This window comes from Streptomyces justiciae (assembly GCF_015163075.1).
Lineage (GTDB): Bacteria > Actinomycetota > Actinomycetes > Streptomycetales > Streptomycetaceae > Streptomyces > Streptomyces justiciae.
The window spans coordinates 115,344-304,091 of record NZ_JADDXU010000013.1 but is presented as its reverse complement, the minus strand read 5'-3'; the positions used below and the strand labels follow the sequence as shown (position 1 = coordinate 304,091).

Here is a 188,748-nt window from a genome sequence, read left to right as displayed (position 1 = left end):
CGACTTCGCCGGCGCCACCTCCTCCGCCTCCTCCAAGCTCCTCCACGGCGGTCTGCGCTACCTGCAGACCGGCGCGGTGAAGCTGGTGGCGGAGAACCACTTCGAGCGCCGTGCGGTGTCTCGCCAGGTGGCTCCCCACCTGGCGAACCCGCTCACGTTCTACCTGCCCGTGTACAAGGGCGGCCCGCACGGCGCCGCGAAGCTCGGGGCCGGCGTCTTCGCCTACTCCGCCCTCTCCGCGTTCGGAGACGGCGTCGGCCACCTCCTGTCCCCCGCCAAGGCCGCCCAGGACGTGCCCGAACTGCGCACCGACAACCTCAAGGCCGTCGCCGTCTACGGCGACGACCAGATGAACGACGCCCGCATGGCACTCATGACCGTCCGCGCGGCCGTCGACGCCGGCGCCGTCGTCCTCAACCACGCCGCGCTGCAAGGACTCCGCTTCACCCGGGGCCGGGTCACCGGCGCGGACCTCAAGGACACGCTGTCGGGTGAGGAGTTCGGTGTCGACGCCCGCCTGGTGCTCAACGCGACCGGCCCCTGGGTGGACCACCTGCGCAAGATGGAGGACCCCAACGCGGCCCCCTCCATCCGCCTCTCCAAGGGCGCCCACCTGATCCTGAAGCGCACCTCCCCCTGGAAGGCCGCGCTGGCCACCCCCATCGACAAGTACCGGATCACCTTCGCCCTCCCCTGGGAGGACATGCTGCTCCTCGGCACCACCGACGAGGCGTACGAGGGCGACCCGGCCGATGTGGCCGTCAACGACAACGACATCACGCAGATCCTCGGCGAGGCCGCGTTCTCCATCCGGGACCAGCAGCTCGACCGTGACCTCATCACCTACGCGTACACGGGTCTGCGCGTGCTGCCGGGCGGCCCCGGCGACACCGCCAAGGCCAAGCGCGAGACCGTCGTGACCGAGGGCAAGGGCGGCATGCTGTCCGTCGCGGGCGGCAAGTGGACGACCTTCCGCCACATCGGCCGCACCGTGCTGCGGAAGCTGGAGTCGCTGCCGGGCCACCCGCTCGGCGACGACATCGAGCCCGTTTCCCGGCTGCCCAGGAAGCTGCCGTTGCCCGGCGTCGCCAACCCCCACGCCGTCGCGCACCGCCTGCTGCTCGACAACGACCTGCCGGGCCCGGACGTGGCGGTCGACACCGCACGGCACCTGGCCACCCACTACGGCTCCCTCGCCTATGACGTCGCGCGGCTCGCGCGGCAGTACCCGGAGCTGGGCGAGCGCGTCCACCCCCACGCCCCCGAGATCTGGGCGCAGGTCGTCTACGCACGCGACCACGAGTGGGCCGAGACGGTCGACGACGTGCTGCGCCGCCGGACCACGCTGACGATCCGCGGCCTGGCCACGGACGACGTCCGGGCCAAGGTGCAGAACGTGCTCCAGGACAAGCCGCACGACGCCTGACGCGCCGACGTGTGTCCACCGAAGCCGAGCAGGCCGCCGGCGACACCCGTCGCCGACGGACCGTCCTCTCAGGCCCCGGGCAGGTCCAGACGGACCACCGCACCGATCTCAACGAGCTGTTCAGGCAGGGCGAGGTCGGAGACCCCCATGACGGTGCTGGTCGGACGGCGCTCCCCGACGTACTCACGGTGGAGCCGGGCGACCGTGTCGAAGTGCTCGCGCAGGTTCCTGACCAGAACCGTGGTCTCCACTATCTGCGCCCGGGTCGCACCGAAGTGCGCCAGGACCCGGTCCAGGTTGGCCAAGGTGGTGGCGGTCTGGAGCGCGAAGTCGCCTTCACCGACGAAGACACCCTTCTCGTCATGGGAGAGCTGACCGGAGACATACACGGTGTCGCCGACGCGTCGGGCCTGGCTGTAGCCGTACAACCCCTCCCAGGGAACTCCGAAGTCGAACGTCTCGTCGCGCATGTCTAACCTCCGCAGACAGGTACCGGATCTGTTCCGAGATTGGTATTGCTGTCACAGCATGGACCACTTTCACTGCATCAGTCATGGAAACAATGTTTTTGATACGTTGTTCATGACGATCCCGCCCTACGTCGGAGGCACTGTGGAACTCTTCCCCTCGATGCCCTACGCCGACTGGACCGGCACCCGCGAGACACTGCACCGGTTCGCCCAGGTGGTCGGCAAGATCAGGCTGGCCGCGTCACCGCGCCGCAACCACTGGTGGAACGTCCCCTTCCACCTCACCGGGCGGGGCATCACGACCCGGCCCATGGGACTGACCGACCAAGGCGACTTCTTCTGTGTCGACTTCGACTTCACCGACCACCGCCTCGTCGTCACCGGCGGCGCGGGGAGCGAGGCGTCGTTCCCGCTGCACGGACTGTCGGTCGCCGCGTTCTTCGGACGACTGACGGACGCGCTCGCCCAGGTCGGCGTGGACGTGCGGGTCGAGCGTCCCTACCCCTTCGACCTCCCGGACGCGCGGCGTCCCTTCGCCGAGGACGAGGAGCATTGCACGTACGACCCGGCGGCGGCCCACCGGTACTGGGTCGTCCTGTCGCAGGTCAACCTCGTCCTGGAGGAGTACGCCGCGCGCTGGGCCGGCAAGACGAGCCCCGTGCACCACTTCTGGCACACCTTCGACATCGCGGTGACCAGGTTCTCCGACACCGTCGTGGCACACCCGCCGGAGGTCGACGCGGTGACGCGAGAGGCCTACTCACGCGAGGTGATCAGCGCGGGCTTCTGGTTCGGTGATCCCGACTACCCCGAGCCCGCCTTCTACTCGTACACCGCCCCGGAGCCCGCGGGCCTGGCCACATGGCCGCTCCGCCCCGAGGCGGCCTTCTGGCAGGCGAGAAAGAGCGGTTCCCATCTCGCGGTACTGCCCTACGAGCGGGTCCGCGCGGCGGCGTCGCTGCGGGGCGAGGTGCTCGCCTTCTACGAGAGCGCCTTCCTCGCCGGGGCCGGGGCGGCGGGCTGGAGCCTGGCGGTGGACAGCTGCCCCGACGGCATCACGGACGTCGTGGCGGGCTGACCTTCAGAAGAGCGGAAGTCCCGGCTCCGCGCCGAACCGTACCCGGCCCACCGCCTCGAAGCAGTCGGCCGAGTGGTTGGCGTGCTGGAGGGCCGCCATACCGTCCCTGAACCGCCGTTCGACGGTGTTGTGACGGTAGAGCGAGGCGGATCCCGCCAGTTCGTACATCGACACCAGGGCCCGCCTGCACACCTGTGCCGCGTGGCTCATGGCCCCGCGCAGATCGGCGCGCAGATCGAGCGTGGCCTCCTCGCCGTTTTCGCCGGCCTCGGTCAGCGCGCCCGCCGCGGTCATCAGCAGCAGGTGTGCGGCGCGCAGGTCCGTCTGCGCGCGGGCGATGGCGGACTGCGCGCGTGCGGTGTCGGCCAGAGGCGTCCCGGTCATGGTCGTCTTGCCCGGTGCCAGGGCGATCACGTCGTCGACCATGGCCCGGGCGACGCCGAGCGCCACGGCCGTGCAGCCGGGCAGTACCAGTGCGGGGATGAAGGTCCGGTACGGAGGCCTGTGCAGGCGGGCGGGCACGTCGAAGCGGGCGGCCAGCTCGGCCGGGACGACGGCACCGATCGCCAGGACGTCGTCGCTGCCGGTGCCCCGCATCCCCGTCACGTCCCAGGTGTGCCGCACCTCGACCTGGTCCCGGCCCAGGACGAACAGCCGCACGTCGGGCACACCGGCGGCGACCTCGCGCGGCGCCCCTCCCTCCAGGACCACCGCCACCACCACGAGCCGGTCGGCATGGCCGATGCCGCTGACGATCTTCCAGTGCCCGGACACCCGGTAGGCGTCGCCCTCGGCCACCGCCGTGCCGGGCGAGCCGGAGTTGGCGAAGACTGGATCCGCCCCGCCGCCCCACAGCCGCTCGGCTCCTCTCTCGCCCAGCAGGGCGCCGAGGAAGCCCCAGTTGCCGTTCCACACCGTCCACGCCACCGAGGCGTCGATGCGGGCCAGTCGCTCGTAGACGTCGAGCACTTCGGTCAGCGACGACTCGGTGCCCCCGTACTCACGCGGGGTGAGCATGCGGAAGGCCCCGTGGTCCCGCAGCGCCTCGACGAGTACCTCGGGCAGATCAGCGCGGGACTCCGCCTCCGCGAGGGCCTCCCGGATGAAGGGTTCGAGGACGGCGGGCAGGTCAACGGGGGAAACACGGGTCATGAGGACTCGTTTCACGAGGGGCGCGGCAGCCCCCGGATCCGTCGTCGTGGGGGTGGGGCTCACGCCGGAGTGCAAGCCGAGGCCACATCATGCCATGTGACACCGTCTACGGCACACGGTGTCTTTGCCGCCACTTATGTGCACCTTTTCCGGTTATGTTGGACTCAGCCTCGTGTCACACCAGTGCGAGAAGGGGAACCGCTGTGACCTACACGTATCCTCCCGGCCGAACAGGCCTCCTGCTCATCGACACGGTGAACGATGTCTTCGCCGAGGACGGCAAGGGCTATCCGCTGTACGCGGCCGAGTTCGCCCGCATCGGGCTGCTCGGCAACCTCACACGCCTGCTGGCGGGGCTCCGCGAGAAGGACGTGGCGGTGTTCTTCTCCCCCATGTCCTACACCGACGAGGAGTACGCGTCCTGGCGCCACCCGACCGGCCTGCACCGGGCGATGTTCGAGAACAGGCTGTTCGAGGCCGGGAGTTGGGGCGCGGAGTTCCACCCGGAGCTGTCACCGGCCGAGGGCGAGGTGACACTGGCCCCGCACAAGAACATCGACGTGTTCGCGACGACCGACCTGGACACCCAGCTCAGACGCCGTGGGGTCGAGCACCTTGCCCTGGGCGGGATGATCGGGACGATGTGCGTCGAGTCGACGGCGCGCAGCGCCATGGAACGCGGCTACCACGTCACCATGCTCTCGGACGCCACCGCCTCGGACGGGGACGCGGTGTCCCACGCGAAGATGCTGGATCGCTACGCCCTGTTCGCCCACGCGGTCCTGGACGTCGACGGGTTCCTGGCGGCAGCGCGTCCTTGAGTCATCCGGGCTGTCCGCGGCAGAGGTTGTCACAACATTCTGGGCAACCCTGTCATATGGGGACAGGCGGATGACGTCCGGCTCCCCCGGACCGACCGCCCGCGGCTCCGCCTCGCGCCGGTCTGTGGCGAGGCGGAGCCGCGACACCGTCGTACTCCGTCCACTGGAAAGGCACCGTGATGCATCGTCCCGTTCTCACCCGGCGTGCCCGGACCCCGCTCGTCCTCGTCTCCGCCGCGACCGTCGCCGCGGCGCTCCTGGCGACCACGGCCGGTCCGGCCAGCGCGGGCCGCGGCCACGGCCCCTCCCCGACGAAGCCGACCGTCGTCCTCGTCCACGGCGCCTTCGCCGACTCCACCAGCTGGAACGACGTGGTGAAGGAGTTGCGGCGGGACGGCTATCCCGTGGTCTCCGCCGCGAACCCGCTGCGCGGCCTGAAGAGCGACGCCGCCTACGTCCGGCAACTGGTGGACAGCATCGACGGTCCGGTCGTGCTCGCCGGACACTCCTACGGTGGAGCGGTGATCAGTGACGCGGCGCGGGGCGCCGCCAACGTGCGCGCACTGGTCTTCATCGCCGCGTACATCCCGGAGAAGGGCGAGAGCGCGGCCGAACTGACCGGCAAGTACCCCGGCAGCACGCTCTCCGACGCTCTGCGCTCCGTTCCCGTCACCCTGCCCGGTGGCGGAGCGACCGAGGACCTGTACATAGAGCAGGCGAAGTTCCATCACCAGTTCGCCGCCGACGTGCCCAGGAACGTCACCGACCTGATGGCCGTGGCCCAGCGCCCGGTGACCAGCGCCGCGCTGGCGGAGAAGGCCGGCGAGCCCGCCTGGCGCACCATCCCGGCGTACGCCCTCGTCGCCACCCAGGACCTCAACATTCCGCCGAAGGCCCAGGTCTTCATGGCGGAGCGGGCCCGGGCCTTCACGGTGAAGGTCAAGGCGTCACACGCTGTCAGCGTGTCCCGCCCGCACGAGGTCGCCGACATCCTGGAGCTGGCCGCTGCCCGCTCCCGGTGAGCCGCGTCCGCCCCGCAATGACCGGACAACGACAAGGAGCCCCCGCATGACGAACCATGTGTACCGGATCACGGAGATCGTCGGCACCTCACCCGACAGCGTCGACGACGCCGTCCGCAACGGCATCGCGCGCAGCGCGGAGACACTGCGCCATCTCGACTGGTTCGAGGTGGACCAGGTGCGCGGCAGCATCGAGGACGGCCGGATCAGCCACTGGCAGGTCTGCCTCAAGGTGGGCTTCCGGTTGGAGGACCCTTCCTGACGGCAGGACGGAGGCGCGGTCCGTCGACACGGACCGCGCCTCCGTGCGTCCGACGTGAGTGAACACCGTGTGGGATGGGAGAGAAGGCTTCACAGGGGCGGCGACTTCCAGTGACGCCGTTGCCAACCCTACGTGTGGTGACAACAATGAAGGAGATGATTGAGAGGAACACATGGTCTCCGCAGCACACACGACACAGAGCATCGAGAGCACCGCTGAGAACCTCCGGGAAGAGTTGCTCAGGCTTGAGGTCCAGCGCCAGTCCCTGGAACGCGAACTCGCCGCGGTGGTGGCCCACCTCGGTTCCGTGCAAACAGCGCTGCACGCCTTGCAGGACCTCATGCGGACGCCCCCGCTGAGCGCCCGCACCGAACCTGCCGGCCCGGAGCCGCAGCGCGCGCCGGACCGGCCGTCCGGCAGGCGGAGGGTGAAGGCCGTCGACACGAGTGACTCCTCCTTGGGCGGGTACGGCCGGCTCACCGAGCAGATCCTCCAGTTCCTCGCCTCGTCGGGGGGCGCCGACGTACGGGCCCGTGAGGTCGCTGCCGCGCTCGGCCGGGACACCGACGCCGGCAGCATCAACGCCGTGCGCAGCACCCTCGACCGTCTCGTGGGCACCTCGCGTGTCGAGCGTGCGGGCCGAGGTCTGTACCGCGCCAAGACCTCCTGAAGGCAGGCCGGCTCCCGGCCTGTTCGGCACTACCGGCCGGATGTCACCACCGTGAGCAGCACAGCGGAGTCCTCCAGGGCCTCCAGCGCATGCCTGGCCTGCGGAACGACGAGCAGGTCACCGGTTCTGCCCTCCCAGTCCTCCTCGCCACTGGTCAGCCGGACCCGGCCACGGAGAACCATCATGGTCGCTTCGCCCGGGTTGCCGTGCTCGGAGAGTGCCGCTCCCGACACCAGTGTCAACAGTGTCTGCCTCAGGGCGTGCTCATGGCCGCCGTACACCGTCTCGGCGCTCCGCCGTGCGCTGGAGGACGCGGCCCGCTCGAGCAACTCGCGAGCCAGGGCATCAAGTGAGAATTTGCGCATAACGAGCAGTATTCACGACAGGGCACGCCCGTGCCATGGGTCCGAGGCAATCAACGGTGTTTTTCTCGCTGTGGCTCGGCCCCACCGTGTGCCGCGTCCATAAGCCGACAGCGAGGTGGGCGGCAGGGCGTTGCCGCCCCGCCACCCGCTCCCTGTTCCTCGCTAGGAAGCGGAGCCCGGGTGCAGGTACGCGCGGTCGATCGTCTGCCGCACGCTGTTTCCGGCCGCGTCGGTGGCGGTCACCCGAAGGGTCACCGCGGCGTCGCCGTGGACGCGGGACGGCCGCTCGACCGTGGCGGTGAACCTGCCGGTGCTCACACGCTCGGTGCGCGCCCTGGTCCAGGTGTGGCCGTCGTCATAGGAGGTCTCCAGGCGTACGGTTACCCCACGCGGGGCGGCCATGCCGTCCTGCATGCGGACGCCGATGCCGACGGTGTGCCGACGCTGCGGGCCCACGGCGTTGCCGGCGTCGACCGGCACCGCGTAGTCGACCTGGAGCAGCGGCAGTTCGGCCTCTTCCGTCTCAGTACCGGAGGTGAAGGTCCAGGACGTGCGGGTGCCGGTACCGAAGCGCCAGTCGTCGGAGGTACGGGAAGTCCTCAGGTCCAGCCGGTAGTCGGCTGCCCCGCCGGGCACCTCGACGTCACCCCACATGCCGTGCTGGGAGCTGAATACTTGCTCCCCGTCGTGGTAGAGCGCCGCCTCGGCCGTGTCGCTGACGGGTTCCTGCCCGTCCCGGGCGCCGATGCCGCCGCCGAAGTCGGCGACCTCAGCGAACGACCAGTGGCCGGGCGCGGAGTCGGTGAACTCGGGAATGTGCACGGACAAGGTGTCGCCGTGGCGGACGGACGGCCAGGGCGCGCCGACCGGGATCGACGGGCGGACCGGGCCGGAGAACCAGCGCTCCGTGCCGCGCTGACCGGGGCGGTAGGTGTGCGGCAGGTCCCGCATGCCGACCTGGAGGCGCCGGTGGGGGTCGGGTACCACGTTGTGGTGGACGGTGTGGCTCCACAGGGTGTCGCCTGCCCTGACGTACTCGAGGCGTTCGCGTCCGACGGGCACGTAGCGGCTGGTTTCGTTGTTCCAGGCGGTCTCCTGGTAGGGGCGCCAGCCGAATCGCTGTTCGCTGGTCCACGCGGAGTCCCCGGTGCGGGTGTAGGTGGCGCGGATCACGGCGCTCTCCCGCTCTGTGACGGTGTGCACGATCCTCTCGGGGACGGAGCCGGTCGCGACCTGCATCACGTCGTAGAGGTACGGGCTGCGCACGGTTCCGGAGAAGTGCACCACTGCGGAGCGGCCCTTCCTGACCCGGGCGAGGAGTGCGGTGCCCTGGGTGTGGGGGGCCCGCAGCACGGGGAGGGGCTCACGGTCTCCGTCGGGCTGCCACCAGCTCCAGACCGTCTGTCCGCGGGGCCAGACCAGCAGTACGGCCTTGACGCCCGCGGCCTTGGCGCGCGCCAGCATCGCGTCGCCGGGGTCGCTCTCGTACTCCAGCACAGCGAGCTTCCCGCGGGCCGCGCGGAAGTCGGGGGCGGCCGTGCTCCCCGCGTCGACGGCCCGCAGCCGGGCGCCGCCGTCGCCGAACGCGGGCGAGGTCGGCTCGTAGTACGGCGTGAACCGCACTGCGCCACCGGCTACTTCGGCACGTAGTTGCGGGGCCGTCAGCTGCCAGCGGGTGGAGAACTCGAAGCTGCCGTCGGTGACCTGCGGACTGGGGCTGGCGTAGACGTGTTTGACGGCGTCGAAGTACATGCTGCCCCACGACCAGCGATAGCCGTCCAGTTCGCGCCGCCAGTTGACGTTGAGGATGCTGCGCTGCTCGGCGGGGCGGGGCGTGCGGATCTCGACCTCGGTGGCGTCCGCGGCGTTCAGTGTGACCGTGGTGTCCTGGGTGACCTTCACCTCGGGCGCGAACAGCTCGCGCACCTCCTCGCCGTCCTCGGCCGAGTAGGCGAAGGAGGCGTTCAGGAAGTACGTGCCTTCCTCGACGGTGGCGACGGCGGCGTCACGGTCGGTGTAGTCGACGAAGCCTTCCGCGCCCCAGATGTTGGGCAGCACACCCGGCATGACGTGCCCGTCGCGGTCACGGACGACCACGGTCAGACGGTGTTCGGGGGCGCGTACCAGGAGGGAGAGGGTGGTGTGGGCGACCGTCGTTCCGTCCGCGGCCGTCGCGGTGACGTAGCCGAAGTACTTGCCGCGTGCGGCGGTGCCCGGCGTGACGTCCAGCGGTACCTCGGCGGTGGCGCCGGCACCGACCCGTACCGTGTCGGTGCCCGGGGTGACCACACCGTCGGGCAGCCGGCGCCCCGTGTCGGTCGCGAGCCGGACGTCGAGCCGCAGGTCGACGGGGCGGTCACCGGTGTTGGTGTACCGGACGGTGTCCTTCTGCCGGGTGGTGCCCCTGCCGGGCACGAGCGGATCGAGGACGACCGTGCCGGTCGCGGTGACAGGGCCCGCGGCGGCGGTCAGATCGACGCGGCCCGCCACGTCGAACAGGCGTCTGTCGAGGGTGCCTGCCGCCACCAGGGCCTCGGCGTCGGCCGGGAGGACGGTGAGTGAACCGTCGCCCTGCTCAAGGGTCCGGAAGGGGATGTGTCCGCGTCCGGGGCCGGGCAGGACCGACGCGGTGCGGCGGTGTGCGGACACCTGCGTCACGGTGACCTGGTCCCCGTCACCAGCCGTACGGTCACCGGGCCTTCGCCGAGGGCTGTGCGGGGGGCCGGCGGCGCTGACCGCCGTCGGCTGCGGCCCGGCGGCGGCGGGAGCGCTCCCGCCGGCCGCTGTCGCACCGATCGTGATGGCCGCCGTGAGGCGGGCCCAAGCCGTTAGTCGCACACGTGCGCCCTTCTGGGAAATCGAGTGATGGCCGGATTCAACACCGTGTGAAGACAAGGTGTCATCCGTCGCAGGTGTCACAACTGCGCCATGTCCCGATCCCGCCAGCGGACGGGCAGGGGCTCAGCCGGCCGCGGGCACGGGGAGGTGACGGTGGGTCCCCGCCCCGAGGGCCGCGTGCCGCCGCGGCAGTTCCGTGGCGCCGACCGGCTGCGGACGCTGTCCGGAGTCGGCGGTCAGGAGCCGTTCGAGAGCGCCCATCTCCCCGGATCGCGCGGCGACCACGAACGCGCACACCAGTCGGTGATGGTCGGCGCTGTCGACCGGAGCGTTGCTCTCGACGTGCAGGCGCTTGCGGGCCCGGCTGACGACCTGGCGGGCGTTGGGCTGGCTGAGCCCGCACAGGACCGCTATTTCGCCGTACGTGTAGTCGAAGGCCTCGCGCAGGACGAAGACCGCCCGTTCCGTGGGGCTGAGTTTCTGCAGCAGTGCCAGGAGGGCCGCACCGACCGTCTCGGCCTGTTCGAACGCGTTGCCCGGGTCCGCCGCCTGCGCGTCCGCCGCCTGCGGCTGCGGGGAGATACCCACCACTTCGCGGCGGGACCGCGCGGACTGGTTGACGTTGATGGCCAGGTGAACGGTGGTCCGGAGCAGGAAGGCCGTGGCCGCATGGACCCGGGAGCGGTCCGTGTTCTGCCAGCGGACCCATACCTCCTGGACGATGTCCTCGGCCTCGGCCGTGTCACCGACGACGCGGTAGGCCACGCTGACCAGCCGGGGCCGCAGGCGCATGAAGTCCCGGCAGGCGCCGTGCAGCCCGTCCGGCGTGGTTGCTGTGACAGCTTTCTCAAACACACCTGCGTGTGTCGGATCGACGTGGCAATGCGGCATCTGAAACCCCCCAAGACGGCAGTACCCGAGTGAGGGCGTCCGCCGGACCCAGGGGGTCGGCGTTTCGCCTGGTCAAAGCTCATCAGTTCACCGGAGCGTCGACCAGGAACAAACAGCGGCAGATCTGCCTGTGCCGGAAAGGTGTGAGTCGCCAGGCCGCAAGGTGGTTACCGGACCGGGCCCGCCTGTCGGCCGTATCGCTCCCGGGCGAGGGCCACGGTGCCGGCCGGAACGGCCCCCTCGCGGGCCAGCCGGTCCAGTGCCGCCAGGACGATCGACTCGGCGCTCACATGGAAGTAGCGCCGTACCGCGTCGCGTGTGTCGGAGAGACCGAAGCCGTCGGTGCCCAGGGACGCGTAGTCCTGTTCGACCCACTGGCTGATCTGGTCCGGTACCTGTCGCATCCAGTCGCTGACCGCCAGCACGGGCCCGGGCGCGCCCGCCAGTGCGCGGGTCACGTACGGGGTGAGGTCCTCGCCGCGCAACCGCGCCTCGTCGGCGCGCATGGCGTCGCGGCGCAGTTCCGTCCACGAGGTGACCGACCAGACGTCGGCGTGCACGTCCCAGTGGGACCGCAGCAACTCCTGTGCTTCCAGGGCCCAGTGGATGGCTGTTCCCGAGGCGAGCAGTTGCAGGCGGGCGGCGGCGTCCGGGGACTCGGCCGGCCGGAACCGGTAGATCCCCCGCACGATGCCCTCGCGGACGGCCGGCCCCTGCGGCATGGGGGGCTGCTGCTTCGGCTCGTTGTAGACGGTCAGGTAGTAGAAGACGTCCTCGGCCTGTGGGCCGTACATCCGGCGCAGCCCCTCCTCGACGATGACGGCGATCTCGTAGGCGAAGGCCGGGTCGTAGCTCACCGCGGCGGGGTTGGTGGAGGCCAGCAGGTGGGAGTGGCCGTCGGCGTGCTGGAGTCCTTCGCCGGTCATCGTGGTGCGCCCGGCGGTGGCGCCGACGACGAAGCCGCGGCCCATCTGGTCGGCGAGGGCCCACAGTTGGTCGCCGGTGCGCTGGAAGCCGAACATCGCGTAGAAGATGTAGAAGGGGATCATGGGCTCACCGTGGGTGGCGTACGAGGTGGCCGCCGCGGTGAACTCGGCCATGGACCCGGCCTCCGTGATGCCCTCGTCGATGAGCTGGCCGTTCCTGGCCTCGCGGTAGTGGAGCAGTTGGTCGATGTCGACGGGCTCGTAGGTCTGGCCGTCCGGCGAGTAGATGCCGGCCGTCGGGAACAGTGACTCCATCCCGAAGGTGCGGGCCTCGTCGGGCACGATCGGCACCCAGCGGTGCCCTGTGTCCTTGTCCCGCATCAGGTCCTTGACCAGCCGGATGAGCGCCATGGTCGTGGCGATCTCCTGTTTGCCGGACCCCTTCTCCAGGGCCCGGAACGGGCTGGGGGAGAACCGTGTCAGCGCTCGGGGCACCACCCTCCGTACCGGTACCGGGCCGCCCAGCGCGGCGCGGCGTTCCCGGAGGTAGCGTGCCTCGTCCGAATCCTCGCCGGGGTGCCAGAAGGGCGCCTCGTCCCCGCGCAGGGCGCTGTCGGGGATGGGCAGTCGCAGAGTGTCCCGCAGATGCCGGAACTGCTCCATGGTCAGCTTCTTCATCTGGTGGTTGGCGTTGCGTGACTGGAACTCCGGACCCAGCGTGTGTCCCTTGATCGTCTGGGCGAGCACCACGGTGGGCTGTCCGCGATGCTCCACCGCGGCCCGGTAGGCGGCGTGCACCTTGAGCGGCTCGTGGCCGCCCCGGGAGTCGGCGAACAGGTCGATGAGCTGTGCGTCCGTCAGCCCGGCGGCGACGGCGGACAGTTTCTCGCCGGTGAAGAAGTGGGCCCGTATGTACGCGGCGTCCCGGGCCGCGTACGTCTGGAGCTGGGCGTCGGGCAGTTCGTCCAGGCGATGCACGACGGCACCGTCGGTGTCCCGCTGCCACACGGTGTCCCACGCCTGTCCCCACAGGGCTTTGACCACGTTCCAGTCCGCGCCCCGGAACCGTGCCTCCAGCTCCTGCACGATCTTGGAGTTGGGGCGGACGGGCCCGTCCAGCCGCTGGAGGTTGCAGTTGACGACGAAGACGAGGTTGTCGAGCCCCTCGCGGGCGGCGAGGGTCAGGGCGGCCGTGGACTCGGGTTCGTCCATCTCCCCGTCGCCCAGGAACGCCCAGACACGTGAGCCCGAGGTGTCCTTGTCCCCCGGTTGTGGAGGTACCGGTTGAATCTGGCCTGGTAGATCGCGGCGAGCGGGCCCAGTCCCATGGAGACCGTCGGGAACTCCCACAGCCAGGGCAGGCGCCTGGGATGCGGGTAGGAGGGCAGACCGTGTCCGTCCGCCTCCCGCCGGAAGCCGTTGAGCTGCTGCTCGCTCAGACGTCCTTCGAGGAAGACGCGCGCGTAGATGCCCGGCGAGGCGTGTCCCTGGATGTACAGCTGGTCACCGGAGCCGTCCTGGTCCTTGCCCCGGAAGAAGTGCTGGAACCCGACCTCGTAGAGCCAGGCGGCGGAGGCGTACGTCGAGATGTGGCCGCCGAGCCCCAGGCGCGAGCCGCGGCTCACCATGACGGCCGCGTTCCACCGGTTCAGGGCCGTGATCCGGGTTTCCATCGACAGGTCCCCCGGGAACGCCGGCTGGGCCGCCGTCGGGATGGTGTTCAGGTAGTCGGTGGAGACGAGCCGGGGCAGTGCGAGGCCGACGCGTGCCGCGTGTTCGTGGACGCGCCGCAGCAGGTACACCGCGCGCTCCGGGCCCGCCCGCTCGATGACGGCGTCCAGGGACGCCCGCCACTCCGCCGTCTCCTCGGTGTCCCGGTCGGGCAGCTGGTCCAGTTCACTGGTCCGGAACGTCTCCGCGGGCAGTTCGGGAAGAGTCATGTCGGCCTTCCGGTCGGGGCGGTCGGGACATGGCATCGGCAGACCATGTGGGTTGTCGGCCATGCGCCCTTCAAGACCGGGGGGACGCCGGTGTTGTGACACCCGCACGTGCGGGTGCCGCAGTGGTGCGGCGGGTGGCACGGGTCACAGTCGCGGCGCACGCTGTCACAGCGGGCAGGGGCATCCGGTCTCACCTGTGAAGGACTGTCTGCCGACCGTCTGCTTGAGTTCTGGAGGAGATCATGCGCATCGCTGTGGCCGGGGGAACGGGTTGGATCGGCTCGCTGGTGGTGCGGGAGGTCCGCGAGCGGGGACACGCGCCGGTCGTCCTCGCCCGGTCCCAGGGTGTCGATCTGCTGACGGGCAAGGGGCTCGGGGACGCCCTGCGCGGAGTGTCCCGGGTGATCGACGTGTCCAACATCGCCACGCTGAGCCTGAAGCGGGCGGCGGCATTCTTCGAGACGGCCACGCCGAATCTGCTCGAGGCGGGGCAGCGAGCCGGAGTGGAGCACCACGTGACGCTGTCGATCGTCGGCTGCGACCGCGTCCCGACCGGCTACTACATCGCCAAGCACCGGCAGGAACAGCTCGTCCACGACTCCCCCGCGCCGACCACGGTGCTCAGGGCCACCCAGTTCCACGAGTTCGCCGCCCAGATGCTGGCGCGCACCGATGCCGGTCCGGTCAAGATGGTGCCGCGGATGCGGACCCAGCCGATCGCCGCCGCCGAGGTCGCCGCGGCGCTGGTGGCCCTGGCGCTCGGTGACGCCCGGGGCAGTACGCCCGAGCTGGCGGGTCCGGAGGTGCGGGAGATGACGGACATGGTGAAGCAACTGCGGGAGGCGACCGGGCAGCGAGCGCTGGTGGTTCCGCTGCGGCTGCCGGGCGCGGCCGGGAAGGCCATGGCGGAGGGTGCGCTGCTGCCCACGGAGGACGGCCCGCGAGGGGCGATCACGTTCGACGCGTGGGTCGCGGAGCGCGCGGCCGCCGAGGCCGGGACGTCGTCGGCCGCATGAACACCGGGCCGGTGCCCCGCCCTGTGCAGCGCACCGGCCCGTACCGGGGCGGGGGTCCGGGCGGGACGCGTCGCCGGGCCATGACCTGGCCGCAGGGCGCCGTCAGGCGTAGTGATGACGCCGTCAGGCGTAGTGATGACGGGCCCGCGCAAGGCCGCCGCGGAATGCGGACGTCTTCGGCAGACGCCCCTCGTAGGCCGCGAGCGCCCACGCGTGGTACGCGAATTGGGCCGCCAGCCACGGATCCTCCAGCGCCTCGGCCGCCCCGGCGGCCGTGTGGAAGACCTCGGGCCAGTGGCTCCAGAACATCCAGCGGTAGGAGAACCAGTGCAGTGACTGCGCCACCTCCACCACCCTGGGGTGCTCACCGGCCGCGGCGACCGCCCGGTAGGCGGCCAGCCATGTCGTCCCCTCCGCCTGGAGCCACTCCCGTGCCTCGTCCGCACCGGACAGCTGCACCATGCCGGGGCGCGCGTGCGAAGCCGGTGCTCGGTGGCCGGGCTCGTGCCACCGGCCGGCCGCCATCGCGTTGTCCAGCAACCAGTGGTGCAGGTCGGCCCGCACGCTGTCGATGTCGCGGACGGTTTCCTCGGCCCGCAGCCGGTCGCCGGCGAACAGCCGCAAGAGGTCGTGCAGGCGGTAGCGCCCCCGTTGCACGGTGAGGAGTCCGGCCTCGACCAGCTCGTCGAGGCTGCGCTGCGCCGCGGGCAGGGCCTGCCCACTGAGCCGGGCGGCACAGGACGCCGTGGTGGCCCCACCGTCGATCAGCGCCAGCCGGCGGAACATATGGGCCGCGGCCGGGCCGAGCTGCCGGTACGACACGTCGAAGGCGGCCGACACCCGGACGTCCCCGGCCGCCAGGGCGTCGAGGCGTCGTTCCTCCACCGCGAGCCGGTCCGCGAGGCGGCGTATCGACCAGGCGGTGCGGGTGGCGAGCCAGTTCCCGGCGACCCAGAGGGCGAGCGGCAGCCGGCCGCACCGCTCGGCTATCTCGGCGATCGCCGCCGGCTCGGCCTCCGCCCGCTCCCGCCCGATCAGCGTCGTCAGCAGGCCGGCGGCATCGTCCGGGGACAGCTCCCCCAGCACGAGACGGTGTCCGCTGCCCAGGCCCGCCAGGTTCCTGCGGCTGGTCAGGATCACCATCGAGGTTCCGGCCCGGGGCAGCAGGGGACGGACCTGCTCCTCGTCACGCACGTTGTCCAGCACCAGCACGCACCGCTGGCCGGACAGCACCCGCTGATAGAGGGCGGGGTGGCCGTCCGCTCCGGTGTTGGCGAGTTCCCGGTCACCGACGCCGAACGCCTTCAGCACCCGGACCATCAACTCGGCCGACTCGGGCGCGTCCTCGTCCAGCCCGCGTCCGTCGACGAGCACCTGCCCCGCGGGGAAGCGGTCGGCGATCTGCCTCACGGCGTGCAGCACGAACGCCGTCTTGCCCGCGCCCGGCGCACCGGACACGGCCACCACGACCGGCTGTCCAGCGGCCGACGCCGCCGCTTCGACCAGCCTGGCCAGCTCCGTCTCACGCCCCATGAAGGCCTCGGTCGCGCGCGGGAAGTCCCGTAAACCGGGCTCGGAGCCGGGCGCGCCCGGCTCACGCCCGCCGTTGCGGCCCGCCAGCAGCAGCGCCCGCTGCCCCTCGCCCAGACCGAGTCCGTCCGCCAGCGCCTCGACCGTGCGCCGTTGCGGAACGGCCCGCCGCCCCCGCTCCAGATCGCTGATGCCGCGCACACTGACGCCGGACGTCCTGGCCAGCTCCGCGATCGTCAGACCCGCCTCCGTTCTCAGACGCCGCAACAGCATCGAGAAACTCACATCAGCCAACCCGCACTCCCCCGCACCAGCGTGTGAATCTGCGATCAAACCATAAAAGACTTTCAGCCATATCGGGTGTGATTTTCGGACATGGCCCCGTCGGTCGTCCTGCCGACATCCGCTCCTGTCCGCGAGCCCACCGTGTCACACATCACGACACCACCTTGTCTTTACGGGAAAAGGGCCCTTCCGGACTCACGGCGCGTCCCGCCGCGCCGCAGCCGGTTCCGGCCGGGACCGCGGACGCGGCCTCGCGTCGTCCCGAACAGAGGAGTTGCACATCATGAGCAAGCCAGTTCTCGAGCAGGCGGCCCAGGACTTCGCCGACGCCACCTCCCAGCCCCCCTTCCTTTACGAACTCGGCCCCGAGGGCGCCCGGAAGGTGCTCGACGACGCCCAGGCCGGCCCGGTCGAGATGCCCGACGTCGACGAGGAATGGATCACCGTTCCCGCCGAGGTCGGTGACGTGCGCGTCCGCATCGTCAAGCCCGCCGGGACCACCGGGGTGCTGCCCGTGGTCCTCTACGTGCACGGCGGCGGCTGGGTGCTGGGCAACGCCGCGACCCACGACCGGCTCGTGCGCGAACTGGCCACCGGCGCCGAGGCCGCGGTCGTGTTCGTGGAGTACGACCGCTCCCCCGAGGCCCGCTACCCCGTGGCCATCGAGCAGGCCTACGCCACCGCCCGGTGGATCACCGCGAAGGGCTCCGAGAAGGGCCTGGACAGCTCCCGGCTGGCCGTCGCGGGCGACTCGGTCGGCGGCAACATGACCGCGGCGCTGGCCATCATGGCCAAGCAGCGGGGCGACGTGACCTTCGTCCACCAGTCCCTGTACTACCCCGTGACCGACGCCGCGCAGGACACGGACAGCTACCGGACCTTCGCCGACGGTCCGTTCCTGACCGCCAAGGCCATGGCCTGGTTCTGGGACTGCTACACCACCGACCCCGCGCAGCGCGCCGAGATCACCGCTTCCCCGCTGCGGGCCTCCCTGGAGGAGCTGGCCGGGCTGCCGCCCGCTCTCGTCCTCGTCGACGAGAACGACGTCCTGCGCGACGAGGGCGAGGCCTACGCCCGCAAGCTCACCCAGGCCGGTGTCCCGACCACCAGCATTCGGTACAACGCCATCCTGCACGACTTCATGATGCTCAACACCGTGCGCGGCACTCACGCGAGCACCGCCGCCATCGAGCAGGCGATCCGTACCCTGCGCAAGGCCCTGGGCACCGCCTGAGCAGCCCCGGCCGGGCGATGACCCCGACCATCTCGCCCGGCCGGCCGGCTCCGGGGCCGCACCCGGCTCTCCCCTTCCCGGCCGGCGCCCGCATGCCGCACCGCCGTCCGTTACGCAGAAAGGCAATCCCATGCCGCAGTCCTCCTCGACACCGCCGACCGTCGTCCTCGTGCACGGAGCCTTCGCCGACTCCTCCAGTTGGAACGGTGTGGTCACCCGGCTGAGCGAGCAGAACATCCGCACCGTCGCCGCGGCCAACCCACTGCGCGGCCTGGCGCACGACGCCGGCTACGTCCGGGAACTCCTCGCCTCCGTCGACGGTCCCGTGGTGCTCGTCGGGCACTCCTACGGCGGTGCCGTCATCAGCGCTGCGGCCGTCGGAGCCGACAACGTCAAGGCGCTCGTCTACGTCGCCGCCTTCCTCCCGGAGCCCGGTGAGAGCGCGGCCGACCTGTCCGGGCGCTTCCCCGGCAGCACGCTGGGCGAGACCCTCCGAGAGGTGCCGGTGACGCTGACCGACGGCTCCAAGGCCACGGACTGCTACATCGACGCGGACAGGTTCCACGGACAGTTCGCCGCGGACGTCCCGGAGGAGGTGACCCGGGTCATGGCGGTCACCCAGCGGCCGATCACGGCCGAGGCGCTCGCGGAGAAGGCGACCGACGCGGCGTGGAAGACGCTTCCCTCCTGGGTTCTGGTCAGCCAGGGCGACCAGAACATTCCCCCTCGGGCCCAGTCCTTCATGGCCGAGCGCGCAGGCGCCCAGACGGTGACCGTGGAGGCGTCGCACGCGGTCAGTGTGTCGCAGCCGGACGCCGTGGCCGGTCTGATCGTCGAAGCGGTCCAGGGAACGTCCTGAACGACACCGGTGACTGCGGCAACCAAACAAGGGAAAGTGTGGCACACTGTCCAGGTCACAGTGTTTCGCACCGTGACTGCCGCTCACAGTTGTCCGACACCGATCGCATGACTGACGGCGCATACGCGGCCTGCTCCTGCCTGTCCCCCGTCGGGCGGGGGCAGGCCGCTTTCGTATGGGGCAGGGGTCTGTGCGGAAAGGCTGAAGGGTTGATTCCGTGGCCAGAGGAAGCGTTATCCGGTATGACAGCGTTCGAGGGTACGGCTTCATCGCCCCGAGTGACGGTGGCGACGATGTTTTTCTCCATGTGAACGATCTGCGTTTTCCGGGGACGCAGGTGCACCCGGGAGCCGTCGTGGAGTTCGAGGTCGCCGAGGGAGAGCGGGGCCTCAAGGCGACCGAGGTGAGCCTGGTCGCGACGGTCCCCGACCAAGCGCCCACCCCGAGCGCACCCGCCTCGTCCCAGGTCCTCACTCCGGAGCGGTACCGGCAGGAGGTCACCGAGGTACTGCTTCGTACGGCGCCCTCACTGACGGCGCAGTCCCTCGTCGAGGCGCGGCGAGGACTGATCGAGCACGCGCGGTCGCACGGCTGGATCGAGGGGTGAGGTCCTCGCCTGGTCGTGCGCTCACTGTTGCAACTTCGCGAGGTGCTCCCGGGCCTTGACGGCGTAGTCAGGATTGGCGTCGGCTCCCAGTTCCAGGCAGCGGGTGAAGGCGTCCCGGGCTTCCGACACGCGTCCCGCCTCCAGCAACGCGATGCCCAGGTTGACCACGTTGATGCTTTCCGTGGCGGTGTTGCCGCTCGCACGGCTCAGCTCGCAGGCCGCTCCGCTGTGCTCGATGGCCTCGTCCCAGCGCCTCAGCTGAATGTGGGCAACGCCGGCGGCGGCGTGCAGGTTGGCCAAGGTGAAGTGGCGGATATGGGGTTCGACGGCGTCCCCGGCAGCGTGGAGGGCGTCCAGCGCGCGTTGGACCTCGACCGTCGCTTCGGCGGGTCGCTGGGCTCGTACGAAGATGTTCGCACTGGCACTGACGGCCTGTATGGAGCCGTGGATGTCGCCGACAGCCTCGAAGAGCTGAGCGGCCACCTTGTTGTGGTGGACGGCCGCCTCGAAGTCGTCGATCAGCCGCAGCGCCCAACCGCGGTAGAAGTGGGACCACGCCTGTTGCTCCAGGGAGCCGCATCGTTCGGCCGCGGCAAGGGCCTGGGCCGAGCGGACGAGACTGTCTTGGTGACGGCTCTCGCAGAGCAGCAGCGCCCAGGCGTGATAATTGAGGTGCGTGGCCTCCCACAGGGGATCGGAAAGCGCCTGCGCGGACTCGGCGGCCAGGGAGAAGACCGTGGGCCAGTGGCCCCAGAAGACCCACTGGTCGGAGAACCAGTGCAGGGCCTCGGCCACTTCCACCACCGTGGTGTGATCCCCGGCGGCGGCCGCCGCGCGCAGCGCGCCCAGCCAGTTGACGCCCTCGGCCTTGAGCCAGTCGCGCGCCTTGTCGGAGTCCGACAGGTCGACGTTGCCCCGCCATGCCGGGGATGGGGCGCCGTGCGCGGGTTCGTACCAACGGCCCGCGACCACGGTCGTCTCCAGCAACCAGCGGTGCATCGCGGCCTTGGCGTCCGTGGCCTCGGAACCACTCTCGTCGACGTCCAGCCGGGTGCGGGCGTACACGCGCAACAGGTCGTGGAAGGCGTACCGGTCCGTGCCGGAGCCGACGAGCAGTCCCGCTTCGACCAGTTCCTCCAGGATGTCCTCTGCGTCGAAGACGGGCCGGCCGATCAGTGTGGCGGCGCACGCGGTGCCCATGTCGGGCCCCTCCACCAGCGCCAGGCGGCGAAACATACGAGCGGCCTCCGGTGTCAACTGCCGGTAGGAGACGTCGAAGGCGGCGGTCAGCCTCGGATCGTCGACGGCCAGCGCATCCAGGCGCTGCTCCTCCGCGGCGAGTCGGTCCGCGAGCCGTCGCACCTCCCAACCGGTGCGGGTGGCGAGCCAGTTGCCCGCCACCCGGAGCGCCAGGGGCAGGTGCCCGCACAGCTCGGCCACCTCGGCCAGCGCTTCTGCTTCGGCCGCCGCCCGCTCGACGCCCACCAGACCGGCGAGAAGGTCCCTGGAGTCCCGCGGGCGCAGCGCTCCGACCTGCATCCGCTGTACGCCTCCCAGTCCGGCGAGCATCCGGCGACTGGTCACCAGCGCCATCCCGTCGCCGGTGCCCGGCAGCAGGGGGCGGACCTGAGCCTCGTCACGCCCGTTGTCGAGGACGAGGAGCAGTCGGCGCTCGGCCAGCGCTCGGCGGTACAGCTCGGGGTGTCCCTGTGGTCCGGCCTTGGCCAGTTCGGAGTCGGACAGGCCCAGGGTCTTGAGGATCCTGAGCATCAGCTCGGACCAGTGCGGCGGGTCGTCGTCCATGCCCTGGAGGTTCACCAACAGTTGCCCGTCCGGGAAGCGGGGGGCCAGTTCGCGGACTGCGCGCAGGGCCAGGGTCGTCTTGCCCACGCCTGGTGCTCCCGAGAGGACTATCACCGGCTGCTGGCCGCTGCCTCGCTCCGATTCCAGTTGCCACGCCATGTCCGACAACCGGGCCAGCTCCGCCTCCCGGCCGGTGAAGTCGTCGACCTCCCGCGGCAGCGCGCCGGGGCCGACGGCATTGTCGCCGTTCGAGCGTCTCGCCCGACCGGCCCGAGCGGCCGACAGCAGTCGGTCACGCTCGGCCGCGTCCAGTCCCAGGCCGTCCGCCAGTGCCGCGACCGTCCGCCGCTGGGGTACCGTCCGCTCGCCCCGTTCCAGGTTGCCGATGCCCCGGGCGCTCACTCCCGATTTTTCCGCCAGGCTCTCGATCGTCAGTCCCGCGTCCTGTCGCAGCCGCCGCAGCAATTGTCCGAAATCCCCGTTATCCGGCACGCCGAATCCCTCCCCGTCCATCCGCAGCGTCGTTCACAGCGCCCCGTACATCTCCCGGGGCGTTCGTTCATGGGTGGGCAACCGTGGTGGCCTCGGTCCTTTCGCCCTCATACGCTCAGCGACGGCCCGTCAGAAGTGGGCCGGGCGCGTCTCGTTCGCGACACCGGGTGCTGTCCGCCGAGGTGTCCCGCTCTTCGGCCGGTCGCATGATGTTCCGCATGTCCAAGGGGCGACCCCCCCGGCGACCACTGTCGTCGCCCGGCGCCCGATCGATACCCGGGTTCCCCCCGGGGTCGGTCCCTGGGGCCCGTGCACCGACCCCGGGGTGTCAAGTCGTCAGAAGGCGGCCCCGAGGCCGGGAGTTCGGGGTTGTAGCTGCACCTGCTTGCGGGAGGTGACGCCCAACTTGGCGAAGATGTTGCCCAGGTGCCATTCGACGGTGCGGGGGCTGATGAAGATACGGACACCGATCTCCGCGTTGGTCAGGCCCTCGCGGACGAGCCGCACGATCTGTGCCTCCTGCGCAGTGAGGCGGTGCGCGGTCTGCGTCTTGTCCCGGTGCACCTTCTCGCCGGTGGCCAGCAGTTCACGTGAGGCCCGCCGGCTGAAGGCGGCCATGCCCATCTCGGTGAACGACGCGTGCGCGAGGCGCAGTTGCTCACGCGACTCCCGTTGGCGACGCTCGCGGCGCAGCCACTCGCCGTACAGCAGGCGGCTGCGGGCCAGCTCACCCCGCAGCGCGGTGCCGTCGAGCCGTTCGACGGCCTCACGGTAGTGCTTCTCGGCCGCCGCTCCCCCGGTCACCAGCGCCCGGGAGCGGGCCTCGACGCCCAGACCCCAGTCGGTCCCGCTCGGCCCGGTCCGCTCGGACAGTCGGCGGAAGGCATCGAGGGCACGTTCCTCCTCGTCGCAGCGGACCGCGGCCTCGACATACTCGGCCAAGGCCCAGCCGACCGCGACGCTCGCCTCCCGCTGGGGGTGGTCCGCGGCCGCGGCTGCTGCCACCAGGGCCTCCTCGTAGCGCCCCAGGCTGTTGTGGAGCAGGGCGAGGCTCCAGCCGCTGACGAGCAGCACCACGCCCTCGCCCCGGCTCACCGCATCAGCGTCCACCCTCGCCAGCAACTCGGCGTGGCGCACCTCGTCGCCCTGCCAGGCGGCAATCATGAGAGAGGTGTGCGCCGGGTGGCTGATCCCCACGGCCTCCGAGACCGTGCGCAGCTCCTCGGTGCGGAACGCAGCCGAGGCGAGGTCGCCCGCGAAGATGTCCACCGAGGCACGGGTGGCCAGCGCGAAGGGGCGCGCCGCGGACTGGCCACTCTCCTCCACGAACCTCAGGAGCCGGCCGGCGAGCCGGTCCCAGGCGTCGTAGTCCCAGATCATGGCCGCCGACAGCGCTGCCTGCCACAGCCAGCGCAGGCCGTCCGCGACGGACAGCTCCGGGTCGGAGAAGGCGTTCAGTGCGCTCCGCAGCTTCCGCACACCCGGCTCCTGGCCTTCGGCGACCAGCGCCGCGAGCCCGTCCAGGAGGCGATCCACAGCTCGGGGTGGGCCGCTGAGAGCGGGGGCCGCGTGGGCCGCCTCGGCGGCTTCCAGTTGGCCACCGCCGGCGGCCAGAGGACCGGCGAACATGGCTGCGCCGAGCGCGTCGAGGTAGGTCTCGCGAGCCAGTGGTGCGTCCAGCTTCTGGAGGTGCCGGGCCGCCGCCAGCAGAAGGGGGAAGGCATCGTTTCCCCGTCCGACGGCGTAGGTGATCTGGGCCCGCAGCAGGTCCGCCTGTCCCCGTAGGTGCTCGTCGAGCGGGCCCGCCCCCACCACCGACAGCATCCGCAGCGCCTCGTCCGGCGTCCCCGCGTAGTGCAACGCCCAGGCGGCGTCCAGCGCACGCCGCTGCCGACGGGCCCGGTCGGGCGTCAGTTCCACCGCCCGCGCCAGGAACGCCGCCGCGGCGGCGAGTCCCCCGCGCGACCGCGCCCGGTCGGCCGACGTCACCAGCTCCGCCGCCACCTCCTCCGAGGTGCCCCGCGTCCCTTGTGCCGCGTGCCAGGCGCGCCGGTCCGGATCGGCCGCCGCGTCCGTCACGTCGGCCAGGACCCGGTGCGCCCGGCGCCGTTCGTCCGGTGAGGCCGCCCAGTACACCGCCGACCGCACCAGCGGATGCGGGAACCACACCCTGTCGTCGATCCGCACCAGGCCCGCGGCCAGCGCGGGGCCTGCCGCGTCCGAGCCGACACCCAGCACGTCCGCGGCACGCCACAACAACTCCGGATCGCCCCCGGGTTCCGCGGCCGCGACCAGCAGCAACCGCCGGGTGTCGGGCGGCAGTTTCGCCGCCCGGGTCCGAAACGCCTGCTGGACGCGGCCCGCGACACCCTGCCCGCCGGGCAGCCACAAGCCGCTCGACAGCTCCGCCGGGGTCAGTTCCCGAGGCAGTTCCAGCAACGCCAGCGGGTTCCCCCGCGTCTCCGCCACGATGCGCTCCACCACACGGTCGTCCCACACGCCCGGCAGCACCGACCGCAGCAGGTTCCGGGCGTCGTCCTCGGGCAGCCCTTCGATCACGATCTCCGGCAGGCCCTTGACGTCGGCCCCCGCCGCGCCGTCGCGCAGGGCGAACAGCAGCCCCACCGACTCGGTTCCCAGCCGCCGGGCCACGAACGCCAGCGCCTCCACCGACGCCCGGTCCAGCCACTGTGCGTCGTCGACCAGACACACCAACGGCCGCTCCCGCGCCGTCTCGGACAGCAGCCCCAGCACGGCGAGACCTACCAGGAACCGGTCGGGGGCAGGCCCCGCACCGATTCCGAGGGCCGCCCGCAACGCCTTGGCCTGCGGGCCGGGGAGGCGGTCGAAGCGGTCCGCCAGCGGAGCGCACAACCGGTGCAGGCCGGCGAAGGCCAGCTCCATCTCCGACTGCACGCCCGTCACCCGGCAGACGCGGAACTGCCGGCCCCGCTCCGCCACGTAGTCGAAAAGGGCCGACTTGCCCGCCCCCGCCTCACCCCGCAGCACCAGGACCCGGCTCTCACCGTCCCGGACGGCTTCCAGCAGCCCGTCCAGTTCCGCACACACCTCACGCCGACCCCGCAGCACCCCGACCACACCGCTTCCAAGCCGCCACACCAACAGAAAAAGGAGAAGTCTATGAAACGTCCGAATGTGGGGTTTCGCCAGAAAAATGTGCGTCCGGTGACCAGCCGGTAATCCCGCGGGGCGGCCCCTGTCGCTCATCCGGAGACTTCGGCGCCGGGCAGTTCGAGGCCCAGGCCGATGAGGCTCTCGGCCGTGTCGACGATGGTCCGGGAGACGTCCCGCGGCTGCCAGCCCAGGACCGAGCGCGCCTTGTGGTTACTGATGACGGGGATGCGGCCCTTCAGCGTGGCAGCCTCACGGAACGCCGGCTCCGTCTTCGCGGCCTCCACCACCTCCTCGATCGTCAGCTCGCGGGAGGGCAGTACCTCCGCGGCGGCGGGGAAGTGTTCCCGCAGGATGTTCGCCATGCCGAAGAGGCTGAGCGCCGGACCGCTGACGCCGAGGAAGCGCTCCCCGGCGGCGTCGGGGTGCAGCATGGCCCGCAGATGCAGGTCCGCGACGTCACGGACGTCGACGACGCCGAAGTACATGACAGGCACCACGGGCATCTGACCGCTCAGCATGGCGCGCACCAGATCGGCCGACGCCGACGGACGGTTGCCCAGGACCGGACCGAAGATGCCCGTCGGGTTGATCACCGCGAGTTCGATGCCGCCCTCGGTGCGCACATAGTCCCAGGCCGCGCGCTCGGCCAGGACCTTCGACTTGTGGTAGGCGGGCAGCCCTTCCGTGTCCGGGTCCGTCCAGTCGGACTCCGTGTACTGGTTGTCCTCCTTCACGGTGTAGCCAACCGCCGCGAAGGAGGACGTCATGACCACCCGGGGCACGCGCGCGGCGCGGGCTGCGGCGATGACGCGCAGGGCGCCGTCCCGCGCGGGCCGGATCAGTTCTTCCTCGGTCTCCGGCGGGGTGAAGGGGAACGGCGAGGCCAGGTGCAGCACCCGGCCGACACCGGCCATGGCCTCGGCCCAGCCGGCGTCGTCGTCCAGCGACGCCACGGCGAACTCGAGCTTGTCACCCGGTTCGACGCCGGCACGGCCGAGTGCCTCCCGGACGGCCTGCTCCTGCTTCTCCTCTCGGATCGTCACCCGGGTAGGCAGGCCCTCGCTGAGCAGTCGCGACACCGTGTGGCCACCGAGATAGCCGGTCGCGCCGGTCACCAGCACCGGCCGTCCGGCCGCAGCGAAACCCTTGAGATCTTCCACGAACATGTGTGTTCCTCGCGCTTGTCAGCAGTGATTGCGTCGGCCCAGGGTCCGTACGTCCGGTGCGGATCACGGGCACGTTCCCGAGCCTCCGATACTTGAAGCGCTCGAAGTCAAGTGCGGCCGGCAGTCGAGGCCGGGGTATTCCCGACGGCGTGGCCGCCCCTTGTTCTGTCCCGTTCCGCTACGGCAGGGGCGCCGGCCCGCTGCCGCCGGTCAGGACTTCCACGGCGTTCCCGCCGCCCCCGGTGCGGCCGGCCGGACGGGAGCGCCTCGTGCAGGACCGCCCGACTCGCCGCCGTGGAGGGGTCGGCCAGGGTTCCTCCGCGCCGGCCACCCTCCGTACCCGTACGCTTCGGGCGTCGGCGGCCAGGATCCGGAGCAGCGCCGTCATGTGACCCGACTGGGCCGCGACGACGAACGCCGCGAACAGGCGCCCATGGGCGGCGGGGTCAGCGGTGGCGCACCGGTCGCTGCTGAGGTGTCTGCGCGCTCGGCTGAAGAGTTGCCGAGCGTTGGTCGGAGTGGTCTGCAACAGGTCGGCGATCTGCTCGTACGGGTAGTCGAAAGCGGCTCTCAGCACGTAGACGGCCCGCTCCGTGGGACCGAGCCGCTCCAGCAGGACGACGACCGCCGTGCGCAGCGCCTCGCGCTGCTCCGCACCCGCTTCCGGAAGGATGTGGGAGTCCGACGGCTCGTTGAGGCCGGCGTGCGTCTCCTGCCGCATGCGGGCGGACTGGGCCACATTGATCGCCAGCCGGGCGGTCACGGTGGCAAGGAAGGCATACGGGGCCTGCACCTGGGACTGGTCGGTGCACTGCCAGCGCACCCAGGCCTCCTGTACCACGTCCTCCGCCTCCACCCTGCTGCCCAGTACCCGGAAGGCGATCGCGCACAGACGAGGCCGCAGGGCGTGGAAGGAACGGGCCGCCTCGTCGAGGGCAAGAGCCGTCGCCTGATCGCCGTGGTCGGAAGTCATCGGCACAGCCTCCTTGTGAGCCGCGGTCGCGCTATGCCGTCTGCCTGCGACGCCATGTCGCTCGGTCGGTCGGAGAGCCGGCGGCGGGACGCCGGGCGCCGCGGTCGGCGCCCGGCGTGAGGCATCGGCTCATCGCCTGACCCGGCAGGACCCGCCGGTTGTCGCCGGGGTGCAGGCCGGGTCGCCACGCCAAGGGAAAGGAGGTCGCCGGTCAGACGTCCCACGGGCCCGTGGCTCAACTGATCATCGCCACTGTCCCCGAAACGGCTGCGACCTGTACCCGGGAGAACCACGGGGTCGGTCCCGGGCCCGTCGAGTCTGCCCCAGGTGACGGGGGTGACGGCGCTCGCCCTGCACGTGGGTGCGGCGGCTGTCACAAGCGGCGCCGCTGCCCTGTCCCTCTGTGCAGACAGATCGGACACCACAGGAGAGCTGGTCGATCGTGGAAGCGCGCCCTGACGTTCCTCCAGCCTTCCAGCAATACATCCACCCCGCCGCGCGCACCCGTCTCCGCGGCTCGTACTGAAGAGGCAACAACACTACATGGTGTGACAACAGTGTGTGCCTGCGCGCGGCCTCCCTTTCTCAACTCACGCCATGAGCGCACTCGTTCACAAGGAGAGCAATGACCACGGATTCCACCCTGTCCCCCGGATCGAGCCGCCGCGGCCTTCTCAGGAGCGCCGCGGTCGCCGTACCCGCCGCCGCGATGCTCGGCTCACTGTTCACCGACCATGCCGTCGCGACCCCGCGGACCGGGCTGCCCGACTACGACAGCATTCCGTCGGCGTCCGTGGGCCCCGCCCTCAACGCGGACGGCTACCACGTGGGAAGGATCAAGGGGAACCTGTACTGGGTCACCGACTCGTACTACCAGGCCATGTTCCTGTCCACGCGTGAGGGCGTCGTCCTGGTGGACGCACCGCCCACCATCGGCCACAACCTGCACCGGGCCATCCGGGAAGTCACCCGGGCCAACGGCAGGCCCGAGAAGGTGACACACCTCGTCTACACGCACTCGCACGCCGACCACATCGGCGCGTCGGTCATCTTCGGGGAGAAGGTGACACGCATCGCCCACCGCCGGACCCGTGAGCTGTTGCGGGCCGCCGGTGATCCGAACCGCCCGCTGCCCCACAAGACGTTCGAGGACCGCTACGTCCTGAAGGCGGGCGGCGAACGGCTGGAGCTGTCGTACCACGGCCCCAACCACTCGCCCGACAACATCTTCGTCTACGCCCCACAGTACGCGACGCTGATGGTCGTGGACGTGCTGTATCCGGGGTGGGTGCCGTTCAAGCACCTGGCCGTGTCCCAGGACATCCCGGCGTGGATCGCGGCCCACGACGTGGCGATGGACTACCCGTGGCAGACGCTCGTCGGCGGCCATCTCGGACGCCTCGGCGTCCGCGCCGACGGCCGGGTCCAGCAGCAGTACATCGCCGACCTGGAAGCCAGCACACGCGCGGCGAGCGCGGCGCTGGACCCGACACCCTACTTCGAGAAGTACGGACCGTCCGGGAACTCCTGGGCCATCTTCAAGACGTACCTCGACGCCGTCGCCCAGCAGGCGGCGGAGCCCGTCGTCGCCAAGTACCGGGGGGTGCTCGCCGCGGCCGACGTTTTCACGGTCGACAACGCCTTCACCATGCTGGAGTCGCTGCGCATCGACGCGGGGAGTCTCGGTCCGTTCGGCATCCGTCCGTAGTTCTGCCGCGTACGAAGGCCGTTGCCCCTCCTGCCCGCGGCGGGCAGGAGGGGCAACGGCCTTCGTACGCCACACTCAGCGCAGCAGCGCGTCACGCACACTGAGGAGTTCCTCGGTGACGCGGTCCTCCGTCCGCACGTCGCCGCGCTCCCGCGCGGCCCAGAGCTCGGCTTTCAGCGCCAGGTAGCGCCGCCGGACGCGCATCCGCTCCATCTCCGAGTCCACGCGTTCGGTGTTCCGCTCGAACAGTTCGCGCAGGCGGGCTGCCCGGTCGTCGTCCTCCGCCATGAGGCGCAGGTAGGAGCGCATGTCCTGCACGCTCATCCCGGTGGACCGCAGACAGCCCAACGCCTCGATCATCGCTACGGCGGCTGCGCCGTAGCGGCGGTGTCCGCTGCTCTGGTCCCGGGGTACGGGGGCGATCAGACCGATCTTCTCGTAGTAGCGCAGTGTCGACTCGGACAGTCCGCTGATCTTCGCCATGTCCTGGATCGACACATGCTCGGCGGCGATTGCGCCGTGCTCCGTCCGTGCCATGCACCAAGCCTCCCGATCGAGTTGCCCCTCACCCACACCTCATGGTCAGCCCGGAGCGGCTGACGGCCAGGTGGAGCGACCGATCGTCGACGCCGGTGCCGCAGCCGGCCGGCTCCACCCGGAGGACGCGCCCTGCGCAAGGCGAGGACGGTCTTCCTCAGACGTTCCGGGCAAGCCAGTCACGGAAATGCGTCCCGCTGAGCTTGGCCTTGCCGTCGTCCGGGACGAGGCTGCGCTCGGCCAGTACCGAACCGAAGTAGCGGGCCTGCGCGTCGGCGACGACGGTCCGCTGGTCCTGCCACGTGTGCAACGCCTCGCGTACCAGCTCGTCGAAACGGAACTGGTCGGGTCCGGCCACCTCGATGACGCCCCCGACCGGTTCGGCGAGCGCAGCGTCGACCACGGCCTGCGCCACGTCGGCGGCCGCCATGGGCTGGAACAGCACGGGCGGCACGCGCACGACGTCCCCGTCGGCGGCGAGGTCGGCGATCCCTCGGACGAACTCGAAGAACTGCGTGGCCCGCACGATGGTGTGGGGCACCGACCCCTTTCCGATCAGTTCCTCCTGCGCGACCTTCGCACGGAAGTATCCGTTGTCGGGCAGGCCCTCGATACCGACGATCGACAGAGCCACATGGTGTGACACTCCGGCCGCCTCCTCGGCCGCCAGCAGGTTGCGCGTGGAGGTGCTGAAGAAGTCCAGCACCGCCTGTTCCTCGAAGGAGGGCGAGTTGGTCACGTCAACGACCACCTGCGCCCCGGCGAGGGCATCGGCGACTCCTTCTCCCGTCAGGGTGTTCACGTTCGTGTCGGGCGCGGCAGCCACCGCCGTGTGGCCGAGGGCGGTCAGCCGCTCGACCACCTTGCTCCCGATGAGGCCGGTGCCTCCGATGACAACAATCTTCACCTTGTGCTCCTTCGACGGATGCGTGCATGGATGACACTCGTGTTCAGACCTACTCATAACCTATACAGAGTCGGCGTGTCACACTGGGACAAGTCATCCGGTCTTCTCTGACAGAGACTGTGCGAAATCACACGGTTTCACTTGGTGTCCATCCTCACTTGGGAGCGATCCGTGAACTGGCGTGTGAGAGCACTCTGCCGGGGCGGTGACCCGGAAATGTTCTTCCCCATCGGCAGCACCACCCGCGGTCCGGGGCTGAAACAGGCAGAGGCGGCGAAGGCCGTGTGCGGGCGCTGCCCCGTGGTGCGCCAGTGCCTCGACTGGGCGATGGAGTCTCCCGTGGAGGGCATCTGGGGCGGGACGACGGAGTCGGAGCGGCGGGCCACGAGGAGGCGACTGGTCAAGGAGTCGCTCACGAACACGGCGAACGTCTGAGACCCGTACCGCCGGCCCTTCACCGGACGGCTTCACTCGACCAGCTTGCCGTCGGCGGACACTTCGGCCATCAGCTGCGCGATCTCCTCCGGGACCGGGGCGATGCTCTCGCGCGTCACGCCGGTGGCAGGTGACCAGACCAGATTGACCCGCAACTCCGGGTCCAGGTCCGGGTAGTCACTGCGGTTGTGGCAGCCGCGGGTCTCGCGGCGTTCCAGGGCGGCTTCGAGCGTGGCCCGGGCCGCCAGGACGGCCGCCTTGAGGTCGAACGCATGGGCCAGGTCCTGGTATCCGGCGATGTCGGGGTGGACTCCCACGTTCTCCATGCGTTTCTCGATGACTTCCAAGTCCGCCAGCCCCGCCCTCAGCCCTTCCTCGTCCCGTACGACACCGGCGTGCTCGGTCATGGTGTTGCGGACGGCACGTTGCAGTGCGCGTACGTTCTCCGGACCGTCGGCCGACAGCAGCTCATCGACCTCGGCGCGGGCCTCGGCCACCGCCACCGCCGAGCGCGGCTGCGCGGTGAGCGACTCCGAGTAGGCCGCGGCCGCCCGGCCGGTGATACGGCCGTACACGAGCAGTTCGATGAGGCTGTTGCCGCCGAGCCGGTTGGCGCCGTGTAGCCCGCTGGCGGCCTCACCGATGGCGTACAGCCCTTGTACGTCGGTGCTGTGGTCCTCCGGACGGACCCACACCCCGCCCATCGAGTAGTGGGCCGTGGGCGCGACCTCGATCGGATCGCGGGTGATGTCCAGCATCTGGAGGTCCAGCAGTGTCTGGTAGACCCGCGGCAGCCGGTTCATGATCGTTTGGCGGGGAAGGTGGGAGACGTCGAGCCAGACACCGCCCTTGGGCGTCCCGCGTCCCCCCTTGATCTCCGTGTAGGAGGCCAGCGCGACGCGGTCGCGGGTGGACAGTTCCATGCGCTCGGGGTCGTAGCGACCCATGAAGCGCTCGCCGCGCGCGTTGCGGAGGATGCCGCCCTCACCGCGCGCGGCCTCACTGACCAGCGTGCCGGCCGCGTTCTCCGGCTCGATGATCCCCGAGGGATGGAACTGGACGAGCTCCGGATCGCGCAGCCGGGCCCCAGCGTCCACGGCCAGCCGGAAGGAGTCGCCGGTGTTCTCGTCCCGCCGCGAGGACGTACGCCGCCAGATGCGGGTGTGGCCACCGGCGGCGAGGATGACGGCGTCGGCGTGGATCAGGTGGCGCCGCCCGCTGTCGAGGTCGAAGCCGTAGGCCCCGAACACGGTGCCGTCGTGCACCAGGAGCCGGGTGATGTACACGCCGTCCAGGATCGGGACGTTCAGCTGGGAAGCCCGCCGGATGAGGGTGCGCTGGATCTCCAGGCCCGTGTAGTCACCGGCGAAGGCGGTGCGGCGGAACGTGTGGGCGCCGAAGAAGCGCTGGGAGATGCGGCCGTCCTCCTCCCGGGCGAACGTCATGCCGTAGCGCTCCAGGTCGTCGATGCCGCGGGCGGCGCCCCGGGTGACGATTTCCGTCGTGCGCGGGTCGCCGAGGAGGTAGCTCTCCCTGAGGGTGTCGGCGGCGTGCTGCTGCCAGGTGTCCTGCGGGTCCATCGTGGCCAGGGCGGCGTTGATGCCGCCGGCGGCGAGGGACGTGTGGGCGTCCTCCTTGGGCCGCTTGCCGACCGCGAGGATGTCGATGCCGGCTTCGGCCAGCTCGATCGCGGCGCGTAGTCCGGACCCGCCGGTACCGATCACCAGCACCATGGTGGACAGACGTTGTTCGGGGACACCCATGACTGCTCCGATCGTTGGAAAGGTCACTGAGTACGACCAGGAGCTGCTGCCGTTTGTGACACCCCGGCCTTCGTCGCGCTCCCCCGCCCGGCCGGAAAGCTGTGGTCAGGCAAGGAGACGGTCCAGGGGGACGGCGGGATCGGCGAGACGCGCCTCGTCGACCACCGTGCCGGACAGGATCAGGTTCCTAATCGGCTCGATCACGTCCCACACGTTGACGCTCATCCCTGCCAGGACGCGTCCGCCGGACAGGTAGAACGCGATGAAACGCCGCTCGGCGGTCGACCCGCGGAACACCACATGGTCGTAGCCCCCCGGCCCGACGTACCCCGTGTACTCCATGCCGAGGTCGTACTGGTCGGTGTAGAAGTACGGCAGGCGGTCGTAGACGGCCTCCTCGCCCATCATCCCCCGTGCGGCCGTGCGGGGCTGGTGCAGGGCGTTGGCCCAGTGCTCCACGCGCAGCCGTCGACCGTAGCGCGGGTGGTACGCGTCGGCGACGTCCCCCGCCGCGTAGACGTCGGGCGCCGAGGTGCGCAGCCGGGCGTCGGTCACCACGCCGTCGTCGACCTCCAGGCCGGCCTCGCGCGCGAGCCGGTCGTTGGGAGCCGCGCCCACGCCCACCACGACGGCGTCGGCGGGCAGCCGGGTGCCGTCGGCGAGGAGGACGCCGTCCGCCCGGACCCGGGAGCCGGTGACGCGTTCCACGCGCGCGTGGGGCACGAGCCGTACGCCGTGCTCGCGGTGGAGACCGGCGAAGACCTCGGCCGCCTCCCTCCCGAGCGGCTTCAGCAACGGCAGCGCGGCGTGTTCGAGCACCGTCACCTCGGCTCCGGCCGCCCGCGCGGCCGCCGCGGACTCCAGACCGATCCATCCGCCGCCGATCACCACGATCCGCGCCCCCTCGGTGAAGACCTCCCTGAGCCGCTCGCTGTCGCCCACCCGGCGCAGGTACAGCACGTTGGGCTGGTTCGCCCCCGGTACCGGCAGTCGGCGCGGGGACGAGCCGGTGGCGAGCAGGAGCTTGGCGTAGGGGATCCTGCGCCCACCGTCCAGTTCGACCTCCCTGGCCCACGGGTCGACAGCCGCGACACGGGTGCCCAGCATCAGCTCGACATCGTGATCCGCGTACCAGCTCTCGGGATGCACGTAGATCGAGGCCCGGTCCTCCTTGCCCAGCAGGTAGCCCTTGGACAGGGGCGGGCGCAGGTAGGGACGTTCCGGCTCGTCCCCCAGGACGATCAGGCGGCCATGGTGCCCGAGTTCCCGCAGGGACTCCGCCGCCTTGGCCGCGGCCAGGCCCCCTCCGACGATGATGAAAGCGGGATCAGCCGACATGGTGTACCTCGTCTCGAACGGCCGCGGGTGAGATGCGGCGGGCACCCAACAGACAAGGCGCACGCGCACCGTGTGACACGGAATCAACGAGATGAGGCAGGCCGAATCTCCCTCCACGTCGGTTCCGCGGGTGCACCTGTCACGAAAACACTGTCCGTCCGGTCATTGACAGAGACGGATCATCGGGCAGTTCGGAAGGCGGAGGACCATGACGGAGAGCACAGCAGCGGGCACGGGCGTGGGTGAGGCGCAGGGCTGGATGTCGGCCGCGAAGATCCTTCAGGACGCGTCGCCGATCACCGTCCCCGAGGGCGCGTCGGCGATGACCGTCCAGGTCGACTGGGGTCCGGGGGACCCCGGTACCCCTCCGCACCGCCACTCGGGTCCGGCCTTCGGGTATGTCGTCGAAGGCGCCGTACGGTTCGAGCTGGAGGGGGAACCCGAGCGCGTGATCAAGGCCGGTGAGACGTTCTGGGAACCCGGCGGCGACGCCATCCACTACCAGGACGGCAACGCCCTGACGGACGCGTCGACCCGCTTCGTCGTGACCATGATGTGCGCTCCGGGCAAGCCCATGCTCGAACTGGTCGAACAGGAGGAGCTGGCCGCGCGAGCCCACCTGCGCGCTCCCCGACCGACGGACTGACCCTCGGCACCATCGCGGGAGGGATCCGGCCCACGGTGTCCGCTCGCGGCGTCAGGCGACTACCGCCGGACCGGCCGCCCCGCGGAACCCGTGCGGTGTGCGCCCGCTGCCGTCGCTCCCCCGTGCGGCGCGGGTGTCACACACCGCGGGAAAGACCGAAGTCGGCGCGCTGGAGCTGCTTTCGCGAGGTGACGCCGAGCTTGCCGAAGATGTTGCGCAGATGCCACTCCACGGTGCGCGGGCTGATGAATATGCGGGCGCCGATCTCGGGGTTCGTCAGGCCCTCGCGGACCAGCCGCACGATCTGCGTCTCCTGCGAGGTGAGACCGGTGGGCACCTCGACACTGCGTCGGCGGGCCTTCTCCCCGGTGGCGAGCAGTTCGCGCTCCGCCCGCTGGGCGAAGGCCCGCATCCCCATCTCGGCGAACGACTCGTGCGCGGCGCGCAGTTGCTCGCGGGCCTGGCGTTGCCGGCGTTCGCGGCGGAGCCATTCGCCGTAGAGGAGACGGGCACGGGCCAGCTCGCCCCGGATCGCGGTACGGCCGAGCCGGTCGATGGCCTCCCGGTAGTGCTCCTCGGCGGCCCGCCCGCCGGTCATGAGCGCCCGTGACCGGGCCTCGACGCCGAGCGCCCAGTCCGTGCCGCTCGGCCCGGTCCGCTCGCTCAAACGTCGGAAGATGTCCGTCGCTCGCGCGGCGTCTCCGCTGCGGGCCGCGGCCTCGATGAACTCCACGAGCGCCCAGACACCCACGGTGCCCACGTCCCGCTGGCCGTGGTCGACCACGCCGGACAGGGCCGCCAGTGCCTCGGCATGGCGCCCGAGGCTGTTGTGGAGCATCGCCATCGCCCACCCGCCGACAATCCGCGGACCGCCCTCACCGCGGCGCGTCGTCTCCGCGACGGCGGTGTTCATCAGCGTGGCACAGACCTCCTCGCGCCCCTGCCAGGCAGCGACCAGCAGGGCGCCGTAGGGCGGGAAGGAGACGCCGATCGCTTCGGAGACGGATTCCACCTCCTCGAGCAGAGCGGCAGCGGCCGTCAGCTCGCCCGCGACCACATGGACCGCGATACGCGCCGTCAGACCGAGCGGAAGTGTGGTCGGCCGACCGGTGCGCCTGGCGACCCGCACGTGACGTTCGGAGAGCACGAGGCAGCTGTCGTAGTCCCACAGGCTCGCGGCCATGATGGTGGCGGGCCAGAGCCAGCGCAGCGCGTCGTCCTCGCTGAGTTCGGGGCTCTGGAAGGCGTCGAGGGCCGGCCGCAGCTTGGGGACCCCGGAGCCGTGCCCTTCGAGGATCAGTGTGGCGATCCCGTCCAGGAGAAGATCGCCCGGGGTGGGCCGACCAGGCGCGGGGGGAGCGGAGCGTGCCACCTCGGCCGCCTCGAGCTGGCTGTCGCCGGCGCTGTTCGGAGTGGCGAAGATGGCCGCGTTGACGGCGTCCAGGTAGGTGTCGCGGGCGAGCCGCACGTCATGGGTCTCGAGGTGCCGGGCTGCCTTGAACATGAGCGGGAAGGCGTCGCTGCCACGTTCGACCGCGAACTCGATCTGGGCACGCAGCAGGTCCACCATCCCCTGCAGGCGGTGATCGAGGGGCCCCGTCTCCACCACCGACAACCACCGCAGCGCCACGTCGGGGGTCCCCGCCTCGAGAGTCGCCTTCGCCGCCGCCAGCGCCCGCTGCTGCCGACGCGCCGGATGCGGTGTCAGCTCCACCGCGCGGGACAGGAACGCCGCGGCCGCGGCGTAACCGCCCCGTTCCCGGGCCCGATCCGCAGAACGCATCAGCTCCTGCGCCACGTCCTCCGCCGGCCCCGCCGCTGCCTGCGCCGCGTGCCAGGCCCTTCGGTCGGGGTCCGCCACTGGCTCGGTGACGTCGGCCAGGGCCTGGTGCGCGCGGCGCCGTTCGTCCGGCGACGCCGCCCAGTACACCGCCGATCTCACCAACGAATGGTGGAACCGTACCTGCCGGTCGATCTGCACCAGGCCGGCCGCCGACGCCGGCGTCGCAGCACCGATGCCGATGCCCAGCCGATCGGCCGCACGCCACAACAGCGCCGCGTCCCCGCCCGGTTCGGCGGCCGCGATCAGCAACAGGCGCCGGGTGTCCGCCGGAAGTCTCAGCACACGCTGCGCATACAGTTCCTGGAGGCGGTCCGGCAGGCCCCGCCCCCCGGGCGTCCCGAAACCGCCCGCGTACTCGGCCGACGCCGCGTCCCTGGCCAGCTCCAGCAAGGCCAGCGGGTTGCCGCGTGTCTCCGCGACGATCCTGTCGACGACCCGTCCGTCCCAGCCCGCGGGCAGCACCGAGCGCAGCAGAGCCTGCGCGTCCTTGTCGGGCAGGCCGTTCACCATCAGTTCCGGCAGACCGGCCAACGGGGCCGCCTCGTCCGGGACGCGGGCCGCGAACACCACCCCCACCGACTCCGCCACCAACCGGCGCGCCACGAAGGCCATTACCTGCAGGGAGGCTTTGTCGAGCCACTGCGCATCGTCCACCAAGCACACCAGCGGACGCTCCTGCGCGACGTCCGCCAGCAGGCCGAGAGTGGCCAGGCCGACGAGGAAACGATCCGGCACCTGTCCGGACCCCGTTCCGAGCGCGGCGCGCAGCGCGTCACGCTGGGCCTCGGGGAGGTTCCCGAACCGGTCCGCCAACGGGGCGCACAGCTGGTGCAGACCGGAGAATGCCAGCTCCATCTCCGACTGCACCCCTGAGACGCGCCAGACTCGGAACCCGTGCTCCTGTGCGGCCGCGTAGTCCAGCAGTGCGGTCTTGCCGACCCCCGGTTCACCGCGCACCACCAGGGCCCGGCTCGCGCCCGCCCGCACCGCCTCCATCAACCCGTCAAGCTCCGCACATGCCTCACGTCTACCCCGCAGCATCCGACCGCACCGCCCCAAACCGCCACCGCAACAATGTGCCCACCGCAACAATCGGCACACTTTACGAAATCCTCACATAGATGGCTCCGCCAACCAGGGTGCGTCGTCGGCCCGCCACAGCAGCGAACGCCGCCAGTCCGCCCGCCCGCACCCGGTCCGTGATGGCTCCAGGCTGTCGGAACCATCCAAGATCACGAGACCTCCCATGTCCTGTCATTACACTGTGGCCCAGTGCGCTGAATGTCAGCCGGGGGTGCAACATGTTGCAAGGGCGCCAAGCCGAGTGCGCGCAACTCGACCAGCTCCTCGACGCCGTCCGGGACGGCGCGAGCCGGGCCTTGGTGATACGGGGCGAGGCCGGGGTCGGCAAGACGGCGCTGCTGGACCAGTTGGCCGGACGAGAGCAGTTCCGCATCTTCCGCATCTCGGGTGTGCAGTCCGAGATGGAGCTGGCCTTCGCCGCTCTCCACCAGTTGTGCGCACCGATGACGGACGAGATCGAGAACCTCCCCTCCGCCCAGCGCGACGCGCTGCGCGCCGCGCTCGGAACGGGGCCCGGACAGGTGCCCGATCGTTTCCTCGTCGGTCTCGCCACCCTCGGTCTGCTGGCCGAGACCGCCCGCCACCAGCCCATCGTCTGCCTGGTGGACGACGCGCAGTGGCTCGATCAGGCATCCTTGCAGGTGCTGGCCTTCGCGGCCCGCCGTCTGCTGGCCGAATCCGTCGGGATCGTCTTCGCGGCCCGCGTCCCGGACGAGGCGGCCCCGTTGACCGATCTGCCGGAACTGATGGTGAACGGCCTGCCCGACAAGGACGCGCGGGCTCTGCTGCGCTCGGTGCTGCCCGGCCTGTGGGACCAGCAAGTCGTCGACCGCATCGTCGCCGAAGCCCGCGGCAACCCTCTGGCGCTGTTGGAACTGGCGAAAGAGCCGTTCTCGTCGGAGCTGGCCGGAGGATTCGGACTGCCCGGCACGCGCGCCCTCACGAGCCGTATCCAGAAGCTCTACGAGCAGCGGGTCGTGCGGCTCCCCCCGGAGACGCGACAACTGCTGCTGATCGCGGCCGCGGAGCCAGCAGGTGAGCCGGCCTTGCTGTGGCGTGCCGCGGATCGGCGGGGCATCGGCATCGAGGCGGCGACACCCGCGGTGTCCGCCGGACTTCTCGCGATCAGCGACCGGGTCCGGTTCCACCATCCACTGGTACGTTCGGCCGTCTACTGGGCCGCCGAGTTGGAGGAGCGCTGTCTGGCCCATCGCGTGCTGGCCGACGTCACCGACCCGCAGGCCGATCCTGATCGCCGCGCCTGGCACGCGGCCCAGGGCACCGTGGGCACGGACGAGAGCGTCGCGGCGGAGCTGGAGCACTCGGCCGGGCGCGCCCGGGCACGCGGGGGGCTGGCGGCCGCAGCGGCCTTCCTGACCCGGGCGGTGGAACTAACGCCCGATCCGGTCCGACGCCAGGAGCGGGCCCTGGTCGCCGCCCGCGCGAACCATGAGGCCGGAGCGCCCACCGCGGCGCTCAGAACGGTGGCCATCGCGCAGGCCGGCCCCCTCGATGCCCTCATCCGGGGCCAATTGGACCAGCTGCGCGCGCAGATCTCCTTCACCGTGGACCGTGGAGGCGACGCCCCCGGCCTACTCATCAAGGCAGCCCGGCAGCTACAGCCCTACGACCTCCCGCTCGCCCGCGAAACCTACCTCGAGGCGATCAGCGCGGGGCTGTTCGCCGGCCCCCTGGCGACCGGCGGCGGCCAGCTCGAAGCGGCCCTGGCGGCGCGCACCGCACCGACGCCGCAGGATCCGCGCGCGGTCGACCTCCTCCTGTACGGCCTGACCGTGCTGATCACCGAGGGGCACGCGGCCGGAGCCGCACGCCTGCAGCCTGCACTGCGCGCTTTCCAGAGCCCGGAGCTGTCCAAGGAGGAGGGCATGCACTGGCTCTGGCTCGCCGGTACCTCGGCAGCGACGCTGTGGGACGACGAGACCTGGAACGTACTCGCCGCCCGGCACATCGGGCTCGCCCGGGAGAGCGACCGGCCCACCGCGCTGCCGCTGGCCCTGACCACCGGCATCGCAGTGAAACTGTTCGCCGGCGAGTCGGGCGAGGCCGCTGCACTGTCCGAGGAGGTGGAGACGGTCTCCGAGGCGGTCGGCATCCTCCCCCCACCCCACGGCCCACTGCTGACCGCCGCCTGGCAGGGACGTGAGACGGACTACGCCAAACTGCTGCGAACCGTCGTCGCGTCGGCGACCCAGCGGGGAGAAGGCAGCGCGCTGATCGTCAACGGCTGGACCAAGTCCATGCTGTACAATAGCCTGGGCCGATACAAGGACGCGCTGCGCGCGGCCGGAGAAACCACCGAGCGCCCTGAACGCGAGACGAGCGCCGCGGTGGGATGGGCCCTCGCCGAGTACATCGAGGCCGCCGCCCGCACCGGCGCCTCCCGGCAGGCCGCGGACGCCCTGCGGCAGCTCGCCGAACGGACTGGTCCGAGCGGCACCGACTGGGCGCTGGGCGTCGAAGCACGCTCACGGGCCCTCGTGACTGCGGGTCCCGCCGCAGAGACCCTCTACCGGGAGGCGATCGACCGGCTCTCCCGTACGGCCGTCCGCAGCGAGCTGGCCCGGGCGCACCTCGTCTACGGCGAGTGGCTGCGGCGTGCCCATCGCCAGGCTGACGCCCGGGAACAACTGCGCGCCGCGCACGAGTCGTTCTCGGCGATGGGCATGGACGCCTTCGCCCGGCGAACAGCCCGTGAACTGCTCTCCACCGGGGAAAAGGCCCGTCGGCACACCGCCGATACTGGCGGCGAACTCACTCCCCAGGAAGCGCAGATCGTACGGCTCGTGCGAGAAGGGCTGACCAACGCCGAGATCGGCGCCCGCATTTTCATCAGTCCCCGCACTGTCGAATGGCATCTGCGCAACATCTTCGCCAAGCTCCGGGTCACGTCACGACGTCAGCTGCAACGCACCACCCCCGGGCCGAGAACATGACTGCCGATACAACTGCCCGGGCGCCGTGAACCCAGCGGCGACGGTCACGTCACTCGAAGCCGCAGCCGGGGTTGGGAGCGTCTTCCGCGAAGGGAGCACCGTGCGGCAGCACGTACAGCACCTTCAGCACGACGTCCGTACTGCCCAGGTTCCGGCCGATGTGGACGTGGGAAGCCCCAGCGGCTTCCACGATCGGGCTGCCCGTCGGGTACGTTCCGTCGGACGCGCAGGTGGCATCGAAATGACTGAGGGTGCCCTCGGATACGTACGCGTACAGCGTGCCGTCGTGGTAGTGCCACCCGGTTGCCTGACCAGGCGGGATCGTCACCTCCCGCAAGATGTAGTCCGTGCCTCCCACTGTCGTCTCCGCGATCACCTTGCCGGTCACCCCGGGGCCTGCGGGGGTCGCGTGAGCCGGGCCGACGGTGAGCGAGAGTGTGGTGAGAGCGGCGCCGACGGCGCCCGCACGTATCACGTGACGCATGGTGTGGTCCTTCTGTCGGGAGAAGCAGGGAACGTTGTCAGAGCAGTGCGATGCGCCAGCGTCGAGGGTCCGGATCATGAGGGTCCGTCATGGGCGATGCGCAGACTCGCGGCCCAGTCGGCGAAGGAGGTCCACGCGATCCCCGGACAGGCGTGGTGCAGCGCGCCCACGTCGACGCGGTATCCCTCCCCGTTCAGGAACTCCCACATCGCCCCCATCTCGGCACTTCCGCCCCGTACCAGCGAGAGCGGAGTCTGCTCTGCCCGCACGTCGATGCCCAGAGCACGGCTGAGCGCATCGGCCATCTGCGCGGGCGTGGGGGCGTCGGACGCCACCTCGATCCGCTTTCCGAGATGGCCTTCGGGGTCGGCCACGATGGCCGCGACGAGAAACCCGAGATCCTGCCGGGCCGTCTGTTGCAGGGGCCGGTCGGGGGGCAGGGGCAGCCGGAGGCGGCCGGATCGCAGACTCTGGAGATCCCCGAGGAGGTTGTCGTAGAAGTAAGTGGGCGCCACGACGGTGGCGGGTGCTCCCTGTTCGGCGAGAAACCGCTCGATCCTGTGCTTGCTCTCGAAGTGGGGCACGCCCGTGGACCGGTTCGCGGAGGCCACCGAGGACAGGACAAGGTGCGGCAGACCCGCCGCGATCGCCGCCTTCACGATCTCCCGGCCCTGCTCCACCTCCGCGTCCGTGCCCTGTTCGAACGGGGTGGTGACGGCGAACGCGGCGTCCGCTCCGGCGAAGGAACGCCGCAGCGAAGGGCCGTCGGTGAGGTCGCCTCGAATGAGCTCCACCCCCGAGTCCGCCAGCGCCCGAGCCCGCGCCGAGTCGGTGCGACGTACGACGGCACGGACCAGGTGACCGTTCTTCAGCAGTGCGTGCACCACCGCACTCCCCTGCCCTCCGGTCGCTCCGAGAACTGTCACACGTCCGGCCATATATGCCCCTTCATGAGAGTTGCTGTGTGCTGTCCGGGATCGCCGGACGAGAGGAGTGTCAGCGGCAGTTCAGGAAGCCGGTCGCTCAGCGACGGCCTGTCGCGGGCCGGCCGCATCCGCGGGAGGCGACGTCGATACGCCGTCGGCCGCGTGCAAAGCGGAGCCGTCCCTCCTCGGCCTGGGCGGAGTCGGCGGCGGTGTCGGAGTCGAACCGGGCCAGGCGTCGCAGCGACTCGGCTACGGCACCGGTGCGCGCGTTGACGGCGGCCAGCTCCTCGCGCAGCATCTGGATACGTCCCTCCAGGGCCGCAGCCTCCGCTGTCAGGGACAGGACGGTGGCCAGGAGGTCATCGCGGTTCTCGGTGTTCTCTTGAAGCATGTGGCGTCTTCTCTCTGTCACGGGCCGGGGGAACAGCACGGCCCGTGGTGCGAGTGGGGGGTGACAACTGGTGTGTGCGGAGCCCGGACAGCTCAGAAGCGGGCCCTGGTGCGTCGGCCGACGGCGTGCAAGTGCCTTCGCGTGTTCTCCATGTCTGACGACCTCTTCTCTTCGCTGTCCGGTCGGGAACCTGCTCGGGGGCTCCCCTCTCATGGACCGGACAGCCGTCTCCGCTGTGACAGTCCTTTGCCTCAGCGGAAGCGGGACATCGTCTGACCGGTGCGGGGCGCTCTGCGGCGGCGCGGAGGGAGGGTTACCGCACGCACTAGACTTGTTGGATCCATTACGTATATTCCAGCGTTGCGGGGATGGCGATGAACCGAGGAGACGCCCGGCGTCGGGAGCATGTGCTCGCGGCAGCACTGCCGGTTTTCGCCACCTTCGGATACCGGAAGACGTCAATGGACGCCGTGGCCCAGGCGGCGGACATCTCTCGCCCCGGCCTGTACTTCTTCTTCGCCGGCAAGGAGGAGCTCTTCCGCGAGACCATGCGCCAAGCTCTGGACCAGGCCATGGGCGATGTCCGTGCGGCTCTCGCCACCGACGACGACATCCAGGCCCGGCTCGTCTCCGCGCTCGACGCCTTCCTTGGCCGCTACGTGGGCACGCACATCAACGAGGGTGTCGACACTCTGGTACAGCACGGCACGGCGGGCCTCAATGACATGTACGACGACTACAGGGCCGCTTTTCTGAGTGCGCTCGCCCAGGCCGTCGCGGCGTCGGGGCCCCTGACGGGAGCCGTCACACCGCGTGAGATCGCGGAGGTCCTGCACGCCGCCGGCACGGGGTGGAAACACCGTGTCACCGACCGCGCGGAGTTCGTCGACAGGCTCACCACGGCCGTTCGTGTGGCGATGCGCTCGTAGGGCGGCACCGTTCCCGCGGCCGGCTGTGGAGATCGGTGTCTGCGCCGCCCGTGCATCAGCGGCTTCGGGGCGCGATGCGCTGGGTCGGATGACGGCGCCGAGGACGGGAACAGGGATGCCTGCGGGCGCGAAAACATGGGCTCCCCTGTCTGCCCGCGGTGTCACAAGTGGCGGCTCCGCGCTGTCCCTCTTGGCACAGACAGAATCGGACGACATCAGCAAGTTCGGACGACATCAGCAAGTAGGGCACAAATGAGCGTCATGGCGGCAGGCGAAACGGTGTGTGCCGAGCTGGGACGGGGCCGGTGACACCCACGGGCAACGTGCCGGGAGGCCCGGCCTCGGTCCCGACTTAGCGCGCTGACACGGCCTCGTCCCTGTGGCAGGCCGAAGGTCCTCTTCCGGTCCGAACCGCCCGGTGATCGTCAAGCAGATCGCGTTCTTGGGCCCTGACCATTCTGGAGTTCTTGGGCCCTGACCATTCCGGAGACATCCCATGAGTCCACACCCCAGCGCACCCGAACCTCGTTCCGCACACATGTGCGCCGCCCATGTGGAGACCCTCGTCCAGGCGTTCCTCGTCTGCTCGGAGGAAAGCACGGTCCCCTTCACCGTCCGTCTCAGCTACACATGCTCCGATCCCTACGCGGCGACCGTCCGCTTCCCCACCGTCGACGACCGACGCGCCCCCACGACCTGGACCTTCGCCAGGAGCCTCCTGGAGGAGGGCCAGCGCGTCACGTCCGGAGAGGGCGACGTCAAGGTCGTCCCCTGTGGCCCGGACTACACGGGCTTGGAGCTCTGCAGCAGGGCAGGCCGTGCCCTCATCCTGCTGTCCGCCCACGACCTGCGCGGTTTCGTCGAGGCGACCTATCGCAAGGTGCCCGCCGGCTCCGAACACCAGTTTCTCGATATCGATGACGATGTGTCGCGCCTCCTTGGCGACACACACTGAGCGTTCTCCCCTCCACACACGGCGCCCTGCGTGGATGAACCGAACGAGGGCGTGTGCGCGGCCGGACAGCCCCGACGCCCTCGCGCGCGTCAGTCGGTGCCAGCGGTGGCCTGTTCCCAACGGGCGTACTCGTCCATCAGCTCGGCGAATCGATCCCGGACCAAGTGGAGGCCGTAGGAGTTGACCGCGAAATGGAGCGGCGGTTCTTCGGACCCGGTGATGTCCGCCACGGCCGCCATGGACCGTGCGAGGTCTCCCCTGACCGCATGCGCGGAGAATTCGGCCATGGCGGCGTAGGCCGGCGTGTATGCGTCGAGAGGGGCAGCAGGCATCTTGGAGTTGGCGGTGAAGTTGGTGCTGTACCCGGCCGGCTCGACGAGAGTGACGTGGACGCCCAGCGGCCGGATCTCCTTGGCGAGCCCTTCCGTGAGGTTCTGGACCGCACTCTTCGAGGCGCAGTACACAGCCATCGTCGGGAGGCTGACGTGGCCGCCCATCGAGCCGATGTTGATGATGTGGCCGGAGCCCTGTTCCCGCATGTGCGGGAGTACGGCCTGGACCACCTGGACGATGCCCACCACGTTGGTCTCGAACTGGTCGCGCACCTGGTCCGGACTGATCTCCTCGACCGCGCCGAGCTGGGCGTAGCCGGCGTTGTTCAGGACGGCGTCGAGGGTCTTGAAGCGCTGAATCGTCTCCTTGACGGCGCGCTCGATGCTGTCGCCGTCGGTCACATCGAGTCGTGTGACAAGCACGTTGTCCAGGTCGGCGAACGCCGGGTTGGCTTTGGCCGTGTCCCGCATGGTGGCAACGACGTTCCAGCCGCGCCCTGCGTACTCGAAGGCGGCCGCTTCTCCCATGCCGGTGGAAGCTCCGGTGATCAGGACGGTCTTGGACACGAGACCTCATCTCCAACGGAAAGATCTATACCAACTAAACAACCTTCGTTCTTTCCGTATAGTAACAGCATGTGGCGTGACGGCCGTCCGCTACGTGGTGAAGAGGCGCGGCTTCTTCCATGACCACGACACTGTCGCGTCCGCTCACTCATGCAACGGTTCCGGCCTCTTGCCCTGCCGCCGGTCCGGGTCTGTTCCACCTTCCGTGCTCTTCAGCCCGATCTCGATGACAACCGGCTGCGGCCCGGGCTGTTGCCGGCCGTCCCCGATGGTGTTGTTCAGCAGTGCCCGGCCGATGGCGTGGGCTTTGTGGACCGCTTTGTCGGCGACAGGTCCCGCATGGTTCTCCCGGACGGTGGAGGTCCACAGGTTCAGCCAGCGCTCGAAATGCTCCGCTCGTAGCGGTCTCCTGCTGTGCAGTTCCCGGTGTGCATGAAGGGCATTGCGGCGGTAGGCGCCGGGAGCAAGCAGCTGGCTCTGCCAGAAGTCGGCCATGACGGGCAGGTGGGCCGCCATGTCGACGCGGGCGGCCTCGGTGAAGAACGGACCTATGAGGGGGTCTTCGAAGACCTTGCCGTAAAACGCGTTCACCAGGCGCTCCACGTCCTGTCGGTCACGAATGTCGCGAAGTCCCCCGGATTCGGGGCACGCCGCGCGGGAGGCGGAGTGGGTCATGTGTCCTCCGAGGACGCGTGGCGGGTGCGCGTGGGCGCCGCGCTGCCACCACGGGGTGCCTTCGCCGACGCGAGCGGCTGGGGGCAGACCTCGACAACCCAGTACGTCTCCCGGCCCTCCGGCTCATGCGGCTCGAAGGGCCGGAAGCGCGGGGCGCGCTACTTGCTGAGCCAGAGGTCCGGTCCGAAGACCTCGTAGTGAATGGCCGAGGCGTTGAGGCCCTTGGTGAGGAGTTCGCTGCGGACCGAGCGCATGAACGGCAGGGGCCCGCACAGGTAGGCGGTCGTCCCTTGGGGCGGGGTGATGGCGTCGAGCGAGACCCGGCCGTCGGAGGCGCCGAGCGCGGCGAGTTCGTCGGCGTCCGCCTCGTACCAAAGGTGCAGCGACGCGTTGTGCAGGCGACTGACCAGTTCAACCTGCTCCTCGCGGTGGGCATGGTCGGCGGGCGAGCGGTCGGCGTGCACCACGAGGATCCTGCGAGAGGAAGAGGCAAGAGCAAGGTGGTCGAGCATCGACAGCATGGGGGTGACGCCGATGCCGGCAGAGGCCAGCAGCAGGGGTGTGTCCCCATCGGGGAGAACGAGATCACCGAAGGGAAGCGAGACGTCGATGAGGTCGCCGACCTGTGCGTGCGCGTGGAGCCAGGAGGAGACCTCGCCTTCCGGCACGGAACCGTCAACGGCCCCTTCCCGCTTGACGGTGATCCGCCAGGTCTTCTGTCCAGGCGCAGACGACAAGCTGTACTGGCGGATCTGGTGCGCGCCATCGGGCAGTTGGACCCGCACGCTGACGTACTGTCCGGGGCGGAAGGACGCTGTGGGCAGGCCGTCGGGCCGGCGCAGTACCAGGGAGACGGTGCTGGAGGACTCCTCCTGGCGCTCGGCTATCTCCATCTTGCGCCAGACGTCTCCGTTGGCGACGGACGCCTGCGCGTACAGCCGCGCCTCCTGAGCGACGAGGGCGTTGGCCATCAGCCAGTACACCTCGTCCCATGCCGCCGCGACCTGCGGGGTGACGGCGTCACCGAGTACCTCGGCGACGGCCCCCAGCAGGTGTCGGCCGACGATCGTGTACTGGTCGGGAGTGACGCCCAGTGAGGCGTGCTTGTGGGCGATGCGCGACAGGATGGCGTCGGGCCGTTCGTCGGGGCGCTCCACCAGCACGGTGGCGAAGGCGGCGACAGCTCCGGCGAGGGCCTCCCGCTGGGTGCCGTTGGCCTGGTTGGCCCGGTTGAAGAGGTTCTTCAGCAGGTCGGGGTGCTCCTCGAAGAGCCGTCGGTAGAAAAGCTCCGTGATCTGCCCCAGAGAAGCGCCCACGGCGGGAAGAGTGGCTCGCACGACCGGGGTCGACTGCGCGGAGAGCATCAAGGACTCCTTTAATTCGCTTATAGAACTCTAATTTTTGGCCAGGCCGGGACACGGCTCCGGCTCCGGCCGAACCCCGGAACGGGCGGGCGTTTCAGCCGGGCGGGCCGAGGGAGAGAAGCACGGGTCCGGTGGGGCTGGCCACGAGGTCATCGATGGTGAGGTGGTCGAGCGAGGAGTAGAAGGCCTCCTGCGCCTTGCGCAGGGCGTGCCGCAGTCGGCACGCGCCGGCCAAGGGGCACGGCTCCTCCCCTTCACAGGTGACGACTTCACCGCCACCCTCCAGGTTCCGCACCAGCTCCCCGACCCGCGTGTTCCGGCCGGCCGACGTAAGAGCCAGTCCCCCGTTGCGCCCACGCCGCGCCTCGATCACGCCCAGGTGTTGCAGATGGGTGATCGCCTTCGTCATGTGTGTGTAAGGGACGTTCATCCCGTCCGCGATGCGCTTCGTGGTCAGCAGTTCCTGACCGTCCATGACGGCCAGGCGCATCACCGCACGAAGAGCGAGATCCGTATACCTGGTCAGCCGCACGATCAGACACTATCAATCTCGCATCTCAGATGCGTATTAACATCGTGTGATTCACGCCTCACTCGCCGATGCTGAGGCTGTGGACCCCTCAGACGCTCAGGAGAGCGCCGGATCGCCGACGGGCCGTAGGAGAGGGCCGGGGACCGGCAGTGTCACAGACAGGATGACGGCCTGGTCCTTAGTTGAGGGCGCGTTCCGACCCCGCGCCACGGAGACCGGTGTGGCAGCCGCTGCACAACAAGCGAACAGATCAGCCGCTGAGGCGAGGTACCAACAAGTGGGCACCATCTCCCGACAGGCCGCGCCCCGCCATGTCCTTGGCGAACAGCGGGGCTTCTCCGAGGGGCCGTCGGCCGTCCTCGATGCGTTTCGGTCGCAACGTCGGCGGTTCATAACCTCCCTCAGGGCGTTCGACGCGTCCGCCTGGCACACCCCCACACGCTGTGCGAGGTGGTCGGTGCACGATGTCGTGCGCCACGTGCGCGACAGGGCCTTGCTCCACGTGGCACGCCTCGGCGGCCGCCCGGATCAGTTCGGCGTGCCCGCGGCGATCCACCAGCCGACAACGCCTGTCGGCCGACCCGCCCATTCGGCCGGGCAGACACCCGACGAAACGCTGCGGGAGTTGATCCTCCTGGTCGACGAAGAAGACCGCCTGCTGCAACGCAAGGCACGCCTGGATCCGTCCGAGACCAGGCTCGGGCCCTTGCGGAGGACCCTGCATTGGTCTGTCTCCTCGACGCACTCCTTCTGGGACGCCTGGGTGCACGAGCGGGACATCGCTCTGCCCCTGGGCCTGAAGCTGCCTTATCCGATCGCAGAACTGCGTCTCGCCACCATGTACGGCCTTCTCGCAGCGGCGGCCCCGGCAGGCTGGGCGGGAGAGTACATTCGCACGACAGTGCAGCTCGAAGGGAGCCGGGACCCCAGTTACGAGATCACGCACGCCGGGGACAACATCAAGGTGATCACCTCTCCGGAGTCCGATGCCGAGTTGGCCGGGGACGCAGTGGCGGTCCTGGACAGTCTCGCCGGGCGCGGCCCCATGCCCCGAGAAGTGTTCGGCATCGCCAGTGCCGTGGTCTCCCAGTTGACCCTTCTGCGCGAAGTTGCAACCTGACCGGCGGATACTCAGGCGCAGCAGTCTCCACCCAGCTGTCACACACGGCCCTGCCATCCGGTCTTATCGGCATGGGATCAATAACAGTGCGCCGGATCGTCCTCGGTCTTTTCATCGCGGTGGGCCTGTTCCACGCTTGGGGCTACTTCGCACCCGAGACCTGGTACAGAACGTTCCCGGGCATCGGGCGTGGTTGGCTCGAAAGGCTCGGCCCCTACAACGAACACCTCATGAAAGACTACGTGTCGATGTTCATGGCCATGACCGTGCTGACCGTGGCCGCTTGGCGTTATGTCGACAGTGATCGATTCGTGCAGACCGCTGGGCTTTCCTGGCTCACCTTCAACGTGTTCCACCTCATCTACCATGTGCAGCACTTGGACATGTACAGCACGGGCGAGAAGATCACCATGGTGTCGGTGCTGTCACTGCTGACACTCGCCTCCGCTGTACTGCTGGCGCCTGCCCCACGCGCAAAGGCCACAGCAGACGATGAGGGCCAGGTGTTCCAAGCTCAGTAACGTCCTGGAAGCGGGCCGACCCGACGGCCCGCCCCGGACGTGCCGGTGACGAACGTTCAACGAGCGCCGGCAGGCGACCCACCCCTGGACGGCATCCTCCACCCGGCCGCACAGCAAGCTCCGCCGCCACAGCATCAACCGCGTCTACGATCACGGGAAAGCAGCGTGTTTCCGAGCACGTTGGAGTACTCCTGCCCACCCTGTGACTGCTACCCGCGGAGGCACCGGCACCATGAACACGCCCCACCGGCCGACTGACGACTCGCTCGACCGGGCGGCGGACGAGTTCCTGCGGCAGCGCCCGCGCCTCTTCGGCATCGCCTACCGCATTCTGGGCAGCGTGGCCGAGGCCGAGGATGTCGTCCAGGATGCGTGGCTGCGCTGGCAGAACACAGACCGTGGCACAGTGGTCGATCCAAAAGCGTTCCTGGTGACGACCACTGTCCGACTGGCCATCAATGTGGCGCAGTCGGCACGCATGCGCCGCGAGACGTATGTGGGCCCCTGGCTGCCCGAGCCTGTCGACACCAGCGTAGATCCCCAAGTCGGCGCCGAACGGGGCGAGGCTCTCGAACTCGCGATACTGGTACTGCTGGAAAAGCTCAAACCCCTGGAGCGAGCCGCTTACGTACTGCGCGAGGCGTTCGACTATCCCCACCATCAGATCGCGGACATCCTCCAGATCAGCCAGGACAATGCCCGGCAGATCGTCAGCCGGTCCCGCAAGCGGCTGACGAACGAACACCGCAAGCCAGTGGACGATGCGGAACACCGACGCCTGCTGGACGCGTTCGTCGCAGCCGCCCGGCAGGGGGACCTGGGCGCCTTGGAAAGGCTGCTGACGGAGGACGTCGCCTCGTACGCCGACGGCAATGGCATGCGCGGCGTGGCACGGATCAAGGTGACGGGCCGTCGTCGTACTGCCCAACTCGCCGCCTTCTCCAGGAAGTTCCTGCCTGACGCCGAGTTCCACGTCGTCGAGGCCAACGGCGGTCCTGCCGTTCTGATCGTCAAGGACGGGGTCGCCCGCGCTCTCGTGACCATCACCGTGGGAGACGACGGTATCGACGGGCTCTACTGGGTGATGGCAGCGGACAAGCTTCAGGCATACGCCCGCTCGGCGCATCGCGTGCTCCCGCGCGATGCGCAGCAGTAGAGGTCGGTTGCCTGGGACTGACTTCGAGCTGGGGCACCAGGCCGGGCGCAGGGGGCACGCCGGGGGCGGCGCGTTAGGCCGGGGGGCGGCGCGCCAATGATCATGTCTGACACGTGGGACGTCCCGACCGGAATACCCGAGAACCACCGGGCGCCGGAAGCTATAGAAATCCGGCGCCCGCCGTCCATAGACCGGTCCCCTCCGCCTCGACCGCCGAGGGCACGGTGCCACGGAACGCTAGCGGGCGGAATTGGCGCGGTACAAGCCGCGACCCGCACGTTGAATACGCGAAGCCCCCACCAAGCGGTCGAGTGTGCTGCGAACGGCATTGATGCTTCCGGCGCCCTGATCGCGGCCGAGCGCGGCGGCGACGTCACGAGCGCGCACGCTCTCACCGCCGGTTCCGGCGAAGTACTCCAGGATCTGCTCGGTCAACTGCCCGTACTTGCCCTGGCCCGTGTCCGTGTCGGCAGTGCGGGCAGCGGGACGCCTGGCGGGGGCCTGCGTCCGCTCCGCAGGCCGGGACCGGTCGGCGGACGCCACGGGCTCCTCGACGAGAGGCTGGTCCCTGCTGTCGCGTGCGCTGTCCGTGGGCCCGGCCACACGTTGCCCCACCGGTGCCGTCGAGGTCTTGGCCGTGCTCAAAGGCATCAGGTCCTGAAGGGCGCGCAGCGCTCTCAGCACGGAGCCGTGATGCGCAACCACCGCCGCGAGCTCACGCTCCAAGGCTTGCCTCTGCACTTCAAGTCGGCTCAGTTCTTCCTGAAGACTCTCCGCAGCGTCCTCAATCCTCTGTGCCGTGTGAGCTACGGAGACCATGTGTTCCTCTCATCTCAACCCTGTCTGCCGCCCCCGGTATCGTCCGCTTCCATGCCGGCTCGGTCATCGAAGGGAACCGTATGCACCATGTGCAGCAGCCCAACCGGGTCATAGATTAGTACGGTCGGCATGACACGACTTGGAAGTGGCCTGGCGAGGCCGCACATTGGCCACACGTTCCGCGACGAGAGCCACGCCGACTTCGCTTATGCGCCGTGTCACAAAGACGCCGAGCCCATTGTCTTTCACGGTATGGAGTCTGAACCCACCTGGAACACCTGGTGTTGGCGGTGGCAGTACGTCTGCCACTCCGGCAGGGCTTGGAAGCCCTGCATCGCGAGCGTCGATGCCCTGACCCCTCGCAGGTCTACCGTTCGGGGGCAGAAATGAGGACCTTCTGGACAAATGTCACGTGGTTCCTGGCCGGTGCCGCGCTGGTGTTGGGGGGCACGCTGCCGTTCGTCACCACGGGGAAGGCTGCCATCCTTCCAGTGCTCTTGCTGGCGGTGCCCGTAGCGCTCATCGACGGGGTTCGCCGGTACGGCTGGGTGACGCTGCTGTTCTTCGTCGTGGAAACGCTCTTGATCAGCAACTTCTTCGAGAACCTGAGCGTCGAGACCGGGTTCCCGTTCGGCGACTACCACTACACCGGCGGCCCGCAACTGATCCATGTGCCGATCTACATCGGTCCGGTGTATTTCGGCCTCGGCTATCTCTGCTGGCGTGTGGCCGAACTGCTGCTCGCCGACGGCCGACGCCGAGCCGTGGACATGGTCGCGGTGCCGGCCTTGGCCGCCGCGCTGATGACGGTGTTCGACCTGGGCAGCGACTCCGTCGCCTCGACCGTGAACCACACGTGGGAATGGGAGCGTGGCGGTGGCGTCTTCGGTGTGCCGTACACCAACTATCTGGGTTGGTGGCTGGTCACCTATCTGTTCTTCCAAGTCTTCGCGATACATCTGTCCCGCCGCCGGGCGCCAGTCCAGGAGGCCTCACCAGCGGCGGCGGCGATCGTGTACGCAGCCCTCGCCCTGAACGCGGTGGCCTACTTCCTGGTCGCTGACGACTACACGGTCACTGACCCTTCCGGGGCGGTCTGGAACCACCAAGCCCTGGCAGAGACCATGATGCTGATCAATCTCTCTGCAGTCCTCCCCTTTGCTCTCCTCGCTCTCCGTTCAGCCGCTCGGAAACCGCGGAAATGACAGCACCCCCGCGGCGAAGTCACGCCGAGAGGGTTCCCGCCGTCGGGCGTTCTTCCGGTTGACTCAAGGCCGGCCAGCCTGAGGATTTCACCGAGTTCCACTCAGCGCGGCGCTGCCCGACTTGACCTCGACAACCTCCACCATCGGACGCTCGGAAGTCCCTCGTGCGATCAGCCCGACCACTCCCCCATTCCTGGGACCACACCGGCGCCTCGACTACACAGAGCGATTCTGGCTGGGCTACCGCACCAGATCCCTGAAGCGACGCCCGTCAAGTCCGGCGGGCGGCTCGGCCACCGAGGGTGTGGTGATGGCCAGTGCTCAGGCCTCCGGTTGTGGCGTGCGGATGCCGTCGATGATGCGAGTCCAGTTGTCGCCGCCGTGCCCGTCCTTGATCGCGCGGACGTAATGGCGTTGAACCGCGCGAGGCAGGGCGAGGTCAATGCCCGCCTGCTCACTCGCCGCGACGATGTGGTCGGCGGTGGCCCCCATCATCGTCACGGTGCTCAGGGTGCCCGGGTGCTCGCCGGCATCGATCTGGGCGGCCGGGTTCTCGCCCGCCCCCAGCATGGCCGGTATGCCGACCAAGGTCCGCATCAGCTCCGGGAAGACGTCGCCGGCTTTGAGGCCCTCCGACTGCAGCAGTGCGACGGCGTGCGTGAGTGACGACAGCGTGGTGAGGAACACGTCGAGATGCGCCAGGTACATCAGCTGGGCCAGGCCGGGGTCCTCGCCGAGATAGCGCGGCGTCCCGATCCGGGCGAGCGTTTCCTGATGCCGGTCCATCGCCTCACGCGGTCCGCTGTAGTACGCGTACGCCGCCTCGGTGCCGACCATCGGAGCCGGCACCATCACACCGCCGGTCAGGAACGCCGCTCCGCGGCCGGCCGCCCATGCCGCGGCCTGACGGGTGCGGTCCGGGGTGTCGGAGCTGAGGTTGGCCAAGGTCCGCCCCCGTAGAGACGCCGTCGCGTCGCCCAGGATGTCCCACATCGCCTGGTAGTCGGTCAGGCTGAGGATGCTGAGGTCGCTGGCCGCGACGGCTTCCGCGGGGGTGGTGGCGAGTTGTGCCCCTGCCGCGACCACGTCGTCGGCGCGACGTGGCGTGCGGTTCCACACCGTGACCGGATGTCCGGCGCGCAGGAGGGAGCGGGCCATTGCCTGACCCATCGGCCCGAGACCGAGCACGGTGACAGGTGAGCGAGTGGGCATGCGTGAAACTCCTTGGAGACGCTGAGGTTTGATCACTTGATCGCTTGCTGACCAGCCTCGCCGTCGCCACCGTCCATCGGAAGTACCGACTAAATAGTGGGGTACACACCAGTTGGTAAGTGCCCCCACCCACCTGAACCGAACGAGGTGCGTATGCCTGGCCGTCGAGGTCCCTACATCTGCGGGATCGATGCCGCACTGGATGTCGTGAGCGGAAAGTGGAAAGGCCTCGTCCTTTGGGAGTTGCATGCCCACGGCACCCGCCGCTTCGCCGAGCTGCGTCGAGCGCTCCCCGGAGTGAGCGAGAAGATGCTCACCCAGCACCTCCGCCAGATGGAAGAGGACGGGCTCATCCACCGCAAGGTCTACGCAGAAGTGCCGCCGAAGGTCGAGTACTCCCTCACGCAGGCAGGCGCCGCGCTCAACGAAGCACTGCGCCCGCTCGGCGATTGGGGAAGGGAGCGACTTCGCCAGAACGGGCTCGCCGTCGAGGGCCCCCCGCCGCCGAAGGACCCGACAACGGCCTGACCCGCCCCCACCGCGCCGAACGCCGCGTCACCGCGGTTACGGCATCAGGCGACGAGGAGGTGAAGCCGGTGGGGGCGGGCCGGCATCTGACAGGCCGCCTCCGTCGTTTCGAGATCGCCTCAATGGCGTGTGCTGGGTTCGGGCGCCATGTGCGCGCCCTGCCCGCGGCGGCCCGCCCCTGCGCACGATACGGTCGCTCGGATCGACGAAGGGGAAAGCAGATGACCATCCAGTGGCCGGGACTGCCGGGGGACCTTCCGGATCTCGAGGTGCTGGGGGCACGATGGGCGCTCGTGGCCGTCGTGACGGCGACCACCGAGGCGGAGGAGAGTGCGGGCTACCGGACCGGTACCTGGATCGACGACGAGGGCCTGCACCTCGACGACTGCGGCTGCACCTGGTGTACGCAATCCAGTGACGAGCGCTCCCGACTGCTCCTTCAGCTTGGTCTCGTCCAGATGGTCGGCATCGAGCTTGTACGGGCCCCTCCCAGATCAGCCAGGGCAGCACCACGAACAGCAGCAGTGCCCCTGCCATGATCAGCGCGTACAGGCCCCAACGCCGGGCAGCCTGCTTCAACCAAACTCGAATCCGCCGACGCTCCAACGGGGTCAGAGCCTGCCAGCGCTCCCCGGTTCTGGCGCAGGATGCGCTCCGGGTGCAGTGTTCTCATGCCTCCGTGCATGCAGGGTGAGCGGCATTCAGTTGCAGCCCTGCCCGACGCATCCCAGTGCGAGACCGCAGGTAAACCCCGCCTGCTCAAAACTGACCGCGGCGCCAGAGAACTCTGCATCAGAGAAGTTGACAGAGCCGCCACAGAACACAGCCTCGCTGAAGCTCACCGAGCCACCAGAGAGCACGGCTTCTGAGGGATCCCCACTGTCGAAGCTGACGCCAGTGAAGTCGAAGTCGTGGCCTGCCAAGAGTGGTGATGATGCGCCGGCAGACGTAGATGGTCGCGAATGAGCCGGGGAACGGTGTGACGGACTTCCCGAAGAGCCAGATAAGAGTGGTGCGCTGCCGCATCGCTGCCTGCCAGGACGACGTACGTGGTGCGCCAGCTGAGGTGTTCGCCGACGGTGGCCGTCAGGGGTGCGAAGGCGGTCGAGGCGAGGCCCCGGAAAACGTGACGATCGTGAGTACACGGACGCGCTCCTCTCCCCACCAGCGGGTGAGGGCGGCGAAGGCCGGCTACGTCGGACGCCCACGGTCCACTTCCGCACGCCAGAAGGCAAGACTGTCTTCTGTGGCCCAAGTCTCGGGGTGCTGCGGCCCAAGCACACGCAACTGATCAGCAAGCAACTCGACAAGGGCTGTGGCTGCGCCGACGGGGTCGCCGACCCTGCCAATCCAATGGGCGAGATGGCGGCGTGCGGAGAAGGTGTGAGGATGCTCGGGCCCCATCACGCGCAGCCGGTCGGCCAGCAATAGCTCGCCGCCTCGGCAGGAGTGAACAGACCTATGTCGATATGGACGCGGCTTCGTCCGCGGAGGGCCGCATCTCGGCGGCGGGTGGTGATCAGCACTTGGCCACCGGGGCTGGCGGGTGGCCAAAGGCCACGAAGGTCAGCGGGGTCGGCCAGGTCATCAAGCACGATCAACCATCGGCGATCGGTCGTCTCGGCCCACGCCAGGAAACATGCGGCTGCCTGCTCGGGATCGCGCAGGTCCCCTGCCGCCACGTCTGCCCCAAGACGCCCGTAAGAGCTGACGATTGACTCGCGGCTCGATGCGGTGACCCAGGCCACGAGGTCCACGGCCCCGTCTCGCCAAGAACAGCGCGCGTAGTGCGCGGCCAGCTGGGTCTTGCCAACACCACCTGTCCCGGAAAGGACTTGGCACAGAACTGCGGTGCCACCTCCGGCTACCGCACGCTCCAGCACCTCCACCGCGTCACGGTGTTGGAAGCACTCCGCTTGCCGCGGAACGACGCCGACGGCATGCGGCCACACCAGCGGCGCCGACGGCGCTGCGTAGTAGTCGAAGCGGTTGATGCTGTGGGCGGCGACGCTGTGGTGGTGCGCGTTGATCGCAGGGCCTGTGAACTCAAAGATCGCCGGGGTGGCTCCGGGGGTCGTCAGGTGTGCCCCGGGCCCGGCCTCTGAGGGTTTCCGATCGCCACGCCGCCCATCACGCCAGCAGCAGCCGACCCCCGATCGGCGCGGATGTCGACCGTTCCCTCGACGGCGAGTCCGCCATCACCGGCAGCTACCCCGCCAAACGACTGTTGCCCGTACCTGACCAGCTCGTTGAGATGCCGGACCAACTGCGCACGGTCCTCGTTGTCGGCGTCCTCCAGGAGATCGTGAAAGCGAGTCTGCCAGACGGCCACCAACCTCGCACGGGCTAGTTCCCGCCCCTCAGATCCAGCACGCTCCAACTCGACGACGGACCCGTCGAGTCGTTCCAGCAGAACGCCCTCTGCCCCGTCTCCATGGCCCAAGATCCGAGCCACGCGTTGACGCAAGCCCTGCCAGGCGTCCGTGCCCGCTGCCGAGGCCACAGCGGCCCCGGCCGCCGACGCCAGCGCGACCAGCGGCTGATCCAGCATGCTGCCCCCTCGAAGCACACCGAGTGCGATAGGCCCACCACCGAGCGTACTGATACACGGGGCGCCCGCCCAGAGGTGTACAGACGAGTGCGCCCAGAATGCCTCTGGCGTACAGCCGCCGAAATCTGCGTTGGGTGGGGCTGCATCACCCAGCCCCACCTGACCCAGTTTCCACTCACATCAGCTCGGCCCTCAATACCCCAGCCATACAACGGAGATGCCCTGTTCACGGCCTTCTGCAACCTGTAATAGCCGCCCTATCGGCGGTCCGGGCCCGTGTCACCGTCCACATGGGTAGGACTTCTGGCGTTGCGCATTCCGTGACGGATACAGTAGTTGAGCCGAACCGACTGGCTCCACACCGACTGGCACATCAACGCTGGGCGGAGCGTGCCATGACTTTCTCCACCAGTCCGACACGGGCGCCGCGATGAGGCTGCACGCGATCTCCCGCCTGGACGGCGGCAAACTCGACGGCATCCATCTACTGTGGTCGCCACCGTGGCCGACCGGTCATTCGCTGGACGGGTTCACGATCTACCGGCGCAACGCCCGCGGTGAGAAGGACCAGTTCTGCCTCAACCTGACCGCCGCTCAGCTGGCCGAAGCCCGCCAGCTCGGGCGGGTCTGGCTGCCCGACGCCGTGATCTGGGCGCAGTCCCGGGATCCGGACGACCCGAAGGCGCTGTGGACCTACCGCATCGAGTTGGTCCGGCGGCACAGCGTCGTCTGGATCACCTCGCCGCAGGCGCGGGCGGCGTTCGTCGGCACCGACGACGGGACGGTGGTGGCCGGTGCCGCGTTCCCCGGGCCCACCGTCATCCTGCGCGGCACCGACCTCGGCATCGTCTGGCTGGTCACCGGATTCGGCAAGGCGACCGCGCAGGTCTGCGGCGACGTCCCGGACGAGAAACAGTGGACCGGCCTCACCCCGATCGTGAAGAACCTGCAGGTGCCGTTCGGCTCGGTCAATGCCACGGTGCCGAGCGCCGCCGACGGCCGGGCGCTGGCCGACGGCCGGGCCGCGCCCGAGGTCATCGCGGGTAACTTCGGCGACGTCACCCGGTACGCAGATGCGGCGCTGCGCCGGCCCGGTGGTGTGCCGGCGATGCGCGTGATGTCCGAGAAACCGGGGGCCGGCGGCGACGACTGGGACGTCTCGCCCTACGGGCTGGCGGTTGCACCGACCCTGCTCGCGCCGTGGCGGCGGGGCTGGGGCCTGGCGCATCTGGACCGCGACTCGCTGACTCCCGGGCGTCGTTACGACTACCGGATCGTCGGCTCGGTGCCCCGTAGTGACCGGGACGAGCAGATGTTCGACCTGCACACGGTACCCCGCGGCTACCGGCTGCCACGCTCCTTCCGCTGGGGTGACGCGTCGGTGTGGACCGACCGGCCGTGCACGGTCGTCGCCGTGGAGACCTTCGGTGGTTCGCCGTCGACATTCCGCAAGGGGTTTGAACTCAAGCGCCTTCAGCTGGCGCTGGACAACCCGAGCCGGCGGGTGCTGTTCGAACTACAGGCCCGCGGGCAGGTGTCTGCCCGGGGATCGCGCAACGGCACGGTGGTCGCCTCGGTGTCGGCCACGAGCGACCGGCGCACCGTGCTCGACTTCGGCACCGCGGTCGACATGGTGGTGGTCGAGGGCGACCTGGCGGTGTCCGGCATTGTCCTGCGGCCACTCCACGCCGGGCTCAAGCCCGACGAACCGGTCACGGTCGAACAGAATATCTACGACATCGAGTACGGCCCGACGGCATCGCCCGACCCGCCCTCGATGATTCGGGCGACAAACCTGTCCGACCCGGCGCGTGCAGCGGCTCGCGGCGTGCTGGACACCGGCCGCGGGTTCGAGGTGGTCTGGGCCGCGCCGCCCTCGATCGACCCGGCCGCTCTGGCGTTCCTGCCACCGTCGGTGAGCGCCCCGCCGACCGAGGTCGCCTTTTACCTGCTCGATCGCAGCTGGGCGGGCCAGGCGTTCACGCCCGCCGACGGGGACGGCATGCAGGTTTCCGGCCGCAACGCGCCGACCGGTTCCGACACGCCGGCGTGGGGGATGAACCTGCTGGCCGCATTCCCGCCAGCCGGTGCGGCGCCGTCCTCCAACACCGGGCTCGTGCAGGTGACCGAGTTGTTCGAGGCGGACGTGCTGTCCTACGGCGAGAACGTCACCTACCGGGTGCGCTCGGTCGATGCGATCGGCCGCCCGTCCGGGCCCGCCGTCGCCGCGCCCGTTCCGCTGCGCACCTACGTTCGCCCGCCCGTGCCGACCACGCCACCGCTTGCCGCGCCGATCGACCCGCAGGTCGTTCCGCCCGCCGGCGTGCAGGTCACGCTTCTGCAGCACGGCGACCCCGACCTGACGGCGGCGCAGGCGGCCACCGCGGCCGGCGGCGACGTGGTCCTCCTGCGCTGGGGCTGGGGACCGGAGCAGCGCGAGCTCGCGCCCGATGTGGCCGAGTTCCGGGTCTACCGGCACGCCTCGGCGCTGACTGCGATCACCCTCACCCCCGCTGGCGTCCCGACCGCCGTCCCGGACGGCTGGAGCCTGCCGGTCGTCGCGAGCCGGCCGATCGCCGCCGACGAGTTCGCCGGGGTGAGCGTGGTGCTGGGCCTGGCGTACCGCGTTCTCGGACACCCGGCCGGCACCGCGGTGGCCCTCCGGCTCACGGCCAGCCCGGTGTCACCGGCGCAGTCGCCGGCACCCGGTCCACTGACGATCAACCGGACCACGTCGGCCGAGCTCGATCCGGAGTACTGGGATGACCGGGTCGACGTGGTGCCCCGAGCGGCACTGAGCGGGTCGGACGTCGAAGCCTACGAGCTGGTCCGACCGGCCGGCGTGGCCACGAGCGACACCGTGCCGCGGCAGCGGCTCGCGTTCGGGGTGACCGCCGCCGACGCCGAGTCCTATGTGCCCGACCGCCGGGCGGCAGTGGAGCCGGCGCCCCGGCCCGGCAACGAGTCGACGGTGGCCGCTCACGAGGTCACCGCCCGCTACTACGGCCGGCCCACGCTGGTGCCGGTGGACCTCGCCGACGTGCCCGCGCTGACGCTGCGCCGGCAAGCCGGCGACACCGTGCACGGGGTGCTCCGCCCGGCCGACTACGTGCCGGCCGGGGCTGCTCGGGTGTCCCGGATGCTGCTCGAACGGATCCCTGCGTCGGCGGTCCTCCCCCGGCTGCGGGTCGAGCCCGGGTCGATCTCGCTCGTCCGCGCGGACGGATCGATCGTCGCCTGGGCGCTCTCGCCGGCCGATCAGGCAGCGTTGCGAGCGGGGTACGCGGCCCGTCAGGTGCCCGACCGGTTCCTGGCCTACGCCGCCACCCGGCTGGACGGGCTGGACGAGGCGGCCGAGCGGCTCGGCGTACTGGATCCGTCGTCGTCGTTCGAAGACACTCTGCCCAACCGGCCGTCCCGCTGGCTCTACAGGCTGCGCACCGTGGACGCTGCCGGACGGCCCTCGGCGGCGGCCCAGATGCTCGGCGTGGTGATGCACGTGCCATCCCCGTCACGAGCGTTGGCACCGCTGCTGCTCGGACTCGACGTGGCCGCCGGGACCGCCACCATCCGGCTGGACTGCACGGACGTCGACGGCGACCCGTACGTGTTCGTCACGGCCGACAACTCGTTCGGCACGGCGACCGCGTCACTGGCGACGATCCGCAACCGGCCCGACCTCGCGCCGATCGACCGCCTGGTGGTGCGGGACGCGTCCGGCACCGTCGCGACCGCGGTGGCCGCTGTACGCGGCGCGGACAACCAGGCGTCGGCCACTGTCACGGTGCCGCCGGACGGGATGGTCCTGCACGTCTGGGCGCTGGCGGTGAGCGCTGACGGCGTCCCGTCCCGTCTGGCCGGTCCGCTGCACGCGGCGTCCAGGGAGATCTGATGCTCGTCTCACCGATCGCCGACGTCTCGGCCCTGACCTGGTCGCACACCACGGTGTCCGACCTGCCGCCGGGGCTGAGCCGACTCGCCCCGCCGTCCGGACCGGGCGCCGTCGGAACCCCGGCCCGGCCTGCCTGCGAACACCCTGCGCTTCTGGGCAGCGGGTTCGCGACCACGCTGCGGTTCCCGGGTTCCGGCCGCTGGTGGCACGCGCAGACCAGCGGCAGCACAGTGCACTGGCTGTGGGGCAGCGCGGCGGACGTCCTACAGTTCGGCACCCTGCGCACGCGGCTGCCGCTGGGCAACCCGGTCGTCGCGCTGCGCTTCACCGATGCCACCGATGCCTCCGCCGAGCAGGGGGACCCGCGGGGGGTGATGGGACAGGACCCGGTCATGCTGGCCGGCAACCCGGTCACGGTGATACAGCTGCGCCTGTTCGCACTCCTGCCCGCCGCTCCCGGCATGGACACCCTCTCGGTGCTGCGCTATCTGGCAGCTGCGTTCGACGCCGAAGGCCTGAGCTTCGGCACACCGACGTGGCAGGCGTTCGTAGCGACGATGGCGGGGCTGGCGGCACCGCTGCGGGTGCTCGAACCGGGCGGGAGCCCGGCCACCGGCCGCTCGATATCCGTAGCCGGCGGCGCGCCAGTGACCCTGAGCGCGGCCCACCTCGGCGACGCGGTGGCAGCGCTCGGCACTACCAGGGCCGGGCTCACCGGCGCCACGCTCGACGTGTCGGCCGGGGCTTCGCCGATCGCGAGCGCCGACGGCGCGGCTCACCCCGACGGTCGTGTTCCAGTCACCGAAGCAACCTCCACGATCAGCGTCGCATCGGTGGAGGACTGGTTGTCGCCGCAGCAGTCGGCCGCACTGAGCCGGTTCACGCGAGGGAACACCGTGCTGCCGTTCGTCGACGGGGTGGCGACCTACGCCGACCTGTTCGCTCAGGTCAACCGGGCCGTGACCGCCGGGGCGGAGGGCTCCTTCTACGTGACCGGTTACTCGCTGCAGCACGACGTGGTGCTCGGCCCGGCCGCCGCCGGAACGCGGCGACGGGTGGTCGACGTGGCCACCGACATGGCCGCGGCCGGTGGCGAGGCCCGGTTCCTCGCCTTGGAGATGCTCCAGCTCAATCCTGGCTGGGTGCGTGACGTGCAGACGGCCGCCCAGGTCACGGCGATCCTGCTGGCCCAGGCGGGGCTGGTCGCGACCGCCTTGCAGCCGGACGACACACTCAACAAGATCAGTTTCCTGCTGCACGCCGAGTTCCTGGCCGGGCTGGTGTTCTACGGCTCGACCGACCCGGAGGGGCTGCTCGAGAAGCTGTTCGAGCTCAACAAGGGCGCGATCCAGGCACTCGGCGCGATCGCCGGGGTCGAGGCCCATCTCGACCCGGTGGACGCCGAGGTGGACGACAACCCGCGGGCGGTGACCACGGGCGCACTCGCCTCGGTCGTGCTCGGCGCCACCCGGAAGTTCAGTGTGTTCCACCAGAAGATCCAGGTGGTCCGCACCGACGAGGGCGTGCACGCCTACTGCGGCGGGATCGACCTCAACGCCGACCGGCTGCAGACCCCGGGACACGGCTCCCGATCGCCGTTCCACGACGTGCACGCCCGGGTCGACGGCCCGGCCACCGCCGAGCTGGTGAAGACGTTCGCCGAGCGCTGGCAGCATGTCGCCGGCACGGCGCTGCGGCTGGACGCGCCGGGCGCGCTCGACCGCCTGCCCACCGGCGGGTCCGATGTAGTGCAGGTGGCGCGCACCTACTACCGTCCGCTGGCTGGATCCGGCCGGGGACTGCCTTATGCCCCGGCCGGGGAGAGCACGATCCTGGAAACGATGCTGGCGGCGATCGGCCGAGCCCGGCGGTACCTCTACCTCGAGGACCAGTACCTGACCCCGCCGCCCGCATTCGCCGACGCGCTCGTGGCGGCCGCCGCGCACGTGTCCGGTCCGCTGATCATCGCGATCCCGGCCAGCCCCGACCAGCCGTTCGGGATGCCCCGGCGGCAGGCGCTCATCGACGACCTGCGCGCGGCCTGGGGAGACCGGGTCAAAGTCGGCATCCTGCGCCGCAAGTTCTCGCACACGTCGACCTCGCGGGAGTCGTCGTCCGGCCGGCTCTGGCTGGCCGCGCCGGTGACCGCCGGCGCCAACGTGATCGAGGTCGCGCCGCCCGAGCGGGTTCCGGCGACGCCGTTCTGGCTCACCGTCGACGGCGAGGTGATGCGTGCGACCCACCAGGTCGCCGGATTCACCAGCCCGACAAGTGTCCGGCTCGACGTCGAGCGCTGGGAGGACACCCGGCTGTTCGATGCTGCCTCGGGCACCCCGCGGGCCGGGCACAAGGTGCGCGCCGCCGTGTCCAGCGGCTCGTTCCCGTCGATCTACGTCCACGCGAAGATGCTTCTCATCGACGACGCCTTCGCCGCCATCGGCTCGGCCAACTCCAACCGGCGCGGTTACTACTCCGACGGCGAGTGCAACGTCTTCGCGATGCGCGAGCAGGTCGTCGACGGCGACAACTGGATCCGGGAGCTGCGCATCGCGCTCTGGGCCGAACATCTGGGGCTGGCCCCGGAGTACGCCGCGGTCGCGCTCCGGGACCCGGCTGCGGGGCTGGCGCTTTTCGACCGCAAGTTCACCGTCGGCAGCCGGTTCACCCCCTTCGAAGCCCAGCCGTACGCCACGGAGTTGGCCCTCTCGGCCGAGTTCACCGACAAGACCTCGGCCCTGACCAGCCTGCTCTGGGACGCCACCTTCATCGCAGCGATCGGCGTCGAGATCGCCGGGGCGCAGTCGGACGACCTGTTCGCCACGTTCATCGACCCGAGCAGCCGGCTGGAGGCGCCGTGAGACTCAATGAGCTGTTCGCCGCCATCGCGTGGCCGGTCTCGGAGATCGACACCTCGTTCCCGCCGAGCACGACCGGCGCCGGGCTGGCCGCCCAGGCCACCGAGGCGATCGAGGTCGACGACGTGGTCACCGAGATCGGGCCGGACGGCACGGTCACCCTCACCGGCACCCTGTCGCTGGTGGCCGGAACGCCGCCGGCGCGTACCCGCTTGGTCAGTCACCTGTTCCCGTCGCTCGGCTTCATGTTCGTGCCGAAGGCCGACTGGACCTCCGCCTTCCGCGTCTCGATCGGCCCGGCCGGGGGCTCGACCGTGCAGATCGACGTGTTGCCGCTCGAGGTCGCGGTGCCGCCCGACCTGCTCGGCGCGCACCCCGACCCGGCCAAACAGGGCGCCGACGCGGGCGTGCAGCTCTCGACCGGCGCCGGCGACTCGGTGATCAGCCGGGACTTCTCGTTCCTGATCGACGCCGGCCAGATGATCCACCTCGAACCGCACCTGCCGATCTCGGTCGGACCGTGCTCGATCTTCGGTGCGCCGGCGATCGCGGTCCACGAGATCACGCTGATCTCCTCGATCGCGCAGGCGCGGGATCAGGTCGACTGGCTCCGCCGCGACCTCGACCAAGGCATGTTCGCGTTCCGCGGCGGCTCGCTCGGCTTCGGCGGGATCGAGCTCGACTTCGACGAGCCCGGAACCGTGCTGCGCGACCTGCGGCAGCGGATCCATCTCAACGAGCAGGCCGCGGTGGTCCTGGAGGACCTGGTCGTTCCGAGCGTGCTGTGGCCGCCGCTGCCGCAGCACGGCACGCTCGGCGTACGCCGGTCGCTGCAACCCGGCGAGACGCTCGACCACTATCTCAGCTTCGCCGACGCGCCGATCGTGGTGCCACTGGGCACGACGGGCCGCCACCTCTTCCTCAGTCGGCTGTTCTTCATCACGCCCGAGCAGGAGGCGGACTGGTGGACCGGCCTGACCCTGGAGGGCGGTCTGGCCTGGCCCGACAGCGGCCAGGCGACCCCGGGCGACTTCGAGCTGACCGTGGGTCTCGTCGACGGCGACGTGCTGCGAATCGGCTTCGAGCACACGCCGGCGGGGTCGCACATCCCGATCCTGCACCTCGACTTGTGGAAGATCACGGTCGACATCACCGGGGTCAAGACCGGCGTCTCGTTGCAGGAGCTGATGCGCCGCTCGCCGAGCCCGGGCGCCGCGATCCAGTTCCTCGTCACGATCGTGATCAAGGAGAAGCCCGGTCCCGGCGCCGGGGCGGCCGGCGCGGTGAAAGCGACCGCCGAGGACGGGCAACCGTTCGAGGCGGCCCTGGTCGACGTCGGATGGGACCGCGGCAAGCCGACCGGCAACATGGTCATGCCGCACGGCGCGCAGCTGCACCTGTCGACGTTCGTGCTCGAGGTGCACGAGATGGGACTGGCCTCCGAACACGGCGCCATCTACATGTCGATCTCCGGCGGGATCCGCCTCGGCATTGGCGCGTTCGAGGGCGGCGCGTGGTTCACCCGGCTGCGCGGCCGCTTCGCCGGCAATCCGGACGCGCCGGTGTTCCAGCTCGGCGGCATCGGCCTGGAGATCAAGGTCAAGAACGTCGTCGAGATCAGCGCGCACGGCATGTACCGCGACGACACCGCGCCGAACGGCACGCGGCTGCAGGAGCAGGGACTCGGCGGTGGGATCGTCGTCTACTGCGGCGACAACAAGTGGGGCCTGACCCTCGACCTGTACTGGGGAACCCGGACCCCGCCGGGCGGACCGGGCGACAAGTTCTTCCTGTTCCTGCTGGCGTTCTTCGGCGCAATCCCGATGGGCCCGGTCGAGCTGACCGGGGTCGAGGTCCTTTTCGCACACGGGCTGATGCCCAAGATCGACGCGAGCGACCGTCAGGCCGGCGAGTTGAAGTACTACTCCTGGCTCAAACGCGCCCGGCCGACGGCGCTGCCGGAGACCCGGGACCTGGACAGTGCGTGGACGCCGACCAAGGACGGCTGGGCGTTCGGGCTCGGCGCCGGTGTGTCGATCAGCGGCGCCGGCTCGGTGATCAAGATCAGGGCGTTCGGCGCGGGGTTCGACTCGCCGTCCGTGTCCGGGCTGATCATCGTGATAGAACTCCAGATGTTCGGCGCCGAGACGCCGATCGCGGTCGGTGTGTTCGAGTACGACTTCCGCCGCGACGCCTTCGTGCTGATGATCCAGCTGGACATCACGATCGACAAGATCGTCAAGAACTTCCCGAAGCACCTCAACCTGCGGCTCGGCGGGACGATCACCTTCGGCAACAAGCCCGGCCTCGTCGCGTTCGGCCGGCTCGCCAACCCGGACACGTGGATCGGCGGCAAGCTGCTGGTCAAGCTGTCCAAGGTGTTCGCGCTGACAATGCGAGCCGGCTTCTGCGTGGAATGGCAGGAGAACGAACACATCAGCGGCGGCCTGACCATCTCGCTCAAGGTCGTCGGGTCGATCGGGGTGATGGAGTTCCAGGGCTGGGGTGCGCTGGAGGCCATCCTCACGTACATGCTGACCGGGACGAACGACTTCGTCGCGAGGATCCGATTCGACGCCGGCATGGCCATCGTGCTCTTCGGGTTCATCCGGTTCGGCATCAGCATCGCGCTGCTCGCCGAGTGGCTCGCACACGTGCCGAACTACTTCGTGCTCCGGGTGACCTTCCGCTTCGAGACGCCGTGGTTCCTGCCGGACGTCTCGTACTCGATCGAGGTCACTCGCGGCAGCCTGGCCCCGTCGGCGCGCGCCGTGACCACGAGCCCGCTGACCCAGGCCGGCTCGCAGGCCCTCACCGGTTCGAGCCCGGCCCGCGTACAGCGCGCCGACGGCCGGGCCGGCGGCGAACCGACCGCGCTCACGTCGGTCGACGATCTCGCCGGGGCAACCGGCGCCTGGCAGGGCAGCGCCGCACCGGTCCCGCTGGACGCGACGATCGAGGTCGATTTCTCCGTGATGCTTGTCGACGCGCTCGGGATCGGGGCGACGAATCCCGATCTCGGCCTACAAGTGTCAGGGGACGGCTCACTGGCGCTGACCACCCGCTACACCCTGACCCGGCTGATCATGCGGCGGCGACCGTTATCGGGCGGCGCATGGCAGACTGTCGAAGATCTGACCTCGTCGGCGTCGACCCGCAACTTCCGCTGGACGTGGGCTCAGGACACCCGGGTGGGCGGCCAGGTCGCGCCGAAGCGGCTGCTGCTCAACGGGCGTACGCCGTTCACGGTGGGGGTGAACGTCCCGATCGCCGATGCCGAGATCCTCGACGACAACCCGAATTACCCGTGCTGTCAGGTGCGTCGGCCCGACGTCGCGCGGTTCGACTTCGACCCGGAGCCACGCGGTCCGCTCCCGGCCGGATTCAGTCGGGATTTCCGTTACGAGGATCGCGGCACGACGGCACCGGTCCGGATGCACGGCGCCCCCTGCGCGGTGGTTCTGCCCACCGCGGCCGGGTCGACCGCGGGCCGGGTCGGCTCATTCGCCGCCACCGGCACGATCTTCACCGCGTCGGCGTCCGAGGACCTTGCGGCGGCGATCGTCCGGGTCGCGGTGACCAGCAAGGACAAGGTACGGCTGGCGCTGGTCACGCTGGACCGCAACGGGCGTGAGGTGGACCGGCAGCAGGTCACCACCGGTGCGGTCGCGTTCCAGGAGTTCGCGATCGACCCGGGCGCGCCGTTCGCGACCGTGTTCCTGGCAGTCGAGACGATCAAGGAGGAGGGCCCACAGGCGCCGGTCACGCCCGCTACCGTCCTGCTCGACGCCGTCGAGTGCATCACCGTGGCCGACCGCGACCGGTTCGAGCGGGAGAGCGACATCTGCTCGCGCGAGAGCGGCGGCGGCACCCCACCGACGGTCACCTTCCTGGCCCGCCACGCGTACGAGATCACCCTCACCACCGACGTCGCGATCAAGCACTCGGTGACCGAGTGGGAATCCAGCACCGTCACCGAGAAGGTCGCCTTCACCACGGCCGGCCCGCCCGGGCTGAACGCCGCACCCGAGCCGGGCCTCGAGCTCGAGCCGTACGTGGTCAGCCGGGCCCCGGGCGGTCGCGGCCTGACCTACTGCGAGGAGTCGGTGCATCTGGTGCTGTCCGAGGCGCTGAGCATCTTCGGTCCCGGGTCCGGCATGACCGAGGCGGCGCTCCGGCTCCCGGTGGCGATCGCGGTCGAGTCCGCCTTCGACGCCAACCCGCAGGCGCACGTGGGCAAGACGTCCCGTACGTCGGCGGACTGGTTCCTCACCCACCGGGGCGAGGCCGATCCGTTCGTGCGGCCCTCCCGGCACGACTACGTGCCGGCCGTGTCGAAGGACGCCGCAGTGCTGCGCTACCTGCGGCTCGCCGAGGCATCGGCGGGCACCTGCCCTGTGCAGGACGTCGAGCAGCTGCCGCGGGTCGGCATCGAACCGTTCGACCCAACCGGCCGGTCGCTGTGGGAACCTGGCGCGTCCTACGTCGCGGTGATGCGGCTCGCCGACAGCCCAGTGGTAGAGCGGACGGTGTTCGAGGACGCCGATCTGACCGCGTTCACCGCGGTGTCCGGCTCGTGGCAGGTCACCGCCGGCGCGCTCACGGCGGCAGAGGCCAGCACCGGCGCGTTCGGCGAGACGACCTGGGATCTCTACCGAGTGGAGCTGCAAGGATCGATCGACCAGGGCGGCGCGATCGGCGTCGTGGTGCTGGCCGGCGGACCCGTCACGGACGCCGTGCACGCGGCCGTCGTCCGCGCGAGGGACAACTCCGTCTCCCTGGTGGCCCGCAACGGCGCCGGGACCCTGCTCGGCACCGTCCCACTGCCCGCGACCGGCCAGAGCAGCACGCTGACCGTCGATGTGTTCGCCGATGTCATCCGGGCGCGGTGCGGGGACGCCGTGCTCGACTTCCCCCGCGGCAACCGCGGCACCGGTTCGTGCGTACTCACCTCGTCCCACTCCCGGGTCACCTCGCTCCGCGTGCACGGCGTCGACATGTACCGCCGGCCGTTCCGCACCAGCCGGTACGAAGGCTTCGCCGAGCATGTGGCCAGCTGCACCGGCGTCGAACGGCACCACACGGGCAGCGCCGCCGAACCGCTCGCAACGCTGCTCGCCCGGATCACCGGCGCGGCCGCCTCCGCAATGACACCAACCGCCGCCGCGGCCGATCGCGAACGATGCTTCGCCGATGCGGCCGCCGCCCTCGCCGTGCCACTGCGCGAGGACAGCGACCGGCTGCACATCACCCTGATGTCCGGCGGCACCGACCGCTGGCTGCTGCTCGAGTCACCCGAGCCCATGGACTTCACCGAGGAGATCACGCTGCGGCTGCTGCGCCGGGAGGTGCACGAGGCGCTCACCGCCGCCGACAAGGCGCGGCTGGGCCCGCTGATCGAGGCCCCGCTGCAGATCCCGCCGACCGGCCCGCAACGCCCCGCGGGCTGGGCTACCGGTGCGCGTCGGCTCGTGATCCCGACCCGCTCGTTCGGCATCCTGGACGGTCCCAGCGCGCGCGAGTCCGTCTACCGCGCTTCGCTGGACGGCAAGTTCCTCACAGTTGTCGAGCTCGCCACCGGGGCCACGGCCAAGTTCAAGGCGCCCGCGCTCACTCCGGCCGACCGTGCGCTGCTGCAGGACGTGTTCGTCGTCCTGAACGGCGCACTCCGCATCATCGCCTGGCAGGTGCCGACGAGCACGCAGTGGATCCCGGAAACGGCCACCGTGCTGCAGGACGCGCCGGGCCTGCACACCCTGGTCCTGCCGGCGACGTCACTCGCCGACGGGGTCTATCGGCTCGATCTGTCACTGACCCGGCGCTGGTTCGACACCACAGACCCGCTCGGACCCGACAACGCCTACCTCGACGAGGCCTCGGTGGAGGTGCTGGTGACCTGAGTATGGTCCTGACGGAAAATCAACGGACGTGACTTACCAGGGCAAACGTGGTCGAGGTGGCAGAGCCGGAGCGGTCGACCTTGGCGGTGTCAGGGATGGGTTCGAAGGCCCGGGACTCCCGAAGCTGCGGCGAGCCGCAAGATAGCCGATCATCCGAGTTCGTAGATGTACAACGGGTCGTTGGTCGATGCACAGGCGGTGTCGCCACCCTCAACACATCCAGCGACACCAGGCAGGCCGTGGGGGTGTCCGTGTTCGCCGCGATGCTGATCGTGCGCTCCCTGCCTCCGACGAAGTAGCCGCGCCTGCCCAGGGCCCGGATCCGTGGCGGTTCCGGGCCCTGGCACCTCGAAATCACTTGGCACGATCACCGGGGGCAGAAGCTCTTCCGCCACCTGGACCTCGCCCGGGTCGAGATGGCGACGCGGGCCAAGGGCCAAGCGCGTCCTGGTCCCTGCGGCCTGACACCCCATCAAAGTGCCGCGAGGCGCGGCCACCAGTTGGAATGGGCGCAGGTCTACTTCCGAGAGCCGCTGGCGGGAGGCTACTTGCTCTCCGCTGAGCGCCTGGCTTCGAATCTCACGGATTCCGCAGCGCGGACCCTAGCCATGCAGCAGGTAATTGAGGGCCTGGTCCAGGCCGCCATTGGTGTTGCCCAGAGTGAGCAGGCCGTGCCGCTGGACAATGGCGTGCAAGGAACGGGGTCCCAGCAGGCTCCTCGGCCGTCACGGGTAGTGAGCGGGAGTTGTCAAGCAGGGGCATCGAGCTGGAGTTCCCGTGGCGCAGGGCGTCCTCGGGCGGAGGGAAAACACTGATTTCCTACTCAGAGCTCACGATTCTGCGCTTAGATTGCCTGATGCGAAGATTCTCATCAATCAGACCCAGTCACACCTTGGTAACGGTTCGCCTGTACATTCTCTTTAGGTTGACGGGCCGGACACGAGGCCTCTTTATCGCGCCCCCTAGGGTTAAAAGCCGTGCCCGGCATATTTTTATTGCGATTGCGGCGACAATCGGAGTAACCCTCTCGGTCACGCTGGGCACGTGGAGTGCGACCGCTAACTGGTTTAACGAGCACATCGGGGTCGACCTGAGCGGCCTAAAGCCGGATGCTAAAGCTGCCGCCCAAGGGCAGCTGCGACTTGCGGTCATCCAGTCAGCGGTGGCAGTGGGCGCCCTGTTGGCCCTCATTTACACCGCTCGCACCTATCGTCTGACACGGCGCGGGCAAGTGACCGATCGGTTCACCAAAGCACTGGAACGCCTTAGTTCAGAAAAGGAGTATGTGCGAGTCGGTGGAATTCTCGCATTGGTTCAGATTCTGCATGACGCACCGGACCAGAGCGAGGATGCCCAAACGGTGCTTCAAAACTATTTGGTGAATCATACGCCCGAGGCTCCTGCCGAGTGGCCCGACGTCGAAGCGTCTACGACATCTCTACCTCCCGAAGTGCAGACAGCGGTCGATGCCCTGGGCACAGCCACAAGGCGTGCCGACTTTCGGCTCCGCCTGCCTAATCGGACTCTAACCGGGCTGACTCTGCAGGAGATCCAACTTGTGAGCGCCGATCTTTCGGGATCTGATTTCAGAAGGGCAGATCTACAGGGGGCAAACCTGTGGGGCGCCAACTTGCTTCAGGCAGATCTCCGAAGATGCGAACTTCGCCACGCACTATTCATCAATGCAACACTACGCGGAGCGCAACTCCAGCAAAGCCAAATAAGCCACACTTCCTTTGCGGGCGCCCTGTTGAAACATGCGGCATTCTCCGACGATAAGACCTTCTGGTCAGCCGAAGGAACAAGTTTCCGTCACGCCAATCTGACCGGCGCAATAATGATAAATTTCCATTTCGTGGATTGCGATTTCCGGGACACCGACCTCGGTGGAGCTGATCTGAGAGGAGTGACTTTTGAGCGATGCCGCCTGACGGGGGCTGACCTGTCAGGTGCAGAATTGCGCGGCGCAGACTTAAGAGGAGCGATGGGGCTTACCCGGGCTCAGTTGGAGGGGGCAAGAACTGACACCCGCACACAGGTGCCGTCGGATCTTGTCGGGCTGCTCGGCGCCCCATCACCACCCGACTGAGCCGGGTGACGATGGCCCCCTCAGGACCGGTGGCCCCAGCGGGGGACCTGAACGGTGAGCACGGGACGCAGGGACAGGCCGCGCAGCGCGAACAGTGACAGGCCGAGTACGAAACACTTTCATGTCTGCATGAGTGGTGGGGAGTTGGCCGACTCTAGACCTCACATGGCTGAGACTCGCCCGCGATGGGCCGGGGGGGGAGGAGGCTACGGTTCTGGGTGAGGAGACACTGACGGAGTAGCGTACGCCTGCGGCGCCGCTCTCTCGAAGGGCCGGCCGACAGGCGCCCATGGCTTCGGCCGCAGTGCCTCCTGGGACAGGAGCCTTCCGACGGCACATGCTTCGGTCTGGGACACCACACCAGGGCCTGTTGCGAAAGCGGCGGCGGCTGCTTGTGTGAGTGCTGATGCGGCCGACTGCTACGTTCCGGAGCCATGACCGACAGCGTGTATGTGGGCAATGCGGGCAGCGATGCGGCTTTGGACCGGGGATGGCTGCTGGGGCACTTCAAGGCCCCCTCCGATCCTCGGCACAGCGAGGACGTAGAGATCAAATGGGGCATCCATCCGCAGGGCGATGAGCGGCCTCAGTGGGTCACTGGCGAGGAACGCACCGCCCTGCTGGTCCTGATCAGCGGGCGCTTCCGGGTGGAACTGCCCGGACGCAGCGTTCTCCTGGCCCGGCAAGGGGACTACGTCGTGTGGGGCCAAGGCGTCGATCACTCCTGGTTCGCGGAGGAGGAGTCCGTGGTGCTGACGGTTCGCTGGCCCTCCGTCCCCGGCTACAAGGTGACCGATGAGGATGACTCCGCTGCTGGTCATAGTCATTCATTCAGGACCGCGACCGACACCGTGACCTCGTAACGGACGCCCAACTTGTCCTAACGGGCGGCCATCGCACAGTGGCGCTTGAGGCGAATGGTCCCGCATTCGACCGCACGGCGTTCGCGGCAGTCGAACCTCGGCGGACGACCGCCGCGAGAGCCGAGATTCCTCCGGTTGTGAACCCGGTCCAGCAGGACGGGGATCGTTGCGTCGATCTCGGAAGCCCGCCGGTCGACGGCGTCTTCTCACACGCAGCGCGCCCCCACCTTGACGCGAGGGCTCGCTGCGTTTTCCTGGGTTGCCTTCTCAGGGCAGTCAGCGCGGTCGCTAACGCACCTCACCCGCGCAGGGGCCGCCTGGGAGGGGCACGGAAATCATGACTACCCCTTCTGGGACCGGGCAGGCGAGGCGACCTGGAAGGAACTTCAATCGTGGCGACCAGCCGCACCGCGCACCAGGGCGGTCGGAGCCCGCTCTCCCGCAGGGGAGCCGCCTGCGGGCCCCGGCCCTCGTCCTTGCGACAGTTTCGAGTTGAGGGTGAACTCCCTCACGCCCCAAGGCCGCGAGGACGATCCCGCGCGAGGACACCTGCGTCCGAGGGGAGAAACGCGGATCCTCGCACCTGCGGCCGCCGTCATAGACAACCAGGGCGGCGGCCGCCACTTCTACTCTCCCAGCCACACGTCCATTTGGCCCTGCACGGTGCCGAGTGGCTGATTCTGGTCAGCCCAGCCCCGTACTGCCTGACATGCAGTCACAACTCAACCACAGCCAGGGCCGGGGACCATCACGAGCACCGCCACCGGCACCATGACCACCCGCACCCGGACCATCCACTCGGCCGCCCCCTTCGCAGGCGTCCCAGCTTGCCCCGCCGGAGCTACGTTCCCTCCCCGACCTGAAGTCCGGGGAATCCACGAGGGAACGCCCCGGATGAGCGAGGGGTTCGATGAGTAGACGCTCCTTCAGCGAAGCAACCCACGTACCGAAGCGTGCGGCATTGATCCTCGCCGAGCCTTTTCCAGCCGTCGAGGCTTACGCCTGGCTGTACGAAGGGCACATGCGTCAGCGGATCCAGGAGGCGGGGCTGATGGTGTCTGAGGCGGTGACCGCTGCTCTGGACTGACCACCTCCCCCGGCGCCGTGCAACGCACGTGCCGTAGGCCGCAGCACGCAGGAGCGCAAGAGGTCAGCACGGCAGACGCTGGGGGCGAGCTCAGTGTTGCGCGACAACTCTCAGGCACGCGCACGGACTGCCGGCGCTCACGGCGTCGGCGGAACCACGCCCACACGAGCGAAGCGGTGCTAACCGGATTCATCACATGGGAATCACCGTACAGCCTCCGGCCTTTGGGTCGGGCATGACTTCTCTCCGGCTCGGGCGCAACGGCCCTATCGACATGGCGTGACAGTGCCGGTCACGAGGATGCGCGTGCGCCATCTGCCTGGAACGGCGCGCGCAGCCCGTTCGTCACCAGGGCACCTCTCCCTCGTCATCGAAGAAGCGTCCGGTCGGCTCGTGGCCCTCCACGGTGGCCAGCCGGATCGCGGCGGCTGCGCCTTGCTGCGGGGTGCGCACTCCCTGAAAGCCGTTCAGGTCGGTCGCGGTGTAGCCGGGGCAGACGGCGTTGATCAGGATGTGCGTGTCGGCCAGTTCCTTGGCGTACTGCACGGTGACGGCGTTCAGGAATGTCTTCGACGGAGAGTATGCGACGGAGATGGGGCCCGTTTCGGCGCCTGGTGTGGTCTGGCGTGTGAGGGAGCCGACGCTGCTGGAGACGTTCACGATCCGCGGCGCCGGCGAGCGGCGCAACAGCGGCAGCAGGGCGTTGGTGACGCGGATGACGCCGATCACGTTGGTCTCCACCGCCGCCCGTACACGGTCGACGTCGACCGTGGTGGGCTGCTGCGGCATTCCGCCGGTGATGCCGGCGTTGTTGACGAGCGCATCCAGCCGCCCGGTCCGCTCCTCGATCAGCCGGGCCGCCGTGATCACGCTCGCGTCGTCGGTCACGTCCAGCGGCACGCCGAACACGTCGGCGCCGGCCGCGCGGAGCTTGTCCACGGCGGCCTCGCGCCGTTCCTCGTTCCGCGCACCGACCCCGACCGTCCAGCCGAGGGCGCCGAGCCCGGCCGCAATCTCGTACCCAATGCCCTTGTTGGCCCCGGTCACCAACGCGACCTTGGGGTGGTTCACGGTGTTCGTCTCAGTCATGACACCGATGTTTCTCCCCCGTCGGGCAGGGCGTCCAAGACCAACTGGGTGGGCGGCGATACCGCCTGGGTATCACTCCTGAGCAGCCCGGTTAGGCTGGCGGCGTGGAGACACGTGAGTTGCGGTACTTCGTCGCGGTCGCCGAGGAGCTGCACTTCGGCCGGGCCGCACAGCGGCTCGGCATCGCCCAGCCCCCGCTGTCACGGGCGATAGCCGGGCTCGAACGACGCCTGGGCGCCCCCCTGTTGGAGCGAGGCAGCCGGGGCGTCGCCCTGACCGAGTCCGGGACGGTGCTGCTGCGGGAGGCGCGGGCGGCGCTGGACGCCATCGAGGCCGCAGAACGCCGCACCCGCCGAGCCGCGCTCGCGGCAACAGGCCGCCCCGCCGTGCTCCTGGCCGCGAAGGCGGGTGCGTCCGATGAATTGCTGGCCAAACTGCTCGGCGTCTACGCCGCCGAGCCCGGCGCCGTCGCCGTCGACGTCGTGCTGTGCGGTCCGGGCGAACAGGTGACGTTGCTGTGCACCGGCCGGGCTGACGTAGCCCTGCTGCACCGGCCCTTCGACGACACGGCCGGCTTCGACACCGAGGACCTGCACTCCGAGGGCCAAGTCGCACTCCTCCCTGCGGGCCATCCCCTCAGTACCCGGTCCCACCTGCGGCTCGCCGAGGTCACCGCCATCCCCGACCTGCCCCTGCCCCGCTGGCCCCGCCCCGACGGCACCTTCCCGGACGGACCCGGACCGCAGGTGCGCGACCACACGCAGCTCACCCAGCTCATCGCCCTCGGCCGCGCATGCGCGATCGTCCCGGAATCAGGCCGCACGGGCCTGCGCAGCGGCCTCACCGCCGTACCGGTCACCGACGCCCCCCGCGTCACCACGGTCATCGCCTGGCCCCCACACAGCCGTTCCACGGCGGTCGCGGAACTCGTCCGCGCAGCCACCGCCCTGTAGCCGACGGGTGTGAACGCCGGGGCATTGTGCCCGATTTCAGGGCCAGCATCCAACTCCCGGCACACGCTGCGGTACGAAGCGAAAGCGCAGCACCAGCTTCCCCCAACTATCAGACTGCGGAAGTCGCTGACCCGCTGAGCGCATCCGCCTTGCGTGCCACAGTCATGCGACTGTCTCTCCCCGCCGGCTCCGACGTCCATATGTCCAGGGGGTGTCCTCCGACCACAACGGACAACACACATCCCGATCCAGACTGCGCTACGCCCCCGGCTCGGCGGCGGGCTGCCACAGTTCGATCCGATGGCCCTCGGGATCGGTGACCCAGCCGAACCGTCCGACACCGTCCATGTCCTGAGTCTCGGCAGCCACATCCGCTCCCTTGGCGCGCAGTTGCGCAAGCATCGCATCCAGGTCGCGGACCCGGAAGTTGAGCATGGACTGCTGGGCACGGGATCCGAAGTAGTCGGTCTCGGAGTCGAACGCCGCGAACACCGTCGGCCCGGCTTCCGGATGCCACAGCCCGTGCTCGTCGGTGTCCAGGCCCAGACAGTCGCGATACCACGCGCTCAGGGCCGCCGGGTCGGCGGCGCGCCTGAAGTATCCGCCGATTCCAAGTACACGTTCCATGCGGCCATGGTGGCAGGGCCGGCATCGAGCGGGCCGGTGCCACGCCCTCGCCCGGTCCCCGGTACTCGCCGGGTGTCCTGACCCGCCCGCGGGGACCGCGAGGCCGGACTCCTGTCCGGCCCAGAACAGCAGATGCTCGCACTCGGACGCACCCGGGCCCGCCGCCCCCGACTGCTGCTGACGAACTCAGTCTCGGCCTCGCCCTGGTCATCGTCGAGGAACTTCTGCCCGTCGTCCGGCGCTTCGCCGACGTATCCGGCCGCGACGGCGGTGGTCAACGGGCGCGCAGTCGGCGTCACCTGCGGTGCGCAGTCGTGCGGGCGCCGAGGGGGCGGCTCGGGCCGATGAGTTCCGGGGCCCGCTGCGGTCTACCTCTGCACGAGCGAAAGCTGCACACGAGTTCTGTGAGGGACCATGACCAACCACGCCCTACCACCCGTCGTCGACGCCGCGTCTTGGGAGCGCCAACTCGAGGCGCTGCGTGCCCGGGAGAAGGCCGCGACGCGGGAGCTTGACGCCATCGCCGCCGAGCGTCGTCGCCTGCCGATGGTCGAGATGCCCGACTACACCCTGGAGGGCGAGGACGGCCCCGTTCGGCTGGCGGACGTCTTCGACGGCAAGAGGCAACTGATCGTCTACAACCACATGTGGTTCTCCGGCAAGGAATGGCAGTGCTCGGGCTGCACGGGGTTCACTTCGCAGTACACCCGCCTGGAGTTCCTGGACAACTACGATGCGCGATTCGTCATCGTCACCCAGGGCCCGATCAAGGAAGCACTCGCCTACCGGCAGCGGGTCGGCAACCAGATGACGTGGTACTCGACTGCCAACAGCTCCTTCGGGGCCGACGTCGGTGCACCGCCCGACGCAGGATTCGCGGTCAACGTGTTCCTGCGCGACGGCGACACCGTCTATCGCACCTGGCACACCAACGGCCGGGGCACCGAACAGCTCAGTCACACCTTCCCGCTGATCGACCTCCTGCCCTACGGACGGCAGGAGGAGTGGCAGGACTCGCCCGAGGGCTGGCCTCAGTCACCCACGTACAGCCGGTGGGCGACGTCTCAGGACATCGCCGCGCTCTACGGCCCGGGCTCCGGCGGCTGAACGACCTGAATCACGGCCGGTGAGCGGGTGAACTCGGTGATGCTGCCAGTGCGCGACGGGTTCACCATCGCTCGGCGTCCCCGTACTGCCGGACGAGTTGCATACGCGCTGCTCGGCCGGGCCTCCTCGGGCCTCGTCACGTGGCACGCACACTCCCGGCGGGTGCCGCGGCACCCGCCACCCCGTGATCGACACGGCACTGGACGACAGTTCGTGAACAGCTCAACAGCGCATATTTCAAGTGGCATGGCCCTCCGGACACTTGAAGCTGGCTCATCCGTGTGCTTCGCAGCCTCTCCCGCACGCCTCCGAACGACAGGTCGACGTGGTCCGTGTCCGAGACGGTGACGAGTTCGACGCTGTCCGGGGCCGTCTCCTGGGCGTCCTCGGAGTAGCAGCGGGAGTGCGCGTCGGCGCCGGCCAACAGGAGAGCACGCCGTGGGCGAGCATGTCGATGTTCGACATCAGCATCCGTCCGCGTCGAAGGACACCTCGTGAAGCCCCACGCGCGTATGTGCCGACTGTTCAGCCATGCGGTCTCCACCTCGATGCCGGGGCAAGCCCCGGATCGGGTCGATCCGTCAGCCCCCTCCTCACTGTCGTGCCGGGCATCCTGCTGGGACGGGACGAAGCCTGGGTTGCGCCGTGCGGATGACCCCGCATGCGGATGTCTAGCGACGACCTTTCAGTGGAGGAAGATCGAGACGTACCCATCGCTGGAGGAGACATGGTCCCTCGCCTCACGAGCTGGACCCCAGGTGTTGTTCTCACCGTGATTACGGCCCCTGCGTCGTTCGCCTGTTCGGGCAGCGGTAGCCCGTCCTATGCGATCGGTGAGGCAACCTCCGCCACCCAGCCGGTGGGATCGGAGGCCACAGCCGCCGTCTCCTCTCAGACGACGGAGGCGATCACGTCGACGGGACGCAGGAGGCATGTGTCGGCCGGTAAGACGGGCGAGTTCGGAAGGGTGCTGAGGTTTTGAGTGACGACCCCGCTGTGCAGCCCGTTCTCGCCCGGTCCCTCCTGCGGGAGGTACGCGCCGATCCCCAGCATCTCCCCGAGATCCTGGCCCTGTTCGCGGTCCGCCGACTCGGCCCCGTGGCCCGCCGGACCATGGCCGGCCTGCCCGACGCCGAACCCGCTGCCCTGCAGGCCCGGGTCGTGGCCCGGGGCACTCGCGCCACCGTGGCCGAGGGCTCCTTCGTCGGCGGACCCTTCCTCCTCCTCGTTCCCGTCGCGTTCTGCGCCGCCCTCCTCCGCCAGGCCCGCACGATCCTGGAACTCGCCGCCCTGGACGGACGGGACCCGACGACGCGCGGGCGTGCGGCCGAACTCCTGGTCCTCCAGGGGGTCTACGACGATGTCGAGCGGGCAGATGCGGCTCTGGACGCCCGTTGCGGGGAGCGGGCAGGCCTGAGCAAGTCGGCCGAGGACCCGGCGGATGCGGACCCCGTCGCTGGAGGTCGCCTGCGTAGGCCTGTCGCCCTGTGGAACCTGATCCTCCGCATGGCACGACTGCTCGGCCTGATCACCCCTGCCCAGACCACCGGGCGTCGCCCTCGGCTGGTCCAGGCCGCGCGTTGGCTGCTGCTCGGCGTGGTCTTCGTGGTCGGGCTGGTCGCACCGCTGGTCTGGCTGCCGTACATGGCGATGTCGTATGAGCGGGCCACCGCTGGTCTCATGGACCGCGCCGTCCGTTTCTACTTCGCCGAACCCTCCCCCACCGGTCGCCGGCGGCGTCACCTTTCTCCAGGGGCCCTGGCCGGCGCCGTACGCGCCGTGCTCTCGCTGCTGGTCCCCGTCGTGCTGTTCTTGGGCGTGCTCGCCGGCGACCTGCGCCTGGCCGGCAGCAACTGGCCAGTCCTGGGAATCGTGCTGACAGCGTCCTCGCTGGCGGTGGGAGGGATGTGGCTGTGGCGGCGGAAGAGGCGATTCACAAGCGGATGACGACCAGGGCGATGTCGTCGGTGTTGCCCTCGGCCGGCAGAAGGTCGGCGAGGAGGGCGTCGGCCAGTGCCTCGGGATCAGTGAGGCGGTGGCGGGTGAGGGAGTCCGCGAGGCGAGTCAGGCCGGTATCGATGTCCTCGGCGCGGCGTTCGACCAGACCGTCGGTGTACAGGACGAGGGTGGCGCCGCCGGTGAGGAGTGTGGTGGCCTGGGGGCGCGGGACGTGTTCGGGACGGGCTCCGAGCGGCGGGTCGGTGGCCTGGTCGAGGAAGGTCACGGTGCCGTCGGGATGGAGCAGGGCGGGTGGCGGGTGGCCCGCACTGCTGTAGGTGATGGTGCTGTTGTCCCAGTCGAGGAATACCTTCACCGCTGTGGTGGACTCAGCGCCGTCGACGGAGCGCGCGTACAACCCAAGGACTTCCAATGCCCGCGCCGGACCGTCGGCTGCGCGGGCTGCCGCGCTCAGTGCGCTGCGCAGCTGGCCCATGACGCAGGCGGCCTTGAGGCCGTGGCCCACGACGTCGCCGACCGCGATGGCCAGGCGGTGGCCCGGAAGGTCGACCAAGTCGTACCAGTCGCCGCACACGTTCAGAGCACCGATGGCGGGCCGGTAGCGCACCGCCGCCGTCCGATACTGCCCGAGGGGGACGGGGGCGGGCATCATCGCTTCCTGCAGAGCCAGGGCGACTTCGCGTTCACGGGAGTGGGCCCTGCGGAGCCGTTCATTGACTTCCTGCAGTTCACGGGAACGGGTGTAGAGCTCGGCTTCCAGTACGCGGGCCTGGCGGTCACCGCTTCCTGCGCCGCCGCGGGCCCGGATCAGTTCGGTGACCTCCTCCACCCTGTGCACGATGAGTACCACGCGCCCGTCGGGGCCGAGGACGGGCGCGTTGACGGGACTCCAGAAATGCTCCTCCCAGTGGCCGGGGCGCTGCGGATCCTCGATGTCGTACCGGATGACCGCCATGGTGTCGCGTTCGCCGGTGGCCACCGCGCGCAGCATCGAGGTCCGGGTCTCCCGCATGCCGGCGGCGGCCGGATCGTTCGGGTTCTCGGGGAAGACGTCGAAGATGTACCGGCCCAGCAATTGCTCGCGGGTGCGCCCGGCCAGCCGCTGGAAGTCCTCGTTGACATCGGCGTACACGAGGTCGGGCGTCAGCAACGCCACCATGCCGGGCAGGGAATGGAAGACCTCCGCGTAGTCGATCTGCGGTTCCCTCATGTGCTGCCTGCCTCGACACCGACGGTGGATGGTGATCTCCCACGTTGACTTCCTCCCCCGCCTCAACACGGGGGGGTTCCAGCGGTCGCCCGCTGGGCTTCCTGCTTCACCGACGACCGCCCCGTCCGGGAGGACTCCCGTTGACGTCTTACACCGTCTCCACAGGCAGACGCCGCCAGCCCGGCGGCCAGGATGTTACGCGCCGCATTCACATCATGGTCATGCACCACGCCGCAGTGCTCGCATGTCCAGGTGAGCCTGTCGGCCGTCCCCGTTGCGTGCCCTGTGCTGCGGTGCCCGGAGGGGATGTCCGGGCAGCGTTGGACCGGTCCGCCCACGCGGGTGGACCGGTTGGCGGTGTCACGGGCGATGGACGGGCGTGAGGTTGAGGGTGAAGTCGGCGGTGCCGAGTTCGAGGCGGTGCTGGGGCAGGACGCCGGCATGCCGAAGTCCTCCGGACCGGCTCGGGTGATCCGCGCGACCGTACTATCGAAGGCCTGTTGCGGGAAGAAGCTCCCGCCACGGCACTCGCGAGGGGCGCGCCGGCCCGGCTGTTCGGGCTCTATCGCGGCCCGCTGCCGTATGAACGATACGACGTCGGGGTCGTCGCCCTGTACGGATGTACGGGAGTCCCGCTGCTCCGCCATCGGGCCATCCTCGTGGCCCTACTACGACGCCGCATCCGTGACGGAGTGCCACCGGCACACGGTGGCATGTCCCTGCTTCACGGGCATCTTGCTGGGGCCGCATGAGCTTGTACGCGGACACCGTTAATGCGACCACAGTAGGCGTCAGCAGGGCTGCTGTCCCCCCGGCATGGGGTGCGCCGCCGTTTGTTCGGACTGTTCCCGCCAGTGGGCGAGGAGTTGTCGCGTTGCGAGGGTGTGGGGGTGCTTGTCTCCCAGAACTCGCGTCTTGTGTGCGAGCAGATCGGCAAGAGCGTCTGCGGCGGTAGCCGGATCCCCCGCCCGTCCCTGCCACTGGGCGAGGTTGCCTCTGGTGACGAGGGTGTCGGGGTGGTCCTGCCCCAGGATCCGTGTCTGGTCACGGAGCAGGTCGGCGAGTGCATCTGCGGCGCCAGCCGGGTCCCCCGCCGCGCCGCGCCAGTAAGCCATGTAGCCCCGGGTGGTGAGAGTGTCCGGGTGCTCCTCGCCCAGAATCCGTAACTGGTCGGGGAGCAGGTCGGCGAGAGTGCCCGCGGCTCCAGCCGGATCTCCGGCCCGGCCTCGCCACCTGGCGAGGTTGTGTCGGGTGGTGAGAGTGTCCGGGTGGTCCTGGCCCAGGACTCGTATCTGGTCGAGGAGCAAGTCGGCGAGAGCGTCTGCCGCACCAGCAGCGTCCCCCGCTTCACCACGACAGCGGGCGAGATCGTGTCGGGTGGTGAGGGTGTAGGGATGATCATGTCCTAGCACCCGCGTTTGGTCAGGCAGCAGTTCTTCGAAAGCGAGCCGTGCCCCCGCCGGATCCCCGGCCTCACCCCGCCACCAGGCCAGGTTGTGCCGATTGGCAAGCGTGTCAGGGTGGTTCGAGCCAAATACCCGTATCCGATCAGGCAGCAGATTCGCGAACGCGTCGGCAGCCGCAGCTACATCGCCCGCTCTGCCCTGCCACGTGGCCAGGTCGTGCCGGGCCGTGAGGACGTAAGGATGATCCGACGGCATCAACCGTGTCAGGCGCTCGAGAACCTCCGCAAACACAGCCATCGCGCCTGCTGCGTCCCCGGCCTTCCCTCGCCACGACGCCAACCGGGCACGAGCGTCGAGGGTGTCGAGGTGGTCTTCACCGAAACGCTGACCGAGGGCGCGGAGGATGCACTGGTAGTGCTCGATGGCGGCGGCCACCTGACCGGTGCCGCCGAGGCTGTTGCCCATGCGGAAGAGCACCACGTGCGCGTCCGGGTGGTACAGGGCATCCTCGGCGCAACTTGTCAGCGCTGTCGTGTTGGCGCGTAGGGCCTGGGCGAGGTCGGTGTCGCGTTCGACCTCGGGCCATACAGCGAGGAGTGCGTCGGCTGCGGTACGTGCGGCCTGGTCTCGCTGGTGGGAGATCAGGGTGTCGCGAGTGGCACGTTGGATGAGCTGGTGGACGCGGATCTCCTGGTGCGGGGAGGCGGGAGTGTGGTCGATGAGGCTGAGCTTGTGCAGCGCCCGCAGGGCGTGAACGGCGTCCTGTGGTGTGAGCGGGGCCGGTTGTCCCGGCTGCTTCTCACCTGCGTGCACACGGCGTGCTGCGAAGTGGGCCAGGGCGGGTCGGCTGGTCATGACGTCCTGAGGGATGCCGTTGGCGTCAAGGAGCGAGGCCAGTTGAAGAATGGAGCGGGCTACGCCCGCCGGGCGCAGGATGTCGGCGTGCTCGACGGACAGAGACCAAGCGGCTGCCAGGGGCAGGGCCTGCTCGTCGGGCAGGGCTTCCGGGGCGGTGTCGGCGAGGGAGGTGGTGCGGTCGGCGAGCCGTTCTCGGTAGGCAGCCACGGTGTCGTTGGTGTCGAGGAGGTAGGCGGCGGCCTGGGCGAGCGCCAGGGGCAGATACCCGAGGTCGTCGGCCAGCGCGCTGAGTTGGTCGGCAGAGTCGTCACGGTTGTGGCCGGTCAGGGCCGCCGTGAGATAACTGAGGGCCTCGGCCGGGGTGAACAGGCCGACCTCGACGGTGTGGCGGCCGTCGGCGGTGAGGGCGGCGTCGCGGCGGCGGGTGGTGACCAGAGTGCGGCCGTGGGGACTGTGAGGCGGCCAAAGCCCTTTGAGGTCGTTGGGATCAGTGACGTCGTCCAGGACTATCAGCCAGCGGCACGGCTTCGCTCCGGCCTTGGGGGTGAGCCAGGCCAAGAAGGAGCGCGCCGCTTGTTCGGCGTCGCCCGGATCGGCCCGGCACAACTCGACGCCGGCCTGGGCATAGCCCGTAATGATCGGTGAGCGGGTGCTGGCGGTGATCCACACCAGGACGTCGAGGCCACCGGTTGCGCTGGTGTCTTCCCATGCGGCGCGGGCGTAATCCGCGGCGAGCTGGGTCTTTCCCACCCCGCCCATCCCGGTCAGCAACTGGGTCAGCACCGTGGTACCGCCGTCCTCGACCTGGGTGCGCAGACGGTGTGACTCGGCGCGGTACTGGAAGGACCGCGCGGCAGAGGGGATGACGCCCACTTGATGCGGCCAGGGGGCCGGGTTCTGGGGCAGCCGCTGGTGCACCGTCAGTTCGTGCACGTACCCGGAAATGGCCGTTCCGCCGTGGGTGGCAGTCGCGTGTCCCGTCCCTGACACGTGGACGGGGCCCTGGGGGGCGTGGCTGCCGCTGCCTGGGGCCGGGCCCTGGAAGCCAGTCACGGCCGTCTCCTCACCAGAGGCCACGGCCTGGCCGGTGTCTGTCACCGTCACGGACGGTTCGGGGCCCCGATCCCGCGCTGGTCGTGATGTCGCCTTCGCCATGGACGCGTAACCCTAGGTCGTGTAGTCGATACCCGAATTGGCGTTCCCGCCACTGGCCTTGCCCGTCCGGTCGGCACTCGCCGAGCCACGGCCCCGGCCACCTGGCCGCCTGATACCGGAGTTGCCTCCGCGCATGGCCTCCCCGGTCCGGATGGCTTTGTCCCTCGGACCGGCCGGGGACGGCTGCTGACAAAGGGCCCAGACCAGGGCCACAACGCCAACGGCAGCCTGGATGGAAGCCCCCGTGAGTTCTCCCGCACCAGGACTGTTCAGCAACCAGATCAGCGGCGTCGAAGCAACCCCCACCGCCGCCAGAACAATGACCGTGATCTTCGACCACTGCGTCATATCAGCTACTCCCTGCATTCGTCTCTGTCGAGCACCTGGGCCAAGAAGGTCAACTGGGATTCGCGACTGGTCACTTGGAGTAGGTCCGCTTCCAGCGTGCTCGGTGGCGGGCTTCTCCCTGTCCGTGTCCGTTGAGCTCGGCCAGGGACAGCAACAGTGTCCCGTTGTTCCATAGCCCGAAGAAGTCACGGTGCAGAGTGATGATGTGGTGCTTGACCGCGAATGCCTCGGCCTGGGGGCTGAAGCGGGTGGTGGCGACGAAGACGGCCACGTCCGCAGTGAAATGCACCTTGGCTCCCAGCAGATCGCGCACTTCACGGCTGGCGATCGTCCGGTGGGGCGCGTACCGCTTGCACTGGATCACCATGGTTCGGCCATCTGGCAGCCGGCCGAGAACGTCAGCCCCATTGTCCCCGGCGCCGCCCACTCGGCGTACCTGTGTGCAGCCGTCACGACGGCACAACTCGGCGACCACTTCCTCGAACTCGGTGCCTGACATCACGTCGATCGCGGCCAGCGTCCGCCGGCCCGCCGCGATCTCCTCCTGTCGCCGCCAGGCGGCGTCCTCACTTCGCAGCAGACGGTCGGTACGCCTGAGGCGCCACACCATCCAGCCGCTTACCGCACAAACAAGCAGGACGCCGAGGTACAGCAACAACATCGGCCGCAGCAGACCCAGCAGGACCACCGCGGCGAGTACGCCCACTGCTGCTTTGCGCTGAGCGGCGCGTCGTCTGCGCACTGCCCAGCCCTTACGTTTGGCCGCCATTTCAGCCCCTGTTGCACCGGCCGAGACGAATTCCCCCTTTGCGCAGTGTGGGCGTGCTGGGCGGACCCGCCAGGGCACAGTCAGGCCATTGGCTTGAACTCCCGCCCTTCAGGTCGCCGACGTCTGGCCACTCCCCTCACCGAGGTGCGTTCGCCCGCCTACAGGCCGAGTTCAGCCGGGGCTGCTTGTCTCAGCGAGCCGACGACTGTCCAGTCGCCCGAAGCCATCGCATCCCGGGATCTCACAGAAACGTGCGCAACAACCTCCCGTGACACGCCTGTTCTCCGGTTCCGTCGGCGGCGGCATGGCAGTCCTGGCCCACCGTGCAGGCCGCCCCTTCGAACCCACCTTCATGTTCCACGCGACCGGCCACGTCCTCGGACTCGACCACTCCAGGTCGCAGGCAGTGGGGGCTACGGCGACCGCCTCGGCTGTTCGACCAGAGCCGGCTGTACGAAGGGGACGTCACCACCCCCGACGGCTCGATCACCTCCGGCGACAACCTCACCCTGACCCCGCTGTACCAGCCGGGCACCGCCCCCGAACCCCGGATGACGTCGATGGTCACACCCGCCGGAAACTACTACGTCGACTACCGCGAACAGACCGGCTGGGACGCCGGGCTCCCGGGTACTGATCCACCAGTACGACAGCGTTCCGGTGATCCTCGGCGGAGGGCGGAAGCCACTCGGCGCACTGACGATGGGCGAGGTGCAGATCTCCGCCGGTCCGGTCCCCTGGGCCTTCAAGCGGCCGGGGGATGCGGGTGCGATGTCGCAAAGGCGGCGCGGGTCGAAGGAAGCGAGCACGGCCCGCCTGCGATTGCGCAAGGCTGCCGTGCTCGCTCCATGCAGGCGCTCAGAGAGGCCGGTTGCTCGTCAGCTCCAGGGAGACGCGGTGAGCCAGCTGGTGTCCTGGGCCCATGACGTCGTGGAGTCCCAGGCGTTGGTGCCGCCGTTGCCGGCGATGTAGGCCGTGTAGTTGTAGTGGCGGATGTACTTCGTCGGGAAGTTCAACGACTGGAACGACGTGCCGACCCCGCTGTTGCCCGTGGTGGGGCAGAAGGTGGCGTCCTTCGCGAACGCGGCGCCGCCGTCGTCGAAGTTCAGGTTGAGCTGGTAGTTGAAGTGGCGCAGGAACTGGCCCGGCTTGTCGGCGGACTCGAAGGACAGGCAGGACGTGTTGGCGAGGCCGTTGCGGACGATCCAGGTGGCGTCGGCCTTGTCGGTGGCCGAGCTGGCGGAGGTGATGTTGGAGATGACGGCCTTGGTGTCGGCGTCGTTGTGGCGCAGGTAGTGCGAGGTGCAGCAGGGCGAGGTGGTGGCCTGCAGGGAGATCCGGGAGCCGGGGGTCAGCGAGCCGGAGCTGGTCGATCCGCTGTTGTAGCCGGCGGCGGTGATGTTGGCCTGGACGGCGTTCTCGGTGGCGTCGGAGGGGTAGCCCTGGATCATGACGCCTTCGTAGAAGGTGCCTTGGGCCCACTTGCTGTTGTCACCGCCGATGCCGAGGATGATCGCGCCTTCCTTGTGCATCGGGTTGTAGCCGGAGACCGTGGGGCGGATGCCGTTGTAGAAGGTGGACAGGCCGCCCGACTGGGCGTCGCCGCCGCGCAGCGCCCACTGGTTGGGGCCGCCCTTGAGCATGGCGGTCAGGAATCGGTTGTCGACGCTGGGGTCATTGGCGTTGAAGCCGCGGTTGACCCCCGAGAACAGGCCGTTCTCCAGGTCGGCCATGACCCAGGGGCCGTTGCCGCTGCCCCAGCCCCATGCCTTGCTGTTGCCGAAGTACAGGGCCTCCATGTGGCCGTTGCCGGTGTCCAGGTTGTTGGTCTCGGCGTTGCCATAGTCGAAGCAGCAGCCGCCGTTGAAGTGCTTGCCGTTGAAGATCGCGTACATGCCCTCGGGCTGGTCGCCGGTGGCGATGCCGTTGGTGTTGTTGTTGCGGTAGCCGGTGCCGGGGGCCACGTAGACGCCGTACGCCTTGTGCCCGCCGACGGTGACCGGGGCCTCGACGGCGTTGGCCAGGTTGTCCGGCCCGCCGGCGGCTCCTCCCCCTGGTGCCTGGGTGAGGTTGTTGTGCTTGGGCGACTGGTCATAGATAACGGTGATGACGCAGCTGGTGTTCGCGCAGAAGGAGTCCTGCTGCGCGGCGTCGGCATAACCGCCGGCGCTCAGCAGGCCGATGTCCTTGGTCGCGTTGTCGGAGGCGCGTTTGACCTGGTACAGCGGGCCGTTGTAACCGCCGTACAGGGCGCGGGTGGTGCTGTGTGCCGCGACGCAGGGGGTGTTGCCCGCGGCGTAGATGTCGCACGGCCCCTGGGTGGCGGCCTGCGAGGGGACGGCTGTGGCGGTGAGCAGACCTGCGGCGAGCGCGGCGGTGGCACCGGCCGCCAGCAGCGCGCGTCTGATGCCGCGTATCCACGGTGACTTGATCATGCAGAGCCCCTTCAGGAGGGTGGGGTGTGATGCGTCGACGCCCCCTCGGTGTCCGGTGGTGCGGACGGCGGGAGTTGCCTCGACGCTGCCGGGCCCGGTGCCGGAGTCGGCTCTCATCGGCACCGGGCCCGGTGCTGGTTGCTCGTCCGCTCCAGGGGAGGCGGCGAGTCAGTCGGTGTCCTCGGCCCACGACATCGGGTGGTCCCAGGATCATGTCCGGCAGCGGATCTGCCGGTGCGCGGACATCAGCCGGGCTCACTCACAGACCCGGGCGCCGCCGGCGTACTCCGGGGAAGGCTGCCGCTCGCCGCCTGGCCGACCATCCCGGTGTCGGCAGCGCGTCCCACGTCCCTGTCGACGTGGCGTCAGCTCGTCACACGGAAGGTGGCGTCGCCGCGTCCCGTCGCGGTGGTGATCGGGTCGAGGCGCAGCTCGTAGGCGTAGTGGCGGATGTAGCGGTCGGGGTAGTTGTACGACTGGAACGACGACCAGCCTGCGTCGGCGAGGCCGGCGACCTTGCGGAAGGTGGCGTCCGCGGCGAACTGGGTGGTGCCGTCGTTGTGGGCGAGCTGGAAGTCGAAGTTGAAGTGGCGCAGGAAGTAGCCGGGGTGGTTGACCGACTCGAAGGAGACGGTGCCGGTGCCCGCCAGGCCGGGGCGCAGCCGGAACTGGGCGTCCTCGGCGGGGCTCACGTCGGGATCGATGCGCACGTCGAAGTTGGTGTGGCGCACGTACCTGTCCTGGAAGTTGTACGACTGGAGCCGCTGGGCGGGGGTGTTGGGCCAGCGGGCGAGGACACGGCTCTCCTCGGCGGCGGTCAGGTTCATGATCCAGCCGTGGCGCTTCTTCGTGCCGCCCATGTTGTAGGTTCCCGAGGCCTGCTTCTGGTAGGAGGCGGGGTTGGACGGGTCGGTCGTCAGGACCGGCATGTAGCCGCCGCCGGAGGCGTACTGGTCGAGGTAGAGGGCCCACTTGTTGGTGCCGTTGAACTTCATCCACATCGGGCCCTCGACCATCGACCCGGTCAGGCCGATGCCGGAGAGGTCGCCGAGCCGGGTCCAGGTTCCGAGGATGGAGTTGCTGCCCTCGAGGGTGATCTGGCCGTCGCCGGAGGCCCGCACGTAGCGGTAGTTGCCCACTCCGGCCGGCATCTCGATGATCTGGGTGTCGATGATCTCCTGCGTGCCGGGGCGCTCGATGTAGGTCTGCGGGGTGGTGACGGTGCGGAAGTCGCTGGTGTGGGCGTAGTAGATGCGGTGCTTCGTCTTGCCGTCGAGGGGCACGTTGGTCGCCCAGTACAGGACGTAGTCGTTGGTTTCGGGGTTCCAGATCGCCTCGGGTGCCCAGGCGTTGCGTCCGTCGGGGATGGCGCCGGCGACGTTGAGCAGCCGAGGCTGCGACCAGGTGACCAGGTCCGTGGACTCCCACACCACCAGGTTGCGGCTGCCGTTGTTGATGGCGGCGTTCCAGTCCTGCCCGCAACCGATGCACAGGTCGGTAGCGATGATCCAGTACTTGCTGCCGTCGGGGGATCTCACGAACGCGGGGTCGCGCACTCCCTTCGTGCCGACCGTGGAGCGCAGGACCATCCCTCCGCCGTTGAGGTCGTTCCAGTGCAGGCCGTCCGTGCTGTGCGAGAGGTACATCTGCTGGTTGGTCGCCCCCTCACCGGTGAAGTGCACCATCAGGTAACCCGGATCGGCTGCGTCGGCCTGTTGGGGTGCGGTCAGGGCCTGGCCGGCGAAGAGGAGGCATGCGGCGAGCAATATCACCGTCAGCCGGGCGCGGAGCGCGGACATGTGAATCTCCTGTCTTCGTGCGGGTGACACGGTCGGGAAGAGCTGGGTGGCGGGGGAGCTCGTCTCGGTGGGGGTGGACAGGACGGTCACCGCAGGATCCGGAAGGGAGCGGATCCGGGCGGCCATGTAGTGCGACATATCGAACGGTGTTCGTAAAATCGGGCAGACATTAGGTGGGGGGATCGGGAGGCGTCAATACATCCGACAAGCCATGGACATTTCGTGGCAGGCGTCGACCAACTCGTCGGATGCTTCTTTGGCCAAAGCGTTGACGAGGGCGAGCGCAGGGCTTACGTTCTGCCCGACTTCACGAACAGCGTTCGAAATACCGGAAGTTGAAAGGACGGTTTCTCTGCGCCGCCCTCGGTCCTCGGCTTGATCGGCGGCTCGGCCGCCGTCACCGTCACCGGTGTCTCGGCCGGTACCGCCCACGCCGCCGTGCCCGCGTCACCAGGCGTGACGTACACGAACACCATCGCCGAGCAGCGTGCCGACCTGCACATCTTCAAGCACACCGACGGCTACTACTACTTCACCGCCACGGTGCCGGCGTACGACCGCATCGTGCTCCGCCGGGCCACCACGATCCAGGGGCTGTCCTCGGCCACCGAGACGACCATCTAGACCAAGCACGCCAGCGGTGCGATGGGCGCACACATCTGGGCCCCGGAGATCCACTTCATCGACGGCAAGTGGTACGTCTCTACTTCGCCGCCGGTGATGCCAACGACATCTGGCACATCCGGCCCTACGTCCTGGAGTGCACCGCCGCGAACCCGATCACCGGGAGCTGGGCAGAGAAGGGGCGTATCGCGCTGCCGCTGGACACCTTCTCGCTGGACGCGACGACCTTCGCCGTGAACGGCACCCGCTACCTCGCCTGGGCGCAGAACGACGACCGTCGGCCGCGGCACCAACATCTCCATCGTGCAGATGTCGAGCCTGTGGACCATCACCGGCACCCCGGTCATGATCAGCAGGCCGACCGCCGCGTGAGATGCCGCCGGAGGCGAGACGGTCAACGAGCGCCCGGCCGTGATCCAGCGGGGCGGCGGCAAGGTCTTCCTGACCTTCTCGGCCAGTGCCACCGACGCCAACTACTGCATGGGCATGCTGACCGCGTCCGCCTCGGCCGACCTGCTCAGTGCCTCGTCGTGGGCCAAGAGCGCCGGTCCGGTCTTCGCCAGCAACGCCGCCACCAGCCAGTACGGCCCCGGGCACAACCAGTTCACGGTCTGCGAGGACGGCAGGTCTGACATCCGGCCTGGCACAGCGGCTCCTCCGAACCGCACACCCGAGTCACGAGATCTCCGGTTTCCTACGAGGTGTGCCGGGAAGCGCGTCAGAGCGAGGCCGGAGCCGCCTGTCCCACGCCCCGGCGTTTGCGGCGCCCTGCCTACAGTGCGAGTGCGACGAGCGTCGTGGCGGTACGGGATCGTCAATACCAGCTGGGGCCGCACGTCCAACGTGCCCGAACAGCACGGCTAGGGCCTCCGCCCCGCCGAAGCCGAGCGCGGCGAGGAGGACGCCCCCGGGGGCGCAGGTTGCCGAGGAAGACCGTGGGCGATGAAGCCGCGGCCGGCCGTCATGTCCCGTACGAAGAAGGCCATGTAGCCCATGCCGAGGAAGACCCCGGCGAGTCCGGCGTGCTGGACGCCTCGTACCGGGACGCCGGGCAAGGCGAGGAGATTGGGGTCGACCAGCCGCCGAACGCGGCGAGCAGGTACCGCGTGGGGACGCAGCGCGGCCGCCAGGAAGACACTGGCAGAACGCTGCAACCGATCACGCCTAATCGCCTCCGCCGTCACCGCCGCCGTCACCGCCACCATCGCCGCCGCCGTCACCCCCGCCGTCACCGCCGTCCGAGCCCCAGCCGTCACCACCGCCGGATTCGTTGTCGTCGCTCCCCCTGCCGAGGTTGCTGAACCAGGCGCGGTCCCACCCGTCGTCGGCGGCGATCGGCTCACCGCCCGTCACCGGGCGCCGCTCCGCCCGGAACCGCGCGAGGCCGGTACCGTCCCCGAGTCACCTCACATCGCGGGAGCGCGACGTGTTGCTGCTGGTCGCCGAGGCCTGCACCAACGCCGAGATCGCCTACCGCCTCGGCATCGGCGACGAGACCGTGAAGACACATGTCTCCCGGATCCTGACCAAACTTGGCCTCCGCGACCGAGTCCAGGCCGTGGCCTACGCGCACCTCCACGGCCTCGTCAAACACGGCTCGTCCCCCGACCCGACGAGCACCACCCGCGACCGGCACACACGCGGACCCGGCGGACCGTAGACCTGAGTGGCAGAGCACCTCTCGGGAAGAGCTCGCGCTCGCCCCAAAGGTCCGTCGTCTCTCAGGATTCCGGCCTCCGCGAGCATGCCGAGGAGTCGCGTCTTGCCGTTCCGGTCCAAGCCCTCGACTCGTACGAGAAGTGGCAGGCCAAGCACTCGAAGGCCACAAGAAGGCTGGGAGTGGCTCCGCCCAGGAGTGGCCTCCGGGCAAGGAGAAGACCTGGGATGCCCCAAAGATCCCCCGACCTCTCGCTCGTGTAGGTCGGGGCGTTTTCATGTATCTAGCTGCAGTTCTTCTTCTCCAGCTCTTCGACGTAGTTGTACGCCGCGTTGCTGCCCTGCTTGCCAGGCGAAAGCTTCACGATCGCCTTGTCCTTCTCAGGGTTGCCGCTGAGGTACGCCTCGGTCAGGACGTACGGCAGTCCGTCCACGCGGAAGCGGATACTGCCGTCGGGGTACGCGCTGACGCGGACCTTCCGGCCGTCGGGAAGCTCGATCGGATCGGCGACGAAGTGAGCCTTGAGGGGCTGATCAGCCATACAGACCTCCAGGTCATACAGGCGTGAAAGAGCCGTCAGCGTACCGCCAAGCTGGAAGTGACCGTGGGTAGTTCATCGAGAGAGGTCAACCTTCGCCGCATCTGAGAGAAAGTTCGCCGTGTATGCGGGAGTTGCGGCCGTCGGTGGTGGGCTGGGTCTGCGGGTACGGCGTGAGCCTCGCTCCCAGGCGTACGCCGAGTTTCTTGACATGGGTCACCAAGTCGAGGAAGCGCCCGCTGACGAGTCATCTTGATCGTGGCCACTTGGCTCGTCGCCAACGCCACCCGAGCAGTCGTGGTGGCGGACACGGCGCGTGGAGAGCAGTCTTTCCGGGTGATCGGGACCCTCGAGCGCATCGGTCAGCACAGCGGCCGGTGGCGGGACTTGGTCCTGGTCGAACGCCGCAGTGGCTGCTCGTGATCCGCACCCTTTACAGGGAACTCCCCGCCGACGCGGGATGGTTCGTCTCCGATCGCCCGCCCGGTGTGCTCGATCCGGCTGTGGCAGCCAAGTGCCTGAGCGCGGTGATGGGTTTGCGTCGTCCGTACGCGACTGCCGTCGCTGTTCCGTCGGTGTGGGTCCAGGTCAGCAGTGCACGGCCCTCGGTCACACTGCCGTCAACCGTGGTCGGTTCGCCCAGGAGCGGCAGGTGGCCGACGATTTTGACGGACAGTCCGGCGACCTCGGTCCAGAAGTAGTCGTCCTGCGACGGTCCGGAAGGAGGGAGACCGAGGGCGGAGGCGGCCGCAGTCTTGCCCTGGGCGACGGCGTTGGACCAGAACGGTGCGCGTCGGTGAGGCCGGGTGGCGTTGCCGCGAAGGTATGTGACGTCGCCGGCTGCGAACACGCCGGGAGCGGTGGTGGCACACGCGTCGTCCACGCCGACGCCGAGGCGGTCGGCGAGGCCCGTCCCGGCCAGCCAGTCGACGCAGGGCACCTCTCCGGCGCAGGTCACCACGAGGTCTGCCGTGAGTTCGGTGCCGTCGGGGAGCGCCACGCCGTGCACGGGGTTGCCGGCGAGGGCGGCGAAGCCGGTGGCCTGCACGAAGCGGATGCCGTGCGCCGCAGCCCGTGCGGTGATGGCGGCGGACAGGTGGCCGCCGAGGATGCGGTGCAACGGCCGGTCGGTGTCCACGACGGTGACCGGGATGCCGCGGGCGGCGCAGGCGCTGGCCACCTCCATGCCCAGGAAGCCGGCGCCGATCACGATCGCCGTAGCAGCGTCGTCCAGGCGGGTGCGGAGCCGGCGGGCGTCGTCCAGGGTGCGCAGGACAAGTTCGCCCCGCTGCCCGGGGACGGCGAGCCGGCGGGCGTTCGCGCCGGTGGCGACGATCAGTGCGTCGTAGCCGACCTGCCGGCCGTCGGCGGTCGTGACAGTGCGGCGCCGAGGCTCGGCCGCGACGGCTGCCGAGCGGATGACGCCGATGTCGAGGCCGTCGAGGGACAGCCCCAGGGTGTGGTCGGCGGCCGGTCCTTCAGGACTGCCTTGGACAGGGGCGGGCGGGAGTAGGCGCCCTCCTCTTCCGCGCCGATGATCGTGACCGGTCCAGTGTGGCCCAGGGTGCGCAGGTGACGGGCGGCGGTGGTGCCGGCGAGTGACTCGCCGACGATGAGCACCGAGCGCGGTGCGGTCACGACAGCACTCGCAGCGCGGCGACCGGGCACGCGTTGACCGCCGCGCGGGAGGCCGGCTGATGCTCCTCGGGAACCTCGGCACCCTCGAAGTGGTAGGTCAGTTCGGCGTCGTCGTCCAGGCTGAAAACGCCGGAGGCCTGGTCGGCACACAGGCCGTGGCCTTCGCAGCGGGCGTAGTCGACGGAGATCTTCATCGTGCGGTCCTCACAGGGCGTGCGGTGGGGTTCAGGCCGGGATGAGTTCGAGCGGCAGGCGCTCGAGGCGGTGGATGACGTTGTTCAGCGCCCACTCGGGTGTGCCGGCCGGCTCGATGCGGTCGACCTTCTCGACCAAGGCGCGGAGTATCGCGGAGGTCTCCATGCGGGCCAGGCCCTGGCCGGCGCAGCCGTGGGTGCCCTGCCCGAAGCCGAGTTGGCGGGCGGCGTCGCGGCGGATGTCGAAGGTGTCCGGGTCGTCCCACTCCAGCGGGTCGCGGTTGGCGGAGCCGTACAGGACCAGCACCCGGGAGCCCTTGGGCAGAAGGGTGCCCGCGAGTTCCGTGTCATGGGCCGCGGTTCGCGAGAACCCCCGGATCGGGGACTCGTACCGGACGACCTCGTTGACCGCACTCGCCACGAGGTCGGGATCCGCCTTCAGCAGACGCCACTGTTCGGGGTGAGTGGCGAACAGGTGCAGCGCGCTGGAGATGGCGCTGATGGTCGTGTCCAGGGAGGGCGCCAGGTAGTCGATCATCATGGTGGCACACTCGGCCGGCATGATCCGGCCCTCGTCGGCAGCGCGCAGCAGGTCGTGGCCCAGGCTGCTGTCCAGCACAGACCGGTCCCGGACGACACCGCGCGCGTAGCGCAGCATGCCGACGGACGCGGGAAGTGTGCGCACCGCCTGGCAGTTGAGCGGGCCCAGGGCGTCGAAGGTAGCGCCGGCCCAGCGCAGCAGGTGCTCGCGGCCCTGTCGGGGCCAGCCGACCAGGTCGGGGACGACGGACATCGGCAGGGCCATGGCGACCTCCACCGCATCGATGGTGCGCCGGGCGACAGCGGCCTCGACCACGGCGACCGCCTGCTGGTCGACCATGTCCTTCATGGTGCGCAGCGCCCTGGGGGTGAGGCGGTGCGCGAGCAGGGAGCGACGGCGGGCGTGGTCGTCGCCGTCACTGAACAGGGTGGTGCCCTGGCCCACGCGGTTGGCGACGGGGTTCAGGGCGACGCCGCCCGAGGAGACGAAGGTGTCGTCGTCCAGCAGTACCTGCTTGCATTCGGCGTACCGCGGCAGGGCGTAGACCTTGTGCTTGCTCAGCCACACCACGGGGCCCAGGTGACGCAACGCGGCGTAGTGCGGATACGTGTCGCGGATGGCGGCTGCCGAGTACAAGTCGGGGTGGTAGACGGGAGTCTCTGTACGCGTGGGCATGAACAGTCCTCCTGAAGGAGCCAGTGGAACGGCTTGGCTACTCACAGGCCAGCCCGCCACACGATGCCTATGAGCAACTTGTAATTATGAGGAAATCATCAAGCCTGACAGAATGCTCCGTCAAGAGTCGCGTCGGAGTCGCAGAGCCGATGTCCAACCGGGCTCGCCCTCCGGCCGCCCCGCCGTTCTCGGCCCAGAGCGTCCTGCCCTGCGAACTGGGCAACCCGCCGAAAGGGGCCCACGGTTCGTCCCCCACCCACTACTCGTTCACGTGCGCGATGTCGGTGCGGATCCGGCATGCCGCCTTCAGGCCGGGGGGGTGCCGTTCTCGGTGAGGACGCCACAACTAAGGCCTCGCTGTGGTGCAGCTCCACGCGCTCGGGCAGGCCGGGATCGCCACTCAGCAGATCGGCGACCTTCGCGGTGAACCGCATGCAGATCTGGCCGTCAGGATGACTTCCGGACCACCAGCTCTGTGCGGAGGATGACGTGGCGCCAGGCCACGGACTGCTCCTCCATCTCCTCCAGCAGCAGCTTGATCATGGCCCGCCCCATCTGCTCCAGCGGCTGTCGCACCGTGGTCAGGGGCGGCTCAGTGCGCTGTGCCAGGGGGAAGTCGTCGAAACCGATGACGGCGACATCCTCGGGGACCCGGCGTCCGGCCGCGCGCAGTGCGTGCAGCGCCCCGGCCGCCGTGGTGTCGGAGGCGGCGAGGACGGCGTCGAGCTCGGGGTGGCGTTCGAGGAGTTCCGTCATGGCGCGGCGACCGCTCTCCTCCGAGAAGTCGCTCTCCGCCACCCAAGACCGTGACGTCTTCTGGCCGGCCAGCGCCAACGCGTCCTGGTAGCCGCGCAGTCGACACTGGGCGGCGTACATGTCCAGTGGCCCGGTGATGGTGGCAATCGCCCTGCGGCCCTGTTTCAGAAGGTGGGACACGGCGTCTCGGGCGCCTCCCACGTTGTCCGCGTCGACGTAGCTCACGTACTCGTCGCCCGAGCGACGTCCCAGCAGCACCGTCGGCACCCGTGCCTCGGCGAGCATGTCCGGCAGCCTGTCGTCCGCGTGCACCGACATCAGCAGCACGCCGTCGACCCGGCCTCCTCGCGTGTACTCCAGGAAGCGCTGCCGTTCGGCCTTCGAGCGGACCAGGGTCAGCATCAGCTGCATCCCGGTGTCCGCCAGCGCATCGCCGAGTGAGCGGACGATCTCCGAGAAGAACGGCTCTGCGAACTGCCTCCAGTCCGGCTCCGTCAGCACGAGGGCCACGGCGTCCGCTCGCCGGCCGGCCAGGGAACGGGCCGCGAGATTGGGCACGTACCCGAGTTCTTCGATGGCTCGCTGCACAGCTCGGCGCGTCGACTCCTTCACACCGGCCGCGTTGTTGATCACCCGGGAGACCGTGCCCCGTCCCACCCCGGCGTGGGCAGCCACCTCTTCCAGAGTCGGCGCTCCAGGTCGTCGCCCGGCCATGACCACCTCCCCCACCCGCGAGATCACCGATCTTACGGGGCGGAGCAACCGGGCACATGCCTTCCGCACATGATCGACCGGGTCGGCCGGAAAGGGGTCTCGATCGCGGTGTCCGCCGCGGAGGAGCCCGCCGGACGGCACCGCGGACCCGCCCAGCGGCAGACATGCCGGCCGGGCGGTTCCGCGGTCCCGGGTGCGCGCGGTGGGGCAGCGGGCAGGTTCTCAGGACGGCCGGGACCGGACTGCGCGTCCCGGTGGCCTCACGCGGTGGTGCAGGACGTGCCGTTCAGGCCGAACGCGGACGGCTTGGCGAAGGCTCCGTCGTACGTGCCCTGGAACCCGAAGGAGACCTGACCGCCCGGCGCGATGGACGCGTTGTAGGCCATTCCGCCGGCCGTCACAGCTCCTGAGGAGGGTGAGATCTGGGCGCTCCACGCACTCGTGATCTTCTGCCCGGACGGCAAGGTGAACGCGAGTTTCCAGGCGTCGACGGGCGAGGAGCCCGTATTGGTCACGGTGACGTCCGCCGTGAACCCGCCCTGCCACACGTTGGTGCCGTAGGCCACCTTGCAGGCCGACGAGCCACCCGTACCTCCGCCGGTGCCGCCGCCGAGGTTCACACTGGAGGAGAACGAGTTGACCGCCAGCCCGGCGCCGTTCTGCCAGGGCTCGAAGCCTGCCTGAATGCTCGTCAGGTACCAGTTGTCCTGGGCGAGTCCGCGGGAGACGGCCTGGCGGACGAAGTCCATCACGTCGAAGTTCCAGCTGTCGATCGCCGACGGTGCGACGAAGGACAGGACGTCGTTGCCGCCGTTGTTGCCGGACCACACCTGCCACTGACGCCCGGCCACGGTGGCGGAACCGACAGGCGAGCCCACGGGCTGCACGGAGCCCACCCGGTTGAACCAGATCATGATCTCCGTGCGGTTCACACCGTCGGTGCGGGGTGTCGGGTCCAGCCAGATGTCGTAGGCGGCGTCGTAGACCGCGCCGCTCACATAGGTGTAGGAGATGCCCGTGGGGGCGCTCGCGATGGAGCTGAGCCGGGCCGGGAGGTTCGTGCCGGGCGAGCAGTTGGTGTAGTGGCAGCCGTTGTACACGGAGGGGTACGACTTCGGGGCGCCGTTGGTCGGGACCGAGCCGTCGGCCTGGGTGACCCTGAAGCCCGAGTCCGTGACGGAGATGCACTGGGTGGCGCTGGTCCCCCAGCGGTTGTTCTGCACGACGTAGCGGCCCTGGATGGTGGTGGAGCCGAACTCCTCGCAGATCGTCGTGTCGGCTTGCGACGCGGGGGCCGAGCCGAGCAGCGCCGCGAGTGCGACGAGCGTGGTCAGCACTGCGCCCCACAGGGCTCGTGTTCCTGGCTTGTGCTGTACGGGTTGCATGCAGTTCCTCCGCGGGTGCTTTCAAGAAGTGGCAGATTGTTGGCCAAAGGTTTGGGAGCGCTCCCAAAATTCGGACAGTCACGATTGCGGGCATGCCCCTGACAAGAAGGTGGGGGGCCTCCCTTGTGCGAGGGGGAGCCGTGGCGGGGCTATTCGAGGAGCTCCGCGTACGAGCCCATGGCCAGTGCGATGTCGGCCTGGACCCAGAACCGGTGGTAGGTGAAGACGGGGGCGGCGCCGCCCTTCAGGTAGGCCTCGATCTTCGACCATGCCGGATGGTTCTTGTAGAAGGACCGGAGGGAGAGGAAGGTCGACGAGGCGTTGATCGCGTCACCGTTCGGCATCGTGCCGGTCCAACCGCTCGGCACGCCGTCCAGCAGGGCCTTCGCCGTCGACTTGGCCGTCGCGTACCCGGACTTGGCCCCGTAGGAGGCGAGCGTCTTGGCGTACGCGGCTGCCACGCCGACGTCGTTGGTGTAGTCGGCGACGGTGACGTGAAGTCCGCTGTTGGCGCCGGGACTTGACGCGTTCCACGTGTCCGGCTTGCCCGACCACTGCAGCGTGGAGGGGATCTGGTAGGCGCCGTCCGGGTTGATCGTGGTCTTGGACAGCGCCCACTTGACCCACTTGTCCAGGACCTGCTTCGCCTGGGCGTTACCCGTCTGCTGGTAGAGCTCGGCCACCCGCTCCATCGACCATGCCTGGAACCCGAACCACTGGTTGGAGGACGGGTCGTGGTAGACGGGCTTCTCGTCGTAGTACATGCCGTAGAAGGCCGGCGTGCCCGACGGCGGCGTGGCGTAACGGCCCTGCCAGCTGTTGGTCGCACCGCCCGCGATAGCCCCCTCGTCCGACTGCAACCACCGGTAGAACTCGATCTGGCGTTGCAGTGACTTGCTCCAGTCGCCGGCGCCCGTCGCCGACTTGGGCATCAGGTCCGCGTAGTACCAGGACAGCAGGTAGTGCGAGGCATCCTTGCCGGTGCCGGCCGGGCAGGTGCTCGGGCCTACGCAGTTGCCGATCTTCTTGAAGTACTTGTCGAACATGGCGTACCGCAGGTAGTCGCCCATCTTGGCCGCCTTGGCGACGGTGGCCGACATGTCGCCGCCCTTGCCCTGTTCCTTCGCCCAGACGTCCGCCCAGTACGCGGCCTGCACGGCACGCGCGTCGGCGTCCGGGGCGTCCGTGTACTTCCACTGCTTGGCGTAGGAGCTGTCACCGGTGAACAGGTCCAAGTAGCCGTTCTTGCCGCCGTACTTGAAGGCGTCGCAGGTCGGTTGCGGCACCATCTCCCGGACCGATTCCTGAGGACCGCGCTGGCAGGTGTTCAGGTACGACGGTCCGCTCGCCGTGGGGCAGTGCATGCCGTAGACGTCGTCCGTGCCGTACGCCGACTTCAGCTCGTCGGCGATCGGGGCCGTTCCAACCGAGACCGACGCGTCGAGCTTCACGGGGTACACGTTCGGCGTGTCCGCCTCCAGCGCATAGGTGGCCGGCTTGGAGGCGTTGTAGAAGCCGCTGGTGGGCTGGTCGGCATGGGTGGGGATCATGTACTTCTCCATCAGGCCCCACGCACCGTTGAACTTGGACCAGTCCCCCGTGACCCTGCCGTACATCGCCTGGAGCCACAGCAGATAGCCGTAGGCCTCCGACGTCGTCTCGTGGCCGTGGTCCGGCGCCTCGACGATCAGCGTCTCCACCGAGTGGTACGGAATGCCCTGCGGGGAGAAGTAACCGTTCGCAGGGTTGGTGATCTTGCCGTAGAGGTCCAGGAAACGGGCGTCGTACGTCTTGGACGCGGCCAGCTCCGTGACGGTGACGGCCGCCTTCGCGTAGCCGGTGGCCGATGCCGTGCACGGGGCCGCGCCGGTCCCCGAGGAGTCCGCGGTCACTGTCACCTGCTGCGCGGTGTTCCAGTTGGACGGCGTGAAGGTCAACGACGAGCCGCTGGTCACCGACAGCCCGGTGTTGCCGCTTGTACGCTCCACGCTCAAGGTCACGTTCGAGGCCGGCTGCGTGGAGGGCTTCACGGAGGGAGCTCCCGACTTGCCCTGCTGCACGGCGAGTTGACTGGGCGAGAGCACGAGTGCCGGTCCCGCCGCGACCGTGACGCCGACAGGCGTGGACTCTCCGGAGGCGCCCAGGCTGTCGTACGCCTTCGCCACCAGGGAATGACTGCCCACGGTCAAGTCTGAAGCGGAGAGCGGGTACGGGGCAGTTGTGTCGGTGCCGAGCAGGGTGGTGTCGTCGTAGAACTCCACCTTGCTGATCGTGGCGTTGTCGGCGGCTGCCGCGGTCGCGGCGAGCGGGACCGGGTCTCCCTTGGTGTAGACGGCGCCCGGCTTGGGGCTGGGCAGCACGGTCATCGGGGGCTGGTGCGCACCGTTGCAGGGCGTGCCGTTCACCGCGAAGGGGGTGGGTGCCGCGTTGGTTCCGCTGCAGCCGAACTGCGCGCCCGCGGTCACCGCGGCACCTGCGGCGATGGTGGCGTTGTACGAGGCGTTCTGCACGGTGACCGTCTGGCCGGACTGCGACCACGTGCCGTTCGGGCCGTTCACGAGCTTCTGGTTGCCCGTATAGCCGAACGTCACGGTCCAGCCGTTGATGGCGTCCGTTCCGCGGTTGGCGAGGGTGAGATCGACGGTGAAGCCGGAGCCCCAGTCGTTGGTCCTGTAGTCGACGCTGCACTCAACACCCGCCGCCTGAGCAGGTGTTGGGCCGACGGCGAGCATCGACAGGGGCAGGGCGAACGCGGCTCTGCGATTACGTCCGGGATCCATGTGCTGGTTCCTCCTCGCCGTACACGGCTCGGTGGGGGGTCAAGGCCTGAACCAGTGGGAGCGCTCCCATCTTGGGGATGGACACCGTTCGCGTCAATACATTGAGAAGTTGAATCGTTCGAACCGGTTGCCCTTACAAAAAAGTTAAGCAACCACCTGTGAAATCACGGCGGTTGGCGCTAGCGTCCCGTCGCACCAGTGGGAGCGATTCCATCACTAGGCGCAGCCATCACGATGCGCTCGGCTGAAAGGAGTCGCTCATGCGACACCCCCCGCACACAGCACCCTTCCTCGCCGCCCCTGCGGGCCGCGCGCACTTCGGCCTCGTCGACGCCTGCGGCGCGTGCCGCCGGTCGCCGAACGCGCACACGGCTCCCGCCCGAGCGCTGCTCAGCGCCTGACCGCGGGCCGCCCAGCACGCCATCACCCCAACGCCTGTCCGCCACCGGGCACTTGGCCGCCGTGCGGTGATCCGACGGGACCGCTTCACCCCGTGGGCATCTCGCCCGGACGCCTGGCCCTGCCCTGATGACGGCAGTTGCCTTGCCCCCTGCCGCTCCGGGCAAGCGATCGCCTGCTCGCGTTGGAGCCGCTCGCACCCAGAAGGAGAAGGAACTCCCCTCATGAGTCGCACAAGAACGTCACTGCTCGCCGCACTGGCCCTGCTCACCGGGACCTCCGGCGCCGCCCTCATCGCCGCCCCGGCCGGCGCCAGCACCGCGGCCACGCCCTGCACCGTGGACTACAAGGTGCAGAACCAGTGGGACACCGGCTTCACCGCCGCCGTCACGATCACCAACAACGGTGCGGCCAAGTCGAGTTGGGCGCTGAAGTGGTCGTACGCCGGAAACCAGAAGATCAGCAACGGCTGGAACGCGAAGGTCAGCCAGAGCGGCGCCGCCGTCGCGGCCGCCAACGAGAGCTACAACGGCACGCTCGCCACCGGCGGTTCGGCCAGCTTCGGTTTCCAGGCGTCCTACAGCGGGACCAACGCGATCCCGGCGACGTTCACGCTCGACGGCGTGACCTGCAACGTGGACGGCGGGCCCACCGACCCCGGACCGACCGACCCGGGACCGACGGACCCGGGGCCGACCGACCCCGGACCGGGCGGGCCGAAGGCCGCCAACCCCTATGTCGGCGCGAAGGTGTACGTCAACCCCGAGTGGTCCGCGAAGGCGGCCGCCGAACCGGGCGGCAGCCGTATCTCCAACCAGCCCACCGCGGTGTGGCTGGACCGGATCGCCGCCATCAACGGCGTCAACGGCGGCATGGGCCTGCGCGCTCACCTGGACGAGGCGCTGAAGCAGAAGGGGAGCGGTGAACTCGTCGTCCAGCTGGTCATCTACGACCTGCCAGGTCGTGACTGCGCGGCCCTGGCCTCCAACGGCGAACTGGGACCGAACGACCTCGACAAGTACAAGTCCCAGTACATCGACCCGATCACCTCGATCCTCTCCGAGTCGAAGTACGCGGGCCTGCGGATCGCCACCGTCATCGAGCCCGACTCGCTGCCCAACCTGGTCACCAACGCGGGCGGGACCAACACCACCACCGACGCGTGCGTGACCATGAAGAGCAACGGCAACTACGAGAAGGGCGTCTCCTACGCCCTGGACAAGCTCGGCGCCCTGGCGAACGTCTACAACTACATCGACGCCGGCCACCACGGATGGCTCGGCTGGGACAGCAACCTGGGCCCGTCGGTGCAGGAGTTCGCCAAGGTCGCCACGTCCAACGGCGCGAGCATGAGCGACGTGGCCGGCTTCATCGTCAACACCGCGAACTACAGCCCGGCCAAGGAGCCCCACTTCAAGGTCACCGACTCGGTGAACGGGCAGACCGTGCGCCAGTCGAAGTGGGTGGACTGGAACCAGTACGTGGACGAGCAGTCCTTCGCGCTCGGGCTGCGCGACAAGCTGGTCGCGGCCGGGTTCGACTCCGGTCTCGGCATGCTGATCGACACCTCGCGCAACGGCTGGGGCGGATCCGCCCGGCCCACCGGCCCCGGTCCGCTGACCTCCGTGGACGCCTACGTCGACGGCAGCCGCATCGACCGACGCATCCATGCCGGCAACTGGTGCAACCAGAGCGGTGCCGGAATCGGTGAACGCCCCACCGCGGCGCCCGCCGCCGGGATCGACGCCTACGTGTGGGTCAAGCCTCCGGGTGAGTCCGACGGCAACAGCTCGGCCATCCCGAACGACGAGGGCAAGGGCTTCGACCGCATGTGCGACCCGACCTACGGCGGCAACGCCCGCAACGGCAACAACCCCACCGGCGCCCTGCCGAACGCACCGCTCGCCGGGCACTGGTTCTCCGCCCAGTTCCAGCAGCTCATGCAGAACGCCTACCCGCCCCTGCCGTAACCCTGTGACCCGGTGAGTGGCCGCCGGGGCCGGTCGTTGAGCGACCGGTCCCGGCTCAGGCATGCGTCGTTGCCCCTCCCCCTTGGCGAGGTCGCGCACTGGCTTCCGCTTGACAGAACCTTATTATCGGCAACACTGTAACCATTATGAGCACCTGGTCTGAGCCGCAGCCCGATTCCCGCTTCGTCGTCGTGGACGGCCAGCAGATCCACTACAAACGCACCGGGCGAGGTCCCGCACTGGTGCTGCTGCACGGCAGCGCTTCGTCGCTCCAGCACTTCGACCGTGCGGCGGGAACACTGTCGGAGTCGTTCGACGTCATCCGCCCCGACCTGCCCGGGTTCGGCCTGACCGGCCCTCGCCACGACCGCGACTACCGCATCCCCACCTACACGGCGACGGTGGCGGGTCTGCTGGAGGCACTTGAGGTCCCCCGCTACGCGGTGGCCGGCAACTCGCTGGGCGGCAACATCGCCTGGAATCTCGCCCTGGACCACCCGGAGCGGCTGACCGGACTGGTGCTGGTCAACGCCACCGGATACCCGGAGAAGGCAATACCGGCCGGCATGCGCCTGACCCGCAATCCGCTGCTGCGACCTGTCCTGCGGCGCGTGATGCCGCGCGGCGCCATCGAACGCAACCTGCGCTCGGCCGTCGGCCCACGGTCCACCGTCGTGGACAAGGCCATGATCGACCGCGCCCACGCGCTCATGAGCCGTCCGGGCAACCGCTCGGCCTTCGTCGACTTCTGCAACACCGACCAGCCCGACCGCTCCGCACAGATCTCACGCATCGCGGTGCCCACCCTCGTGCTGCGCAGCGCGAGCATCGACGGCCAGCACTTCGCCCGCGACATCCCCGGCGCCGAGGAACTGGTGCATCCCCGCGGCGGTCACCTACTGCCGGAGGAGGAACCGCAGTGGGTCGCGGACGCGATCGCCCGGTTCCTCGCTTCTTCCGCCGGCAGCACCGCGCACTGATGCCAAGGAGTCCCGTTCCATGAAGTACTTCGTCGCATCGGGCGAGGACCGCCGGCTCACCGCCGAAGCACGGCACGCCATGCCGGGCAGCTTCATCGAGCTGTCCGACGGCATCACCCACTACGAACTGACAGGCCCCGAGGACGCGGACGTCGTCGTCATGGCGGGCGGACTGACCATCCCGTTGTTCTACTGGGACAGCCTCGCCACCGAACTCAACACCCGCGGACTGCGCACCCTGACCTGCAGCGCCTACGGCCGCGGCTACTCGGACCGAGTACGGGCGCGATACGACGAGAAGCTGTTCGCGCGCCAGCTCGCCGAACTGACGGACCGCCTCGGTCTGACGACACGGCCCCTGCACCTCGTCGGCACCTCCATGGGCGCACTGGTCAGCATGACCTACGCCGCCCAGCACCCCGCATCCGTCGCCACCCTCACCATCGTCGGCCCTGCCGGTCTCGCCCAACCCCGGCTGACCTCCCCCCACCGACTGCTGCGCAACGACTGGCTGGCCGGCCTCATCGCCCGGCGGCGCGGCCGGCAGATACTCCAAGGACACCTGGGACACAACGTCCGCGACCCCCAACTCGCCGCGGAACTGACCGAGATGGTCCTCGACGCGTTCCGCTTCGAAGGCTCGCTGTACGCGGTCTTCGACACGCTCCAGCATCTGCCGGTCTCCGGCCGTGAAGACCTCTTCCGGCAGACGGGGGCTCTGGGCATTCCGACACTGCTGCTGTGGGGCGACCAGGACCAGGTCACGCCCATGGCCCACTTCGACACGGCCCGCACGCTGCTGAGGCCTCAGCAGCATCAGGTCATTGCCGAATGCGGCCACATGGCCCCCTTCGAACGGCCCCGCGAAGTCGCCGACCAGATAGCCCCGTTCGTGGCCGCGCGCACCGAAAGGCTCGACTCGTGAACCGCCCGCACGTCATCGACGTCCTCGTCGTCGGCGCAGGCCCCTCGGGTTCCGCCGCGGCCATCGACCTCGTACGCCGGGGACTGGATGTACGCCTCGTCGACAGGTCCCCCCATGCCTTCGACGGCTCCCGCGCCAAGGGCATCCAGCCCCGCAGCCTCGAAGTCCTCGAAGACCTCGGCGCCCTCCACGAAGTACTGGCCGGCGGCAGCGTCTACCCCAAGCTCGGGCTGCACGCGGGGCCGCTCGCCGTGCCGTGGAAGATGTTCCCCCACAAGGAGGCGAGCGCCGACGTCCCCTACCCGAACACCTGGCTGATCCCCCAGTTCCGCACGGACCGCGCACTGCACGCCCGGCTGAGCGAGCTCGGCCTCAAGGTCGAGTTCGGCCGTGAGCTGACCGAGCTGACGCAGGGCGAGGACACCGTGGTCGCCACGGTGGCAGGCGCGGACGGTACGGAGGAGATCGTCGCCCGCTACGTGGTGGGCGCAGACGGTGGTTCCAGTGCGGTGCGCAAGCAGCTCGGCATCGGCTTCGTCGGGACGACACACGACAGCGACCGCATGCTCATCGTCGACGCCTCGGTGACCGGCCTGGCCCGTGACCGCTGGCACATGTGGCCCGGCCTGGGCGGCAAACTCATCGGCGCCTGCCCACTCCCCCACAGCGACATGTTCCAGTGGATGATCCGCCTCGCGCCGGACGAGAAACCGCCCTCGCGGAAGGACGACATCCTCCGGCGGATCCACGACCACACCCGGAACAGGCGCATCCAACTGCACGACATCCACTGGACGTCGGTGTTCCGGCCCAACATCCGCCTGGCGGAGAACTACGGCCGAGGACGTGTCTTCCTCGCCGGTGACGCCGCGCACGTCCACACCCCGGCCGGCGCCCAGGGCCTGAACACCGGTGTCCAGGACGGATACAACCTCGGCTGGAAACTCGGCCAGGTCCTCGCCGGGGCGGAACCGGCACTGCTGGACACCTACGAGGCCGAGCGGCAGCCGATCGCCGCCGGAGTCCTGGGCCTGTCCACGGCGAAGTGGGGAGGCATCGCCAAACTCGACCCGTCGAGCATGAAACGCGGCAAGGACGAGCAGCAACTCGCCCTGACCTATTACGGCGGCCCGCTCGCCCCCGCCGACGGCATGCGCACCACGACCCTGCGCGTGGGCGACCGCGCACCGGACGCCGAACTGCTGGGCACCGAAGGCCTCCCCACCCGGCTGTTCGACGTCTTGCGCGGGCCACACTTCACCGCCCTCGCCTACGGCCCCGGCGCCGCCCGCGACCTCAAGCAACTCGCCTGGCCGACCACGGGCGCCCAGCTGAAGCGGCTCGTCGTCGGACCGGTGGCCACAGACGGCTTCGCCTTCTCCGACACCAAACACACGCTGCGGCGTGCCTACGGCCTGACCGGCGACACGCTGCTGCTGATCCGCCCTGACGGCTACATCGGACACATCGCCACTTCGGACTTCCTCACCACCACACAGACAGCCGTACGAGCCATGACGCCGTAGGCAAGGAGCCACACCATGTTCCAACAGCCCCACACCAGCCCCGGCTCGGGAGTAGCAGCGTGAGCCGCACGCTGCTGCGCGGAGCGCAGGTCATCACCATGGCGCCGGACCGGCCCGACGCCGAGCACCTCGACATCCTCATCGACGGCGACCACGTCGCCGCCGTCGGCGAGAACATCGAGGCATCCGACGCCGAAGTCATCGACCTCTCCGGCCGCATCGTCCTCCCCGGCCTGATCAACGCCCACTTGCACACCTGGCAGACCGCGCTGCGCTCGGCAGGCGCCGACTGGACGCTGATGGAGTACCTCACCCACCTCCACGGCGAGTGCGTCGGCCATTACACCCCGGCCGACATGCACATCAGCAACCTGGCCGGCGCACTGAACCAGATCAACTGCGGTACGACCACGGTGGGCGACTGGTGTCACAACGCCCTCTCGCCCGAGCACGCCGACGCGGCCGTGGAGGGACTGCTCCAGGCGGGAATCCGCGCCGTCTTCCTGCACGGCACGCCCTACCGGTCACCGGAGACTTCTCACCCGCTCGCCGAGATCGACCGGCTGCTCGACGGCCCCGTCCGCGAGCACACCCTCCTGACCCTGGGCATGGCTCTGCAAGGGCCGCAGTATTCCTCGCCGGAGACGGCGGTGGCTGATTTCCGAGCCGGCGCGGACCGCGGTCTCGTCGTCTCGATGCACCAAAGCGGCGGAGAACTCTCCCCCGGCTGGGAGGCCGTGCGGGCCTCCGGACTGTTCAGCCCCCTCACCAACATCGTGCACGGAGCCGATCTGCCCAGCGCCTGGATCGAGATGCTCGTCGAGGCGGGCGTCACCTTCACCACCACCCCGGAGAACGAACTGGGTCAGGGGCACGGCACCCCCGTCACCGGAGCTTTGCTGCGCCTGGGCGCGGCGCCCTCCCTGGGCACGGACATCGACACCGCCGTACCGGGCAAGGTCCTCACCGCGGCTCGGATCGCCCTGGCCCATCAGCGCAGCCTCGACCACGCCCAGTACCGAGAGATGACCGGCATGCACGCCAACGCGGCCTCGGTCACGGCGAAACAGGCACTGGCCTGGGCCACGGTCGAAGGGGCGAAGGCGCTGGGCCTGGCCGACCGGGTGGGCCGGATCGAGGCCGGCATGCAGGCCGATCTGGTCGCCGTCGACGCCCGGGCCATCAACCTGTGGCCGGCGTACGACCCCATCGCCACGGTCCTGCACGCGGACATCGCCAACATCGAAGCAGTGCTGGTCGCCGGCACCTGGCGCAAACGCGATCACGCCCTGCTCGCACCCGGCCTCGACGAACTCAGGGAACAGCTCCGCGAGTCCGGGCAACGGCTGCTGCGCAGCATCGGGAGTGTGCGCAGCCACGCCTGACCACACGGCGAATCGACATACGTGCTAACGGCCAAGGTCGGTCGCTCCACGACCCCACCCGTGGGGCGGACCGATCCACTCCCTCAGGTACGAGGAGATGGTGGTGTTCGGCTCCGCTCCGCGTGCCGCGGCGCGCACCGGCCAGGTGTCGGCGGCACTCCTGTTCGCGGTCGAGGGAATCGGCGTGACGGAGACACCGAAGAAGGCTGTGCCTCTGCGCTGGTCGTGTCATGCGCGCCGGATCGGGCTGGGCTCGTTCCGGGAGCTGGTGGTGTTCACTCGTCACGCAGGCGCTCGAGTCCGCTGACAAGAAGTTCGAGGCCAAAGGAGAACTCTTCCTCCAGCGGAATGGGCATCTCGGAGGCAACGGTGAGGGTTGCCGGGAACAGGTCCGGATCCACGCTCTGGAAGACGGCCGCCGCCTGTGCATCGTCGGACTGGCCCGCTCCCTCCTGCCGGTTGACCTGTACGGCAAATCCGAGGACATAGCGAGCCAGGGTCGCATACGCGTGCGCGGCCTGCCGCGGCCGGAAACCGTTGTCGAGCAGCACCGCGACACACCGCTCCCGCATTGCCATCGCCTTCGGCCCCAGGGGAACCTGCTCGACCATCAGGCGTGCCGCGTTCTGGTGCCGGGACAAGGCGTCGAACATGGTGTGCGCTGCCGTCCGCACCGCCTGCTGCCAGCCCATCGCCCGGAGCTCGTCGCCGTTCAGTTCCACGGCGCCGAACATGCGGTCCACGACGTGGGCGATCAGCGCTGCCCGGTTGTCGAAGTGCCGGTACAGCGTGGCCGTGCCCGATCCCAGACGCTGGGCCAACGTCCGCATCGACAGAGCGTCGGCGCCCTCCTCGTCCACGATCTGCAAGGCCGTGGAGACAATGCGTTCCAACGGCATGGGAGGGCGACCAGGGGAACGCCGCGCGGACGCAGCACCGGCTCGCCTTGGATCAGCTGCTGCCACGGGACGTTTCACCTCCTCGGACGGGCACCATAACAGCAACACCGTATCCGATATGAAAGCGGACATGCCCACGGCAGCTGCGCTCAGAAGCACCGGTCGGTAACCGGCACCTTCCGCGCCAGGGCCCGCACCGCCTCGCCCCAGGCCCAGGACACCCCCTCCCCCACCCTCATACGGAAACCAGGCGGACAGATCCGCGCATGCCGCCGTCCATTTGAACGCCAGCCTGCCCCCCCGGCTGTCAAAGCCGCAGCGGTCGCCTCCCGTGCGGGCGTCACTGCGTACGCGGCTGCCACTCGAGCATCATGATGGTCGCGTCGTCGCGGAGTCGGCTGGTCTCCGCGTCCAGGACGGAGTGGATCAGCCGCCGCAGGCTCTCCGGGGCCAGCTCTCCGGCGGCGGTTGCGCGGATGACGTAGTCAGCGAACCGCTGGAGCCCGAACAATTCCCCGTCATGGGTACGGGCCTCGGTGACACCGTCGGTGTAGAGCAGTACCCGGTCGCCCGGGCGCAGGGTCACCTCGTGGATAGTGCGGCCACGGTCGCTCAGCAGGAACGGCAGTCCCAGCGGAGGGTCGGCGTCCCTTTCCAGGGCGTGCTCCATCATCCGGTGGTCCCGGATGAGCAGGGGCGCGGGGTGTCCGCAGTTGCACCACCGCAGAACGCCCGAGGCCAGATCCAGTTGGGCGAGGATGCCGGTGCAGAACTGGTCGGGCAGCCATTGGGCGAGGGCCTCGTCCACCGTCTGCACCAGTTCCGGCAGTTCGGCTCCGATCCGGCGCGCGTTGCGGCATGCCGCCAAGGCAAGGGCGCTGGTCAGGCCGGAGGCGAGGTTATGTCCCATGGCGTCGAGGACGGTGGCGTGCAGGGCCATCTCGGTGAGGGCGTGGTCGAAGGCGTCGCCACCGATCTCATAGGCGGGTTCGAGGACAGCCGTGGAGACCACGCGGTCGTTGCCGATCGTCCGCGGCGGCAGGAATGCGCGCAGCATCTCGGAGGGCAGCTGCATGCGTTCGGTGCGGGTGCGCTGGACGTAGGAGTCCTTGAAGGTGCGCCGGGAGGTGACCATCATCGCCACGAGCGTGGCCAGGGCCTTGCCGCAGTTCAGGGACGCGGCGGTGAGTGAGGGGCCGTAGACGGCCAGGACGCCCAGGCGTTCGGCGCCGTCCAGCAAGGGGAACCAGGCCGTCATCGCGCCGGACTCCGTGGGCTCGACCCGCAGGGACTGGGTGCGGTACGTCCAGCCGGCCAGGGAGTCGTCGATGGGCAGTGTCGCGGTCACGTCGGTGAGCGGGACCAGGTGACGCTGCTGGATGTCCGCGAAGTAGGCCACTGAGTGATGCAGCCCGAGGGCCTTGGTGCAGCGGGCCAGGGCGGTGGTGAGGTCGACGGTCCGGTTGGTCGGGTCGGCCAGGAACTGGTGCAGCTGGTCGTCACCGGCATCGGGCATCGTCGCCCCGTTTCGCCTCCCTGTTTCGCCTCCCTCAGGCCCCTTGCCGTCTGGGGCCCGTCATTCAGCAGTCTCACACCGGGAACACGCGAGCGCACTCGGACGGCCGTCCACCGGCTGACGCGGGACGCCGGAACCAGGAGCGGTGCTGCACCGGACGACCGCGACGCCGTACGCTCCCGCGGAGCGCTGCGATGGCCCGCGCCCGCCAGCGCGGCAACCAGCTTCTTTGATCCGCAGCCAGCATGCGGGGCGCAATCGCCGGTCACGTCGATGCGGGCTGGCTCGCAAGCGCGGTGCCAAGCAGCCACACCACCAACACGACCGGCCAGGCCTTCCCCGGACCCATCGGCATGCGCGGCTGCGCCCGCCTCTGGGACCGCGCGGACGTCACCGAATGGTTCACCCACCGTGCGCCGGCACGGCTGGCCGGTCACACACCGCCCTCGCTCGCCCCGGATACGTTGCTGTACGCCGCCCAGCCTCTCGAGGTATCTCGGCTCCAAGAACCCCAATCAGGTCACCATCTCCGTCCGTGACGACCCCGGCTGCTTCCCCGACCTCGACGTCACCGAAGAACTCGGCACGGCCGAGAGATCACAGCTCCGGTCACCCAGGCTGCCTGACTGCTGGCACGAATAATCACGGTCGGCCCATTTCTCGCGCGGCTATCCTCCACGGGATGCCACTTCACCAGTACGCCTACTTCGCGCTGTTCAGCCGGCGAACCTCGGCAGACGACATGACCTCGCAGCTGGGCATCACACCTGACGAGGTGACCGTTCGCGGCAGCCGGTTCACCGAGCCGGCGGTGGTTCCGGTCGACCACTCGTGGATGGTTGTCTGCCGGGAGCCGGGTCTGCGCGTCGACGAGCAGATCGCCCGCATTCTCGACAGGCTCCAGCCCCACACAGACCGCATCCGCGACCTCACCACGTATTTGGCCGGCACCGGCGGCGGAGCAGTGCTTCAAATCGTGCGCTACTTCAACTACACCGACCCCCAGCCCGGCGCAGTGGATGCCCCCGACCCCTTCGGTTGGCATCTGGACCGCAAGGCCCTGGACTTCCTCAGCGCCACCGGAGCCGAGCTCGACATCGACGAGTACGACATGGCCGGAGCCGAGGACGCCAGGTGAGCACATGAGTCGCACTCCGACAGCTTGACAACAGCATTAGAAAGCGAGCCCGGCACGCATATGCACGCCCCGCCCGGCGGCAACACCCAGGGCGTGAGCAACCTCGACCCCACCCCGACCTACCCCTTCGGGCACGGACTGTGGTACACGACGTTCGATCAGCTTTACACCACGGATCCGGTCGCCCAACTACCACGCTCGGTAACTCAGTTGACCGGCTTCACTCGAGTCCAGCACCGACACTTGGCTGAGGGGCAGCATCCGGCTCACCGGCCTGGCCCGCCGGGTCGGACACACCCGAGGACTGCACACGCCGACATACTCCGACTGATCCGTCGCCTCTTCTCTCTCCTCCTGCGCCCGCGCCACCAACGCCCGGGCGTTCCTCCTGGTCTACGGCGGCGGAGCAGTGGTCGATGAGGCGGCGGCGTCGGCCACCATGAACCTGCGGCAGCGCCTGGCCGATCCTCTGCTCCGCAATCCCATCATGGTGCTGGCGCCGATCTCGGCGTACCTCCTGGCCGAACTCATCGAGGCCTCGGGTGTTCTCGCGGTCATGGTGAGTGGTCTGATCATCCGTGCCGAGCATCGCCGACGGGCCCGGACAAGGCGACTGAATCGGGGCCGCCACGGCGGTCCAGGGCAAGCGAGCCTTCTTCACCACGCTCAGCGGCTTGCCCCGACCGTGAGAGCGGAATGCGTGGGTTCGGCTACCTTCCCGACTCCCAAAATCGAGCGCCACGAGCTTGAGATTGTGGCGAACTCGCAAAAATTTGACGGGAGTTGTGAAGGAGGACAAGAATTCGCGTCGCTCGCTGCGTCTGAAGCGAGCCAAGTGACGCGAGTGGCTTATCCCCAGACCTCTTGGTCTCTGCGCATGAGGCCGTTCGCGCCCGCTACCTCCCACACTCCTGATTCCACAGAGGCAAATCTTGACGCGCTCCCCCCGCTCCAGAACCTCGGCCGCCCTCGCCGCGACCGCTCTCCTCGCCTGCGCCACACCCCTGCTCGGGGCCGCTGCCGCGAACGCCACTACAGGAGGCGGCTGCCAGTCCGCCACCGTGCAGTACCGCATCGTCGACGCAGACGGACGCCCGGTCGGCGCCGACTGGACCTCGCAAGGCGGCTTCCACCAGTGGAACTCCGCCCCCGGCACGGTTGAAGTGCGCCTCGCCCCGGGACAGACGGTCGGCGACGGCTGCAAGTACCCGGTGTCGCTGGCCGAATACACCACCGAAGGCTCCAACTGGTACACCTCCGGCCACCAGACCCTCGTCGACCACGCCACCGTGTACCTCACCACCGCCGACATCGCGGACACAGACAGCGGCAAGCACACCTGGCAGAAGCTGACGGTGAAGACGCCCGACTGCTACGGGCAGATCGACCTGTACGGCGACGACATCATCTACGACGGCAAGACAGAAGACGGCCACGGCCCCGCCCCGTACCAGCCCGACAACGTCGTCACCCCGTACCACCTCATCGCCGCGTGGAACGGCGGGGACAAGCCCTGCACCCCCGACCAGCCCGACTCCCCCACCCCGACGCCCTCGGAATCGACGCCGATCACCCCGAGCACGCCTCCCCCCAGCCAGCCGCCCGCCGAGGAGACGACTCCCCCCGCCACCCCGTCGACCCCGTCCACCGAAACCACCCCGCCCACCACACCGGACGTCCCGCCGATGGAGTCGACGCCACCTGCCACCCCGACGCCCTCGCCCAGCGACAGCACCCCGCCACTGGCCGAGACCGGCTCCAGCGCACCGGTCGGCCTGATAGCCGGCGGCGCCGCCGTAGTGATCGCCCTCGGTGCCGGCGCGATCTACACGACCCGCCGCACGCGCCGCTCGTGACCACAGCCGCAGGGCAAGGCGTCACACCGTAGGACGTCCGGCAGCTCCGCCGAACCCACACCTCCATCCGACGCGTAGGAGGCTGGGCGGCGGAGCTGCCACAACAGAGCTGTTCGTCGGATCTGGTAGGAGAGCGCGTCGGCATTGTCGGCGTGAGGTGCAACGAGCGGGGCGAAGTCCTCGATGTTGGCTGCCAGTTGGATCATCTCGGGGCAGGCGGCGCAGCAACTCGTGTTGCTCGGCTTTGAGATTGGCGGCCCGGTCAGCAGCATCCGGGTGAGCCGACACAACGGCCCCGGACCACACCTCGAACAAACCGCTTGGATCCACCCTCTTCCGTTGTGTACGCGGGAAGCGAACTCCCGTACCCACCAACCACCGTCTTTGGCCATAGCCAGTGGGTTATCGTTCCGCCGGTGGGCGGTGGGGCGCCCCAAAGGGGGAATTGTGGTAGCGAATGGCGAGGGGTCGCGGCTGGTCGCGACCGAGGGCGGCCACCGTGTGACACCGGCCGAGCTCTTCTTCGACTTGGTGTTCGTGTATGCGATCACTCAGGTCACCGCACTGATGGCGGCCGACCCGAGCGGGTTGCGGCTGCTCGGTGGGATGGTCGCGCTGGCGCTGCTGTGGTGGTGCTGGTGCTGTTTCGCCTGGCTGGGGAACGTCGTACGGGCCGACTCCGGCGCGATGTTCACCGTGCTGGTGTCCGTCATGGCCGTCGTCCTCATCGTGTCGCTGGCCGTGCCCGAGATCTACGACGACGCGCCCGGCGGACTGCACGCCCCTCTGGTCTTCGTCCTGTGCTACGGCGCCGTCCGCGTCCTTCACCTGGTCACGTACTGGCTGTCCGACCCCACCGACCAGGCACTGCACCGCGTCTTGCGCCGCACCGCCCTGCTCTCGGTGGCCCCGCCCTTCGCCCTGCTCCTCATCGGTGCGGCGTTCACCGGCGCCACCCAGATCCTGATCTGGCTCGCCGCCGTGGTCATCGACTACCTGGGCATCTTCCTCACCGGAAAATCGGGCTGGCGGGTCGCCTCACCCGGCCATTTCGCCGAACGCCACGGCCTGATCGTCATCATCGCCGTCGGCGAGTCGATCGTCGCCATCGGCGTCGGGGTCTCCGGCTTCGCGCTGAGCACCCCGGTCGTGGCCGGTGCCGCCCTGGGGCTGCTCGTCTCCGCAGGACTGTGGCGCGTGTACTTCCGTCAACTCGCCGAGACGGTCGAGCATCGGCTGACCACCGTGACCGGCGACGACCGCACCCGGCTGGCCCGCGACGCGTACACCTTCCTCCACCTTCCACTCGTGGCCGGAATCGTCCTGACCGCCCTCGGCATGAAGAAGGCCCTCACGCAGATCGCCGACACCGGCCACTACGACCTGACCGACCCCCTTCACGGGGTCGTTGCCTGGGCCCTGCCCGGCGGCGTCGGAGTCTTCCTCCTCGCCTCGGCCGCCCTGCTCTTCCGCACCACGAGCCACCGCTCCCCGCTCCTCCTCGCCGGCGGAGCCGTGTGCCTCGTCGCAGGACCCGCCGTCACCTTCGTCCCCTCTCTCGTCGCCCTGGCCGCCCTGGCCGCGCTCGTGACCGCTCTGGTCCTCGTCCAGGACACCACCGCCCGGCCCCATGAGACCGCCGCCGGCTGAGCCCTGGGCCGGCCAGCCCCTGCGCAGGTCAGCGAGGACAGCCAAGCGGCGCCCGCACGCGCGGGGAGCACATGAAGGCTCGGAAGGAGGCTGCTCCTTGCCAGTGCTCCCTCAACTGCCAGGCGCGGCGTGTCACATGATGGAGCGTCCGTGCGCGGACGAGGGAGCCGATGCGCACGCGAGTGCCTACGACGGTGAGGGGTGCCGACGGGCGGGACAAGGGCCGCAAGCAGCTCTCACAGCGGCTGGGATCCCGGAGTTGACGGTCGATGAGGTGCCGCCGCTAATCCTGGTCCTCGACCCGGTAGATCGCTGCACAATACGCGACGCGCTGCTCCGTACCGGGACGGACCCTCGTGCATAGCTCTTGCTCCGAAAGCTGACCTGTGCCTGACTGGCAGCGACGCCGAGGGGGAATGAATGGGCAACTGGGTCGTGATCGCGGAGTACTACAGCGACGTGTCCAGGACCGAGTTCATCTGCCGCGGGCTGGAAACGAAGGACCAGGCACTTACGGCACTCCATGCAGCCGTCCACACGTATCTACCGAGCAAAAACATCGTCGAGAAGCGGCGTCAGGTGTACCGCTTCACCGACCAGGAGACATACCTGGTGGTGATCAAAGGCAAGCTGACACAGTGGGAGTGCACCCTGCGCATCGCGGAGCTGGTCTCGGACTCGACCGACCCGGCCGTGGCCAAGCAGGCGCAAATGGACGACGGCGCGGCACAGGTGGCTGATGGACCGCAGGACCGGATCCCGCCCGGCTACTGAGCAGCGAACCGAACTGGCGCTCAAACCAGTCGCCCTGGTGCGTAGGTACGTAGTCGTCGAGCGGGATTCGATCACGGGTGGTCTCTTACCGGGATGCCGGGCGCGAAGTATGTGGCGGCGGCGACCAGCCGGTCCCTGTCGAGGCGCCACCCGTTCACTGCCCTGGACGACGGTGCAACGTCGGCGGGCACGGGAACGAGACGGCTCAGGGCTGCACGAGCCCTGGGGCCATCCCCAGGCAGAGGGGGCGCACCCTTGGGCACATGGATAGTGGTGGACTTGTATCTCGCGGGGTTCCCGCCGAGGAGCACACCCGTCTCTCGCCCACCCTCAACGCGACCTTACGACTCATCGACGTATACGCCATGAACAGCCCGCCCACACCGAAAAGCGGCAAGCCCAGTATCCGGCCGAGCAACGGCACGTCCGGAAGCAGCAGCACCGCGGTGAAGAAGGCGGAGGCCCCCACGATGCCACTAGTCCGGCGATCCCAGCCGTAGCGCACCTGGGCCGCCCCACCGCACTGCAGGCGGTCAGAGCCGCCGCCCTACGGACCATCCACCAAATCCGACCAGAGCTGTCCCGGACCGTGAGGACGCCGCGTCAACGCGCGCAGTTCACCTATTGGCCATCTTGAGTACCCCTGGAATTACCTCGCAATTCTCAGCTGCTTCTCACATCCCACCGGTTTTGTGTCCTGCGTCGCCCGATCGGGCCGTACGACGAAGGAGGCGCATGGTGGCACTACCGGTGACCACGTGGCGGAAACCCGAGAGCCGGGAGGAGGAGCAGCCCCCGGCAGAGGAACAGCCGTTGCACGTGGCCAGCAGGCTGCACTCGTTCAACCGGTTCGAGCTCAAGTACCTCGTACCGGTCGAGGAGGCGGCCGAGATCCGGGACGAGCTGGCCGAGCGGATGGACCGCGATCTGAACAGCCCGGTCGGCGGGTACGGGGTGTGGAGCCTGTACTACGACACACCGCAGCTGCGGTTCTACTGGGAGAAGATCGAGGGCCTGAAGTTCCGGCGCAAGCTGCGCATCCGCCACTACGGGAACCTGGACGGGGTGACCGACGAGTCCCCGGTGTGCGTGGAGATCAAGCAGCGGGTCAACCGGGTCACACAGAAGCGCCGTATCACCCTCCCGTACGGCGTCGCCCGCCAGTTGTGCGACGGCCGAGAGATGGTGGAGCACTCCGCCAGGGAAAGCGCCTTCATCCAGGAGGTGCTCGAACTCGTCGTACGACTGAATCTGCAGCCGACAGCGATCACCGGCTATCAGCGCGAGGCGCTGGTCGGCCGGGCCGCGGACACCGGGCTGCGGGTGACCTTCGACCGGCGTATCCGCGGCCGGGACCGGGACTTCCACTTCGGTACGGAGAACCCGGAGAACCGCTTCACCATCCCGCCGCACCTGTCGGTGATGGAGATCAAGGTCAACGAGCGCACCCCGTACTGGATCACGGACCTGGCGGCCCGCCGCAACCTCAGCCTCATCCGGGTCTCCAAGTACGTGCAGTCCATCGAGGCGTTCGGGCTCGCGCCCCGGTCCGTCTTCCACGTCCACGAGGCCGACCATCCATCGCCTCACACCCCCACCACGAACGGGCTGTCCGAGCAGCCCTCGGCGCGTCAGGCGCCCTTGAAAGCAGGAGCACAGTGAACTTCGATCTGCAGGAACTCAGCGGCACGTTCAGCGTCGCCGATGTCGTCGTGGCCATGGCGCTGTCGTTCGTCCTGAGCACGTTGATCGGTTACGTGTACCGGTACACGCACCGCAACGTCTCCTACAGCCAGTCCTACGTCCAGACCCTCGTCATCGTCGGCATGATCGTCGCGCTGATCATGCTCGTCGTCGGGTCCAACCTGGCCCGGGCGTTCTCCCTGGTCGGTGCGTTGTCCGTGGTCCGCTTCCGTAACGCGGTCAAGGAGACACGCGACGTCGGCTTCATCTTCCTGGCCATGGCGATCGGCATGGCCTGCGGCGCCCGCTTCTACACGCTGGCCGCGGTCGGCGCCGTGGTGATCTGCGCCGTCATGCTCGTCATGTTCAAGTTCAACTGGTTCGCCCTCAACGTGCAGCGGCAGGTCGTCAAGGTCCAGGTGCCCGCCGGTGAGGATTACGGCCCCGCCATCGGTGACGTACTGATCAAGTACACCAGCGAGTTCGAGCTGGTGAGCACCGAGACGATCCGCGGCGGCGCGCTGACCGAGGTGTTCTACACGGTGCGCATGAAGAAGGGCACCGAGCCCGGCGACCTGGTGGCCGCGCTGCAGGAGCGGACAGCGGGCCAGCGGGTGACGGTGCTGACCGGTTACGACTCGACCGACCTGTGATGGCCGGCGGCAGCGAGGCGGTCCCCACGGCCGCTGTGCGCAGGCCGCGGCGGATGCGGGACCGGCTCCCCGTACGGCTGCGGCACCACTGGAAGCCGGTCGGCGCCGTCTGCGCGGGACTGGTGGTGATGGTCTCTTTCTTCGGCGACGCCCGAGTCTCGCCGTACGTCACCTCCTCCTCCCGCGTGGAGGCGGACGCCATCACGCAGAACGTCGAGGGCACGGTCGACCTGTACGACACCGCGGTCTCCCACTCCATCCAACTGGAGTACGACCAGACCGACTTCACCAAGATGATGAAGGAGTTCCGCGAGGACGGGACCAAGGACTACATCGAGGCCGACCTCACCATCGACGGGGTGTACCTCAACGACGTCGGAATCCGCCTCAAGGGCAACTCCACACTGTCGTCCCTGCGCGGAAGCGGCCAGGGCATGCCCGGTGGCGGCCGGACCATGCCCGAAGGCGCCGAGCAGGGCGCCCCGGAGGCGCAGCAGGACGGCGCGACCGGGGGCCGGGACCGCGGCCAGGCCAATGGCGGCGGTCCCGGCGGGGCCGGCGGGATGGGGGGCCTGATGACTAACTACAACCTGTCCGAGAAGAAGCCCGAGGAACTGCCCTGGCTCATCAAGATCGACGAGTTCGTCGAGGGCCGCGCCTATCAGGGCGAGCGGGAGATCTCGCTGCGCCCCGGAAGCAACGGCCAGGTTCCGGCGAACGAGGCCCTCGCGCTGAGCCTGACGGACACCACCGGTCAGAAGAACGAGCGGTACGCCTTCACGTCGGTGAAGGTCAACAACCGTCCGGTCGCCGCCCGGTTGATGGTCGAGAGCCCGGACACGGAGTACGCGGAGTCCATCGCTGACGGCAACGGTGTGCTCTACAAGGCGCGGGCGGGCGGCAGCTTCGAGTACAAGGGCGACGACCCGACCGACTACGAGGAGTCGTTCAAGCAGCTCAACAAGGTGGGCAGTCAGGACCTGGAGCCGGTCATGAAGCTCATCAAGTGGGCCAACGAGGCGTCGGACGAGGAGTTCGAGAAGGAACTCGACCAGTACGTGGACGTCGAGTCCCTGGCGACGTACCTCGCCGCGCAGAACCTGCTCTTGAACTTCGACGACATGGCCGGGCCCGGCAAGAACTACCTGCTGTGGTACGACCTGGACACCAAGAAGTTCTCGGTCCTGGGATGGGACTACAACCTCACCTTCAGCGGTGACGCGACCTCGGGCCCGGACGACGACACGGGCATGGGTGGTGCCTTCGGTGGTGGCGCTGGAGGTGCCACTGGGCAGAGCAGCCAGGGCAGCCAGGGCACAGGTGGCCAAGCCGGGCAGACCATGCCCTCCGGGATGCCGTCAGGAATGCCCGAAGGAATGCCTTCGGGGATGCCCGAGAATCTGCCGGAAGGCATGCCGTCCGGAATGCCTTCCGGTCTGCCGGGCGGTCAGAACGGCCAAGGCGGTCAGGGCGGTGAGGGCGAAGGCGGTGGGTTCGCCGGAATGATGGGCCACCCGTTGAAGGAGCGCTTCCTGGACTCGGACGCCTTCGATCCCGTCTACAAGAAGGCGTACAAGGAGCTGTACGAGAAGTTCTACGGCTCCGGGACCGCCCTGAAGGCGCTGAACTCCATCGCCGAACAGGCGGGGAAGGCCGGTGCCGACGGCAAGGAGCTGGACTCCGCCGTCGAGAAGCTGCGCAAGACGGTCACCGAGCGTACCGCGGCACTGGCCAAGAACAAGGAGGTGACCGGCTGATCACCGGCGCCCGGACGGCAGTCCCCCGTGGGGCGCCGTCCGGGCGTTCGGCGCACCGCGAACGCCTCACCATCGAAGGAAGGTCCATGCCCGTCGCGTCGTCGGCGCCCGCGCCGCCCCCACACAATGTGCTTGTCGTCGAGGACGACCCCAGCATCCGCACCTTGCTCACTTCCGCCCTGCACGCCGCCGGCTACTCCGTGAGCACCGCCGACACAGGCCAGACCGCCATGTTCGAGGCCGGTCGCGGCCAACCCGACCTGATCGTCCTGGACGTTGGCCTTCCGGACATCGACGGCTTCGCGGTGACCCGTCATCTGCGGGCTGAGGGCGTCTATACGCCGGTGCTGTTCCTGACGGCGCGTACGGACGTCGAGGACCGCATCATCGGCCTCAGCTCCGGCGGCGACGACTACGTCACCAAGCCGTTCCACGTGCAGGAGGTGCTGCTGCGCATCCGTGCCATCCTGCGGCGCAGCGACATGCCACCGGGCGGAGGGACCAGGAGGCCGCCGCTGCGGTACGCCGATCTGGTGCTGGACCAGCAGACCCACGAGGTGCGCCGGGCCGGTCTGCCCATCCAGCTGTCGCCCACCGAGTTCCGGCTCCTGGTCTGCCTGCTTGCGCAGCCGGAACGCGTGGTGGGCAAGAGGGAGATCCTGTCCGAGGTCTGGCACTACGACTTCGCCGGTGACGCCCGCATCGTCGACACCTATGTACGCAACCTGCGGCGCAAGATAGACCGGTTCGAGCCCCAGCTCATCCAGACGGTCCGCGGTGTCGGCTACTGCCTGCGGGCCGCACGCCCCGGACCGGGGGCGGCGGCGCTGTGAGGCGGTGGCTGCGCCGGCTGAAACCGCGCTCGCTGCGTGCCCGCCTGGTGCTCGGCGTCACGCTGCTGGCCACCTCGGCGGTTCTGCTCTGTCAGGCGGCAGGGCTCGCCCTGCTCCACTCCTGGCTGACGGACCAGGTCGACGGGCGGCTGACCCGTTTCCAGCCGGTGCCCCAGCTGTATCAGGACGTGGCCGACGGCCGGACGGCGTCAGGAGCGCCCGGCAAGGCGGGCAGCCTGCCTTCGGACTACCGGGTGTACTTCTACGACAGAGGCGGCCACCGGCTTGCCATGTCGCTGAGCGGCGACGGGGGCAGTGCCGGGCCGCGACTCCCGAAGTCGGAGGCGGAACTCGGCCTCAAGAACGGCCGACCCGCCACGGTCGCCGCGACCGACGGAGGCAGCACCTGGCGGGTGATCGCCCGGTCCGGCACCGACGGCACCCGGGTCGTGGTGGCGCTGCCTCTGAAGGAGGTGGACGAGGCGACCTCCCGGATGCTGTGGTTCAGCCTCGCTGTCGGGGTGGCCGTCGCAGCGGGGGTCGTCCTCTTCGGCACCCTCGCTGTGCGGCTGGGACTGCGGCCGCTGGTCGGAGTCGAGCGCACTGCCAGGCGCATCGCCGAAGGTGAGTTGGAACTGAGCGTCCCGGACCGGCATGCGGTCACCGAGGTCGGCCACCTCAGCCGTGCCCTGAACACGATGCTCGACCGGCTGCGCACCGCACTGCGTCGCACCGAGGCGTCGGAGCAACGGCTGCGCCACTTCCTGGCGGACGCCGGCCATGAACTGCGAACTCCCCTCACGTCTCTGCAGGGCTTCGCGGAACTCCTGGTGCAGGAGCCGGAGATGAGCCTGGAACGACGCCAGGAGGCACAGCAGCTGATCGTGCGGAACGCCGACCGGATGAGCCGTCTCATCGAGAGCCTGTCCCAACTGGCCAGGCTCGGTGAGGTACCCGCGACGCGGTGGCAACCGGTCGACCTCCTCTCTCTCGCGGCCGACGGTATCGCTGCCGTCGCCGTGCGACACCCTGGGCGCAGCATCGGCCTCGGTACTCTCGCCGACCCCGAGGACGACGCCCGCGTGAACGAGCTGGACGTCGTCGACGCCGTCGGCGACCCGCATCAGCTGGCGCAGATCCTGTCGAATCTGCTCACCAACGCGTGCGTCCACACTCCGACCGGGACACACATCCAGGTGCGCGTCGGCACCTTCCGAGTCCGCCCACACGGGCCGGGCACGACGGGACCGGGCCGTACCAGCGCCAACGCTCCGTTCATACCCGGCACTCGGGTCTGTGCCGTCGAGGTCGCCGATGACGGGCCCGGCCTCGCCGAGTCGCACGCCCGGCGGGTGTTCGAGCGGTTCTACCGCGCCGATGCCGCCGAGCGGGCCGCGGCAGCGGGGTCCGGCCTGGGGCTAGCGATCGCCGCCGGCGGCGCAGAGGCCAACGGCGGCCGTCTGGAACTCGAGGCCAGGCCGGGTGAAGGCTGCACATTCCGCCTGCTCCTGCCGTATCAGCCCGCCGCTGCAGCGACGGCTGCCCCAGCTCCCGCTCCCCACACCTGCGTATAGGGCCGCATCGCTACCCAAAGGAGTGCCACCGGTGAAGCTCAGCACCGTACGACTGGGACAAGGCCGTACAGCCGCCGCACGTCTGCAGAAGAAGCACTGCGTGGTGCTGCCCTACCCGGACGTCGGGACGCTGATCGCCTCCGGCGAGGACTGGCGGGAACGAGCCGCTGATGAAAGCGATGAACGCCACAGGCTGGACGACATCTCCTACGCGCCCCTCATCACCCGGCCGAGCAAGATCGTTCGTGTTGGGCCCAACTACGCCGCACGGGTACAAGAGACAGGCACCTCCTTCCCCACCGTTCCGGTGTTCTCCGTGCGGCAAGGCGGCCAAGGCGTTGTCGGTGCCCGCGACGCCATCTGCCTGCCGGCCGAGGGACGGAACGTGGACTGGGGCGTGGAGTTGGGCCTGGTGATCGGGTGCCGGACCCGTGGGGTCACGGCCCAGACGGCGCTGCGCCATGTCGCGGGCTACACCGTCGTCAACGGCGTGGCCGCGCGGAGCGACTCGGGAAGCGCCCCCGCGTCGGGACTGTCCACCGACGTCACCCTGGTGGGCCCCGCCATGGTCACCACCGACGACGTGCCGATGGGCGGCCGCGGTCTGACGATGAGCTGTGTCATCGACGGGCGGGTCCGCCAGAGGGCGAACACCTCGCAGCTGATCTTCGACGTCGCCACCGTCATCGCCCATGTCAGCACCGTGATCACGCTGCTGCCCGGAGACCTGATCACGATGGGCAGACCGGCCGGACCCGGCACCGTTGGCGAACCCGAGGTCCTTCTGTACCCCGGTGTGGACATGGTCACCGAGATCAAGGGTGTCGGGGAACTCAGGAACTCCGTGGTGCGGTCGGGTTCGCAGTGAACCGTGGGAGCACTTTCGGCCATAGATCTGACTCCCCGTCAGTTCCCAGCGTTCTTTCCCCGCCTCCACAGGCAGGGCGGCAACAGTGAGGCCGCGGCCCGGACCAGGGCCTCAGAGCCGCAGTCTGCCGTCCCCTCACGCCTGAGGAAGCCATGACTCCCACCCCCCACCTCACCGAGACCACCGCCCGCCCGGAGCGCTTGGCCCCGTTCCAGCAGGTCGAGCGGCCCCTTCACGCACAGGCCGGTACCGCGACGGTCGACATCGTCGTGCCGGTCTACAACGAGAAACGCGCCCTGCCCGGCTGCCTGCGCACACTCCACGCCCGACTGGCGGCGGACTTCCCCTTTCCATGGCGGATCACGGTCGCCGACAACGCCAGCACCGACGAGACCCTCGCCACCGCCCGTCGCCTCGCCGACGAACTGCCGGGCGTCGGCGTCGTCCACCTCGACCGCAAGGGCCGCGGGCTCGCCCTGCGCACCGTCTGGGGCGCCAGCGACGCGGACATCGTCGCGTACATGGACGTGGACCTGTCCACCGGCCTCGACGGGCTGCTTCCGCTGGTCGCACCCCTGGCCAGCGGTCACTCGGACCTCGCCATCGGTTCCCGGCTGGCACCTGGGTCGCGCACGGTGCGCGGCCCGCGCCGCGAGTTCATCTCCCGCTGCTACAACGGCATCATCCGGCTCACGCACGGCGTCCGGTTCACCGACGCCCAGTGCGGATTCAAGGCGGCCCGCACCGAGGTGCTGCGGCCGTTGCTGCAAGTGACCCGCGACGACGCGTGGTTCTTCGACACCGAGCTGCTGCTGCTCGCCGAGCACAACGGCCTGCGGGTCCACGAGGTCCCCGTCGACTGGGTCGAGGACGTCGACACCCGGGTGGACGTGGTGAACACCGCCACCGACGACCTGCGGGGCCTGTGGCGGATGGCGCGGCTCAAGGCATCCGGCGACGCCCGGGTCGACGTACCGTCTCGCCCCGCACCGGCCGCCGAGCACCCCGACGCGGTCCTCGCACCCGCTACCCGACGTGGCCCGTTGTCGTGGGAGGTCGGCTGCTTCCTGGCGATCGGTGTCCTCTCCACGGTCGGGCAGGCGCTGCTGTACTGGCTGCTGCGAGGTTGGTGGAGCCCGGCCGTCGCCAACCTGGTCTCGCTGTTCGTCCTCACCGTCCTCAACACGGAGGCGAACCGACGCCTCACCTTCCGGTACTCCACTGCTCCGCCAGCGCGGGCGCACCTGGGCGCCGGAGGCCTGTTCGTCCTGGGGTACCTGGTCACCTCCGCCGCGGTGCTGGGGTTCAAGTCGATCGACCCCGGGGCCTCGACAGCCGCGGAGACCGCGATCCTCGCCACGGCATCCGTCGCGGTCACCTGCGTGCGCTTCGCCGTGCTGCGGCTGGCCGTCTTCACCAGCGCCCCCCGCCGTACCCGCTGACGAGAGCGACTTCCGACATGAGCAATCCCACGCACCTCAAGCCCGTACCGGCCGCCTCAACACCCGGCGATTCGCCTGCGTTCGTCCGCCCGCTGCCCGCCTGGGCGGCACCGGCCGCACTCGGAGCGATCCTCGTGCTCGCGGCCGTCCTGTACGGCTGGTCACTGGGTTCCCTGGAATGGGCCAACAGCTACTACTCCGCGGCCGTGAAGTCGATGGGGAAGAGCTGGACCAACTTCCTCTTCGGCTCCTTCGACCCGGCCGGGGTGATCACGGTCGACAAGCCGCCGGCGGCGCTGTGGCCGCAGGTGATCAGCAGCAAGATCTTCGGGCTGCACGGCTGGGCGCTGGTCCTGCCGCAGATGATCGAGGGCGTGGCCGCGGTCCTCGTCCTGCACCGCACCGTGCGGCGCTGGGCTGGGGAGGGGGCGGCGCTGGTCGCCGCGCTCGTGCTCACTCTCACGCCCATCACCGTGGCCATCAACCGGGACAACAACCCCGACACGCTGCTCGTCCTGCTGCTGGTGTCCGCGGCGTACGCGCTCACCCGCGCGTTGCAGGCCGAGGGCAGGACCGCGACCTGGTGGCTGTGTGCGAGCGGCTTCCTGATCGGGTGCGGATTCCTCACCAAAATGCTCGCCGCCTGGATGGTCATTCCCGCGTTCACCCTCGCCTGGCTCGTGGGAGGAAGCGGCCCCTGGATACCGCGAGTGCGGCGTCTGCTGGGCGCGGGGGCCATCCTGGCGGCGTCCTCCTTGTGGTGGGTCGCCATGGTCGCCCTGTGGCCGGGCGACCGCCCCTACATCGGCGGCAGCAAGGACGGTTCGGCCTGGGATCTCGTGGTCGGCTACAACGGGCTGGGCCGGGTCTTCGGCTCGAGCGACGGAATGTCCCAGAGCATGGGCGGGCTCGGCGGCGGGTTCGGTGGCGCGTCCGGCCTGGGCCGGTTGTTCAACGCGCAGGTGGGCGGCCAGATCAGCTGGCTGCTGCCAGTCAGCGCACTGGCCTTGGCCGTCGCCCTGGTCGGCGTGGTGATGCGCCGACGCGGCATGCTGTCCGCCGACGCCCTGCTGCCGGCCGCCGGCTGGCTGCTGTGGGGGACCTGGCTGGTGGTCTGCGCGGCCGTGTACTCGACACAGAAGGGCATCTTCCACCCCTACTACACCACTCAGCTCGCTCCGGCGATCGCCGCCCTGTGCGGCGGCCTGACCGCCACCCTGGTCCGTGCCCACCGTGCCGGCGTGCGCTGGGCGCCCCTGGTGGGCGTGGCCGCGGTCGCGGTGAGCGCGGTCTGGGCGGTGGCACTGGTCCGCCGCGACTCCGACTGGAACGGCTGGCTGGTGTGGCCGGTCCTGCTGCTCGGCTGCGCCGCGGTCGTCCTGCTGCTCCTCGCGCGGCGGCGTGGCAGGCTGCTGACGGTCGCCGTGGGTGCCGCCGTCGCGTCGGTCCTGGTGGCCCCAGGAGCGTGGGCGGTCAGCGTACCGGGCTCGACATCCGCGATGGGCGGCTCCAACCCGACGGCCGGTCCGACGACGTTCGGCTTCGGCGGGGGCGGCCGGATGCCCCGGCAGAGCGGGAACGACGGTGACCTTCCGTCGTCGGGGATGCCGTCGGGCTTCCCGGGTGGTGACGCGCCTTCGGGACAGTCCGGTCAGCCCTCCTCCGGCGATGTTCCTTCGGGCATGCCGTCAGGTATGCCGTCCGATATGCCCACAGGGGGAGCGAACGGCATGCCCGGCATGTCCGGAGGCTCGTCCTCGGGAGACAGCGACATGCCGTCGTTCCCCGGCGGCGGTTCCGGGAAGGCCCCGAGCGGACGCGGCGGCTTCGGCGGTGGCGCGGAACTCACCAACGAGCAGCGCAAGATCCTCGACTACGCGGTGGAGCACGCACCCCGCGCCCGCATCAAGCTCGCCGTCGAAGGCGGTGCCATGGCCGCCGGCTCCTTCATCCTGGGCTCCGACGAGACCGTCATCGGCATGGGTGGTTTCACGGGCAGCGACAACGCGCCGTCGGTGGACCAGTTGAAGGAGTGGACGAAGAGCGGGGAACTACGCTACGTCCTGGGCTCCGACACGAACGGCGGCGGCAGGCCGGGCATGCCCGGGTCCGGCAACCACACCAAGCAGCGTTCCGACTGGATCGCTGACAACTGCACCAAGGTTCCGGCATCGGCGTACGGCGGCACGTCGTCGGAGAAGAGCAGCGGTAGCGCGATGGACTTCGGAGCAGGAGCCGACGTGCTCTACGACTGCGCCGCCAAGTAGGCGACGCCGGAGCAACGGGGACCACACGGGAGAACGGACCAGCATCACGTCATGACCGAGCAGTCCGCAACGACTCGTCCGCGACATCGGCTTCTCGTGGTCGAGGACGAGCCCAGCATCCGCACCCTGCTGGAGGCGACGCTCCGCCTGACCGGATATGAGGTGAGCAGCACCGACACCGGACAGTCCGCCCTCGTCGAGGTCGAACGCCTGCGACCGCACCTGGTGCTGCTCGACGTGATGCTGCCCGACCTGGACGGCTTCGAGGTGACCCGCAGGCTGCGGGCGGCGGGTGACGACTGTCCGATCCTGTTCCTGACCGCCCGCACCGGCACCGACGACCGCATCCAGGGCCTGAGCGCCGGCGGCGACGACTACGTCTCCAAACCGTTCAGCATCGAGGAGGTGCTGCTGCGCATCGAGGCCATCCTGCGCCGCACGGCACCAGTGGACGCGGCACTCCCACTCCCGAGCGTCCTGCGCTACGCCGACCTCGAACTCGACGAGGGCGCTCACGAGGTGCACCGCGCGGGACAGTACATCGCCCTGTCCCCGACCGAGTTCAAGCTCCTGGCCTACCTCCTGTCCAACGCCGGCCAGGTGGTGAGCAAGGTCCAGATCCTTGACCACGTCTGGAGCTACGACTTCGCCGGTGACGCCAGGATCATCGAGACGTACGTCCGCTACCTGCGCAGGAAGATCGACTGCTTCGAGCCGCCGCTCATCCAGACCGTGCGCGGCGTCGGCTACTGCCTGCGGCTGCCCCGCGACCACGAGGGGACGCCGGAGCAGTGATCCCCCGCCTGCCCCGGCCGCCCGGCTCACTGCGACAACGACTGATCCTCGGCGTGACTGTCCTTGCCACGGCGGCGGTCCTGATCTCCCAGGCCATCGGCTACGTGGTGCTCCGCTCCTGGCTGCTCGATCGCGTCGACCAGCAGCTGGTGGAGTTCCACCCCCCGACCCCGGCCTTCTACGACGCCCTCCGTGGCGCTTTCCCCGCGCCGACCGAACGCCCGGACGTGCTGCCGTCGGATTTCCACGTCTACTTCTACGACTCCTCCGGGCATCGCCTGAACAACTCCCTCGGCACGGAGGCAAAGCCGGGGCCACGGCTGGCCGATCAGGCGCAGGACCTCGGCGTGCGGGACGGGCATCCGGAAACTGTGTCCGCCATCAGCGGTGACGGCCGCTGGCGGGTGTTGCTCAATCCCGGCCCGGACGGCATGAGCGCGGTGGTCGCCCTGCCGCTCGACACCGTCGACGGCGCCACCTCGAAGCTGTTGTGGCTGAACGCCGTGCTGCTCGCTGTCACGATCGCCGGCCTGCTCGCCCTGGGCCGGTGGGTGGTCAGGCTGGGACTGCTGCCACTGACCAGGACGGAGCGAACCGCCCAGGACATCACCGCGGGCCGGCTCGATCTGCGGCTGCCGGACACCGACCCGCGCACCGAGATCGGACGGCTCGGCCGGGTGTTGAATTCCATGCTCGACAAACTGCAGACCGCCCTGCTGGCCCGAGAGGCCTCCGAGGCACGGCTGCGCCGGTTCGTCGCGGACGCCGGGCACGAACTGCGCACTCCGCTCACCGCCATCCAGGGCTACGCCCAGCTCGCGCTGCGTCCGGAGCGGCGCCCGGAGCATGAGCTGCGGGAGGCCAACCGGTTCATCGCGCAGAACGCGGAGCGCATGAGCCTGCTCGTCGACGACCTCCAACTGCTCGCCACCCTGGACCGCGAACCCTCCTACCGCAGAGAACGGGTCGACCTGCTCTCCCTCGCGGCGGACGCGGTGAGCGCGGCCGCCGTCCACAGCCAGTCTCATCCCGTCGACCTCGGCCCGCTGCACACTCCGGCAGATCCGGGCGGCACCGAGGAACTCGATGTGGCCGAGACCGTCGGCGACCCGCGCCGACTGGGCCAGATCCTGGAGAATCTGCTGTCCAATGCCCGCGTCCACACGCCGCCGGGCACCCGTGTCCACGTACGGGTGGGCACGACAGAGACCGGACCCGGAACCGGCGGCACCGACCGGCCGGGACGCACCTCGGCCTCGCCGCCGCTCCCGGAGCGCCTCCCGGTCAGCGTGATCGAGGTGGCGGACGAAGGACCGGGCCTCGCCCCCGTCGACGCCGAGCACGTCTTCGAGCGCTTCTACCGGGCCGACCCCGCCCGTTCCCGCAGCCACGGCGGGAGCGGCCTCGGTCTCGCCATCGCCGCGGCCATCGCCCAGGGCCATGGCGGCCGTCTCGAACTCGATACCGTCCCGGGCGAGGGCTGCACTTTCCGCCTGCTCCTCCCCGCGGCCGACTTCGGGCAGGGCCGTTGATGAGTCGGTGCCTTCGGGTGCCAGAGGTGATGCGCGGTGCTCGCGCCGGTACGGGCGTCCGACGTTCCGACAGACAGTCGGCCACGCCGCGTCATGGCTGCGCCGAGGGGTGTCAGGCGTCGGCGGCGGGCGGCTCCGGGCGGCTTCGCCGCCGGCTGGGCTCCTGCCGCCGGGGCTGATGCATGCGCCGGTGGCCGTCTGGATCCGCTGCAGGACGTCGGCGGCCGCGTTGAGGTCGTCGAAGGTCAGGCCCTCCTCGTCACGCAGCTGGGCCAGGGCGTCCTTGAACGCCTCGACCAGGCGTATCGCACGCGGGGTGACCAGCGCGGGATCGACGTAGGACGGATCGGTGGTCGTTGTGGTCATTTCCGGTCTGCTCCTCGAATAGGTGGGGGGATTGCTGAGGGAGGGGCTCGGTCAGCCGGGGCGGCGGGGCGACCGGCGGGGGTCGGCACCGCGGGGTGGACTTTCGGATCCGGGCGTTCGTGCCCCGGGCAGAAGTGACCGCGTCGGACGTCACGGATCCGCCGGGTGCTCGCCGAGGAACGGATCGATCTGGCGCCAGGCGTGGGTGGTGGATGCCGGCTCGGGCCCGGTCCCCGCGCCGCGCAGGGGGCGGAGCGGCGCGGGGCGTTGTCGCCGCGTTGAGGGAGGAGGTTCCCCGGCTGCCGGGTGCTCCTTCACATCGTGCGGTACGCCGGCTGCTGTCACGGCGGTCGTCAGCCGGGCCGCGGCCCCGTGAGCATGCGGTCGCGGCCGCCGTAACCGGGCGGGACTCGGCGGGAGCGTGTGTCCCGGGGCGAACGCCGGGGACGGGATGTTCGCGACGTCGTGGGGCGCTCCTGCTCGCCGTGTGTCATCCGCTCGGCGAGCAAGGTGGCCGACGGCCTTGGGGCCGTGACCGGGTGGACTGGCCGTCAGAGTCATCGCGTGTCTTCCTGAGATGGCCTGGTGCGGCGCGCCGATTGACGGGGTTCGCGCAGGGCGGCGGTTCTCTCCGGGCGGGCGATGTGGATACGTACAGGGGAACGCGTCAGCCGCTTTGTACGCCGAGGCCGCGGCGCAGTGCCGCGAGCGTGTCGGTGACCACGCGTTCACCCGTCGCGGACTCAGGGATGACGCCTCCGTGCAGGACGCCGGGGTAGAGGGTGAGTTCGGGGGGACGTCGGCCTGGGCGAGACGCTGGGCGTAGTCGACATCCTCGTCGCGGAACGGGTCGTACTGACTGGCCGTGACGAATGCGGGCGGCAGTCCGGTCAGCTCCTGGGCGCACGCGGGTGCGGCGTACGGGGACACGTCGGCGGTGCCCCGGCGGCCCTCGCCGAGATAGCAGTCCCAACTGATTCTGCTGGCGTGGCTGTTCCACAGCGGGACGTCGTCGTAGTCACGCATCGACGGCGTCTGGAGGCGGTCGTCGAGTTCGGGGACCCCAGCCCGGCGGGGTAGGGTTCTCGGGGGCGAGGCGGTACTCGACGGAGACCACGACCGTGCCGACCTCGGCGGCGATGCGGGTGGCCTGGGCGTCGAACTGCTCGACGCTGCCCATGATGAAGCCGCCGCCGTGGATGTACAGCAGGCCGGGCAGGAGTTCGTCGCGTTCGGCCGGCGTGTAGACGCGGACCATGACGTCGGGTGCGTCGTCGGGTCCGGGGACGGTGAGGTCGCGGGTGCTGATCGGGATGTCCGGCTCGTAGGAAGGCAGTCCGGCTCGGACCGCTGCCTCGGCTACGGTGCGCAGCTCACGGAAGTCTGCGAACGGCCCGTTGGGGAGCATCTCGAGCCAGGGCGTGATCTGGGGATCGTAGGCGTATGTCATGAGTTCATCTCGACTGGAGGGTTGAGAAGGGTGTTGGTGCCGGTTGAGGATCGCGCCGCTGGGGTGGCCGACCGCGGCGGCGCGATCCGGTTTCGACGAAGCAGAACAAGGACGGCGTGGGCTCAGCGGCTGAAGACGAGTTCGGCCTGGTCGCGCTTGGCGGTGTGCAGGTCCCAGTAGACGGGCGAGATCTCCTCGGGCTGGGCCGTGGGGAATCCTGGGACGGCCGGGGTGCCGATCGAGACGTCGATGCCGACGTGGGCCGCCTGGATGCCGGTGCCTTCCAGTTCCTTGTGCAGGTTGATCACCCAGTTGCGCAGCGCCGCGGCGGCGGCGTTGATGTTTCCGACCTGCGGCACGGGGTCGATGGAGCCCGCGCCGGTGGTGTAGAGCAGGGTGCCCGCGCCGGCCTGTCGCATCGCCGGGAGCACGGCACGGGTCGCGGCGATCGCGCCGTAGAGCTGGAACTCCATCTCGTGCTGGACGTGAGCCGGTTCGGTCTCGGCGGGGGTGGTCATGACAGTGGTGAAGCCTGCGACCGGGGAGTACTCCAGGACATCGACGCCGCCGAACTTCGCGGCGGCCTCCTGGAGTGCCTGTCCGAGCGCGTCGCGGTCGAGGACGTCGGCGGGGAACGCCGCGGCGGCGATGCCCTCTGCGGTGAGCTTGCCGACGAGGGTGTCGAGCTTCTCCCGGTTGCGGGAGATCAGCGCGACGTCGAAGCCCTGGGAGCCGAAGGTGCGGGCGATGGCCAGGCCGAGCTGAGGGCCGGCCCCGACGATGGCGATGCTGGTCACAGCGATCCTTTCCGAAAGGTGGACGAACGAAGCGGCGGATATCCGGAGAGGCCTATCCGATTCAAGGATGCGGATAGGCCATTCCGGTTCCACGCGATCAACCGTACCATCAAAAATGGATAGGGCAATCCGATTGCTGGGACTCCTACGGATACCCCGTGGCGACCAGCATCTCGACGCCCCCGCCGGGCAGCCCCCGCGCACCGACGCCGAGCGCAACCGGGAGCGGATCGTCGTCGCCGCGCGCCAGGTCGTCGCGAGGGACGGCCTGAACGCCTCGAGTCAGGGGTGGGGATCACCACCACGTTCCGACACTCCCCCACCAAGACCGAGCTGGTCGACGCCGCCTTCATCGACCGCAGGGACGCCTACGCCGCCGCGGTCACGGCCACCCTCAACCGCATCTACATGGCACTGATGAACATGGGCCCGACCGGGAAGGGCCGCAAGCGGCGGGCCGACTCGGCGCAGGGAGCTGACGTGCCGTCACGGTCGTGCATTTCAAGGCAGGTTGACGTCACATCAGATGCAGAGCGCATGTCAAATGCTAGCCTCTCCCGTCATCCACAAAGGAGAGGCACCGCGTGAAAAGGCTACTGAGTTTCGCGTCCGTACTGGCACTCCTGACCGGAATCGCCATTGTCTCGACAACGTCCGCCTACGCCGCCACAGACAGGAGCGGGGCGGAACGGCTGAACATCCCGAACAGCAGTGCATGCAAGGCAGGACGCACCGTCATGCAAGGCATGGTCGCGGGGCCGGGCGGCCAGCTCTACATCATCTTCACCAAGGCGGGCGGGGCCGAGCCGGTCCTGTCCAGGTGGTTGCGTGACGGCTCGACCTGGGACGGCGCCAGCTGGACCTGCGCCGGGGCGCCGACCTCCATACCCGCACTCGGCCACGGCAACGACCTCGCCTACCATCCGAACTATCAGGGCCAGGGTCCTGCGTTGATTGCCACCCAGGGAAGTGAATCGGCGTACCCGAGCGCCGATGTGACGATCATTCACCTGAGCTCGTCGGGATCTGTCGGCGCAAGCGAGGTGGTCCATCTACCCGTCGGCAATATCAGCGGCCTCTGCTACAGCGCGACGGCGGCCGACGGAGCCGGCAAATATGCTGCCCGCCGCTCGGGATACCTGTGGACCCATCCCGGTGCCGGTTCGCTGACGAGCGGATGGACGCTGGTGAAGAGCAACCTGACGAGCCACGACAATCGTTCCGACCAAGGCACCGACTGCTCCGAGAACTACATCTGGAACACCAAGTCCATCAACACGTCAACTCCCGAAACCGGGTGGAACTGGGTGTACCAGTACAACTGGTCCGGAGGTGACGTGGAGAGCGACATCGGGATTCCGGGGAACAACCTGACCGACGAGATCGAAGATGTCACCCACATTGGGAGCGACTTCTTGATCGGCGTCAACCGAAACGGCGGGAGCCCCGACTCCGTGAAGGTCTTCATCGAGTGAAGCGCCCGCTCCGCGCAGCTGAGAACGCGGGAGCCGGGAGACTATGGGCAGGTCAGTGCCGTCCGACTGCTCCCCCAGAATCACTGCCTCCTCCCGTTGTGCTGGACAACTCCCCTCTCGCGGGTGAGCACACGCAGACGGTGTGTGGCATGAACCTGCACCTGGTGCGCGGAGTCCCGCACGGGCTGGACGAGAGCAGGTATGCAGCCTGTCTGTCGCCCAGCCCGGGCCGGTGCCGTGTCCGGCTGGAGCCCGTCGCCTGATCATCACGGACGTCCAGGACCGGGCCTCCGCGACCTCATGCGCGCGTGCTGCCCCTGGCCGCGGGAATGCGACCGGACCTGCCGTGTTTCTGCAGTTCGATGGCCAGCGGTGTCGCGATGAACATCGAGGAGTACGTGCCCACCACCAGGCCGATGAGGAGTGCGAGAGCGAAGTCGGTCAGGGTGTCGCCGCCAAGGACGGCCAGTGCGGTGAGGATGAAGGCGGCGCCCATGCCGGTGTTGACGGTGCGGGGCAGGGTCTGCAGGAGCGCCTGATTGGCGACGCGGGCGAAGGACTCCTTGTGGTCACGCCGGCCCAGTTCCCTGATCCGGTCGAAGACGACGACGGAGTCGTTGACGGAGTAGCCGATGACGGTCAACAGCGCGGCCAGGAAGACGCCGTCAATGGGCTTGCCGAGCCATGCGAAGACGCCGATGAGGATCACGACGTCATGGGCGAGGGCGGTGACCGCGGAGGTTCCCAGCAGCCAGCGGAAGCGTGCCGCGAGATACATCAGCTGGGCGCCGAGGGCGACCACGAGGGCGATGAGGGCGCCCCGGCGCAGCTCCTTGCCCAGGCTGGGCCCGATGGCTTCGTCGCGGATCTTGTCGGCTTTGCCCGCCAGGTCGGTGAAGGTGTCGGTGATGGCTGCCGCCTGGGTGTTGCTCAGGTGGTGGGTGTGGATGGTGAGCTGGTTGTCACCGGAGGTCTGGACGACGGCCCGGGGGAACCCGGCGTCGGCCAGCGCGCTGCGGGCCCGGTCGGCGTCGACGGGGGCGGCCGTGGTGTATTCGATGAGGCGGCCGCCGGTGAACTCGACGCCGAAGTCGAGGCCGCGCACCGCGATCCCTGCGGCGGCCAGGACGAGAGCGGCCGCGGAGGCTGCCAGCCATCGGCGCGGGTGGCGCAGGAGGTTCGGCTTGCTGCGGCTGAGGCGGTCGCGGACGGTGCCGGTGTGGGCGATGCCGGTGAGATGAGGGCGGCGGCGCAAGTGGGGGCGGGCGACCGCGTAGTCGGCGAGGGCGCGGGTGATGACCAGGGCGCTGATCATGGAGGCGAGGACACCGATGCCCAACGTAACGCCGAACCCGCGCACGGGACCGGAGGCGAGGAAGAAGAGCAGACCGGCGGCGATGAGGGTGGTGATGTCGGAGTCGGCGATCGCGCTGAAGGCTCTGCGGAATCCGGACGTCAGGGCCGACCGCGGGGTACGGCGGTGGCCCGAGGCGTACTCCTCTCGGGCGCGTTCGAACACGAGCACGTTGGCGTCGACCGCCATCCCGATGGCCAGCACGAACCCGGCGAGCCCCGGCAGGGTGAGGGTGGCCCCGAGGGCGGCGAGGGCGGCGTAGGAGAGAAGGCCGTAACAGACCAGCGCCACGGTCGCCAGGAACCCCATGATGCGGTAGACGCCGATGATGAACAGCGAGGTCAGTACGGTGCCGATGACGGCGGCCCACGCGCTGGCCGTGATGGCTTCGGCACCCAGGGTGGGGCCGACGGTGCGCTGCTCGATGATCTCGACCGGCACCGGCAGCGCGCCTCCGTTGATGAGCAGGGCCAGCTCCTTGGCCTCGCCGTCGTCGAAGGCGCCGGTGATCTGGGTGGAGCCGCCACTGATGCCGGAGCGGCATGCGACGGACGGGTCGACCTGCGGCGAAGAGATGATCTTGTCGTCCAGGACGATGGCGACCCGGCGGCCCGGGTCTCCAGCCGCGTGGCAGGCGGCCTCGCCGGTCAGGCGGGCCCACCCCTCCTCGCCTGATCCCCTGAAGTCGACGGTGACGTGCCATCCGGCACCGCCCTGCTGGTCGAAGCGCGCGGCTGCCCTCTCGACGTCCTTGCCGGTCAGTGAAGCCGCCCGCAGACGCAGGTGCTGGCCGGACTCATCGGCCAACACCTGCTCGCGAGGCCGCTTGGGCAGCGGCTCGGGCAGATCGTCGGCGCCGGCGACCGTACCGAGCACCTGGTGGAAGCTGAGCTGGGCGGTGCGGCCGAGCACCTCGGCGGCCTTCCGCGGATCCTCCAGGCCGGGCAGTTCGACGACGATCCGGTCGCTGCCGGAGCGGGCGATGGTGGGTTCGGCGACGCCGAGAGCGTCGATGCGGCCGCGCAGCACCTCCACCGTGCGGTCTGTGGCCTCGCCGTCGGCGTCCCCTGCGGAAGTGGGACGGGTCTCCAGCATGATCCGGGTGCCGCCGCGCAGGTCGAGTCCGAGGTGGACGGGAACGGTGAGCGCGACGTACAGGGACAGGGCGACGGTGGCGAGGGCGATCAGTCCTCTGATGTGCGGGGATCGTTTCACAGCGGGCCTCCGGCAGGCGCAGCGCGGCCAGCGCGGTGGCCGCGCTGGAGAAGAGAGAAGAGGTGAGGGTTCAGATGCCGGAGAGCGCGGGTGGAGCCCGGACCCCGTGACGGTGTGCCGGTTGCTGCGGTGCGGGCGGGATCGCTGGGGGCGGCGGGGTGCACTGGAGCGGGGCGGCCGATGCCCCCCGCGCCGCCCCTGGGGTGGCGACCGGCGGAGCATGGCGTTCGCCGGTGCCGTTGCGATCGCTTCGTACGGAAAGAGTGGGGATCGCAGGGTCTGCACTGTCCGCGTACGACGCACTGTCCGCGTACGACGCACTGTCCGCGTACGACGACCTGTCCGCGTACGACGCGCTCTGCGCCGACGCGGCCTCGCCGGCGGCCGCTGTGCCACTCAGCGCACGGGGGTGCTCACTGCCCGGGGCGTACGAGCCGGGCAAGACGGCGAGGACAGCGAGCAGGACGACCCACACCGTTGCCGAGCGAGGTCCACGCGTGCGCGTCACAGGGCGTGCGAAGCGAGCCATCCCCCCTTCTCCCTTCTCATCGGCGGCAGCCCGTAGGTGGCAGCCGGTACCTCAGGACCCCGGCTGGGGAGTGGGCAGCCGGTGCCCTGAGGAGTCAGCGGTCTCAGGCTTCGATGAGGCCGGCGCGGATCGCGTAACGGGTGAGTTCCAGCCGGTCGCGCAGGCCCAGCTTGTGCAGCAGGTTCTCCCGGTGCCGGTGGACGGTCTTGATGCTGATGAAGAGCATCTCCGCGATCTCCTTGGAGGAGTGGCCCTCGGCGACGAGTTTGAGGACCTCCTCCTCCCGTGCCGTCAGCACCCGCTCGGACGGCTCCTCCCCCTGGCGGACCCGGTCGAGGTAGTGGCGGATGAGCGCGGTGACCGCGCCCGGATACAGGAAGGGTTCGTCACGCATCGCGGCCCGGCAGGCCGCCACCAGGTCGCGGTCCGCCACGGACTTCAGCACATAGCCACTGGCGCCGGCCTTCAACGCCTGGAAGAAGTACTGCTCGTTGTCGTGCATCGTCAGCATCAGCACCCGTACGCCGGGCTTCAGCGCGAGGAGTTCCCGGGTGGCCTGCAGGCCGGTCTTCCTGAGCATCGCGATGTCCATGACCGCCAGGTCGACGTCATGGGTACGGGCCAGCTCGATGGCCTCCGCGCCGTCCCCCGCCTCGGCGACGACCTCGAGGTCCGGCTCCCGGTCGAGGATCAGCCGTACCCCACGACGGACCAGAGCGTGGTCGTCGGCGACGAGGATACGGATCACTGATGTGTGGGGCTTGGTCATCGCTGCTTCCTGAGAAGGGGCACGGTCAGCCGGACCGTCGTACCGGCCTGCGGCTGTGAGGTGACATCCAGCGCGGCCCCGATCAACAGGGCTCGCTCGCGCATTCCGCGGATTCCCGCTTCTTCGCGGGCGGCGCCGGTGCCGCGGCCGTCGTCGCTGACGGCAAGCACCAACGCTCCGCCGGTGTGGCGCAGGCTCACCTCGACCTCGTCGGCCTCGGCGTGGCGGGCGGCGTTGGTCAGGGCTTCCTGGGCGACGCGGTACAGCACCAGTTCCGTCTGCTGGTCCAGCGCGGGCAGCCCGGTGTCGAAGCGGCGCACCACGCGCAACCCGACGTGGGTGGCGAACTCGCTGGTCAGCGAGGTCAGTGCGCTGACCAGACCGAGGTCCTCCAGAGCGCCCGGCCGTAGTCGGCGGACCAGGCGGCGCACCTCGTCCAGGCTTCCCCGGGTGATCTCCTGCGCCTGTCGGAGCTCGCTGCGCAGGGGCTCATCCGCCTCACCGGCGGCCCGCTCCAGCGCCAGCAGGATCGCGGTCATGCTCTGGCCGACCTCGTCGTGCAGCTCCTGGGCGATACGGCGGCGCTCCGCCTCCTGTGCGGACAGGGCACGGGCGCTGCTGGTGGCCCGTTCGTGCTCGAGGCGCTCCAGCATGGCGTTGAAGGTGCGGATCAGCTCGGCGGTCTCGCCGAGGCCGCTTTCCGGCAGCCGCTGACCGGGGCGCAGCAGGTCCACGGTGGTCATCAGCCGGGTGAGCCGGTCGAGCGGGGTCAGGCCGATCCGTAGCAGGGCCGCGTTGGCGACCAGCATGACGACCAGGCCGGCCACGAGGATGACCGCCTCGGTCAGGAGCACCGGCACGGAGACGGTGACCGGAGCCCACAGCAGCAGCGCGGTGGCGCTTCCCAGCACGACCGCGTTGAGCGCGAAGATCCGCCAGAACAGGGACACCGCGATGACGCCTCTCTCTAGGTGACACGGCTTCGTTTCCACCGTCTGTCACCGCGCGCCTCATGAATGAGCCGCGGCCACGGGTCTCAACCGGCCTGCCGTCCAGGCTGCCCGCTTCCGGCGCCGCAATCGATGGGCTCCACCACCCATTTCCCGGAACCTCGCCTGCCCACGCCGCAATGGGTCCCGGGCCTTGCCACAGATGGGTATCGCGCCCGATTGGTTCTCCGCGGCAGCACGGCAACGCTGGACGCATCAACCGACCCCGTGACTCCCCGGCCCTCACCCCCGGCTGCCGCCTGCGCGGCGCGCTCCGCCTCCATCCAGAAAGAAGGAACGGCCATGTCGCTCGACACGCCCCAGACCGAGATCCGTCGCGAGCGGCTGACGGCGCATGAGGCCCTCCAGCGCCTCGAACACGAACGTGCCTCCCGCCTCACCCAACTGCGGGCCATCGGCGAGGCCGGACCTGACGCGGAGGAACAGGTGATGTCCGCGCAGAAAGCCACCATCAAGCGGGTCCTCGCCCAGGTCGAGGCCGCCTTCGCCCGCGTTCGAGACGGTAGCTACGGCATCTGCCAGAACTGCTCCACGACCATCCCGGTCGAACGCCTGGAGATCCTGCCCTACACCCCGTTCTGCGTGCCCTGCCAGCGTGACACCGCCTGACGGACGCCGCCCGGCACTCCCTCTCCCGCCTTGCCCAGGAGGTGACTTGGTGAACCAACAAATGGTCGAGGACCCCCACACCACGCTCTCGGTCGAGGACTTCGCCGCACTGCGCGAGAACCTGCACGAACAACGTCTGTTCCGCCAGGAACAGCTTCAGCAGCTGTCGGACGCCGCCACGACCCGCCTCGACGCGGCTCTCGACCGGCAGGCCGCGGCGCAGACCGAGGTCCGCGTCAAGCTCGCCGCCTCCGCGCGCATGGTTCTGGCCGACGTCGAGGCCGCCCTCGAGCGGATGGACGAGGGCCGCTACGGCACCTGCCATCTGTGCCGCGGACCCATCGCCCGCGAGCGACTGATGATCGTGCCGCAGGCCCGCTACTGCGCCCGCTGCCAGCAGGTCAGGGAGGCCGGCCGGTGACCACGCGTCCCGTGGCTGCCCGGCACCGCTTGTGGCCCTGGTGCCGACGGTGCACCGGCATAGCCCTCGATCTGGGGAGCGCCCGCACCCGAGCCTGGACGTCCGGGCGATGCATGATCCTCGACGTGCCCACGGTCACCTCCCCCGGCGCCGGCGCCACGTACCCCATTCAGCGCGGCACCATTGTCGACACCCCTGGAACCGCCAGGATGCTCGACCGGCTGCTCGGCCACCGCCTGCCCCGTTTCGGCCGCCCCCTGCTCATCCTGACCACGCCCGCACTGGGCGGCATGGCCTACCGGGCCGAAGCCCGCACCGCGGTCGAAGTCCTGCGCCCGCGCACGGTCCTGACCGTCCCCACCGCACGCGCCGTGGCCGTGGCCGCAGACGCCGACCTGACCCGCCCCCTGCTCGTCGTGGACGTCGGCGCCCACCTCACCGAGGTCACACTGCTCGCCGACGGCGCGGTGACCAACGCCCTCCGCACCACCCTGGGCACCAGCGACCTGGACATCCGCACCCCACCGACGCGGATCACCGAAGCGGTCGTCGCCATGGTGACCACCATGCTGGACCAAGATCACACGTCTCTGACGATGGACGCCCTCCGACGGGGTCCACTCCTCGCCGGCGGAGGCGCGCTACGAGCTGACATCACCTCCCCACTCGTCGACCGGCTCCACGCGCCCGTCCAGCCCGTCCCGGCCCCACACACCAGCGCGGTGCGGGGCGCCGCACGACTTCTCCAGGCTGCTCACGCCCACCCCTCCGCGCTCGCCGACCCGGTGCACCGCGACTAGGTCACGGCCCCGTCCCGACCTCGCCCCACACGCGGCGATGCTGTCACGATCACGCGGAAGGAGAGACATCGTGCCCCGCGCAACACCCCCAGCGCCCCCTGCTGAAGAACTCCCCCGCGTTCTGCTGTGGCGGTGGCGGCGCAACCCCCTGCGCCGTCGCACCGATCTCGCGCAGGCGTGGATCGCGGCAGCACTCCTTCTGGCCGTGCTCGCCACCACACCCGTCGCCATGTTCCTGGTCGGCGACACCGCCTACCGCCATCACCTGGAGACCGCCCGGCACCAGGCCGCCACCCGCCATCACACTCCCGCCGTACTGGTCCGCGACGCCCCTCGCCATCCAGAACCAGGATCAGACGAGGCGAAGCAGGCCCTGTACTCGGTCTCCGTTCGTTTTACCGACCCTCATGGACATACCCGCACCGCGAAGGCCGACGTCGAGGCCGCCCTGCCCGCGGGCAGCACCGTCCGCGTCTGGGTCGACAACGAGGGAAAGATCACCGACCCGCCCATGACCATGACGCAGGTCCGTAACCGCGCCATGGGCTCCGCCCTCGTTGCAGCCATGGCCGTCCCACTCCTCGGTGCCGCCGCATACGCCTACGCCAACCGCAGGCTGGAACGGCACAACCTCGCCCGGTGGGACGCGGGCTGGGCCGATGTCGCTCTCAGGTGGACCACGTCTCACTGACCCGCTGAGCTGCCGGGACCTCGATCGGTTGGATGTCGCCGCACGGGAGAAGATCTGCGCGCTGCGGGACCGCCAGCAGCGGCATCGTCGAGGAGCTGCATGTCATATGGTGGCCGACCGCCGCGAGTTCTGTCAGTGTGAGGTCTTGGCAACAGCCCTTGGAGGTCAGGGCAGGAGGGCGAAGAGGTACACGCCGCGCTCGCCTCCCACTGCGAGCTCTTGTGAATCCTCCGCCCAAACACACGCGTACAGCGACCCCTCGGAGCGTGCGACAGCCACGGTACGGGCTCCCGCGAGCTCCCAGATCCGCACCGTCCGGTCGTTGCTGGTGGTGGCGATCCACGTACCGTCTCGGTCGATGGCCACCGACACTACTGCGCCGGTGTGGCCGGTGAGGGTGGTGGTACAGGTCCCCGAGGCCCGGTCCCAGATCCGCACTGTTCCATCAAAACTGCCGGTGGCGAGCCAAGTGGCATCCGGGGAGATCGCCACCGACTCCACGATGTCGGTGTGGCCGGTGAGGGCGGCGGTGCAGGCCCCGGAGGCCCGATCCCAGATCCGCACTGTTCCGTCAAAACTGCCGGTGGCGAGCCAAGTGGCATCCGGGGAGATCGCCACCGACTCCACGATGTCGGTGTGGGTAGTGAGGGTGGCGGTGCAGGTTCCCGAGGCCCGGTCCCAGATCCGCGCCGTCCCGTTACGGCCCTCTGTGGTGATCAGCATGCTTTGCCTCCCGTCACGGCCGCCAGTGGCGAGCCAGGTGCCGTCCGGGGAGATCGCCACCGCCCACACGGCGTCGGTGTCGTTGGTGAGGCTGGCGGTGCAGGTGCCTGAGGCCCGGTCCCAGATCCGCACCTTTCCGTCATGGCTGCCGATGGCGAGCCACATGCCGTCCGGGGCGATCGCCACCGGCCCCCCGCCGGTGTGACCGGTGACGGTGGCGGTGCACGTCCCCGAGGCCCGGTCCCAGACCCGCCCCCCGTCGGCGCTGCCTGTCGTGACGAGCCAGGTGCTGTCCGGGGCGATCGCCACCGACCTCATGCCGCCGGAGACGTCGGGTGGGTGACGGGTGAGCAGGCGCTGCAGCGCGGCGTTGGGGCCGTCGGGCAGGGGCCAGCGGTTGACGAGGCAGGGGCGGTGGGCGGGGTCCTGCCGGCGGGCGGTGATCTGGGGGCGCCAGTGCGGGTGCGCCTCAAGACGGTTGTGCAGGACGCCGGTGAGGGCGTGAGGCGGGTCGGTGGGGGTGAGGAGGTGGGCGACTTGGGAGATGCTGAGGGCCAAAGAGCGACTGTGCGGCGTGTTGATACGGGCCAGGTCGTTCCAGGGGGCGCTGGGGCCGCGTTGTGCCAGGCGTGCTTCAACCCAGCGCACATCGCCCGCTGTGGCCTCGGCGGACACGACGCGGCCGGCGGTGATCAGGTGGTCGAGGAGGTGGTCGAGGAGGTAGCCGTCCTCAAGCTGCCACCAGGCGCGTTCGGGATCGGGAGCGGTGGGGGTTAGAGGCCGGGTCGCCGGCAGGGTGGCGGCGACGGCGTCGACGAGCAGGCCGTTGAGGCGGGCCAGGCCGGCCGTGCCGAGGCCGTCGCGGACGTAGTCGCGGATGACGTCGTGGATGCCGATCTGGCCGCCGTGCCGCGGGTCGAGGGTGAGTAGGGACAGGCGTGCCAGGTCCCTGCAGAGTCTGCGTGTCTGGGGCTCGGTCAGCCGGCCGGTGGCCTGCCACAGCAGGGCGACAGTGGATACCGGAATGGGCTCGTCCTCGGCGAAGATGCCGAGTTCGGTGAAGCGGTCGGCGCCGCCGGGCGGCAGCAGGGTGGTGGCGGCCTCGACGGAGGCTTTCACGGTCTGACTGCGCAGGCGGGGGTCGTCGAGGCTCCAGGTGGCAGCGGGGTCGTCCACCGCGGTGGGCCCGTGCGCGTGCAGCCGGTGACGAATCCGCTCGGCGGTGGCAGCAGGGTCGGCGCCGGTGGCCGTCTGTTCGGCGATCAGACGGTTGGTCAGGCGCAGTAGCAGGGCCCAGCGGCCGGTGATACAGAGCAGACCGTCAACTACAGCGTCGGGCAAGGGCGGCAGGCCCCAAGTCAGCGCGGCTTTCGCCTGGACGGGTGACATCTGGTCGACCTGGATGCGGTGTGCGCAGGGGGGTATGAGCGTCGGGTTGCGAGTGGTGACCAGTCGGACGCAACGACGGCCGCCGTGGAGGAAGGGGCCGAGCTGCTCGTCTTCCCACACGTCGTCGAGGACGAGGAGGGTGCGGGGACGCTGGTCCAGGAGCCGGCCCAGGTGAGCGCCTGCCAGGTCGGGATCGTCGAACTCGCTGGTGTCACCGGTGATGAATCGGGTGACTTCGGCGACCTTGGCGGCCACGGCTGCCCGTCCGCGGACGTCTCGACCGATGGTGACTATGTAGATCCGCGAACGGAACCGGCGCCGCACCCGCCGGTGGGCGCACACAGCCATGGCCAGAGTGGTCTTACCGAACCCGCCCGCTCCCCACAGCGAGGTGGTGATGCCTACCGCGCGGCCGCCGCGGCACACCGCCGCCACCGTGTCGCGCGTCTGGTCCCGGTCCACGAACCAGCCCGGTACGGCCGCGGGTTGCGGAGGTGGCGGATCATCCTGAACCGTTAGTGGTCGCTCCTGCATCCACATCGCGACACCGGCTGCCACGAAAGACAGCGCCCCCAGCACAGCGACCCACGGCCACGGGTGCCGCCGCAGCCCATCCACTAAACCGGGCCAGCGCTGTTGGGAGGTGGCTGCATTTCCCGCCAGTGCCAGCAAGACCGCCAGCACCGCCGTCACCCCGGCAAGCGACACCAGCCCCACAACACGGCCCCGCACATGCACCCCCAACCCTGGCCTCCGGCCCGGAGATTACCTGCCAGGCCAACGGCACCGTCAGTCGGCGGCCGCAGAATCAGCCGGGCCACTCGAGGGCACAGAGGCCATAGCCGGAGGGACACGCTGAGATGCGCCCGGACCGTAAGGGCCCGGAGCCGGACGAAGCTGCTTCACCGGCATGTTCCGGGCGGCCTGGCAAGAACGAGGCCAGGCCGTCAGGTTCTTCGCCGTTGTCGAACACCAGCAGCGAGCGCGAGCGTTCCCCAGCCCTGCCTATAGCAGTTCAACCGTGGCAAGCGGTATGCCGGCAATCGCTGCATTGATTGGGGTGGCAGGTGCGGCGAACCGGTGGCGGACCAGCGCTGGGTCCTCGGCGGGATGGCGGTGAGGCCTTTGCGCGGCCGGGGCGGGGTGGGCAAGACCCAGCTGGCATTGGAGCGCACGTATCGGTTCGCCAGTAATTTTGAGTTCGACTGGCGGTCCGGTCTGACCGACAGTGGACGTCCTGGTATACGAACGTTCGATCTCCGATGGAGATTGCAGCGCTGAGGCGGATACGGGCCCGGCACCAGGAGGATGCCAGACCCAACCTGCCTCTGCCCGGTCGCTGCGTGTCAGTTACAGGTCCAGGTGTTGTACCCGGCGTACTGCCAGACACCGCTGCGGTCCTTGAAGCGGTACTTGCCCTCGCTGTTACGAGCCACGGTGAAGTCGTAGGCCCTGCCGTCGTAAGTCAGGAACAGGGTCCGCCCCCGGTCTTCACTGCCGCTGGAGTATTCCAGCTGATCGTCGGCGCGCCCGAACGTCGTGGACCCCACGATCCCGTCCACGTACTCCAGGTCCCATCGGCCTTGCATAGAGGACGTGGCAAGCTCGGTATTCCGGCCGAAGATGCCGTCAATGTCCGCCTGGTCGAACGAGGTGCCGTCGATCTCCTGAGCGCCCTCCGCCCAGAGGACCGTCTGCCACAAGCAGACGGCGTTGGAGTTCGAGCCTCCAAGCTTCAGCACGCCCTCGTCACCCCAGTCCCCGACATAGGTGTCGTAGCCGCGGACGTAACCATCGCTCACCGCAGCGGACGCTGGTGACCCGCCGAGTGCTAGCAGGCCGACGGCGGCCAAGCTCACCGCGCCCCGGCTGCGGACCGAAAATTTCCTCATCAGCCACCTCTCCCATCCCTGTCGCGCGGAACTGTGGCGACAGCCCGCTCCAGGGCATTCAGTCGCACATGTCCGCCCTCTGCCTTGCCGAGCACTCTCTGGTGCAGCCCTGTCGGTACCGCTCCAGGCAGGCCGACCACGTCACGCTCGCAAGGATGCGCTCCCACCGGAACCTGGAACGTTATAGGGCAGGCATCAGATGTTGTGGGTTGAGGACGGCGATTCTGTTGGTCAAGCAAAGGGCAGGCCGAGTTGCCGTGGCCGAGCGGGAATGGAAGGAGCGGGCCATCGCCGCTCGCGGGTCGGCGAGGTGCTGGCCCCCGTGGACGAAAGCGGGCAGGAAGGACGTCGCAGGTGCCGACCGCGGCGAAGTCGAAGTCGCAGGTGCCGGTGTGACGTGAGGGGCTGGCCTGGTCGGCGCTGTCGGTGATTACCAGCGCATTCTGCAGGCGCTCACGGACCGCCGCCAGCTTCATCAAGGGCCGTTGACGTGCCAGGAGATGGTCGCGGCGTTCGGCATAGACGCGGTGCCGGAACGGGTTTAAGGCATTGCAGTCGAAGGCGAAACGCCTGGTCGCACGCCGCTGCCTGCCCGGCTCCACTCGCAGCCAGGCCGGTTTACGCTGGCTGCGAGTGGAGCCGGGCAGGCAGCGGGTCATGCGCAGGATCAGCGACCAGTAGGCCATCGCTTCGGCGCTGGTGGTGCGCCGTTCGTAGTCGCGTGTCAGGCGGCGGGTACGCATCAGATGAGCTAAGAAGCGCTCGACTATCCACCGCAGTGGACGAGGGCGGCACCGGCAATAGCCGCCGGACCACGGCCCACTCCGCGTCCGTCATCCCCGAGGGATATCGCCGAGCACGTTCCGGGTGGTTGGCCGCGTTTCCGAACCGGTGAGCGACACAACCACACGACGGTGCAGCCGAGTTGAACTCCACCGGCGCGAGCACCTAGAAACGTGGCAATTGGGTCTCCTGGATCTCAGTTGGCTTCGCAACCCGAGCTACCGAGAGGCCCTGCCTTCATGCCTGCGGCCAGCAGCGGTCACCCGACCGAGACTCCCGTTCGACCCACACCCCTCAAGGCCGGAACAGCAACAGCTACTGGGCGCCAGGTGCTGCCACTCCATGCCCGAACTGCAGAGGGCGTCGGCCGCGGGGACCACGACGGAGATGTCCACACCAGCGGTGGCCAGGACCGCAGCCGGCATTGGACGTCGCGAAATGGCGCCGCTCATGCATCACCGAGGCCGGGGCCTGGGCGGTAGCGGGTCGAACAGGTTCGCGGCGATCCCAACCAGCACCAGGCCGGTGGCGACGAGCAGGCCATGCGGCAGCACCATGCCAAGGGCCAGTGCCACGACGGCGAGCACCAGCAGGGCCCACGCCGGCCAGCGCCGGTGTCGGCGACGTGGATGGACGGGGTGGTGCTCCTGCAAGGCGCGTGCCAGGCCGGGATCCTCGCGCCGCAGCCGCTCAGCGATGTCCCGCAGCGACTGCTCCTCGAACGGGGCCATGTCTCCTCCTCGAGGGGTGTCCGATGCCCACACCGAATCGGTCGATGGGAACCGCTGCGCAGGCCGCCCGGTACCTCGTCATACGGCCGTCAGCCGACGCGATCATGGATACCAAGGGCAGTCCGCCAGTACGCCGCCGACCGGCCGGGCCCGACCGCCGGGCGACTCGCGCATCCCACCAACCCCATGGTCATCTGCTGAGCCAGGGCCGCCTATCGGAACCAGCACCCATCTTGGGAGGGGAACACCGTGTAGACGGGGCTTTACCGCGCCGATCGTCGCGGCCATAGGTGCCAGACCTGATGAACACCGCCCCGCCTGCGCATCCACGCCGGCATCGCAGGCCTCCGGCCACGTCCTCAAATCTGTCGCCGCCCGTGACCTCGTCGAAGCCGGTCCGTCGGCTTCGGCCACCGCACGGCCGGCCTCGGGGCGGCGGTGAGCCGGCTTCGATCGACCACCGGCGCGTGTGAGAAGGGAGTTGGGCGTCTCCCCCACCCGAAAATGGGTGCGAGCACCGATGGTGAGGCCATCGGTGCCCGTGTGAGGCTGGCAGCGCCACCTCGGTTCGCGTTGCTTGTCATAGCCGCGCCGAACAGCGCACGACGCTGCTCGTCACAGCCCCACGAAGGAGGATCTCTTATCCATCCCCGCACGGTGAAACGATCTGCCACTTGTGCACCCGGGAAGGCGGTGACCCGTGGGACACGCTGACAGCCTTCTCGCGATGGGCGGCGCTTTCCTGGCCGCCGCTCTCCTCGCCCGCCTCGGCGGCAGGATCGGACTCCCGACGATCCCGCTGTTCATGCTCGCGGGCATCATCCTCGGCCCACACACCCCGGGCCTGGTCATCGTCGAGGACGCGCACGACTTCGAGATGCTCTCCGCGCTCGGACTGGTGCTGCTGCTGTTCTACCTGGGCCTGGAGTTCCACCTCGACGACATCAAGCGCGGCGGCCGACGCCTGCTGACGGCGGGCGGAACCTATCTGCTGCTCAACGTAGGCGCGGGCCTGGCCTTTGGGTTCGCCCTGGGATGGGGTGCCCGGGAGGCGCTCGTGCTCGCCGGTGTCCTGGGGATCTCCTCCTCCGCCATCGTCACCAAGATCCTCATCGACCTGGGCCGCATCGGCCGCCCGGAGACTCGTCTCATCCTGGGCGTCATCGTGGTGGAGGACATCTTCCTCGCGCTGTACCTCGCCGCGCTCCAGCCGGTCATCAGCGGTGCCCAGGGTGCCGGGGACATGGCCCTGCAGGGCGCCAAGGCTTTCGGTTTCCTGCTCGTGCTGGCCGCAGCGGCCCGCTACGGCACCAAACTGGTCGGCCGCCTGATCGCGACCCGCGACAACGAACTGCTCGTCATCAGCTTCCTCGGGGCGGCCGTCCTCGTGGCCGGAGTCTCCGAGACACTCGGAGTCGCCGATGCCATCGGCGCGTTCATGGTGGGTCTCATCCTGGCAGGCACGCCCTCCGGCCCGCGCATCCGGGAACTCGTGCATCCGTTGCGCGACGCCTTCGCCGCGATCTTCTTCTTCGCCTTCGGACTCTCCATCGACCCCGGCGACCTCCTGTCCGTCGTCGGACCGGTCACCGCCGCGGCAGCGCTGACCCTCGTCATGAACATCGTCGCTGGGCTCCTCGTCGCCCGCCTGTACCGCTACGGCACCGAGAGCGCCGCCGAGATCGCCACCACCCTCGTCGCCCGGGGGGAGTTCGCACTCATCCTGGCCGCCATGGCTGCCAGTGCCGGGCTCGACGCCCGCCTCGCCCCGTTCATCGCCGGGTACGTCCTCGTCCTCGCGATCCTCGGCCCCATCGCCGCCGGACGCGCACACCTGCTCGCCCACGTGCTCCGCGCCGCCCAGGACCGCCTGCCCGACCGCACGGCCTCCTCGCCGTACGACCTGGAACCCCATGACGACAGAACACCATCTGCCCCATCCGCGCTACCTGCTGAGGCCGAGCGGTAGCCGCACCCGCCGCCCGGCTCCTTGCCGCAAGTTGCCCCGTGGCCAGGGGCGGTGACGGGTCGTCAGGCTCGTGTCAGGCCGATCACGCCCACCACCACACCGCGACCCGGTGGCGCGCCATCGCGCAGACCCCGGATGCGCAACGAGGCCTGGCATCGTGGTGAACGCCGTGCGCAGTCGGCCGAACCGCTACTGCGCGGGACCAGACGGACCTTGGTGAGGGGTTCACTCGAGAGGGGCGCTCGGGTGCCAGGCGACGGGCAGGACGACGTCCACACCGTCGCGGCGGGCCAGGGACAGGAGCCCGCTCATCGTGGCATCGAGGTCGTCCAGGCAGTAGAGCATGGGCCGCAGGGGCTGGTGCAGCCCGGTGATGAAGTCGTCCCAGTGCACGAGGATGACGCGGCGGGCCCCGGTCGCGACCACCTGCGCGCGTACTCCAACCTGATCGACAGGCGCCTGCCACCCCGAGGCGGTGTACGTGTACGTGATCAGCTGGACCAGGCTCTACGGGCTGCTGTGCCGTGCCTCGACGTACTGACCGAGTCCCTCGGCCTGACCGGGGGTCCTGACCGCTGCCCAATCCGCATGGACCAACCCGGGACCAGGACGCCGGGCTCCCCACACTGGAAATCCCAGTTCCGTCTACGACATCGCGGAACTGACCCGCGCCGGCGCAGGACCGCCTCCGCCCGCAGGAGCATCCTGAAAGGCTTGAATCCCTCACGCCTTGATCACAGTTGAGGCGTGCACGTAGAGATGATGTGGATCTTGCGCATACTGTGTGCCGCCCGGCTCTACGCGCACGATCTCAGTGCCGGCTGGGCTGAAGGGGTGGCCATGAACGAGGTGCCGAGCGGGTGGCAAGACGAGTACGAGAGGCACCCGGAATATCAGGCCATCCTGGCAAGGCTTGAGACTCCGTGGTGGAGGCGGCCTGTGACGCTGATGATTGCGGGTGCCATCGCCGTGGCCGCAGTCTTTTCCCTCGGTGTGTGGGTGGGGCGTTCCAGTGACGGCTCGGACACCACTTCCCCGACCCCCTCAGTGCAGGGTCAGAGGGACGACGGGTCGCAGAACGATCAGCCTGCTGGGCTGAGCTATCAGGAGAGACAGCAGATCCTGTCCAAGTTCTGCAACTCGTCTCAGATGCGCGGGGGTCCGGGAGACAGCTCAGCATTTCCGACGTGTATGGCCAGCTACTACGTGACGGACCAGGGAATGGTCATGCCGAAATAGCCGCACGCTTGGCGCAGCCAGACAAGGCTCCACGTGGTGCCGCAGCGGAGCTGTCGCAAGAGGCGCCAGCCCTTGATGGTGGTCATGGCCGACTCGCCGAGGCAGCACTTGAGTCCTGCATCGGCGCCCCGCCGACAGCTCAGCGAACTCATCGCCTCGTTGACTCCAGCGACGGACGTTCGACGCGAGCACGTGCTCCGCACGCGCCAGGGCCGGCGCCGCCCGGATCCCCAGGACCCGGGCGGCGTCGTGCACTTGGCGTGGGTGTCAGGGAGTCAGCTGCCAGCGGGCGATGTACCCGACGTCGATCGCTTCCCGGTCCTGCACACGTAGGGTCCAGGTGCCGTTGAGCGGTTGCGCGGAGGCGTCGACGGTGAAGGTCTGGTCGACGTTGTCGGCGGAGCCGCCGCTGCGGTTGAGGAGGGAGTAGACGGTGCCGTCGGGGCCGACGAGGTCGACGGTGAGGTCGCCGCGGTAGGTGTGGACGATGTTGACGTAGACCGAGGTGGTCGCGGAGGCATTGCCGTCGCGGCCGGTGATGGTCAGCGGTGACTCCACGGCGGCCCCGTTGTCGGGGATGTCGACGCGGGTGGCGTTGGCGTAGATATAGCCGATCTTCCAGGTGAAGGTGTCCGAGGCGGTCACACCGGTGCTGTCGGTCACGGTGATCGTGACGTCGCTGGTGCCGAGGGTCGTCGGGGTGCCGCTGATCAGACCGCTCGGGCTGATGCCGAGACCGTCGGGCAGTCCGGTGGCCTCGTAGGTCAGGGCGGCGCCGGTGTTGGTGGTGTAGGCGTCCAGTTGGAGGCTGACGTTCTGGTTGATGCCGCTGACCTGGTCGGCGGTCGGGGCGAGGTTGACGCCGAGGGCGATGCGGTTGCCGACGTTGATCGCGGCCCAGGCGTCGGCGACGGCGAGGTAGGTCGGGCTGTAGGTGCCGAACAGGTCGCCGGCGGCCGACAGGGTGGCGGTGCGGGCGCCGGCGTAGTTGGTCGTGGAGGTCATGTACGTCGTCAGCGCGCGGTACCAGATCGCGGCGGCGTTCTGGATACCGATGCCGGTGACGGGCTGCCCGTCGTACGTCGGGCTGTCGTAGTCCACGCCGTTGACGGTCTTGGCGCCGCTGCCCTCGGAGAGCAGGTAGAAGAAGTGGTTCGCGGGGCCCGAGGAGTAGTGGACGTCGATGCCGCCGAGGGTGGAGCTCCAACTGTCGCGGGAGGCGCCGTCCTTGGAGGGTTTGTCCATGTAACGCAGCGGTGTGCCGTCACCGTTGATGTCGATCTTCTCGCCGACGAGGTAGTCGCCGGGGTCGGCCGGAAGGTTCTCGTAGAACTCGACGGCCGCGGCGAAGATGTCGGAGGTCGCCTCGTTGAGTCCGCCGGACTCCCCCGAGTAGATCAGTCCCGCGGTGGCGGCGGTGACGCCGTGGCTCATCTCGTGGGCGGCCACGTCGAGCGCGGTCAGCGGATGGGTGTTGCCCGAGCCGTCGCCGTACGTCATGCAGAAGCAGGAGTCCTGCCAGAAGGCGTTGACGTAGTTGTTGCCGTAGTGGGCGCGGCTGTAGGCGGCGACACCGTCGTTGCGGATGCCGTTGCGGCCGTACGTCTCCTTGTAGTAGTCCCAGGTGGCCGCCGCGCCGAACGCCACGTCGACACCGGCGGTCTGACGGTTGGACGGCAGGCCGTCGCCCCAGACATCGTTGTCGTCCGTGAACAGGGTGCCGGTGCCTGAGGTGCCCTGGTTGAGGTCGTACGTCCGCTGCCCGGCACGGTCGGGGTCGACGAGCTGGTACGTCGATCCGGACAGCGTGGTGCCGACTGCGACCTCGCCGGCGTACTGACCGGTGCCGGAACCGGTGTGGACGTGCTCCGCGGCAAGGAGCTCCTTGCCGGTGGTGGCGTCGGTGACGACCTGGAGTTCGCTGGGGGTGCCGTCCTCCTGGACGCCCTCGACGAGGGTCTCCCAGGCCAGCACGGCCTTGCCGGTCCCGGCCCGGACCACCAGGCGGGGCGCCCGCTCCGTCTCGGCCCCCTTGACCTCGGCCTTCTTCGAGACGCCGAGGGCCTTGGTGGCGGCACCGGCTGCGCTGATTGCCGGCCGGAGCGAAGGGACCTGAAGTCGGGCGGGGCTCGCCTTGGTGACGGTCGTACGACCGCTCTTGTCGTGGACGACCAGGTCACCCCCGAGGACGGGCAACCCCGCGTAGGAGCGTTCGTAACGGGTGTGCGTGGTGCCGTCGGCGTCCTTGATGACGTCCTTCACGACGAGCTTCTCCTGGGCGCCGAGGCCGATCCGCTGCGCCGTGCGGGGCGCCGCGGACCGGGCGCTCTCGATCAGGGCGGCGCGGCGGGCGGGCGTCAGGGACGGCTGGGCGGCGCCGGCCCTGGGGGTAGCGGTGATCTTCGTGGGGCCCGGGTCCGCCGGGACCGCGGTGGCGAGACCCGGGGCGGCGAGGGCTAGCAGGGAGCCTATGGCCGTGAGGGCCAGGGCGCTGGTGCGTCTGCGCGCGGTAAGAGCGCGGCGTCGCAGGGGCAACGGATTCTCCTTCGATGCAACGGGCGACCCGTGATGGGGGTCGTGAACGGGACGGAGCGGCGGGGTACGCCGGTCCGGAGCGCTGCACGGCATGCGGGTGGAAGGAGGTGGGGGGTTGAGGGGTGGGGGCTGAGCGGTTGCTCCGCGTGGGGATTCCGTCAAGGAATCGTGAACTTCCGCAGAAGAGTGGCACCGCGCCCACAGCTTTGTCATGGAAATGCCAAAGCAACGGCTGGAATTGACCATTCCGAGCGGGCATATCGGCACAGACGGCGTCGGTTTTCGGCCTCACCTCAAGGGTTCGTCGGCGGGCGGAGGAACACTCAGCCCGGGTGAGCCTCGCGAGGGCCTGCGCGGACAACACCCTGAACAGGTGCTCGCCGATAGTGGCGGGGCAACGGGCGGGCGACGTCACCAGATCGCGTCCAGGAAGGTTGCGTGCCTCTCACCTCCTGCGCCGGGCCGTCGGCGTCCGCGATTGTTCCCCGTGGTGCGTGGGTGTTGTCACACAGTTGGACCCTCACAGCTCAACGGCCAATCACCCACGAACCCGGTGCGCTTGTGGTGCGGCCGTGTGGTCCGTCGCCTTACGACCCATAGCTCTGTTCATTGCTGTTCCGTCTCATGCGCCCGAGTTCTCAGCAACACAGACGTACGTGGGAGGCTGCGCACCGCCCTCGATCGGAAAGTCCAGGACGCCCGGATAGGTCATCCTGGTGCCCGGGTAGGACCCCTCACAAGATTGAGGACTGTCCGAGAAGACCGAAGTGCCGTCTGCTTGGATCGCCTGTCCGTCTGAGCCGACCAGATACGCACCACACTGATAACCGGCCGCGTTCATCAGAAGGGTGGCGTCCCTCCCCGCCCCGTCGCTGCTACCCGTCCACGCGAGACAGTAGGTGGATCCCGGGTCCCCACCGGTGGCAGGTTGCGAGATGACGTGAATGGCCTGGAGGGGCGCAGGGCCACCACACAGTACCTCGATGTCTTCGACGTACCAGGGTGCGCCGGCGACACAGACATCGGCCTTCGGCTCACAGCTGGTCGTACCGGCAGGCGTCTTGTAGGTCACCGGGACGCATGACGACTCTGCTGCGACTGAGCGGGACGGTGCAGCACTCGACGGCGAAGCTTGCGCTGTCGGCGCCAGCGACGTCTCACTGTCTCCGCTGGCGACCCCCGCGATGCTGCGTGTTGTTGGAGGCAGCGCTCTCCCGTCTCTGTTGCCCGAGTTGGTCTGCTGATGAAGCACCAGAGCCACGGAAACGCCTACAACGACTGCCGCGGCTCCCCCGGACATTGTCGCCTTCCAAGGAAACCGTGGCGGTCGAGGGAGTGCGGCGTCGCGGACGACAGGGATTTTCTCCAGCGTGTCCCCGTTGTGGAAGGCAAGCACTTCGTCAGGGCGCGGTGGCCTCTGCGGCGGCGGTGGTGTGCTCACGGTCCCCCCTGCTTGTTACGCGTGACCGTCACCGTAGGCCGCCTGCGTCACACGCGAGGCGAACTAGTTAGAAGTGCAACATTGTCGTGATTCATCCGAAGAAGCGTCCCAAGCTTGAGATGCGACGTGCACAGCATCTCGTGACGAGGCTCAGATGCACGCTTTCCCGCGTGGTGGTGGTCACTCAACTCGGACGGGCCCGTACACCTGCGTTTTTGGACGGCCCGTCGTCTCAGCGTCCACCATCCCTGGTTTCGTCCGTACAACTGTGAACGACGCTGCATGAGACGGAAACTGACACGGGTCTTGAAGCGCTGACCTGAAGTGGGTGCCTGCGACTACAGACCGCGCAACGCCTCGTGGAGACGACACGGTTGGTGTCGAGGGGAATGGCTTCCCGATCGCCTGAGACCCTGTGGATCTCCTCCAGCGTCCATCCTGCCGGCAGCTGCATGGCCGTCATCCGACGATGATGGCAGCGACCGCAGCAGCTGAGCATCGGGCCTCTCGGATCGCGTCCGGCGTATGTCACACGACCCGACCGGCTTCGTTCACGGACGGCGATAGGCGGCACGATCGGTACCGGGTTCCAGCGCCCGGGACAGGGTCACGTAGACCGGGTACTCAGGATCACCTACCTCCATGAGGGCGAACTGATCGACTTCGTACTGGGCGAAGCGATGCAGATACTGCAAGAAGAGTTCCAGCTCTTCATCGGAGAGCCGTTCGTCGTGTCGGTCGTTTCGCACGCCGTCACCCTATGGGTCGCTGACGAAGCTGCGAGCACACCGCCGCCCGCGAACACGGCATGCACCGCCTGAGGCACTTCTACGCGTCCGACTTCCTGGACGCCGGCGAGAGCATCAACACCCTCGCTGCGTACCTCGGACACTCCGACCCGAGCCTGACCCTGAAGGTCTGCGCACACCTCATGCCCAGCAGCCGAGACTGGGCCCGGAAGGCACTCGGGCGAGCTCTGCGGCGTCAACAGGAGCCCGCAGGCTGAGGTTCGGGGAGACCCGCCGGCCGCTCAGGCATCGCCTTGAGCCACCCGATACTCCTCATACTGCTTCCAGGCACGTTCCAAGGTCTCGATAGCTGCCGGGATGGCGCCCCGCGCTTCGAGGTATTGACGCTGACCCGGCAGCCTTTGCGTGAGGGCTAGTCAGGGTCAGCGGAGGCGTCCCGCGCGAGATCCCGATAGCGCTGCGCTCTTAGCATGGCCATCTCTTGCTCCGGTTCTTCTGCCGGGACCTTCTCTGACTTGGGAGAGCCTGGGCATGCGCTGGGCACCCCTAGCGTAGGAAGCTGCGATCATGTGCCGCTGGTAGGGCTGCTGAACTGGTCTTTCACCTGGCACCAGGTCTCATCGCCCTCGGTCGCTTTCACCGTGGTTCCCGCTGTTCCCCGCTCGATCTGGTGCGCTTTGTGGTGCGTCCGCCGTGTCCTGGCCTGGCGTTCTCGGCTCGTCTGCTCCCCCGTACAGATCGGCACGGAGACGCTCCGCGTCCTACGGGATCGTTCACCTGGGTTCACGGGCGATTGGCCGCTGCGGTGCAGACGACTCCGGGTCCCGCCTGAACGACGGCGAACGGGGCTGAGTGAGACGGAAACTGAGACGGATCGAGGGTGTGGCCCACAGCCCGGCTGGATCCCCGATCTGGGGACGCCGATCCGAAGATGGGAGCCGCCGCGGGCGCAGGGGTGGGGCATGATGCTGATCATTCTCATCGGTTCGGCTGTGGGTGCCGCATACGTGTGTCGCGACACACCGCTTTTCATCCCGTCAGTCATCGTCGCGATTTGCTCCTTCTGGTCCAACGAAGTCATGTCCAACTTCCGTCGAACGCACGAGGTGCCGCGCCTTGCGATGGCTGTCAGTCTGATCTGCTTCGTGCTCGCCCTGGTCTTCGGCGTCACCGACTTGATCATCAGCTGATCAAGCCGACGACGCTGAGCATTGGCCAGAGAGGCGAGCTCCCTGGCGTGGGCAGTTGGTATGTCCTCTCATACGCTGTGCCCCACGGCACGCCGCCGTCGTGGTCAGGGGGAGCATCATGGAACAGCTTCATAAGCTCGTTGTGCGCTACGGCGATTGCGGACAGAAGCCCGTGCGCTTCCGTCCAAGAACGTGGCGTTCACGGCTGGAGCCGCACGAAGCGGCGCACGTACTCGATATCGGCGTCGGATGTGTGAACGGACCGAGCGGTGACCGTCTCATCAGCCGGGTCGACCTGTCCCATCTCCGTGACCGTGTTGGCGACGATCCCAACAGCCTCCGTGACCTGTTCGTGGCCGTCATGATCTGGGGCTCGGGCACCACAAACGGACGCGGCCCGCGCTACACCGAAGCGGCCCTGTCAGACACACGCATGGCCACTGTCCTCCGCACCACATCCGAAGCGGTTCGAGAAGGCGATCTGAGTGGGGCCTACCGGCAGTTCGTGCTCAACGGTGTGGGGCGATCCTTCTTTACCAAGTGGTTCGCGGCCGTTGACGACCGCGACAGCACCTGTAACCGGGCCTTGATCCTGGATGACCGGGTCTTTCGTTCACTGAACGCACTCGGATGGTCCAGTTGGAGGGCGGCCGGCACTCGCCACTGGCCCACCCGATACGCCACCTACGTCAGCTCCATGCACAGCTGGGCCTCGGCTCTAGGTGTCACGGCCGACTGGCTTGAATGGCTTCTCTTCCATCTGAACGGTCGCGTAGACGAGTCCTGAGCTTGGGAAGCTGCGGGCATACGGGGGCGGTTTGGCCACTGACCTGGGCGAACGCTTGCTGAGCTGAGCGGTGTCGATCGGGGCCACGTTCACCGGACGAGTTCGGCCACCTACGAACGCCTACGGCAGAAGGCCCAAGACCACTGTCGTAGGCGTCCGTCAGCTGCGTATCTCTCCGGGCCGTCCGCAGCCTTCCTGGACGCCTCCAGCATGGTTGCCCCGGCTGCGGCGTACACCGCCGCCGAGGCCCATGTTCCCTCTACCGCCCAGCCGGCCTTGTGCATGCTCTACGCGGGCGTTGCCGGGCCCTGCGCTAGAAGGTCAGGTTCCAGGCGTCGATCTTGCCTGTGTCGGAGGCGGCGTTGTCGTTGACGCGGAGTTTCCAGGTGCCGTTGGCGACCTCCGCGGAGGCGTTCACGGTGTAGGTCTGGGCGAGGTTGTCGGCGCTGCCGCCGGTGTGGTTGTGCAGTGTGTACAGGGTGCCGTCCGGCGCCACCAGGTCGACCTTCAGGTCGCCGATGTAGGTGTGCTTGATGTCCACACCCACCTTGAGGGTGGCCGGGGCGTTGCCGGTCACACCCGTTACGGTGATTGGGCTCTCCACCGTCGCGTTGTCGTTGATGGCGAAGTCCGCGAGGTTCTCGAAGTACGTGCCGGGCGGCGGGGTCGCCCCGACGGCCTTGAGGGCGTCGACCTGCCCCTCGCCGAAGAACGAGTTGTTGGCCGTCGTACCCGTGCAGCGGCTGTCCGAGGGGCAGGCGATGTCGTTGGCCTGCTCGGCCAGTTTGGCGCGCAGCTGCGCCGGGGTGATGCCCGGGTTAGCACTGGCGATGAGCGCCGCCACGCCGACCACGTGCGGGGTGGCCATCGAGGTGCCGCTCTTGCTGCCGTAGCCGCCGCCGGGGACGGTGGAGTACACGTTGCTGCCCGGTGCCGCGACGTCGATGACGCCCTGTCCGTAGTTGGAGAACGAGGCCTTCGTGACGCCGGTGCCGTTGGCCGCGACGGTGACCACGCCCGGCAGCTCGGTCGGGATGTCGAGGCAGGCGTTGGTGATGGTACGGGTCACCGGCGTCGAGTCGTTCGGGCTCGCGGAGTCGGTCGTCTTGTGGGCGAGGTCGTAGTTCTCGTTGCCCGCGGCGGCGATCTGGAGGGAGCCCTTGCTCTCGGCGTACTCCTGGGCGCGCTTGACGCCTTCGATGATGGCGGCCTGGTCGATGTTGTCCGGGCAGTTGAACTGCCACGGGTCCGTGTAATAGCTGTTGTTGGTGACCTTGAAGCCGTGGTCACCTGCCCAGACGAAGCCGCAGATGGTGTTCTCGGCGAAGAAGAAGGAGTTGCCCGGCTCGGCGACCCGGACCGCGGCGATCTTCACCCCGGGTGCCACGCCGACGACGCCCTTGCCGTTCTTGGCCGCGGCAACGGTGCCCGCCACGTGGGTGCCGTGCGTGTCGACGTCCCGCCAGGCGCCGGCACGGGTGTCGGGCTTGCCGTAGGCGCAGGAGACCGAGTCGGCCGCGTCGAAGTTGGGCGCCAGGTCCTGGTGCTGGTCGTCCACACCGGTGTCCAGGATGCCGACCGTGACGGAGGCGGAGCCGGGGTTCACGGCCCAGGCCTGGTCGGCCTTGATCTGGCTCATGTCGGCGCGGACAGGTTCTCCGGCCGGGGTCGAGGCCTGGGCCGGGTTGGGCGGGAGCGCCGGGTCGTAGGCGGCGGCCGGGACGTCCGAGGTGCGCGTGGCGCCGACCTGCTGCACGCCGGCGACGCTGCGCATGGTGGCGGCGAAGGTGCTGGACGCCGAGTGGGCGACGATCACACCGATGGCGTCGAAGCTCGAGAAGACGGTGCCGCCGTTGGCCGCGATCGCGGAGCGGACCGCCGAAGTGTCACCGGGGGTGGTGATCACGAGGTAGGCGCGCGTGCCGGCCACCCAGGCCGCACTCTGGGAAGCCGACGCGGCGGCCGGCGCGTGGGCCTTGGCGGCCGGCGCCGCGGAGGGGACCGGGAGCGTACCCGCGAGGGCGCCCGGGGCGCCGAACGCGAGGGCGGCGCCGAGCGTGGCCGCCAGCACCAGCGTGCGTCTCGGTCGGCTGGATCTGTGGGGTATCAATGCGTCCTCCGAAGACGGCCCGGCCGCGCTTATGGCACCGGCCGGGCCGTACGAAACGAGTGGTGGGTGCAAGATGTCAGGTGCATGCCCTTGCAGGGAAGTACCTTTCCGTACAGGGACGTTGTCGAGGCATGGCTGAAAAGCGACGCACGCCGCGGTCGTCGACGGCTGGGGCGCGGGGACCGGTTCGCCCGGCGACCTGAGGGGCGAGGCACCGGCGGCACCCCGCTCAACCGGACCCCCGCCGCCTGGCCCAGCCGACTACGAAGCCCTCCCGGCCCGCTCTGCCGCCATGATCTACCTTGCGATGATCGCCCTGATGGCTCGCCGGCTCACCAGAGAATGCACCCCAACTCTGATATCCCATCAACGCGGCATCCCGGGACGAAGCATGGAGAGCAAATGCTCCCTCAGACGCCGTAGTGCACGAACGACACCCAGGCGCTCGGGTGGTCGGGGCGGCGGTCCCGTTCGCGGAGCAGAGCCCGGTGCAGGGCGTCCGCGCTGTTGATGGCGTTCAGATCGACGGTTCTGGACGACCAAGGCGGTTTCGGCGCCGACCGGCGTCCGGCGAACGAAAGGATGCGGCGCAGGAACCGGCGCCACTTCGACGACGTGGCGTCGGCGTGCTCGCTGCCCGGTGGCTCTTCGGCGGGCGGGATCAGCGTGGCGTAGACGTCTCGTGCGATACGAGCGGTGGGTCCGTCGGGTACCGGCCACAGCGTTCCGATGACGGCCTGGTATTCGGCGTACATCAGGGCGGCGGCCAGGCTGACCCACTCGTCGCGCACGAGGCTGCCCCCCGCCGCCGTGGTGCAGGCCGCGAGCAGTGCGAACTCCGTGGAATTGCCCGGCAGTTCGATGAGATCCGCGACGGTCAGATCGCGGTCATGCAGTGAGAGACGGCTCGTGAGGGGCTCGTCGAAGTTCTGTACGGCGTGACAGTCGAAGTGCACCCAGGCGTGCCGGGGCAGCTCCTCGTGAACCTTGTCCCAGGTCGCCTCGGAGCCCACCAGGCTGGTGCGTTGCCTGCGGGGCAGCAGCGTGGACAGCCTGGCCAATGTCCGTTTGGTCGCCGGGAGTTCACCGGTGGCGGGCGCGACGAGCAGATGACGGCGAGTGGGGGGTGGGCCGAGGTCCGACGCGCGCCGCACCGTTCGGGCCCGTGTCAGCGCGCTCACCGTGGGAGTGTAGGAGGACGTCACCTGGTCAAGGACTGAGCGACCGTCGTCGGACAGAGCCGCGTGCAGGGGCAGGGTCGTCAGCGGCCCGGTGGGGATCCACCACACATGCGGCTGTGCCGGGGTCTCCGCGAGCTCAGGAAGCCCTGCCACAGCGGCCAGCACGGGCGAGGCGACCGTGTGCCACAGCCAGTGCAGCACATCCCGGACGACGTCTTCCCGCCCGTCACCGTCGCTCATCATCGCGGCCAGATACCGCTGCGCCTGCTGCTCGGCGTCGGCAGCGGTCAGAACCGGCAGGGGGACGTGGGTGGGGTGCTCGCCGCTCCGAGTGACGATCATGGCGTCGCAGCGCCACCGACTCACGTTCAGGTAGACGACAGGACCGTCGGACGCCGCCGGCCGGATGTCACGCTGGTAGTCCGGTAGTTGGAAGCTGACGTACGGCAGCCCACGCCGCGCCGTACGCCTCAGCGACTCCCATTCCCGTACGGCGTCTGACAGTTCGGCCAGGCCCGGTGTCCCGGTCCGCCACGGAAATCCCCATCGGTCGAAGTCCAACCGCGGATCCCCCTTGTCCGGTGACACGTCCGGCCCGGGCGCGAGGCGGGTGAGTGCGGCGTGGGCACGGTCCATCCGTTCCACGAGATCCGACGGCAGCGACGGCGCCTGGCGATCGACTGCCCGGCCCGAACGCTTCCTTCCCGCCTTCGGGTGCGTCTTTGCGCGGGAGTCCTTGCCGCTCCCCTCGTGCGGCCGGGGCCCCTGTGCGACGAGTTGCCTCAGCAGCTCCTCGCGAGGCGTGCGGTTCGCGAGATCCTGCTGCCACACCACGGCACGCCCCTGCTCCAGCAGGCGCACCGCCAAGGCGACATCACCCGCCGCCACGGCACTCGAGGCCGCCTCGGACGCCAACCCCCGGTAGTCCGCGAGGAATTCGAGTACCTCATCGCGCCCGCCCCAGCCGACCAGCGGGAGGAGCTCCACGGCATGGGTCAGATCCGGGCAGCCCTGCGCCAGGCCCTGCTCGGCCACGGCTCTGTAGCCGCTCTCGCGAGCAGCGGCCAGCCGCTCGATCGCGGGGAGCCCTGGCGTACGGCTCTTCTCTCGGCGCAGCGACTCCAGCGAGGGAAGCCGAGCGCGTTGGTCGTCGGTCAGCGGGACGTCGGCCAGCGACAGCCGTAGCTCCATTGCGTCGAACAGGTTGCGCAGCACCCGGGCGCGGCCCATCGTCTGCTTGGCGGCGGCATCGAAGGCGGCGACCAGGTGGTCGAGGGCCTCGTCGAGATCGCCGACGTCCCCGGTGAGCCGATGGCGGTCGAGCAGGGCGACACCGAGACAGTTGGCGTACCTGCCGCGGTGTGGGTCGTCACCGGCCGCCGCGACGACCGCGCGCCGGAAGTGGGTGATCGCCATGTCGAGCCGACCCCGATCCCGGCCGCCCCGCGCGTCGGCCTGCGCCGCGAGGCCCAGTTTGAACGCCTCCGCGACTTGTGACAGCCCGGCGACGACCTTGCGGGCTTCCACCTTGCGCGACTGCTGGGGCCGTTCGTTCCCCCCTCCAGAACCACGCCACGAACTGCTGTAAGCCATCGCAGCAACACCGCCTCTCCCGAGGATGTTCTCGACCGGGCGGGCCGTGCCGCCGACGTCCCCCGGTCCGGTCAGTGCCCCCTGTCGCGCCCGCAGAATCCGAAGGAGACGAGCACTCCCAACACCGCGCCAACCGCGGCCCCGGCCCAGGTCGCCCCCGCCGCGGCGCCCCGGTCCCCGAACGCCGCCACACCGATCCATGCCAGGGCCGCACCGACCGCTCCCGCGCCCAGCCGAACGAGGACCAGTGACCAGCTCCGCTCCGGCGCCACGACCCGCAGCACGACGAGCGAGGCGAGCAGGGCGAGTGCGCCGAGAGCCGTGACCACGGCCGGCTTCACGGGGCCTGGCAGCGGCACCGTGTACTGCAGTGCCTGGACGGCGCCGAGACTCATCACGATGGCCCCGATCGCGCCGGTCAGGCCTAGGTTGACCGTCTCCTGGCGACGCTGTTGGCTCCGCTGCACCAACTGGTCGGCAAGCGAGCCGACTTGCTCGCAGCGGCGCACTGCGGCCTCCAGATACGTGGCTTCGTCGTCGAGGCGCTGGACCAGCCACTCCCCCAGCGCCCGATCGTCGGCGAACGGCCCGCCCAGTGACTCGTCACCGGCGAAGAGGATGAGGTTGGCAGCGGCGATCTCGACGGTTCGGGCCATCTCGCGGCTGAGTGTCGAGCGGTCGACGAGGCCACGCTCACGGGCCTGCAGCGCCACCAGAGCATGACTGGCTCTGATGATCTCCGATTGTCGGCTCGGCCCTGCCGGTGCGGCGGTCCCTTCCAGCAAGGCCTTGATCGCGGCGTCCGTGGCGGCACGGAGCGTGGCGATGTCCTCGGCTGCTCGCCACACGCGCAGCTCGTAACGAAGCTTGGCGGCATGCAGCAGGTACTTCGCCAGCGGCGGCAGATTCAGATTCCGGTCGGTCCATGCCCAGGCCGTCAGCTCGGGATCCCGCTCGTGCCCGGCCACGGCGACCAGACGACGTTCGATCCGCGTATCGGCGGTGGGCAACAGTTCCCAGACGGCGAACCCCTGAGGGGTCACCGCTCCCTCCGGTACCCGATCCGGTGCGCCAGGAGCGCGTGACCGTAGCGTCGCCACCAGTGCGCCGGTCGACTCAGCAGCGGGCTGGGCACAAGGGTCGACCAGCCTGGCCAGATACAGCCTGGCTTCCCCCATCGTTCCGGAGTGGGACGCCGCTGCCCCCGGTCCAGCGGCACGAACGACATCCGACCACTGCGCGTCCAGCTCCGCCCACCCCAAGTTCTCGGCGGCATCCGGAGCCAACATGACCGAGAGGCACAGGACGTCGTGGTCCCGCCGCAGCACGGCCTGCCGCACTCCAGGACCGGAATCGCCCCTGACCGCAAGCAGCCCTCTCGTGTGCGCGGCCCAACCGCCTCGCGGCTCCAAACCGACACCCACCCCCGGCACCGGTTCCGTCATGCCGAGTCTCGCGCCGCACTGGACCCACAGAGCCCGGACGAAGTCGAGCGCTGCCGCCCGATGCTCGCCGCCCGTGACGACGAACACGTGCACCCCGAGGGCCTCGCCCTCAATCATGCGGACCCGGTCCGCCCCCGTTCGCGGCGCCGGCCGACGGCCGCTCCTCCCGGGTCGCCTGCAAATCGTGGATCAGCTCGTTGACTCGCTCCCGGTACACCTCGGGGACCGGCAGGGAAGACGCCTCCTCCACTCCCGAGATCCGATGCGGGCCCGCCATCTCGACATCCGCGACGGCCCGCCGGAATCCCGTCACGTCCGCGGCCCGCAGCGTCCGCTCCATGTCCGCGAGCCCTCGGCCGACCCGCTCCCAGCCAGACGATCTCAGCGACCAGTGGGCAATGTCCTCGAGAACCTCCAACGCCATCTGCCGCAGCTCCTCGTCCATGCGCGAAAAGCATAGTGAGGTTCCGATCAACACGCCGTACACGTAGGAAAGTTGATCCCTCCGGTAGGGGATGCGGCCCACCCTGGGCAGGCGGGAGGACATCCGAATCCGGGCGCGGCCTTTGAGGGCGGCACGGTCCCCGGCCCGGTGTCGTCGTTGTCGGACGTCGTCGCCAGCGGCGTGGGGCAGCGCACAACCCCGGAGACGTGCGGGTGGAAGAGCGCGAGGATCAGAGGAGCATCGAGTCGGCCGACGCGATCGTGAAGCTCAATCTGCGGCTCGGACCTGTGGCCGTATCGCGGGATCGCGCCCGCTGGGCAAGAACCCCGGCCGGCCTCACCGTCTCCTCTGGAAGGAGACCGGCTAGATCTTCACGGAGTGCCTCCGGCTCTCTCCCGTCAATCGTCGTCCGCCGCGCGGTCCGCCTGCGGCGTCCGCCAGGACAGTTCGATCTCCAGATCTATCTCACCGTCCTCCAGCTCGACCTCGATCTCGCTGCGGAGCTCGTCCGGAATCCGCACCGTCAGCCGACCCGGGCCGAGCTCCAGCTCCGCCTGCCCACCGCGTCTGAGCGCGGCGGCCAGGGCCTCGAGCTGGTCGGCCGCCTCGACACGTGACAGTGTCCGCTTCTGTTCGAATTCGAGATCGCTCACAGTGCCTCCCAGGTCCCTGAACAGCGGCCGTCTCTCATTGTCACGCCGTGTCGCCGCATCGGCCCGGCGAGGCAGCGGTCACCCGAAGTGGCGGCCGTCGGCAGGCGTGGGACGCTGGAACAAGACTCGTGAACAGGCACATGGCCGAGGACCGGCCCGTGATGGCATCCCGCAGCACGTTCACCCGCCCCGGCGCGAGCGCCGCCGCAGCGGGCCCCGAACATCCCGGTCGGTGCAAGGTCCCGCACAGCAGCCGGGCCCAGCGCGGTGAGGAACATGCCGTCGACGGCGCCGCCCCTCGCCCCAGGCCCCGCCGATAGGAGCCCTCCCGTGTCCACGCCCCCTCGTTCCCCCGGCCAGCCGACTGCAGGGGATCCCGCACCCGAGGATCCCTTCGCCACTGGGCGGGCGGCGCGCGAACGTCTCCCCCTGGCCATGCACAGGGAGTGGGCCCCCTCCACCCAGCGACGTGACCTCGTAGAGATCCTCGAAGAGGAGGCCGCGCCGCGGATCCCCGAACTGCTGCCGTTCCGCTACAGCCGCATGAGGGACTCCCTGCCCGCCTTCTACCGGGGCACTCCCGCCGTCATGGCCGCCGACCTCGCCGGCCTCCCGCACTCCGGGCTCACCGTTCAGCTCTCAGGAGACGCGCACCTTTCCAACTTCGGCCTGTTCGCCTCCCCGGAGCGCCGACTGGTCTTCGACCTGGACGACTTCGACGAGACCCTGCCGGGCCCCTTCGAATGGGACGTCAAGCGCTTGACCGCCAGCATCGTGGTGGCCGCACTCGACAACGGCGCGGACCAGGAGACCGCCGCGGCCGCGGCGACCGAGGCCGCTCGTGGCTACCGCACGCATCTGGGCGAGCTCGCCTGCTCCACCGAACTCGCCGTCTGGTACGAGCACATCGCGGCCGACGACCTGCTCCAAGAGGTCGGCAACTCCCTGCAACAGGCCCGGCTGCGGCGCAGCCTGGACCAGGCACGGCAGACGGACAGCAGCAAGGCCGTCGCCAAGCTCACCGCGCCCGGCCCCGACGGGCGGCCCCGGTTCGTCCACGCGCCACCCCTGGTCGAGCCGGTCGCGGAGGAGGACCGGGCCACGGTGGAGCACGCCTTCGAGGACTATCGCGCCACCCTGCCATCGGCCCAGGCCAGGCTGCTGGACCGCTTCCGCGTCCTGGACGCGGCGCGCAAGGTCGTCGGCATCGGCAGCGTCGGAACCCGCTGCTGGGTCATGCTGCTGGAGGGGCGCCTAGCGGGCGAACTCCTGCTGCTGCAGGCCAAGGAGGCGGAACCCTCCGTCCTCGCCCCGTACGTGAAGGTGTCCGTCACCCACGAGGGACAACGCGTCGTCGAAGGACAGCGACTGCTCCAGGCTTTCGGTGACATCTTCCTCGGCTGGTCGACCGGGCCCACCGGACGCCACTTCTACTGGCGGCAGTTGCTCGACATGAAGGGCTCCGCGGCCGTCCAGAGCCTGTCCGACAGCCTGATGCACCAGTACGCCGGCCTCTGCGGCCGCACGCTGGCCCGCGGCCACGCCCGCTCCGGCAACCGCGCCGCCATCGCCGCCTACCTGGGCGACGACGACTCCTTCGACCGGGCCGTCACCGCCTTCGCTCTCCGCTACGCCCAGCAGACCCAGGACGACTACACCACCTTCACCCAGGCCGTCCACGACGGCCGCCTGCCCTGCCTCCCCTCCTGAGCCGCACGCCGTTCAGCCGACCGCACCGTCAAGGTCTTTCCCGTTGCTCCACGGCACGACCGATGAGTCTGCGGCTCCCGGCCAGTCCAAGCTCGTGACACCCAGGAAAGGACGCAGTCATGTCGGAGCTTCTCGTCGACTTCATCACCTCCCTCGACGGCTACGCCTCGGGAGAGGGCTGGCCAGGGTTCTGGGGCCTGGAAGGCCCGGAGTACCTCGCGTGGCTCGGTGAGCAGCCGAAGGTCACGTACCTGATGGGAGCGAACACCTACCGCCTGATGTCGGGCTTCGCCGCAGGCGAGATCCCCGCCGGCCAAGACGAGTTCCGCCCCGAGGAAGAAGCCTCCGTGGACGAGCTCACGCAAGCATCCAAGGTGGTGTTCTCCTCCACCCTCGAAGAGCCACTGACGTGGGCCAACTCCACCCTCGTCCGCGACGACGCCGTCGAGACGGTCCGCACCATGAAGTCGACCGGCACGGGGCTCCTCAGCACCATCGGCAGCCTCAGCCTCTCCCGCTCCCTGCTCCGAGCCGGACTCGTGGACCGCTTCCGCGTCGTGATGTTCCCCGTGATCACCGGGGCCACGGGCGAGGAACGCATCTACGACGGCTACCCCGACGTCGCCCTCGAAATGACCGACCACCGCACCTTCGACGGACGCATCCAACTCGTCGAATACAAACCCCGCGTACTCGAACACCCACCCCTCAGCACCCCCGCATGACACCCCTGACGTGCCGCCGACCAGCAAGGGTGAACGCGTCATCGAGTGCGTGATTGAGCTTGCCGAGCCGGATCGGCAGACGGGTGCGTTGAGGCCGTGTTCGACGAGGATGTCGCCGCGCTGGGCTTTCCCGGTGGCTCGGAGGTGCCTTGCTCGGCACTGATCTCTACTGACCACATGTCAGAAGTGGTCTTCACCGGCGTCGCACCGGTTGTCCTCGGCCGTCGGCTGACAATGGCGCTCTGCGACATGTGAAGAACGCCTGAGCGAGTGTCCGAACATCGGCTTCAGCAGGAGGAAGTTGTGTCCCTGCCCCGGCACACATATCAGGTCCTGCCCACCAGACGGATGCAAGGGACCGATGTGCCCTGGCCGCATGATGTGCACATCGCGCTCCCCCCGTCGTACGAGCACGGTGACCGCAGCTACCCCGTCCTGTGGGTGACAGACGCCTCCCTCAGCTTCGCGCTGACCGTCGGCCTGATGAACTGGCTCCACACCGTGCAGGAGATCGCCGAGCTCATCGTGATCGGCATCGGTGCTCCCGACGAGAGCGACCCCGCCGAGTTCGGCGCGCGTCGAACACACGACTTCTATCCGAGGCCGAAATGGGTCAATGCAGGGCCCGGCGGCGCACGCATGGAAGCACTGTCCGACGAAACGCCGACGGGTGGCGGCGCCGATGCATTCCTGTCGTTCCTGGTCGACGAGTTGCGCCCACGGCTGGCAAGCGAGTTCCGGTTCGATGACCACCACGGTCTCGTGGGATTCTCCGGCGGCGGACACTTCGTCGGCTTTGCCCTGCTCTCCCGCCCGGCGGCCTTCGACCGCTATCTGGCCAGCAGCCCTGCCCTCAGCGGATGTGAGGATCTGCTCTTCACGCTGGAAGCCGAGTACGCCACGACCCATGACGACCTGGCGGCCAAGGTGTTCCTCGGCGCGGGCGAGGCGGAGCTCAGCGATCCCTATCTGGCCGCCGCCGACATCCTCGGGTCGATGACCCGCATGGCGCAGCTGCTGCGGCTGCGCAACTACCCGTCCCTGGAGCTCACTTGCCGCCTGTACCCCAGGCAGACCCACGGGTCGGCGTTGCCGTACGCGTTGAACGAGGGCCTGCGCACGCTGTACCCCCTCACCACCCCCAGGATCGGATGAGCCGATCCACAGCAGCAGCCCGATACGAGCCGCCCGCGGGACCGCTGCTCCAGCGCCGGGCCGAGCACCGCCGACACCACCCCTGGCCCTGAAGGAAAGCGTCGGCGCGAAGGACGACGTACATCCGGGCACTCCCGGCCCTTGGTGCCGCGCGCAGGGGATCATGCCGCCGTAGCGCGGTACTCGCTGGGGCTGCGGCCTCTGTGGCGTTTGAAGGCGGCGCTGAATCCGAAGGCGTCGGCGTAGCCGACGGTCTCGGCGATCCGGGCGATGCTGAGGTCGGTGTCGGCCAGGAGTGACGCGGCTTCGTCCATGCGGCACTCGGTGATGTAGGCGAGGGGCGGGCGCCCCATGAGCTGGGTGAAGCGTTTGGCGAACAGCGCCCGTGAGACGCCTGCTTGGGCCGCCAGTGAAGCGACGGTCCAGGTGTCGGCTGGCCGGTCGTGGAAGGCGCGCAGGGCGGGCGAGAGAACGGGGTCGGCGAGGCCGCGGTACCAGCTGGGGGCGTCGGCGCCGGCGCGTTCGAACCAGTCGCGGAGTGTGCACACCAGTGCCCAGTCCAGGAGCCTGTCCATCAGGGCTTGGGAGCCGGCGGAGAGCCGGGCGGCGTCGGCGGCGGAGCTCTCCATCCAGGCGCAGACGTCGGGGTCGTCGGTGACGGTCAGGATCGGCGGCAGCGCGCGCAGGAGCCGTTCGTGACGGTGGCCGGTGGCGCGGTAGGCGCCCACGATGAGCGCCGTGGCCCCGCCCGGGTCGCCGCCCCAGTGGATGCCGGAGAGTTCCTCCTCCGCGCACGCGGCCCCTGGGGCAAAGCAGTTGATCTCGTACTCGACGCACGGGCCCTGGACCGTGGCGGCCTCGTCCACGAGCCGGAACGGCGCCGGGCCGCGGACGACGGCCGTGTCGCCCGCGGCGATCACCCGCTCGGTGCCGTCGGCCAGCAGCAGGGTGCCGCCCCCGCGCAGCACGGTGACCATGGTCAGCGGTGCGCCGTCGGCGAAGCGGATGGTCCACGGCGCGTTGAGCACGGCCTGGCTGACGATCGAGCCTTCGGCCCGGATGCCGTTCAGCAGCGAACTCAAGGGATCCATCCGCCAACCGTAGACGATCTCCTATGAGTTGCAGACTTTCTCCCATGGATCATCCACGCAGCCCCGGTTGTACTGGAGTCACCGAAGACATTCAGCCCTGTCGGGAGACACCGTGTCGCAGAACTCCAGCCCCACAGCCCTCGTGGTCGTCGCGCACCACCGCAGCGATTCGCTCACCGCGCACACCGCCCGCCGCGCGGCCGCCCGCCTCCAGGCAGCCGGATTCCACATCGACCTCCTGGACCTGCACGCGGAAGGGTTCGACCCCCGCATGAACGCCGAGGACCAGCCCGACTGGGGCAACCGGGAGAAGGCCTACAGCAAAGAAGTGCACGCTCACATGCAGCGCATCCTCGACGCAGACGTCGTCGTCGCCGTCTTCCCCGTGTACTGGCAGAGCGTGCCCGCCCTCCTCAAGGGCTGGATCGACCGCGTCTGGAACTACGGGTTCGCCTACGGTCGCAGCAAGCCACGCCTGGCCGGCAAGCGCATGCTCTGGCTCGGCCTGGCCGGTGCCACCGCCGACGATCCCATCGCGCACGGGATGCGGTCCGTCCTCGAGGCCGGCCTCAGTGAGGGCATCGCCGGCTACTGCGGCTTCTCCCAGTCCACCGTGGGTCTGCTGCTCGACGCCGAAGAGCGCCCGCAGCGCGTCGACGCCCAAGGCAACCTGCACGTCGGCGACGCGGCCGTCGGCGCCGAACGGGAAGCCCAGTACGCCGACTTCGATCGCCGCACGGTGCAGTTCGTGGACGACTTCCTCGCCGACGAACCAGCTGCGGCCTGACGCCGTTGGTGACGGTCGAACAGCTGCTCAGCGACACCAGCGGGATCGGCATGGGTGAAGGGCCGCGCCGCCCGCGTCGCCGAGCGACAGGTGTTCACGGCAGCTCACCACGTCGCCGCCACGGCCCCCGATGATCAGACGCCTCCTGCATACGAGAGGTCCTGTCGCAGGTGCGCGGCGGTGTGGGAGTCGGTGGTCTTCAGGAGTTCGGCCGGCGTTCCTTCGAACAGGACGCGTCCGCCGCCGCTGCCCCCTTCGGGGCCGAGATCGATGATCCAGTCGGCGCTCTTGACGACGTCGAGGTTGTGCTCGATGACGATGACGGTGTTGCCCTGGTCCACGAGGCGCTCGATGATGCCGAGGAGGCGGTGGACATCCGACATGTGCAGACCCGTGGTGGGTTCGTCCATGACGTAGACGCTTCCGACACGGTGCAGGTCGGCCGCGAGTTTGAGGCGCTGGCACTCGCCGCCGGACAGGGTGCTGAGCGGCTGGCCGAGCCGCAGGTAGTCCAGCCCCACCTCGTTCAGGGCGTGCAGGACCGGGCGGAGCTTGGGTTCGGTGAAGAAGTCGGCCGCCTCGGCCATCGTCATTTCCAGGACGTCGCTGATGGACCTGCCGCGCAGGCGGTGGCCGAGGACGTCCTCGGAGAAGCGGCGGCCCTGACAGACCTCGCACACTGATTTCAGCGTGTCCAGGAACGCCAGGTCGGTGTAGAGGACGCCGAGCCCCTGGCAGTTGGGGCAGGCGCCTTTGGAGTTGGCGCTGAACAGGGAGGCGCTGACCTTGTTGGCGGTGGCGAACAGTTTGCGGATCGGGTCCATCAGGCCGGTGTAGGTGGCGGTGTTGGAGCGTCGGCTGGTGGTCACCGCCGACTGGTCGATGACGATCGCGTCGGGGTGCCGGCTCAGGAACTCGTCGTTGACCAGCGTGCTCTTGCCCGATCCGGCCACTCCGGTGACGACCGTCAGGACGCCGGTGGGGAAGCCGACCGTCACGTTCTTGAGGTTGTGACTTGTCGCGTCGGTGACGGTGAGCGTCCCGGTGGCGCGCCGGGGTGCCGTCCTGAGGGGCAGGCGGTGCGTGAGGTGGCGTCCGGTGAGGGTGTCGGCACGGGTGAGTGCCTCGAAGCCACCCTCGAAGACCACTTCGCCGCCGAGCGTCCCGGCTTTCGGGCCCATGTCGACCACGTGGTCCGCGATGGCCATGATGTCGGGGTCGTGTTCGACCACGAGCACGGTGTTGCCCTTGTCCCGTAACGCGACGAGGAGTTGCTTGAGCCGGTGCACGTCCCGGGGGTGCAGGCCGATGCTCGGCTCGTCGAACACGTACAGCATCTCGGTGAGACTGTTGGACAGGTGCCGGACCATCTTGATCCGCTGGGACTCGCCGCCCGAGAGCGTCCGGGTCTGCCGGTCCAGGCTGAGGTAGCCGAGTCCGATGTCGACCAGGTGGTGCAGACGGGTGGTCAGGTCGTCCAGGACCGGTTTCACCTGGGGCAGGTCCAGCTCCGCCAGGACGTGTGCGAGGTGCTGGGCCTCCATCGCGGTGAGGTCGGCGATGTGGTGGCCGCCGATCCGGGTGGCCAGCGCGTCGGGGGCGAGGCGGGTGCCGTCGCAGTCGGGGCAGGATGCGGTGCGGGTGAACCGCTCGAACACGCGGCGGCCGCGCTCGGACATGTCCTCCTTCTTGACGTAGAGCCGGGTGAACTTGTCGACGAGGCCCTCGTAGCGGACGTTGAGGGTGTTGCCCTGCCAGCGGAGGCGGAGCTTGTCCGGCAGTTCGCCGTGCAGCAGGAGCTGCCGTTCCCGCTCGGTGAAGTCGGCCAGCGGCTTGTCGTTGTCGAACAGGCCGGACTCCACATAGCTCAGCCAGTACCAGCTGTCGGTGGAGAAGTCCGGGTGCAGCAGCGCGCCCTGGTTGAGGGACCTGGTGCGGTCGAGGAACGCGTCGAGGTCGAGGCGGACGGTCGTGCCGAGGCCCTCGCAGGTGGGGCACATGCCCTGGGGGTCGTTGAAGGAGAACGCGCTCGGTGGCAGGCCGGCGGGATCGTCGGCCCGGGCGAACAGCAGACGCAGCAGCGGGTTGATGTCGGTGACCGTGCCGACGGTGGAGCGCGGGTTGCCGCCCAGGCGTTTCTGGTCGATGACGACGACCGCGGAGAGGTTCTCGACGGCGTCCATGTCCGGCCGCCCGTGGTCGGGCAGGAAGGTCCGGACGAACGCGCTGAAGGTCTCGTTGAGCTGCCGCTGGGCCTCGGCCGCGAGGGTGTCGAACACCAGGGACGACTTGCCGGAGCCGGAGACGCCGGTGAAGACGGTCAGTTGCTGTCTCGGGATCTGAAGGGAGACGTTCTTGAGGTTGTTCTCCCTGGCACCGGTCACCTTGATGGCGTCGGTCCTCACGTGTGCTCCTCGGTGATGCGGGTGGGCTCCCCCCTGCGGGGGATGGAGGGGGGAGCCCGGTCTGAGGTGGGCCGGCGGGCGATGCCGTCAGGCGTTCTCCCTGCGGAAGGTCCGCGTGCCCCACAGCAGGGCGAGGACGGCCATGACCAGCAGCACGAGGGAGCCGGTCAGCAGGCCCGTGGCGCTCATGTCCCCCCGGAACGCGGCGCGTTCGGCGTCGACCACGTGGGTCAGGGGGTTGATCCGGGCCAGGTTGTACAGCCAGCCGGGGGCCAGTTGCTCGGAGACCGGCAGCAGCACCCCGGACAGCAGCAGCAGCGGCAGGAGCACGGCGTTCATCAGCGCGGGGAACGCGGCCTCGCTCTTGAGGACCATCGCCAGTGCGTACGATCCCGAAGACAGCGTGATGGCCAGGACCGCGGCGATCGCCAGGCTGAGCAGCAGCCCGGTCGCCGAGACGTCGAGGTCGAAGACGAGCAGCGTCACCAGCACGATCAGTACGGACTGCGCGGTGGCCTGCACGGCCTGGGCCAGGACCTTGCCGAACAGCAGGGCGGCCCTGCTCGCGGGCGTGCCGCGGAAGCGGTCGACGACGCCGACCCGGTACTCGGTGAGCAGCCCCACCCCGGCGAAGGAGCCGCTGAACAGCGCCGTCTGGACGATGAGGGCCGGGGTGAGGACCTGCCAGGCGCCGCCGGGCGGGAAGCCGGGGGTGTGGTCGACCACGGACACCATCAGGGGTCCGAAGAGGAACAGGTACAGCAGCGGCTGCATGATCCCGATGAGTAGCCAGGTCGGGCTGCGCAGCGCGAGCTTCATGTCGCGGATGAAGATCAGTTGGGTGTCACGCAGCATGGGCGACCTCGGTTGCCTCGGGCGCGGCTTCGCCGTCCCGCAGGGAGCGTCCGGTCAGGCTGAGGAACACGTCGTCGAGGGTGGGCCGGCTGACCTTGGCGGAGGCCATGGTGATGCCCCGGCCGTCGAGCGCGCGCAGCAGCTCCGGCAGGGCGGCGTCGCCGCGGGGTACCCGGAAGCGGACCGTGTCGCCGTCGACGCTCACCTCGCTCGCGCCGGTCAGCCGTCCGGCGATGTCGGCCGCCGCCGTGGCCTGGTCGGTCACCTCGATGGTGATCGCGTCGCCGGCGACCCGGGCCTTGAGTGCGTCGGGGCTTCCCTCGGCGACGATCGTGCCGTGGTCGGTGACGAGGATGCGGTCGCACAGGGCGTCGGCCTCGTCGAGGTAGTGGGTGGTGAGGAAGACGGTCGTGCCCTGCTCGGAGCGCAGGCGGCGGACGTGGTCCCAGAGGTTGGCCCGGCTCTGCGGGTCGAGCCCGGTGGTGGGTTCGTCGAGGAAGACGAGTGTCGGTTCGTGGACCAGTCCGAGCGCGATGTCGAGCCGGCGGCGCTGACCGCCGGAGAGCGTCTTGACGGGCCGCTGGTCCAAGCCGGCGAGGTCGAGCCGCTCGGCGAGCAGGGCCCCGCGCCGTTTGGCCTCGGTGCGGGACAGACCGTAGAGCCGGGCCTGGAGTTCGATCTCCTCGGCGACCCTGGACTCGGGCCAGGTGGCGCCGCCCTGGTGGACGCAGCCGATCCTGCGCCGCACGCCCTGCGGGTCTGTCAGCAGGTCGCAGCCGGCCACAGTGCCGGTTCCGCCGGTGGGGCGCAGCAGGGTCGTGAGCATCCGTAAGGTCGTGGTCTTGCCCGCGCCGTTGGGGCCGAGGAAGCCGACCACCTCCCCGGGCGCCACGTCGAAGTCGATGCCTTTGACCGCGTCGACATCCTGGCCACGCACGGTGAAGCGGCGGGCGAGCCCTCGTACTGTGATCATCAAGTCCTTCTCTCGGCCCGGCAGTCGTCCGGCCGGCTCGCGGCGCCCGGCCGGGATGCCGGCTTCGGCGCGCGGCTCGTCAGGACTGGCCATCGGCCGCCGCCTGGTACTCGGCGAGGCGCTCCTGCGCCTCGGCCATGTCCTCGGCGGTCGGGGCGTCGTCCTGGGTGAGCTTGACGCGCCAGTAGCCGCTGAAGTCGATCGCGCGCTTGTCGAGACCCCGGTCGTTGACCAGGTGGCGGCGCAGGGTCCGGACGACGCCGGCCTCGCCGGCCAGCCAGGCGAAGGGGCGCCCGGGCGGGAACTCGGCGGCGCGGACGGCGTCGATCAGGGCTTCGCTGCGTCCGGCCGGGGTTCCGTCGCGGTGCAGCCAGTGCAGGGTGACCTCGCCCGCCGTCTGGAAGGTCTGCTGCTCGGCGTGGTCGGCGACCTCGATGTAGACCTCGGCGCGGGCCCGCTCGGGCAGGGCTTCCAGCAGGGTGCCGATGGCGGGCAGTGCCGTCTCGTCGCCGGCGATCAACAGCCAGTCGGCGGAGGTGATCGAGTCCGTCAGGGAGACCGGTCCGGCATAGAGCGCGGAGGGGCCGACCATGCCGAGCCGGTCGCCGGGGCGGGCGGACTCGGCCCAGGCGCTGGCGGGGCCGCTGTCGCCGTGCAGGACGAAGTCGACCTCGACGGTGTTGGTCCCGGGCGCCCGCCGGCGCAGGGTGAAGCTGCGCATCCAGGGCCGCTCGTCCTCCGGAATGGCCAGAAATGCCTGGTACCAGCCCGTCGCGTCGTCACTCTGCTCCGGCAGGACGGGCCGCTCCTGGCCGGGGCGGGGGAAGCAGAGCTTGAGCTGCTGGTCCGGGGTCAGGCCGACGGAGTCTTCGAGGTGGTCGGCCTCGAACGTCACGCGGGCCATCCGCGGTGTGATGCGTGTGATGTCGGTGACCTGGATGAACGTGACGGGGAGCTCTGCCATCAGAAACCTTCCACGAACGTACGGGCATACCGGGGCGGGTGCCCGCCCAGCTGGTATCCTTACAGCATAAAGAGTTACGCCGGTGAGGTTACTTTATGCAGTAAGGAGTCGCAAGGTGGTTGTTTTCGCCGGACAGGGCGATGCCCGCCGATCCATGTCCCTGCTCTGGCGATCGGCCGTATCCGCAGGGGCCGCTCTCAAACCCGGCCCCAAACCCGGGCTCGACGTGGACACGATCGTGGCCGCGGGCGTGGCGGTGGCGGACGAACAGGGCATGGCGGCCCTGTCCATGCGGGCGGTCGGGACCCGGCTCGGGCGGACCGCCATGGCGCTCTACACCTACGTGCCGAGCAAGAGCGAACTGGTCGACCTCATGCACGACCGGGTGCTGGCCGAACTGCCCACGGAGTACGACACGAGCGCGGGGTGGCGGCCGGCGATCACCGACTGGGCCGACGACACCTGGGCGTTCCATCTGCGCCATCCCTGGGTGCTCCAGGTCTCGCAGGCCCGGCCCGTACTCGGGCCGAACGAGTACGCGCGGCTGGAGACGGTGGTGCGGATCCTGGGCGGAATCGGCCTGGAGCCCCTGCACGTCAGACGGGTCATCGCGGTGTTGTTCCAGTTCGTGCGGGGTATGGCCCTGGTCGCGACGGAACACCGGCAGGCGGCGCCGGAGACGGGGGTGCCCGACGAGGAGTGGTGGGCGCAGCGCTCCGCGCTGCTCGCGGAGTTCGCGCCCGACTTCACCGAACGCTTCCCCGCCCTCGCGGCCCTGGAGTCCACCGCGAGCCTCGCCGCCATGACCGAGGCGGAGGCCGGTGGCGCCACGTCACACATGGAGCAGGAGGCCCGGGAGGCCTTCCGGGTGGGCCTGAGTCTGATCCTCGACGGCGTCGAGGCGGCCGCGCGGACGGACTCCGACGGCACGCTCCACGCCTCGGCCGGCACCCCCTGAAGGAGCCCTGCGGGCCCGGCCGGGCCCGCACGATCCGGCACCTGCCGCACGCCCGAAGCGGTCGGTCCCGAAGCCGATTGGACCCCAATCGGCCATCTCCGGCCGGAAATATTCATTGACGGTATCTCGGACGGTGACTACCGTTTTTCGAGCTTGCGCCCTTAATGACTCGAGGGCGCGACGAGTGGTGCGAGATGCATCATGCCCCGATTTCAGGAGAAAGCCGGTGCAGCACATCGCAAAGTACGACCGGACTAACCGTCAATTACCAGTCGGCCGCCGAGCGACCGAGGCAGCCCGCCCACGCACACCCGGCGAGCAGGAACGAATCTTCACCACCCGGGTCGGCCTCAAGATACCCACCAGCCTCACGTACGACCGATGGGAGAAGGCCGGGCAGCACATCTTCCAGATCGCCGACTCCTCCGCCTGGTGCCTGGGCGACTGGCTCGTCTACGGCCAGGACCGCTACGCGGACCGCTACCAGACCGGAGTCCAGGCCGCGGGCCTCGACTACCAGACACTGCGCAACTACGCCTGGGTGGCCCGGCACTTCGAGCTCTGGCGCCGACGCGAGACACTCAGCTTCGGCCACCACGCCGAGGTCGCCTCCCTGCCGCCGGCGGAGGCCGACACCTGGCTCGACCAGGCCGAGCAGCACGGCTGGTCACGGAACCAGCTCCGACTGCGGCTGCGGGAGAGCCGCAGAGGAAACCGGGCCGCCCTCCCCGCGCGGGCCAGCCAGCTCCGGATCAGCGCCCCCTCCGACCGCGTCCAGCGCTGGCGGGAGGCCGCGTCGAGAGGAGACCGGGACTTCGAGGAGTGGGTCCTGCTGACGCTCGACCGTGCCACCGCGCACGAGCTGGGCCAATGACGCCCGCGCGCGGCCACCAAAGACCGCCCCACGCCACACTCGAGCGCGAGGGGGCGCGGACGGCCACCCCGCGGCAGGTCACCCGGGCCGCGCTGTCCTGCCCGGTCCAGGCGATCGCCGTGGGGAGGGAACCACCCGACGCCTGACGACGCAACTCCCGCCACCCCCCAGGGCTGAGGGCTCCATGGTGCAGATCATGGAGCCCTCAGTGCTGCACTCACCTCATGGCCCGAAGACGAGCAGGCCGGCGTCACTTGACCGCGCTGATCACGCCGTGCGGTGTCCACCGGCCGCCGGGCAGCCGCTCGGGCTTGACGAACCCGGCCGCGGCGAACCACTCCTCGTACTGGCCCCACCGGTAGATCGTGCTGCTGGCAGCCGGCAGCGTCGCGAAGTACACGTTGTCCAGGGCCGCGTACAGCGGGCCGTCCCCGCTGTCGTCGGACATGGCGTTGAACACCAGGACCCGCCCGCCGTCCGGCAGCGCCGCGTGGGCCTTGCGCAGCAGCCGTATGTTCTCCTGCGGTGACCAGATCACGAGTTGGTTGGCGAAGAGCACGCAGTCGTGCCCGGTCGGGTAGGTGTCGGCGAAGATGTCCGCGGCCCGCACGGAGATCCGGTCGGACAGGCCGTGCTCGGCGATCTTCTTGCGGGCGATCTCCACCGTGCCTGGCAGGTCCAGGACGGTGAACTCGACGCCCGGGTTGGCCTGGGCGAGGGCGATGGCGTTGACGCCGTCGCCGCCGCCCACGTCGAGCACCCGGCGCACTCCGGTGAGGTCGGCCTTCTCGACCAGTACGGGGTTGGACAGCCGGGACCAGGACCGCATGCAGCGGTAGAACAGCTGCTCCAGCTCCGGGTCCGCGGACAGCCGGTGGTAGAGGTCCTCCCCCGTGCCCTTGATCCGTCGCAGACCGACGTTGGTGTTCTCGCGCAGCGACGCGATGAAGTCCACCTCGGCGGGCCGGACGATCCGTTCCTCGTACTCGACGAGATCCTCGATGATCTCCCATGTGCCCTGCGCGAAGAGGCCGTTGAGCACGTCGGCGTTCTCGTAACCGGCTCCCTGACGCACTGTCAGTCGCAGGGCGGTGGTACCGAGCAGCAGGATCTGTACCGGCCGCTCCTCCAGGTCGAGTTCCCGGCCGATCTCCGGCGGGGTCAGGCCCGGTCGCCGGTGCAGCAGGGTGAACAGGCCCAGTTCGCTGCCCGCGCGGAGCATCTGGAAGGCGGAGGAGCCGAACAGGATCTGTACCAGTCCGTCGGTGGTGAGCGGGGATGCGTGAGCCATGGGCACTCCGAATCGGCTGAGGTGGAGGGGGTGGCGGGCGGGAAGGACGGAGGTCAGGTCACCCGGGCGAGGCCGGCGGGCCGGGAGGAGTAGGACCCCTCGGCCACGAGGTCGCGGATGCGGGCCAACGCGTCCCAGACGTCGGTGAACCGGGTGACCAGGGGGGACAGACCGATACGCAGCCGGTCCGGGACCCGGTAGTCGCAGACCACCTTGGCGTCCGCGGCCAGCGCCTGGCAGATCCGCCAGGCGTCGGGGTGGTACAGGGACAGATGCGAACCGCGCCGCTGCGGCGGGCGGGGCGAGGCGGGCCGGAAGCCCAGCGGGGTGAGCCAGGCGTCGGCCAGATCGTCGGCCAGGCGGCCCAGCCGCAGCCCCTTGGCTCGGATCCGCGCCGTCCCGGCCTCCTCGACCAGGGCGAGGGCGGGATCGATCGCCGCCAGCGACACCAGCGGCGGGGTGCTCACCAGGAACCGCTCGATGCCCGGCACCGGGTCGTAGTCGGGGCCCATCTCGAACTGCCCGCGCTGCCCGTACCAGCCCCACACCGGCTGCCGCAGCCGGGACTGCAGCTCGCGCCGCACATAGAGGAAGGCGGGTGAACCCGGGCCGCCGTTGAGGTACTTGTAGGTGCAGCCGACGGCGAGTTCCGCGCCGGTGTCGGCCAGGTCCACGGGGACGGCTCCGGCGGCGTGCGACACGTCCCACAGCACCCGCGCACCGACCGCCCGGGCCAGCTCGTTCACCTGCGCCATGTCCAGCAGCGCGCCGCTTCGGTAGGACACCAGGGACAGCACCACCAGCGCGACGTCGCCGTTCAGCGCCGAGCGCAGGACATCGAGGTCGAGGCCGCCGTCGAGGTCGGACGGCAGCCGCACCAGCCGCAGCCCGCGCTGTTCGGCGAGGCCCTGGACGATGTAGCGGTTGGTCGGGAAGTCCTCGGCGTCCATCACGACGGTGCCGCGCCCCGGTGCCGCGTCCAGGGCGGCGGCGGCCAGCTTGTAGAGGTTGACCGACGTGGAGTCGGAGATCACCACCTCGCCGGGCGCGGCGCCGAGCACGTGCTGGGCGAGACGGTCGCCGAGCCGGGCGCCCCAGTCGATCCAGCCCTGCCACGACCGCACCAGCCCGCCGCCCCAGCCCTCTTCGACCACCTCCCGCAGCACCTCCGGCGTGGCGGCGGGCAGCGGGCCCAGCGAGTTGCCGTCCAGGTAGATCAGCTCCGGATCGGCGATGACGAACCGCTCGCGGAACGCGGCGAGCGGATCGGCCGCGTCCAGTTCCTCGGCCACCGTGCGCGGGATCCCGCTCACCATCGGCCCTCCTTGAGTCTCGTGTCGTCCGTGTCCACATGTCCCGCCGTCCGCGGGCGGGCCCAGGGCGGCGGCCCGGTCAGAGCGTGGAGCGCACCGACCACAGTTCCGGGAAGAAGCGGTGCTCACTGATCCGGGCGAGCCAGGCCACCCCCTCCGTGCCGCCGGTCCCGGGCTTGGCGCCCAACATCCGCTGCACGGTCACCAGATGGGTGTAGCGCCAGCGGGCGAACTGGTCGGCGCTGTCCATCAGCGCCTCGGCGAGCAGATGCAGGTCACGATGGCGGACCGGGTCCCCGTAGACCGTCCGCCAGGCCTCCTCGACCTCCGAGCCGACGCAGTACGGCCGGGTGACGTCCCGGTTCGTGGCGTCGCCCGGCGTGAGCAGGCCGCGCCGGGCCAGCAGCGCGAGCGCGGCGTCGTACAGGCTCGGCTCGTGCAGCTGACCGACCACCGCGTCGTAGCCCGCCGTGTTCCGGTGCGGCGCGGCCATCGCGGGGTTCTTGTTGCCGAGCAGGAACTCAAGGCGCCGGTAGCCGGCCGACTGGAAGCCGGAGGCCGACCCCAGGACGTCCCGGAACTCGGCGAACTCCACCGGGGACAGCACGGAGAACGTCTCCCACGACACCAGCAGCACCTGCTGCACCCGCGCGGCACGGCGCAGCGTCCACAGCGCGTCGTCGAGCAGGTCGTCGGCCAACTGGTCGCGCGCCGTGCTGAATTCGGTGTGCAGCAGCTTGAACAGCAGTTCCTTGACCTGGCTCATGATGATGAACCCCGGCTCGGTGCGGGCCGAACTGAGCGGATGCTGCAAGCCCAGCAACTCGTCCATCCGCGCGTAGTGGGCATACGGGGTCGTGTCCGGCGAGGATCCGGCGGACAACGGGCACGCGGGGCTCCGGGTCGTCTGTTCGGTGGTCATGCGGTCCTTCCTTCCAGTCCCAGCTGCGCCAGGACCGCGTCGCCCAGCCCGGTGCCCGGCACGCCCAGGTCGTAGGGGAGGTCGAAGTGGTCGCGCCGCTCGGCGACGACCTCCGTCACCGCCGCCCGGGAGCGCAGCGCCGCCACCATCCCCTCGTGCTGGCGGACGTACTCCTCGGTCTCGTTCCCGCCGCGGGCGACCACCGTGCGGGGCAGCCGCGCCGGCAGCCGGAGAATCGGGCTGTTGCGCAGGACCGCGGCCTCGTCCAGCAGCAGGGCGTCGTTGACGTAGGACAGGCGGACCGGCTCCAGGTCGTACATGCCGCTGAGCAGCACCGCCCCGGCGATCCGGCCGGACACGTCCGGGCCGGCCGACGCGTCCGGCAGCAGGGCCATGGCGGCCAGGTGCGCGCCGGCCGAGGTGCCGCAGAGATGGAGGCGGTCCGGGGCGAACCCGAGCCCGTCCGCGTGCCGCAGCAGCCAGTCCACGGCCCGGCGCACCATGCCCGCCATGGCGTCCAGGCCGACGTCCGGCGCCAGCCCGTACTCGATCACCGCGACCGCCGCGCCGGCGGCCAGCAGCGGTGGCACCGGGAACGCCGATTCGGCGCGGCCGAGTGCCTGCCAGTTCCCGCCGTGCACGAACACCAGCAGCGGAGCCCGCCCGGCCGCGGGTCCGGGGAAGTAGTCGAGCCGCTCCGCGGGGTGCGGGCCGTAGGCGAGGGAGGTCCGTACCGGGTGGTCCCGGCGGGCGGCCTGGCTCAGCCGCTCGTACTCGCGCAGGTAGGCGTCCAGGCTCGGCACGCGCGAACTCGGCGAGTACTGCCGGTCCAGCGTGGCCTGGTCCATGCCCCGGTACACGGCACCGGTGGCCGGCGGTGCGTCGCGCATGCGCTCAGCTCCCCGGCGCGTGGGCGGCACGGGCCCGCTCGTACATCTCGGTCAGCAGCGGGTCGATGCCGTGCGACCCGGTGCGGTAGCGGGCACCGAAACGGCTCGCGTACTCCTCGAACCACTCTCGCCGGTCGGCCAGGAACAGCACGTCGTGGATCGCCATCGACCGCACCGCCATCATCGGCACCGGGGCGTGACTCACCTCGAACGCCGGGTTGCGTGCGGCCTTCTCCTCGCACTTCTCGTGGAACTGGGCGATCATCAGCCCCCGCCGCACGCTCTCCGGCTTCAGCGCGGTGTGCGCCGCGTCCAGCAGGTGCAGTTGCTCGGCGGGAAGGTCCGGCAGGACGAGCAGCAGCGAGCGCAGATTCGGGTTGCCGGACTTCCATTCGACCTCGCTGAACTCGTCGAGGCCGCAGCGGACGATCTCGTCGATCAAGGTCTGGCTCGGGGTGGGGCCGACGAGCCTGACGCGGATCTCCAGCGCGCCGGCACGCTGGGCGGGTTCGACGAACGGGCACACCGGGCCGGTGCGCCCGAGTTCGCCGTGCGGTCGGCGGATGTACTGGCTCAGCCATTCGTCCACGGCGGCCAGGGCCTTGGCCACGTCGACGGAGAGCACGTCGGTCAGCATCAGTGTCAGTCCTCGGGTGTCGGTCCTCGCGGACAGCGGACGGCGGGTTCCTGGTGGGCGGCCCGCGAAGGTCACTCGTCGCCGGTGAGGTCGTGGAGTTTGGCCGAGAGGATGCGGCCGATCTCGGCCAGCGTGTCCGGGCGGGTCAGCATCGCCCCGTGGTCGCCGGGCACCACATGGGCCTCGACCGAGCCGCGCACATACGGCTGCCAGGCCTCGGCGGTCACCGGCGGGTCCTGCTCCTGCGAGCAGGCGATCAGCAGCAGGTCCCCGTCGATCGGGCCGGGCCGGTAGTCGACGGTCAGATGGGTGTTGTTCGCCGAGATCTCGGTGATCGTCGTGAGCCGGTCCTCCTCCAGGTTGGCCAGCACACTGCCCTGGCGCCGCAGGATCTCCCGTGCCTTGGCGAAGGTCATCTCGCCGTCGTCGTGACTGCCGTCGTCGACGAGACCGACGTGGAACAGCAGCATCACCCGGTCGTCCGGTGCAGGCACGTCGGCGTGGGTGAGGCCCTGCCAGTCGGGGATCACGTCGAGCACCGCGACCAGCGCCACCGGCTCACCGCGCCGCTGGAACTCCGCGGCCAGCGCGTGCGCGCACAGTCCGCCGAACGACCAGCCGGCCAGGTGGTACGGCCCGTGCGGCTGCACCCGCTGGATCTGGTCGGCGTAATCCACCGCCATCTCCTCGATGCTGGCGGGCCGGGGTTCCGGCCGGGCCAGACTGCGCGCCTGGATGCCGTACAGCGGATACTGCGGCCCCAGGTGCTTGAGGAGCGCGCTGTACGACCAGCTGATGCCCCCGCCCGGATGGACACAGAAGAGCGGCGGCCTGCTGCCCTTGGTGCGCAGCGGCAGCATCACCTCGTACGAGCCGTCCGCGTCGTCGACGTCGAGCCGGGCCGCGATGCCCGCCGGCGTCGGCGCCTCGAACAGGCTCCGCACGCCCAGCTCGACGCCGAAGGCCGCGCGCAGCCGGGCCATCAGGCGGGTGGCCAGCAGCGAGTGGCCGCCCAGGTCGAAGAAGTCCTCGCTCGCACCGACCACCGGTCGGCCGAGGACCTCCGCGAACAGTTCGCACACCACCTGCTCCTGCGGGGTGGCCGGCGCCCGCCCGATGTCGGCCCGCTCCGGTTCGAGCGCCGGCAGCGCCGCACGGTCGAGCTTGCCGTTGGAGGTGAGCGGCAGCCGATCGAGCGGAACGACGACGGCGGGGCGCATGTACTCGGGCAGCCGACGGCGCAGGTGCTCCCGTACGGCCATGAGCAGGGCGCCGGTGCTGCGACCGGTGGCCGGACTGGTGGTCCAGGACGAGAGCGGCGTGCCGGGGCCGACCGCACCCGTGGGCGCGTAGGCACCGACGGGCACCCCGTCGCCGAGCAGTTCGCGCTTGACGTACGTGAGGTCGAGGGCGGCCGGGTCGTGCCCGTTCCAGCTGATCCCCGTCCAGTAGCCATACTTCTCGCCCAGGCGGTGCAAGTCCTCCGGATCGACCCCGGCCGTGTCCCGGAGGTCCGGTGCCGTCCCGGACTCGAGCGCGCGCTGTGCGGCGAGGTCGGCCGCGATGCGCGCGTGCGGTACCCCGGTGACGCGCAGCCGGTCGGGCCGCGCGCCGGCCAAGTGATCGGCGAGGGCACCGAGGTCACGGGTCCAGGGGCGGGTGGGGGCGTCGGTGAGGGGGTGGGGGGTGATGCCGGTCTTGTAGAGGACGGCGTCGTAGCGGTAGCGGGTGAGCTCGTTGTGGGCGGTACCGCGCTTGAGCTGGATGTCGGTACCCGCCAGGTCGGGCACGTGGTGGGCCAGCGCGCTGAAGTACTCGGGGTCGACGAGAAGTTCCTTCTCCAGGACCAGGCTCTGCTCCACGGCACGCCGGATCGCGGCCATGTCGCTCGGGTCCTCGGCACGCGCCGTCTGCACCCCGGAAGCGAAGGTCCGCAGCAACCGCGGATTACGCAGATCGCCCAGGAACAGCGCACCACCGGGCGCGAGCAGACGGAAGGCCTGCTCAACGACCTGCGTCAGATATCCGCCGTTCGGGAAGTACTGGGCCACGGAGTTGAGCACGATCGTGTCGAAGTGCCCCTGCGGAAGGTCGCCGTGCTCGTGGGCGGCCTGCACTCGGAGCCTGACCCGCCGGGCCAGCTCGGGGTCGGCGTCGACATGGCGCCGCAGCTCCTCCACGACGACCGGGGAGAAGTCCGTGCCCCAGTACTCCTCGCACTCGGGCGCCAGCCCGGACAGCAGCAGACCGGTGCCGACACCGATCTCCAGGACACGCCCGGGCTGGAGCGCCCTGATCCGCTCGAGTGTGGCCGCACGCCACTCCCGCATCTCGGGCAGCGGGATCGGCCGGCCGTCATAACTGCTGTTCCAGCCGGAGAAGTCCTCGCCCAGCGTCGAACCGGGCGCTGAGTACAGCGAGTCGTAGAGATCCCGCCACTCGCCGATTTGGTCCCGCTCCTCCTCGTCCCCTGTGGCTCCGCCGGTGTCGGGGACGACGTAGGCGATCAGGCGGGTGCTGCCGTGCTGGTCGTGATCGGCAACTACGGCGGCCTGACCGATCGCCGGGTGATCGGTGAGGACGTTCTCGATCTCGCCGGGTTCGATCCGGAAGCCGCGGACCTTGACCTGCTGGTCGGCGCGGCCCATGTACTCCAGATTCCCCTCGGCGTTGCAGCGCACGAGGTCACCGGTGCGGTACATGCGCCCGCCGGGCTCGGGACCGTAGGGGTCGGCGACGAACCGCTCGGCCGTCATCCCGGGTTTGTTCAGATAGCCACGCGCCAGGCCTGCCCCCGCGATGTACAGCTCGCCCGTCACCTGCGGCGGGACCGGCCGCAGGTGTGCGTCCAGGACGTAGACACGGGTGTTGCCCATCGGACGGCCGATCGGCACCGTCGCGCTCCCGGTGTAGGGACGCGGCACGGGGTGATGGGTGGCGAAGGTGGTCGTCTCCGTCGGCCCGTAGCCGTCCACGACCGTCAGCGCGGGGCAGGCCTGTTGCAGGCGCTGCACCGTTGCCCCGGAGACGGCCTCGCCGCCGCTCCACACCTCCCGCACTGCGGACAGCGCGTCCACAGCGTGGTCGGTGATCACGTTCAGCAGGGAACTGGTCAGCCACAACGCGGTCACACGCTGGGTGGTGATGGTGTGGTGCAGGGCAGGGACGTCCAGCTCACCGGCCGGGGCCACGACAACGGTCCCGCCGCTCAACAACGGCACCCACAACTCGTAGGTGGAGGCGTCGAACGCGGCCGGCGAATGCAGCAGCACCCGCTCATGCGCCGAGCGGTCAAAACGCGGGTCCAGCGCCAGAGCGGCGACATTGCGATGCGTCACCACGATCCCCTTGGGCGCACCCGTCGAACCCGACGTGTACATCACATACGCAGCGTCTTCCGACCGCACGCCCACCCCAGGCGCTTCATGCTGCTGCTCTCCCTCAGGTGTGGCGTGGATGACGAACACGTCTGCCGCATCCGCCGGGAGTCGCGGCTGAGACGCGTCGTCCGTCACCACCAGCGTGGCGCCGGTGTCGGCCAGGACATGGCGGATGCGGTCGGCCGGATAACGGGCATCGAGGGGCACGTAGACAGCGCCGACTTTCATCAGGCCCAAGACCGTTGTGACCATCTCGATCGAACGCTCCAGAAGCACACCTACCGCGTCACCGGACTGCACTCCCCTGCCGATCACCTCATGCGCAAACTGGTTCGCGAGCGCGTCGAGTTGTGCGTACGTCAGCGTGGCGGCGCCGTCGGTGACCGCCTTGGCATCGGGCGTCTCAGCCACCTGCCGTACGAACAGCTCACCCAAGGAGACATCCGGCACCGCATGCGCCGTGTCGTTGAACTCGACTACGGCACGCTGGTGTTCGTCTGGGGTGAGGACGTCGATGTGGTTCAGGGGCTGGTCGGGGTGGGTGGTGGCGATGTCGAGGAAGTGCAGCCACCGGTCGAACAGGGCCTGGACGGTGGGCGCGTCGTAGATGTCGCTGGAGTACTCGATCGCACCGCTGATGCCCTGCGGCTCACCATGAGCGCCGCGCTGCTCGGCGAGGCTGAAGAACAGGTCGAACTTCGCCGTCCCGGTCCGCCCAGGAGCAACCTCGATCGTCAGACCGGGGAGCTGAAAACTCGCCTCAGGGGCGTTCTGCAGCGCGAGCATGACCTGGAACAGCGGGTGGTGCGACAGCGTGCGGGTCGGGTTGAGCAGCTCGACCAGGTACTCGAAGGGGACGTCCTGATGCGCGTACGCGGCCAGGCTCCGCTCCCGCACCCGAGCGATCAACTCGGTGAAGGTCGGGTCCCCGGAGGTGTCCGTGCGCAGGACCAGCGTGTTGACGAAGAACCCGATCAGCTCATCCAGCGCCTGGTCGGTCCGGCCGGCCACCGGACTGCCCACCGGAACATCCTCACCCGCCCCCAACCGCGTCAACAGGGCAGCGAGTCCGGCTTGCAGCACCATGAACAAACTCGCACCCGACGCCCGCGCGACATCCGACAACCGCCGGTGCAGATCCGCATCGATATCGACCGTGACGTAATCGCCCCGGTAAGTCATCACCGCCGGACGAGGACGGTCCGTAGGAAGGGTCAGCTGATCCGGCAGGCCCGCCAACGCCTCCGTCCAGTAAGCGATCTGCGTGGCGAACAGGCTGTCCGGGTCGTTCTGGTCCCCCAGCAGCTCGTTCTGCCACAACGTGTAATCCGCATACTGCACCGGCAACCCACGCCACTCCGGCACCCGCCCCTCCACCCGCGCCGTATAGGCACGGGTCAGGTCGGTGGCGAGCGGGCCCAACGACCAACCGTCCCCCGCGATGTGGTGCACGACCAGCAGCAGTACGTACTCCTGTGCCGAGAGTTCGAAGAGGTCGGCGCGCAGCGGGGTTTCGGTCGCCAGGTCGAAGGCGTGGCGGGCGGCTGACGTCAGGGCCTCCGGCAGCTCGGCCTCGGTCGTGGGGTGGACGGCGAGGTGCGGGAGGGCCGCCTCGGGTGAGAGCACCTGCTGGCAGGGGACGCCCTCGGCCTCGGGGAACACCGTCCGCAGACTCTCGTGCCGGGCCACCACGTCACCGAGAGCGGCCCGCAGCGCGTCCCGGTCCAACTCACCCCTCAGCCTCAGGGCCAGTGGGATGTTGTAGGTGGCGCTCGGCCCTTCCATCTTGTGGATGAACCACAGCCTGCGCTGCGCGAAGGACAGCGGCATGACCTCGGGTCGCCGGCGGACGGTGAGGGCCAGGCGTCCGGGGGCGGCGGTGTCAAGAAGTGCCGCCACCGCGGCCGGCGTGGGCCCCTCGAACAGCGCACGCAGCTCCAGCTCCACGCCGAACGCGGCACGGATCTGAGCGATCAGCCGGGTGGCCAGCAGCGAGTGCCCGCCCAGGTCGAAGAAGTCGTCGTCCACGCCGACCCGCGGCAGCCCCAGCACCTGCGCGAACAGATCGCACACGATCTGCTCCTGCGGCGTGCGCGCCCCGCGTCCCGACCCGGTCGACGCGAACTCGGGCGCGGGCAGGGCCGCCCGGTCCAGCTTGCCGTTTGCCGTCAAGGGGAGCCGGTCGAGGGGGACGACGGCCGACGGGACCATGTAGTCGGGCAGCTGGTCGCGGGTGTGCTCACGAAGCTTGGTGACCAGGGCACCGGTGCCGCGGCGGGCGGCAGGGTTAGTCGCCCACGTGGACAGGGGTGTGGTGGAGGCGCTGGTGGGGAGTGCGGCGTAGGTGCCGACGGGGGCGCGGCCGGACAGCCGGCTCCGGTCGACGAAGACGACGTCCACGGCGTCGGGGTCCTGGGTGTTCCAGGTGATGCCGGTCCAGTAGCCGTGCTCGTCGCCCAAGGCGTCGAATGCCTCTAGGCCGGTTGATGAAGCGGTGGGGCGGTCGGGCAGGGGTGTGCCGTCTTCGAGGGCTTGTCGCACGGCGAGTTCGTGGACGAGGCGGGGGTTCGGGACGCCGGTCAGGCGGAGTTCCGCGGGCCGTTCGGCCGCCATCTGCTGCCTCAGATCGGCGAGGTTGGCCTGGGCGTCGGCGTGAGCGAGCCAGGGGCGGGTGGGGGCGTCGGTGAGGGGGGGGGGGGTGATGCCGGTCTTGTAGAGGGTGGCGTCGTAGCGGTAGCGGGTGAGCTCGTTGTGGGCGGTGCCGCGCTTGAGCTGGATGTCGGTACCCGCCAGGTCGGGCACGTGGTGGGCGAGGGCGCTGAAGTACTCGGGGTCGACGAGGAGTTCCTTCTCCAGGACCAGGCTCTGCTCGACCGCACGCCGGATCGCGGCCATGTCGCTCGGGTCCTCGGCACGCGCCGTCTGCACGCCGGAGGCGAAGGTCCGCAGCAACCGCGGATTACGCAGATCGCCCAGGAACAGCGCGCCACCTGGGGTGAGGGCGCGGAGCGCGTGGTGGACGACCTGTTCCAGGTAGCCGGCGTTCGGGAAGTACTGGGCGACGGAGTTGAGCACGATCGTGTCGAAGTGGCCCTGCGGAAGGTCGCCGAAGTCGTGGGCGGGCTGGGTGCGGAGGTGGACCCGGGTGGCCAGGACGGGATCGGCGTCGACGTTGCGCCGGAGCTCGTCGATGACGGTGCGGGAGAAGTCGGTGCCCCAGTACTCCTCACACTCGGGCGCCAGCCGGGCCAGCAGCAGGCCGGTGCCGACACCGATTTCGAGGACGCGGCGCGGCCGTAGGGACCGGATGCGGTCGACGGTCGTGTCCCGCCACTCCCGCATCTCGGGCAGCGGGATGGGCCGGCCGTCGTAACTGCTGTTCCAGCTGGCGAAGTTCTCACCGAAGACCGTCTGCTCCGCAGCGGTGTACACGGCGTCGTACAGGTTCTGCCACTCGCTGAGCTGGTCCTGCTCCACAGCCTCGTCGTGGTCGCGCGCCGAGGTGTCGGCGACGACGTAGGCGACGAGTCGGGGGTCACCGGGCTGGTCCTCGCGGACGACGACGGCTGCCTGCGCGATGTCCGTGTGGTCGGTGAGGACCTCCTCGATCTCGCCGAGTTCGATGCGGAAGCCTCGGATCTTGATCTGGTGGTCGACGCGCCCGACGAACTCCAGCTCGCCGTCCCGGTTCCACCGCACCAGGTCACCGGTGCGATACATACGCCCGCCGGGCTCGGGAGCGTACGGGTCCGCCACGAACCGCTCCGCCGTCAAGCCGGGCTTGTTCAGATAGCCGCGGGCCACACCGGATCCCGCGATGTACAGCTCCCCCACCACACCGGGCGCCACCAGCTCCAGCCCCGAACCCAGCACGTAGGTACGTGTGTTGGCGATCGGTCGGCCGATCGGCGGTGCGCCCGTGCCGCCGGCCAGGTCCGCGGCGGTCGACCAGATGGTGGTCTCGGTGGGGCCGTACAGGTTGGTCAGGTCGTCGGTGAGCGCGCGCATCGACTCCGCGAGCGGTGTGGGCAGCGCCTCACCGCCGACCAGGACGCGCAGGCCCCGCAGCGCCTCCGGCTCGTGCGCCACCAGGAGCTGCCACAGCGAGGGGGTGCCCTGTACGACCGTGACGCGGTGCCGGGCGATCAGGTCGAGCACGGCGGACGGTTGAGGCACGGCCTCCTTGGGTGCGAGGACGACCGTGGCGCCCGACAGGAGCGGGTGGTACAGCTCCAGCGCGGCGATGTCGAACGCCACCGTGGTGACCGCGAGGAGCCGTTCCCCTGTCCGGAGCGGGACCTTGCGCCGCATGGCTTCCAGGAAGTTGAGCAGCGACGCGTGCGGGACGACCACGCCCTTGGGACGACCGGTCGAGCCGGACGTGTAGATCACGTACGCGGCGGCCGCGGGGGCCGGCGGCGCTGCGTGACTGGTCTCGACCGGGTCGGTGTCGGGGCAGGCGGCCAGAAGCGCGTCTACGTCCGGGGAGCCCAGCACCAGTCGTTCGGCCGAACCATCGTCCGGCGTCCGGGAGTCGGTCGCCGGCGTGGTGAGCAACAGGGCGGGCCGTGCGTCCTCGAGTACGTAGGCGAGGCGGCCGGCCGGGTGGTCGGGGTCCAGCGGCAGGTACGCGGCACCGCTTTTGAGTACGGCCAACAGGGCGACCACCAACTCGGCCGAACGCGGCAGAGCCAGCGCGACCACCCGGTC

Annotated in this window: 144 protein-coding genes and 4 pseudogenes (1 of these 148 cut by a window edge); 70 read left to right on the top strand and 78 right to left on the bottom strand. The window is 69.5% G+C overall.

Features of this window, described 5'->3' with window-relative positions; genetic code table 11:
- Positions 1-1,426: glycerol-3-phosphate dehydrogenase/oxidase (locus tag IQ210_RS32305; protein ID WP_194082703.1), on the top strand; the 1,426-nt coding region annotated here is incomplete at its 5' end.
- Between the two features lie 68 nt (positions 1,427-1,494).
- Here the strand turns inward: IQ210_RS32305 and IQ210_RS32300 are convergent.
- A complete protein-coding gene (locus tag IQ210_RS32300) occupies positions 1,495-1,896 on the bottom strand; it encodes a RidA family protein (protein WP_194082702.1) in 402 nt (133 codons plus the stop codon).
- 142 nt (positions 1,897-2,038) lie between these two features.
- Between IQ210_RS32300 and IQ210_RS32295 the strand changes: the two genes are divergently transcribed.
- Positions 2,039-2,974, top strand: coding sequence for a DUF5996 family protein (locus IQ210_RS32295; protein WP_194082726.1), 936 nt, complete (start codon positions 2,039-2,041; stop codon positions 2,972-2,974).
- A 3-nt stretch (positions 2,975-2,977) separates the two neighbouring features.
- Here IQ210_RS32295 and IQ210_RS32290 read toward each other — a convergent pair whose 3' ends face one another.
- On the bottom strand, positions 2,978-4,126 hold the full coding sequence (locus IQ210_RS32290) for an acyl-CoA dehydrogenase family protein (protein ID WP_194082701.1): 1,149 nt from the start codon (positions 4,124-4,126) through the stop codon (positions 2,978-2,980).
- 203 nt (positions 4,127-4,329) lie between these two features.
- On the opposite strand from IQ210_RS32290, the gene IQ210_RS32285 reads away from it, so the two are divergent.
- The 4 genes from IQ210_RS32285 to IQ210_RS32270 all read left to right on the top strand — a co-directional run bounded on the left by IQ210_RS32285 (position 4,330) and on the right by IQ210_RS32270 (position 6,901).
- Complete coding sequence (locus tag IQ210_RS32285) at positions 4,330-4,947, top strand: cysteine hydrolase family protein (RefSeq protein ID WP_256785338.1); 618 nt, start codon at positions 4,330-4,332, stop codon at positions 4,945-4,947.
- 179 nt (positions 4,948-5,126) lie between these two features.
- Complete coding sequence (locus tag IQ210_RS32280) at positions 5,127-5,969, top strand: alpha/beta fold hydrolase (RefSeq protein ID WP_194082699.1); 843 nt, start codon at positions 5,127-5,129, stop codon at positions 5,967-5,969.
- Positions 5,970-6,015: 46 nt separating this feature from the next.
- The gene (locus tag IQ210_RS32275; protein ID WP_194082698.1) at positions 6,016-6,231 is read left to right on the top strand and encodes a dodecin; all 216 of its coding nucleotides are present in this window, start codon (positions 6,016-6,018) and stop codon (positions 6,229-6,231) included.
- 172 nt (positions 6,232-6,403) lie between these two features.
- A complete protein-coding gene (locus tag IQ210_RS32270; protein ID WP_194082697.1) occupies positions 6,404-6,901 on the top strand; it encodes a hypothetical protein in 498 nt (165 codons plus the stop codon).
- A 29-nt stretch (positions 6,902-6,930) separates the two neighbouring features.
- On the opposite strand, the gene IQ210_RS32265 is transcribed toward IQ210_RS32270, so the two are convergent.
- The 4 genes and pseudogenes from IQ210_RS32265 to aceE form a co-directional block, all read right to left on the bottom strand.
- Positions 6,931-7,266, bottom strand: a complete 336-nt coding sequence (locus tag IQ210_RS32265) for a cupin domain-containing protein (protein WP_194082696.1) — start codon at positions 7,264-7,266, stop codon at positions 6,931-6,933.
- A gap of 162 nt (positions 7,267-7,428) precedes the next feature.
- Positions 7,429-9,915, bottom strand: coding sequence for a hypothetical protein (locus IQ210_RS32260; RefSeq protein ID WP_194082695.1), 2,487 nt, complete (start codon positions 9,913-9,915; stop codon positions 7,429-7,431).
- A 312-nt stretch (positions 9,916-10,227) separates the two neighbouring features.
- Positions 10,228-10,959: a sigma-70 family RNA polymerase sigma factor gene (locus IQ210_RS32255; RefSeq protein WP_194082694.1), complete on the bottom strand. Its 732-nt coding sequence runs from the start codon at positions 10,957-10,959 to the stop codon at positions 10,228-10,230.
- Positions 10,960-11,162: 203 nt separating this feature from the next.
- Positions 11,163-13,861, bottom strand: a pseudogene (gene aceE, locus IQ210_RS32250) (pyruvate dehydrogenase (acetyl-transferring), homodimeric type).
- A gap of 242 nt (positions 13,862-14,103) precedes the next feature.
- Between aceE and IQ210_RS32245 the strand changes: the two are divergent.
- Positions 14,104-14,877, top strand: coding sequence for an SDR family oxidoreductase (locus IQ210_RS32245; protein ID WP_194082693.1), 774 nt, complete (start codon positions 14,104-14,106; stop codon positions 14,875-14,877).
- 123 nt (positions 14,878-15,000) lie between these two features.
- Here IQ210_RS32245 and IQ210_RS32240 read toward each other — a convergent pair whose 3' ends face one another.
- Positions 15,001-16,692, bottom strand: coding sequence for a helix-turn-helix domain-containing protein (locus IQ210_RS32240; RefSeq protein WP_322657170.1), 1,692 nt, complete (start codon positions 16,690-16,692; stop codon positions 15,001-15,003).
- Positions 16,693-16,975: 283 nt separating this feature from the next.
- Here IQ210_RS32240 and IQ210_RS32235 point away from each other — a divergent pair, with 283 nt between their 5' ends.
- The 3 genes from IQ210_RS32235 (at position 16,976) to IQ210_RS32225 (ending at position 19,392) form a co-directional block, all read left to right on the top strand.
- The gene (locus IQ210_RS32235; RefSeq protein ID WP_194082692.1) at positions 16,976-17,926 is read left to right on the top strand and encodes an alpha/beta hydrolase; all 951 of its coding nucleotides are present in this window, start codon (positions 16,976-16,978) and stop codon (positions 17,924-17,926) included.
- Between the two features lie 130 nt (positions 17,927-18,056).
- Positions 18,057-18,785 carry an alpha/beta fold hydrolase gene (locus tag IQ210_RS32230; protein ID WP_194082691.1) on the top strand — a complete coding sequence of 243 codons (729 nt, stop codon included), beginning with the start codon at positions 18,057-18,059 and terminating at the stop codon, positions 18,783-18,785.
- 217 nt (positions 18,786-19,002) lie between these two features.
- A complete protein-coding gene (locus IQ210_RS32225; protein WP_194082690.1) occupies positions 19,003-19,392 on the top strand; it encodes a cold-shock protein in 390 nt (129 codons plus the stop codon).
- A 21-nt stretch (positions 19,393-19,413) separates the two neighbouring features.
- On the opposite strand, the gene IQ210_RS32220 is transcribed toward IQ210_RS32225, so the two are convergent.
- From IQ210_RS32220 to IQ210_RS32205, 4 genes are all read right to left on the bottom strand, one after another.
- The gene (locus IQ210_RS32220; protein ID WP_256785334.1) at positions 19,414-21,687 is read right to left on the bottom strand and encodes an XRE family transcriptional regulator; all 2,274 of its coding nucleotides are present in this window, start codon (positions 21,685-21,687) and stop codon (positions 19,414-19,416) included.
- A gap of 336 nt (positions 21,688-22,023) precedes the next feature.
- Complete coding sequence (locus IQ210_RS32215) at positions 22,024-24,786, bottom strand: helix-turn-helix transcriptional regulator (protein WP_322657148.1); 2,763 nt, start codon at positions 24,784-24,786, stop codon at positions 22,024-22,026.
- Between the two features lie 125 nt (positions 24,787-24,911).
- Entirely contained in the window at positions 24,912-25,988 is a 1,077-nt protein-coding gene (locus IQ210_RS32210) for an NAD-dependent epimerase/dehydratase family protein (RefSeq protein WP_194082687.1), read from the bottom strand.
- A gap of 178 nt (positions 25,989-26,166) precedes the next feature.
- Complete coding sequence (locus tag IQ210_RS32205; RefSeq protein ID WP_228048688.1) at positions 26,167-26,961, bottom strand: sigma-70 family RNA polymerase sigma factor; 795 nt, start codon at positions 26,959-26,961, stop codon at positions 26,167-26,169.
- Positions 26,962-27,586: 625 nt separating this feature from the next.
- On the opposite strand from IQ210_RS32205, the gene IQ210_RS32200 reads away from it, so the two are divergent.
- The gene (locus tag IQ210_RS32200; RefSeq protein ID WP_194082686.1) at positions 27,587-28,669 is read left to right on the top strand and encodes an MBL fold metallo-hydrolase; all 1,083 of its coding nucleotides are present in this window, start codon (positions 27,587-27,589) and stop codon (positions 28,667-28,669) included.
- A gap of 75 nt (positions 28,670-28,744) precedes the next feature.
- On the opposite strand, the gene IQ210_RS32195 is transcribed toward IQ210_RS32200, so the two are convergent.
- Both IQ210_RS32195 and IQ210_RS32190 read right to left on the bottom strand, forming a co-directional pair.
- The gene (locus IQ210_RS32195) at positions 28,745-29,206 is read right to left on the bottom strand and encodes a MerR family transcriptional regulator (RefSeq protein ID WP_194082685.1); all 462 of its coding nucleotides are present in this window, start codon (positions 29,204-29,206) and stop codon (positions 28,745-28,747) included.
- 157 nt (positions 29,207-29,363) lie between these two features.
- Positions 29,364-30,113 carry an SDR family oxidoreductase gene (locus tag IQ210_RS32190; protein WP_194082684.1) on the bottom strand — a complete coding sequence of 250 codons (750 nt, stop codon included), beginning with the start codon at positions 30,111-30,113 and terminating at the stop codon, positions 29,364-29,366.
- Positions 30,114-30,284: 171 nt separating this feature from the next.
- Here IQ210_RS32190 and IQ210_RS32185 point away from each other — a divergent pair, with 171 nt between their 5' ends.
- Positions 30,285-30,548 (top strand): WhiB family transcriptional regulator, encoded by a 264-nt coding sequence (locus IQ210_RS32185; RefSeq protein WP_194082683.1) that lies wholly within the window; start codon positions 30,285-30,287, stop codon positions 30,546-30,548.
- A 32-nt stretch (positions 30,549-30,580) separates the two neighbouring features.
- On the opposite strand, the gene IQ210_RS32180 is transcribed toward IQ210_RS32185, so the two are convergent.
- Both IQ210_RS32180 and IQ210_RS32175 read right to left on the bottom strand, forming a co-directional pair.
- Complete coding sequence (locus IQ210_RS32180) at positions 30,581-32,311, bottom strand: L-aspartate oxidase (RefSeq protein WP_194082682.1); 1,731 nt, start codon at positions 32,309-32,311, stop codon at positions 30,581-30,583.
- A 105-nt stretch (positions 32,312-32,416) separates the two neighbouring features.
- On the bottom strand, positions 32,417-33,649 hold the full coding sequence (locus IQ210_RS32175; RefSeq protein WP_194082681.1) for an NAD(P)/FAD-dependent oxidoreductase: 1,233 nt from the start codon (positions 33,647-33,649) through the stop codon (positions 32,417-32,419).
- A gap of 208 nt (positions 33,650-33,857) precedes the next feature.
- Here IQ210_RS32175 and IQ210_RS32170 point away from each other — a divergent pair, with 208 nt between their 5' ends.
- Positions 33,858-34,295 (top strand): cupin domain-containing protein, encoded by a 438-nt coding sequence (locus IQ210_RS32170; RefSeq protein ID WP_194082680.1) that lies wholly within the window; start codon positions 33,858-33,860, stop codon positions 34,293-34,295.
- Between the two features lie 136 nt (positions 34,296-34,431).
- Here IQ210_RS32170 and IQ210_RS32165 read toward each other — a convergent pair whose 3' ends face one another.
- Entirely contained in the window at positions 34,432-37,179 is a 2,748-nt protein-coding gene (locus IQ210_RS32165; protein WP_194082679.1) for an ATP-binding protein, read from the bottom strand.
- Between the two features lie 260 nt (positions 37,180-37,439).
- Here IQ210_RS32165 and IQ210_RS32160 point away from each other — a divergent pair, with 260 nt between their 5' ends.
- Positions 37,440-40,175 carry a helix-turn-helix transcriptional regulator gene (locus IQ210_RS32160; protein ID WP_194082678.1) on the top strand — a complete coding sequence of 912 codons (2,736 nt, stop codon included), beginning with the start codon at positions 37,440-37,442 and terminating at the stop codon, positions 40,173-40,175.
- 49 nt (positions 40,176-40,224) lie between these two features.
- On the opposite strand, the gene IQ210_RS32155 is transcribed toward IQ210_RS32160, so the two are convergent.
- From IQ210_RS32155 to IQ210_RS32145, 3 genes are all read right to left on the bottom strand, one after another.
- Positions 40,225-40,659 carry a cupin domain-containing protein gene (locus tag IQ210_RS32155; protein ID WP_194082677.1) on the bottom strand — a complete coding sequence of 145 codons (435 nt, stop codon included), beginning with the start codon at positions 40,657-40,659 and terminating at the stop codon, positions 40,225-40,227.
- A gap of 74 nt (positions 40,660-40,733) precedes the next feature.
- Positions 40,734-41,597, bottom strand: coding sequence for an NmrA/HSCARG family protein (locus IQ210_RS32150; protein ID WP_194082676.1), 864 nt, complete (start codon positions 41,595-41,597; stop codon positions 40,734-40,736).
- 85 nt (positions 41,598-41,682) lie between these two features.
- Positions 41,683-41,976 (bottom strand): hypothetical protein, encoded by a 294-nt coding sequence (locus tag IQ210_RS32145; RefSeq protein WP_194082675.1) that lies wholly within the window; start codon positions 41,974-41,976, stop codon positions 41,683-41,685.
- 368 nt (positions 41,977-42,344) lie between these two features.
- Here IQ210_RS32145 and IQ210_RS32140 point away from each other — a divergent pair, with 368 nt between their 5' ends.
- Both IQ210_RS32140 and IQ210_RS32135 read left to right on the top strand, forming a co-directional pair.
- Positions 42,345-42,905: a TetR/AcrR family transcriptional regulator gene (locus IQ210_RS32140; protein WP_194082674.1), complete on the top strand. Its 561-nt coding sequence runs from the start codon at positions 42,345-42,347 to the stop codon at positions 42,903-42,905.
- Positions 42,906-43,401: 496 nt separating this feature from the next.
- Positions 43,402-43,860 (top strand): SsgA family sporulation/cell division regulator, encoded by a 459-nt coding sequence (locus IQ210_RS32135; protein WP_194082673.1) that lies wholly within the window; start codon positions 43,402-43,404, stop codon positions 43,858-43,860.
- 89 nt (positions 43,861-43,949) lie between these two features.
- On the opposite strand, the gene IQ210_RS32130 is transcribed toward IQ210_RS32135, so the two are convergent.
- The 4 genes from IQ210_RS32130 to IQ210_RS32115 all read right to left on the bottom strand — a co-directional run bounded on the left by IQ210_RS32130 (position 43,950) and on the right by IQ210_RS32115 (position 47,330).
- Entirely contained in the window at positions 43,950-44,759 is an 810-nt protein-coding gene (locus IQ210_RS32130) for an SDR family oxidoreductase (RefSeq protein WP_194082672.1), read from the bottom strand.
- Between the two features lie 144 nt (positions 44,760-44,903).
- Entirely contained in the window at positions 44,904-45,434 is a 531-nt protein-coding gene (locus tag IQ210_RS32125) for a group III truncated hemoglobin (protein ID WP_228048684.1), read from the bottom strand.
- A gap of 158 nt (positions 45,435-45,592) precedes the next feature.
- Positions 45,593-46,798, bottom strand: coding sequence for a globin domain-containing protein (locus tag IQ210_RS32120; RefSeq protein WP_194082671.1), 1,206 nt, complete (start codon positions 46,796-46,798; stop codon positions 45,593-45,595).
- A gap of 94 nt (positions 46,799-46,892) precedes the next feature.
- Complete coding sequence (locus IQ210_RS32115) at positions 46,893-47,330, bottom strand: RrF2 family transcriptional regulator (protein ID WP_194082670.1); 438 nt, start codon at positions 47,328-47,330, stop codon at positions 46,893-46,895.
- A 163-nt stretch (positions 47,331-47,493) separates the two neighbouring features.
- Between IQ210_RS32115 and IQ210_RS32110 the strand changes: the two genes are divergently transcribed.
- The 3 genes from IQ210_RS32110 to IQ210_RS32100 all read left to right on the top strand — a co-directional run bounded on the left by IQ210_RS32110 (position 47,494) and on the right by IQ210_RS32100 (position 50,127).
- Positions 47,494-48,450, top strand: coding sequence for a maleylpyruvate isomerase family mycothiol-dependent enzyme (locus IQ210_RS32110; protein ID WP_228048682.1), 957 nt, complete (start codon positions 47,494-47,496; stop codon positions 48,448-48,450).
- Between the two features lie 86 nt (positions 48,451-48,536).
- Positions 48,537-48,971 carry a hypothetical protein gene (locus IQ210_RS32105; protein WP_256785317.1) on the top strand — a complete coding sequence of 145 codons (435 nt, stop codon included), beginning with the start codon at positions 48,537-48,539 and terminating at the stop codon, positions 48,969-48,971.
- A 232-nt stretch (positions 48,972-49,203) separates the two neighbouring features.
- Positions 49,204-50,127, top strand: coding sequence for a sigma-70 family RNA polymerase sigma factor (locus tag IQ210_RS32100; RefSeq protein WP_194082667.1), 924 nt, complete (start codon positions 49,204-49,206; stop codon positions 50,125-50,127).
- 237 nt (positions 50,128-50,364) lie between these two features.
- Here IQ210_RS32100 and IQ210_RS32095 read toward each other — a convergent pair whose 3' ends face one another.
- A complete protein-coding gene (locus IQ210_RS32095) occupies positions 50,365-50,946 on the bottom strand; it encodes a hypothetical protein (RefSeq protein ID WP_194082666.1) in 582 nt (193 codons plus the stop codon).
- Between the two features lie 386 nt (positions 50,947-51,332).
- Between IQ210_RS32095 and IQ210_RS32090 the strand changes: the two genes are divergently transcribed.
- The gene (locus IQ210_RS32090; protein ID WP_194082665.1) at positions 51,333-52,151 is read left to right on the top strand and encodes a carotenoid biosynthesis protein; all 819 of its coding nucleotides are present in this window, start codon (positions 51,333-51,335) and stop codon (positions 52,149-52,151) included.
- 321 nt (positions 52,152-52,472) lie between these two features.
- Here IQ210_RS32090 and IQ210_RS32085 read toward each other — a convergent pair whose 3' ends face one another.
- The gene (locus tag IQ210_RS32085; RefSeq protein ID WP_194082664.1) at positions 52,473-53,363 is read right to left on the bottom strand and encodes an NAD(P)-dependent oxidoreductase; all 891 of its coding nucleotides are present in this window, start codon (positions 53,361-53,363) and stop codon (positions 52,473-52,475) included.
- Positions 53,364-53,516: 153 nt separating this feature from the next.
- Here IQ210_RS32085 and IQ210_RS32080 point away from each other — a divergent pair, with 153 nt between their 5' ends.
- Positions 53,517-53,891 carry a winged helix-turn-helix transcriptional regulator gene (locus IQ210_RS32080; RefSeq protein WP_194082663.1) on the top strand — a complete coding sequence of 125 codons (375 nt, stop codon included), beginning with the start codon at positions 53,517-53,519 and terminating at the stop codon, positions 53,889-53,891.
- Positions 53,892-54,112: 221 nt separating this feature from the next.
- Positions 54,113-54,430 (top strand): hypothetical protein, encoded by a 318-nt coding sequence (locus IQ210_RS47445; protein ID WP_228048680.1) that lies wholly within the window; start codon positions 54,113-54,115, stop codon positions 54,428-54,430.
- A 162-nt stretch (positions 54,431-54,592) separates the two neighbouring features.
- Here the strand turns inward: IQ210_RS47445 and IQ210_RS32070 are convergent, their stop codons facing one another.
- The 4 genes and pseudogenes from IQ210_RS32070 to IQ210_RS32060 all read right to left on the bottom strand — a co-directional run bounded on the left by IQ210_RS32070 (position 54,593) and on the right by IQ210_RS32060 (position 56,442).
- Positions 54,593-54,814, bottom strand: coding sequence for a hypothetical protein (locus IQ210_RS32070; RefSeq protein ID WP_194082662.1), 222 nt, complete (start codon positions 54,812-54,814; stop codon positions 54,593-54,595).
- Between the two features lie 110 nt (positions 54,815-54,924).
- Positions 54,925-55,082, bottom strand: a pseudogene (locus tag IQ210_RS47440) (MFS transporter); the annotation flags it as partial.
- Between the two features lie 212 nt (positions 55,083-55,294).
- The gene (locus IQ210_RS32065; RefSeq protein WP_194082661.1) at positions 55,295-55,780 is read right to left on the bottom strand and encodes an NB-ARC domain-containing protein; all 486 of its coding nucleotides are present in this window, start codon (positions 55,778-55,780) and stop codon (positions 55,295-55,297) included.
- Between the two features lie 188 nt (positions 55,781-55,968).
- On the bottom strand, positions 55,969-56,442 hold the full coding sequence (locus IQ210_RS32060) for a hypothetical protein (protein WP_194082660.1): 474 nt from the start codon (positions 56,440-56,442) through the stop codon (positions 55,969-55,971).
- A 430-nt stretch (positions 56,443-56,872) separates the two neighbouring features.
- On the opposite strand from IQ210_RS32060, the gene IQ210_RS32055 reads away from it, so the two are divergent.
- From IQ210_RS32055 to IQ210_RS32030, 6 genes are all read left to right on the top strand, one after another.
- Entirely contained in the window at positions 56,873-60,334 is a 3,462-nt protein-coding gene (locus IQ210_RS32055; RefSeq protein WP_194082659.1) for a hypothetical protein, read from the top strand.
- A complete protein-coding gene (locus tag IQ210_RS32050; RefSeq protein ID WP_194082658.1) occupies positions 60,334-63,192 on the top strand; it encodes a phospholipase D-like domain-containing protein in 2,859 nt (952 codons plus the stop codon). The genes IQ210_RS32055 and IQ210_RS32050 overlap by 1 nt, the downstream gene beginning before the upstream one ends.
- On the top strand, positions 63,189-69,089 hold the full coding sequence (locus tag IQ210_RS32045) for a hypothetical protein (protein WP_194082657.1): 5,901 nt from the start codon (positions 63,189-63,191) through the stop codon (positions 69,087-69,089). The genes IQ210_RS32050 and IQ210_RS32045 overlap by 4 nt, the downstream gene beginning before the upstream one ends.
- Before the next feature lie 925 nt (positions 69,090-70,014).
- Positions 70,015-71,178 carry a pentapeptide repeat-containing protein gene (locus IQ210_RS32040; protein ID WP_194082656.1) on the top strand — a complete coding sequence of 388 codons (1,164 nt, stop codon included), beginning with the start codon at positions 70,015-70,017 and terminating at the stop codon, positions 71,176-71,178.
- 434 nt (positions 71,179-71,612) lie between these two features.
- Entirely contained in the window at positions 71,613-72,041 is a 429-nt protein-coding gene (locus IQ210_RS32035) for a cupin domain-containing protein (protein WP_194082655.1), read from the top strand.
- Between the two features lie 910 nt (positions 72,042-72,951).
- Positions 72,952-73,128, top strand: coding sequence for a hypothetical protein (locus tag IQ210_RS32030; protein WP_194082654.1), 177 nt, complete (start codon positions 72,952-72,954; stop codon positions 73,126-73,128).
- Between the two features lie 345 nt (positions 73,129-73,473).
- Here IQ210_RS32030 and IQ210_RS32025 read toward each other — a convergent pair whose 3' ends face one another.
- Positions 73,474-74,217 (bottom strand): SDR family oxidoreductase, encoded by a 744-nt coding sequence (locus IQ210_RS32025; RefSeq protein WP_194082653.1) that lies wholly within the window; start codon positions 74,215-74,217, stop codon positions 73,474-73,476.
- Positions 74,218-74,321: 104 nt separating this feature from the next.
- Between IQ210_RS32025 and IQ210_RS32020 the strand changes: the two genes are divergently transcribed.
- Entirely contained in the window at positions 74,322-75,170 is an 849-nt protein-coding gene (locus IQ210_RS32020; RefSeq protein WP_194082652.1) for a LysR family transcriptional regulator, read from the top strand.
- Positions 75,171-75,428: 258 nt separating this feature from the next.
- On the opposite strand, the gene IQ210_RS32015 is transcribed toward IQ210_RS32020, so the two are convergent.
- Complete coding sequence (locus IQ210_RS32015; protein WP_194082651.1) at positions 75,429-75,797, bottom strand: VOC family protein; 369 nt, start codon at positions 75,795-75,797, stop codon at positions 75,429-75,431.
- A 414-nt stretch (positions 75,798-76,211) separates the two neighbouring features.
- Here IQ210_RS32015 and IQ210_RS32010 point away from each other — a divergent pair, with 414 nt between their 5' ends.
- Both IQ210_RS32010 and IQ210_RS32005 read left to right on the top strand, forming a co-directional pair.
- Positions 76,212-76,904 (top strand): DUF899 domain-containing protein, encoded by a 693-nt coding sequence (locus IQ210_RS32010; protein WP_194082650.1) that lies wholly within the window; start codon positions 76,212-76,214, stop codon positions 76,902-76,904.
- Positions 76,905-77,882: 978 nt separating this feature from the next.
- Positions 77,883-78,851 (top strand): hypothetical protein, encoded by a 969-nt coding sequence (locus IQ210_RS32005; protein ID WP_194082649.1) that lies wholly within the window; start codon positions 77,883-77,885, stop codon positions 78,849-78,851.
- On the opposite strand, the gene IQ210_RS32000 is transcribed toward IQ210_RS32005, so the two are convergent.
- From IQ210_RS32000 to IQ210_RS31975, 6 genes are all read right to left on the bottom strand, one after another.
- The gene (locus tag IQ210_RS32000) at positions 78,838-80,073 is read right to left on the bottom strand and encodes a PP2C family protein-serine/threonine phosphatase (protein WP_194082648.1); all 1,236 of its coding nucleotides are present in this window, start codon (positions 80,071-80,073) and stop codon (positions 78,838-78,840) included. The genes IQ210_RS32005 and IQ210_RS32000 overlap by 14 nt on opposite strands.
- Before the next feature lie 62 nt (positions 80,074-80,135).
- Positions 80,136-80,516 carry a transposase gene (locus IQ210_RS48640; RefSeq protein ID WP_256785343.1) on the bottom strand — a complete coding sequence of 127 codons (381 nt, stop codon included), beginning with the start codon at positions 80,514-80,516 and terminating at the stop codon, positions 80,136-80,138.
- 348 nt (positions 80,517-80,864) lie between these two features.
- Positions 80,865-83,390, bottom strand: coding sequence for an FxSxx-COOH system tetratricopeptide repeat protein (gene fxsT / locus IQ210_RS31990; protein WP_256785313.1), 2,526 nt, complete (start codon positions 83,388-83,390; stop codon positions 80,865-80,867).
- Positions 83,391-83,910: 520 nt separating this feature from the next.
- A complete protein-coding gene (locus tag IQ210_RS31985) occupies positions 83,911-84,609 on the bottom strand; it encodes a restriction endonuclease (protein ID WP_194082646.1) in 699 nt (232 codons plus the stop codon).
- An 878-nt stretch (positions 84,610-85,487) separates the two neighbouring features.
- Entirely contained in the window at positions 85,488-87,044 is a 1,557-nt protein-coding gene (locus tag IQ210_RS31980) for an alpha-L-arabinofuranosidase B (protein WP_194082645.1), read from the bottom strand.
- A 365-nt stretch (positions 87,045-87,409) separates the two neighbouring features.
- Positions 87,410-88,843 (bottom strand): glycoside hydrolase family 43 protein, encoded by a 1,434-nt coding sequence (locus tag IQ210_RS31975; protein ID WP_194082644.1) that lies wholly within the window; start codon positions 88,841-88,843, stop codon positions 87,410-87,412.
- 375 nt (positions 88,844-89,218) lie between these two features.
- On the opposite strand from IQ210_RS31975, the pseudogene IQ210_RS31970 reads away from it, so the two are divergent.
- A pseudogene (locus IQ210_RS31970) lies at positions 89,219-90,103 on the top strand (family 43 glycosylhydrolase); the annotation flags it as partial.
- Positions 90,104-90,327: 224 nt separating this feature from the next.
- Here IQ210_RS31970 and IQ210_RS31965 read toward each other — a convergent pair.
- Entirely contained in the window at positions 90,328-90,723 is a 396-nt protein-coding gene (locus IQ210_RS31965; protein WP_228048676.1) for a hypothetical protein, read from the bottom strand.
- Complete coding sequence (locus tag IQ210_RS31960) at positions 90,632-90,820, bottom strand: hypothetical protein (RefSeq protein WP_194082728.1); 189 nt, start codon at positions 90,818-90,820, stop codon at positions 90,632-90,634. The genes IQ210_RS31965 and IQ210_RS31960 overlap by 92 nt, the downstream gene beginning before the upstream one ends.
- Between IQ210_RS31960 and IQ210_RS31955 the strand changes: the two genes are divergently transcribed.
- Positions 90,738-91,127, top strand: coding sequence for a response regulator transcription factor (locus IQ210_RS31955; RefSeq protein WP_194082642.1), 390 nt, complete (start codon positions 90,738-90,740; stop codon positions 91,125-91,127). The genes IQ210_RS31960 and IQ210_RS31955 overlap by 83 nt on opposite strands.
- A 280-nt stretch (positions 91,128-91,407) precedes the next feature.
- Here IQ210_RS31955 and IQ210_RS31950 read toward each other — a convergent pair whose 3' ends face one another.
- From IQ210_RS31950 to IQ210_RS31920, 8 genes are all read right to left on the bottom strand, one after another.
- Positions 91,408-91,665 (bottom strand): hypothetical protein, encoded by a 258-nt coding sequence (locus IQ210_RS31950; RefSeq protein WP_194082641.1) that lies wholly within the window; start codon positions 91,663-91,665, stop codon positions 91,408-91,410.
- A 430-nt stretch (positions 91,666-92,095) separates the two neighbouring features.
- Positions 92,096-93,082, bottom strand: a complete 987-nt coding sequence (locus IQ210_RS31945) for an NAD(P)/FAD-dependent oxidoreductase (RefSeq protein ID WP_322657167.1) — start codon at positions 93,080-93,082, stop codon at positions 92,096-92,098.
- On the bottom strand, positions 92,998-93,300 hold the full coding sequence (locus tag IQ210_RS47425; RefSeq protein ID WP_228048776.1) for an NAD(P)/FAD-dependent oxidoreductase: 303 nt from the start codon (positions 93,298-93,300) through the stop codon (positions 92,998-93,000). The genes IQ210_RS31945 and IQ210_RS47425 overlap by 85 nt, the downstream gene beginning before the upstream one ends.
- The gene (locus IQ210_RS31940; protein WP_194082640.1) at positions 93,297-93,494 is read right to left on the bottom strand and encodes a ferredoxin; all 198 of its coding nucleotides are present in this window, start codon (positions 93,492-93,494) and stop codon (positions 93,297-93,299) included. Before IQ210_RS31940 ends, IQ210_RS47425 begins: the two co-directional genes overlap by 4 nt.
- Before the next feature lie 31 nt (positions 93,495-93,525).
- The gene (locus IQ210_RS31935; protein ID WP_194082639.1) at positions 93,526-94,710 is read right to left on the bottom strand and encodes a cytochrome P450; all 1,185 of its coding nucleotides are present in this window, start codon (positions 94,708-94,710) and stop codon (positions 93,526-93,528) included.
- A 447-nt stretch (positions 94,711-95,157) separates the two neighbouring features.
- Complete coding sequence (locus IQ210_RS31930) at positions 95,158-96,180, bottom strand: LacI family DNA-binding transcriptional regulator (RefSeq protein ID WP_194082638.1); 1,023 nt, start codon at positions 96,178-96,180, stop codon at positions 95,158-95,160.
- A gap of 260 nt (positions 96,181-96,440) precedes the next feature.
- The gene (locus tag IQ210_RS31925) at positions 96,441-97,565 is read right to left on the bottom strand and encodes a GH12 family glycosyl hydrolase domain-containing protein (protein ID WP_194082637.1); all 1,125 of its coding nucleotides are present in this window, start codon (positions 97,563-97,565) and stop codon (positions 96,441-96,443) included.
- Positions 97,566-97,714: 149 nt separating this feature from the next.
- Entirely contained in the window at positions 97,715-100,345 is a 2,631-nt protein-coding gene (locus IQ210_RS31920; protein WP_194082636.1) for a glycoside hydrolase family 48 protein, read from the bottom strand.
- Positions 100,346-100,605: 260 nt separating this feature from the next.
- On the opposite strand from IQ210_RS31920, the gene IQ210_RS31915 reads away from it, so the two are divergent.
- The 6 genes from IQ210_RS31915 to IQ210_RS31890 all read left to right on the top strand — a co-directional run bounded on the left by IQ210_RS31915 (position 100,606) and on the right by IQ210_RS31890 (position 107,530).
- Positions 100,606-100,746 carry a hypothetical protein gene (locus tag IQ210_RS31915; RefSeq protein ID WP_194082635.1) on the top strand — a complete coding sequence of 47 codons (141 nt, stop codon included), beginning with the start codon at positions 100,606-100,608 and terminating at the stop codon, positions 100,744-100,746.
- A gap of 222 nt (positions 100,747-100,968) precedes the next feature.
- Positions 100,969-102,714 carry a glycoside hydrolase family 6 protein gene (locus tag IQ210_RS31910; protein ID WP_194082634.1) on the top strand — a complete coding sequence of 582 codons (1,746 nt, stop codon included), beginning with the start codon at positions 100,969-100,971 and terminating at the stop codon, positions 102,712-102,714.
- Positions 102,715-102,860: 146 nt separating this feature from the next.
- Positions 102,861-103,694, top strand: a complete 834-nt coding sequence (locus tag IQ210_RS31905; protein ID WP_194082633.1) for an alpha/beta fold hydrolase — start codon at positions 102,861-102,863, stop codon at positions 103,692-103,694.
- 19 nt (positions 103,695-103,713) lie between these two features.
- Entirely contained in the window at positions 103,714-104,619 is a 906-nt protein-coding gene (locus IQ210_RS31900) for an alpha/beta fold hydrolase (RefSeq protein ID WP_194082632.1), read from the top strand.
- Entirely contained in the window at positions 104,616-106,145 is a 1,530-nt protein-coding gene (locus IQ210_RS31895) for an FAD-dependent oxidoreductase (protein WP_194082631.1), read from the top strand. Before IQ210_RS31900 ends, IQ210_RS31895 begins: the two co-directional genes overlap by 4 nt.
- Positions 106,146-106,204: 59 nt before the next feature.
- Positions 106,205-107,530, top strand: a complete 1,326-nt coding sequence (locus IQ210_RS31890; RefSeq protein ID WP_194082630.1) for an amidohydrolase family protein — start codon at positions 106,205-106,207, stop codon at positions 107,528-107,530.
- Positions 107,531-107,805: 275 nt separating this feature from the next.
- Here the strand turns inward: IQ210_RS31890 and IQ210_RS31885 are convergent, their stop codons facing one another.
- Positions 107,806-108,429 (bottom strand): TetR/AcrR family transcriptional regulator C-terminal domain-containing protein, encoded by a 624-nt coding sequence (locus tag IQ210_RS31885; protein WP_194082629.1) that lies wholly within the window; start codon positions 108,427-108,429, stop codon positions 107,806-107,808.
- A gap of 340 nt (positions 108,430-108,769) precedes the next feature.
- Positions 108,770-109,945: a PP2C family protein-serine/threonine phosphatase gene (locus tag IQ210_RS31880; protein ID WP_194082628.1), complete on the bottom strand. Its 1,176-nt coding sequence runs from the start codon at positions 109,943-109,945 to the stop codon at positions 108,770-108,772.
- A 682-nt stretch (positions 109,946-110,627) separates the two neighbouring features.
- Between IQ210_RS31880 and IQ210_RS31875 the strand changes: the two genes are divergently transcribed.
- From IQ210_RS31875 to IQ210_RS31810, 14 genes are all read left to right on the top strand, one after another.
- Positions 110,628-111,083, top strand: coding sequence for a DUF4279 domain-containing protein (locus tag IQ210_RS31875; protein ID WP_194082627.1), 456 nt, complete (start codon positions 110,628-110,630; stop codon positions 111,081-111,083).
- A 932-nt stretch (positions 111,084-112,015) separates the two neighbouring features.
- The gene (locus IQ210_RS31870; RefSeq protein WP_194082626.1) at positions 112,016-112,939 is read left to right on the top strand and encodes a hypothetical protein; all 924 of its coding nucleotides are present in this window, start codon (positions 112,016-112,018) and stop codon (positions 112,937-112,939) included.
- A gap of 447 nt (positions 112,940-113,386) precedes the next feature.
- Positions 113,387-114,589 carry a low temperature requirement protein A gene (locus IQ210_RS31865; RefSeq protein ID WP_194082625.1) on the top strand — a complete coding sequence of 401 codons (1,203 nt, stop codon included), beginning with the start codon at positions 113,387-113,389 and terminating at the stop codon, positions 114,587-114,589.
- 420 nt (positions 114,590-115,009) lie between these two features.
- Positions 115,010-115,363 carry a hypothetical protein gene (locus tag IQ210_RS31860; protein ID WP_194082624.1) on the top strand — a complete coding sequence of 118 codons (354 nt, stop codon included), beginning with the start codon at positions 115,010-115,012 and terminating at the stop codon, positions 115,361-115,363.
- Positions 115,364-116,182: 819 nt separating this feature from the next.
- Positions 116,183-117,025, top strand: a complete 843-nt coding sequence (locus IQ210_RS31855; protein WP_194082724.1) for a polyphosphate polymerase domain-containing protein — start codon at positions 116,183-116,185, stop codon at positions 117,023-117,025.
- Entirely contained in the window at positions 117,022-117,699 is a 678-nt protein-coding gene (locus IQ210_RS31850; RefSeq protein WP_194082623.1) for a DUF4956 domain-containing protein, read from the top strand. The genes IQ210_RS31855 and IQ210_RS31850 overlap by 4 nt, the downstream gene beginning before the upstream one ends.
- Positions 117,699-119,456 (top strand): CotH kinase family protein, encoded by a 1,758-nt coding sequence (locus IQ210_RS31845; protein WP_194082622.1) that lies wholly within the window; start codon positions 117,699-117,701, stop codon positions 119,454-119,456. The genes IQ210_RS31850 and IQ210_RS31845 overlap by 1 nt, the downstream gene beginning before the upstream one ends.
- A gap of 86 nt (positions 119,457-119,542) precedes the next feature.
- Complete coding sequence (locus IQ210_RS31840; RefSeq protein WP_194082621.1) at positions 119,543-120,289, top strand: response regulator transcription factor; 747 nt, start codon at positions 119,543-119,545, stop codon at positions 120,287-120,289.
- Positions 120,286-121,863 (top strand): sensor histidine kinase, encoded by a 1,578-nt coding sequence (locus tag IQ210_RS31835; RefSeq protein WP_194082620.1) that lies wholly within the window; start codon positions 120,286-120,288, stop codon positions 121,861-121,863. The genes IQ210_RS31840 and IQ210_RS31835 overlap by 4 nt, the downstream gene beginning before the upstream one ends.
- 31 nt (positions 121,864-121,894) lie before the next feature.
- Positions 121,895-122,731 (top strand): fumarylacetoacetate hydrolase family protein, encoded by an 837-nt coding sequence (locus IQ210_RS31830; protein ID WP_194082619.1) that lies wholly within the window; start codon positions 121,895-121,897, stop codon positions 122,729-122,731.
- 152 nt (positions 122,732-122,883) lie between these two features.
- A complete protein-coding gene (locus IQ210_RS31825) occupies positions 122,884-124,173 on the top strand; it encodes a bifunctional glycosyltransferase family 2/GtrA family protein (RefSeq protein ID WP_194082618.1) in 1,290 nt (429 codons plus the stop codon).
- A 17-nt stretch (positions 124,174-124,190) separates the two neighbouring features.
- A complete protein-coding gene (locus IQ210_RS31820) occupies positions 124,191-126,440 on the top strand; it encodes an ArnT family glycosyltransferase (RefSeq protein WP_228048668.1) in 2,250 nt (749 codons plus the stop codon).
- 51 nt (positions 126,441-126,491) lie between these two features.
- Entirely contained in the window at positions 126,492-127,235 is a 744-nt protein-coding gene (locus IQ210_RS31815) for a response regulator transcription factor (RefSeq protein WP_194082617.1), read from the top strand.
- A complete protein-coding gene (locus IQ210_RS31810) occupies positions 127,232-128,767 on the top strand; it encodes a sensor histidine kinase (RefSeq protein ID WP_194082616.1) in 1,536 nt (511 codons plus the stop codon). The genes IQ210_RS31815 and IQ210_RS31810 overlap by 4 nt, the downstream gene beginning before the upstream one ends.
- Positions 128,768-129,283: 516 nt before the next feature.
- Here IQ210_RS31810 and IQ210_RS47420 read toward each other — a convergent pair.
- The 3 genes from IQ210_RS47420 to IQ210_RS31800 form a co-directional block, all read right to left on the bottom strand.
- On the bottom strand, positions 129,284-130,159 hold the full coding sequence (locus IQ210_RS47420) for an alpha/beta hydrolase fold domain-containing protein (RefSeq protein ID WP_228048666.1): 876 nt from the start codon (positions 130,157-130,159) through the stop codon (positions 129,284-129,286).
- Positions 130,152-130,583, bottom strand: coding sequence for an alpha/beta hydrolase (locus tag IQ210_RS47415; protein ID WP_228048664.1), 432 nt, complete (start codon positions 130,581-130,583; stop codon positions 130,152-130,154). The genes IQ210_RS47420 and IQ210_RS47415 overlap by 8 nt, the downstream gene beginning before the upstream one ends.
- 122 nt (positions 130,584-130,705) lie before the next feature.
- A complete protein-coding gene (locus IQ210_RS31800; protein WP_194082615.1) occupies positions 130,706-131,380 on the bottom strand; it encodes an SDR family NAD(P)-dependent oxidoreductase in 675 nt (224 codons plus the stop codon).
- Positions 131,381-131,964: 584 nt separating this feature from the next.
- Here IQ210_RS31800 and IQ210_RS31795 point away from each other — a divergent pair.
- Positions 131,965-132,855, top strand: a complete 891-nt coding sequence (locus tag IQ210_RS31795; protein WP_194082614.1) for a hypothetical protein — start codon at positions 131,965-131,967, stop codon at positions 132,853-132,855.
- A 298-nt stretch (positions 132,856-133,153) separates the two neighbouring features.
- Here IQ210_RS31795 and secD read toward each other — a convergent pair whose 3' ends face one another.
- The 3 genes from secD to IQ210_RS31780 all read right to left on the bottom strand — a co-directional run bounded on the left by secD (position 133,154) and on the right by IQ210_RS31780 (position 137,672).
- Positions 133,154-135,424 carry a protein translocase subunit SecD gene (gene secD / locus IQ210_RS31790; protein ID WP_194082613.1) on the bottom strand — a complete coding sequence of 757 codons (2,271 nt, stop codon included), beginning with the start codon at positions 135,422-135,424 and terminating at the stop codon, positions 133,154-133,156.
- Between the two features lie 632 nt (positions 135,425-136,056).
- Positions 136,057-136,722 (bottom strand): response regulator transcription factor, encoded by a 666-nt coding sequence (locus tag IQ210_RS31785; RefSeq protein WP_194082612.1) that lies wholly within the window; start codon positions 136,720-136,722, stop codon positions 136,057-136,059.
- On the bottom strand, positions 136,719-137,672 hold the full coding sequence (locus tag IQ210_RS31780; protein WP_194082611.1) for a HAMP domain-containing sensor histidine kinase: 954 nt from the start codon (positions 137,670-137,672) through the stop codon (positions 136,719-136,721). Before IQ210_RS31780 ends, IQ210_RS31785 begins: the two co-directional genes overlap by 4 nt.
- A 342-nt stretch (positions 137,673-138,014) precedes the next feature.
- Here IQ210_RS31780 and IQ210_RS31775 point away from each other — a divergent pair, with 342 nt between their 5' ends.
- The 4 genes from IQ210_RS31775 (at position 138,015) to IQ210_RS31760 (ending at position 140,253) form a co-directional block, all read left to right on the top strand.
- Positions 138,015-138,341 (top strand): TraR/DksA family transcriptional regulator, encoded by a 327-nt coding sequence (locus tag IQ210_RS31775; RefSeq protein ID WP_194082610.1) that lies wholly within the window; start codon positions 138,015-138,017, stop codon positions 138,339-138,341.
- A 61-nt stretch (positions 138,342-138,402) separates the two neighbouring features.
- Positions 138,403-138,762 (top strand): TraR/DksA family transcriptional regulator, encoded by a 360-nt coding sequence (locus tag IQ210_RS31770; protein WP_194082722.1) that lies wholly within the window; start codon positions 138,403-138,405, stop codon positions 138,760-138,762.
- Positions 138,759-139,562 carry a rod shape-determining protein gene (locus IQ210_RS31765; protein ID WP_194082609.1) on the top strand — a complete coding sequence of 268 codons (804 nt, stop codon included), beginning with the start codon at positions 138,759-138,761 and terminating at the stop codon, positions 139,560-139,562. Before IQ210_RS31770 ends, IQ210_RS31765 begins: the two co-directional genes overlap by 4 nt.
- A 70-nt stretch (positions 139,563-139,632) precedes the next feature.
- Positions 139,633-140,253, top strand: a complete 621-nt coding sequence (locus IQ210_RS31760; RefSeq protein ID WP_194082608.1) for an Rv1733c family protein — start codon at positions 139,633-139,635, stop codon at positions 140,251-140,253.
- Between the two features lie 165 nt (positions 140,254-140,418).
- On the opposite strand, the gene IQ210_RS31755 is transcribed toward IQ210_RS31760, so the two are convergent.
- The 4 genes from IQ210_RS31755 to IQ210_RS31740 form a co-directional block, all read right to left on the bottom strand.
- On the bottom strand, positions 140,419-142,827 hold the full coding sequence (locus IQ210_RS31755) for an NB-ARC domain-containing protein (protein ID WP_194082607.1): 2,409 nt from the start codon (positions 142,825-142,827) through the stop codon (positions 140,419-140,421).
- Between the two features lie 884 nt (positions 142,828-143,711).
- On the bottom strand, positions 143,712-144,167 hold the full coding sequence (locus IQ210_RS31750) for a peptidoglycan-binding domain-containing protein (RefSeq protein WP_322657125.1): 456 nt from the start codon (positions 144,165-144,167) through the stop codon (positions 143,712-143,714).
- An 89-nt stretch (positions 144,168-144,256) separates the two neighbouring features.
- Entirely contained in the window at positions 144,257-145,000 is a 744-nt protein-coding gene (locus tag IQ210_RS47405) for a hypothetical protein (RefSeq protein ID WP_228048663.1), read from the bottom strand.
- 495 nt (positions 145,001-145,495) lie between these two features.
- Positions 145,496-145,771: a DUF3040 domain-containing protein gene (locus IQ210_RS31740; protein ID WP_194082605.1), complete on the bottom strand. Its 276-nt coding sequence runs from the start codon at positions 145,769-145,771 to the stop codon at positions 145,496-145,498.
- Positions 145,772-146,471: 700 nt separating this feature from the next.
- Between IQ210_RS31740 and IQ210_RS31735 the strand changes: the two genes are divergently transcribed.
- The gene (locus IQ210_RS31735) at positions 146,472-147,740 is read left to right on the top strand and encodes a cation:proton antiporter (protein WP_194082604.1); all 1,269 of its coding nucleotides are present in this window, start codon (positions 146,472-146,474) and stop codon (positions 147,738-147,740) included.
- A gap of 225 nt (positions 147,741-147,965) precedes the next feature.
- Here the strand turns inward: IQ210_RS31735 and IQ210_RS31730 are convergent, their stop codons facing one another.
- A complete protein-coding gene (locus tag IQ210_RS31730) occupies positions 147,966-148,166 on the bottom strand; it encodes a hypothetical protein (protein WP_194082603.1) in 201 nt (66 codons plus the stop codon).
- Between the two features lie 321 nt (positions 148,167-148,487).
- Here IQ210_RS31730 and IQ210_RS31725 point away from each other — a divergent pair, with 321 nt between their 5' ends.
- Positions 148,488-148,979: a hypothetical protein gene (locus IQ210_RS31725; protein ID WP_322657123.1), complete on the top strand. Its 492-nt coding sequence runs from the start codon at positions 148,488-148,490 to the stop codon at positions 148,977-148,979.
- Positions 148,980-149,246: 267 nt separating this feature from the next.
- Here the strand turns inward: IQ210_RS31725 and IQ210_RS31720 are convergent, their stop codons facing one another.
- Positions 149,247-151,514, bottom strand: coding sequence for a M4 family metallopeptidase (locus IQ210_RS31720; RefSeq protein WP_194082602.1), 2,268 nt, complete (start codon positions 151,512-151,514; stop codon positions 149,247-149,249).
- A 1,992-nt stretch (positions 151,515-153,506) separates the two neighbouring features.
- Complete coding sequence (locus IQ210_RS31715) at positions 153,507-153,704, bottom strand: hypothetical protein (protein ID WP_194082601.1); 198 nt, start codon at positions 153,702-153,704, stop codon at positions 153,507-153,509.
- Between the two features lie 23 nt (positions 153,705-153,727).
- Here IQ210_RS31715 and IQ210_RS31710 point away from each other — a divergent pair.
- The 3 genes and pseudogenes from IQ210_RS31710 to IQ210_RS31700 form a co-directional block, all read left to right on the top strand.
- Positions 153,728-153,961 (top strand): annotated as a pseudogene (locus tag IQ210_RS31710) (site-specific integrase); the annotation flags it as partial.
- A 705-nt stretch (positions 153,962-154,666) separates the two neighbouring features.
- Complete coding sequence (locus IQ210_RS31705; RefSeq protein ID WP_194082600.1) at positions 154,667-154,894, top strand: hypothetical protein; 228 nt, start codon at positions 154,667-154,669, stop codon at positions 154,892-154,894.
- 118 nt (positions 154,895-155,012) lie between these two features.
- On the top strand, positions 155,013-155,681 hold the full coding sequence (locus IQ210_RS31700; RefSeq protein WP_194082599.1) for an 8-oxoguanine DNA glycosylase OGG fold protein: 669 nt from the start codon (positions 155,013-155,015) through the stop codon (positions 155,679-155,681).
- Between the two features lie 313 nt (positions 155,682-155,994).
- Here the strand turns inward: IQ210_RS31700 and IQ210_RS31695 are convergent, their stop codons facing one another.
- From IQ210_RS31695 to IQ210_RS31675, 5 genes are all read right to left on the bottom strand, one after another.
- Positions 155,995-157,752: a S8 family peptidase gene (locus IQ210_RS31695; protein WP_194082720.1), complete on the bottom strand. Its 1,758-nt coding sequence runs from the start codon at positions 157,750-157,752 to the stop codon at positions 155,995-155,997.
- Between the two features lie 449 nt (positions 157,753-158,201).
- Positions 158,202-160,499 carry a CHAT domain-containing protein gene (locus IQ210_RS48310; RefSeq protein WP_194082598.1) on the bottom strand — a complete coding sequence of 766 codons (2,298 nt, stop codon included), beginning with the start codon at positions 160,497-160,499 and terminating at the stop codon, positions 158,202-158,204.
- A 137-nt stretch (positions 160,500-160,636) separates the two neighbouring features.
- Entirely contained in the window at positions 160,637-162,127 is a 1,491-nt protein-coding gene (locus IQ210_RS31685) for a CATRA conflict system CASPASE/TPR repeat-associated protein (RefSeq protein ID WP_194082597.1), read from the bottom strand.
- Complete coding sequence (locus tag IQ210_RS31680) at positions 162,120-162,455, bottom strand: CATRA system-associated protein (RefSeq protein ID WP_194082596.1); 336 nt, start codon at positions 162,453-162,455, stop codon at positions 162,120-162,122. The genes IQ210_RS31685 and IQ210_RS31680 overlap by 8 nt, the downstream gene beginning before the upstream one ends.
- Before the next feature lie 398 nt (positions 162,456-162,853).
- Positions 162,854-163,108 carry an amphi-Trp domain-containing protein gene (locus IQ210_RS31675; protein WP_194082595.1) on the bottom strand — a complete coding sequence of 85 codons (255 nt, stop codon included), beginning with the start codon at positions 163,106-163,108 and terminating at the stop codon, positions 162,854-162,856.
- 435 nt (positions 163,109-163,543) lie between these two features.
- On the opposite strand from IQ210_RS31675, the gene IQ210_RS31670 reads away from it, so the two are divergent.
- The 4 genes from IQ210_RS31670 (at position 163,544) to IQ210_RS31655 (ending at position 166,698) form a co-directional block, all read left to right on the top strand.
- Entirely contained in the window at positions 163,544-164,818 is a 1,275-nt protein-coding gene (locus tag IQ210_RS31670; protein WP_228048661.1) for a DUF2252 domain-containing protein, read from the top strand.
- 119 nt (positions 164,819-164,937) lie between these two features.
- Positions 164,938-165,543: a dihydrofolate reductase family protein gene (locus IQ210_RS31665; protein WP_194082593.1), complete on the top strand. Its 606-nt coding sequence runs from the start codon at positions 164,938-164,940 to the stop codon at positions 165,541-165,543.
- 96 nt (positions 165,544-165,639) lie between these two features.
- Entirely contained in the window at positions 165,640-165,798 is a 159-nt protein-coding gene (locus tag IQ210_RS31660) for a hypothetical protein (RefSeq protein ID WP_194082592.1), read from the top strand.
- 108 nt (positions 165,799-165,906) lie between these two features.
- Positions 165,907-166,698: an alpha/beta hydrolase gene (locus IQ210_RS31655; RefSeq protein WP_322657119.1), complete on the top strand. Its 792-nt coding sequence runs from the start codon at positions 165,907-165,909 to the stop codon at positions 166,696-166,698.
- A 161-nt stretch (positions 166,699-166,859) separates the two neighbouring features.
- On the opposite strand, the gene IQ210_RS31650 is transcribed toward IQ210_RS31655, so the two are convergent.
- Positions 166,860-167,789: an AraC family transcriptional regulator gene (locus IQ210_RS31650; RefSeq protein ID WP_194082591.1), complete on the bottom strand. Its 930-nt coding sequence runs from the start codon at positions 167,787-167,789 to the stop codon at positions 166,860-166,862.
- Between the two features lie 112 nt (positions 167,790-167,901).
- On the opposite strand from IQ210_RS31650, the gene IQ210_RS31645 reads away from it, so the two are divergent.
- Positions 167,902-168,576 carry an NAD(P)H oxidoreductase gene (locus tag IQ210_RS31645; RefSeq protein ID WP_322657117.1) on the top strand — a complete coding sequence of 225 codons (675 nt, stop codon included), beginning with the start codon at positions 167,902-167,904 and terminating at the stop codon, positions 168,574-168,576.
- Positions 168,577-168,710: 134 nt separating this feature from the next.
- Here IQ210_RS31645 and IQ210_RS31640 read toward each other — a convergent pair whose 3' ends face one another.
- From IQ210_RS31640 to IQ210_RS31625, 4 genes are all read right to left on the bottom strand, one after another.
- Positions 168,711-170,981: an ATP-binding cassette domain-containing protein gene (locus IQ210_RS31640; protein WP_194082590.1), complete on the bottom strand. Its 2,271-nt coding sequence runs from the start codon at positions 170,979-170,981 to the stop codon at positions 168,711-168,713.
- A gap of 87 nt (positions 170,982-171,068) precedes the next feature.
- A complete protein-coding gene (locus IQ210_RS31635) occupies positions 171,069-171,836 on the bottom strand; it encodes an ABC transporter permease (RefSeq protein ID WP_194082589.1) in 768 nt (255 codons plus the stop codon).
- A complete protein-coding gene (locus tag IQ210_RS31630) occupies positions 171,826-172,902 on the bottom strand; it encodes an ATP-binding cassette domain-containing protein (RefSeq protein WP_228048660.1) in 1,077 nt (358 codons plus the stop codon). The genes IQ210_RS31635 and IQ210_RS31630 overlap by 11 nt, the downstream gene beginning before the upstream one ends.
- Positions 172,889-173,773, bottom strand: coding sequence for a siderophore-interacting protein (locus tag IQ210_RS31625; protein ID WP_194082588.1), 885 nt, complete (start codon positions 173,771-173,773; stop codon positions 172,889-172,891). Before IQ210_RS31625 ends, IQ210_RS31630 begins: the two co-directional genes overlap by 14 nt.
- Before the next feature lie 115 nt (positions 173,774-173,888).
- Here IQ210_RS31625 and IQ210_RS31620 point away from each other — a divergent pair, with 115 nt between their 5' ends.
- Both IQ210_RS31620 and IQ210_RS31615 read left to right on the top strand, forming a co-directional pair.
- Positions 173,889-174,731: a TetR/AcrR family transcriptional regulator gene (locus IQ210_RS31620; protein ID WP_194082587.1), complete on the top strand. Its 843-nt coding sequence runs from the start codon at positions 173,889-173,891 to the stop codon at positions 174,729-174,731.
- A gap of 226 nt (positions 174,732-174,957) precedes the next feature.
- Complete coding sequence (locus tag IQ210_RS31615) at positions 174,958-175,605, top strand: LmbU family transcriptional regulator (protein ID WP_256784954.1); 648 nt, start codon at positions 174,958-174,960, stop codon at positions 175,603-175,605.
- Between the two features lie 250 nt (positions 175,606-175,855).
- Here the strand turns inward: IQ210_RS31615 and acmL are convergent, their stop codons facing one another.
- The 6 genes from acmL to IQ210_RS31585 form a co-directional block, all read right to left on the bottom strand.
- The gene (gene acmL, locus IQ210_RS31610) at positions 175,856-176,896 is read right to left on the bottom strand and encodes a 3-hydroxy-D-kynurenine methyltransferase AcmL (RefSeq protein WP_194082586.1); all 1,041 of its coding nucleotides are present in this window, start codon (positions 176,894-176,896) and stop codon (positions 175,856-175,858) included.
- Between the two features lie 53 nt (positions 176,897-176,949).
- The gene (locus tag IQ210_RS31605; protein WP_194082585.1) at positions 176,950-178,212 is read right to left on the bottom strand and encodes a kynureninase; all 1,263 of its coding nucleotides are present in this window, start codon (positions 178,210-178,212) and stop codon (positions 176,950-176,952) included.
- Between the two features lie 76 nt (positions 178,213-178,288).
- On the bottom strand, positions 178,289-179,131 hold the full coding sequence (locus tag IQ210_RS31600; protein WP_194082584.1) for a tryptophan 2,3-dioxygenase: 843 nt from the start codon (positions 179,129-179,131) through the stop codon (positions 178,289-178,291).
- On the bottom strand, positions 179,128-180,021 hold the full coding sequence (locus tag IQ210_RS31595) for an alpha/beta hydrolase (RefSeq protein ID WP_194082583.1): 894 nt from the start codon (positions 180,019-180,021) through the stop codon (positions 179,128-179,130). The genes IQ210_RS31600 and IQ210_RS31595 overlap by 4 nt, the downstream gene beginning before the upstream one ends.
- A gap of 4 nt (positions 180,022-180,025) precedes the next feature.
- Positions 180,026-180,658 (bottom strand): DUF6875 domain-containing protein, encoded by a 633-nt coding sequence (locus tag IQ210_RS31590; protein ID WP_194082582.1) that lies wholly within the window; start codon positions 180,656-180,658, stop codon positions 180,026-180,028.
- Between the two features lie 71 nt (positions 180,659-180,729).
- Positions 180,730-188,748: the 3' portion of a non-ribosomal peptide synthetase gene (locus IQ210_RS31585; RefSeq protein WP_194082581.1), read on the bottom strand. Its footprint extends 4,698 nt past the window's final position; 8,019 of the gene's 12,717 nt are visible here — the last part of the coding sequence; its start codon lies beyond the right edge, outside the window; its stop codon occupies positions 180,730-180,732.

What these genes read in the sequence shown, in the direction of transcription:
- IQ210_RS32300 (WP_194082702.1), bottom strand. Translation starts at nt 1,896, where the DNA reads ATGCGCGACGAGACGTTCGACTTCGGAGTTCCCTGGGAGGGGTTGTAC.
- IQ210_RS32290 (WP_194082701.1), bottom strand. Translation starts at nt 4,126, where the DNA reads ATGACCCGTGTTTCCCCCGTTGACCTGCCCGCCGTCCTCGAACCCTTC.
- IQ210_RS32280 (WP_194082699.1), top strand. Translation starts at nt 5,127, where the DNA reads ATGCATCGTCCCGTTCTCACCCGGCGTGCCCGGACCCCGCTCGTCCTC.
- IQ210_RS32275 (WP_194082698.1), top strand. Translation starts at nt 6,016, where the DNA reads ATGACGAACCATGTGTACCGGATCACGGAGATCGTCGGCACCTCACCC.
- IQ210_RS32270 (WP_194082697.1), top strand. Translation starts at nt 6,404, where the DNA reads ATGGTCTCCGCAGCACACACGACACAGAGCATCGAGAGCACCGCTGAG.
- IQ210_RS32265 (WP_194082696.1), bottom strand. Translation starts at nt 7,266, where the DNA reads ATGCGCAAATTCTCACTTGATGCCCTGGCTCGCGAGTTGCTCGAGCGG.
- IQ210_RS32245 (WP_194082693.1), top strand. Translation starts at nt 14,104, where the DNA reads ATGCGCATCGCTGTGGCCGGGGGAACGGGTTGGATCGGCTCGCTGGTG.
- IQ210_RS32235 (WP_194082692.1), top strand. Translation starts at nt 16,976, where the DNA reads ATGAGCAAGCCAGTTCTCGAGCAGGCGGCCCAGGACTTCGCCGACGCC.
- IQ210_RS32230 (WP_194082691.1), top strand. Translation starts at nt 18,057, where the DNA reads ATGCCGCAGTCCTCCTCGACACCGCCGACCGTCGTCCTCGTGCACGGA.
- IQ210_RS32210 (WP_194082687.1), bottom strand. Translation starts at nt 25,988, where the DNA reads ATGTTCGTGGAAGATCTCAAGGGTTTCGCTGCGGCCGGACGGCCGGTG.
- IQ210_RS32205 (WP_228048688.1), bottom strand. Translation starts at nt 26,961, where the DNA reads ATGACTTCCGACCACGGCGATCAGGCGACGGCTCTTGCCCTCGACGAG.
- IQ210_RS32200 (WP_194082686.1), top strand. Translation starts at nt 27,587, where the DNA reads ATGACCACGGATTCCACCCTGTCCCCCGGATCGAGCCGCCGCGGCCTT.
- IQ210_RS32195 (WP_194082685.1), bottom strand. Translation starts at nt 29,206, where the DNA reads ATGGCACGGACGGAGCACGGCGCAATCGCCGCCGAGCATGTGTCGATC.
- IQ210_RS32180 (WP_194082682.1), bottom strand. Translation starts at nt 32,311, where the DNA reads ATGGGTGTCCCCGAACAACGTCTGTCCACCATGGTGCTGGTGATCGGT.
- IQ210_RS32175 (WP_194082681.1), bottom strand. Translation starts at nt 33,649, where the DNA reads ATGTCGGCTGATCCCGCTTTCATCATCGTCGGAGGGGGCCTGGCCGCG.
- IQ210_RS32170 (WP_194082680.1), top strand. Translation starts at nt 33,858, where the DNA reads ATGACGGAGAGCACAGCAGCGGGCACGGGCGTGGGTGAGGCGCAGGGC.
- IQ210_RS32165 (WP_194082679.1), bottom strand. Translation starts at nt 37,179, where the DNA reads ATGCTGCGGGGTAGACGTGAGGCATGTGCGGAGCTTGACGGGTTGATG.
- IQ210_RS32160 (WP_194082678.1), top strand. Translation starts at nt 37,440, where the DNA reads ATGTTGCAAGGGCGCCAAGCCGAGTGCGCGCAACTCGACCAGCTCCTC.
- IQ210_RS32155 (WP_194082677.1), bottom strand. Translation starts at nt 40,659, where the DNA reads ATGCGTCACGTGATACGTGCGGGCGCCGTCGGCGCCGCTCTCACCACA.
- IQ210_RS32150 (WP_194082676.1), bottom strand. Translation starts at nt 41,597, where the DNA reads ATGGCCGGACGTGTGACAGTTCTCGGAGCGACCGGAGGGCAGGGGAGT.
- IQ210_RS32145 (WP_194082675.1), bottom strand. Translation starts at nt 41,976, where the DNA reads ATGCTTCAAGAGAACACCGAGAACCGCGATGACCTCCTGGCCACCGTC.
- IQ210_RS32140 (WP_194082674.1), top strand. Translation starts at nt 42,345, where the DNA reads ATGGCGATGAACCGAGGAGACGCCCGGCGTCGGGAGCATGTGCTCGCG.
- IQ210_RS32135 (WP_194082673.1), top strand. Translation starts at nt 43,402, where the DNA reads ATGAGTCCACACCCCAGCGCACCCGAACCTCGTTCCGCACACATGTGC.
- IQ210_RS32125 (WP_228048684.1), bottom strand. Translation starts at nt 45,434, where the DNA reads ATGACCCACTCCGCCTCCCGCGCGGCGTGCCCCGAATCCGGGGGACTT.
- IQ210_RS32120 (WP_194082671.1), bottom strand. Translation starts at nt 46,798, where the DNA reads ATGCTCTCCGCGCAGTCGACCCCGGTCGTGCGAGCCACTCTTCCCGCC.
- IQ210_RS32110 (WP_228048682.1), top strand. Translation starts at nt 47,494, where the DNA reads ATGACGGCCTGGTCCTTAGTTGAGGGCGCGTTCCGACCCCGCGCCACG.
- IQ210_RS32100 (WP_194082667.1), top strand. Translation starts at nt 49,204, where the DNA reads ATGAACACGCCCCACCGGCCGACTGACGACTCGCTCGACCGGGCGGCG.
- IQ210_RS32095 (WP_194082666.1), bottom strand. Translation starts at nt 50,946, where the DNA reads ATGGTCTCCGTAGCTCACACGGCACAGAGGATTGAGGACGCTGCGGAG.
- IQ210_RS32090 (WP_194082665.1), top strand. Translation starts at nt 51,333, where the DNA reads ATGAGGACCTTCTGGACAAATGTCACGTGGTTCCTGGCCGGTGCCGCG.
- IQ210_RS32085 (WP_194082664.1), bottom strand. Translation starts at nt 53,363, where the DNA reads ATGCCCACTCGCTCACCTGTCACCGTGCTCGGTCTCGGGCCGATGGGT.
- IQ210_RS32080 (WP_194082663.1), top strand. Translation starts at nt 53,517, where the DNA reads ATGCCTGGCCGTCGAGGTCCCTACATCTGCGGGATCGATGCCGCACTG.
- IQ210_RS47445 (WP_228048680.1), top strand. Translation starts at nt 54,113, where the DNA reads ATGACCATCCAGTGGCCGGGACTGCCGGGGGACCTTCCGGATCTCGAG.
- IQ210_RS32060 (WP_194082660.1), bottom strand. Translation starts at nt 56,442, where the DNA reads ATGCTGGATCAGCCGCTGGTCGCGCTGGCGTCGGCGGCCGGGGCCGCT.
- IQ210_RS32055 (WP_194082659.1), top strand. Translation starts at nt 56,873, where the DNA reads ATGAGGCTGCACGCGATCTCCCGCCTGGACGGCGGCAAACTCGACGGC.
- IQ210_RS32050 (WP_194082658.1), top strand. Translation starts at nt 60,334, where the DNA reads ATGCTCGTCTCACCGATCGCCGACGTCTCGGCCCTGACCTGGTCGCAC.
- IQ210_RS32035 (WP_194082655.1), top strand. Translation starts at nt 71,613, where the DNA reads ATGACCGACAGCGTGTATGTGGGCAATGCGGGCAGCGATGCGGCTTTG.
- IQ210_RS32030 (WP_194082654.1), top strand. Translation starts at nt 72,952, where the DNA reads ATGAGTAGACGCTCCTTCAGCGAAGCAACCCACGTACCGAAGCGTGCG.
- IQ210_RS32025 (WP_194082653.1), bottom strand. Translation starts at nt 74,217, where the DNA reads ATGACTGAGACGAACACCGTGAACCACCCCAAGGTCGCGTTGGTGACC.
- IQ210_RS32015 (WP_194082651.1), bottom strand. Translation starts at nt 75,797, where the DNA reads ATGGAACGTGTACTTGGAATCGGCGGATACTTCAGGCGCGCCGCCGAC.
- IQ210_RS32010 (WP_194082650.1), top strand. Translation starts at nt 76,212, where the DNA reads ATGACCAACCACGCCCTACCACCCGTCGTCGACGCCGCGTCTTGGGAG.
- IQ210_RS32000 (WP_194082648.1), bottom strand. Translation starts at nt 80,073, where the DNA reads ATGAGGGAACCGCAGATCGACTACGCGGAGGTCTTCCATTCCCTGCCC.
- IQ210_RS48640 (WP_256785343.1), bottom strand. Translation starts at nt 80,516, where the DNA reads ATGCCGGCGTCCTGCCCCAGCACCGCCTCGAACTCGGCACCGCCGACT.
- IQ210_RS31985 (WP_194082646.1), bottom strand. Translation starts at nt 84,609, where the DNA reads ATGGCGGCCAAACGTAAGGGCTGGGCAGTGCGCAGACGACGCGCCGCT.
- IQ210_RS31980 (WP_194082645.1), bottom strand. Translation starts at nt 87,044, where the DNA reads ATGATCAAGTCACCGTGGATACGCGGCATCAGACGCGCGCTGCTGGCG.
- IQ210_RS31975 (WP_194082644.1), bottom strand. Translation starts at nt 88,843, where the DNA reads ATGTCCGCGCTCCGCGCCCGGCTGACGGTGATATTGCTCGCCGCATGC.
- IQ210_RS31950 (WP_194082641.1), bottom strand. Translation starts at nt 91,665, where the DNA reads ATGGCTGATCAGCCCCTCAAGGCTCACTTCGTCGCCGATCCGATCGAG.
- IQ210_RS31940 (WP_194082640.1), bottom strand. Translation starts at nt 93,494, where the DNA reads ATGAAGATCTCCGTCGACTACGCCCGCTGCGAAGGCCACGGCCTGTGT.
- IQ210_RS31935 (WP_194082639.1), bottom strand. Translation starts at nt 94,710, where the DNA reads ATGCCCACGCGTACAGAGACTCCCGTCTACCACCCCGACTTGTACTCG.
- IQ210_RS31930 (WP_194082638.1), bottom strand. Translation starts at nt 96,180, where the DNA reads ATGGCCGGGCGACGACCTGGAGCGCCGACTCTGGAAGAGGTGGCTGCC.
- IQ210_RS31925 (WP_194082637.1), bottom strand. Translation starts at nt 97,565, where the DNA reads ATGCAACCCGTACAGCACAAGCCAGGAACACGAGCCCTGTGGGGCGCA.
- IQ210_RS31920 (WP_194082636.1), bottom strand. Translation starts at nt 100,345, where the DNA reads ATGGATCCCGGACGTAATCGCAGAGCCGCGTTCGCCCTGCCCCTGTCG.
- IQ210_RS31915 (WP_194082635.1), top strand. Translation starts at nt 100,606, where the DNA reads ATGCGACACCCCCCGCACACAGCACCCTTCCTCGCCGCCCCTGCGGGC.
- IQ210_RS31910 (WP_194082634.1), top strand. Translation starts at nt 100,969, where the DNA reads ATGAGTCGCACAAGAACGTCACTGCTCGCCGCACTGGCCCTGCTCACC.
- IQ210_RS31905 (WP_194082633.1), top strand. Translation starts at nt 102,861, where the DNA reads ATGAGCACCTGGTCTGAGCCGCAGCCCGATTCCCGCTTCGTCGTCGTG.
- IQ210_RS31900 (WP_194082632.1), top strand. Translation starts at nt 103,714, where the DNA reads ATGAAGTACTTCGTCGCATCGGGCGAGGACCGCCGGCTCACCGCCGAA.
- IQ210_RS31885 (WP_194082629.1), bottom strand. Translation starts at nt 108,429, where the DNA reads ATGCCGTTGGAACGCATTGTCTCCACGGCCTTGCAGATCGTGGACGAG.
- IQ210_RS31880 (WP_194082628.1), bottom strand. Translation starts at nt 109,945, where the DNA reads ATGCCCGATGCCGGTGACGACCAGCTGCACCAGTTCCTGGCCGACCCG.
- IQ210_RS31875 (WP_194082627.1), top strand. Translation starts at nt 110,628, where the DNA reads ATGCCACTTCACCAGTACGCCTACTTCGCGCTGTTCAGCCGGCGAACC.
- IQ210_RS31860 (WP_194082624.1), top strand. Translation starts at nt 115,010, where the DNA reads ATGGGCAACTGGGTCGTGATCGCGGAGTACTACAGCGACGTGTCCAGG.
- IQ210_RS31845 (WP_194082622.1), top strand. Translation starts at nt 117,699, where the DNA reads ATGGCCGGCGGCAGCGAGGCGGTCCCCACGGCCGCTGTGCGCAGGCCG.
- IQ210_RS31840 (WP_194082621.1), top strand. Translation starts at nt 119,543, where the DNA reads ATGCCCGTCGCGTCGTCGGCGCCCGCGCCGCCCCCACACAATGTGCTT.
- IQ210_RS31825 (WP_194082618.1), top strand. Translation starts at nt 122,884, where the DNA reads ATGACTCCCACCCCCCACCTCACCGAGACCACCGCCCGCCCGGAGCGC.
- IQ210_RS31820 (WP_228048668.1), top strand. Translation starts at nt 124,191, where the DNA reads ATGAGCAATCCCACGCACCTCAAGCCCGTACCGGCCGCCTCAACACCC.
- IQ210_RS31815 (WP_194082617.1), top strand. Translation starts at nt 126,492, where the DNA reads ATGACCGAGCAGTCCGCAACGACTCGTCCGCGACATCGGCTTCTCGTG.
- IQ210_RS47420 (WP_228048666.1), bottom strand. Translation starts at nt 130,159, where the DNA reads ATGCGTGACTACGACGACGTCCCGCTGTGGAACAGCCACGCCAGCAGA.
- IQ210_RS47415 (WP_228048664.1), bottom strand. Translation starts at nt 130,583, where the DNA reads ATGACATACGCCTACGATCCCCAGATCACGCCCTGGCTCGAGATGCTC.
- IQ210_RS31785 (WP_194082612.1), bottom strand. Translation starts at nt 136,722, where the DNA reads ATGACCAAGCCCCACACATCAGTGATCCGTATCCTCGTCGCCGACGAC.
- IQ210_RS31775 (WP_194082610.1), top strand. Translation starts at nt 138,015, where the DNA reads ATGTCGCTCGACACGCCCCAGACCGAGATCCGTCGCGAGCGGCTGACG.
- IQ210_RS31770 (WP_194082722.1), top strand. Translation starts at nt 138,403, where the DNA reads ATGGTCGAGGACCCCCACACCACGCTCTCGGTCGAGGACTTCGCCGCA.
- IQ210_RS47405 (WP_228048663.1), bottom strand. Translation starts at nt 145,000, where the DNA reads ATGCGTACCCGCCGCCTGACACGCGACTACGAACGGCGCACCACCAGC.
- IQ210_RS31740 (WP_194082605.1), bottom strand. Translation starts at nt 145,771, where the DNA reads ATGGCCCCGTTCGAGGAGCAGTCGCTGCGGGACATCGCTGAGCGGCTG.
- IQ210_RS31705 (WP_194082600.1), top strand. Translation starts at nt 154,667, where the DNA reads ATGATGCTGATCATTCTCATCGGTTCGGCTGTGGGTGCCGCATACGTG.
- IQ210_RS31700 (WP_194082599.1), top strand. Translation starts at nt 155,013, where the DNA reads ATGGAACAGCTTCATAAGCTCGTTGTGCGCTACGGCGATTGCGGACAG.
- IQ210_RS31685 (WP_194082597.1), bottom strand. Translation starts at nt 162,127, where the DNA reads ATGATTGAGGGCGAGGCCCTCGGGGTGCACGTGTTCGTCGTCACGGGC.
- IQ210_RS31680 (WP_194082596.1), bottom strand. Translation starts at nt 162,455, where the DNA reads ATGGACGAGGAGCTGCGGCAGATGGCGTTGGAGGTTCTCGAGGACATT.
- IQ210_RS31670 (WP_228048661.1), top strand. Translation starts at nt 163,544, where the DNA reads ATGCACAGGGAGTGGGCCCCCTCCACCCAGCGACGTGACCTCGTAGAG.
- IQ210_RS31665 (WP_194082593.1), top strand. Translation starts at nt 164,938, where the DNA reads ATGTCGGAGCTTCTCGTCGACTTCATCACCTCCCTCGACGGCTACGCC.
- IQ210_RS31650 (WP_194082591.1), bottom strand. Translation starts at nt 167,789, where the DNA reads ATGGATCCCTTGAGTTCGCTGCTGAACGGCATCCGGGCCGAAGGCTCG.
- IQ210_RS31635 (WP_194082589.1), bottom strand. Translation starts at nt 171,836, where the DNA reads ATGCTGCGTGACACCCAACTGATCTTCATCCGCGACATGAAGCTCGCG.
- IQ210_RS31630 (WP_228048660.1), bottom strand. Translation starts at nt 172,902, where the DNA reads ATGGCCAGTCCTGACGAGCCGCGCGCCGAAGCCGGCATCCCGGCCGGG.
- IQ210_RS31625 (WP_194082588.1), bottom strand. Translation starts at nt 173,773, where the DNA reads ATGGCAGAGCTCCCCGTCACGTTCATCCAGGTCACCGACATCACACGC.
- acmL (WP_194082586.1), bottom strand. Translation starts at nt 176,896, where the DNA reads ATGGCTCACGCATCCCCGCTCACCACCGACGGACTGGTACAGATCCTG.
- IQ210_RS31605 (WP_194082585.1), bottom strand. Translation starts at nt 178,212, where the DNA reads ATGGTGAGCGGGATCCCGCGCACGGTGGCCGAGGAACTGGACGCGGCC.
- IQ210_RS31600 (WP_194082584.1), bottom strand. Translation starts at nt 179,131, where the DNA reads ATGACCACCGAACAGACGACCCGGAGCCCCGCGTGCCCGTTGTCCGCC.
- IQ210_RS31595 (WP_194082583.1), bottom strand. Translation starts at nt 180,021, where the DNA reads ATGCGCGACGCACCGCCGGCCACCGGTGCCGTGTACCGGGGCATGGAC.
- IQ210_RS31590 (WP_194082582.1), bottom strand. Translation starts at nt 180,658, where the DNA reads ATGCTGACCGACGTGCTCTCCGTCGACGTGGCCAAGGCCCTGGCCGCC.